This is a genomic window from Streptomyces sp. NBC_01515, assembly GCF_045040345.1.
Lineage (GTDB): Bacteria > Actinomycetota > Actinomycetes > Streptomycetales > Streptomycetaceae > Streptomyces.
The window spans coordinates 2,792,392-3,022,244 of sequence record NZ_CP109416.1; the positions used below are offsets into that span (position 1 = coordinate 2,792,392).

The 229,853-nt window shown below is 70.5% G+C and carries 203 protein-coding genes, 1 tRNA gene and 3 pseudogenes (2 of these 207 only partly in view); 92 read left to right on the forward strand and 115 right to left on the reverse strand.

Annotated elements, in window-relative coordinates; all coding sequences use genetic code 11:
* A protein-coding gene (locus OG407_RS12310) for a siderophore-interacting protein (RefSeq protein WP_405857639.1) crosses the window boundary here: on the forward strand, positions 1-649 show its 3' portion. The gene continues 191 nt to the left of window position 1, outside the view; only the last 649 of its 840 coding nucleotides appear in the window; its start codon lies off the left edge, out of view; its stop codon occupies positions 647-649.
* Between the two features lie 113 nt (positions 650-762).
* Here OG407_RS12310 and OG407_RS12315 read toward each other — a convergent pair whose 3' ends face one another.
* The 3 genes from OG407_RS12315 to OG407_RS12325 form a co-directional block, all read right to left on the reverse strand.
* On the reverse strand, positions 763-1,539 hold the full coding sequence (locus OG407_RS12315) for an ABC transporter permease (RefSeq protein WP_405857641.1): 777 nt from the start codon (positions 1,537-1,539) through the stop codon (positions 763-765).
* Complete coding sequence (locus tag OG407_RS12320; RefSeq protein ID WP_405857643.1) at positions 1,536-2,552, reverse strand: ATP-binding cassette domain-containing protein; 1,017 nt, start codon at positions 2,550-2,552, stop codon at positions 1,536-1,538. Before OG407_RS12320 ends, OG407_RS12315 begins: the two co-directional genes overlap by 4 nt.
* Positions 2,553-2,736: 184 nt before the next feature.
* Complete coding sequence (locus tag OG407_RS12325) at positions 2,737-3,357, reverse strand: PadR family transcriptional regulator (protein ID WP_365307983.1); 621 nt, start codon at positions 3,355-3,357, stop codon at positions 2,737-2,739.
* Positions 3,358-3,594: 237 nt separating this feature from the next.
* On the opposite strand from OG407_RS12325, the gene OG407_RS12330 reads away from it, so the two are divergent.
* Together OG407_RS12330 and OG407_RS12335 are read left to right on the forward strand one after the other, a co-directional pair.
* A complete protein-coding gene (locus OG407_RS12330) occupies positions 3,595-5,151 on the forward strand; it encodes an amino acid permease (protein WP_405857645.1) in 1,557 nt (518 codons plus the stop codon).
* Positions 5,152-5,188: 37 nt separating this feature from the next.
* Positions 5,189-6,136: an RluA family pseudouridine synthase gene (locus OG407_RS12335; protein ID WP_405857647.1), complete on the forward strand. Its 948-nt coding sequence runs from the start codon at positions 5,189-5,191 to the stop codon at positions 6,134-6,136.
* Here OG407_RS12335 and OG407_RS12340 read toward each other — a convergent pair.
* The 6 genes from OG407_RS12340 to OG407_RS12365 form a co-directional block, all read right to left on the reverse strand.
* Positions 6,130-7,617 carry a cytochrome P450 gene (locus OG407_RS12340; RefSeq protein WP_405857649.1) on the reverse strand — a complete coding sequence of 496 codons (1,488 nt, stop codon included), beginning with the start codon at positions 7,615-7,617 and terminating at the stop codon, positions 6,130-6,132. The two genes, OG407_RS12335 and OG407_RS12340, sit on opposite strands and share 7 nt — an antisense overlap.
* 52 nt (positions 7,618-7,669) lie before the next feature.
* Entirely contained in the window at positions 7,670-8,290 is a 621-nt protein-coding gene (locus OG407_RS12345; protein WP_327405299.1) for an ATP/GTP-binding protein, read from the reverse strand.
* Complete coding sequence (locus tag OG407_RS12350) at positions 8,271-8,675, reverse strand: DUF742 domain-containing protein (protein WP_405857651.1); 405 nt, start codon at positions 8,673-8,675, stop codon at positions 8,271-8,273. The genes OG407_RS12345 and OG407_RS12350 overlap by 20 nt, the downstream gene beginning before the upstream one ends.
* Complete coding sequence (locus tag OG407_RS12355) at positions 8,672-9,079, reverse strand: roadblock/LC7 domain-containing protein (RefSeq protein WP_019066134.1); 408 nt, start codon at positions 9,077-9,079, stop codon at positions 8,672-8,674. Before OG407_RS12355 ends, OG407_RS12350 begins: the two co-directional genes overlap by 4 nt.
* Positions 9,076-10,662, reverse strand: a complete 1,587-nt coding sequence (locus OG407_RS12360; protein ID WP_403590086.1) for a sensor histidine kinase — start codon at positions 10,660-10,662, stop codon at positions 9,076-9,078. Before OG407_RS12360 ends, OG407_RS12355 begins: the two co-directional genes overlap by 4 nt.
* Before the next feature lie 295 nt (positions 10,663-10,957).
* A complete protein-coding gene (locus OG407_RS12365; RefSeq protein ID WP_405857653.1) occupies positions 10,958-11,593 on the reverse strand; it encodes a TetR/AcrR family transcriptional regulator in 636 nt (211 codons plus the stop codon).
* A 175-nt stretch (positions 11,594-11,768) separates the two neighbouring features.
* On the opposite strand from OG407_RS12365, the gene OG407_RS12370 reads away from it, so the two are divergent.
* Genes OG407_RS12370 through atzF form a run of 4 tightly spaced genes read left to right on the forward strand, consistent with a single transcriptional unit; the run spans position 11,769 to position 18,381 of the window.
* Entirely contained in the window at positions 11,769-12,593 is an 825-nt protein-coding gene (locus OG407_RS12370; protein WP_405857655.1) for an urea amidolyase associated protein UAAP1, read from the forward strand.
* On the forward strand, positions 12,590-13,189 hold the full coding sequence (locus OG407_RS12375) for an urea amidolyase associated protein UAAP2 (protein WP_405857657.1): 600 nt from the start codon (positions 12,590-12,592) through the stop codon (positions 13,187-13,189). The genes OG407_RS12370 and OG407_RS12375 overlap by 4 nt, the downstream gene beginning before the upstream one ends.
* Entirely contained in the window at positions 13,186-16,695 is a 3,510-nt protein-coding gene (locus OG407_RS12380) for a 5-oxoprolinase/urea amidolyase family protein (protein ID WP_405857659.1), read from the forward strand. The genes OG407_RS12375 and OG407_RS12380 overlap by 4 nt, the downstream gene beginning before the upstream one ends.
* Before the next feature lie 33 nt (positions 16,696-16,728).
* Positions 16,729-18,381, forward strand: a complete 1,653-nt coding sequence (gene atzF, locus OG407_RS12385; RefSeq protein ID WP_405857661.1) for an allophanate hydrolase — start codon at positions 16,729-16,731, stop codon at positions 18,379-18,381.
* 75 nt (positions 18,382-18,456) lie between these two features.
* Here atzF and OG407_RS12390 read toward each other — a convergent pair whose 3' ends face one another.
* The 11 genes from OG407_RS12390 to OG407_RS12440 form a co-directional block, all read right to left on the reverse strand.
* Positions 18,457-21,321 carry a DEAD/DEAH box helicase gene (locus OG407_RS12390; RefSeq protein ID WP_405857663.1) on the reverse strand — a complete coding sequence of 955 codons (2,865 nt, stop codon included), beginning with the start codon at positions 21,319-21,321 and terminating at the stop codon, positions 18,457-18,459.
* Between the two features lie 85 nt (positions 21,322-21,406).
* On the reverse strand, positions 21,407-22,369 hold the full coding sequence (gene tatC / locus OG407_RS12395; protein ID WP_405857665.1) for a twin-arginine translocase subunit TatC: 963 nt from the start codon (positions 22,367-22,369) through the stop codon (positions 21,407-21,409).
* Between the two features lie 48 nt (positions 22,370-22,417).
* Positions 22,418-22,699, reverse strand: a complete 282-nt coding sequence (tatA, locus tag OG407_RS12400; protein WP_033283742.1) for a Sec-independent protein translocase subunit TatA — start codon at positions 22,697-22,699, stop codon at positions 22,418-22,420.
* A gap of 259 nt (positions 22,700-22,958) precedes the next feature.
* Positions 22,959-23,153, reverse strand: coding sequence for a hypothetical protein (locus OG407_RS12405; protein WP_403590106.1), 195 nt, complete (start codon positions 23,151-23,153; stop codon positions 22,959-22,961).
* Between the two features lie 19 nt (positions 23,154-23,172).
* Complete coding sequence (locus tag OG407_RS12410) at positions 23,173-23,505, reverse strand: hypothetical protein (RefSeq protein ID WP_403590108.1); 333 nt, start codon at positions 23,503-23,505, stop codon at positions 23,173-23,175.
* A 78-nt stretch (positions 23,506-23,583) separates the two neighbouring features.
* The gene (locus OG407_RS12415) at positions 23,584-24,600 is read right to left on the reverse strand and encodes a helix-turn-helix transcriptional regulator (protein WP_405857667.1); all 1,017 of its coding nucleotides are present in this window, start codon (positions 24,598-24,600) and stop codon (positions 23,584-23,586) included.
* 19 nt (positions 24,601-24,619) lie between these two features.
* Complete coding sequence (locus OG407_RS12420) at positions 24,620-25,573, reverse strand: helix-turn-helix transcriptional regulator (RefSeq protein ID WP_405857669.1); 954 nt, start codon at positions 25,571-25,573, stop codon at positions 24,620-24,622.
* 132 nt (positions 25,574-25,705) lie between these two features.
* Positions 25,706-26,077 carry an FKBP-type peptidyl-prolyl cis-trans isomerase gene (locus tag OG407_RS12425; RefSeq protein ID WP_328684380.1) on the reverse strand — a complete coding sequence of 124 codons (372 nt, stop codon included), beginning with the start codon at positions 26,075-26,077 and terminating at the stop codon, positions 25,706-25,708.
* A 93-nt stretch (positions 26,078-26,170) separates the two neighbouring features.
* The gene (locus OG407_RS12430; protein ID WP_405857671.1) at positions 26,171-27,184 is read right to left on the reverse strand and encodes an FKBP-type peptidyl-prolyl cis-trans isomerase; all 1,014 of its coding nucleotides are present in this window, start codon (positions 27,182-27,184) and stop codon (positions 26,171-26,173) included.
* A gap of 142 nt (positions 27,185-27,326) precedes the next feature.
* Positions 27,327-28,688 carry a Pup--protein ligase gene (gene pafA / locus OG407_RS12435; RefSeq protein WP_405857673.1) on the reverse strand — a complete coding sequence of 454 codons (1,362 nt, stop codon included), beginning with the start codon at positions 28,686-28,688 and terminating at the stop codon, positions 27,327-27,329.
* A gap of 9 nt (positions 28,689-28,697) precedes the next feature.
* A complete protein-coding gene (locus OG407_RS12440; protein ID WP_405857675.1) occupies positions 28,698-29,987 on the reverse strand; it encodes an MFS transporter in 1,290 nt (429 codons plus the stop codon).
* 100 nt (positions 29,988-30,087) lie between these two features.
* Here OG407_RS12440 and OG407_RS12445 point away from each other — a divergent pair, with 100 nt between their 5' ends.
* Positions 30,088-31,104, forward strand: a complete 1,017-nt coding sequence (locus OG407_RS12445; RefSeq protein ID WP_405857677.1) for a LacI family DNA-binding transcriptional regulator — start codon at positions 30,088-30,090, stop codon at positions 31,102-31,104.
* A 78-nt stretch (positions 31,105-31,182) separates the two neighbouring features.
* On the opposite strand, the gene prcA is transcribed toward OG407_RS12445, so the two are convergent.
* The 6 genes from prcA to arc form a co-directional block, all read right to left on the reverse strand.
* Positions 31,183-31,929, reverse strand: a complete 747-nt coding sequence (gene prcA / locus OG407_RS12450; RefSeq protein WP_405857679.1) for a proteasome subunit alpha — start codon at positions 31,927-31,929, stop codon at positions 31,183-31,185.
* Between the two features lie 68 nt (positions 31,930-31,997).
* Entirely contained in the window at positions 31,998-32,843 is an 846-nt protein-coding gene (prcB, locus tag OG407_RS12455; RefSeq protein WP_405857681.1) for a proteasome subunit beta, read from the reverse strand.
* Positions 32,795-33,307 carry an endonuclease VII domain-containing protein gene (locus OG407_RS12460; RefSeq protein WP_405857683.1) on the reverse strand — a complete coding sequence of 171 codons (513 nt, stop codon included), beginning with the start codon at positions 33,305-33,307 and terminating at the stop codon, positions 32,795-32,797. Before OG407_RS12460 ends, prcB begins: the two co-directional genes overlap by 49 nt.
* 87 nt (positions 33,308-33,394) lie before the next feature.
* Positions 33,395-33,613 (reverse strand): ubiquitin-like protein Pup, encoded by a 219-nt coding sequence (locus OG407_RS12465; protein ID WP_328684373.1) that lies wholly within the window; start codon positions 33,611-33,613, stop codon positions 33,395-33,397.
* A 155-nt stretch (positions 33,614-33,768) separates the two neighbouring features.
* Entirely contained in the window at positions 33,769-35,280 is a 1,512-nt protein-coding gene (gene dop, locus OG407_RS12470) for a depupylase/deamidase Dop (protein WP_329351469.1), read from the reverse strand.
* A gap of 245 nt (positions 35,281-35,525) precedes the next feature.
* Positions 35,526-37,292, reverse strand: coding sequence for a proteasome ATPase (gene arc, locus OG407_RS12475; RefSeq protein ID WP_403590131.1), 1,767 nt, complete (start codon positions 37,290-37,292; stop codon positions 35,526-35,528).
* A 386-nt stretch (positions 37,293-37,678) separates the two neighbouring features.
* Here arc and OG407_RS12480 point away from each other — a divergent pair, with 386 nt between their 5' ends.
* Positions 37,679-37,984: a ferredoxin gene (locus OG407_RS12480; RefSeq protein ID WP_327407345.1), complete on the forward strand. Its 306-nt coding sequence runs from the start codon at positions 37,679-37,681 to the stop codon at positions 37,982-37,984.
* A 17-nt stretch (positions 37,985-38,001) separates the two neighbouring features.
* Here OG407_RS12480 and OG407_RS12485 read toward each other — a convergent pair whose 3' ends face one another.
* The 3 genes from OG407_RS12485 to OG407_RS12495 form a co-directional block, all read right to left on the reverse strand.
* The gene (locus OG407_RS12485) at positions 38,002-38,583 is read right to left on the reverse strand and encodes a hypothetical protein (RefSeq protein ID WP_405857686.1); all 582 of its coding nucleotides are present in this window, start codon (positions 38,581-38,583) and stop codon (positions 38,002-38,004) included.
* Positions 38,584-38,842: 259 nt separating this feature from the next.
* Positions 38,843-39,751, reverse strand: a complete 909-nt coding sequence (locus OG407_RS12490; protein ID WP_019059114.1) for a tRNA (adenine-N1)-methyltransferase — start codon at positions 39,749-39,751, stop codon at positions 38,843-38,845.
* Positions 39,752-39,801: 50 nt separating this feature from the next.
* Entirely contained in the window at positions 39,802-41,325 is a 1,524-nt protein-coding gene (locus tag OG407_RS12495) for a site-2 protease family protein (protein ID WP_405868373.1), read from the reverse strand.
* A 664-nt stretch (positions 41,326-41,989) separates the two neighbouring features.
* On the opposite strand from OG407_RS12495, the gene OG407_RS12500 reads away from it, so the two are divergent.
* Both OG407_RS12500 and OG407_RS12505 read left to right on the forward strand, forming a co-directional pair.
* On the forward strand, positions 41,990-43,060 hold the full coding sequence (locus OG407_RS12500; RefSeq protein ID WP_405857688.1) for a RecB family exonuclease: 1,071 nt from the start codon (positions 41,990-41,992) through the stop codon (positions 43,058-43,060).
* A 180-nt stretch (positions 43,061-43,240) separates the two neighbouring features.
* Positions 43,241-43,912 carry a response regulator transcription factor gene (locus tag OG407_RS12505; RefSeq protein WP_019059117.1) on the forward strand — a complete coding sequence of 224 codons (672 nt, stop codon included), beginning with the start codon at positions 43,241-43,243 and terminating at the stop codon, positions 43,910-43,912.
* A 149-nt stretch (positions 43,913-44,061) separates the two neighbouring features.
* On the opposite strand, the gene OG407_RS12510 is transcribed toward OG407_RS12505, so the two are convergent.
* The 3 genes from OG407_RS12510 to metH form a co-directional block, all read right to left on the reverse strand.
* Positions 44,062-45,666, reverse strand: a complete 1,605-nt coding sequence (locus OG407_RS12510) for an ABC transporter substrate-binding protein (protein WP_405857690.1) — start codon at positions 45,664-45,666, stop codon at positions 44,062-44,064.
* Positions 45,667-46,085: 419 nt separating this feature from the next.
* A complete protein-coding gene (locus tag OG407_RS12515; protein WP_405857692.1) occupies positions 46,086-46,781 on the reverse strand; it encodes an HAD family hydrolase in 696 nt (231 codons plus the stop codon).
* Positions 46,782-46,930: 149 nt separating this feature from the next.
* Positions 46,931-50,446: a methionine synthase gene (gene metH / locus OG407_RS12520; RefSeq protein ID WP_405857694.1), complete on the reverse strand. Its 3,516-nt coding sequence runs from the start codon at positions 50,444-50,446 to the stop codon at positions 46,931-46,933.
* A 404-nt stretch (positions 50,447-50,850) separates the two neighbouring features.
* On the opposite strand from metH, the gene OG407_RS12525 reads away from it, so the two are divergent.
* The 5 genes from OG407_RS12525 (at position 50,851) to OG407_RS12545 (ending at position 56,667) form a co-directional block, all read left to right on the forward strand.
* Entirely contained in the window at positions 50,851-51,624 is a 774-nt protein-coding gene (locus OG407_RS12525) for an IclR family transcriptional regulator (protein WP_327405271.1), read from the forward strand.
* Between the two features lie 367 nt (positions 51,625-51,991).
* On the forward strand, positions 51,992-52,771 hold the full coding sequence (locus OG407_RS12530) for an MIP/aquaporin family protein (RefSeq protein ID WP_328684364.1): 780 nt from the start codon (positions 51,992-51,994) through the stop codon (positions 52,769-52,771).
* An 83-nt stretch (positions 52,772-52,854) separates the two neighbouring features.
* A complete protein-coding gene (glpK, locus tag OG407_RS12535; RefSeq protein WP_365307951.1) occupies positions 52,855-54,393 on the forward strand; it encodes a glycerol kinase GlpK in 1,539 nt (512 codons plus the stop codon).
* Between the two features lie 9 nt (positions 54,394-54,402).
* The gene (locus tag OG407_RS12540) at positions 54,403-56,019 is read left to right on the forward strand and encodes an FAD-dependent oxidoreductase (RefSeq protein WP_405857697.1); all 1,617 of its coding nucleotides are present in this window, start codon (positions 54,403-54,405) and stop codon (positions 56,017-56,019) included.
* A gap of 87 nt (positions 56,020-56,106) precedes the next feature.
* The gene (locus OG407_RS12545) at positions 56,107-56,667 is read left to right on the forward strand and encodes an SMI1/KNR4 family protein (protein ID WP_405857699.1); all 561 of its coding nucleotides are present in this window, start codon (positions 56,107-56,109) and stop codon (positions 56,665-56,667) included.
* A gap of 24 nt (positions 56,668-56,691) precedes the next feature.
* Here OG407_RS12545 and mtnK read toward each other — a convergent pair whose 3' ends face one another.
* Genes mtnK through OG407_RS12565 form a run of 4 tightly spaced genes read right to left on the reverse strand, consistent with a single transcriptional unit; the run spans position 56,692 to position 61,575 of the window.
* Positions 56,692-57,852 carry an S-methyl-5-thioribose kinase gene (mtnK, locus tag OG407_RS12550; RefSeq protein WP_405857701.1) on the reverse strand — a complete coding sequence of 387 codons (1,161 nt, stop codon included), beginning with the start codon at positions 57,850-57,852 and terminating at the stop codon, positions 56,692-56,694.
* A gap of 22 nt (positions 57,853-57,874) precedes the next feature.
* Positions 57,875-58,921, reverse strand: coding sequence for an ABC transporter permease (locus OG407_RS12555; RefSeq protein WP_365307946.1), 1,047 nt, complete (start codon positions 58,919-58,921; stop codon positions 57,875-57,877).
* Positions 58,922-58,946: 25 nt separating this feature from the next.
* Positions 58,947-60,491, reverse strand: a complete 1,545-nt coding sequence (locus tag OG407_RS12560) for a sugar ABC transporter ATP-binding protein (protein WP_405857703.1) — start codon at positions 60,489-60,491, stop codon at positions 58,947-58,949.
* Positions 60,478-61,575, reverse strand: coding sequence for a substrate-binding domain-containing protein (locus OG407_RS12565; protein ID WP_405857705.1), 1,098 nt, complete (start codon positions 61,573-61,575; stop codon positions 60,478-60,480). Before OG407_RS12565 ends, OG407_RS12560 begins: the two co-directional genes overlap by 14 nt.
* Positions 61,576-62,146: 571 nt before the next feature.
* Here OG407_RS12565 and OG407_RS12570 point away from each other — a divergent pair.
* The 3 genes from OG407_RS12570 to mtnB are packed head-to-tail and all read left to right on the forward strand — an operon-like array spanning position 62,147 to position 64,073.
* A complete protein-coding gene (locus OG407_RS12570; RefSeq protein ID WP_405857707.1) occupies positions 62,147-62,746 on the forward strand; it encodes a 1,2-dihydroxy-3-keto-5-methylthiopentene dioxygenase in 600 nt (199 codons plus the stop codon).
* A complete protein-coding gene (gene mtnC, locus OG407_RS12575; protein WP_405857709.1) occupies positions 62,743-63,468 on the forward strand; it encodes an acireductone synthase in 726 nt (241 codons plus the stop codon). The genes OG407_RS12570 and mtnC overlap by 4 nt, the downstream gene beginning before the upstream one ends.
* Complete coding sequence (gene mtnB, locus OG407_RS12580; RefSeq protein WP_405857711.1) at positions 63,465-64,073, forward strand: methylthioribulose 1-phosphate dehydratase; 609 nt, start codon at positions 63,465-63,467, stop codon at positions 64,071-64,073. The genes mtnC and mtnB overlap by 4 nt, the downstream gene beginning before the upstream one ends.
* A gap of 88 nt (positions 64,074-64,161) precedes the next feature.
* Here mtnB and mtnA read toward each other — a convergent pair whose 3' ends face one another.
* Positions 64,162-65,202 carry an S-methyl-5-thioribose-1-phosphate isomerase gene (mtnA, locus tag OG407_RS12585; RefSeq protein WP_405857713.1) on the reverse strand — a complete coding sequence of 347 codons (1,041 nt, stop codon included), beginning with the start codon at positions 65,200-65,202 and terminating at the stop codon, positions 64,162-64,164.
* Between the two features lie 325 nt (positions 65,203-65,527).
* On the opposite strand from mtnA, the gene OG407_RS12590 reads away from it, so the two are divergent.
* From OG407_RS12590 to OG407_RS12625, 8 genes are all read left to right on the forward strand, one after another.
* On the forward strand, positions 65,528-66,580 hold the full coding sequence (locus tag OG407_RS12590) for a BMP family ABC transporter substrate-binding protein (protein WP_405857715.1): 1,053 nt from the start codon (positions 65,528-65,530) through the stop codon (positions 66,578-66,580).
* On the forward strand, positions 66,561-68,084 hold the full coding sequence (locus tag OG407_RS12595) for an ABC transporter ATP-binding protein (RefSeq protein ID WP_405857717.1): 1,524 nt from the start codon (positions 66,561-66,563) through the stop codon (positions 68,082-68,084). The genes OG407_RS12590 and OG407_RS12595 overlap by 20 nt, the downstream gene beginning before the upstream one ends.
* A 1-nt stretch (position 68,085) precedes the next feature.
* Positions 68,086-69,171, forward strand: coding sequence for an ABC transporter permease (locus OG407_RS12600; RefSeq protein ID WP_405857719.1), 1,086 nt, complete (start codon positions 68,086-68,088; stop codon positions 69,169-69,171).
* Positions 69,171-70,043: an ABC transporter permease gene (locus OG407_RS12605; protein WP_405857721.1), complete on the forward strand. Its 873-nt coding sequence runs from the start codon at positions 69,171-69,173 to the stop codon at positions 70,041-70,043. The genes OG407_RS12600 and OG407_RS12605 overlap by 1 nt, the downstream gene beginning before the upstream one ends.
* Positions 70,040-70,798, forward strand: a complete 759-nt coding sequence (locus OG407_RS12610; RefSeq protein ID WP_405857723.1) for a nucleoside phosphorylase — start codon at positions 70,040-70,042, stop codon at positions 70,796-70,798. The genes OG407_RS12605 and OG407_RS12610 overlap by 4 nt, the downstream gene beginning before the upstream one ends.
* A gap of 5 nt (positions 70,799-70,803) precedes the next feature.
* Positions 70,804-72,099 carry an amidohydrolase gene (locus tag OG407_RS12615; protein ID WP_405868375.1) on the forward strand — a complete coding sequence of 432 codons (1,296 nt, stop codon included), beginning with the start codon at positions 70,804-70,806 and terminating at the stop codon, positions 72,097-72,099.
* 85 nt (positions 72,100-72,184) lie between these two features.
* On the forward strand, positions 72,185-72,856 hold the full coding sequence (locus OG407_RS12620; RefSeq protein WP_033283704.1) for a FadR/GntR family transcriptional regulator: 672 nt from the start codon (positions 72,185-72,187) through the stop codon (positions 72,854-72,856).
* 198 nt (positions 72,857-73,054) lie between these two features.
* Positions 73,055-74,053 carry a PAC2 family protein gene (locus OG407_RS12625; RefSeq protein WP_405857725.1) on the forward strand — a complete coding sequence of 333 codons (999 nt, stop codon included), beginning with the start codon at positions 73,055-73,057 and terminating at the stop codon, positions 74,051-74,053.
* 78 nt (positions 74,054-74,131) lie between these two features.
* On the opposite strand, the gene mshC is transcribed toward OG407_RS12625, so the two are convergent.
* The 4 genes from mshC to OG407_RS12645 all read right to left on the reverse strand — a co-directional run bounded on the left by mshC (position 74,132) and on the right by OG407_RS12645 (position 77,590).
* Complete coding sequence (gene mshC, locus OG407_RS12630) at positions 74,132-75,361, reverse strand: cysteine--1-D-myo-inosityl 2-amino-2-deoxy-alpha-D-glucopyranoside ligase (protein ID WP_405857727.1); 1,230 nt, start codon at positions 75,359-75,361, stop codon at positions 74,132-74,134.
* 94 nt (positions 75,362-75,455) lie between these two features.
* Positions 75,456-76,274: an SCO1664 family protein gene (locus OG407_RS12635; RefSeq protein ID WP_405857729.1), complete on the reverse strand. Its 819-nt coding sequence runs from the start codon at positions 76,272-76,274 to the stop codon at positions 75,456-75,458.
* The gene (locus OG407_RS12640; protein ID WP_327405249.1) at positions 76,238-76,828 is read right to left on the reverse strand and encodes a DUF3090 domain-containing protein; all 591 of its coding nucleotides are present in this window, start codon (positions 76,826-76,828) and stop codon (positions 76,238-76,240) included. The genes OG407_RS12635 and OG407_RS12640 overlap by 37 nt, the downstream gene beginning before the upstream one ends.
* 75 nt (positions 76,829-76,903) lie before the next feature.
* Complete coding sequence (locus OG407_RS12645) at positions 76,904-77,590, reverse strand: histidine phosphatase family protein (RefSeq protein WP_405857731.1); 687 nt, start codon at positions 77,588-77,590, stop codon at positions 76,904-76,906.
* Positions 77,591-77,652: 62 nt separating this feature from the next.
* On the opposite strand from OG407_RS12645, the gene corA reads away from it, so the two are divergent.
* The gene (corA, locus tag OG407_RS12650; protein ID WP_403590207.1) at positions 77,653-78,651 is read left to right on the forward strand and encodes a magnesium/cobalt transporter CorA; all 999 of its coding nucleotides are present in this window, start codon (positions 77,653-77,655) and stop codon (positions 78,649-78,651) included.
* 3 nt (positions 78,652-78,654) lie between these two features.
* Here the strand turns inward: corA and OG407_RS12655 are convergent, their stop codons facing one another.
* Positions 78,655-79,443, reverse strand: coding sequence for a ferritin-like domain-containing protein (locus OG407_RS12655; RefSeq protein WP_405857733.1), 789 nt, complete (start codon positions 79,441-79,443; stop codon positions 78,655-78,657).
* A 236-nt stretch (positions 79,444-79,679) separates the two neighbouring features.
* Positions 79,680-80,735, reverse strand: a complete 1,056-nt coding sequence (locus tag OG407_RS12660; RefSeq protein WP_405857735.1) for an LLM class F420-dependent oxidoreductase — start codon at positions 80,733-80,735, stop codon at positions 79,680-79,682.
* 186 nt (positions 80,736-80,921) lie between these two features.
* Between OG407_RS12660 and OG407_RS12665 the strand changes: the two genes are divergently transcribed.
* Positions 80,922-81,905 (forward strand): aldo/keto reductase, encoded by a 984-nt coding sequence (locus tag OG407_RS12665; protein ID WP_405857737.1) that lies wholly within the window; start codon positions 80,922-80,924, stop codon positions 81,903-81,905.
* Entirely contained in the window at positions 81,902-84,142 is a 2,241-nt protein-coding gene (locus OG407_RS12670) for a helix-hairpin-helix domain-containing protein (RefSeq protein ID WP_405857739.1), read from the forward strand. The genes OG407_RS12665 and OG407_RS12670 overlap by 4 nt, the downstream gene beginning before the upstream one ends.
* A 99-nt stretch (positions 84,143-84,241) precedes the next feature.
* Here OG407_RS12670 and OG407_RS12675 read toward each other — a convergent pair whose 3' ends face one another.
* Positions 84,242-84,964: a hypothetical protein gene (locus OG407_RS12675; RefSeq protein ID WP_327405243.1), complete on the reverse strand. Its 723-nt coding sequence runs from the start codon at positions 84,962-84,964 to the stop codon at positions 84,242-84,244.
* A 47-nt stretch (positions 84,965-85,011) separates the two neighbouring features.
* Here OG407_RS12675 and OG407_RS12680 point away from each other — a divergent pair, with 47 nt between their 5' ends.
* A complete protein-coding gene (locus OG407_RS12680; protein ID WP_005485166.1) occupies positions 85,012-85,200 on the forward strand; it encodes a DUF5703 family protein in 189 nt (62 codons plus the stop codon).
* Between the two features lie 117 nt (positions 85,201-85,317).
* Here OG407_RS12680 and OG407_RS12685 read toward each other — a convergent pair whose 3' ends face one another.
* The 3 genes from OG407_RS12685 to OG407_RS12695 all read right to left on the reverse strand — a co-directional run bounded on the left by OG407_RS12685 (position 85,318) and on the right by OG407_RS12695 (position 88,343).
* The gene (locus OG407_RS12685; RefSeq protein WP_405857741.1) at positions 85,318-86,454 is read right to left on the reverse strand and encodes a chaplin; all 1,137 of its coding nucleotides are present in this window, start codon (positions 86,452-86,454) and stop codon (positions 85,318-85,320) included.
* A gap of 131 nt (positions 86,455-86,585) precedes the next feature.
* Positions 86,586-86,819 carry a chaplin ChpH gene (gene chpH, locus OG407_RS12690; protein ID WP_019059153.1) on the reverse strand — a complete coding sequence of 78 codons (234 nt, stop codon included), beginning with the start codon at positions 86,817-86,819 and terminating at the stop codon, positions 86,586-86,588.
* A gap of 198 nt (positions 86,820-87,017) precedes the next feature.
* The gene (locus tag OG407_RS12695; protein ID WP_403590226.1) at positions 87,018-88,343 is read right to left on the reverse strand and encodes a M20/M25/M40 family metallo-hydrolase; all 1,326 of its coding nucleotides are present in this window, start codon (positions 88,341-88,343) and stop codon (positions 87,018-87,020) included.
* 198 nt (positions 88,344-88,541) lie between these two features.
* Here OG407_RS12695 and OG407_RS12700 point away from each other — a divergent pair.
* The 5 genes from OG407_RS12700 to OG407_RS12720 all read left to right on the forward strand — a co-directional run bounded on the left by OG407_RS12700 (position 88,542) and on the right by OG407_RS12720 (position 95,389).
* Positions 88,542-88,626 (forward strand) — tRNA-Leu (locus tag OG407_RS12700).
* Between the two features lie 277 nt (positions 88,627-88,903).
* Positions 88,904-92,767, forward strand: coding sequence for a Pls/PosA family non-ribosomal peptide synthetase (locus OG407_RS12705; protein WP_405857744.1), 3,864 nt, complete (start codon positions 88,904-88,906; stop codon positions 92,765-92,767).
* Positions 92,768-92,847: 80 nt separating this feature from the next.
* Positions 92,848-94,191 carry a M1 family metallopeptidase gene (locus OG407_RS12710; protein ID WP_365308641.1) on the forward strand — a complete coding sequence of 448 codons (1,344 nt, stop codon included), beginning with the start codon at positions 92,848-92,850 and terminating at the stop codon, positions 94,189-94,191.
* A gap of 64 nt (positions 94,192-94,255) precedes the next feature.
* On the forward strand, positions 94,256-94,987 hold the full coding sequence (locus tag OG407_RS12715) for a hypothetical protein (RefSeq protein ID WP_405857746.1): 732 nt from the start codon (positions 94,256-94,258) through the stop codon (positions 94,985-94,987).
* An 18-nt stretch (positions 94,988-95,005) separates the two neighbouring features.
* Positions 95,006-95,389 (forward strand): YchJ family protein, encoded by a 384-nt coding sequence (locus tag OG407_RS12720; RefSeq protein ID WP_405857748.1) that lies wholly within the window; start codon positions 95,006-95,008, stop codon positions 95,387-95,389.
* Between the two features lie 4 nt (positions 95,390-95,393).
* Here the strand turns inward: OG407_RS12720 and OG407_RS12725 are convergent, their stop codons facing one another.
* A complete protein-coding gene (locus OG407_RS12725) occupies positions 95,394-96,095 on the reverse strand; it encodes a FadR/GntR family transcriptional regulator (RefSeq protein ID WP_328684331.1) in 702 nt (233 codons plus the stop codon).
* 130 nt (positions 96,096-96,225) lie between these two features.
* On the opposite strand from OG407_RS12725, the gene OG407_RS12730 reads away from it, so the two are divergent.
* The 4 genes from OG407_RS12730 (at position 96,226) to OG407_RS12745 (ending at position 100,024) form a co-directional block, all read left to right on the forward strand.
* Positions 96,226-96,744, forward strand: a complete 519-nt coding sequence (locus tag OG407_RS12730) for a gluconokinase (RefSeq protein WP_405857750.1) — start codon at positions 96,226-96,228, stop codon at positions 96,742-96,744.
* A 64-nt stretch (positions 96,745-96,808) separates the two neighbouring features.
* Entirely contained in the window at positions 96,809-98,206 is a 1,398-nt protein-coding gene (locus OG407_RS12735; protein WP_405857752.1) for a gluconate:H+ symporter, read from the forward strand.
* Positions 98,207-98,216: 10 nt separating this feature from the next.
* Entirely contained in the window at positions 98,217-98,975 is a 759-nt protein-coding gene (locus OG407_RS12740; RefSeq protein ID WP_405857754.1) for an SDR family oxidoreductase, read from the forward strand.
* Between the two features lie 23 nt (positions 98,976-98,998).
* A complete protein-coding gene (locus OG407_RS12745; protein WP_405868377.1) occupies positions 98,999-100,024 on the forward strand; it encodes an L-idonate 5-dehydrogenase in 1,026 nt (341 codons plus the stop codon).
* A gap of 34 nt (positions 100,025-100,058) precedes the next feature.
* Here OG407_RS12745 and OG407_RS12750 read toward each other — a convergent pair whose 3' ends face one another.
* The 4 genes from OG407_RS12750 to OG407_RS12765 form a co-directional block, all read right to left on the reverse strand.
* Positions 100,059-100,694, reverse strand: coding sequence for a cytochrome b/b6 domain-containing protein (locus OG407_RS12750; RefSeq protein ID WP_405857756.1), 636 nt, complete (start codon positions 100,692-100,694; stop codon positions 100,059-100,061).
* A complete protein-coding gene (locus tag OG407_RS12755; protein WP_405857758.1) occupies positions 100,678-101,421 on the reverse strand; it encodes a molybdopterin-dependent oxidoreductase in 744 nt (247 codons plus the stop codon). The genes OG407_RS12750 and OG407_RS12755 overlap by 17 nt, the downstream gene beginning before the upstream one ends.
* Positions 101,422-101,558: 137 nt before the next feature.
* Positions 101,559-103,112, reverse strand: coding sequence for an APC family permease (locus OG407_RS12760; RefSeq protein WP_405857760.1), 1,554 nt, complete (start codon positions 103,110-103,112; stop codon positions 101,559-101,561).
* A gap of 115 nt (positions 103,113-103,227) precedes the next feature.
* Entirely contained in the window at positions 103,228-104,178 is a 951-nt protein-coding gene (locus tag OG407_RS12765; RefSeq protein ID WP_405857762.1) for a hypothetical protein, read from the reverse strand.
* Between the two features lie 411 nt (positions 104,179-104,589).
* Between OG407_RS12765 and OG407_RS12770 the strand changes: the two genes are divergently transcribed.
* The 7 genes from OG407_RS12770 (at position 104,590) to OG407_RS12800 (ending at position 109,758) form a co-directional block, all read left to right on the forward strand.
* Positions 104,590-105,483: a DMT family transporter gene (locus OG407_RS12770; protein WP_405857764.1), complete on the forward strand. Its 894-nt coding sequence runs from the start codon at positions 104,590-104,592 to the stop codon at positions 105,481-105,483.
* Between the two features lie 43 nt (positions 105,484-105,526).
* Positions 105,527-106,057 (forward strand): NUDIX hydrolase, encoded by a 531-nt coding sequence (locus OG407_RS12775; RefSeq protein ID WP_405857766.1) that lies wholly within the window; start codon positions 105,527-105,529, stop codon positions 106,055-106,057.
* A gap of 10 nt (positions 106,058-106,067) precedes the next feature.
* Positions 106,068-106,460, forward strand: coding sequence for a DUF202 domain-containing protein (locus OG407_RS12780; RefSeq protein WP_328684321.1), 393 nt, complete (start codon positions 106,068-106,070; stop codon positions 106,458-106,460).
* A complete protein-coding gene (locus tag OG407_RS12785) occupies positions 106,457-106,780 on the forward strand; it encodes a DUF202 domain-containing protein (protein WP_405857768.1) in 324 nt (107 codons plus the stop codon). Before OG407_RS12780 ends, OG407_RS12785 begins: the two co-directional genes overlap by 4 nt.
* Before the next feature lie 237 nt (positions 106,781-107,017).
* Positions 107,018-107,314, forward strand: coding sequence for a hypothetical protein (locus OG407_RS12790; RefSeq protein ID WP_405857770.1), 297 nt, complete (start codon positions 107,018-107,020; stop codon positions 107,312-107,314).
* 179 nt (positions 107,315-107,493) lie between these two features.
* Positions 107,494-108,537: a phosphotransferase family protein gene (locus tag OG407_RS12795; RefSeq protein WP_405857772.1), complete on the forward strand. Its 1,044-nt coding sequence runs from the start codon at positions 107,494-107,496 to the stop codon at positions 108,535-108,537.
* A 6-nt stretch (positions 108,538-108,543) separates the two neighbouring features.
* The gene (locus tag OG407_RS12800; protein ID WP_365308626.1) at positions 108,544-109,758 is read left to right on the forward strand and encodes an acyl-CoA dehydrogenase family protein; all 1,215 of its coding nucleotides are present in this window, start codon (positions 108,544-108,546) and stop codon (positions 109,756-109,758) included.
* A 62-nt stretch (positions 109,759-109,820) separates the two neighbouring features.
* On the opposite strand, the gene OG407_RS12805 is transcribed toward OG407_RS12800, so the two are convergent.
* Positions 109,821-110,387 carry an LGFP repeat-containing protein gene (locus OG407_RS12805; protein ID WP_405857774.1) on the reverse strand — a complete coding sequence of 189 codons (567 nt, stop codon included), beginning with the start codon at positions 110,385-110,387 and terminating at the stop codon, positions 109,821-109,823.
* A gap of 198 nt (positions 110,388-110,585) precedes the next feature.
* Here OG407_RS12805 and OG407_RS12810 point away from each other — a divergent pair, with 198 nt between their 5' ends.
* Both OG407_RS12810 and OG407_RS12815 read left to right on the forward strand, forming a co-directional pair.
* Positions 110,586-112,580 (forward strand): sensor histidine kinase, encoded by a 1,995-nt coding sequence (locus OG407_RS12810; protein ID WP_405857776.1) that lies wholly within the window; start codon positions 110,586-110,588, stop codon positions 112,578-112,580.
* Positions 112,580-113,275, forward strand: a complete 696-nt coding sequence (locus tag OG407_RS12815) for a response regulator (RefSeq protein ID WP_405857778.1) — start codon at positions 112,580-112,582, stop codon at positions 113,273-113,275. The genes OG407_RS12810 and OG407_RS12815 overlap by 1 nt, the downstream gene beginning before the upstream one ends.
* Before the next feature lie 7 nt (positions 113,276-113,282).
* Here OG407_RS12815 and OG407_RS12820 read toward each other — a convergent pair whose 3' ends face one another.
* From OG407_RS12820 to OG407_RS12830, 3 genes are read right to left on the reverse strand one after another with little or no spacing between them, the layout of a single operon-like run.
* Positions 113,283-113,876, reverse strand: a complete 594-nt coding sequence (locus OG407_RS12820) for a TetR/AcrR family transcriptional regulator (RefSeq protein ID WP_033283667.1) — start codon at positions 113,874-113,876, stop codon at positions 113,283-113,285.
* 26 nt (positions 113,877-113,902) lie between these two features.
* Positions 113,903-115,585, reverse strand: a complete 1,683-nt coding sequence (locus tag OG407_RS12825) for a class I adenylate-forming enzyme family protein (RefSeq protein ID WP_405857781.1) — start codon at positions 115,583-115,585, stop codon at positions 113,903-113,905.
* Entirely contained in the window at positions 115,582-116,346 is a 765-nt protein-coding gene (locus OG407_RS12830) for an SDR family oxidoreductase (RefSeq protein ID WP_405857783.1), read from the reverse strand. The genes OG407_RS12825 and OG407_RS12830 overlap by 4 nt, the downstream gene beginning before the upstream one ends.
* A gap of 157 nt (positions 116,347-116,503) precedes the next feature.
* Between OG407_RS12830 and OG407_RS12835 the strand changes: the two genes are divergently transcribed.
* Entirely contained in the window at positions 116,504-117,724 is a 1,221-nt protein-coding gene (locus OG407_RS12835; RefSeq protein ID WP_405857785.1) for an exo-beta-N-acetylmuramidase NamZ domain-containing protein, read from the forward strand.
* Positions 117,725-117,805: 81 nt separating this feature from the next.
* Positions 117,806-119,167, forward strand: coding sequence for a serine-threonine protein kinase (locus OG407_RS12840; RefSeq protein ID WP_405857787.1), 1,362 nt, complete (start codon positions 117,806-117,808; stop codon positions 119,165-119,167).
* On the opposite strand, the gene OG407_RS12845 is transcribed toward OG407_RS12840, so the two are convergent.
* A complete protein-coding gene (locus OG407_RS12845) occupies positions 119,156-121,939 on the reverse strand; it encodes a penicillin acylase family protein (RefSeq protein ID WP_405857789.1) in 2,784 nt (927 codons plus the stop codon). The two genes, OG407_RS12840 and OG407_RS12845, sit on opposite strands and share 12 nt — an antisense overlap.
* A 221-nt stretch (positions 121,940-122,160) precedes the next feature.
* Here OG407_RS12845 and OG407_RS12850 point away from each other — a divergent pair, with 221 nt between their 5' ends.
* Positions 122,161-122,763, forward strand: coding sequence for a hypothetical protein (locus OG407_RS12850; RefSeq protein ID WP_033283661.1), 603 nt, complete (start codon positions 122,161-122,163; stop codon positions 122,761-122,763).
* A 166-nt stretch (positions 122,764-122,929) separates the two neighbouring features.
* Here OG407_RS12850 and OG407_RS12855 read toward each other — a convergent pair whose 3' ends face one another.
* Complete coding sequence (locus OG407_RS12855; protein ID WP_405857790.1) at positions 122,930-123,736, reverse strand: G1 family glutamic endopeptidase; 807 nt, start codon at positions 123,734-123,736, stop codon at positions 122,930-122,932.
* A 659-nt stretch (positions 123,737-124,395) separates the two neighbouring features.
* On the opposite strand from OG407_RS12855, the gene OG407_RS12860 reads away from it, so the two are divergent.
* Together OG407_RS12860 and OG407_RS12865 are read left to right on the forward strand one after the other, a co-directional pair.
* The gene (locus tag OG407_RS12860; RefSeq protein ID WP_405857792.1) at positions 124,396-125,355 is read left to right on the forward strand and encodes a hypothetical protein; all 960 of its coding nucleotides are present in this window, start codon (positions 124,396-124,398) and stop codon (positions 125,353-125,355) included.
* 53 nt (positions 125,356-125,408) lie between these two features.
* The gene (locus OG407_RS12865; protein WP_405857794.1) at positions 125,409-126,137 is read left to right on the forward strand and encodes a 3-keto-5-aminohexanoate cleavage protein; all 729 of its coding nucleotides are present in this window, start codon (positions 125,409-125,411) and stop codon (positions 126,135-126,137) included.
* On the opposite strand, the gene OG407_RS12870 is transcribed toward OG407_RS12865, so the two are convergent.
* Positions 126,083-126,805, reverse strand: a complete 723-nt coding sequence (locus OG407_RS12870) for a hypothetical protein (RefSeq protein ID WP_405857796.1) — start codon at positions 126,803-126,805, stop codon at positions 126,083-126,085. The two genes, OG407_RS12865 and OG407_RS12870, sit on opposite strands and share 55 nt — an antisense overlap.
* Before the next feature lie 148 nt (positions 126,806-126,953).
* Here OG407_RS12870 and OG407_RS12875 point away from each other — a divergent pair, with 148 nt between their 5' ends.
* A complete protein-coding gene (locus OG407_RS12875) occupies positions 126,954-128,051 on the forward strand; it encodes an RNA ligase (ATP) (RefSeq protein ID WP_405857798.1) in 1,098 nt (365 codons plus the stop codon).
* 18 nt (positions 128,052-128,069) lie between these two features.
* On the opposite strand, the gene soxR is transcribed toward OG407_RS12875, so the two are convergent.
* Positions 128,070-128,579, reverse strand: coding sequence for a redox-sensitive transcriptional activator SoxR (gene soxR / locus OG407_RS12880; protein ID WP_403590321.1), 510 nt, complete (start codon positions 128,577-128,579; stop codon positions 128,070-128,072).
* Between the two features lie 126 nt (positions 128,580-128,705).
* Here soxR and OG407_RS12885 point away from each other — a divergent pair, with 126 nt between their 5' ends.
* Positions 128,706-129,167 (forward strand): MaoC family dehydratase, encoded by a 462-nt coding sequence (locus tag OG407_RS12885; RefSeq protein ID WP_405857800.1) that lies wholly within the window; start codon positions 128,706-128,708, stop codon positions 129,165-129,167.
* Between the two features lie 21 nt (positions 129,168-129,188).
* Here OG407_RS12885 and OG407_RS12890 read toward each other — a convergent pair whose 3' ends face one another.
* The 3 genes from OG407_RS12890 to OG407_RS12900 form a co-directional block, all read right to left on the reverse strand.
* On the reverse strand, positions 129,189-129,812 hold the full coding sequence (locus OG407_RS12890) for a TetR/AcrR family transcriptional regulator (RefSeq protein WP_405857802.1): 624 nt from the start codon (positions 129,810-129,812) through the stop codon (positions 129,189-129,191).
* Positions 129,813-129,885: 73 nt separating this feature from the next.
* Positions 129,886-130,131 (reverse strand): YiaA/YiaB family inner membrane protein, encoded by a 246-nt coding sequence (locus OG407_RS12895; protein WP_019059193.1) that lies wholly within the window; start codon positions 130,129-130,131, stop codon positions 129,886-129,888.
* 60 nt (positions 130,132-130,191) lie between these two features.
* On the reverse strand, positions 130,192-131,343 hold the full coding sequence (locus tag OG407_RS12900; protein ID WP_405857804.1) for an acyl-CoA dehydrogenase family protein: 1,152 nt from the start codon (positions 131,341-131,343) through the stop codon (positions 130,192-130,194).
* Positions 131,344-131,447: 104 nt separating this feature from the next.
* Between OG407_RS12900 and OG407_RS12905 the strand changes: the two genes are divergently transcribed.
* Positions 131,448-132,089 (forward strand): TetR/AcrR family transcriptional regulator, encoded by a 642-nt coding sequence (locus OG407_RS12905; protein ID WP_405857806.1) that lies wholly within the window; start codon positions 131,448-131,450, stop codon positions 132,087-132,089.
* 108 nt (positions 132,090-132,197) lie between these two features.
* Here the strand turns inward: OG407_RS12905 and OG407_RS12910 are convergent, their stop codons facing one another.
* On the reverse strand, positions 132,198-133,130 hold the full coding sequence (locus OG407_RS12910) for an acetamidase/formamidase family protein (RefSeq protein WP_405857808.1): 933 nt from the start codon (positions 133,128-133,130) through the stop codon (positions 132,198-132,200).
* Between the two features lie 214 nt (positions 133,131-133,344).
* Between OG407_RS12910 and OG407_RS12915 the strand changes: the two genes are divergently transcribed.
* Positions 133,345-134,286 carry a DMT family transporter gene (locus tag OG407_RS12915; protein ID WP_405857810.1) on the forward strand — a complete coding sequence of 314 codons (942 nt, stop codon included), beginning with the start codon at positions 133,345-133,347 and terminating at the stop codon, positions 134,284-134,286.
* Between the two features lie 45 nt (positions 134,287-134,331).
* On the opposite strand, the gene OG407_RS12920 is transcribed toward OG407_RS12915, so the two are convergent.
* The 10 genes and pseudogenes from OG407_RS12920 to OG407_RS12965 all read right to left on the reverse strand — a co-directional run bounded on the left by OG407_RS12920 (position 134,332) and on the right by OG407_RS12965 (position 145,645).
* The gene (locus OG407_RS12920; protein ID WP_405857812.1) at positions 134,332-135,414 is read right to left on the reverse strand and encodes a Zn-dependent alcohol dehydrogenase; all 1,083 of its coding nucleotides are present in this window, start codon (positions 135,412-135,414) and stop codon (positions 134,332-134,334) included.
* Positions 135,415-135,433: 19 nt separating this feature from the next.
* Positions 135,434-136,822, reverse strand: a complete 1,389-nt coding sequence (locus OG407_RS12925) for an aldehyde dehydrogenase family protein (RefSeq protein WP_405857814.1) — start codon at positions 136,820-136,822, stop codon at positions 135,434-135,436.
* Between the two features lie 120 nt (positions 136,823-136,942).
* On the reverse strand, positions 136,943-137,341 hold the full coding sequence (locus tag OG407_RS12930; RefSeq protein ID WP_405868379.1) for a DUF3574 domain-containing protein: 399 nt from the start codon (positions 137,339-137,341) through the stop codon (positions 136,943-136,945).
* 80 nt (positions 137,342-137,421) lie between these two features.
* Positions 137,422-137,622 (reverse strand): annotated as a pseudogene (locus tag OG407_RS12935) (DUF3574 domain-containing protein); the annotation flags it as partial.
* 20 nt (positions 137,623-137,642) lie between these two features.
* Positions 137,643-138,977, reverse strand: a complete 1,335-nt coding sequence (locus tag OG407_RS12940) for an ABC transporter ATP-binding protein (protein ID WP_405857816.1) — start codon at positions 138,975-138,977, stop codon at positions 137,643-137,645.
* Between the two features lie 191 nt (positions 138,978-139,168).
* A complete protein-coding gene (locus OG407_RS12945; RefSeq protein WP_405857818.1) occupies positions 139,169-140,392 on the reverse strand; it encodes an MFS transporter in 1,224 nt (407 codons plus the stop codon).
* A 66-nt stretch (positions 140,393-140,458) separates the two neighbouring features.
* Positions 140,459-141,862, reverse strand: coding sequence for a CitMHS family transporter (locus OG407_RS12950; RefSeq protein WP_405857820.1), 1,404 nt, complete (start codon positions 141,860-141,862; stop codon positions 140,459-140,461).
* A 122-nt stretch (positions 141,863-141,984) separates the two neighbouring features.
* Positions 141,985-144,225, reverse strand: coding sequence for a molybdopterin oxidoreductase family protein (locus tag OG407_RS12955; protein ID WP_405857821.1), 2,241 nt, complete (start codon positions 144,223-144,225; stop codon positions 141,985-141,987).
* Positions 144,226-144,387: 162 nt separating this feature from the next.
* On the reverse strand, positions 144,388-145,005 hold the full coding sequence (locus tag OG407_RS12960) for a TetR/AcrR family transcriptional regulator (protein WP_019059207.1): 618 nt from the start codon (positions 145,003-145,005) through the stop codon (positions 144,388-144,390).
* A gap of 64 nt (positions 145,006-145,069) precedes the next feature.
* Positions 145,070-145,645: a hypothetical protein gene (locus OG407_RS12965; protein WP_405857823.1), complete on the reverse strand. Its 576-nt coding sequence runs from the start codon at positions 145,643-145,645 to the stop codon at positions 145,070-145,072.
* A gap of 181 nt (positions 145,646-145,826) precedes the next feature.
* Here OG407_RS12965 and hmgA point away from each other — a divergent pair, with 181 nt between their 5' ends.
* From hmgA to OG407_RS12980, 3 genes are all read left to right on the forward strand, one after another.
* Positions 145,827-147,143 (forward strand): homogentisate 1,2-dioxygenase, encoded by a 1,317-nt coding sequence (gene hmgA, locus OG407_RS12970; protein WP_405857825.1) that lies wholly within the window; start codon positions 145,827-145,829, stop codon positions 147,141-147,143.
* Positions 147,144-147,235: 92 nt separating this feature from the next.
* The gene (locus OG407_RS12975) at positions 147,236-147,988 is read left to right on the forward strand and encodes a GntR family transcriptional regulator (RefSeq protein WP_405857827.1); all 753 of its coding nucleotides are present in this window, start codon (positions 147,236-147,238) and stop codon (positions 147,986-147,988) included.
* Positions 147,989-148,000: 12 nt separating this feature from the next.
* Entirely contained in the window at positions 148,001-149,167 is a 1,167-nt protein-coding gene (locus OG407_RS12980) for a type ISP restriction/modification enzyme (RefSeq protein ID WP_405857829.1), read from the forward strand.
* 3 nt (positions 149,168-149,170) lie between these two features.
* Here the strand turns inward: OG407_RS12980 and OG407_RS12985 are convergent, their stop codons facing one another.
* Positions 149,171-150,817 (reverse strand): amidohydrolase, encoded by a 1,647-nt coding sequence (locus OG407_RS12985; RefSeq protein WP_405857830.1) that lies wholly within the window; start codon positions 150,815-150,817, stop codon positions 149,171-149,173.
* Positions 150,818-150,900: 83 nt separating this feature from the next.
* Between OG407_RS12985 and OG407_RS12990 the strand changes: the two genes are divergently transcribed.
* Entirely contained in the window at positions 150,901-152,127 is a 1,227-nt protein-coding gene (locus OG407_RS12990; RefSeq protein WP_405857832.1) for a CaiB/BaiF CoA transferase family protein, read from the forward strand.
* A gap of 42 nt (positions 152,128-152,169) precedes the next feature.
* Here OG407_RS12990 and OG407_RS12995 read toward each other — a convergent pair whose 3' ends face one another.
* The 3 genes from OG407_RS12995 to OG407_RS13005 form a co-directional block, all read right to left on the reverse strand.
* Complete coding sequence (locus tag OG407_RS12995; RefSeq protein WP_033286328.1) at positions 152,170-152,436, reverse strand: hypothetical protein; 267 nt, start codon at positions 152,434-152,436, stop codon at positions 152,170-152,172.
* 126 nt (positions 152,437-152,562) lie between these two features.
* Positions 152,563-153,402, reverse strand: coding sequence for an anti-sigma factor domain-containing protein (locus tag OG407_RS13000; RefSeq protein WP_405857834.1), 840 nt, complete (start codon positions 153,400-153,402; stop codon positions 152,563-152,565).
* The gene (locus OG407_RS13005; protein WP_019059221.1) at positions 153,399-153,941 is read right to left on the reverse strand and encodes a sigma-70 family RNA polymerase sigma factor; all 543 of its coding nucleotides are present in this window, start codon (positions 153,939-153,941) and stop codon (positions 153,399-153,401) included. Before OG407_RS13005 ends, OG407_RS13000 begins: the two co-directional genes overlap by 4 nt.
* Before the next feature lie 229 nt (positions 153,942-154,170).
* Between OG407_RS13005 and OG407_RS13010 the strand changes: the two genes are divergently transcribed.
* From OG407_RS13010 to OG407_RS13025, 4 genes are all read left to right on the forward strand, one after another.
* Positions 154,171-155,712 carry a DUF4331 domain-containing protein gene (locus tag OG407_RS13010; protein WP_403590373.1) on the forward strand — a complete coding sequence of 514 codons (1,542 nt, stop codon included), beginning with the start codon at positions 154,171-154,173 and terminating at the stop codon, positions 155,710-155,712.
* A gap of 121 nt (positions 155,713-155,833) precedes the next feature.
* Positions 155,834-157,783, forward strand: coding sequence for a tetratricopeptide repeat protein (locus tag OG407_RS13015; protein WP_405857836.1), 1,950 nt, complete (start codon positions 155,834-155,836; stop codon positions 157,781-157,783).
* Positions 157,780-159,477 carry a sulfite exporter TauE/SafE family protein gene (locus tag OG407_RS13020; RefSeq protein WP_405857838.1) on the forward strand — a complete coding sequence of 566 codons (1,698 nt, stop codon included), beginning with the start codon at positions 157,780-157,782 and terminating at the stop codon, positions 159,475-159,477. Before OG407_RS13015 ends, OG407_RS13020 begins: the two co-directional genes overlap by 4 nt.
* 45 nt (positions 159,478-159,522) lie before the next feature.
* Complete coding sequence (locus OG407_RS13025) at positions 159,523-161,145, forward strand: serine/threonine-protein kinase (RefSeq protein ID WP_405857840.1); 1,623 nt, start codon at positions 159,523-159,525, stop codon at positions 161,143-161,145.
* Between the two features lie 6 nt (positions 161,146-161,151).
* Here the strand turns inward: OG407_RS13025 and OG407_RS13030 are convergent, their stop codons facing one another.
* Positions 161,152-161,958 (reverse strand): SGNH/GDSL hydrolase family protein, encoded by an 807-nt coding sequence (locus OG407_RS13030; protein ID WP_405857842.1) that lies wholly within the window; start codon positions 161,956-161,958, stop codon positions 161,152-161,154.
* Positions 161,959-162,254: 296 nt separating this feature from the next.
* Here OG407_RS13030 and OG407_RS13035 point away from each other — a divergent pair, with 296 nt between their 5' ends.
* The 6 genes from OG407_RS13035 to OG407_RS13060 all read left to right on the forward strand — a co-directional run bounded on the left by OG407_RS13035 (position 162,255) and on the right by OG407_RS13060 (position 170,962).
* Positions 162,255-163,463, forward strand: coding sequence for a S8 family peptidase (locus OG407_RS13035; RefSeq protein WP_405857844.1), 1,209 nt, complete (start codon positions 162,255-162,257; stop codon positions 163,461-163,463).
* A 174-nt stretch (positions 163,464-163,637) separates the two neighbouring features.
* Positions 163,638-164,063: a hypothetical protein gene (locus tag OG407_RS13040; RefSeq protein ID WP_405857846.1), complete on the forward strand. Its 426-nt coding sequence runs from the start codon at positions 163,638-163,640 to the stop codon at positions 164,061-164,063.
* 369 nt (positions 164,064-164,432) lie between these two features.
* Positions 164,433-165,296: a glycosyltransferase family 2 protein gene (locus tag OG407_RS13045; protein ID WP_366497876.1), complete on the forward strand. Its 864-nt coding sequence runs from the start codon at positions 164,433-164,435 to the stop codon at positions 165,294-165,296.
* On the forward strand, positions 165,293-166,327 hold the full coding sequence (locus OG407_RS13050) for a glycosyltransferase family 2 protein (protein WP_405857848.1): 1,035 nt from the start codon (positions 165,293-165,295) through the stop codon (positions 166,325-166,327). The genes OG407_RS13045 and OG407_RS13050 overlap by 4 nt, the downstream gene beginning before the upstream one ends.
* Positions 166,324-167,124 (forward strand): polysaccharide deacetylase family protein, encoded by an 801-nt coding sequence (locus OG407_RS13055; protein WP_405857850.1) that lies wholly within the window; start codon positions 166,324-166,326, stop codon positions 167,122-167,124. Before OG407_RS13050 ends, OG407_RS13055 begins: the two co-directional genes overlap by 4 nt.
* Positions 167,117-170,962: a lipopolysaccharide biosynthesis protein gene (locus OG407_RS13060; RefSeq protein ID WP_405857852.1), complete on the forward strand. Its 3,846-nt coding sequence runs from the start codon at positions 167,117-167,119 to the stop codon at positions 170,960-170,962. Before OG407_RS13055 ends, OG407_RS13060 begins: the two co-directional genes overlap by 8 nt.
* Positions 170,963-170,982: 20 nt before the next feature.
* Here the strand turns inward: OG407_RS13060 and OG407_RS13065 are convergent, their stop codons facing one another.
* A complete protein-coding gene (locus tag OG407_RS13065; protein WP_405857853.1) occupies positions 170,983-172,398 on the reverse strand; it encodes a GH39 family glycosyl hydrolase in 1,416 nt (471 codons plus the stop codon).
* A gap of 206 nt (positions 172,399-172,604) precedes the next feature.
* Here OG407_RS13065 and OG407_RS13070 point away from each other — a divergent pair, with 206 nt between their 5' ends.
* On the forward strand, positions 172,605-173,699 hold the full coding sequence (locus tag OG407_RS13070; protein ID WP_405857855.1) for a DUF5925 domain-containing protein: 1,095 nt from the start codon (positions 172,605-172,607) through the stop codon (positions 173,697-173,699).
* Between the two features lie 148 nt (positions 173,700-173,847).
* On the opposite strand, the gene OG407_RS13075 is transcribed toward OG407_RS13070, so the two are convergent.
* A complete protein-coding gene (locus OG407_RS13075) occupies positions 173,848-174,219 on the reverse strand; it encodes a GntR family transcriptional regulator (RefSeq protein WP_405857857.1) in 372 nt (123 codons plus the stop codon).
* A gap of 87 nt (positions 174,220-174,306) precedes the next feature.
* Here OG407_RS13075 and OG407_RS13080 point away from each other — a divergent pair, with 87 nt between their 5' ends.
* Positions 174,307-175,236 (forward strand): GNAT family N-acetyltransferase, encoded by a 930-nt coding sequence (locus tag OG407_RS13080; RefSeq protein ID WP_405857859.1) that lies wholly within the window; start codon positions 174,307-174,309, stop codon positions 175,234-175,236.
* Positions 175,217-175,717: a DUF402 domain-containing protein gene (locus tag OG407_RS13085; RefSeq protein ID WP_405857861.1), complete on the forward strand. Its 501-nt coding sequence runs from the start codon at positions 175,217-175,219 to the stop codon at positions 175,715-175,717. Before OG407_RS13080 ends, OG407_RS13085 begins: the two co-directional genes overlap by 20 nt.
* Positions 175,718-175,754: 37 nt before the next feature.
* Here OG407_RS13085 and OG407_RS13090 read toward each other — a convergent pair whose 3' ends face one another.
* Positions 175,755-176,363, reverse strand: a complete 609-nt coding sequence (locus tag OG407_RS13090; protein ID WP_405857863.1) for a class I SAM-dependent methyltransferase — start codon at positions 176,361-176,363, stop codon at positions 175,755-175,757.
* 134 nt (positions 176,364-176,497) lie between these two features.
* Between OG407_RS13090 and OG407_RS13095 the strand changes: the two genes are divergently transcribed.
* Complete coding sequence (locus tag OG407_RS13095; RefSeq protein WP_398853883.1) at positions 176,498-176,632, forward strand: hypothetical protein; 135 nt, start codon at positions 176,498-176,500, stop codon at positions 176,630-176,632.
* A 29-nt stretch (positions 176,633-176,661) separates the two neighbouring features.
* Here OG407_RS13095 and OG407_RS13100 read toward each other — a convergent pair whose 3' ends face one another.
* Positions 176,662-177,114: a GNAT family N-acetyltransferase gene (locus tag OG407_RS13100; RefSeq protein WP_405857865.1), complete on the reverse strand. Its 453-nt coding sequence runs from the start codon at positions 177,112-177,114 to the stop codon at positions 176,662-176,664.
* Positions 177,115-177,311: 197 nt separating this feature from the next.
* Between OG407_RS13100 and OG407_RS13105 the strand changes: the two genes are divergently transcribed.
* Complete coding sequence (locus OG407_RS13105; protein WP_405857867.1) at positions 177,312-178,352, forward strand: lytic polysaccharide monooxygenase; 1,041 nt, start codon at positions 177,312-177,314, stop codon at positions 178,350-178,352.
* 70 nt (positions 178,353-178,422) lie between these two features.
* Here OG407_RS13105 and OG407_RS13110 read toward each other — a convergent pair whose 3' ends face one another.
* Positions 178,423-179,283 (reverse strand): esterase/lipase family protein, encoded by an 861-nt coding sequence (locus OG407_RS13110; RefSeq protein ID WP_405857869.1) that lies wholly within the window; start codon positions 179,281-179,283, stop codon positions 178,423-178,425.
* A 416-nt stretch (positions 179,284-179,699) separates the two neighbouring features.
* Here OG407_RS13110 and OG407_RS13115 point away from each other — a divergent pair, with 416 nt between their 5' ends.
* Positions 179,700-179,903, forward strand: coding sequence for a hypothetical protein (locus OG407_RS13115; protein ID WP_403590432.1), 204 nt, complete (start codon positions 179,700-179,702; stop codon positions 179,901-179,903).
* Positions 179,904-179,941: 38 nt separating this feature from the next.
* Here the strand turns inward: OG407_RS13115 and OG407_RS13120 are convergent, their stop codons facing one another.
* Both OG407_RS13120 and OG407_RS13125 read right to left on the reverse strand, forming a co-directional pair.
* Entirely contained in the window at positions 179,942-180,922 is a 981-nt protein-coding gene (locus tag OG407_RS13120) for a DNA polymerase thumb domain-containing protein (protein ID WP_405868381.1), read from the reverse strand.
* Between the two features lie 5 nt (positions 180,923-180,927).
* Positions 180,928-184,377, reverse strand: a complete 3,450-nt coding sequence (locus OG407_RS13125) for a DNA polymerase III subunit alpha (protein ID WP_405857871.1) — start codon at positions 184,375-184,377, stop codon at positions 180,928-180,930.
* 278 nt (positions 184,378-184,655) lie between these two features.
* On the opposite strand from OG407_RS13125, the gene OG407_RS13130 reads away from it, so the two are divergent.
* Together OG407_RS13130 and OG407_RS13135 are read left to right on the forward strand one after the other, a co-directional pair.
* The gene (locus tag OG407_RS13130; RefSeq protein ID WP_405857873.1) at positions 184,656-185,738 is read left to right on the forward strand and encodes a DUF3533 domain-containing protein; all 1,083 of its coding nucleotides are present in this window, start codon (positions 184,656-184,658) and stop codon (positions 185,736-185,738) included.
* The gene (locus OG407_RS13135; RefSeq protein ID WP_405857875.1) at positions 185,735-186,934 is read left to right on the forward strand and encodes an AAA family ATPase; all 1,200 of its coding nucleotides are present in this window, start codon (positions 185,735-185,737) and stop codon (positions 186,932-186,934) included. The genes OG407_RS13130 and OG407_RS13135 overlap by 4 nt, the downstream gene beginning before the upstream one ends.
* A gap of 77 nt (positions 186,935-187,011) precedes the next feature.
* Here OG407_RS13135 and OG407_RS13140 read toward each other — a convergent pair whose 3' ends face one another.
* The 12 genes and pseudogenes from OG407_RS13140 to OG407_RS13195 all read right to left on the reverse strand — a co-directional run bounded on the left by OG407_RS13140 (position 187,012) and on the right by OG407_RS13195 (position 200,927).
* The gene (locus OG407_RS13140; RefSeq protein ID WP_405857877.1) at positions 187,012-188,094 is read right to left on the reverse strand and encodes a S1 family peptidase; all 1,083 of its coding nucleotides are present in this window, start codon (positions 188,092-188,094) and stop codon (positions 187,012-187,014) included.
* 230 nt (positions 188,095-188,324) lie between these two features.
* Positions 188,325-189,251 carry a slipin family protein gene (locus OG407_RS13145; protein WP_405868383.1) on the reverse strand — a complete coding sequence of 309 codons (927 nt, stop codon included), beginning with the start codon at positions 189,249-189,251 and terminating at the stop codon, positions 188,325-188,327.
* Positions 189,252-189,412: 161 nt separating this feature from the next.
* The gene (locus OG407_RS13150; protein WP_405857879.1) at positions 189,413-190,312 is read right to left on the reverse strand and encodes a S1 family peptidase; all 900 of its coding nucleotides are present in this window, start codon (positions 190,310-190,312) and stop codon (positions 189,413-189,415) included.
* Positions 190,313-190,553: 241 nt separating this feature from the next.
* Positions 190,554-191,102: pseudogene (locus OG407_RS13155) on the reverse strand (DUF1684 domain-containing protein); the annotation flags it as partial.
* A gap of 6 nt (positions 191,103-191,108) precedes the next feature.
* Positions 191,109-192,437 (reverse strand): NtaA/DmoA family FMN-dependent monooxygenase, encoded by a 1,329-nt coding sequence (locus OG407_RS13160; protein WP_405857881.1) that lies wholly within the window; start codon positions 192,435-192,437, stop codon positions 191,109-191,111.
* Complete coding sequence (locus tag OG407_RS13165; protein ID WP_405857883.1) at positions 192,434-193,510, reverse strand: LLM class flavin-dependent oxidoreductase; 1,077 nt, start codon at positions 193,508-193,510, stop codon at positions 192,434-192,436. The genes OG407_RS13160 and OG407_RS13165 overlap by 4 nt, the downstream gene beginning before the upstream one ends.
* Before the next feature lie 69 nt (positions 193,511-193,579).
* Positions 193,580-195,373 (reverse strand): FAD/NAD(P)-binding protein, encoded by a 1,794-nt coding sequence (locus OG407_RS13170; RefSeq protein WP_405857885.1) that lies wholly within the window; start codon positions 195,371-195,373, stop codon positions 193,580-193,582.
* A gap of 474 nt (positions 195,374-195,847) precedes the next feature.
* Complete coding sequence (locus OG407_RS13175; RefSeq protein WP_405857886.1) at positions 195,848-196,450, reverse strand: GTP-binding protein; 603 nt, start codon at positions 196,448-196,450, stop codon at positions 195,848-195,850.
* Positions 196,434-196,790 (reverse strand): DUF742 domain-containing protein, encoded by a 357-nt coding sequence (locus tag OG407_RS13180; RefSeq protein WP_328684250.1) that lies wholly within the window; start codon positions 196,788-196,790, stop codon positions 196,434-196,436. The genes OG407_RS13175 and OG407_RS13180 overlap by 17 nt, the downstream gene beginning before the upstream one ends.
* Complete coding sequence (locus tag OG407_RS13185) at positions 196,787-197,215, reverse strand: roadblock/LC7 domain-containing protein (protein WP_327405144.1); 429 nt, start codon at positions 197,213-197,215, stop codon at positions 196,787-196,789. Before OG407_RS13185 ends, OG407_RS13180 begins: the two co-directional genes overlap by 4 nt.
* Positions 197,212-199,488 (reverse strand): nitrate- and nitrite sensing domain-containing protein, encoded by a 2,277-nt coding sequence (locus OG407_RS13190; RefSeq protein WP_405857889.1) that lies wholly within the window; start codon positions 199,486-199,488, stop codon positions 197,212-197,214. Before OG407_RS13190 ends, OG407_RS13185 begins: the two co-directional genes overlap by 4 nt.
* A 251-nt stretch (positions 199,489-199,739) precedes the next feature.
* Positions 199,740-200,927 carry a DUF5685 family protein gene (locus OG407_RS13195; RefSeq protein ID WP_405868385.1) on the reverse strand — a complete coding sequence of 396 codons (1,188 nt, stop codon included), beginning with the start codon at positions 200,925-200,927 and terminating at the stop codon, positions 199,740-199,742.
* 333 nt (positions 200,928-201,260) lie between these two features.
* Between OG407_RS13195 and OG407_RS13200 the strand changes: the two genes are divergently transcribed.
* A complete protein-coding gene (locus OG407_RS13200; protein WP_019059292.1) occupies positions 201,261-201,701 on the forward strand; it encodes a cell division protein SepF in 441 nt (146 codons plus the stop codon).
* Positions 201,702-201,758: 57 nt separating this feature from the next.
* On the opposite strand, the gene OG407_RS13205 is transcribed toward OG407_RS13200, so the two are convergent.
* On the reverse strand, positions 201,759-202,949 hold the full coding sequence (locus tag OG407_RS13205; RefSeq protein WP_405857891.1) for an acyl-CoA dehydrogenase family protein: 1,191 nt from the start codon (positions 202,947-202,949) through the stop codon (positions 201,759-201,761).
* 390 nt (positions 202,950-203,339) lie between these two features.
* Positions 203,340-204,941: an MFS transporter gene (locus OG407_RS13210; RefSeq protein WP_405857893.1), complete on the reverse strand. Its 1,602-nt coding sequence runs from the start codon at positions 204,939-204,941 to the stop codon at positions 203,340-203,342.
* Positions 204,942-205,202: 261 nt separating this feature from the next.
* Here OG407_RS13210 and OG407_RS13215 point away from each other — a divergent pair, with 261 nt between their 5' ends.
* Both OG407_RS13215 and OG407_RS13220 read left to right on the forward strand, forming a co-directional pair.
* Positions 205,203-206,399: a hypothetical protein gene (locus OG407_RS13215; protein WP_405857895.1), complete on the forward strand. Its 1,197-nt coding sequence runs from the start codon at positions 205,203-205,205 to the stop codon at positions 206,397-206,399.
* Between the two features lie 259 nt (positions 206,400-206,658).
* A complete protein-coding gene (locus OG407_RS13220; protein WP_405857897.1) occupies positions 206,659-207,702 on the forward strand; it encodes a phosphatase PAP2 family protein in 1,044 nt (347 codons plus the stop codon).
* Between the two features lie 112 nt (positions 207,703-207,814).
* On the opposite strand, the gene OG407_RS13225 is transcribed toward OG407_RS13220, so the two are convergent.
* The 4 genes and pseudogenes from OG407_RS13225 to OG407_RS13240 form a co-directional block, all read right to left on the reverse strand.
* Complete coding sequence (locus OG407_RS13225; RefSeq protein ID WP_405857899.1) at positions 207,815-208,030, reverse strand: I78 family peptidase inhibitor; 216 nt, start codon at positions 208,028-208,030, stop codon at positions 207,815-207,817.
* Between the two features lie 304 nt (positions 208,031-208,334).
* A pseudogene (locus OG407_RS13230) lies at positions 208,335-209,294 on the reverse strand (helix-turn-helix transcriptional regulator); the annotation flags it as partial.
* 46 nt (positions 209,295-209,340) lie between these two features.
* Positions 209,341-210,651 carry an ABC transporter substrate-binding protein gene (locus tag OG407_RS13235; RefSeq protein WP_405857901.1) on the reverse strand — a complete coding sequence of 437 codons (1,311 nt, stop codon included), beginning with the start codon at positions 210,649-210,651 and terminating at the stop codon, positions 209,341-209,343.
* On the reverse strand, positions 210,620-211,174 hold the full coding sequence (locus OG407_RS13240) for a hypothetical protein (protein ID WP_405868387.1): 555 nt from the start codon (positions 211,172-211,174) through the stop codon (positions 210,620-210,622). The genes OG407_RS13235 and OG407_RS13240 overlap by 32 nt, the downstream gene beginning before the upstream one ends.
* Before the next feature lie 122 nt (positions 211,175-211,296).
* On the opposite strand from OG407_RS13240, the gene OG407_RS13245 reads away from it, so the two are divergent.
* From OG407_RS13245 to OG407_RS13255, 3 genes are read left to right on the forward strand one after another with little or no spacing between them, the layout of a single operon-like run.
* Complete coding sequence (locus tag OG407_RS13245; RefSeq protein WP_405857903.1) at positions 211,297-211,773, forward strand: hypothetical protein; 477 nt, start codon at positions 211,297-211,299, stop codon at positions 211,771-211,773.
* A gap of 8 nt (positions 211,774-211,781) precedes the next feature.
* Positions 211,782-215,057, forward strand: a complete 3,276-nt coding sequence (locus OG407_RS13250; protein ID WP_405857905.1) for an ABC transporter permease subunit — start codon at positions 211,782-211,784, stop codon at positions 215,055-215,057.
* On the forward strand, positions 215,054-215,689 hold the full coding sequence (locus tag OG407_RS13255) for an ATP-binding cassette domain-containing protein (RefSeq protein ID WP_405857907.1): 636 nt from the start codon (positions 215,054-215,056) through the stop codon (positions 215,687-215,689). The genes OG407_RS13250 and OG407_RS13255 overlap by 4 nt, the downstream gene beginning before the upstream one ends.
* Positions 215,690-215,749: 60 nt before the next feature.
* On the opposite strand, the gene OG407_RS13260 is transcribed toward OG407_RS13255, so the two are convergent.
* Positions 215,750-216,481 carry a transglycosylase family protein gene (locus tag OG407_RS13260; protein ID WP_405857909.1) on the reverse strand — a complete coding sequence of 244 codons (732 nt, stop codon included), beginning with the start codon at positions 216,479-216,481 and terminating at the stop codon, positions 215,750-215,752.
* 502 nt (positions 216,482-216,983) lie between these two features.
* Between OG407_RS13260 and OG407_RS13265 the strand changes: the two genes are divergently transcribed.
* Positions 216,984-217,772 (forward strand): hypothetical protein, encoded by a 789-nt coding sequence (locus OG407_RS13265; RefSeq protein WP_405857911.1) that lies wholly within the window; start codon positions 216,984-216,986, stop codon positions 217,770-217,772.
* 37 nt (positions 217,773-217,809) lie between these two features.
* Positions 217,810-218,247, forward strand: coding sequence for a hypothetical protein (locus tag OG407_RS13270; RefSeq protein ID WP_405857913.1), 438 nt, complete (start codon positions 217,810-217,812; stop codon positions 218,245-218,247).
* Positions 218,248-218,366: 119 nt separating this feature from the next.
* On the opposite strand, the gene der is transcribed toward OG407_RS13270, so the two are convergent.
* From der to OG407_RS13300, 6 genes are all read right to left on the reverse strand, one after another.
* Positions 218,367-219,842 (reverse strand): ribosome biogenesis GTPase Der, encoded by a 1,476-nt coding sequence (der, locus tag OG407_RS13275; RefSeq protein WP_026150792.1) that lies wholly within the window; start codon positions 219,840-219,842, stop codon positions 218,367-218,369.
* Between the two features lie 75 nt (positions 219,843-219,917).
* A complete protein-coding gene (locus OG407_RS13280) occupies positions 219,918-220,601 on the reverse strand; it encodes a lysophospholipid acyltransferase family protein (RefSeq protein WP_403590496.1) in 684 nt (227 codons plus the stop codon).
* Positions 220,559-221,254, reverse strand: a complete 696-nt coding sequence (cmk, locus tag OG407_RS13285) for a (d)CMP kinase (protein WP_403590499.1) — start codon at positions 221,252-221,254, stop codon at positions 220,559-220,561. Before cmk ends, OG407_RS13280 begins: the two co-directional genes overlap by 43 nt.
* Positions 221,255-222,025: 771 nt before the next feature.
* A complete protein-coding gene (locus OG407_RS13290; RefSeq protein WP_405857915.1) occupies positions 222,026-223,120 on the reverse strand; it encodes a prephenate dehydrogenase in 1,095 nt (364 codons plus the stop codon).
* Positions 223,117-223,485, reverse strand: coding sequence for a chorismate mutase (gene aroH, locus OG407_RS13295; RefSeq protein ID WP_033286250.1), 369 nt, complete (start codon positions 223,483-223,485; stop codon positions 223,117-223,119). The genes OG407_RS13290 and aroH overlap by 4 nt, the downstream gene beginning before the upstream one ends.
* Positions 223,486-223,576: 91 nt before the next feature.
* Positions 223,577-224,011: a YidB family protein gene (locus OG407_RS13300; protein WP_405857916.1), complete on the reverse strand. Its 435-nt coding sequence runs from the start codon at positions 224,009-224,011 to the stop codon at positions 223,577-223,579.
* Positions 224,012-224,188: 177 nt separating this feature from the next.
* On the opposite strand from OG407_RS13300, the gene OG407_RS13305 reads away from it, so the two are divergent.
* From OG407_RS13305 to OG407_RS13320, 4 genes are read left to right on the forward strand one after another with little or no spacing between them, the layout of a single operon-like run.
* A complete protein-coding gene (locus OG407_RS13305) occupies positions 224,189-224,863 on the forward strand; it encodes a hypothetical protein (RefSeq protein ID WP_405857918.1) in 675 nt (224 codons plus the stop codon).
* A gap of 36 nt (positions 224,864-224,899) precedes the next feature.
* Positions 224,900-225,484, forward strand: coding sequence for a DUF6529 family protein (locus OG407_RS13310; RefSeq protein ID WP_405857920.1), 585 nt, complete (start codon positions 224,900-224,902; stop codon positions 225,482-225,484).
* Between the two features lie 49 nt (positions 225,485-225,533).
* Positions 225,534-225,947: a Rieske (2Fe-2S) protein gene (locus OG407_RS13315; protein WP_405857922.1), complete on the forward strand. Its 414-nt coding sequence runs from the start codon at positions 225,534-225,536 to the stop codon at positions 225,945-225,947.
* Positions 225,948-225,968: 21 nt separating this feature from the next.
* Positions 225,969-226,712 (forward strand): DNA polymerase beta superfamily protein, encoded by a 744-nt coding sequence (locus tag OG407_RS13320; RefSeq protein WP_405857924.1) that lies wholly within the window; start codon positions 225,969-225,971, stop codon positions 226,710-226,712.
* Here the strand turns inward: OG407_RS13320 and OG407_RS13325 are convergent.
* The 4 genes from OG407_RS13325 to OG407_RS13340 all read right to left on the reverse strand — a co-directional run.
* Complete coding sequence (locus tag OG407_RS13325; protein ID WP_405857926.1) at positions 226,638-227,387, reverse strand: DNA polymerase beta superfamily protein; 750 nt, start codon at positions 227,385-227,387, stop codon at positions 226,638-226,640. The genes OG407_RS13320 and OG407_RS13325 overlap by 75 nt on opposite strands.
* 3 nt (positions 227,388-227,390) lie before the next feature.
* Entirely contained in the window at positions 227,391-228,413 is a 1,023-nt protein-coding gene (locus OG407_RS13330) for an ADP-ribosylglycohydrolase family protein (RefSeq protein ID WP_405857927.1), read from the reverse strand.
* Positions 228,410-229,138, reverse strand: coding sequence for an NUDIX hydrolase (locus tag OG407_RS13335; RefSeq protein ID WP_405857929.1), 729 nt, complete (start codon positions 229,136-229,138; stop codon positions 228,410-228,412). Before OG407_RS13335 ends, OG407_RS13330 begins: the two co-directional genes overlap by 4 nt.
* A 183-nt stretch (positions 229,139-229,321) precedes the next feature.
* Positions 229,322-229,853, reverse strand: partial view of a pseudouridine synthase gene (locus tag OG407_RS13340; RefSeq protein ID WP_405857931.1) — the end only. 695 nt of this gene lie beyond the right edge of the window; 532 of the gene's 1,227 nt are visible here — the last part of the coding sequence; its start codon lies beyond the right edge, outside the window; the stop codon is at positions 229,322-229,324.

Here is a 229,853-nt window from a genome sequence, read left to right on the forward strand (position 1 = left end):
CTTCGACGTGGAGCGCATCCGCGCCGAGTTCCCGCGTGAGCAGTGGCCGGTGACCCGCACCTACACCGTGCGGGCCTGGGACCCCGAGCACAGCGAGATGACCCTGGACTTCGTGATCCACGGCGACGAGGGCCTCGCCGGCCCGTGGGCGACCCGGGTCCAGCCGGGCGAGACCGTCCACTTCATGGGCCCCGGCGGCGCCTACGCCCCCAATGCGGACGCCGACTGGCATCTGCTCGCCGGGGACGAGAGCGCGCTGCCCGCGATCGCCCGCGCCCTGGAGTCGCTGCCCGAGGGCGCCGCGGCGCACGCCTTCGTGGAGATCTCCGGCCCCGAGGAGGAGCAGAAGATCGACTCCGCCGTCGAGGTCGTCTGGCTGCACCGCGGCGACCGCCCGGTCGGCGAGGCGCTCGCCGAGGCCGTGCGGGCGCTGGAGTTCCCGGAGGGCCGGATGCACGCGTTCGTGCACGGCGAGGCGGCCTTCGTGAAAGACCTCCGCGCCCTGCTCCGCGTCGAGTTGGCGATCCCGCGCGAGGACCTTTCGATCTCCGGGTACTGGCGTCTGGGCCACAACGAGGACGGGTGGCAGGCGTCGAAGCGGGAGTGGAACGCGAAGATCGAAGCGGAGCAGGAGGGCGTTGCCGCGTAGGTGCGCCCATGGGGGTGCCACGACGGACCGTTGGCGTGTGCGGCGCCGTCGTGGCTGGCCGCGCCCGCGCGGCGGAGCCGCAAATCGACACAGCCCCGCGCCCCTTTGGGGCGCTACACCGACCGCTGATACGACCTGAACGTGCGGATCGACAGCCATACCGCTGCCACCGCCAGCCCCAGCAGTGCGCCGCCGCGGCTGAGGACGTCGCCCCAGTCGGGGTGTTCGCTCATCGCCGAACGGCCTGCCACCATCGCCCAGTTGAGTGGGTTGAAGTCGGCGATGTGCCGCATCCACGAGGGCATCTGGGACGGCGCCATGAAGGCGCTGGACAGGAACGTCAGGGGCAGCAGCAGGAAGGTGTTGATGCCGATGATCGACTCCCGTTGCTGCACCAGCATGCCGAGCGCGTTGGACAGTGCCCCGAAGATGGTCCCCAGCAGCACGGAGGCCACCACCAGGATCGCGATGCCGCCGATGCCGCCCGGGTAGTCGGCGCCGCCGAGCAGTCCGAGCAGCACGATGATCGCGGACTGGAGCGCGGTGACGAGGCCGTTGTTGACGACGTTGCCGTTCATCAGCGCGGCCCGGCTGACCGGAGTGGTCAGGAAGCGGTTCAGCGTGCCGCGCTGGATCTCCTCCAACGTGCCCATGCCCGCCCACATGTTGGAGCTGAGGGCGCTCATCACGACCACGCCCGGGACGAGGTAGTCCAGGTACGAGGTGGTGCCGAAGCCGCCGAGCTCGACGACCTTCTTGAAGAGGTTGCCGAACAGGAACAGCCAGATCACCGGCTGGATGAGGGTGATGACCGCGAAGGCGGGCTGCCGTGCGAACACCATGAGTTGACGCTGCGTCATGTACCAGGTCTGCGATACGGCGGTGCTCATCGCGCACCTCCGGCGACCGCGAGCCGCCCGGTGCCGTTCGCGTCGGCCTCGGCGTAACGGCGGCCCGCGTAGCGGAGATAGACGTCGTCCAGCGAGGGTCGGGCGACGGTCGCGCTGGCGACCCCGACACCGGCCCGCTCGAACGCCGCCAGCAGGACCGGCATCGCGGCCGCTCCGTCGTCGGCGCGGGCACTGACGCGGCGCCCGTCGACCAGCACCTCGCGCACGCCCGGCAGTCCGACGAGGGTGCCCCGCAGCAGCGTACGACCGGCGTCACCGACCGCTTCCCGCAGCTCCAAGTGGACGGCGTCGCCCCGGAGTTCGCCCTTGAGCGAGTCGGGGGTGCCCTCCACGACGACCCGGCCGCGGTCGACGATCGCGATGCGTTCGGCGAGCCGGTCGGCCTCTTCGAGGTAGTGCGTGGTGAGCAGGATGGTCAGCCCCTCCTCCCCCGCCAGCCGGCCGATCTCGTCCCACATCGCGGTGCGGGCCTCCGGGTCGAGGCCGGTGGTGGGTTCGTCGAGGAAGAGCACCTCGGGCCGGTGCACCAGGCCGAGCGCCACGTCCAGGCGGCGGCGCATACCGCCGGAGTAGCCCTTCACCGGGCGCTTGGCGGCGTCGGCGAGGGTGAAGCGGTCGAGGAGTTCGTCCACCCGCTTCGCGAGGGCGGCGCCCCTCAAGCCGTAGAGCCTGCCCTGGAGTTGGAGGTTCTCGCGGCCGGTCGCCGTCGGGTCGGCGCCGGAGTTCTGGGCGACCACGCCGATCGCGCGGCGGACCCGGTCCGGGTGGCGCAGCACGTCGTGGCCGGCGACGGTGGCCGTGCCGGAGTCGGGCCTGGCGAGGGTGGTGAGGATCTTGACGGTGGTGGACTTGCCGGCGCCGTTCGGCCCGAGGAGGCCGAAGACGGTGCCGGGCTCGACGGTGATGTCCATGCCGTTGAGGGCGGTGACATCGCCGGAATAGGTCTTGATCAGTTGACGCGCCTCGACAGCGGGCGCACGGGTACTGCCCATGACAGCTCTCCAAAGGAATGAGCGGATGTGCGATGTGAAAGATCACGACTGATCCGCGTGAAGAGCGCCCGGCTATCCTGGGTGTGCCGCACCTCGATCGCCTGGCTTCGCCGCACGGCGGGTCAGTTCGGGGTTCGTGACCCCGGCGGGGCTGCTCCAACAGCCCGGTCGGGGTTCTTCGTGTCTAGGTGAACTCCGTCGGCAGCTCCCCCGTTTCGTGGAAGTGGCGCCAGCCCTCGACGCCGGGCAGTGAGCCCTTCTTGATCTCGTCGACGAGACCCCGGATCCACTCCGCCTGCGCCTGGACCATGTGCAACTGGTACTCGCTCTCCACCAGGAAGAGCCGGGGCAGCGTCTCGTACAGCTTCTCCAGCGCACCGCGCGCGCTCGCCGCCTGGAGGTCGAGGTTCTGCACCCGCTCCTCAAGGAGCCGCACCACCTCGTCGGGGTGGATGACCCCGACGAGCGGGAGCGCGGTCTCGAAGATCGGGAACTCCTTGACCGGCACGGCGAGCAGGTCGGAGAGCCACTCGACGGCTTCCTCGCGCCCGGCGTCGGTGATGCCGTAGACCGTGCGCTCGGGGCGGTTCCCCTGCCGCTCCACGTCGGTGACCTCGACGAAGCCGTGTTTCTCCAGGTTCTGCACGACCGTGTAGAGCGAGCCGTAGTTGATCTTCGTGGTGCTGTCCTTGCCCTGGCGGCGCAGGGTCTGGGCGATCTCGTACGGATGCATCGGGCCCTGCCAGAGGGTGACCAGCACGGTGAGCGCCAGCGGGTTGCCGAGCTTGCGGCGCTTGGGCGGCATGGCCATACCTCGCTTCCGAATATCCGTGGCCGAACATATCGCGAGTGCGCGGCGAGCGTCAACACACACGATGTATCGCGTATTGGCCACGATGGCAAGAGCGTGAGGACTTAGGCCCGCCGCGGACACGGCGGCGTGACGCGGCCGAAACAGCCCCTCCCTAATTTCTGTCACCCGACAGGAATTCAGCTGTCGCCGTCAGGATTCCGCTCTCCTGCGCCGAAGGCAGGTGCCGCCGTGACCACAACAGCCCCCTCCGACATACGCCCCGATCCGCCCGACTCCCCCTCCCCCGCCTCCGACGACGGCTCCCTCGCGGAGTTCGGCTACCGCCAGGAGCTGCACCGCAGCCTCGGCCGGTACGCGTCGTTCGCGGCCGGTTTCTCCTTCATCTCCGTACTGACGACCGTCTTCCAGTTCTTCGCCTTCGGGTACGCGTTCGGCGGCCCCGTCTTCTTCTGGGCCTGGCCGGTGGTCCTGGTGGGCCAGTTGCTGGTGGCGGCCTGCTTCGCGGAACTGGCCGCGCGCTACCCGATCTCGGGCGCGATCTACCAGTGGTCGTCGCGTCTCTCCAACGCGACGTTCGGCTGGTTCGCGGGCTGGATCATGGTGATAGGCCAGATAGTGGTGGTGGCGGCAGCGGCGCTGGCCCTGCAAATGGTCCTGCCGGCGATCTGGTCGGGCTTCCAGCTGGTGGGGACGGACCCGGCTCCCACTTCCCCCGACGGCGCGGCGAACGCGGCGGTCCTGGGCGTGATCCTGCTGGTCCTGACGACACTGGTGAACATCCTCGACAACCGCGTGATGTCGATCATCAACCGGGTCGGGGTGACGGCGGAGATCATCGGCGCGATCCTGATCATCGTCCTCCTCCTGACCCACTCGAAGCGCACCCCGACCATCACCTTCCACACCACCGGCAGCCTGGAGGGCGGACTGCTCGGCGCCCTGCTCGTCGGCTCGTTCACGGCGGCGTACGTGATGATCGGCTTCGACAGCGCGGGCGAGATGAGCGAGGAGACCCACAACCCGCGCCGCACCGCGCCCCGCACGATCCTCACCGCGCTCACCGCGGCGGGCCTGCTCGGCGGCCTGATCATCCTCGGCGGCCTCCTCGCCGCCCCCAGCCTGACCGACGGCCACCTGGGCGTCGACGGCCTCAGCTACGTCCTCACGAGCAGCCTCGGCGACGGCGTCGGCAAGGCCCTGCTGGCGGACGTGGTGGTGGCGATAGCGGTAGCCACCCTGGCCATCCAGACAGCGGCCTGCCGCATGCTCTTCTCGATGGCCCGAGACGCCCAACTCCCCTTCTCCGCCCGCCTGTCCAAGGTCAACCCCCGCACCGGCATGCCCAGCGCCCCCGCCATCGTCGTAGGCATCCTCTCGGCCACCCTGCTCCTCCTCAACTTCGCCTCCCCGGACGCCTTCCTAGCCATCGGCACCACCTGCATCGTGATGCTGTACCTGGCCTACGCGATGGTGACGGGCCCGCTGCTGCTCCGCCGCGTGCGCGGCGAGTTCGAGGTGGACGGCACGGACGAGACGGGCGCGCGGTTGTTCTCCCTGGGCCGGTGGGGGGTGCCGGTCAACGTGCTGGCACTGCTCTACGGCCTCGTCATGACGGTCAACCTGGCGTGGCCGCGGGCTGCTGTGTACGACCCGGCGGGTGGGCATTGGTACTTCCAGTGGTTCACGGTGTTGTTCCTGGTCGTGACGGTGGGGGCGGGATTCGGGTTCCGGGCGTACCGCGCCCGCACGGTCACGGAGGAGGCTCCCGAAGCGGTCCCCGCGTGACCTGGCGACCTGACCCGACCGCCTACCCTTGATCGCAATGACCCGAAAACGCCGTATCCCGCCCTCCCCCCTCCCCCAACGCGACGGAGTCGACCCGGTGCGGGTCCGCCTGCCCCCCGAAGAGTCCTGGACCACCGTGCGTGAATACCTGGTGGACCGGCTCTCGGGGGCGGGCGACGGGGTCGTCGATCAGATGATGGACGACGGGCTGTTCGTCGGGGTGGACGGGGCGAGTGTGGCCGGGTTGCCGTACGAAGCCGGGATGTTCGTGTGGTTCCACCGGGAGCTGCCCGTCGAAGTGCCGGTGCCTTTCGCCGTGGACGTCGTGTACCGCGACGAGCACATCGTCGTCGCCGACAAGCCGCACTTCCTCGCGACCACCCCGCGGGGCAGTCACGTCGTCGAGTCGGCGTTGGCGCGGCTGCGCAGGGAGTTGGGGATCCCGGCACTCGGGGCCGCGCACCGGCTCGACCGACTCACCGCCGGGCTCGTGCTGTTCACGGTGCGGCCCGAGGAACGGGGCGCGTACCAGGCGCTGTTCCGGGAGAAGCGGGTGCGGAAGGAGTACGAGGCCGTCGCACCGTACGATCCGGGCCTCGACCTTCCTCGTACCGTGCGCAGCCGGATTCTGAAAGAGCGCGGGGTGATGGCAGCCCAGCAGGTCGAGGGTGAGGTCAATGCCGTCAGCCGGGTCGAGTTGGCCGAACAGCGCGGCGACGGGCTCGCCCGGTACCGGCTCGTGCCCAGTACCGGGCAGACCCATCAACTGCGGGTCCACATGAGCGCGTTGGGCGTGCCCATCCTCGGTGATCCGCTGTATCCCGTGGTGACCGACCCCGTGCCGGACGGCGACTTCCGGCGGCCGCTCCAACTACTGGCGCGGGCACTGGAGTTCACCGATCCGGTCACGGGGGCCGAGCACCGGTTCCGTAGCGGGCGGGTGCTCGAAGCCTGGGCCTCGTACGAGGACTGGGACGGTCAGTAGCCCCGCCACCACCTCAAGAACCTTTGCCACGCGCCCAGTTGGTGTACCGGTTCCGGCGTCGCCACCGGCTCCGGCGGTGCCGTCGGCTCGGCGGCCCGGGGCAGCGGCGCCGATGCCGGCTGCGGGTCGGACGGCATGCCGACGTGCCAGGTGTGGCGGGGTTGCGGAACCGCCGCGTGGCCCGGCTTCTCCGAGACGTCCTGCGGGGGCTTCGGGGCGAACTGCACCGGCAGCTCCACCAGGTGACGCGAGGCGATCGACGACGTCCAGCTCAACTCGTCCTCGTCGCAGTCGAGTTCGATGTCCGGGAGGCGCATCAGCAGCGCGTCCACCCCGGTGTCGGCGATGGCGCGGCCGATGTCCTGGCCGGGGCACTCGTGCGGGCCGCCGCCGAAGGCCAGGTGGGAGCGGTTGCCCATCATGTTGGCCTTGAGGTCGGGGCGTACCCGGGGGTCGACGTTGCCCGGCGCCGGTGCGAAGAGCAGGCCGTCGCCCTTGCGGATGCGCTGGCCGCCCAACTCCGTGTCCTGCTTGGCGAAGTAGGCGAAGACGGTGGAGAACGGCGGCTCGTCCCACAGGGACTGCTCGACCGCCTCCGGCACCGTCATCTGCCCGCCGTTGAGCTGGGCGCGGAAGCGCGGGTCGGTGATGACCATGCGCAGCGCGTTGGCGAGGAGGTTGGTGGTGGCCTCGTAGGCGGCGAAGAGGACGAGCCGCAGGTGCTCCCTGACCTCGTCGTCGCTGAGCCCCGCCGGGTGCATGACGAGGTGGCTGGTGAAGTCGTCGGCGGGCTCGGCCCGGCGCAGCACCGTGAGCCTGCTGAGCGCGTCCATGACGTACTGGTGGCTGACGATCGCGGTCGCGGAGCCCTTGAGGGCGTCGCGGGCCGCCTCCACCATCTGCTCGTTGTACTCGTCGGGCATGCCGAGGATCTCGCACAGCACGGCCATCGGCAGGTGTTCGCAGAACTGGCCGACGAGTTCGGCGTGGCCCTGCTCGCAGAAGGTGTTGGCGAGGATCTGGGTGTAGCGGTTGATGTGCCGGCGGATGCCGCGCGGGTCGATGGTCGACATGGCGCCGGTGACCGCGCCGCGCAGCCGCAGGTGCTCGTCGCCCTCGGCGTGCGAGGCGATGGGCTGCCAGGCGATGTGCGGCATCAGCGGGTGGTCGGGCTTGACCATGCCCTCGCGCAGCGGCGTCCAGACCCGGCTGTCCCGGCTGAACTGCGAGGGCGTACGCACCATGTGGAGGTTCTCGGTGTGGCCGAGGACGACCCAGATCGGCACGTCGTCGTGGAGCAACACCGGTGCCACGGGGCCGTGTTCGGCGCGGAGCTTCTCGTAGAGGGCGCCCAGGTCCGCCGCTTCGGGGCCGTACAGCCGGTGCAGTCCCCCGGGCCCCTGGCCGTGCGCGGGGCAGCCGGGGGGCGGGCCGAGCCCGGTGTCGTCCGTATCGGTCGGGGAGTGGTGTTCAGGCGTCACGGTGATCGCTCCGAAAACTGAGGTGGATCCGGTGTCGGGGGAGTTGGGCGGGTCAGGTCAGTGAGCCCGTCATCGCCAGGGAATGCAGGAAGCGCATCAGGGTCATCAGGACGTCCCGGCTGGAGGCACGGCGGCGCGCGTCGCACTCGATGATGGGGATGTCCGGGGACAGGTCGAGCGCCGTACGCAGGTCCTCGATGGGGTAATGCGGGCCGTCCGGGAAGGAGTTGACCGCGATCACGAACGGCACCCCGCGCTCCTCCAGCCGTCCTATGACGTCGAAGCTGACTTCGAGGCGCCGCGTGTCGATCAGCACCACCGCGCCCAGCGCGCCCTCGAACAGGCCGTTCCACAGGAACCAGAAGCGTTCCTGGCCGGGGGTGCCGAACAGGTACAGCACCAGTTGGTCGGTGATGCTGATGCGGCCGAAGTCCATCGCGACGGTGGTGGCCGTCTTGCTCTCCGAGCCGTAGTTGTCGTCGACGCCGACGCCGGCCTGCGTCATGGTCTCCTCGGTGGTCAGCGGCCTGATCTCGCTGACCGAACCGACCATGGTCGTCTTGCCGACCCCGAAGCCGCCGACGATCACGATCTTCACCGCGGCCTGGGCCGTGTGCGGGAGATGGTCCTCGGTCCGAGGGCCCGTGACGGTGTCAGAGCTTTTGAAGTCCATGCATCACCGCTTCGAGGAGGGAACGGTCGGGGAGCGCCTGGCGGACGATCGGGGCGCGCGCCTGCACCAGTTCGGCCGTCAGCAGCTCGGTGAGCAGGACGGTCACCACGCTGTACGGCAGGTTGAGGTAGGCCGACAGCTCGGCCACGGACAGCGGGGCGATACAGAGCCCGAGCAGGGCCGCCTGCTCCGGAGTGGCCGACTGCGGCGCGTCGGAACGCGCCACGATCAGCGTGACCAGGTCGAGTTCGGCCCGGTCACCGTCCTCGGTCGCGCCGGTGAGCACGTACAGCCGCTCCGGAATCTTTCCTTCGCCCTGCTTCTTGGCGGGCTCGGGCGGCGGTCCATCCTTCGGATGTCGCCGCTGGCGTTGCGGAGGAGTCATACGGTCTGCCCGTTGCGCCTCGGCGGGCTGGTGAGGTGGGCGCCGATTCTGACGACGAGGTCACGCATGCGGTTGCTCATCAGGCCGGGCTCGGCGACGACGTCGGACAGCACCGCCAGGTAGGCGTTGGCGCCCGCGGCCATCAGATAGAAGTAGCCGCCGTTGATCTCGATGATGACCATCTTCATCCGGCCGTCGCTGCCCGGGATCTCGGAGGCGACGGCACCCGCCAGGCTCTGCAGTCCGGCACAGGCCGCGGCGACACGGTCGGCCGCGTCCGGGTCGCCGCCGTAGCGGGCGATGCGGAGTCCGTCGGCGGAGAGCACGACGATCTGCTGGATGCCGGGCACGCCGTCGGCGAGATCCTTGAGCATCCAGTCGAAGTTGGCTCGCTGCTGGATCACTTGAGGTCCCCCTCGTCGTCGGCCTCGACTCGGGCCGGCTCGGTCTTCTGGGTGAAAGCGGTCGGGTCCGGGTCACCCTTGAGGCCTTCCATGAACGCCTCGACCCACAGGCCCGGTTCGGGTTCGTCCTTCTTCTCCGGCTCGGGCTCGGGCGTACCCCACGCGGAGCGGGCCTCCCGTGCGGCGGCCTCGGCGCGCTCGGCGGCGGCCTGTTCGGCGTACCGCTGGGCGAGCGGCACCTTGACCCGGCTGCGGCGCTGCGGCAGACCGCCCGCCGTCCACTCGGTGACCTCGGGAACCTCGTCCTCCATGCTCACCGAGGCCGGGATGCGCGGGCTCGTGGGGCGACGCCGCTTGATCGTGCGCTTGGGGCCGTCGACCGCGCCGAGTTCGGCCTTGGGCATGGCGGTGGCGCCGATGCCGTGGGCGAGTCCGGGTGCGGTGCCGGGGGTGAGCATCTCGCTGGGCACGATGAGGACGGCGCGGACGCCGCCGTAGGCCGAGGCGCGCAGCGAGATCTGCATGTTGTACGTCGCGCAGAGCCGGCCGACGACCTGGAGGCCCAGGCGCGGACTCTCGCCGAGGTCCTGGAGGTCGGTACCCGCCTTGGCGCGCTCCAGCATGCCCTCGGCGCGGGCCCGCGACTCCTCGCTGAGGCTGACGCCGCCGTCCTCGATCTCGATGGCGACACCGGTCTGTACCTCTACGGCGGTGACGTGCACCTTGGTCTGCGGGGGCGAGTAGCGGGTGGCGTTGTCGAGGAGTTCGGCCGCCGCGTGGATGACCGGCTCGACGGAGATGCCGCGGATGTTGACCTTGGCGATGGAGTGCAGCTCGATGCGGCGGTACTCCAGGATGCGGGACATGGCGCCGCGCAACACGCTGTACAGCGGCACCGGTTCGGGCCACTGGCGGCCGGGGCGGCCACCGCCGAGCACCGAGATGGAGTCGGCGAGCCGGCCGATCAGCGCGGTGCCGTGGTCGATGCGCAGGAGGTCGTCGAAGACCTCGGGGTTACGGCCGTGGTCCTCCTCCATCTCCCGGAGTTCCTTGGCCTGTTGGTGGACGATGGCCTGCACACGGCGGGCGATGCTGACGAAGGAACGCTGCGCGGAGTCACGCATGTTCTCCTCGCGCTGCACGATGTTGAGCACGGTCCTCAGCAAGTCGCGCTGCGGCTTGGGAAGTTGCCGCCAGTCGGGATCCGCGTCGACGACTTGGCGAATCACCTCTCCGGGGGATTCTCCACTGCTGAGCCGGTACAGCGTGGCGGGCAGGATCTCCTGGCCGAGGCGGACCATCTCCAGGTTCTGGTCGGCGAGCCGCCGTTCCAGATACGCGGTGTGACGGTCGTGCTCGACGCGGAGGTCCCGCAGGTTGCGTCCGCGGCGGACGGCTTCGGCCGCCGTCACGATCACCAGAAGGGTGGCGACGGCTCCGCACCAGCCGACGGCGATCCGGGCAGGCCCCGCCACCAGGGCGACGGCGGCCCCGGTCGCCGCGGCCATCACTATGGCAGGCGGCAACAGCACGCGCGCGTAGGGAAGTTCACGGCCACCGGGGGGCGATTGAACACTCACCATGTATGCCCTCTAAAGACAGGTCGGCTGGGGGGATCGGGGAACTCTGGGGGGAGCTTCTGTATCTTTTGCATGTTTGGGAACAAGTGCACGAATACAGCCCAACTCGGTGCACTGCGGGCGAGCTTAGTCCGACCGGATCACCGCTGTGTCATATTCAGCAAGCCCCTGAAAAGGGACATGAAAGAGGAGTACCCTCAGCCCATTTACACGCTGAGGCCTCATTCGCACACAGCGAGTTACGACGCATGGGCATACGAATATCACTCACCGTAACGAGTGAAGCATCCGTTCCGGATCAGCTGCCGGCGATGCGCAGCGCGGCGTCGGCCGTCGCCTCCGCGAAGGCGGACACCGGCCGCTCGGGGTCGGAGCGGTGCACGAGGATGACACCCTCGATCAGCCCGAACACCAGATCCGTCCGCAGCTCCAACTCGCTCTTCGCGAGCGCGCCACCGGCTGCGGTCGCGGCGAGCAACTGCCGGTAGGCGTCCTTGAGTTCGGCACGTACGGCATGAAATCCGGCGAACCGCTCGGCGCGCACTTCGGGCAGCAGATACAGCCCGCCGAGATTGTGCGAACCGCCGCACAGCAGCTCGACGTCGGTACGGCACAGCTCCCACAACCGGCCCTCGGCCGGGGTCGCGTCGTCCGCGAGCAGCTCCCGGGCGTACGTCAGCGAGGGCGTGACCGTGGACTCCAAGAGGTCCGCGAGCAGCTCCTCCTTGCCGGAGACGTAGTGGTACATCGACGCCTGCCGCATGCCCGCGCGCTCGGCGACGGCCCGGGTGGTGGTGGCCGCGTAGCCCCGGGTGGTGAACAACTCGGCGGCGGCGGAGAGGAGTTCGGCACGCGGTTCGAGCCCGCTGTCCGGCCGCTGGTCGGCCCGCGGCCGGCCGACCCGACGGCCCCTCTGTGCACCCGTTGTCCCCATGCGTTCGATCCTCGCACACGGCCCCGGACCGCGGACTCCCGGTGATCTTCGTGAGGGCTCGGTAACCGAGCGGCAACACCCGGGCAACCCCGGCGACCCGCCCGCCTCCTAATTTCTGTCGAGCGACAGAAATGCCGCACGACCACGACGTCCCCGCAGCCGGAGGTCCCCCGCGATGGCGACAGCGACCACTTACGGAGCCCGCGACCACGCCCGCGCCCAGGAGGGCAGGCGGGCCGAGGCGATGCCCGTCGTCCCGGCCGGCGACTGGCCGGCCCCGCCCTGCGAGGCGGGCCACCTGGTGTGGGCCGAGACCGTCGCGGGCGGCAACTACACCCACCGCGTCCTCGCCCGCGGCACCGAACTCCGCCTGACCGACCTGCGCGGCGACGCCTGCGCCCACCTGCTCCTGTACGCGGCCGACCGCCCCTGGGAACGTCTGAACGTCGCCGACACGGTCAAGGTCCAGTGGAACGCCTACCTCGGCGAGGGCCAGCTCCTCCTCTCCGACCAGGGCCGCGTCCTCGCCTCCCTCGTCGCCGACACCTCCGGCCGCCACGACGCGCTGTGCGGCACCTCCACCCTGGTCCGGAACACCGAGCGCTACGGCGACGGCTCCCCGCAGTCCAACTCCCCAGCCGGACGTGAGCTGTTCAAGCTCGCCGCCGCCAAGAACGGCCTGGAACCACGCGACTTGCCGCCCTCGCTCTCCTTCTTCCAGGGCGTCGAGATCCGCGAGGACGGCTCCCTCGACTTCACCGGCTCGACCGGCCCCGGCGGCAGCGTGACCCTGCGCGCCGAGCACGACGTGACCGTACTGATCGCGAACGTCCCGCATCCGGCCGACCCGCGCGACGACTACGTCAACTCCCCGCTGGAGGTGCTCGCTTGGCGCGCCGAGGCCACCAAGCCGGGCGACCCACTGTGGGAGGCGACCCCCGAGGGCCGCCGCGCGTTCCTCAACACCACGGAATTCCTTGCCGCAAGGGGGCTCGCATGAGCACGACCGTCGTTCCCGCCCGCGCCGCCTGGTCCGCCGTCGTCCGCACGGGCGAGACCCTCACCGTCACCGACCTGCACGGCAACCAGGCCGTCGACTTCCTCGTCTACGACGCCCACGACACGTCGGTCCGCTACAGCGCCCCCGACACCATCCACGCCCAGGGCAACCTCTTCCTCACCACCGGCAGTGTGCTGATGTCCAACGAGCACACCCCGCTGATGACCGTCACGGACGACGAGGTCGGCCGCCACGACACGGTCGGCGGCGCCTGCTCCAAGGAGTCCAACACCCTGCGCTACGGCCACCACACCTGGTCGCAGCACGCGTGCGTGGACAACTTCCTTGCCGAGGGCGCCCGTTACGGCCTCGGCAAGCGCGACCTGGTTTCCAACATCAACTGGTACATGAACGTGCCGGTCGAGAAGGACGGCACCCTAGGCATCGTCGACGGCCTCTCCGCCCCGGGCCTGAAACTGACCCTGCGCGCCGAACGCGACGTCCTCGTCCTGGTCTCCAACTGCCCCCAGATCAACAACCCTTGCAACGGCTTCGAACCGACGGCCGTCGAGATGACCATCGGGGTCCCGGAATGACCTTCGCCACGCTGCTGATCGCCAACCGGGGTGAGATCGCCGTCCGCATCATCCGCACAGCCCGCGAACTCGGCCTGCGCACAGTCGCCGTGTACTCCGACGCCGACCGCTCGGCACCCCACGTCCGGCTAGCCGACGAGGCGGTACGACTCGGCCCGGCACCGGCCAAGGAGTCGTACCTGGACGCCGACTTGGTCCTCAAAGCGGCCAAGGACACGGGCGCGGGCGCGATCCACCCGGGCTACGGCTTCCTCTCCGAGGATGCGGCCTTCGCGCGCCGCTGCGAGGACGCCGGCATCGTGTTCGTGGGACCGACTCCCGCACAACTGGACCTGTTCGGCGCGAAACACACAGCACGAGCAGCGGCGGAGGCGGCGGGAGTCCAACTGGCGCCCGGCACAGGCCTGTTGGCAGACCTCGACGAGGCGCTCACCCAAGCCGCCCTGATCGACTACCCCGTCATGCTCAAGGCGACCGGCGGAGGCGGCGGCATCGGCATGTCGGCCTGCCACTCCCCCGCCGAACTCACCGAGTCCTGGGAGCGGGTGCAACGCGTCGCCGCCGCCTCCTTCTCCTCCGCCGGCGTCTTCCTGGAACGCCTAGTCGAGCACGCCCGCCATGTCGAGGTACAGGTCTTCGGCGACGGCGAGGGCAAGGTCGTCACCTTCGGCGACCGCGACTGCTCCCTCCAGCGCCGCAACCAGAAGGTGGTGGAGGAAGCCCCCGCACCGGGCCTCCCCGACCACATCCGCACCCAACTGGCCGCCTCCGCGCGCGACTTGTGCGCCTCGGTCGGCTACCGCTCCGCAGGCACCGTCGAGTTCGTCTACGACGCGACACGCGAGGAGGCCTACTTCCTGGAGGTCAACACCCGCCTCCAGGTGGAACATCCGGTCACCGAGGAGGTCTACGGCGTCGACCTGGTCGCCTGGATGCTGCGCCTGGCCCAGGGCGAACCCGACGTCGTCCGCGACCCCGGCACCCCGCGCGGCCACGCCGTCGAGGCCCGCGTCTACGCCGAGGACCCGTCCCGCGAACACCGGCCCAGCGCGGGGCTGTTGACCCGGGTCGAGTTCCCCGACGGCGTACGCGTCGACGGCTGGGTGGAGACCGGCACCGAGGTGACCACGTCGTACGACCCGATGCTCGCGAAGGTCATCGCCTACGGCCCCGACCGCGCCCACGCGCTCCGACGCCTCGACGAGGCACTGGCCCGCACCCGCATGGACGGCATCGAGACGAACCTCGGCCTGGTCCAAGCGGCGCTGGCCGAACCGGACTTCAGAGCGGCCACCCACTCCACGGCGACCCTCGCCACCGTCACCGACCCCACCCCCCGCATCGAGATCATCGCGGGCGGCACCCTCACCACGGTCCAGGACTGGCCCGGCCGCACCGGCTACTGGCAGGTCGGCGTGCCCCCGTGCGGCCCGATGGACGACCTCTCCTTCCGCCTCGGCAACCGCGCGCTCGGCAACGAGGAGGGCACCTCCGGCCTCGAATGCACCCTCCAGGGACCGACGTTGAGGTTCACCCACGCCACCACGGTGTGCGTGACGGGCGCCCCGGCACCGGTGACGATCGACGGAACGCCGGTCCCGCAGTGGGAGCCGGTGACGGTGCCCGCAGGCGCTGTCCTGGAGATCGGCACCCCCGCCGAACACGGCCTGCGCACCTACGTGTTGTTCGCGGGCGGTCTGGACGTCCCCGCCTTCCTCGGCAGCGCGAGCACCTTCACCCTGGGCCGCTTCGGCGGCCACGGCGGCCGGGCCCTGCGCACCGGTGACGTCCTGCACGGCGGCACGGTCACCGAGGGCACCCCCGTACCCACCGCCGACCGCCCCGCCTTCGGCGCCGTCTGGGACGTAGCAGCGGTCGAAGGCCCGCACGCGGCACCGGAGTTCTTCACCGAGGACGACATCCGCGACTTCTACGCGGCCGACTGGAAGGTCCACTTCAACTCGGCCCGCACGGGCGTCCGCCTGGTCGGCCCGAAGCCCCGCTGGGCTCGCACCGACGGCGGCGAGGCGGGCCTGCATCCGTCCAACATCCACGACACCCCGTACTCGGTCGGCGCCGTCGACTACACGGGCGACATGCCGGTCCTGCTCGGCCCCGACGGCCCGTCCCTCGGCGGCTTCGTCTGCCCCGCGACGGTCATCAGTCAAGAGCGCTGGAAACTGGGCCAGTTCAGGCCCGGCGACACGGTCCGCTTCGCCCCGGTGAACGTCGACGGTTCGCCCCGCCCCGACATCGTGGACGGCGGCATCCTGGCCAGGGACGGAGACGTCACCTTCCGCCGCAGCGGCGACGACAACCTCCTCGTCGAATTCGGCCCCATGCAGCTGGACTTGGCGCAGCGCATGCGGGTCCACGCCCTGATGGAGGCGGTGTCGGAGGCCGACTTCGAGGGCGTCACGGACCTCACCCCAGGCATCCGCTCCCTCCAGATCCAAACGGACCCGAGTCGCCTACCTCAGTCCGAACTCCTCACCTCCGTAAGGGAGATAGCAGCTTCCCTGCCCCCCACCGACCAACTGATCGTCCCCTCCCGCACGGTCCACCTCCCCCTCTCCTGGGACGACCCGGCGACCCGCGAGGCCATCGCCCGCTACATGGCCGGCGTCCGCGACGACGCCCCTTGGTGCCCTTGGAACATCGAGTTCATCCGCCGCGTCAACGGCCTGGATTCGGTAGAGGACGTCTACGCCACGGTCTTCGACGCGGAATACCTCGTACTCGGCCTGGGAGACGTCTACTTGGGCGCGCCCGTGGCAACCCCTCTGGACCCCCGCCACCGCCTGGTGACGACGAAGTACAACCCGGCCCGCACGTGGACGGCCGAGAACTCGGTCGGCATCGGCGGGGCGTATCTCTGCATCTACGGCATGGAGGGCCCCGGCGGCTACCAGTTCGTGGGCCGTACGACCCAGGTGTGGTCGGGCTGGCAGCAGCGCGGCGCGTTCGAGCAGGGCTCGCCCTGGCTCCTCCGCTTCTTCGACCGCATCAAGTGGTACCCGGTGGACCCGGACGAACTCCTCGAACTCCGGGCCGACATCACCTCCGGCCGCTTCGTCCCGCGCATCGAGGAGGGCACGTTCTCGCTCGCCGAGTACGAGGCGTTCCTCACCGGGAACGCCGAGTCCATCGGGGAGTTCAGGTCCCGCCAGCAGACCGCGTTCGGCGCGGAACGCGATGCCTGGGAGGCGGCGGGCGAGTTCACCCGGGCGGAGGCGGCAGCGGCCCCGGCACCACCGCAGGCCGAGGTGACGGTCCCGGCGGGCGGACGCCTGGTGGAAGCCGAATTCGCCGCGTCCGTCTGGCAGTTGAACGTCGAGCCCGGCGACGAGGTGACAGTCGGCCAACCCCTCCTGGCCCTGGAGGCGATGAAGATGGAGTCCAGAGTCCACGCGCCCATGGCCGGCATAGTCACGGAGATCCTGGCCAGGCCCGGCGACCAGGTCGAGGCGGGCACGGCGTTGCTCGTCCTCGCCCCCGCAAGCTGAACCTCAAGCCGCACCGCAAGGAGCACAAGAACGATGTCGACCACCGTGTCCCGAGTCCGCGCCGCCTACGCCCGCATAGAGGCGGTGAACCGCCCAGAGATCTGGATCGACCTACGCCCGCAGACAGAGGTCGAGCAAGAGGCACAGGCAATCGACGAGCGAGTGACGGCGGGCGAGCAACTCCCCCTCGCGGGCCGCCTGTTCGCGGCCAAGGGCAACATAGACGTCCACGGCCTCCCGACCACGGCAGGCTGCCCGGCATACGCCTACGCCCCGGAGACCGACGCCCCGGTGGTGGCCCGCCTCCGCGCGGCAGGCGCGATCGTGCTCGGCACCACGAACCTCGACCAGTTCGCCACGGGCCTGGTCGGCACCCGCTCCCCGTACGGCGCGGTCCGCAGCGCCCACGACCCGGAGCGGATCAGCGGCGGCTCCAGCGCGGGTTCGGCGGTAGCGGTGGCCCTGGGCATCGTCGACTTCGCCCTCGGCACCGACACGGCGGGCTCGGGCCGGGTCCCGGCCGCGTTCAACGGCATCGTCGGCCTGAAGCCCACCCGGGGTCTGGTCCCCACGGCGGGCGTGGTCCCGGCCTGCGCCTCCATCGACTGCGTGACGGTCTTCGCCCGCACCCTTCCCGAGGCCGAACAGGCCCTGACCTTCATGACCTCCCCACCGGCCCGCGCCCTCCCGCCCCTCCCCCAACGAGCGCCGGGCCCCTGGCGCGTAGCGGTCCCCCCACGAGACCAACTGGGCGAACTGGACGAGGGCTGGGCAGAGGCCTACGAGGAGGCAGTCACCCGCCTGTCCGACGCGGGCGCCGAGATCCGCCCCCTGGACCTCACCCCGTTCACGGAAGCGGCGGCGATGCTCTACGAGGGTGCGTTCGTGGCGGAGCGCTATACAGCCGTAGGGGCATTTGTCGACAAGACGATCGCATCCGGCACCGAGGGCCTGGACCCCACGGTCACCGGCATCATCACCCGAGCCCGAGACATCCCGGCCCACCAGCTGTACGCGGACGAGGAACGCCTGGCCGCCCTCCGCACCCGAGCCCTCTCCGAACTGGCCGACGCGGACGCCCTGTTGCTCCCGACGACTCCGGGCCACCCCACCCTGACCGAGGTAGCGGCCAACCCCCTGGGCGCGAACGCCCGCCTGGGCCGCTTCACCAACTCCACCAACCTCTTCGACCTGGCAGCGGTGGCCATCCCGTCGGGCGAGGTGAACGGGTTGCCCTTCGGCGTGATGCTGATCGGCCCGACGTTCACGGACGACCGCTTGACGCGCATAGCGCGCGAGTTGGACCCGGAGACCTACATCGCCGTAGTAGGCGCCCACCTGACGGGCCAGCCCCTGAACCCCCAACTCCTGTCCCTGGGCGCCCGCTTCGACCGCACCACCACAACGGCCCCGGTCTACCGCCTGCACGCCCTGACAACAACTCCGCCCAAGCCGGGCTTGGTTCACGTCGGCGAGGGCGGAGCGGCAATAGAGACAGAGGTATGGCGCCTCCCGGCAGAGGGCCTGGGCCGCTTGCTGGCAGGCCTGCCCCGCCCGATGACACTGGGAAGCGTGGAACTGGCAGACGGTACGAGGGTCCCGGGTTTCTTGTGCGAGCCGGCGGCGCTGGAAAACGCCGAGGACATCACAAGCCACGGCGGCTGGCGACCGTACCTGGGCTCTTGAAGCGGCGCAAGGCCACCTCCCTAGGGGCGCGGGGAACTGCGCGACCAGCCACAACGCACCCGCACCCGCACACGGTCACCCCACAGACGAGTACGCCACAACCCCCCGAAGCAACAACTCCACAGCCTTACGCGCATTCTTCGCCACGGTGGAAGACGCCTCGCCCCCAGTAACCGGCGCCGCAGCAGAAATCTGCCCCAGAACATCGATCACCTGCTTACACCACCGAACAAAGTCCCCGGCCGGCATCTCCACCTCCCGAAGGACCTCGTCCAACCCCTTCCCACTGGCCCACATATACGCGGCCCAGGCAAACCCAAGATCAGGCTCCCGCTGCCCAACCCCCTCGGTCTGAGTGATCCGGAAATCCTCCTCAAGGGCGTCAAGCCGCCCCCAGATCCGCACCATCTCCCCGAGCGCGGCCTTGGCCGCACCCGACGGCACCTTGGGCACCGTCGCGTCGTCACTGACCCGCGCCTCGAACACCAACGCCGAGACGCACGCGGCGAGTTCAGCAGGAGCAAGCCCCTCCCAAACCCCCTCCCGCAGACACTCACTGGCAAGCAGATCAAGCTCGCCGTACAGCCGCGCCAGCCGCTTCCCGTGCTCGGTGACCTCGTTGCCCCGCAGGTAGTCCAGGTCGGTCAGCAGCGCGACGATCCGGTCGAAGGTCCGGGCGATCGTGTTCGTCCGCCCCTCGATCCGCCGCTCCAACTGCGTCGTGTCCCGCTGCAGCCGGTGATACCGCTCGGCCCAACGCGCGTGATCCTCACGGTCGTTGCACCCATGACACGGATGCGCCCGGATCGCCGTACGCAACTGCGCGATCTCCCGGTCGTCCGCAGCCTGCGAGCGCTGCTTGCGGGCCCGCTCCGGCGGAATGTGCCCGGCCTTGGTGCGCAGCGCGGAGGCGAGGTCCCGACGGGACTGCGGGGAACGGGCGTTGAAGGACTTCGGGATCCGCATCCGGTCCAACGCCTCGACGGGAACGGGGAAGTCCATCGACGCGAGCCGCTTGACCTGCCGTTCCACCGTCAGGACCAGCGGGCGCGGCCCGTCGTGCTGCTCGAAGCCGCGATGACCGTTGGACCGGCCGGCGGGCAGTCCCGGGTCCAACACCAGTGCCAGACCCGCGTACTTGCCGGTCGGGACATGGATGACGTCTCCCGGCTTGAGCTTCTCCAGCGCCACGGCGGCCTCGGCACGCCGTAGCGCCACGCCCTGCCGGGCCAGCTCGGTCTCGCGGTCCTTGAGCTCTCGGCGCAGCCGCATGTAGTCGTCGAAGTCGCCCAGGTGGCAGGTCATGGAGTCCTTGTAGCCCTCCAGACCCTCCTCGTTGCGCTGCACCTGCCGTGAGATCCCGACGACCGACCTGTCCGCCTGGAACTGCGCGAAGGACGTCTCCAGCAGCTCCCGCGACCGGTGCCGCCCGAACTGCTCGACGAGATTGACCGCCATGTTGTACGACGGCTTGAAGCTGGAACGCAGCGGGTACGTGCGCGTGCCGGCCAGTCCCGCGAGGTGCTCGGGACTGATCCCGCGCTGCCACAGCACGACGGCGTGACCCTCGACATCGATACCGCGGCGGCCCGCCCGGCCGGTCAACTGGGTGTACTCGCCGGGGGTGATGTCGGCGTGCTGCTCGCCGTTCCACTTGACGAGCTTCTCCAACACCACCGAGCGCGCGGGCATGTTGATGCCGAGCGCGAGGGTCTCCGTGGCGAACACAGCCTTCACGAGCCCGCGCAGGAACAGCTCCTCCACGACCTCCTTGAACGTCGGCAGCATGCCCGCGTGGTGGGCCGCGATGCCGCGCTCCAGGCCTTCCAGCCACTCGTAGTACCCGAGGACATGCAGGTCCTCGTTCGGAATGGACGCCGTGCGCTCCTCGACGAGCGCACGCACCCTCTCCCGCGCCTCGTCGTCGTTGAGCCGCAGCCCGGCGTACAGACACTGCTGTACGGCGGCCTCGCAGGCGGCGCGGCTGAAGATGAACGTGATGGCGGGCAGCAGGTCCTCGTTGTCCAGCCGCTCGATGACCTCGGGGCGTCCCGGTGTCCACACCCGTGAACGCGATCTGCGCTCCCGCTCCCGGTCGGCCTCGCGCATGGCACGGCCGCGCTTGCGGTCCTGGTACGAGGGGCGCTGGGCCTCCATGCGGGCCAGGCGGGTGAGGTCGGGGTTGACGGCCTTCTTGTTGCCCTCGCCCTCCTCGAAGAGGTCGTACATCCGCCGTCCGGCGAGCACGTGCTGGAACAGCGGCACGGGCCGGTGCTCGGAGACGATCACCTCGGTGTGACCGCGGACGGTGTCGAGCCAGTCGCCGAACTCCTCGGCGTTCGACACGGTCGCCGACAGGGAGACCAGGGTCACCGACTCGGGGAGGTGGATGATCACCTCTTCCCACACGGCACCGCGGAAGCGGTCGGAGAGGTAGTGCACCTCGTCCATGACCACATAGCCGAGGCCGAGGAGGGTCTGCGAACCCGCGTACAGCATGTTGCGCAGCACCTCGGTGGTCATCACGACCACCGGGGCTTCGGAGTTGACGCTGTTGTCGCCGGTGAGCAGGCCGACCTTGTCCGCGCCGTAGCGGCGGCACAGGTCGGCGTACTTCTGGTTCGACAGTGCCTTGATGGGGGTCGTGTAGAAGCACTTCTTGCCCTGCTGGAGGGCGAGGTGGACGGCGAACTCGCCGACGATCGTCTTGCCGGAGCCGGTGGGCGCCGCGACCAGCACGCCCTTCCCCGCTTCGAGCGCCTGGCAGGCCTCGATCTGGAAGGGGTCGAGACCGAAGTCGTACATCTCGCGGAAGTCCGCGAGCGCGGTGGCCTGCTCGGCTGCCCGCAGGCGGGCTGCCGCGTACCGCTCGGCCGGGGAGAGGTCCTCTGTCATCGTGCTTTCGAGCGTACCGGGCGCCACTGACAACAGGACGATCATTATCCGTTCCCACGAGTCCTCCACACACGGAGACCGGCCGCCCGCGCTGCGGGAACGGCCGGTCTCGGCGGAGTCGGAAAGGTGATCAGGTCACGTCGTCATACCCGTTGACCCGGTCGGAACCCGTGCCGCTCGCCTGCTCGGGCAGGGCTGCCCGGCCGGCCGAGACGGCTTCGATCTCGCCGATGTCCTCGGGGGTGAGGTCCAGGTCCGAGGCCTCGTCGTCGTCCGGTCCCTCCGCGTCGCGGCGGCGCTTGCGCCGGTCGTTGAGCAGGGAGAAGACGACAGCGGCGAAGTACAGCACCCAGATCGGCCCGGCCAGCGCCAGCATGGTCAGCGGGTCGGTGCTGGGGGTGGCCACGGCCGCGAAGACCGTGATGCCGAGGATCATGCCGCGCCACCAGCCGAGCATCCGCGTGCCCGTCAGTGCGCCCGTGAGGTTGAGCATGATCAGCAGCAGCGGCAGCTCGAAGGAGAGGCCGAAGACCAGCACCATGCGCGTGACCAGGTCGAGCAGGTCGTCGAGCGGCAGCAGGTTGTTGACGTCCTTGGGCGTGAAGCCGATCAGGACCTGCGCCGTGGTGGGCAGCACCCTGTAGGCGAAGTAGGCGCCGCCGAGGAACAGCGGAACGCCGGTGCCCACGAAGGAGAGCGCGTACTTCTTCTCGTTCTTGTGCAGGCCGGGGGCGACGAAGCCCCACAGCTGGTACAGCCAGACCGGGGAGGCCAGTACGACACCGGCCATCAGGGACACCTTCAACGCCAGTGTGAACGGCGTCAGCAGACCGTTGATCGTGATCTGCGCGCACGGCTGGGACGTCTTGGACGCCCTCGACAGCTCCTCGAAGTTCTGGGAGCAACCGACCGAGTGCAACACCGGCTTGGTGATGATGTTGACGATGTCGTTGTAGAAGAAGGCGGCCACGCAGGTCACCACGATGATGGCGAGCATCGCCTTCGCGAGCCGGTTGCGCAGCTCGCGCAGATGGTCCGCGAGGGGCATCCGCCCCTCGGGGTCCTTCTCCTTCGTGCGGGCAGACTTAGGCAACCCACGTCCTCATCTCGTGCGGCAGGCCGAGGGGGTCCCGGCCCTGCGTCAGCGCTTGGTCGTGTCCGACGGCTCGGTGACGGGACGCGCACTGGTCACGTCGCCGGGGGCCGCCTGGATGGTGCGCTGCACGGACTCGTCGGTGTTCGGCGGGCCGGCGGGGGTGGGCGTGGTGTTGCCCTCTTCCTTCATCGCCTTGGCTTCGCTCTTGAGGATGCGGGCGGACTTGCCGAGCGAGCGGGCCATGTCCGGAAGCTTCTTCGCGCCGAACAGGAGCACGATGACGACGAGGATGAGAATGATCTCGGGTGCTCCGAGCCTTCCGAACATAAGTCTTTACCTTCTCACCGAGGCGGCTGGGGTGGGGTGCTGTCCGATCGATCGGACATCTGTCCGACCTTCGTGCTGCCAGCGATCGTAACGCTCAGGGGTAAACGTGAGGCAATCCCCGTGCGTACTCCCGGTCCGCGCTCCGGGCCTCGTTATCCGGACCGCGATCAGCAGCGTACCCGCCTCCACCGACAACGTGACAGGGCAAAGTGACGCGAAGCGCATGAGGCGCGCAACTCACACCCCGCCCATATGTGACTCACAGTGCGTCCACGGAACGCGCCGTCGACACCGCCGCGCGCTCCAAGTCCTCGGCCGCCCGGTTGATGCGGTGCGCGGCGTCCGTGACCTGGAGTCCGAGCCGCCGCGCCTCCAGGAAGACCCGGACGGCGAGCACGCCGAGCACGGCGAGACCCACAAAACCCACAGCTACCGCGACCATCGCCCAGAACATGGGGCGAGCCTAGACCCTGCTACCCGACGGAGGTCAGCCGCAGGGTCCGGACCCCGCCCCCGGTGAGCAGTTCGACGATCCGCTCGCCCGCGGGCTTGCGTACGGCCGCGCCGCAGTCGGGGCAGGTGAAGGAGTAGAACGTGGTGCGGCTGGTGGCTCCGATGGCGAGGCGCAGGGCGCTCGCCGCCAGTTCGAAGTTGCCCCGGCAGTCCGGGCAGCCCGCTCTGAACATCACCGGGACCACGCTCTTCATCCCGGCGAACGCGGCGGCCACCGTCATCATCTCCGGACCACCAGAGACGCCCTGGGCACCAGAGACGCCCGGGACACCCGTCATCGTCGACTCGCTCACAGCCCCTGCTCCCTCTTTCCTTGGTCGTTCGCCTCCGAGGCGCTTTCAGCCGTTACCGAGAGGGCGCGCCCCTACGGCTCACTCCGGCCTCTCGTCAACACCGTGTACCGCGTCAACAACACCCTGCGGGCCGTCGTACGCCGTCAACGCCTCGCGGGCGGCCCGGCGGGCGCTGTCGGCGAGGTCGCTCGGGGAGACGATCCGGCCGTCGCGCCCGAGCCGCAGGGCCAGGCGTCTCAGGGACGTCGGGTCGGGGGTGCGCAAGGTAATACGCAGCCCGCCGTCGGGAAGCTCATCGGCACTGTCGTGCGGGTAGTACTCGGCGACCCAGCGCCCGCCCGGGCCGACCTCGACGACGACTTCGGGGTCCTCGGCGGCGGGCTGCACCAGCGCCTCCGACAGGTCCCGCAGTTCGATCTCGGGGGGTGCGGACGGCTCGTCGAGGATCTTGATCTCGGCGACCCGGTCGAGCCGGAAGGTGCGGCGCGCCTCGGAGCGCCGGCACCAGGCCTCCACGTACGTGTGCCCGACGCTGACGAGCCGGATGGGGTCGATCTCGCGCTCGCTCAACTCGTCGCGGGCGGGCGAGTAGTAGCGGATCCACAGGCGGCGCCGCTCCGAGATGGCGCGGTCGACGTCCGCGAAGACCCCGCCCTCGGACTCGAAGGTCACCGAGAGGCGTGCGCTGGCCCCGGCCGCCTCCCCGGCCGCAGCCTCCACCTTGGCGTTGGCCCGCAGCAGCGCCTGCCGGTCGCTCTCGCGCAGGCCCGGGAGTGTCGATACGGCGCGGGCGGCCACCAGGAGGGCGGTCGCCTCGTCGGCGGCCAGCCGGAGCGGTTCGGCTACGTCGTCAGGGTTGTGCCACCAGATACGGTCGCCGTCGGTGTCGATGTCGAGCAGGTCGCCGCCCCGGAAGCTGGTCCCGCACATGGGCAGCACGTCGAGGTCGGAGACCAGCTCGTCCTCGGTGATCCCGAAGGCGCGCGCGACGTCCTCGACGCGTGCTCCGGGGCGCTCCTTGAGATAGGTCACCAGGGAGAGCATCCGCCGGGTCTGGTCGATGGCGTTGACGGGCCTGACCGGTTTGCCTGCCACAGTTCTCTTCCGCTCCCCCTCAGCCCTTGGCCACGGCACGCAGCCGGTCCACCACGTCGGCCCGCAGCTCGGCGGGCTCCAGGACGACCACGTCGGGCCCGAACTCCACCAGCCAGGCGTCCAGCCCGTGGCCGTACGGAATCTCCAACTCGTCCCAGCCGTCCCCGAGTTCCCGAACCGCCGCGGCTTTCGCCCGCAAGGGGTACCCGGAGCCCGTGCGCAGCCGGATCAGCGCGGAGCGGTCGGCGGTCTCCCCCGCCCAGCTCGCGACGGTCTCGCGCACGGTGACGACGTCGGGGATGTCCGTGGTGAACCGCCCGTTGCGCGAACGCACCTTGCCGGTGATCCGGGACAGCCGGAACACGCGCTCGGCGCCCCGGTCCCGGTCCCAGCCGGCGAGGTACCAGTGGCCGCGCCAGCACTCCAGCGCCCACGGCTCGACGTTGCGGGGTTCGGGGCGGGCGGCGGTCGCCTTGCGGTAGTCGAAGACGACGGGACGGCGGTCGCGGCAGGCCAGCATCAGCGGCTCGAACGACGCCTCGTGCACCGGAATGCGCGGTTCCAGGGCGCCGTGCGGCTCGTACGGGTCGAGGTCCTCGGGCATCCCGGCCGCGCGCAGCTTCTGCAGCGCGCCGCTCGCGGCACCGGCGAGCCGGGCCTGCTGCCACACCTTGGCGGCGAGACCGAGCGCGGCGGCCTCCTCGGCGTCGAGGGTGATGGGCGGTAGGCGGTTGCTGTCGCGGCGGGCGAGATAGCCGACCTCGCCGTCCAGGTTCTCCACCGTCTCGATGACGAGGCCGAGTTCGCGCAGATCGTCCTTGTCGCGCTCGAACATCCGGTTGAAGGAGTCGTCGCTGCCCGCTTCGAGATAGGCCTCGATGGATTCGCGCAGCTCACGCTTGCTGAGCGGCCGCCGCGTCCCGAGCAGACACAGCGCGAGGTTCATCAGCCGCTCGGCCTTGGCAATGGCCATCGACGCCCTTCGCCTCCCTGTATGTGCTTACGAACGATGACCGTACCGCTCCGCGGAGGCCTGGCAAAAGCCGAGGGCCCATGCCCTCGCAGGCATGGGCCCCAGGTGATCGGGTCCGGTCGGAACCGGTGATCAGACGGCGATGAGGTCGACCACGAAAATCAGGGTCTCGCCCGGCTTGATCGCCGGGGTCGGGCTCTGGTTGCCGTAGGCGAGGTGCGCCGGGATGGTCAGCCGGCGACGGCCGCCGACCTTCATGCCCTGCACGCCCTTGTCCCAGCCCTTGATGACACGGCCGCCACCGAGCGGGAACTTGAACGGGGTGCCGCGGTTCCAGCTGGCGTCGAACTCCTCGCCGGTGCTGAAGGCAACGCCCACGTAGTGGACGGTGACGTTCTGGCCCGCCACCGCGATCTCGCCGTCGCCCTCCCAAAGATCCTTGATCTCCAGGTCGGCCGGGGCTTCGCCCTCCGGGAAGTCGATCTCGGGCTTCTCGATGCTCACGTCTCTGGCTCCTGCTTGTGTACGACAAGACAACTCGGACAGTCTCGCATCCCCGCCGGTGTCACGCTCCGGCCAGGGCGACCCCGACAGGGGTCACATGGCCGCCAGGATGTCCACGGAGAACACCAGGGTGTCGCCCTTCTTGATGGCGCCGCCGCTCGGCGGGGTGTCCCCGTAGGCCAGGTCCGCGGGCGCGACGATCATGATGCGGCTGCCGACCTTCTTGCCGGTGATGCCCTGGGCCAGGCCCTTGACGACCGACTCCATGTCCTTGATCGCGAACTGGCTCAACCGCCCCTGGGAGTACGTCGATTCGAACTCCTTGCCGGTGGACCAGACGACGCCCTTGAACTGGCAGAGGATCGACTGCGCCTCCTTGACGACGGCTCCGTCGCTCTCCAGGACGTAGTTCGACACCAGCTTCTTCGGCGGGTCCGCCTTCGGGATGGTGACCGAGGGGGCCTTGCCGTCGGTGTTCGTGCCGACCTTGGGCAGATCGGCGTCGGACTGCGCGACGGTCGAACCCTTGGCGGAGCTCTTGGCGTTGAAGGAGTCCTGGATGTCGATCACGAAGACCAGCGTGTCGGTGCCCTTGATGCCCGCCTGGGGACTGCCGGCCGTGCCGTATCCCCAGGTCGGCGGGATCGCCATCTCGACGCGGCTGCCGACCTTCCTGCCCGCCAGGCCGTAGCGCCAGCCGTCGATGATGCCGCCCTGGGCGAGCTGGATGACCAACGAGGTCTTGCGGTCGTAGGAGTTGTCGAAGACCTTCGCCGTCGACCAGATCTGGCCGAGGTAGTTGACCTTGACGAAGTCGCCTTCCGCCACGGCCTTGCCGCCGCCCGCGATCACCGTCTTCACCGCGAGGTCCTTCGACGGAGTGCCGGTGCCCTTGGCGACGGTCGGCTTCTCGTCGAACTTCGTGCCCGCGGTGATCGCCGGCAGCGGACCGTCCACGAGCTTCGGCGGCGGCACGGTCGAGGCCGAGGAGGACGGCGAGGGCGACGGCGACGCGCTGGCCTTACTGGAGGAGGAATCGCTGTCACCGCATCCCGCGAGCGTCACAAGTCCTGCGGGAACAGCGATAAGAACGGAGCGTCGGCGCACGGTGAAGGCCTCGTAATCGGTCGATCTTGTTGATGGCGTGCGCGCAACTCTACGGTGCGGCACGGGCCCCGTACGTGAAACGTACGGGGCCCGTGTGGCGTACCGAATATGCATCCGGGCGTCGATATCCGGATACGTTCGCCTACATTCCGGCGATCAGTTTCTCCACCCTGTCGTCCACGGAACGGAACGGGTCCTTGCACAACACCGTGCGCTGGGCCTGGTCGTTGAGCTTGAGATGGACCCAGTCGACGGTGAAGTCCCGCCGCTGTTCCTGGGCCCTGCGGATGAAGTCGCCGCGCAGCCTGGCCCGGGTGGTCTGCGGCGGAACGGACTTGCCCTCGAAGATCTTCAAGTCGTTGCAGATCCGGGCGGCTTGGCCCTTCCTCTCCAGGAGGTAGTAGAGCCCTCGGCGACGGTGGATGTCGTGGTAGGCGAGGTCGATCTGCGCCACCCGCGGGTGGGACATGGTCATGTTGTGCTTCGCCCGGTACCGCTCGATGAGCTGGTACTTCATGACCCAGTCGATCTCGGTGCCGATCCGGTCGAGGTCCCCGGCCTCGATCGAGTCCAGCACCCGGCCCCACAGTTCGAGGACCTGCGCGACGGTGCCGGTACGGATGCCGCGGCGGTCGACGAAGTCCACGGCCTTCTCGTAGTACTCGCGCTGCACCTCGATCGCGGAGGCCTCGCGTCCGCTGGCCAGACGCACCTTGCGCCGGCCCGTGATGTCGTGGCTGACCTCGCGGATCGCCCGGATCGGGTTCTCCAGGGTCAGGTCGCGCATCACCGTGCCCGCCTCGATCATGCGCAGCACCAGGTCGGTGGCGCCGACCTTGAGCAGCATGGTCGTCTCGGACATGTTCGAGTCGCCCACGATGACGTGGAGACGGCGGTAGCGCTCGGCGTCCGCGTGCGGTTCGTCCCGGGTGTTGATGATGGGCCGGGAACGCGTCGTCGCCGAGGAGACGCCCTCCCAGATGTGTTCGGCGCGCTGGCTGACGCAGTACACGGCGCCGCGCGGAGTCTGCAGCACCTTGCCCGCGCCGCACAGAAGCTGACGCGTGACCAGGAACGGGATGAGGATGTCCGCGAGCCGGGAGAACTCGCCGTGCCGTGCCACCAGGTAGTTCTCGTGGCAGCCGTACGAGTTGCCCGCCGAGTCGGTGTTGTTCTTGAAGAGGTAGACGTCGCCCGCGATTCCCTCCTCGTGCAGGCGTCGTTCGGCGTCCACCAGGAGTCCTTCGAGAATGCGCTCGCCGGCTTTGTCGTGGGTGACGAGTTCTGTCACGTTGTCACATTCGGGGGTCGCGTATTCCGGATGTGAGCCCACGTCGAGATAGAGCCGGGCGCCGTTTCGCAGAAAGACATTGCTGCTGCGGCCCCATGACACGACACGGCGGAAGAGGTACCGAGCCACTTCGTCGGGAGACAGACGCCGCTGTCCCCTGAACGTACACGTGACGCCGTACTCGTTCTCCAGCCCGAAAATGCGGCGGTCCATGACTGAACATTACGCCCGATCCCCTGTGCTGAAACGGGGTTCGACGGCTCGGTTTGGATCATTTTCCGATGAAGCCGCAACCACGGCACCCCCGCCGGGAGCTGCGAGGACCCGTCCGGTGGCCAGCAGGACCAGCAACGACACCGCCCCCGCGGCCCCCGGCACGGCGAACCCCCACAGGGCCCCACCGGCCTGTACGACCGGCCCCGCGACGCCCGTTCCGACCGACGCCCCCACGGTGAACGTCGTCACCAGCCACGAGAAAGCCTCGGTGACCGTGCCCTTCGGGGCGTGCCGGTCGACGATGATGAAGGCGCAGGCGAGGGCGGGCGCGAGGAACACCCCGGCGAGCACGGTCAGCAGCACCATGCCGACCGCGCCCGGCATGAGCATCAACGGCACGTAACACACCGCCAGCAGCCCCACCAGGACCCGCAGTCGGCGCTCCGGCACCCCGCTCCACTGCCGCGCCCCGTAGACGCTCCCGCCCAGCAGCGCGCCCAGCCCGATCGCCGCCATCAGCCACCCGTACACGACGTCACCGCCGTGCCCGTCGGCGTACGGCACGGACGCAACGGTGATCGACCCGAGCGCCATCCCGACGAACAGGAACGCGCCGAGCAGCGCGAGCAGCCCCGGCGAGCGCAGGGCGCCCAGCCAGTGCGCCTCGCGCGGCGCCGAACGCCACGCGCGCGAGGGCGGCGACACGACTACGGAGAGGGCGCCCAGCACCCCGATGACGTTCAGCACGAGCAACGCCACCGGGGCGGACCACAGCGACACGAACACCGTCACGAGCAACGGCCCCACGGTGAACATGACTTCCTGGGCGACCGCGTCCATGGCGTACGCGGTGTGCACCTGCTCCTCACGGCGCAGCACGGCCGGCCACAGCGCCCGCAGACCGCCCTCCAGGGGCGGCGCGAAGAGACCGGCGGCGGCTACGGCGACGTAGGCGAGCGGCAGTGGATCGGTGCCCCAGAAGGCGAAGACGGCCATCGCGAGCGCCGACAGGACCGCGGCGGGCAGCTGCACACGCGGCTGCCCGTGGACGTCCACCAGGCGTCCCAGGAGGGGCTGTCCGACCGCGTTGGCGATGCCGTAGACGGCAGCCAGCGCCCCCGCGAGGCTGTAGGTGCCGCCCTCCGCGCGGATGAACAGCACGATCGCGATGGCGGCGGTGGCGTTCGGCAGCCGTCCTACGAGCGTGCCCACCAGCAGGCGGGTGGCGTGCCTCGCCCTGAGGATCTCCAGATATCCCACGGCCGTCTCCCCGCCCTCCCCCTCACCGTCGCGCATGAGGTTTTACGTATAACGTCTTCTGTCATACGTACCATGTGCGCTGTTCGCGCGTCCATACGGAGTCCCTACGGAGTCCTCACCAAGGAGCAGGCCGACCGTGGCACCAGCCAGCACCCGCCCCACGAGCCGCGACGTCGCGCAGGCCGCCGGCGTCTCCCAGGCCGCGGTCTCCCTGGTGCTCGGCGACAAGTGGCGCGGCCGGGTCTCGGCCACGACCGCCGAACGCGTCCGCGAGGCCGCCCGCGACCTGGGCTACCGCCCCAACCTCGCCGCCCGCAACCTCCGCCTCGGCCGCACCCGCACCGTCCTGCTCGTCGTCCCGGTGCTGACGACGGAGTTCTTCGCCGGCGTCTACACGGGCGCCGCCCGGGTCGCCGCCGAACACGGCTTCGGCGTGGTCCTCTACCCCTCCCCCGAGGGCATCGGCCCCGCCCGCGACCCCTTCGCCTCCGCCCAGGCCGCCCTGGACGGCGTGATCGCCTCCTCCATGGCCGCCGACGCCCTCACCGCGATCCGCGGCGACCAGCTCCCCCTGGTCATGCTCGACAGCGACCCCAAGGGCAGCCTCGGCGCGGCCACCGTCAACCTGGACATCGCCGACGGCATCCGCCAGGTCGCCGACCACCTGCTGGCCCTGGGCCACCGCCACTTCCTGCACCTGGCCGCCGACGTCCCGTCCTGGACCTTCGAGGTACGCGCGCGTGAACTGGCCGCACGGGTGGGCTCCGTGGCAGGCACCTCGGTACGGACGACCCGCGCCCCCATCTCGATCGAGGGCGCCCTGGCCGCCGCCGAGGCCGCGCTCTCGACCCCGGGCTCGCGGGTGACCGCCCTGGTCTGCGACGACGACAAACTCGCCGCCGGCGCCTACAAAGCGGCCCGCCGCCTGGGCCTGCGCATCCCGGACGACCTCTCGATCACCGGCCTCGACGACCTCGCCCTCGCCACCGCCATCGACCCGGAACTCACCACCGTCCGCCTCGACGCCGAACTCTTCGGCGAACACGGCATGCGAGCCCTCCTGGCCGTCCTGGACGGCCGCGTACCGGAGGAGGGGGACATCCCGGTGGAACTGGTCGTCCGAGGCTCTACGGCGCCACCAGGCGCCGCCTGACGCCCCTGTGGCCCCCACGACGCCGCGCGCCCCGGCCGATGACCGGCCGGGGCGCGCGAGAGGCGGGGTGAGGTCGACTCACTCCTCGTCGTCGGCGTCGGACTCCTCCGCCGAGGCGTCCGCGTTCCCGCCCTCCAGCAGACGGGACAGCTGAGGGCCGACGATGCGCCGGAACTTGCGGGCCTGCGGGCGCGTACGGTCCAGGACCGCGACCTCCAGGCGCTCGGCGGGGATCTCCCGCTCGCTGCCGTTCGTGTCGCGGGACAGGGACTGCACGGCCAGCTTGAGCGCCTCGGCGAGCGTCATGCCGTCGCGGTGGCGCTGGTCCAGATACGTGCTGATCGTCTCGGCGTTGCCACCGACCGCGACCGAGCCGTGCTCGTCCACGATCGAGCCGTCGTGCGGCAGCCGGTAGATCTGATCGCCGTCCGGCGTGTCCCCGACCTCCGCGACGACCAGCTCCACCTCGTACGGCTTCTCGGCCGCACTGGAGAAGATCGTGCCGAGCGTCTGGGCGTAGACGTTGGCGAGACCGCGGGCGGTCACGTCCTCACGGTCGTAGGTGTAACCCCGGAGGTCGGCGTAGCGCACGCCGCCGATCCGCAGGTTCTCGTACTCGTTGTATTTTCCGGCGGCCGCGAACCCGATCCGGTCGTAGATCTCGCTGAACTTGTGCAGCGCGCGGGACGGGTTCTCGCCGACGAAGACGATGCCGTCGGCGAACTGCAGCACGACCAGGCTGCGGCCACGGGCGATGCCCTTGCGGGCGTACTCCGCCCGGTCGGCCATGGCCTGCTGGGGTGAGACATAGAACGGCGTCGACACCGGTATCCGTCCCTCTCTTTAAAGTTCCGTCGAAGTCACTGGATCACCTTGCTGAGAACGGGCCCGGGTCAGAGCAGCGCGGCGCGCGGGCCGTCGGGCTGCTGCAGTCGCCGCTCCAGGATCGCGCGGGCGATCTCGGAGGACTCGTCGTCGGTGAGCCGGCGGAAACCGTCCTCGGTGATCACGGTGACGATCGGGTAGATCCGGCGGGCGACATCGGGACCGCCGGTCGCCGAGTCGTCGTCGGCCGCGTCGTAGAGGGCCTGGACCACGAGGGTCGTGGCCTCGCTCTCGGTCAGCTGGTCGTGGAAGAGCTTCTTCATGGCGCCGCGCGCGAACACCGAACCGGAGCCGGTGGCCGCGTAGCCGAGCTCCTGGGAGCGCCCGCCCGTCACGTCGTAGGAGAAGATGCGGCCCTTGCCGCGGTCCACGTCGAAGCCGGCGAAGAGCGGGACCACGGCGAGGCCCTGCATGGCCATGCCGAGGTTGGAACGGATCATGGTGGACAGTCGGTTCGCCTTGCCCTCCAGGGAGAGTTGGGCGCCTTCGACCTTCTCGAAGTGCTCCAGCTCCAGCTGGAAGAGCTTGACCATCTCGACGGCAAGTCCGGCGGTGCCGGCGATACCGACGGCCGAGTACTCGTCCGCGGGGAACACCTTCTCGATGTCCCGCTGTGCGATGACATTGCCCATGGTGGCCCGCCGGTCACCGGCGAGCACCACGCCGCCGGGGAACGTGACAGCGACGATCGTCGTGCCGTGCGGAGCCTCGATGACGCCCTGCATGGGCGGCAGTTGCCGGTTGCCCGGAAGCATCCCCGGCTGGTGGTCGGAGAGGAAGTCCATGAAGGACGACGACCCAGGCGTCAGGAAGGCAGCTGGTAGACGCCCGGTGCTACGAGTGTTGGCTTCCACGCGTTTCCTTCCAGGTAGTCGGCAGCTCGGTACTCAGCTGCGGGGTCATCCCTCAACAGGCCGATGCCGGAATTGCAGTTGAAGCACAGTACGCCTCGGACCCTACCCGTCTGGTGGCAGTGATCCACATGAACCGCAGGAGCTTTCAAACAGATCGCGCAGAGCCCCATTCGCGAGGCGATCATCTCGTCCCGCTCGGCCAAGGCGATGCCGCACTCGCGCTTGAAATAACTTTGCTGGTTCCGGTCAGCCCGGCACGCATTGCAGTAACTCGCGTAGCCATCTGACGTCGTCGCGTTGAGTTCCCACTCCGAGTGGGCCTTGATCTCCCCGCACCGAGGACAGGGCTTGTGTCCGCGCGGCACTGGCACCTTGGCACGGACGGTCTTGCCCTTCGCCTCCTGACGCTGCCGGTAGTACTCCGCAGAGCACTCTCGGCAGTACGCCTGAAGTCCGTCACTCATGGCCTTGTTCTTGGCGAAGGCCGCCCGCGGCAAGATCCGACTGCAACGCGGGCAACCTCCCCCGTCGGCCAATTCGGACATTGCGCCCTATTCGCCACCCTTCTGGACAAATGACCTCACGAAGTCCTCTGCGTTCTCCTCCAGGACATCGTCGATCTCGTCCAGAACCGAGTCGACATCGTCGCTCAGCTTCTCGTGGCGCTCCTTGAGGTCGTCGGTCGCCTGCGCTTCCTCCGCCTGCTCTTCGACCTCCTCCGTGGAGCGCGTCGCCTTCTGCTGTCCGCCGCCGGTGTCCTTGGTCGCCATAACCCTCACCCCGCTCGGTTCGACGTTCTTGATCAGACCCTACTTGCAGGGACTGACATCGGCCCCGCAGTTCCTACAACGTACGGCGGCCACCTCGATGATTCCCGGCCACCGGACATTCCACCCTGTCCGGCACCGGGGATCCGAGGGGCCTGTCAGCCGCCCGACAGGACCCTGACCAGGTCTTCCGCCGTGCGACAGCGGTCAAGGAGCTCCTTGACGTGATTACGCGTTCCGCGAAGCGGTTCCAGGGTTGGGACGCGCTGGAGCGAGTCCCGGCCCGGGAGATCGAAGATCACGGAGTCCCAGGAGGCCGCCGCGACGTCGTCGGCGTACTGCTCCAGGCAGCGTCCGCGGAAGTACGCGCGCGTGTCCTCCGGAGGCGTCGTACGCGCCCGCTCGACCGTGTCCTCGTCCAGCAGGCGCTTGATGCGGCCGCGGGCCACCAGGCGGTTGTAGAGGCCCTTCTCGGCCCGTACGTCCGCGTACTGGAGGTCGACCAGCTGCAGCCGGGCCGCGTCCCAGTCGAGGCCGTCACGGCGCCGGTAGCCCTCCATCAGCTCGCGCTTGGCGACCCAGTCCAGTTCGCCGGCCAGGCTCATCGGGTCGTTCTCCAGGCGGTTGAGCGTGTCCTCCCAGCGGGCCAGGACGTCCTTGGTCTGGTCGTCCGCGTCGGAGCCGTAGCGCTCCTCGACGTATTTGCGGGAGAGCTCGAAGTACTCCATCTGGAGCTGGACCGCGGTGAGGGTCCGGCCGCTGCGGAGGGTGACCAGGCGCTTGAGGGTGGGGTCGTGGGAGACCTGGTGGAGGGTGCGGACCGGCTGGTCCACGGCCAGGTCGACGGCGATGAAGCCGTCCTCGATCATGGAGAGGACCAGCGCTGTCGTGCCCAGTTTGAGGTAGGTCGAGATCTCGGAGAGGTTCGCGTCGCCGATGATCACGTGCAGCCGGCGGTACTTCTCGGCGTCCGCGTGCGGTTCGTCGCGGGTGTTGATGATCGGGCGCTTGAGCGTGGTCTCCAGGCCGACCTCGACCTCGAAGTAGTCGGCGCGCTGGCTGAGCTGGAAGCCGTGCTCGTGCCCGTCCTGGCCGATGCCGACGCGGCCCGCTCCGGTGACGACCTGACGGGAGACGAAGAAGGGGGTCAAGTGGCGCACGATGTCCGAGAAGGGGGTCTCCCGCTTCATCAGGTAGTTCTCGTGCGTGCCGTAGGAGGCGCCCTTGTTGTCGGTGTTGTTCTTGTAGAGGTGGATCGGCTGGGCGCCCGGGAGTTGGGCGGCTCGTTCCGCCGCTTCCGCCATGATGCGCTCGCCGGCCTTGTCCCACAGGACGGCGTCCATGGGGTTGGTGACTTCGGGGGAGCTGTACTCCGGGTGTGCGTGGTCGACGTAGAGCCGTGCGCCGTTGGTGAGGATGACATTGGCGAGGCCGATGTCCTCGTCGGTGAGCTGGCTGGAGTCGGCGGTCTCCCGGGCGAGGTCGAAGCCTCGCGCGTCCCGCAGCGGGTTCTCCTCCTCGAAGTCCCAGCGGGCCCGCCGGGCCCGGTGCATCGCCGCCGCGTAGGCGTTGACGATCTGGGACGAGGTGAGCATGGCATTGGCGTTGGGGTGGCCGGGGACGGAGATCCCGTACTCCGTCTCGATGCCCATTACTCGCCGTACGGTCATGCGGCCCTCCTTGCCCGGCGGCGCCCTCGGTCGGGGGCGCCGCTCAAGTACCGCTGGCGCTCCGGTGCGTGTGCGGTGCCCGTCCCCGCACTGCGCGACTCGGCGGTACCGAAGAGCCTAGAACGGCTTTGCGCTGGTGGGGAGATCATTTGCGTCATTGCCTCACGCGCCCCTTGTTGCGGCCATGGCCTGAAAAACAGTCAGCTGCGGGTACCCGCCGAGGGCACCCGCAGCCACCCTGCTTTTTACAGGTACTGACCGGTGTTCGCCACCGTGTCGATGGAGCGTCCGGTGTCGGCGCCCTGCTTGCCGGTGATGAGCGTACGGATGTAGACGATCCGTTCGCCCTTCTTTCCGGAGATCCGGGCCCAGTCGTCCGGGTTGGTGGTGTTGGGCAGGTCCTCGTTCTCCTTGAACTCGTCCACGCACGCCTGGAGGAGGTGCGAGACGCGGATGCCCTTCTGCTTGTGGTCGAGGAAGTCCTTGATGGCCATCTTCTTGGCCCGGCCCACGATGTTCTCGATCATGGCGCCGGAGTTGAAGTCCTTGAAGTAGAGGACTTCCTTGTCACCGTTGGCGTAGGTGACCTCCAGGAAGCGGTTCTCCTCGGATTCCGTGTACATGTGCTCCACGGCCGTCTGGATCATGCTCTGGACGGTGGTGGTCTTGTCGCCGCCGTGCTCGCCCACGTCCTCGGGGTGGAGCGGGAGGCGCTCGGTGAGGTACTTGCCGAAGATGTCCTTGGCGGCCTCGGCGCCGGGACGCTCGATCTTGATCTTCACGTCCAGGCGGCCGGGGCGCAGGATGGCGGGGTCGATCATGTCCTCGCGGTTCGAGGCGCCGATGACGACCACGTTCTGCAGGCCTTCCACGCCGTCGATCTCGGCGAGCAGCTGGGGGACGATGGTGTTCTCCACGTCCGAGCTGACACCGGAACCACGGGTGCGGAAGAGGGATTCCATCTCGTCGAAGAAGACGATGACGGGGGTGCCCTCGCTGGCCTTTTCCCGAGCGCGCTGGAAGACCAGGCGGATCTGCCGCTCGGTCTCACCGACGTACTTGTTGAGGAGCTCGGGGCCCTTGATGTTGAGGAAGAAGCTCTTGCCGGTGGCCTGGCCGGTGACCTCGGCGACCTTTTTGGCCAGCGAGTTGGCGACGGCCTTGGCGATGAGCGTCTTGCCGCATCCGGGGGGCCCGTACAGCAGGACGCCCTTGGGCGGCCGCAGTTCGTGCTCCTTGAAGAGCTCGGGGTAGAGGTACGGCAGTTCGACCGCGTCGCGGATCATCTCGATCTGGCCGCCCAGACCGCCGATCTGCTCGTAGCCGATGTCGGGGACCTCTTCGAGGACGAGTTCCTCGACCTCGCTCTTCGGGACGATCTCGTAGACGTAGCCGGAACGGGGTTCGAGCAGCAGGGCGTCGCCGGGGCGGATGGTGATGTCCAGCAGCGGCTCGGCGAGCCGCACCACCCGCTCCTCGTCGGTGTGCCCCACCACGAGGGCGCGTTCGCCGTCCTCCAGGATCTCCTTGAGGGTGACGATGTCGCCGACGCGCTCGTACTCCATGGCCTCGACCACGTTGAGCGCTTCGTTGAGCATTACTTCCTGGCCGCGGCGGAGCTCTTCGAGTTCCACGCTTGGGCTGACGTTCACCCGCAGTTTGCGACCGCCGGTGAAGATGTCCGCTGTGCCGTCCTCGTTGGCCACGAGGAAGACACCGAAGCCGGCCGGCGGCTGTGCGAGCCGGTCGACTTCTTCCTTGAGGGCCACGATCTGGTCGCGGGCCTCACGGAGCGTGTTGGCGAGTCGCTCGTTCTGGGCGGACACCCCGGCCAGATTGGTCTGCAGCTCGACGATCCGCTCTTCGAGAATCCTCGTGTGTCGCGGAGAGTCGGCGAGCTTACGTCGCAGGACGGCGATCTCCTGCTCAAGGTAGGCAATCTGCCCGGACGGGTCGTCGGACCCTCGTCCCGGGCGGATGCCGCGGTTCATGTCGTCGTCGTGGGCTGCCACGGTCCTCACCTCCTCCAAGGGGAGCTGGACGCTTCCAGACCCTACCTGGGTGGGTGTCGATTGAAACCCCTAGATCACAAAGACTGTCAAGGTGTGTCGTCGGTCACCCTGCGCGCTCCCTCACGCCGAGTGGATACCCACTCAACGTGATTCAGAAGCGGACTGTTCCAAGGCCGGGTTGGTCAAAACCCTTCACGACGGACGTGAGTTGCCGTGCGAGCGCGTTCGACGCCCGACGGAAACCGGCCAAGGCGCCCCTGACTGAGAGTGTCCATGCGGACAGTGTCCGTCATGCGGCGGCACGAAACCCGAGATCGCGGAGAAAGGCCGTTCGAGCGGGCGGAGGTAGGGTCGACGATGTTCAACACCCGGCGGAAACAGGAGACATCACCGTGCAGGACGAGGCCGCGGCCGACGGCGAGGCGCTGGAGGTCTGGATCGACCAGGACCTCTGTACCGGCGACGGCATCTGCGCCCAGTACGCCCCCGAGGTCTTCGAGCTGGACATCGACGGTCTGGCCTATGTGAAGAGCCCGGACGACGAGCTGTTGCAGGACAAGGGCGCCACCACGATCGTGCCGCTGCCGCTCTTGGTCGACGTCGTGGACTCCGCCAAGGAGTGCCCCGGGGACTGCATTCACGTGCGCCGGGTCGCGGACCGGGTCGAGGTGTACGGGCCCGACGCGGCCTGAGTCTCAGCGGGTCGTCGTCAGACGTTCTGGGCGTTGCCGGGGGTGGATCGGACGAACGCGCCGTCCTGCCACTGCCACTTGGCGGTTTCCTTCACGTCGGGGCAGCAACTGGGCACGTCCGCCGTCGAGTAGCCGAGCAGTGTCGCGAGCACCGCGCCGTCGCGTACGGCGAAGTCGGTGACGGTCTCGCGGGCCTTCGGGGCGACCAGGGTGGCGACGACGCGCGGCTTGGCGGCGCCCGCTCCCTGGGTGAGGACGTAGACGCCGTCGGGCGGGGTACCCATGCCCGCGTCGCAGTGCACCACCGCGACGGTCTCCGGCCGTCCGTCGCCGTCGAGGTCTCCGGACGCCTTCTTCTGTACGACGGCCTTCACCGGGCCGCAGTCGAGCGGGAAGGCGACTCCTGTGGTCGCGGGGGCCGCGGCGGCGGGCGCGGACTTGGTCTGCGGGCCGGCGGCCTGGGCCGCGTGCGCGGAGTCGGGCTGGAGGCCCGAGGAGAGTGCCACGACGCCGGCGAGAGCCGTGGCGGTGGCGACCCAGTGGATGGGTCGGGTGTTCGTGTGTGCCAGTTCCAGTTCCGGGACGGCGGAGTGCTGCACTAGGAGTGTCTCCCGTGAGGGCTGTGCCGGTGGGGGTGGCCTGCATGTTGCCACACGGCACGGTGCGGGGGAACGGCGGGGTCGACAGTTCGTTCGCCCCGTCACACGGGAGGGTCCGACGGTGTCGGTACGTCGGAAGTCGGTGCGTCGGTCGGTGCGTCAGAAGAAAGACGCCGTGGCCGAGTTCCCGAGGATTTTCGGGAACTCGGCCACGGCGTTCGTACGTTGAGTGCGGCACAGGGCCGCCCTTGGGTGCGGCTCAGCGGCCGGCGGCGCCGCCACCATCGGCGTTCGGGCCGGTGTAGTCGTCGCCGTAGGCACCCTTGGAAGGGCGGCGGCGGCGCATCGGCGGCTCGACGCCGTCCGCGAGGCGGCGGGCGGTGAGGAGGAAGCCGGTGTGGCCGATCATCCGGTGGTCGGGGCGGACGGCCAGGCCCTCGACGTGCCAGTTGCGGAGCATCGTCTCCCAGGCGGTCGGCTCGTTGAAGGAGCCGATCTCGCGGATGGACTCGACGGTCCGCGCGAGCTGGGTGGTGGTCGCGACGTAGCAGCACAGGATGCCGCCGGGCACGAGCGCCTTGGAGACGGCCTCCAGGCACTCCCAGGGAGCCAGCATGTCGAGGATGACGCGGTCGACGTCCAGGTCGGAGAGGTTGTCCTGGAGGTCGCCGACGGTGAGCTGCCAGGCGGGGTGCGGGCCGCCGAAGTAGCGCTCCACGTTCTGCTGGGCGATCTCGGCGAAGTCCTCGCGGCGCTCGTAGGAGTGCAGCATGCCCTGGTCGCCGATGGCGCGCAGCAGGAAGCTGCTGAGCGAGCCGGAGCCGACGCCCGCTTCCACGACGCGTGCGCCGGGGAAGATGTCGGCGAAGGCGAGGATCTGCCCCGCGTCCTTGGGGTAGACCACGGCGGCGCCGCGGGGCATGGAGAGGACGTAGTCGGGGAGCAGGGGGCGCAGCGCGAGGTAGGCGACGTTTCCGGTGGTGCGGACAACGCTGCCCTCGGGAGCACCGATCAGTTCGTCGTGCGGGAAGGAACCCTTGTGGGTGTGGAAATTCTTCCCGGCTTCGAGCGTGAACGTGTAGTGGCGGCCCTTGGGGTCGGTCAGCTGAACCTGGTCCCCGACCTTGAAGGGCCCGCGCCTGCGGGCGGCACCGGTCGGTTCGGACATGTGACCAGCCTACCGGCGTTTGCCGGGGCCGCCGACCACGCGCGCGTGCGTCAGTTCGGGCGCGCCATGGCCTTCACGAAGGCGCGCTCTACGTCGGCGGCGGACAGGACGCCGTAGATCTCGCCGGTCTCCTCGACCACGAGGTACTCGGTGGCGGGGGTGGCGCGCAGGGCGTCGAGGAGGTCCTCTCCGGCCAGTTCCACGGAGACGCGCATGCCGTCCGTGAGGTCCTGGGCGAGGCCGCTGACGACGACCCAGGGGCGACGGTGTTCCGGGACGCCGACGATGGCGGCCTCGCGGACGAGGGAGAGGGGCTGGCCGTCGGCGTCGACGACGACCAGGGCGCGGGCGCCGGCGGCGTTGGCGCGGCGCAGGGCCTCGGAGAGCGGGGTGTTGGTCTCGACGGGGACCGCGCGGCGGGTGAGGTTGCGGGCGCGGAGTTCCGGGAGGTGTTCGCGCAGTCGGGCCATACGGAGGCTGTTGCCGGCGCCGGTCCAGATGATCGCGGCGAGGATCGCGGCGAGCAGCGCGTCCGTGACGGTGTCCATGCCGCTGATGTCCTCGGTGTTGGTACCGAGGGCGCCGGTCTGGGTGAGCAGCGGGAGGCCGATCAGGACGGAGACGGCGAGGGCGCGGCCGACCCAGGCGGCGGCGATGGTGCCGCTCATGGGCCTGCCGGTGATCTTCCAGACGACGGCACGGAGCATGCGGCCGCCGTCGAGGGGCAGGCCTGGCAGGAGGTTGAACACGGCCACGATGAGGTTGGAGACCATCAGGCCGGCCAGCAGCACGCCGGGGACGGTGCCGGGTTCGACGGGCAGCATGGCCAGGTAGAAGATGCCCGAGAGGATCAGCGAGAGCAGCGGGCCGACGAAGGCCAGCACGAACTCCCTGCCGGGGGTCTCGGCCTCCTTCTCGATCTCGGAGACTCCCCCGAAGAACTGCAACTGGATGCGGCGGACCGGGAGTTTGAAGCGGAGTGCGGCGACGGTGTGGGCGAGTTCGTGCACCAGGACCGAGCCGTAGAAGGCGACCGCGAAGAAGAGGGCCACGAGGTAGCGGGCCGCGCCGAGCTCGGGCAGCACGCGGTCCAGCTGACCGCCGAACACCCAGGTGATGAGCGCGGCGACGAGGAACCAGCTGGGCGCGACGTAGACGGGCACACCGAAGGGCCGCCCCATGAGCAGGCCGCCGCCGGGCTCCTTGGGGCGCTGTGGGGGGCGGCCCTTGGCGATGCGGGGGTCTGTGTGGGGTGGGGCGTTGGGGTCGGTGTGGGCGTAGGGGAGGTTCGGGTGGCTGGGGGTGTGGTCGGCGCCATGGTCTTCGGCCGTGGGGGTGCCGTCACGTTTCGGCTCACCGTTCAAGCGGGCGGGCGACGTGGGGGCGGGTGTCGTGCTGCCGGGCTCGCTGTGGTCCTGTGCCGCGGGCGCCGTGCGGTGGTTCGTGGTGGGGCCGGAGGACCCTGAGGACGTCTCCGTCTCCTCCGCGCCGTTCTCGGCGTCGGCGGACTCGGACGGTGATCCCGGTTCCGTACGACCCTCTGCGGCAGGCCCGGACGACGTGCCCGGCTCCAAGTCGCCGTCGTGCGTGGTGTGTTCGAGCGGCGCGGTCGCCTCCTCGCGGGGCTCGGTCGAAGAGCGCTCGTGTTCACGGTCCTGGGACGAGGCGGTTGTGGCTTCACGTACCCCGGACGAAGCGTCCGTGGCCCCACGGTCCCCGGACGACGTGCTTCCGTCGCCCTGGTCCTGGGACGTCCTGCTCGCGTCCCCACGATCGCCGGACGACGTACCCGTGTCCCCGTGCTCTCCGGACGACGTTCCCGTGGCCCTGCCCTCTCCGTCTGTGCCGTGCTCGGGTGACTCGGTCGCGCTCCCGTGCTCCGCGGACGACGTGTCCGCGTCCCCGCGCTCCCGCGAGGGCGTCTCGGGCTTCTGGTGGGCGGAGTCGTCCGGTTTCGGTTCGGGAGTGCCGGGGTCGGTGGTCGGGGTCGTGGCACCCGGGGCGTGTTCGGTCGGCTCGTTGGTGCCGGACCGCGGCTGCCCGCTCCCGCCGCTCTCGTCCACGGTGTCCCCTCGTTCGAAGCATCCTCCGCGCCAGCCGGGCGGAGGGGTCTCGGGTCGATGGTATGCGGCGGTCGCGACGCGTTCCGCCCCGGCACCCCCCGCGTTTCCCCGGCCGTCGCGGGCTCGTCGGCCGGGATCGGGTCACTGTCAGTGGCGGGCCGTAAGGTCTGTGGGCATGGAGACCAGTGCGGAGGGCGTCGCGGGGACAGTCGGCGACGAGGGCGCGGCGGCGGGGCCGACCGCGGCGGTGACGGTGGAGACGGGGACGGTGGCCGTGGTCGAGCGCGTCGCCATAGCGCCTGCCTCGTTGTCGCCCTCGCGTGCCAGCGACTTCATGCAGTGCCCGTTGCTGTACCGGTTCCGGGTGATCGACCGGCTCCCGCAGAAGCCCAGCGAGGCGGCGACCAGGGGGACCCTGGTGCACTCGGTGCTGGAGCGGCTCTTCGACGCGCCGGCGGCCGAGCGTACGGCGCCGCGGGCCAAGTCACTGATCCCCGGGCAGTGGGACCGGCTGCGGGAGTCCCGGCCGGAGGTCCTGGAGCTGTTCGCCGATGATCCCGAGGGCGAGCGGCTGGCGCGCTGGCTCGGGGAGGCGGAGCGGCTGGTCGAGCGGTGGTTCTCCCTGGAGGATCCGACGCGGCTGGAGCCCGCCGAGCGCGAGATGTTCGTCGAGGCCGAGCTGGATTCGGGGCTGAAGCTGCGCGGGATCATCGACCGGGTCGATGTGGCGCCGACGGGCGATGTGCGGATCGTCGACTACAAGACGGGCAAGGCGCCCCGGCCCGAGTATGCCGAGGGTGCGCTGTTCCAGATGAAGTTCTACGCCCTGGTGGTCTGGCGGCTGAAGCAGGTCGTCCCGCGGCGGCTCCAGCTGGTGTATCTGGGCAGCGGGGACGTGGTGACGTACGACCCCGTCATCGCCGACCTGGAGCGGGTGGAGCGCAAGCTGCTGGCCCTGTGGGAGGCGATCCGGCTGGCCACGGAGACGGGCGACTGGCGCCCGCGCCCGACCAAGCTGTGCGGCTGGTGCGACCACCAGGACGTGTGCCCGGAGTTCGGCGGCACTCCCCCGCCGTATCCGTTGCCGGTGCGGAGGGCCGACGGCGGTTCTGACCGGGGTGCTGAGGCGGCGGGTGGAGCTTCCGCTGAGGGTGTTGAGGCCGTGGGCGGTGCTTCCGCTGAAGGCACCTCGGGTCCGGAGGCTGCGGACGATCCCTCCGCCAACGGGTCACAGAGGGGGTCGTAGGCGACGGACCGACCTTCCGCCAAGGGTCCGTCCGTACGGCGCCACCGCCACAGGTCCGGACACAGTGAACCGCGTCCCAACGCCCCGTCCCACCAAGACCCGACAGCCGCCCCCAAGGCCGGTCGAGTCGTCCGGCGGTGCGCAGGGCAGAATGGGCCCGGGCTAGCGAAGGAGATTCACGTGGCCATCCGCGTCCTACTGGTTGATGACCAGCCGCTGCTGCGAACCGGGTTCCGGATGATTCTGGAGGCGGAGCAGGATCTCGCGGTCGTCGGTGAGGCCGGTGACGGTCTGCAGGCGCTCGACCAGGTGCGTGCTCTGCAGCCCGATGTGGTGCTGATGGACATCCGTATGCCGCGGATGGACGGGGTGGAGGCGACCCGGCAGATCACCGGTCCCGGTCGGGACGGTCCGGCGAAGGTGCTGGTGCTGACCACCTTCGATCTCGACGAGTACGTCGTGGAGGCGTTGCGGGCCGGCGCCAGTGGCTTCCTGCTCAAGGACGCGCCGGCGAACGAACTCGTGCAGGCGATCCGGGTGGTGGCCTCCGGTGAAGCGATGCTCGCGCCCAGCATCACGCGGCGCCTGCTCGACAAGTACGCCAGTCATCTGCCGTCGGGTGACGAGCCCGTCCCGGACGCCCTGCACACGTTGACCGAGCGTGAGGTCGAGGTGCTGAAGCTGGTGGCGCGCGGGCTGTCGAACGCGGAGATCGCCGCCGACCTGTTCGTCAGCGAGACCACCGTCAAGACGCATGTGGGGCACGTCCTCACCAAGTTGGGCCTGCGCGACCGGGTCCAGGCCGCGGTGTACGCGTACGAGAGCGGGCTGGTGCGCCCCGGCGCGCAGTAGACACCGGTTACGTACGAAAGAGGGCGCCCCTTCCTGACAGGGGCGCCCTCTTCGTGTCTGCGGGCCCGGGCCAACAGGCCAGTGGCCGGTCCCGCCGGATTCGACGGGACCGGCCACTGGTCGAGCTTGTTCAGCGCGCGACCGCGCTGTCAGTTGCCCACGCCTCGGCCCAGCTCCCAGAGCTGGAGGGTCGAGGAGGAGTTGAGCACGTACGCGGTGCCCGTGACGTCGTCGCGGGCGGCGACGTACTGCTTGCCCTGCCACAGCGGGATCAGCGGGACGTCGGTGGCGACGATGTCCTGGATGGCCGTGAGGCTCTTGGACGCGGCGAGGCGGTCGGCCTCACGACGGGACTCCGGGATCAGCGTGCTCCTGATCTTGGTGTTGTCGTACGGCGAGCCGAGGGTGTTGTCCTTGTCGAGGAAGGGCGCGAGGTAGTTGTCGGCGTCGGGGAAGTCCGGGAACCAGCCCATCCCGTAGACGTCGTACTTGCCCTTCTGCTCGGCCGGGCGGAACGACGCCCAGGGAGTGCCCTTGATGCTGACGTCGAACAGGCCGCTGTCGTTGAGCTGCTTCTGGAGCTGCTCGAACTCTTCCTTGGTGGCCGAGCCGTAGTGGTCGGTCGTGTAGTTCAGGGTCAGCTTCACCGGAGTGGTGATGTTGGCCCCCTCCATCATCAGCTTGGCCTTGGCGACGCTCGGGTCGCCGTACTTGTTGAAGAACGAGTTCGAGTGGCCCGTGATGGTCGCCGGGACCATGGAGTAGAGCGGCTCGGCCTCGGTGCCGTAGACCTTGGAGACGAGTTCGCCGCGGTCGATGATCTGGGCCATCGCCTCGCGTACGGCCTTCGTCTTCACGGTCGGGGCGTCGGTGTTGAAGCCCAGGTAGCGGATTTCGAGGCCGGGCATCTCGACGAGGTCGACGTCGCCGTCCGTGTCGTCGCTGAGCTTCTGGATCTGCTCCGGCGACATGGTGCGCGTCATGACGTCGATGTCGCCCTTGCTGATGGCGCTGCCCATGGAGTCGGCGTCGGCGAAGGAACGCATCTCGACCTTGTTGTTGTTCACCTTCAAGGCACCCTTGTAATTGGGGTTCTTGGTGAAGGTGGCCGTCGTGATCGCGTCGCCCTTCTTGGACACCGAGAGGGTGTACGGGCCGGAGCCGTCGATGTCGAAGCCGTCGCGCAGCTTGTCCTTCTGGTAGTCGTCCGGATTCACGATGCCGGCGACGGGAGTGGACAGCTTGTACGGGAACGTGGCGTCGGCCGTCTTCAGGTGGAAGATGACCTCGCGGTCGCCCTGGGTCTCGACGGTGTCGACGGTCGACAGCAGGGCGAACACACCGCTGTCGGCCTTGATGCGCATCGCGCGGTCGATGGAGTACTTCACATCTTCCGCGGTGATCTTGTCGCCGTTGGCGAACTTCAGGCCGTCGCGCAGGGTGCAGGCGTAGCGCTCGTTGCCGGTGTCGGTGAAGCCGCACTTCTCGGCGGCCTCGGGGACCGGGTCGCCCTCGCCCTTCGGCTGGATCATCAGGGTCTGCACGGTCTGGCGCAGGATGTTCCAGGTGCCGACGTCGTAGGCGTAGGCGGGGTCGAGCGGCGCCGGAGCGTCCTTCGTCGCCTCGAACCGGTCCGTGGTGCCGACGATGATCGCATCGTCGCTGGAACTCCCGCTGCCGGAGCCGCCACACGCGGCGAGCACCGGCGCGAGCAGGCCGACGACGGCCGGCAGCACCAAAGTCTTGCGGTTCATGCGGGAGTTTCTCCAGAGCTGTTCGAGTCCGTGTACCCGGCATGCATGGGGTGGTGATGCCGACTCACGGGGATAAGGGCGATGTTCTCGCGTTGAGATTAGTCCGGACCCGCACGGGGGTTCACGGTCACCGTAGTTGAGTTCCCATCACGCTGCGGAACCGGCTGTGGACAGACCGAAAACCCGCCGAGGGAAGGATTAGTGCAGGCTTTCACCAATCGGGACACAAGGGTGCGTGATCAGCCCCAGAAATGGGGTGAACAGCACAGGGCGACGACGATGTCGACCCCCCTGCACGTGGGGAACCTCACATGCTTCAACTCAGTTGGAGAGCAACGGAATTCGGCCGGTCGATCACGTCCGAATTCCTTTCCCATTGGACTTTGCACGCTCGGTGAACGGCTGGCGCATTTCCGTCATCAGTCGGCCATCAGTCCGCGAAGAAATGCCAGGTCGACGACTTCCAGGGAGGTCACGACGGTGCGCCGGTCGGCCGGGGCGATGGGTGCCACGGACGGTACGGCCACCACCAGACAGCCCGCCGCCTCCGCCGCCGCGACACCGGTCGCGGTGTCCTCCACGACGGCACAGCGGGCCGGGTCCACGCCGAGTCCGGCGGCGGCGAGCAGGTACGGGTCGGGGTACGGCTTGGTGCGCGCGACCTCGTCGCCGGCGACCGTCAGCGCGAAGTGCTGGGGGCCGAGCGCGGTCAGGACGCGGTCGATGATGCGCCGGTGCGAGGCGGAGACCAGGGCCGTCGGGATCTCGTACTCCGCCAGCTCGGCCAGGAGTCTGGCGGCGCCCGGCATCAGCGGCAGGCTGCGCCCGATGCGGTCCTCGAAGCCCGCGTTCAGCAGGACGGACAGCTCGGCGAGGGTGATGTCGGCGCCGGTGGCCTCGATCAGGAAGCCGGCGCTGCGGGTCATGGGGCCGCCGACCACGACATGGCGCCAGGAGTCGTCGAGGTTGTGTCCGAGGGCGGCGAAGACCTCGACCTCGACCTCCCACCAGAAGCCCTCGGTGTCCACCAGGGTGCCGTCCATGTCGAGGAGTACGGCCTGGAGTGCTGAGCCTTCGGCCGTACGGGTTCCGAGCGCGGGGACCGTGCTGGTCATCCTGGCGCACCTCCTTGAGGGACGATCAGGCCGGCCGCCCCTGATACCAACAAGGGCGACCGGCCTGCGGTGGACCGACCAGTGTACGACTTATCCGATCAGTGCGCTTGTCCGTTCCGTGCGCACACCCGATCGGCGTACTCGTCCGCTCAGCGCGCGTTGAAGTACTTCGCCTCCGGGTGGTGGATGACGATCGCGTCCGTGGACTGCTCCGGGTGCAGCTGGAACTCCTCCGAGAGGTGGACGCCGATGCGCTCCGGCTCCAGCAGGGCGGCGATCTTCGCGCGGTCCTCCAGGTCGGGGCAGGCGCCGTAGCCGAGGGAGAAGCGGGCGCCGCGGTACTTGAGGGCGAACATGTCCTCGACGTCGGCGGGGTCCTCGCCGGCGAAGCCGAGTTCGGAGCGCACGCGCGCGTGCCAGTACTCGGCGAGCGCCTCGGCCAACTGGACGGACAGGCCGTGCAGTTCGAGGTAGTCGCGGTAGGCGTTCGCCTCGAAGAGCTTCGCGGTCTCCTCGCCGATGCGGTTGCCCATGGTGACGATCTGGAAGCCGACGACGTCGGTCTCGCCGGACTCCTCCGGGCGGAAGAAGTCGGCCAGGCAGAGACGGCGGCCGCGGCGCTGGCGCGGGAAGGTGAAGCGGGTGCGCTCGTTGCCCTGGTCGTCCAGGACGATCAGGTCGTCGTCCTTGGACACGCAGGGGAAGTAGCCGTAGACGACGGCCGCTTCGAGGAGGTTGTCGGTCTGGAGCCTGTCCAGGAGGCCGCGCAGGCGGGGGCGGCCCTCGGTCTCGACGAGTTCCTCGTAGGTCGGTCCGTCGCCGGCGCGGGCCTGCTTGAGGCCCCACTGGCCCTTGAAGAGGGCGCCCTCGTCCAGCCAGGACGCGTACTCCTTGAGCTGGATGCCCTTGATGACCCGGGTGCCGCGGAACGGCGCCTCGGGGATCGGGTTGTCGACGGACACGTCGGAGCGGACGTGGCCCTCCTCGGGGCGCTCCTCGACCTCCACGGCCGCGCTCGCCCGCACCCGGCGCTGCTTGAGCTCGGGCAGCTTCGCGCCGGGCACGCCCCGCTTGACGCCGATCAGGGCGTCCATCAGGCGCAGCCCCTCGAACGCGTCGCGGGCGTACCGGACTTCGCCCTCGTAGATCTCGTGCAGGTCCTGCTCGACGTACGCCCGGGTCAGCGCGGCACCGCCCAGGATGACCGGGTAGTCGGCGGCCATCTTGCGCTGGTTGAGCTCCTGGAGGTTCTCCTTCATGATCACCGTGGACTTGACCAGGAGGCCCGACATGCCGATGACGTCGGCGCGGTGCTCCTCGGCCGCTTCGAGGATCGCGGAGACCGGCTGCTTGATGCCGAGGTTGACGACGTTGTAGCCGTTGTTGGACAGGATGATGTCGACGAGGTTCTTGCCGATGTCGTGGACGTCGCCGCGCACGGTGGCGAGCACGATGGTGCCCTTGCCCTCGGCGTCCGACTTCTCCATGTGCGGTTCGAGATAGGCGACCGCCGTCTTCATGACCTCGGCGGACTGGAGCACGAACGGCAGCTGCATCTGGCCGGAGCCGAACAGCTCGCCGACGACCTTCATGCCGTCCAGGAGCGTCGCGTTGACGATGTCCAGGGCGGGGCGGGTCTGCAACGCCTCGGCGAGGTCGGCCTCCAGGCCGTTCTTCTCGCCGTCGATGATCCGGCGCTTGAGGCGCTCGTCCAGCGGGAGGGCGGCCAACTCCTCGGCGCGGCCCGCCGTCCGGGACTTCGTGGTGGCGCCCTCGAACAGGGCCATCAGCTTCTGGAGCGGGTCGTAACCCTCGCGGCGGCGGTCGTAGACCAGGTCGAGGGCCGTCTGCACCTCTTCCTCGGTGAACCGGGCGATCGGAAGGATCTTCGAGGCGTGCACGATCGCCGAGTCGAGGCCCGCCTTGACGCACTCGTCGAGGAAGACGGAGTTGAGCAGGACGCGGGCGGCCGGGTTGAGGCCGAAGGAGATGTTGGAGAGGCCCAGCGTGGTCTGGACGTCGGGGTGGCGGGCCTTGAGGCGGCGGATCGCCTCGATGGTGGCGATGCCGTCGCCGCGGGACTCCTCCTGGCCGGTGCAGATGGTGAAGGTCAGGGTGTCGATGAGGATGTCCGACTCGTGGATGCCCCAGTTGCCGGTCAGGTCGTCGATCAGCCGCTCGGCGATGGCGACCTTGTGCTCCGGGGTGCGGGCCTGGCCCTCCTCGTCGATGGTCAGCGCGATGAGGGCGGCGCCGTGTTCCTGCGCCAGCCCGGTGACCTTCGCGAAGCGGGACTCGGGGCCGTCGCCGTCCTCGTAGTTGACGGAGTTGATGACCGCGCGGCCACCGATCTTCTCCAACCCGGCCCGGATGACCGGGACTTCGGTGGAGTCCAGGACGATCGGGAGCGTGGAGGCGGTGGCGAAGCGGCCGGCGAGTTCCTCCATGTCGGCGACGCCGTCGCGGCCGACGTAGTCCACGCAGAGGTCCAGCATGTGGGCGCCCTCGCGGATCTGGTCGCGGGCCATCTCCACGCAGTCGTCCCAGCGGCCGTCCAGCATGGCCTCGCGGAACTTCTTCGAGCCGTTGGCGTTGGTGCGCTCGCCGATCGCCATGTAGGCGGTGTCCTGGCGGAACGGGACCGTCTGGTAGAGCGACGCGGCGCCGGGCTCGGGCTGGGGGTGGCGCTCGGTCGGCGAGGCCTCACGGACTCGCTCGACGAGCTGGCGCAGGTGCTCGGGGGTCGTACCGCAGCAGCCGCCGACCAGGTTCAGGCCGTAGTCGCGGACGAAGTGGTCCTGCGCGTCCGCCAGGCCCTCGGGGTCGAGCGGGAAGTGGGCGCCGTCCTTGGTGAGGATGGGCAGGCCCGCGTTCGGCATGCAGAGCAGCGGGGTGCGCGAGTGGCGTGCCAGATAGCGCAGGTGCTCGCTCATCTCGGCCGGGCCCGTCGAGCAGTTCAGGCCGATCATGTCGATGCCGAGGGGTTCGAGCGCGGTGAGCGCGGCGCCGATCTCGGAGCCCAGGAGCATGGTGCCGGTGGTCTCGAAGGCCATCGAGACCAGGAGGGGTACGTCGACGCCGGTCGCCTCCATCGCGCGCTTGGCGCCCAGGATCGACGACTTGGTCTGCAGGAGGTCCTGGGTGGTCTCCACGATCAGGGCGTCGGCGCCGCCTGCGAGGAGGCCCTCGGCGTTGGCCTGGAAGCCGTCGCGCAGGGTGGCGTAGCCGATGTGACCGAGGGTGGGCAGCTTGGTGCCGGGGCCGATGGAGCCGAGGACCCAGCGCCGGCGGCCGTCGCGGGCGGTGAAGTCGTCGGCGGTCTCGCGGGCGATGCGGGCGCCGGCCTCGGAGAGTTCGTGGACGCGCTCGGGGATGTCGTACTCGGCCATCGCGGAGTGGTTCGCGCCGAAGGTGTTCGTCTCGACGCAGTCCACGCCGACGCCGAAGTACTCCTCGTGGACCGAGCGGACGATGTCCGGGCGGGTGATGTTCAGAATCTCGTTGCAGCCCTCAAGGTTCTCGAAGTCCTCAAGGGTGGGGTCCTGCGCCTGGAGCATGGTGCCCATGGCTCCGTCGGCGACCACCACGCGGGTGGCGAGTGCCTCTCGGAGCGCGGACACACGGGTCCGGCTGTCGGCAGAAGGGGTCAGTGGCGACGAGGCCATGAAGGGGCTCCCTGGAGTGCGACGGCTGTCGGCTTTGCGGCTTCCCTGGGAACCTCTCACGGAACTCCCCGGGGAGCGTGCACGTCGCCAGGGTAACGGGGTCGGGCCGAGGGATGCTCGAAGCGTCCATGGGGCGGACCGGGGTGACGGGGAGGCGGACCGGGGTGACAGGAGGCCGATGGGGGTGACGGGGGCGGGCGATGGGGGTGACCAGGGTGGGCGATTGAGGTGACGGGCGGGTCAACGCCGTCTAGGTTCTCGCGACAAGTGACGCGACAGGAGACGTGACCGGAATCGGCCGACCATTAGCGGGAGGTCGGCATGGACCGGTAGTGTTCGACATTGCCGAACGGCGGCAGCGACGTCGCGCGTCGACGGTCGAACGGGACGGAGGCAGTACGGCGATGGCACGGAACATCCAGTCGCTCGAACGGGCGGCCGCGATGCTGCGCCTGCTCGCGGGCGGCGAGCGACGGCTCGGCCTCTCGGACATCGCCTCGTCGCTCGGTCTCGCCAAGGGCACGGCCCACGGCATCCTGCGCACCCTCCAGCACGAGGGCTTCGTCGAGCAGGACGACGTCTCCGGGCGCTACCAGCTCGGCGCCGAACTGCTGCGCCTGGGCACCACCTACCTCGATGTCCACGAACTGCGGGCCCGCGCCCTCGTGTGGACGGACGACCTGGCCCGCTCCAGCGGCGAGAGCGTGCACCTGGGGGTGCTGCATCAGCACGGCGTCCTGATCGTGCACCACGTCTTCCGCCCCGACGACAGCCGGCAGGTCCTGGAGATCGGGGCCATGCAGCCGCTGCACTCCACGGCCCTGGGCAAGGTCCTGTCGGCCTACGACCCGGTCGCGCACAGCGAGGTCCTGGAGGCCGACCGCAAGCCCTTCACCGAGCGCACGGTGTCCGAGCTGGCCGACTTCGAGCACGTCCTGGACGTCACGCGCGCGCGTGGGTACGCGGCCGACGTCGAGGAGACCTGGGAGGGTGTCGCGTCCATCGCCGCCCCCATCCACGACCGGCGGCGGATGCCGGTGGGCGCGGTCGGCATCACGGGCGCCGTGGAGCGGCTGTGCCGGCCCGACGAGGACGGCGCGCTGCGCCCCGAGCTGATCGCCGCGGTACGGGACTGCGCCCGCGCGGTGTCGCGGGACCTGGGCGCCGGGCGGTTCTGAGCTCAGCGGATTCACAGCGGGATCTCACCGGGACGTTCCGGTATCAGTCGTACCCTGAAGACAAAGTCGGCCAAAACGCCAAATCAGCACACACCGTGTCCGCCTGACTGCCGTCCGCTTCGGCCGCGAGATCGATAGCCCACGGCAATCAATAACGATCGTGTTTTCGATAACAGCACTCTTGACGCGCCTGTAACCCCGGAGCAAGACTCCCGTCCATCGGTCGACATTGCCGAACACCTATCGGCAATACGCGTTAGAGTGTGGCAACGCCAACGGCCGGCATCGCTCTCACCCCCGAGGGCGCACGAACCCCCGGCGGGACCCGGGGTTCGGCTTCCCTGGACGAAGGACAAAGGAGTCGCGGGTGTCCAGCTCCGACATCTTCATCGGCGAGACCATAGGTACCGCCGTACTCATCCTGCTGGGCGGTGGCGTCTGCGCCGCCGTCACGCTGAAGGCCTCCAAGGCCCGTGCCGCCGGCTGGCTCGCCATCGCCTTCGGGTGGGGTTTCGCCGTCATGACGGCCGTCTACATCTCGGGCCCGCTCTCCGGGGCCCACCTCAACCCGGCCGTGACCCTCGCCCTGGCGATCGAGAACGGCGGATGGAAGAACGTCCCGATCTACTGGGCCGGGCAGCTGCTCGGCGCCATGATCGGCGCGACGCTCGTCTGGGTCGCCTACTACGGCCAGTTCCAGGCCCACCTCACCGACAAGGAGATCGTCGGCGAGCCGGTGGCCAAGGCCGTCGAGGCCGAGGAGAAGGGCGCGGGCCCGGTCCTGGGCATCTTCTCCACGGGTCCGGAGATCCGGAACGTCTGGCAGAACCTCGCCACGGAGATCATCGGCACCGTCGTGCTGCTCCTCGCCGTCCTCACCGAGGGCCTCAACGACAAGGGCAACGGCCTGGGCGTCCTCGGCGGTCTGATCACCGCGTTCGTCGTCGTCGCGATCGGTCTGTCCCTGGGTGGCCCGACCGGCTACGCGATCAACCCGGCCCGTGACCTCGGTCCGCGCATCGTGCACGCTCTGCTCCCCCTGCCCAACAAGGGCGGCTCCGACTGGAGCTACGCCTGGATCCCGGTGGTCGGTCCGCTGATCGGCGGCGCGATCGCCGCAGGCCTCTACCACGTCGCTTTTGCTTAGAACCGGACGAGAACCGGAACTCCGAGCACTGAAGCAGCAGTAGAACCAGTCCTCACGACCACGGAACCCCTCAGGAGCACACAGTGACCGACGCGCACACCGCCGGACCGTTCATCGCGGCCATCGACCAGGGCACGACCTCCAGCCGTTGCATCGTCTTCGACCGGGACGGCCGTATCGTCTCCGTCGACCAGAAGGAGCACGAGCAGATCTTCCCGAAGCCGGGCTGGGTCGAGCACAACGCCACCGAGATCTGGACCAACGTCGAGGAGGTCGTCGCCTCCGCCATCGAGAAGGCCGGGATCACCCGCGACGACATCAAGGCCATCGGCATCACCAACCAGCGCGAGACGACTCTCCTCTGGGACAAGAACACCGGTGAGCCCGTCCACAACGCCATCGTCTGGCAGGACACCCGTACCGACGCGCTCTGCAAGGAGCTGGGGCGCAACGTCGGCCAGGACCGCTTCCGCCGCGAGACGGGCCTCCCCCTCGCGTCGTACTTCGCGGGGCCCAAGGCCCGCTGGCTGCTCGACAACGTCGAGGGCCTCCGGGAGCGCGCCGAGGCGGGCGACATCCTCTTCGGCACCATGGACAGCTGGGTCATCTGGAACCTGACGGGCGGTGTGAACGGCGGCAAGCACTACACCGACGTCACCAACGCCTCCCGCACGATGCTGATGAACCTGCACACCCTGGAGTGGGACGAGAAGATCGCCGAGTCCATCGGCGTCCCGATGAACATGCTCCCGGAGATCCGCTCCTCCGCCGAGGTCTACGGCGAGGTCACCGGCGGCCGTCTCGGCGAGCTGCTCGGCGGCATCCCGGTCGCCTCCGCGCTCGGCGACCAGCAGGCGGCCCTGTTCGGCCAGACCTGTTTCGCCGAGGGCGAGGCCAAGTCCACGTACGGCACCGGCACGTTCATGCTGATGAACACCGGCGAGAAGATCATCAACTCCTACTCGGGCCTGCTGACCACGGTCGGCTACCGGATCGGCAACGACGCGCCGGTCTACGCCCTGGAGGGTTCGATCGCCGTCACCGGTTCGCTGGTGCAGTGGATGCGTGACCAGATGGGCCTCATCTCCACCGCCGCCGAGATCGAGACGCTCGCGCTCTCGGTCGAGGACAACGGCGGCGCCTACTTCGTGCCGGCCTTCTCCGGTCTGTTCGCCCCGTACTGGCGCTCCGACGCCCGCGGTGTGATCGCCGGTCTCACCCGGTACGTCACCAAGGCGCACCTCGCGCGTGCCGTCCTGGAGGCCACCGCCTGGCAGACCCGTGAGATCACGGACGCCATGACGAAGGACTCCGGTGTCGAGCTGACCGCGCTCAAGGTCGACGGCGGCATGACCTCCAACAACCTGCTGATGCAGACGCTCTCGGACTTCGTCGACGCCCCCGTGGTGCGCCCGATGGTCGCCGAGACCACCTGCCTCGGCGCCGCCTACGCCGCCGGTCTCGCCGTCGGCTTCTGGAACAGCACCGACGACCTGCGTGCCAACTGGCGCCGGGCCGCCGAGTGGACCCCCAACATGGCCGCGGAGAAGCGCGACCGTGAGTACAAGAGCTGGCTCAAGGCCGTGGAGCGGACCATGGGCTGGCTCGACGACGAGGAGTAAGAACCCCACATGACCAGTCAGTCCACCCTGCAGTCCGTGCCTGCCCTCGGTACGCACCCGGCCTCCGGCTCGAACCCGAGCCGGGCCGAGACCCGGGAGCAGCTCTCCAAGGCGACGTACGACCTCCTCGTCATCGGCGGCGGCATCCTGGGCATCTCCACCGCCTGGCACGCCGCGCAGTCCGGGCTGCGGGTGGCCCTGGTCGACGCCGGCGACTTCGCCGGTGCCACCTCTTCCGCCTCCTCCAAGCTCCTCCACGGCGGTCTGCGCTATCTGCAGACCGGCGCGGTGAAGCTGGTGGCGGAGAACCATTTCGAACGCCGTGCGGTCTCCCGCCAGGTGGCTCCTCACCTGGCGAACCCGCTCACGTTCTACCTCCCCGTGTACAAGGGCGGTCCGCACGGTGCGGCGAAGCTCGGGGCGGGCGTCTTCGCCTACTCCGCGCTCTCCGCGTTCGGCGACGGCGTCGGCCACCTCCTGTCCCCCGCCAAGGCGGCGCAGGACGTGCCGGAGCTGCGCACCCAGAACCTCAAGGCCGTGGCCGTGTACGGCGACGACCAGATGAACGACGCCCGCATGGCGCTGATGACGGTCCGCGCGGCCGTCGAGGCGGGCGCGGTCGTCCTCAACCACGCCGAGGTCACCGGCCTGCGCTTCACCCAGGGCCGGGTGACCGGCGCGGAGCTGCGCGACACCACCTCCGGCGACGAGTTCGGCGTGAGCGCCCGCCTGGTGCTCAACGCGACCGGCCCGTGGGTCGACCACCTGCGCAAGATGGAGGACCCGAACGCGGCGCCCTCCATCCGCCTCTCCAAGGGCGCGCACCTGGTCCTGAAGCGCACCTCCCCCTGGAAGGCCGCACTCGCCACCCCCATCGACAAGTACCGCATCACGTTCGCCCTCCCCTGGGAGGACATGCTCCTGCTCGGCACGACCGACGAGGAGTACGAGGGCGACCCGGCGGACGTCTCGGTCACCGAGAAGGACATATCCCAGATCCTGGACGAGGCCGCGTTCTCGGTCCGCGACCAGCAGCTCTCCCGTGACCTGATCACGTACTCCTTCGCCGGTCTCCGCGTCCTGCCCGGCGGCCCCGGCAGCACCGCGAAGGCCAAGCGCGAGACGGTGGTGACCGAGGGCAAGGGCGGCATGCTGTCCGTCGCGGGCGGCAAGTGGACGACGTTCCGGCACATCGGCCGTACGGTCATGCAGAAGCTGGAGGCCCTCCCCGGCCACCCGCTCGGCGAGGACTTCGAGCCGATCTCCTCCCTCCCGAAGAAGCTCCCGCTGCCGGGCGTCGCCAACCCGCGCGCGGTCGCCCACCGCCTTCTGGTCGACAACCCGGCGCCGGGCCCGCGCATGGCGGCCGACACGGCGAAGCACCTGGCCACGCACTACGGCTCCCTGGCCTTCGACATCGCCCGACTCGCCAACGAGAACCCGGAGTTGGGTCAGCGCGTCCACCCCGACGCCCCCGAGATCTGGGCCCAGGTCGTCTACGCCCGCGACCACGAGTGGGCCGAGACCCAGGACGACGTCCTCCGCCGCCGCACCACCCTGACGATCCGCGGCCTGGCCACGGACGAGGTGCGGAGCAAGGTCCAGGACCTGCTCGACAAGAAGTAGGCGCTACGGCGTGACAGGGGCGGTTCCCGGGCGGGAGCCGCCCCTTCGGCGTGCCCGGTTGTCAGTGCCGGGTGTTTTCATGGGCGGATGAACAACGATCAGGCCTCCGCCGATGAACTCGCCGCGCTGCGGGCGGCGTTCGCCGTGGACGACGGCGGGGTGTCGGCGCTCGGCTGGGACGCGGTGCGCGCGTTCGAGGCGGAGCACGGGGTGGTGCTGCCGGAGCCGTACCGGACGTTCGTGGCGGAGATGTCGGACGGGTCGTTCCAAGGGCCGCCGGAGTACGGGCTGGTGGGGCTGGCCGAGTTGCCGGACGACTGGGGCGACGGCAAGGAGGACCGGGACCCGGGCAAGCCGTTCCCGCTCGCCGCGGGGTGGTTGTGGGAGGAGGACGACGGGCCCTACGAGGACCCCGACGCGGTCGTCGAGCAGGTCCTCAACCACGGCTCGATCGTGCTCGGGACCGACGGCTGCGCGATGAACTGGCACCTGGTCGTCACCGGCCCCCAGCGGGGGCACGTCTGGCACATCACCGATGTGGGCGCCATGCCGTTCGGCGCGGAGTTCGGGTTCACGACCTCCGCGCCGGGGTTCGCCGGCTGGGTGGCGCACTGGGCCGCGGGCAAGGAGTGGTTCGACGCGGAGTGACGGCTCCCGGCGAAGCGACACCCCTCAGACGAGCGCCCTGATGTGCTCCGGTGACGTCAACTCCTCGCGCCGCACGATCAGTTCACGCCCCAGCAGCAACGTCCGCCGCGACGCGGGCACCGGGTCCGGCAACGTCGTCAGGTCGGTCAGGTGGGCGAAGCCGATGATGCGGCGGACGATCTCCGTGCCGGCGTAGCCGACCGAGTCGGTCCAGACGCGGGAGAGGAAGCGGTCGAGGTAGGCGTCGTCGAAGAAGGTGTCGACACGGGTCGGCCAGAGGCGGCGGAACTCGGCCTCGAACGCCTGCCAGGAGAGGGCGAGTTGGTCGGCGTGGTCGGTCGACGTGCCCAGTTCGCGGGCGCGTTGCTCGGACACCAGGACATTGGCCCAGTACAGGCCGAGGTCGTAGCCGATCGGGCCGACGAAGGAGAACTCGGGGTCGAAGACCCGTACCACCGGGGCGCCTTCGCGGTCGCCGACCATGACGCTGCCGGTGTGCAGGTCGCCGTGGAGGAGGGCCTGCGCACTGGTCATGAAGGTGTACCGGAGGTCGGCGACCTCCGTGCGCAGGCGGGTGTCGGCCCGGAGGGAGACGGCCAGGTCGGTCAACTCCGGGAGCCAGTGGTTGTGTTCGTGCTCGATGTACGGCTCGGAGAGCACCACGTCCTCGGTGATCTTGCACAGCTCGGGGCTCACCGAGGTCGCGATCAGCGCCTTGCGCTCGGCGGACGCCATCCCGAAGTCGCTGGTCGCGAAGGCGAGTTGGGCGACGAACTCGCCGATGCGAGCCGAGGTGTCCGGGCCGTAGGACGCGCCCTCGTTGAGGACCGTGCGCAGGACCTCCAGGTCGGACATGTCCTCCATGACGAGGGTGTAGTTGTCGGCGTCGTAGCCGTGGATCGCCGGGATCTTGTCGGGGGCCACGCGTGCGACCTGCTCGTAGGCCCGGGCCTCGGCGTCGGCGCGCTCGGGGCTCATCGGCCAGGAGGGTCCGGCGACCCGCACCCAGGGCAGCGCCTGCTTGAGGGCGAGGCTGCGGGTGCCGTCGGCGCTGGACGCGAGGAACACCCGGTTCATGTTGCCGTCGGACACCTCGCGGACGTGGATGTCGGTCACGTCGTCCCAGTGGCCGCGCTCGTGCAGGTAGCCGGGGATGTCGTCGGTCTCCAGGATGCGGTAGCCCATCGTACGAACTCCTCGAACTTCCTTATGCGGTGCGGCGCTTGGACAGGGTGAAGCTGAAGACCAGGGCGAGGATGAGGACCGCGCCCTCGACGACGTCCTGGGTGTAGTACGGCAGGCCCTTGATGGTCAGGCCGGTGGTGATGATGCCGATGAGGACGGCGCCGAGGGCCGTGCCCCAGACGTTCGGGCGGCCCCGGCCGAGGACCGAGGTGCCGACGAGGGCTACGGCGACCGCCTCCAGGAGCTGGGAGGTGCCGGCGGACACGTCACCCTGCCCGATCCGGGACGCCAGGATCAGGCCGCCGATCGAGGCGAGGACGCCGGAGAGGACGTAGGCGAGGGCCCGGTACGCGCCGACGCGGATGCCGGCCAGGCGGGAGGCCTCGGGGTTGGCGCCGATGGCGTACAGGACGCGGCCCCAGCGGGTGCGGGCCAGGAAGACCCAGGCGATGACCGTCAGCGCGCCGAAGATCAGCACGGAGATGGGGATGCCGAGCATCGTGCCGCGGTCGATGCGCAGGAAGCCGTCGGTGAACTTGCCGGGCGCGGTGCTGCCGTCGGACTGGGTCATGCCGGCGGAGATGGACTGGCCGTCGACCAGGATGAGTTTGGTGCCCTGGATGACGAACATGGTGCCGAGGGTGGCCAGCATGTCGGGGATCTTCATGACGACGATCAGCAGGGCGTTGAGGAGTCCGGCGAGCGCGCCCGCCGCGATCACGGCGAGGATCGCGACCGTGCCGACCTGGTTGTACGTCACCATCGTCTTCGCGGCGACGGTGACCCCGAGCCCGGCGACCGCGCCGACGGACATGTCCATCCCGCCGACGGCCATGGTGACGGTGACGCCGAGGCCGAGGATCGCTGCGACGGAGACGTACCGGAGGGTGTCGAGCATGGTCGCCGACTCGCGGAAGGAGCCCTCGCTCAGCGCGAAGTACAGGAAGAGCGCGACCGTCACGAAGATGAACCCGTATTTGATGACGGCGTTCTGGACGAGCACGGCGGTGGAGACGGCGGGCGGGGCCAGTGCCTTCGGCGCGGCCTCGGAGCTCTGGGTGGTGGTCATCGGGTGCTTCCTGAAGGGGCCGGCATCACACGGACGCCGAGATGGTCTGGATCACGCGGTCGCGTTCCGCGTCTTCGCCGTACGCGTCGAGGTGGATCTCGCCGGCCGCCAGCACGACGACCCGGTCGGCGATCTCCAGCACCTCGTCCACATCCGCGGAGAGGACCAGCACAGCCGCACCCTCGGCGGCCAGCGCTCGCGCCCTGCGGCCGATGTCGCGACGAGCGCCGATGTCCACGCCTCGGAACGGTTCGTCCAGGATGAGGACGCGGGGGGTCTCGGCGAGCCAGCGGCCGACGACGACCTTCTGCTGGTTGCCGCCGGAGAGTTCCTCCACCGTGCTGTGTTCGTCGCGGGCGACGACACCGAGGGCGTCGATGGTCTCGCGGCCCAGGGCGTCCTCCCTCGCCGTGTTCACCAACCCCGCCCGGGACAGGGACTTGAGGAACGGCAGCGAGATGTTCTGGGCCACCGACCAGCCGGGGACCAGCGCGTCGGCGTGCCGGTCCTCGGGGACGAGGTGGACGCCGGCGCGGATGGCATCGGACGGGCGGCGGGGCGCGTACGGCCTGCCGTCGAGTTCGACCTTGCCGGTGGGGAAGGGCTCGGCGCCGAAGAGGCCGCGGGCCAGTTCCGTCTTGCCCGCGCCCAACAGGCCTACGACACCGGTGACTTCACCGGCGCGCAGGTCCAGGTCGAGGGGTGCGCGGCCCTCGAAGAGGTGGACGCCGTGCAGACCGAGGACGACGTCGCCGTGCTCGCCGCTGCGCTGCGGGCGGGCGCTCGTCGCCTCGTGGGCCTGGGCGAGCATCGCGCGCAGGGCGCTGTCCCAGTCGAAGGGCTTGACCTGGTCGTCGGTGAGACCGCCGTCCCGCAGGACGACCAGGCGGTCGGCGAGCGCGTCGATCTCGCCGAGGCGGTGGGAGACGTAGAGGACCGCGATGCCGTCGTCGCGCATCTTCTCGACGAGGGCGAAGAGCCGCTCGGCCTCGGTGGCGGAGAGTGCCGAGGTCGGTTCGTCGAGGATGAGCAGCCGGGGGCGGGTGGCGAGGGCGCGGGCCAGGATGAGCAACTGGCGGTCGGAGATGCCCAGTTCGGTGACGTCCCGGCGCAACAGGGCGTCGCTCCAGTCCAGTTCGAGACCGGCCTGGATCTCGCGGGCGCGGGCCAGGACGCGGCGGCCGTTGAGGAACGGGTTGCCGCGCTTCTGCGCCAGCTCCTCGAAGACCAGGTTCTCGGCGACCGTGAGGCCGGGCACGATGCCCTCGCCGATCCGCTGGTGGACCGTCTGGATGCCCAACTGCCGGGCGGCAAGCGGCGATGGGAGAGCTGCGGGTTCCCCTGCGACCCGCACCTCCCCGCCGTGGTCCGTGTGCACGCCCGACAGGATCTTGATCAGCGTGGACTTGCCCGCGCCGTTGGCGCCGAGCAGCGCGACCACGCTGCCCGGTGCGATGTCGAGCGAGACGGACTCCAGCACCGTCTTGCCGCCGAAGGCCATGCTGACGTCGCGGAGCGAGACCGCGGCGTCGACGGCCGTCTCCTCAACTTCCTTGTCAGTGGGCGACATTGGGGATCCAGTCCGCGGTGCTCACCTTGGAGAGGTTCAGGGCGGGCAGGGCCGCGCGCAGCTGGTCCATGTTCGCGATCTTGTTCTTGCGCAGGAAGTCCTGGGTGATGGCGACGGCCGGGAAGTCGACGGAGGTCTTGTTCAACTGGCCCGCCAGCTCAAGAGCCGCCGTACGGACGACGGCCGCGCCGACCGCCGACGGGTCGGTGCCGGCCGTGGCGACCCAGGGACTGCCCGCGGCGGTCATGTTCTGGATGTCCGCGTTGGAGACGTCCGCGCCGAAGACCTTCACCTTGCTCTGCAGCTTCTTGTTCTGCACGGCGAGGACGGTGCCCTTGGCCAGCTCGTCGTAGGGGGCGAACACGCCCGCCACGTCGGAGTGTTGGGTCAGCGCGGCGGAGACCAGCGGCACGTTGTCCGTGGCCGTGGAGTCGGTGACCTTGCCGACCTTGAACTGCTGCTTCCAGCCGTTGGCGTCGACCGCGGTCTTCCAGACGGAGTTGCGCTTGTCGAGGGCCGCGTAGCCGGCCACGTTGACGTAGCCGACCTTGGCGTTCTTGCCGACCGTCTTGGCCATCACGTCGAGGACGGCCTTCGCCATACTGGCGTCGTCCTGTTCGGTGCTGATCACGGACTTGTTGGTCTGGTCGACGTCGTAGACGACCACCTTGATGCCCTTCTTCACGGCCTGGTCGATCTCGGGCTGGATCGTCGAGGGGAAGCCGTGGTCGACGATGATCGCCTGCGCGCCGGAGTTGATCGCCGAGGACAGGTCGGTGGCCTGCTTGGCGTTGTCGGCCTGGGCGTCGTACACCGTCAGGTCGATGCCGAGGGCCTTGGCCTGTGCCTTCGCGCCGTTGCCCCACTGCTCGAAGTAGTCGCCGGCGCCGCTCTGCCGCACCAGCGCCACCTTGACCGTGCCCTTGCTGAAGGGGGCCGGCTTCTTGCCCGTGGCGGCCGAGGCCGAGGCGGCGGTGTCGTCGCTGCTCTTCGAGGCGTCCGTGGACTGCGAGCAGCCCGCCAGCAGAAGGGCGGAGACGGAGGCCAGCGAGAGCGCGGCGAGAGGGACGCGGGTACGGGACATGAGGGGCTCCTGGTGCGGGGTACTGCCGAGATGAGAGAAGAACGGAGTGCTCACCCGGAGCGGGGGGCGAAAACGCGCCATCGCACCAAGGGGTGCGCCACCGTACGAACGGCGGGACAGGCGTCGGACGGCCCGCGATGCGGGGCGCGCCGGTGGCTCCGGATGTGGTCAGCGACAGCGGGCTGTGGTCGACCGGAGCAAGTCCACGTACAGCCGCCGCACGAGCAGCAGCGTCTTCATAAGGAGATCATGAGAATGTTTTCGGCCATTGGTCAAAGGTGTGGAAGCGGTTTCTCAAAGAGTGAGACAACGACTACGTCACACCGGGTCCGTTCACCGACGGCGGTTACCATCACGGAACCGGCTCCCGACCCGGCACAGTGAGGCCCCGATGAAGACACCGCACGTGACGACACCCCCCATGAGCTGCATGCGGTGCTGTCCCGACGTGTGCTGTCCGGGCTGACCGGCTGTCCGCCGCCGTCGCTCGCCGCCCCCGGCTTCTCCTCCCCCACCCGTCCGGTGCTCGTCCCAGCATCCGGACATCCCTCCCACCTTTCGGAGTTGTTCCATGACGCTGCTCACCACCTGGGCCGAGTCCGGCCCCGAGACCCTCGTGCGCCGTACCGCCGATCCCGTCGAGATCGCCGCCGCGCTCGCCCCGATCGGTGTGCGCTTCGAGCAGTGGCCGATCCGCGAGGACGTCCCGGCCGACGCCGACAGCGACACCGTCTTCGCCGCCTACGGCCCGGAGATCGACAAGCTCAACGCCGAAGAGGGCTTCACCACCGTCGACGTCCTCGGCCTGCACCCCAGCGACGACCCGGAGTACCCGGCGAAGGCGGCGGGCGCCCGCGCGAAGTTCCTCCAGGAGCACACGCACGACGACGATGACGAGGTCCGCTTCTTCGTCTCCGGCTCGGGCATCTTCTACCTGCACGTCAACGGCGAAGTGAACGCCGTCTACTGCGAGAAGGGCGACCTGATCGGCGTCCCGCGCGGCACCACCCACTGGTTCGACATGGGCACCGAGCCCGCCTTCACCGCGATCCGCTTCTTCCACGAGGAGGACGGCTGGGTCGGCAACTTCACCGGCTCGACCATCGCCTCGCGCTTCCCCGACTACGACACGATCCACGCGAGCTTCCAGCAGGACAAGGCCGCCGCGTGACCTTGCGGTACACCGTGGACGCCGTGGTGCTCGACATCGAGGGCACCACGAGCGCCACGGGTTTCGTCGTCGACGTGCTCTACCCGTACTCCCGCTCACGCTTCGCCGCGCTGCTCGCCGAGCGGAGCGACGATCCGGCGGTGGCCCGGGCGATCGCGCAGGTGCGCGAGCTGACCGGCGACCCGCACGCCGACGCCGTACAGATCGAGAAGACGCTCAACACCTGGTTGGACGAGGACCGCAAGGCCACCCCCCTCAAGACCCTCCAGGGCATCATCTGGTCCGAGGGCTTCGCCCGCGGCGACCTCGTCTCGCACTTCTACGACGACGTCGTACCGGCCCTGCGCGCCTGGCACTCGGCGGGTCTGCGGCTGTACGTCTACTCGTCCGGCTCGGTGGCCGCGCAGCGCGCGTGGTTCACGTCCAGCCCGGAGGGCGACCTCCTGCCGCTGGTCTCCGGTCTCTACGACACGGAGAACGCCGGCCCCAAGCAGGAGCCGGAGTCGTACCGCCGTATCGCGGAGGCGACCGGCGTCGAGCCGTCCCGGCTGCTCTTCCTCTCCGACCGGCCGGGCGAGCTGGACGCGGCCGTGGCCGCGGGCTGGCACGCGGTCGGTGTACGGCGGCCCGGGGAACCGTATTTCGAGCAAGGCGTCGGTGACCACGCGCAGGCGGGGGCGTTCGACGAGATCGGCATCACCAGTTCAAGGAGCACCACGTGACCAGCGACATCAGTGACCTCGACCTGAAGGAGGCGGGGGCTCAACTCGCCGCCGAATCCGCTCGGTTCGCCTCGTTCGGCTGGATGCGGGGGACCTCCGGTAATTTGTCTGTGGTGGTGGGCCGGGATCCGCTGCGGCTGGCGGTTACGGCTAGCGGGCATGACAAGGGTGAACTGACTCCGGACGATGTGGTGTTGGTGGACGCCGATGGTGCCGCCGTCCGGGGTGGTAAGCCGTCTGCCGAGGCCGAACTCCACGCCCGTGTTGCCGCGTTGACCGGTGCGGGTGCAGTCGTCCATGTGCACACCGTCGCGTCCGTTGCGATGGGGCGGCGTGAACCGGGCGGGATCGTGTTCAAGGATGTCGAGATGCTCAAGGGTGTTGGGCAGCCTGCGCATGATGTCGAGGTGACCTTGCCTGTCATCGTCAACAGCCAGGACATGAAGGTGCTTGGGGATCGGCTGGAGGCGGCTCGGGATCCTCGGATGCCGGCCGTTGTTGTCGCCGGGCATGGGTTGTATGTGTGGGGGGCGGATGCTCGGCAGGCTCGGCATCACACTGAAGTGGTGGAGTGGTTGCTGGAGTTGGAACTGACGCAGGGTTGAGCGTTGTAGTCACAGTGCGGGCCGGTGGGGGCTGGTCGCGCAGTTCCCCGCGCCCCTAAAAGCCAAAAGCAGGGGCGCGGGCGCTTGACTACTTCAAGTGGTCGGCCGGGAGTTCGCCCGCCGAGACCTCCAACACGCCCCGTTCCGTGACCAGTCCGGTCACCAGGCGACCCGGGGTTACGTCGAAGGCCGGGTTGTGGCCGCGGGACTCGGCCGGAGCCGTCCGCACTCCCGACCACTCCAACACCTCGGCCTCGCCTCGGAGTTCGATGTGGATCTCGTTGCCGGTCTTGGTGGAGAGGTCGACCGTGGTCGTCGGGGCCGCTACCAGGAACGGGATGCCGGCGTCGGCGCAGGCCAGGGCGACGCCGACCGTGCCGACCTTGTTCGCGGTGTCGCCGTTGGCCGCGATGCGGTCGGCGCCGACGATGGCCGCGTCGACGTCGCCGCGCAGGATCGTGCCGGCGGCGGCGCCGTCGGCCTGGACGTAGTGCGGGATGCCCTCCTGCACCAACTCCCAGGCGGTCAGGCGTGATCCCTGGAGCAGGGGGCGCGTCTCGTCGGCGTAGACGACCTCCAGCCGTCCCCGCGCGTGGAGTTCGCGGATGACGCCGAGCGCGGTGCCCCAGCCGGCCGTGGCCAACGCGCCCGTGTTGCAGTGCGTGAGGATGCGCAACGGCCGTTCCACGCCCGCCTGTTGGAGCCTTTCGAGCAGCCAGTCCGCGCCGAAGGCGCCCATCGCGCGGTTGGCGGCGACGTCCTCGCGCTGGACGGCGGCGGCCTCTTCCAGCACCGCGTCGAGGCCCTCGCCGAAGCGGGTCATGACCCGGTCCACGCACACCATGAGATTGACCGCGGTGGGGCGGGCCTCGCGGACGCGGGCGATGGCCTCGCGCGTCTCGGCCTCGGTCCAGCCCTTGCGTTCGCCCTCGATGAGCGCGATCGCGACGCCGTACGCGCCGGCCGCTCCGATCGCGGGTGCGCCGCGCACCACGAGGCGCTGGATCGCGTCGACCAGAGTGTCCACATCGTGGACGGCCACCGTCTCGTTGCGATGCGGGAGCAGGGTCTGGTCGATGAGTGCGAGACCGGTTCCGGTCCAGTCGACCGCACGCAATTCCTGGGACATAACGGGACACTCCTGCTGTTCCGATGGTGTCGGACACCGTACATGACCTGCCAGAACCACAGTTCGAGACAGTCGAGCAGGTGTCTCAAAAGCAATGTTAAAGTCCAGCACCCGCAGCCCGAAGGCCGAGACGAAGGAGGACGTGTGCTGCTGACCATGCGCCGTTTCCTCGATCACGGCCGCTGCGCGAGTGACTGCTGTCGACGCTGACCTGTCCCTCTCGCGTCCGCTCCTCGCCTCACCCCTTTTTCCTCTCGTCCCACCCCTTTTCCTCACCTCGCGCGCTCCCGCCAGAGCGCGGTCTGCCGTACCCCGGAAGGTCTCCATGCCCAGCAGATCCCGCCGTACCTTGCGTCTGGCCGCCGTGGCCACGCTCATGGTCACCGCCGCCACCGCCTGCAACGCCGCCGCGAAGACCGACGCCTCGGACAGTGCGAGCGGGGGCAGCGGGAAGTCGTTCACGCTGGTCACGCCGGACGCGGTCGGGCAGAACGAGTTCCTGAAGCTCGCCGTCACCGGCGTGAAGGCCGCGGCGAAGACGCACGACGGCACGGAGAAGGTCTACGAGTCGACGGACACCGCGTCCCAGCAGCAGAACGTGCAGGCCGCCGTGGACGCGAGCCCGAGCGTGATCGTGCTGGTCGGCTTCGAGTTCGCGGACCTCGTGGCGCAGCAGGCGAAGGCGCACCCGAAGCAGCAGTTCCTGATGATCGACGCCTGCACGACGAAGACGTTCAAGAACGTCACCTGCGCGGTGTTCCGTGAGCACGAGGGTGTCTATCTCGCGGGCGCCGAGGCCGGGTTGCTCAGCAAGAGCGGCAAGGTCGGCGCGGTGGACGTGCTCGACACGCCCCAATTCCGGCGCTACAGCGACCCGTTCGCGGCCGGCGCCAAGAAGGTCGCCGCCAAGACGTCCGCGTCGACGCGCTTCGTCGGCGGCCAGTCCCCGTTCGACGACTCGGCGCGCGCCAAGGAGCAGGCCAACTCCCTTCTCTCCAAGGGCACCGACCAGATCATGGCGGCAGCGGCGGCCGGCAACTACGGCGTCTTCGAGGCCGCGAAGGCCAAGGGCGCGTTCGCGTACGGCGTCGACGTCAACCAGTGCGTCTCCTCCCCCGGCACGGTCGTCGACAACGTGATCAAGAAGACGGACGTCGCCGTGGAGAAGGGCGTCGAGCAGGTCCTCGCGGGCAGGACGGGCACCTCGGTGTCGTACGGCCTGAAGGAGGGCGGCATCAGCCTCACCGGTCTTGAGGCGGGCGTCGACTCGTCGAAGTGCGTGATCGCCCAGCACAAGGACGTCCTCGCGAAGGTGAAGGCGCTGCGCGACCAGATCGTCTCCGGAAAGCTCAAGGTCGATGACCCGGCCGCCAGTTGACCCAGCGGTCGAGCTGCGGGGAATCACCAAGCGGTTCCCCGGCACGCTCGCCGACGACTCCGTCGACCTGACCGTCCACCGCGGCGAGATCCACGCCCTCATGGGCGAGAACGGCGCCGGCAAGTCCACCCTCATGTCGATCCTCTACGGCATGGAGCGCGCCGACGCCGGGTCCATCCGGATCGACGGACGCGAGGTCACGTTCGGCGACCCGAGCGCCGCGATGGCCGCCGGGCTCGGCATGGTCCACCAGAGCTTCAAGCTGTTCGACTCGCTGACGGTCGCCGAGAACGTCGTCTACGCCGCCGAGCCGCGCCGTTTCGGCCTGGTGGACCGGGCCGCGGCCCGCCGCCGGGTGCGTGAGCTGGCCGAGGAGCACGGGCTCGCGGTCGATCCGGACGCCCGGGTCGGCGAGCTGCCGGTCGGGCTGCGCCAGCGCGTGGAGATCCTGAAGCTGCTGCACCGCGGCGCCCGCACGCTGATCCTCGACGAGCCGACCGCCGTGCTCACGCCGGCCGAGGCGGACGCCCTGTTCGCGGTGCTCAAGTCGCTGGCCGCGCAGGGTCGTACAGTGATCCTTGTCACCCACAAGCTGCGCGAGGTCCTCGAAGGCAGCGACAACGTGACCGTGTTGCGGGACGGCCGGGTGGTCGCCCGCCTGGTCACCGCGGACACCTCCGCCGACGAGATCGCCGCCGCGATGACCGGCCGCGCGGTCGAACTGGACCGCGTGCACGCGCCCGGGACACCCGGTGACGTGGTCCTGGACGTGAGAGACCTCACCACGGACGCCGTCCACGACGTGGGACTCACCGTCCACGCCGGGGAGATCGTCGGCATCGCGGGCGTCGCCGGCAACGGCCAGAGCGAGCTGATCGAGGCCCTGGCCGGGCTACGACCGGTCGCCTCCGGCCGGGTCACGCTCAAGGGCCGGGACATCACCCACGTCTCCGCCACCGAGCGCCGTGCGCAAGGCCTCGCCTACGTCCCGGAGGACCGGCACGCGGTCGGTACGGCACCGGCGGCGTCCGTCGCGGACAACCTCGCGATGGGCCATCACCGAACATCCCTGTCCACCAAGGGACTTCTGCCCCCCGCGGCCGTACGCGCCCACGCCGGACGGCTGATCGAGCGCTTCGGCATCAAGGCGGCCACCCCCGAGGTACCCGCGTCCGCGCTGTCCGGCGGCAATCTGCAGAAGCTGCTGATCGGCCGCGAACTCGCCCACGAGGCACCGCTGTTGCTCGTCGAGCAGCCCACGCGCGGGGTCGACATCGGCGCCATCCAGAACATCCACGACCAGATCGTCGCCTACCGCGACGCCGGTCACGCCGTCCTCCTCGTCTCCGCCGAACTGAGCGAGATCCGGGGCCTCGCGGACCGGGTCCTGGTCATGTACGAGGGCCGGGTCACGGCGACGTACACGAAGGACGAGGCGGACGAACGGGCGCTGGGGCTCGCCATGGCGGGCGGAGCCGCAGCGCCGACGGAGGCCGTCGACTGACATGACGCACACTCACATACCGCGCATATCAGGGGTGTTGCGCTCCCCCATCACCTTCTCCGTGCTCGCGGGCCTGGTCATCGGCGCGCTGTTCCTCGTCGGCACCGGCGCGGACCCGTTCACGGCGTACGGCGCCGTCCTCAGCGGCTCGCTCGGCGCGGACGGCATCGGTTCCACGCTGAGTACCGGCACCAGCGTGCTCGGCATGGCGCTCGCGCTGGCGATCCCGCTGCGCGCCGGGCTGATCAACCTCGGCGGCGACGGACAGTTGGTCCTCGGCGGCATCACGGCGGCCGTGACCGGCCTCTACTCGCCGCTGCCCGCACCGCTCACAGTCGCCCTGGCACTGCTCGCAGGCATGGCGGCAGGCGCCGCCTACGCTGCCCTGGCCGCTCTGTGCGAGAACAGCCTCGGCGTTCCGCTCCTGGTCAGCAGCCTGTTGCTGAGCTACCCGGCGGTCTCCCTCGCCTCCTACCTCGCGCGCTACCCGCTCAAGGAGCCCGGCTCCAGCCTCCCCCAGACCCGCACGATGCCGGACGGGGTGGCACTGCCCGCGTTCGGCGACTCGACGGTCACCATCGGGCTCGTCCTGGTGGTCCTCGCGGCAGCCGCCTACTGGTTCACCGACCGGCGCACGGCGTTCGGCTACGAGATCCGGATGACCGGTCTCAACTCCCGCTTCGCCGCCTACGCGGGCGTCGAACGCCGGGGCCTGACCCTCAAGTTGATGTCCGTGTCAGGTGCGCTGGCCGGACTCGTGGGCGCCATAGGGGTGTTGAGCTTCCCGTACCGCTTCGTCGACGGCTCGCTGACCGCACCCGGCTACACCTGGACGGGACTTACGGCCGCCCTGCTCGCCGCGGCGGCCCCGCTCGGCACGGTCGTCGCCTCCTTCTTCTTCGCCGTCCTCGCGGTCGGCGGGCTGGCGATGGAGCGGACGACCGAGGTGCCGCGCGAGCTGACGCAGGTGCTCCAGGCCATCGTGATCGTGTTCCTGGCGGCCCGACTGCGCTTCCCCAGCGGGTGGTTCAGGAGACGTGCTCAGGAAGCCTCTCCGGAAACCTCTCAGAAAATCGGGGCCGCGTGATGTTCTTCGACTCCGATCTGCTGATGTCGGCGCTGCGCGCGCTGACCCCGATCCTGCTGGCCGCGCTCGGCGGTGCCCTGTGCGAGCGTGCGGGCGTCTTCAACATCGGCCTCGAAGGCATGATGCTGATGGGCTGCTTCACGTCGGTGGCCACGAGCTGGTTCACGGGCAGCGCCTGGCTCGGCGTCCTCGCCGCCGCCCTCGCGGCAGCCGCGTACTCGTTGATCCTCGCCGTGGGTGCGGTAACTCTGCGCGGGGACGCGGTCGTTCTCGGAATCGCCATGAATCTCCTGGCAGTTGGCCTGACCAGCTTCCTGCTGCGTACGGTCTTCGGTGTGCAGGGCACTTTCGACGATCCGTCACTCGCCGGGCTGCCGTTGGTCGGTGGCTTCACCCCGCTCGCGTATCTGGCGTTCGTCGCGGTCGCGGTGGCCGCGGTGATGCTGTCCCGGCATGTGTGGGGGCTGCGGCTGCGCGGGGTCGGCGAGGCACCGGACGCGGCGGCCACGCTCGGGGTGAGCCCGGCGAAGTACAAGTACGCGGCGGTGCTGATCTCGGGCGTCCTGTGCGGGCTCGCGGGGGCCCAACTCGCGCTCGGCAACGTCACGTTGTTCTCCGAGAACATGACGGCGGGCCGGGGCTGGATCGCGGTCGTCGCGGTCATGCTCGGCCGCGCGGCACCCGTCGGCGTGCTGCTCGCCGCGCTGCTCTTCGGTCTCGCCGAGGCCGCCGGCTTCCGTCTCCAGGGCGTCGGCCTGCCCCAACAGGCCACCGACGCCGCGCCCTACGTCGTGACGCTCGTCGCCCTCTTCCTCTCGACGGCCCGCCGCCGTCGCCGTACCGCCAACTCCCCTTCCGGAGCCACCACATGACGCAGGACCTGTTGCCCATCACCCGCATACCGCGCACCGGACTTCCGGCGCACGCGGTCGTCGTCGGCGACCCGGCGCGCGCCGCCGCCGTGGCCGCGCTGCTCGACGGTGCCGAGGAGGTGTCGTACCACCGCGAATACCGTGTGTTCAGCGGGAGTTGGAAGGGCCTGCCGGTCACCGTCGCCTCGCACGGGGTGGGCGGACCGGGCGCGATCCTGCTGTTCCAGGAACTGGCGGACGCGGGGGTCCGCACCTTCCTGCGCTTCGGCACGGCGGGCGCGATGAAGCCCGGCATCGGCGACGGCGACCTCGTCATCGCGGAGGCGGCGGTACGGGACGACGGCGTCACCCAGCAGTTGCTGCCCCCGGAGTACCCGGCGGTCTCCGCCCCCGAGGCCGTCCTCGCCCTCCAGCGCGCGGCCCGCGAGGCCGGCGCCCCGCACCACCGCGGCATCGTCTGGACCCGCGCGGCCTTCCAGCCCGGCCTCCTCCCCCTCTTCTCCTACGACGGCGCCGGGCTCGCGGCGATCGAGATGGAGCTGTCGGCCCTGCTGGTGACGGCGTCGCTGCGCGGGCTGATCGCGGGCGGCGTGCTGGTCATCGACGGCGCCAACGCCGATGAACTCGTCGACGAGGACGCCACCGGCGGGTACGACCCGCACCGGGAGGTCGTCGCGGCCGGTGTCGAGCGCGGCGCGATCGTCTCGCTGGAGGCGCTCCGACTGCTCGCGGAGGCCGAGGAGTTCACGGTATGAGCACCCTGAACATCGACCTGTTGGTGCACGGCGGTGACGTCCTGACCGTCGACGAGGCCGGAACGGTCGTACGGGACGGGGCAGTTGCCGTCCACGAGGGCGAGATCGTCGCCGTAGGGCCGGCCGAGGAGCTGACAACTCGGTTCACGGCGACGGAGTCCATTGACGCGTCGGGCTGTCTCGTCCTGCCCGGGCTGATCAACACGCACACGCATCTCGCGATGACGCTGCTGCGCGGTCGCGCCGACGACGTGACTCTCCAGGGCTTCCTGGAGCGGGTGTTGAAGTGGGAGGCCGAGCTGCTGACGCCGAAGAACGTGGCGGCGGCGGTGCGGCTCGCGGTGGCGGAGAGCGTGCGGGCCGGGGTGACCTCGGCGCTCGACATGTACTGGTTCCACGAGGCGGCCGAGCAGGCGGCACGGGAGGCGGGCTGGCGGCTGCACACCGGGCCCACCTTCATGGACGTACCGGAGCCGCCGGACGGTATCGCCTACGAGGACCGACTGGACTGGGCGCGAAGGGACTTGGCGGCCCGGGGCCCCGCACGCCCCGGCCTGCGGCCGATCCTGTTCGCGCACTCGACCTACACCCTCGCCCCCGACCAGCTCGTCGAAATCGCCTCCCTGGCACGGGAGTTCGGGGCCTTGCTGCACATCCACGCGGCGGAGAACCCGACCGAGGTCGCCACCGTAGAGGTCAAGTACGGCAAACGGCCTGTGGAGTTGCTCGACTCGCTCGGGCTGCTCGGTCCCGATCTGCTGCTCGCACACGCCGTGGACCTGACCGGCCCGGAGATCGCGGCGCTGGCCCGCACGGGCACGTCGGTCGCCCACTGTCCGGTGTCGAACCTGAAGTTGGGCTGTGGAATCGCGCCGGTGCCGCGGCTGTTGAGCGCGGGCGTCACCGTCGGACTGGGTACGGACGGTGCCGTCAGCTCCAACACGCTGGACGTGCTGGGTGCCGTACGGCAGGCGGCTCTCGTCCACAAGGCGGGCGGCGACCCCACGGCGGTCGGCGCCGAACAGGCCGTACGGATGGCGACGATCGAGGGTGCGCGGGCGCTGGGCCTGGGTGATCACCTGGGCTCGCTGGAGGCCGGGAAGCGGGCCGATCTCGTCGTGCTCGATCTGAACGCGCCGCATCTGCGACCGCTGCACGACCCGTGGTCGACGCTCGCGTACGCCGCGCACGGGGCGGACGTACGGGACACGGTCGTGGACGGCCGGGTGCTGATGCGGAACCGGACACTGGGCACGCTGGACGAGGAAGCCGTGCTCGCGGAGCTCGAAGCACTTGCCTGAGCTGTGGATTTCCCTCCCGTTCAGCCTGCTGAACCCGCATAATGCACCTGATACATCGGACGTCTGAGCAACAGGAAGGCCGGCCATGGCAGTCACCGATGAGGCGATCGAGAAAATCAAGGGAATGATCGTCTCCGGCGCGCTGCGTCCCGGGGACCGGCTGCCCAAGGAGAGCGAACTCGCGGCCGAACTGGGCCTGTCCCGCAACTCCCTGCGGGAGGCCGTGCGCGCCCTGTCACTGATCCGCATCCTGGACGTGCGGCAGGGCGACGGCACGTACGTCACGAGTCTCGATCCCCAACTCCTGCTGGAGGCGCTGAGTTTCGTCGTCGACTTCCACCGGGACGACACGGTCCTCGAATTCCTGGCCGTGCGGCGGATTCTGGAGCCGGCGGCCACGGGGATGGCGGCGCTGCGGATCAGCGAGCAGCAACTGGACGCGCTCTCCGCGCAGTTGGACGCGCTGGGCGGTGCTCCCTCGGTGGAGGAACTGGTCGCGTGCGACCTGGAGTTCCACCGGGGCATCGTGCAGAGTTCCGGCAACTCGGTGCTCTGCTCGCTCCTGGACGGTCTGTCCGGGCCGACCACGCGGGCCCGGATCTGGCGCGGTCTGACGCAGGAGGACGCGGTCAGCCGGACCCTGCACGAGCACCGGGCGATCCTGGGCGCGCTGCGGGACCGGGACGCGGAGGCGGCGCGGTCCTGGGCGACGGTGCACATCGCGAGCGTGGAGCAGTGGCTGCGTTCGACCCTGTGATCGAGTGACGCGCGCCGATGATCCATCGGAGGAGTGACCGGCCGGGACGGGTCCGCACAGGATGGCGATCTTGTGTGTCCGACCGTCCCGGACGGGGCAGGCATGGGTTCACTCCCCCGTGCAAGGGGGCTGCGGGCGCCCCCGTCGGACGCCGTAAGGTTGGGACGTACGCGAGGGCAGATCGGAAGGAGGCGCTGGGTGATCGAGCTGGAGGGGGTTCCCGAGCTGATCGACCCAGTGATGGTGGCCGCGTTCGAGGGCTGGAACGACGCCGGCGACGCCGCTTCCACCGCGGTCGCGCACTTGGACAGGGAGTGGAAGGGCGAGGTGTTCGCGGCACTGGATGCCGAGGACTACTACGACTTCCAGGTCAACCGGCCCACGGTGTGGATGGACGCCGGGGTGCGAAAGATCACATGGCCCACGACCCGCCTGTCGGTGGTCCGGGTCGGCGGCGAGAAGCCGCGCGATCTCGTCCTCGTCCGGGGTATCGAACCGTCGATGCGCTGGCGCTCGTTCTGCAACGAACTGCTGGGCTTCGCGCACGAGTTGGGCGTGGAGCTGGTGGTGATCCTGGGCGCGCTGCTCGGTGACACCCCGCACACGCGTCCGGTGCCGATCAGTGGCACCACGTCGGACTCGGACCTGGCGCAGCGGATGGACCTGGAGGAGACCAAGTACGAGGGTCCCACCGGGATCGTCGGCATCCTCCAGGAGGCGTGCACGCACGCGGGCGTACCGGCCGTGTCGCTGTGGGCGGCGGTGCCGCACTACGTGTCGCAGCCGCCCAACCCGAAGGCCACCCTGGCGCTGCTCAACCGCCTGGAGGACCTGATCGACGTCCGCATCCCGCTGGGCGAGCTGCCCGAGGACGCGCGCGCCTGGCAGGTCGGCGTGGACCAGCTGGCCGCCGAGGACAGTGAGGTCGCCGAGTACGTCCAGACGCTGGAGGAGGCCCGCGACACCGCGGAGCTGCCGGAGGCGTCGGGCGAGGCGATCGCGCGTGAGTTCGAGCGCTATCTGCGCAGACGGGACGGCGGCGGCCCGCAGCCCGGGGGCCATGCCACGGCGGACGGCAGCGACAGTGCGTCGTATCTCCGGGACAACCCGGGCGGCCGTACGAAGCCGCAGCGACCGGCGAAGCCGGACACGGAACCGGAGGCCGACGCGGACGACGAGGACTCCTCCGAGGAGTGAGTCCACCGGTCGGCAGGATGTGAGACAGGGGCGGTTCCTCCCGGGTGGGAGGAACCGCCCCTGTTCTGTGGGCCGTTGCTAGAGGGCCACGCCCAACAGGGCGTCGACCGCGCGGGAGACGACGCCGGGGGCGCCCTCGTCGCTGCCGCCCCGGTCCCGCTGGAGCGCCGCCCAGCGGTCGACGGCGGCGAGCGCGGCCGGGGCGTCCAGGTCGTTCGCGAGGGCTTCGCGCATCTCCTCGACGAGCTTCAGCGCGGACGGTCCGTCAGGCCGGGAGACGGCGGCACGCCAGCGGCCGAGCCGGGCGACCGCGTCCGCGAGCACCTGGTCGGTCCACTCCCAGTCGGAGCGGTAGTGGTGGGCGAGCAGGGCCAGCCGGATGGCGGCCGGGTCGACGCCCTCGCGGCGCAGTGCGGAGACGAAGACGAGGTTGCCCCGGGACTTCGACATCTTCTCGCCGTGGAGGCCGACCATGCCGGCGTGGACGTACGCCTTGGCCATGGGGAACTCGCCGGTCAGCACCTGGGCGTGCGAGGCGCCCATCTCGTGGTGCGGGAAGGCGAGGTCGGAGCCGCCGCCCTGCACGTCGAAGCCCATGCCGAGGTGGTCCAGGGCGATGGCCACGCACTCGATGTGCCAGCCGGGGCGCCCTCGGCCCAACGAGCCGCCGTCCCAGCTCGGTTCGCCCTCGCGGGCGGCCATCCAGAGCATCGGGTCGAGCGGGTTCTTCTTGCCCGGGCGGTCCGGGTCGCCGCCGCGCTCGGCGGACAGCAGCCGCATCGCGGCCGCGTCGAGGTTCGAGACCTTGCCGAAGTGGGGGTCGGACCCGACGGAGAAGTAGGTGTCGCCGTCGAGTTCGTAGGCGGCACCGGCGTCCCTGAGGCGCTCGACGAGCGGCACGATGCCGGGTATCGCCTCGACCGCGCCGATGTACTGCTTCGGGGGCAGCATGCGCAGGGCGGTCATGTCCTCGCGGAAGAGCGCGGTCTCCTTCTCGGCGAGGGCGACCCAGTCGACGCCGTCGCGCTCGGCGCGCTCCAGGAGCGGGTCGTCGACGTCGGTCACGTTCTGGACGTAGTGGACCTGCCGCTTGGTGTCGAGCCACACGCGCTGCACGAGGTCGAACGCGTTGTAGGTCGCCGCGTGCCCCATGTGGGTGGCGTCGTACGGCGTGATGCCGCAGACGTAGATACGGGCGACGGGACCGGTGTCAGGGGTTACCAGACCGCCGGTCGCGGTGTCGTGGATCCGGAGGTCGCGGCCCTTGCCGGGAAGGGCGGGGACCTCAGAAGCGGGCCAGGCATACATGTCATGAGCGTAACCGGACGGATGATCCGTTTACGAACCGGACCAGGCCGGACGACCGGTTGGGCGCTCTTGCGCGCTCACCGTTCGTATGCAGTCACACCGGCGGCCACGGAATCGCCGGCCACTCCCCACTCGGCTCGGGATGCTTCCCGCCCGCGAGCAACGCGTCGACCCGCGCGCGCGTGGCATCGAGTTCTACGGCGGTGACCAGCTCGGCGAGCTTCACGGCGAGCCCGCCACCGTCCCTCAGCGCCTCCCTGAGCGCCTGGAGGACGTCGACCGCCTCCGGAGTGAGCGGCTCGCCCGCCCAGCCCCACAGGAGGGTGCGCAGCTTGTTCTCGGCGTTGAAGGTGACACCGTGGTCGATGCCGTAGAGGCGCCCCTCGTCGGCGGGCAGCAGATGGCCGCCCTTGCGGTCGGCGTTGTTGATGACGGCGTCCAGGACGGCGAGGCGCCGCAGCCGCTCGTCGTCGGCGTGCACCAGGAGGGCCGTCCTGCCCCCGCCGACCTCGGCGAAGCCGATGGCCTTCCAGCCCGGCTCGGGCTCCTCGGCGTCGACCAGGGCGAGCAGTTCGGACTCGGCCGCGGTCTCGATCCACAGCTGGCACATGCCCTCGCCGTGCGGCCCGTCGCGCAGCACGGTGGTCGGCACGAGGCCCCAGCCGGTCGCCTCGGAGACCTCGTAGGCGGCGACCTCGCGCCGGGCGAGGTTGCCGTCGGGGAAGTCCCACAGGGGGCGCTCCCCGGCGACGGGTTTGTAGACGCAGGACGCCTCGCGGCCCTCGTGGGTCACGGAGCAGAACAGCACCGCGTTCGAGGCCTCGCGGATGCGTCCGCGTACTGTCAGCTCACCCTTGGCGAGCAGCTCGGCCGTGGTCACGCTCCGCGGCGGTATCCGTTCTGGCGCGGACATACGTGTCCTTCCGGGTCGAGCGGGAGGCTGCACAGCGGGCAGGGCGGACGGCCGGCGTTGACGACGTCCAGGGCCCGCTTGGCGAAGGCGCGGGCCTGGGCTCCGGTGAGGCGGACCCGCAGCATCGGGGGTCCGTTCTCCTCGTCCTGGAGGAGGCGCTCCTCGGCCTCGGCGAGGTCCTCGTCGGTGTCGGCGTCGAGCTCGACGAGGGCCTGCGCCTCGACGATCATGCGCTGCTCCTCGCCGTCCCAGGCGAGCGCCATGGTGCCGACGCGGAACTCCTCCTCGACCGGCGTCTCCAGGGGGCGGGTGTCGGAGATCTCGGTGGGGGTGACGGCGGGGACGGCCGCGCTGCCGCCACTGCGCCGTACGACCTCGTCCAGAAGCTCGTCCATGCGCTCGGCGAGCGCGGCGACCTGCGTCTTCTCCAGGGCCACGCTGGTCACCCGAGGACCGGTGGCGGCCTGGAGGAAGAACGTACGGCGCCCGGGCAGTCCGACCGTGCCGGCTACGAAGCGGTCCGGCGGGTCGTAGAGGAACACCTGACGGGACACGTCCTGTCTCCATTGGAATCGACTGCTGACAAGTGCGGCGCTACTGCGACCGCTTCACCCTACTGCGGCCGACGATCACGGTGCGCCCGCGCCGCCCCCGACCGTGGCCTCGTCGCCCGGGGGCTCCTCGCGCGGCGCCAGGGAGGCGAGATCACCGGTGTCCCCGAGCCGCACGAGATAGGGCCTGAGACGGGTGTAACGGATCGCGGTGATGGAACACGGTTCTACAGAGATCCGCTGAAAGAGGTCCAGATGAAGTCCGAGTGCGTCCGCGACAAGGGACTTGATGATGTCGCCGTGCGAACACATGAGGTAGACGGCGTCCGCGCCGTGATCGCGCTCCACGCGCGCGTTCCACTCGCGTACGGCCTCGGCCGCGCGGGTCTGCATCGCGCGCATCGACTCGCCGCCGGGGAACGCGGCGGCCGAGGGGTGCGACTGGACGACCTCCATCAGGGGCTCGTCCTTCAGCTCGGCGAGCTTGCGGCCGGACCAGTCGCCGTAGTGGCACTCCCCGATCCGCTCCTCGGTGTGCGACCGCAGGTCGGGGCGGGCGTCGAGGAGGGGCTGGAGGGTCTCCTGGCAGCGCTGCAGCGGGCTGGCGACGACCTCGGCGATCGGGAGCGCGGCGAGCCGTCCGGGGAGCGCGGCGGCCTGGGCGTTGCCGCGCTCGTCGAGGGCGACACCGGGCGTCCAGCCGGCGAGCACTCCCCCGGTGTTGGCGGTCGAACGTCCGTGCCGGACAAGGATCAACGTGGGCATGCCGTAAAGGGTAGGCGTACGCGCGGGTGCGGCTTCGGGCGGACGGCGGGAGAATACGCACCGTGATCGTCGACTACGCCATCTACCGCGACGGACGCCGGACGGAGGGGCCCGGCGACTTCTCCGACGGCCTCGACCACTGCCGTCGCGTCGGCGACGCCTTCGTCTGGATCGGCCTCTACGAGCCCACGGAGAAGGAGTTCGACCGCGTCACCCAGGAGTTCGCCCTGCACCCGCTGGCCGTCGAGGACGCCCTGACCGCGCATCAACGCCCCAAGCTGGAGGTCTACGACGACTCGCTGTTCGTGGTCCTCAAACCGGTGGGCTACGAGGCGGACAGCGACGTGGTCACCTCCGGCGAGGTCATGGTCTTCGTGGGCGACTCCTTCGTAGTGACCGTCCGGCACGGCATGGAGGCCCCACTGGCGGCCGTACGGCACCGTCTTGAGGAGGAGCCGGAGATGCTGCGGCACGGACCGACGGCGGTGCTGTACTCGATCGCGGACGCGGTGGTCGACCACTACGTGGACGTGGCGGGCGAGTTGCAGACCGACCTGGAGGAGCTGGAGGCCGCGGTGTTCTCGCCGACCGGCGGCGGCTCGCGGACCACAGCGTCGCGGATCTACACCTTCAAGCGGCAGATCCTGGAGTTCCGCCGGGCCACGGGACCGCTCGCGCAGCCGCTGGCCCGGCTCGCGGGCGTCGGGCTCGCCGGGGACCGGGTGCCGTTCGTGAACGACAGGTCGCGGCCGTTCTTCCGTGACGTGAACGACCACCTGATGAAGGTCAACGAGTCCGTGGAGGGCCTGGACCGGCTGGTCTCGGACGTCCTGTCGGCGCACCTCGCGCAGACCAGCGTGCGGCAGAACGACGACATGCGGAAGATCTCCGGCTGGGCCGCCATGGCCGCCGTCCCCACGATGATCGCGGGGATCTACGGCATGAACTTCGACCACATGCCGGAGTTGCACTGGCTGTGGGGGTACCCGGCGGTGATCCTGCTGATGGCCGCCCTGGAGGTGCTGCTGTACCGGACGTTCAAGCGGCGCGGCTGGCTGTGACCCTCATGCGAACTCGGGTGCCGCGGTGGCCGGTCCGCCGAGGGCGTCGCGTCGTTCCGGCATCCTCAGGGACACCATCCGGCGCCAGCCGCCGAGCCGTTCGTACGCGTACACGGCGTGGATGCCCGCTGCCAGGGCCGCCGACTTGGCGCGCGGCCAGCCGAGGACGCGTCCCATGTGGGTCATCACGGCGAGGCTGACGTCCCGGTAGATCCGGATCTCCGCCAACGCGCAAGCGCGGAGCGCCCGTTGGATGGCGCGGCCGTGTCCGGCGGCGGCGAAGCGCAGCAACTCCTCGTGGCAGTAGGCGAGATGGTTGTCCTCGTCGTTCGAGATCATCCGTACCGCGCGGCCGAGGTCGGGGTGGTCGGCGAAGTGCCTGCGCAGCAGGTCCATCTGCTCGGAGGCGCGCTGTTCGGTGACCCGGCTGTGCGCGAGGTAGGTGACGACGTCCTGGACGGTCAGCGCCGACTCGCCCTTGAGCTTCTCGTGCGCGAGACCGATGCCGTGCCGCTCCAGGAGCATCGTGTAGTCGGTCTCGGCGGGCACCCGGACGGGTTCGAGGCCACGCTTCTTCAGAAGGGCGTTGAAAATGCGCCCGTGCTTGTCCTCGTCGGCGCCGTGCCGGCTGATCTTGGGGGCGAGGTCGCGTTCGGTCGGCGGGACGAGCACGGCGATGCGCCCGTTCTCCCAGCCGCCCTGGGACTCGCCGCTGGCCGCGATGGAGCAGAAGAGCCGGAAGGACTCGTCGTTGTCGAGGATCTCCTGGAACAGACTCTTGGCCGACAGCATCTGGACGCACCTCCATGCAGGATTCCGCCGCATTCCGCAAAGAACGAGTCAAATGCGACGTCAGAGGTGCCGCAACAGCACTGTCGGACAACTCCGCCAAAAGGAGGACTACGGATGTCCCGTCGGGGGCGTAACCGCACGGGCCGCCGCGCGTTGTTCCCCGTGACGGCCGTGGCGGGGAAGACCCCCCGAGCCCCCACCACGGCCGTAGAAAACTTCCGTACGGCAGAGTCGCGTCACGCGAGACCCGCGCGCTCCAGTGCTTCCGTTCCGGCGCGGAGCGCGGCGATCCGCTCCTCCAGGGTCCAGCCCGCCGGGGAGAGCGTCAGGGTGGTGACACCGGCCGCCGCGTACTCCTTCATCCGGTCCGCGATGCGGTCCACGGAGCCCAGCAGGGTCGTCTTGTCGATCAGGTCGTGCGGGATGGCGGCCGCGGCGCCCTCCTTGTCGCCGGCCAGGTACTTGTCCTGGATCTCGGCGGCGGCCGCCTCGAAGCCCATGCGCTGGGCCAGCTTGTTGTAGAAGTTCTGCTGCCGGCTGCCCATGCCGCCGACGTACAGCGCGGTGTACGGGCGGAAGGTGTCGGCGAGCGTCGCCACGTCCTTGTCCTCGCCGAAGGCGAGCGGGATCGTCGGGACGATGTCGAAGCCCTCCAGGGTCTTGCCTGCCTTCTCGCGCCCGGCCCGCAGGTGCCTGATGGCGGTGTCCTCAAGATGCTCGGCCGAGGGGAAGATCAGCAGCGCGCCGTCGGCGATCTCGCCGGTCTGCTCCAGGTTCTTCGGGCCGATCGCCGCGATGTAGAGCGGGATGTGCTCGCGCTCCGGGTGCACCGTCAGCTTGAGGGGCTTGCCCGGGCCGCCGGGCAGCGGCAGCGTCCAGTGCTCGCCGTCGTAGGACAGGCGCTCGCGGGTCATCGCCTTGCGGACGATCTCGACGTACTCACGCGTGCGTGCCAGCGGCTTGTCGAACTTGACGCCGTACCAGCCCTCGGAGACCTGCGGGCCCGAGACGCCGATGCCGAGGCGGAAGCGACCGCCGGAGAGGGAGTCGAGGGTCGCGGCGGTCATCGCGGTCATGGCGGGCTGGCGGGCCGGGATCTGGAAGATGGCCGAGCCGACGTCGATGCGCTCGGTCTGCGCGGCGACCCAGGTGAGCACCGTGGCCGCGTCGGAGCCGTAGGCCTCGGCGGCCCAGCACACCGAGTAGCCGAGCCGGTCGGCCTCCTGGGCCACGGCCAGATTGTCGCCGTCCATTCCGGCACCCCAGTAGCCGAGGTTGATCCCGAGCTGCATGGCAGACCCCTTACCCATCAGTAACGTCGCTGTTGTGCCGACCCTAGCGCGCGGTGGTCCGGGCGGACAGGACGGGTGCCGGTGAATGGTCACGGAGCGTGCCGTGCGACCGACTGTGGATCATCGTGGAAATCGGTTATCCACAGGCCACCACACCGCAGGTTCAGGCCAGTAATCTCGGCGTTCATGGAGCAGAGGCATCTCGGCCGTACCGGCCTTCGTGTGTCCCGGATCGGACTCGGCACCCTCACGTGGGGGCGCGACACCGACGAGCATGACGCCGCGGACCTCTTGAAGGCGTTCTGGGAGGCCGGCGGCACCCTCGTCGACACGGCGGACGTGTACGGCGACGGGGAGGCCGAGTATCTGCTCGGGCAGCTCATAGAAGGGCTCGTGCCGCGCCGGGACCTGGTCATCTCGACGAAGGCGGGGAGCGTACCCGATCCCGACCGCCGCTTCGACGGCTCGCGCGGTCATCTGCTCGCCGCGCTGGACGCCTCGCTGGCCCGCCTCGGCACGGACTACGTCGACGTGTGGCACATCCACGGCTTCGACCCGTTCACGCCGCTGGAGGAGACCCTCCAGGCCCTCGACCTGGCGGTCAGCAGCGGGCGGGCACGCTATGCGGGCGTCTCGAACTACTGCGGCTGGCAGCTGGCCAAGGCGGCGACCTGGCAGCTGGCGGCGCCGGGCACGAGGACGCGGCTGGCGAGCACGCAGCTGGAGTACTCGCTGCTCCAGCGGGGCGTGGAGCGCGAGGTGCTGCCGGCCGCGCTCGACCTGGGCATCGGGCTGCTGCCCTCCTCGCCGCTCGGGCGCGGGGTCCTCACCGGCAAGTACCGGCACGCGACCCCGGCCGACTCGCGCGGCGCCTCGGATCACATGGCGCCCTTCGTCGCGCCGTACCTCGACGACACGGCGGCCCGCATCGTGGACGCGGTGACCATCGCCGCGGACGGGCTCGCCGTGACGCCCCTCCAGGTCGCCCTCGCCTGGGTCCGCGACCGGCCCGGGGTGGCCGCCCCGATCGTCGGCGCGCGCAACGCGCACCAGCTCACGGCCGCATTGTCAGTGGAGGCCCTTAGTCTTCCTGACGAGATCTGCCGAGCGCTCGACGATGTGTCGGCGCCTCTGCACCGCTATCCCGATCACGACTGGAGCACGCTGTGAGCACGGACCCGGAGACCACGGAGACCTCGCCGTCCGAGGACACGGGCACGGACGCCGTGGAGGGCGCCGAGGGTGCGGGGGCGGACGTGGCCCCGGGCACCGAAGGCACGGCTCCCGAGAGCACCGGGGAGGACCCGGCCGCGGAAGGCACCGACGGCACCGGTGAGGCCAAGGCCGCTGCCCCCGAACTGTCCGAGGCCGCAGCCGAGTTGCTGGCGCAGCAGGTGGAGCGGGAGCGCATCGAGCGGCGGAAGGCGGAGAAGGCCGGGCCCATCACGGCCGGGGCCAAGCTCACCGGCACGGCCGCCGATCTGCTCGCGGCGGTACGGGCCGTGGAGAGCGGCGAGAAGCCCGTGACCACCCCGTTCGCCAAGCCGGAACCCGCCGCCCCGCGCCGATCGGCCGCCCCCGAAGCGGTGCGACAGCCACAGCCCGTCCCGACCGAGCCCGGCGCCCCCGCGACCGAGACCGTCGAGTCCGTACGGCGTGTGCTGGCCGAGGGCGGCGCGCCCGAGACGCTCGCGGCGCAGGTCGCGGCGGCGCTCGGTGAGGGCGGGGACGACCAACTCCGCGAGGATCCCTGGCAGTTGCTGCGCGTCCCGGGGGTACGGCCCGAGCAGGCCGACGGGTTCGCGCGGGCGCTGCTCGGCGCGGAGCGCGCGCCGGACGACGAGCGGCGGGGCCGCGCGGTCATCGGCTGGCTCCTGGAACAGGCGGCCCTGGCAGGTCATACGGCCCTGGAGGCATCGGCGTTGACGGCCGCGCTGGCCAAGCAAGGGGTGCCCGACCCGGACGCGGCGACGCAGAGCGCCATCGCGGAGGGTGAAGTGCTGGTCTTCCAGGACGCGTTGGACGAGCCCGCGGTCCCGGTGCAGCGCACGGACGACGCGTCCGACGAGGACGCTGAGGAGGCCGAGGAGCGTCCGGTCCGCGTGCTGATCGGCCTGGAGCGGTACGCGCTCGCCGAGGAGAGCCTCGCCGACGGACTCGCCAAGCTGATCAACTCGGTGCCGAAGGAGGACGGTTCGGCGGCGGACTGGGAGCAGGCCGGCACCGCCAAGGGCTCCACCGGCGAGCTGATCCGCGCGGTCGCGGGCCACGGCCTGGTCCTCCACACCGGCGGGGAGGCGTCCCTGGAGGAACCGGCGGCACTGCTCCGCGCGGCGGCGGGTTTCGGGCTGCGTGCCTGGGCCGCCACCCACAGTCCGGTGGGGCGGGAGCGGTTCGCCGCGTTGCTGACGCGGTCCACGGAGTCGGACAACCCCACCCCGGGTGACGGCCCCCGCGCCGCCACCGTCGCCGGGCTCCTGTCCGGTGCCGAAGGGCCAGGGCGGGACGCGGACGGTGCTCTCGATCTGGATCTGCTGGTCGTGCTGGACGCGCCTCAACTGGACGTCGAGACGGCGGCGTTGGTCAGTGAGTCGTTGCCGGACGGGGCCCGGTTGGTGCTGGCCGGGGATCCCGGGGTGTTGTGGTCGGCCGGGCCCGGGCGGGTGTTCGCCGATCTGCTCGCGTCGAAGGCCTGCCCCCAGGTCGTGTCGCGGCGGCCTGATCTCGGTCCCGTGGGCGAGCTGGTCTCGGGCATCGGTATCGGTGAACTGAACCAGGTGGAGGCCCCCGGCAAGGAAGTTGTGATCGTGCCGGTGCGGGACGCCGGTGAGGCCGTGCACCGCACCGTGCAGCTCGTCGCCGACTCGGTGCCTCGGGTGATCGGCGTCCCGGCCGAGCAGACCGTGGTGATCACGCCGGGCCACGGCGGCGCGGCCGGCACCCGTGCCCTGAACGTGGCGCTGAAGGAGCGGCTCAACCCCGGCCCCGGCCGCTTCGGCGGCTTCGACCCCGGCGACCGGATCGCGTACTCCCCCACCCCGGGCCGTACGGTTCCCGGCCGGGTGGTGAACGCCGACGCCGAGGGGCTGCACCTGGCGTGCGCCGGCGGCCCCGTCGTCGTACCGAAGGAGCGGGTCGAGCAGTCCGTGCGGCACGGGTGGGCGCTGACCGCGCACCAGGCCGTGGGGGTGCGGTGGCCCGCGGTGGTCGTGGTGCTGCCCGGGGACGCGGCGCAGGCGCTCAGCCGGCCGTGGGTGTACACGGCGTTCAGCCGGGCGGACCGGCATCTGTCCGTGGTGCACGGCGTGGACCAGGCGCTGCCCCGGGCCGTCGCCGAGGTCCCGGCCAAGCCGCGTACGACCCGGTTGCCGGTGCTGCTGCGACCGCAGGTCCCGGCGGGGGTCTGAGCCCGGACGGCACGGACGACGGACGGCGGCGGTCACCGAGGGAGTCAGTCCCCCGGCGACCGCCGCCGTCTTTGTCGCAACAGCCGGGCGCGGTGCGGATCAGCGGTCCGCTTCCAGCGCCTCCAGATCCTCGTCCTCGTCCAGGTCGGCGTCCAGGTCGGGATCGAGTTCGTCCTCGGCCTCGTCCACCTCGTCGATGTCGTCGATCTCGTCGTTGATCTCGTCGTCGAAGACCGCGCTGACGTCGAAGCGGCACACCACCCGCTGCGGATCGACGCCCTCGAAGGGGGCCTCCAGCCAGGCGCCGGGTTCGGCCGTCTCGTCGGCGGCGGTCACCCACAGCGTGGAGTCGCCCTCCTCCAGCCCGAACTCCTTGGGCCGGGAGGCGATCTCGTCCGCCTCGAACTCGTCGAAGAGGATGCCGAGCGCACCGTGGATCGTGCCCGAGGCCTCCGTGCCCGTGCCGTCGCCGACCGCCGCCTCGACCCGCTGCGCCTGGGCCAGCAGCCGCTGCGGCTCCGCCACGGCGTAGTCACGGCGGATCAGCACGCTCACCGCGTTCGGCTCCTCCGGGCCGGTGTACGGCGGCAGGGAGTCGTCCGTACCGGGGATCTCGAAAGGCGTGACCTCGTCATAACGGTCGTAGAGCAGCTCGTCGTAGACCTCGGCGGCCGCGGCGAGCTGGTTGAACGCCTCGTAGACGGCCGGGTCGTCCTCCCCCGACCGGCCTTCGACCGCGGCCAGGTGGCGGTCGAGCGCGGTCTTGACCGCCTCGGCGGCGGCGCGTACCTCGGCAGCGGTGGGCTGCGCAGCATCAGACATAGTGCAGACGCTATCCGTACCGGGGCTCTGCCCGCACAATAGATGCGATGCCGGAATACGAATTTGTCGACGTGTACGTACCGCGCGGGGTCTCCCGCAAGGACGCCACACGTCTCCTGACGGACCATGCCGAGTACGGACACTGGGAATTGGACCGGCTGAGCCTGCTGCGCGACGGCAGTCGCAGGGTGCGGCTGCGCCGGCGGATCATCCGCCAGGTGCGCGCCACGTGGTGAGCTGAGCCGGACGCGACGGAGCGGGCCCCGACGGTGCGGGGCCCCTCCGTCGCGCAGATCACATGTCCCGGTTCACATGTTCCGATTCACCTGCCTCGGGTCACATGCGCCCGGGAGTCACACCGAGGCGCGCGCCTTGCGGTACAGCACCGCGCCCGCGAGCAGCGCGCCCGCGCCGACCGGCAGGGCGAGGCCGAGCGGCAGTTCGCTGCCGGTGTGCGCGAGCTGGGCGCCGCCCGGGGTCTGGACGGCGGACTGCGCACCGGGCTGGGTCACGTGTGCGGAACCGGTCGGCGCGTGAACGCCCTTGACCGGCGAGGTGCCCGGCGAGGTGGGGTGGGTGGGCGTGCCGGGAGTTCCCGGGTGGCTGGGCGTACCCGGCTGGCTCGGGTGACCCGGCGTTCCCGGCGGAGTGGTCCCGTGACCGCCGCCCGGGGGCGTGCCGTGGTGGCCGCCGTGACCGGGAGGCGTGCCGTGGTGATGACCGCCGCCCTGGTGGTGGCCGCCCCCGGGATGATGCCCCTCGCCCGGAGGGGTCCCGTGGTGACCGCCGCCGTGGTGACCGCCGCCGCCGGGCGGGGTCCCGTGATCATGGCCGCCCCCGTGATGTCCGCCCCCTCCCGGAGGCGTCCCGTGATGACCGCCCCCGTGGTGACCGCCGCCCCCCGGAGGCGTCCCGTGGTCATGGCCGCCGCCGTTCCAACTCCCGCCGTTGGCACAGTCGTTGCCGGTGACGGCGTTGCCGATGCCGATGACGTCGATGCTGTTGCCGCAGACGTTCACCGGTACGTCGATCGGTACCTGGACGTGGTTGCCGGAGCCGACGCCGGGCGAGTTCGAAGCGTGCCCGCCGGCGTGCGAGCCCCCTGAGCCGCCGTGCGCGCCGTGTCCGCCGGAGCCGGCGTGTCCGCCCGACGAGCCGTAACCCCCGGAGTCTCCGTACCCACCGGAGCCCCCGTACCCGCCCGACGAGCCGTGGCCGCCGCTCCCGTGACCGCTGCCGCCGCCCCCACCCGGGTTGCCGCACTTGTTGCCGACCGCCGGGTTCAGGATCCCGACCACGTTCACGGTGTTGCCGCAGACGTTGACCGGCACATGCACCGGTGCCTGCACGGTGTTGCCGGACAGTACGCCTGCCGATTCCGAACTGGAGCCGCTCGCGCCCGAGTCGGCGTGGGCGACACCGCCCGCGGCGGCGATCACCCCGGTCGCTGCCGCCACGGTCATCAAGCTCTTGCGGGTAACCTGTCGCATTTCTGAATTCCCCCCTGCCTTCAATCCTGACTGAATTCGTCGCGCGATTTCTCGCACAAAGACCGTCGGCCCCGGAGCGCATGGCGCGCGCTCCGGGGCCGAGGATGTGGTCACCCCTCAGAGGGACGACGTCACTTGTTGACGCAGGTGTTGCCGAAGGCGGGGTTCAGCAGACCGATCACCGAGATCGTGTTGCCGCACACGTTCACCGGGACGTGCACGGGAACCTGGATGACGTTGCCGGAAACGACACCCGGGGAGTGCACAGCAGCACCCTGAGCGCCGGAGTCGGCGACGGCCAGACCCGCACCCGCGAGAACCAGGCCACCGGTGGCAGCCGCAGCGGCGACGACCTTCTTGATCATTATTCCTCCTTGTTGGCAAAAGCGATCTCGTGTTGCCGATCGCATCACCTGTAACGAGGAGGGAGTAATGGAGCTACGAGCTTATGAGCACATTCACCCGTCCCAGTGGCTTCCGTACGCGCGGTCGAATTCCGGCGTCAACCGACGTCGACCGGTGTTTCAGGACACGACTTCAGGACACGGCTTGAGGACACGACTTCAGGACGCGTCGATGAACCGGTCCAGCACCCGCACCCCGAACTTCAGCCCGTCTACCGGCACCCGCTCGTCGACGCCGTGGAACATGCCCGCGAAGTCCAGCTCCGGCGGCAGCTTGAGCGGGGCGAAGCCGAAGCCCCGGATGCCCAGGTCGTCGAAGGACTTGGCGTCCGTGCCACCGGAGAGCATGTACGGGATCGCCTTGGCGGTCGGGTCCTCGGCGAGCAGCGAGGACTGCATGGCCTCGACCAGTGGCCCGTCGAAGGTGGTCTCCAGGGCCTTGTCGGAGTGGACGCCCTCACGCTTCACGTTCGGCCCGAGAATCCGGTCGAGGTCGGCGAAGAACTCCTCCTTGTACCCGGGCAGGAACCGCCCGTCGACGTTCGCGGTGGCCTCGCCGGGGATGACGTTGACCTTGTAACCGGCGTTCAGCTGCGTCGGGTTGGCGGTGTTGCTGAGGGTCGCGCCGATGAGCTTGGCGATACCGCCGAGCCGCTTGAGGGTCGCCTCCATGTCCTCGGGGTCGAGCTGCGTGCCGAGCGCGTCGCCCAGTTCGTCGAGGAAGGCGCGCGTCGTCTTCGTGACCCGTACCGGGAACTTGTGCCGGCCGATACGCGCGACTGCCTCCGACAACTCGGTGATCGCGTTGTCGCGGTGGATCATCGACCCGTGCCCGGCGGTGCCGGCCACGGTCAGCTTCATCCAGTGCATGCCCTTCTCGGCCGTCTGGATCAGATAGAGCCGCCGCTCCTCGCTCACCGTGAACGAGAACCCGCCGACCTCGCTGATGCCCTCGGTGACGCCGTCGAACAGCTCGCGGTGGTTGTCGACGAGGTGCCGCGCACCGTACGTACCGCCCGCCTCCTCGTCCGCAAGGAAGGCGACCACGATGTCGCGCGGAGGCCGGCGCCCGCTGCGCAGCCGGTCGCGGACGACCGCCAGGGTCATCGCGTCCATGTCCTTCATGTCGACCGCGCCGCGCCCCCACACGCACCCGTCCGCGACCTCGCCGGAGAAGGGGTGGTGGGTCCAGTCCGCCGCGTTCGCCGGTACGACGTCCAGGTGGCCGTGGATGAGGAGTGCGGGCCGGGAGGGGTCCGTGCCCTCGATCCGGGCCACCGTGGACGCGCGTCCCGGGTGCGACTCGAAGATCTTGGGTTCGAGGCCCACCTCGGCGAGCTGCTCGGCGACGTACTCGGCCGCCTTGCGCTCCCCCGGGCCCGAGTGGTCGCCGTAGTTGCTGGTGTCGATCCGGATCAGCTCGCGGCAGAGGTCCACGACCTCGTCCTCGCCGGTGACGCCCTTGGCCGTGTCCGTGTCGCTCACGCTGCTTCCTCCCGCTGTCACTGCTGGTGGTCCTCCCCCATCCTCTCTCCCCATCGCGCCGCACCCCAAGGGCGGTCCCGGCCCGTCACACGCCGTTCACGCGGGACGCGGGCGGGAACAGGGGGTGATCGGCCACCCCTGGAAGCCTGGTAATGTTTCCTTCGTCGCCGCGGGGAAACCACGCGCGACAAACACCTTGTCCGGGTGGCGGAATGGCAGACGCGCTAGCTTGAGGTGCTAGTGCCCTTTATCGGGCGTGGGGGTTCAAGTCCCCCCTCGGACACATCGCAGGCGAGGGTCGCGACCACCAAGGTCGCGGCCCTCGTCGCATTTGTGGGGGATGTCTCCTTCGCTGTGAAGATCACCAGGTCAGAGCGTTGCCGGGCGCTCACGGAGCGCCCCCGTTCGGCTCCCCCGAGTGGCCGTCGGCAGGCCAGGAGCCTAGCGTCGTACTAAAATTTCCGGCTTGTTACGGAACGGAGCTGGAGCCGGACAACCCCAGGCATACCTGCGGGCCCGCCAGCACCCCGGAAGTTACCGGGTTCGAGACGCGAGGACCGATGGCAGCCATACACGAGAGCAGTGCTCTCGGGCTTGACGATGAGATCCGCACCCAGTTCGGCGATACGGCACGTTTCTCCGCGGCGCCGGCCGCCTCGGCCCGCACCCTTGTCGACATCCTCGACGCGTCGGTGCGGTCGTATCCCGACGAGCTCGCCCTGGACGACGGCACCGTCCGCCTCACCTACCGTGCGCTGGCCGTCGAGGTGGAGACCCTGCGCCGTACCCTGGCCGCGGCCGGTGTCGGCCTCGGCGACCGGGTCGGCGTGCGCGTCCCGTCCGGGACCAACGACCTCTACATCGCGATCCTCGCCGTACTCGCCGCCGGTGCCGCCTACGTCCCCGTGGACGCCGAGGACCCGGACGAGCGGGCCGAGCTGGTGTTCGGCGAGGCGGACGTGCGGGCCGTCATCGGCGCCGAGCACGCGCTGACCGTGCTCGGGCACAGTGACGCCCCGGCCGCGCGGCCCGGGGTCGAGCAGGACGCGTGGATCATCTTCACCTCCGGCTCCACCGGCAAGCCCAAGGGCGTCGCCGTCACGCACCGCAGCGCGGCGGCCTTCGTGGACGCCGAGGCGGCGCTGTTCCTCACCGACGACCCCATCGGTCCGGGTGACAGGGTCATGGCGGGGCTGTCCGTCGCCTTCGACGCGTCCTGCGAGGAGATGTGGCTGGCCTGGCGCTACGGCGCCTGTCTGGTGCCGGTGCCGCGCTCACAGGTGCGCAGCGGCGCCGACCTCGGGCCCTGGCTGGTCGAGCAGGACATCAGCGTCGTCTCGACCGTGCCGACGCTGGCGTCCCTGTGGGAGCCCGAGGCGCTGAACGACGTACGCCTGCTGATCTTCGGCGGTGAGGCCTGCCCGCCCGAGCTGGTGCAGCGGCTTGTCACCGAGGGCCGCGAGGTCTGGAACACGTACGGGCCGACCGAGGCGACCGTCGTCGCCTGCGCCTCCCTGATGACCGGCGACGAGCCCATCCGTATCGGACTGCCGCTGAACGGCTGGGAGTTGGCCGTCGTCGACGAGGCCGGGGTGCCCGTACCGATGGGCGGCAGTGGGCAGTTGGTGATCGGCGGGGTCGGTCTCGCCCGCTACCTCGACCCCGAGAAGGACGCGGAGAAGTACGCGCCCCTCGAATCGCTCGGCTGGGAACGGGCGTACCGCAGCGGTGACTTGGTCAAGGCGGAGCCCGAAGGGCTGATCTTCCTCGGGCGGGCCGACGAGCAGATCAAGCTCGGCGGACGCCGGATCGAACTCGGTGAGGTCGACGCGGCGCTCCAGGCACTCCCCGGAGTGGCCGGAGCAGCCGCCGCCGTGCGCACCGCGCGCAGCGGCAACCAGCTCCTCGTCGGCTATGTCGTCACCCAGGAGGGCTGGAACCAGGCCGCCGCCGTCGAGAAGCTGCGGGCCGAACTGCCCGCCGCCCTCGTGCCGTTGATCGCGCCGGTCGAGGATCTGCCGACCCGCACCTCCGGCAAGGTCGACCGGAACGCGCTCCCCTGGCCGCTCGAAGGCCTGGAGACCGCCGGCGCCAAGGAGCAGCTCTACGGCACGGAGGCCTGGCTCGCGGAGCAGTGGGCCGAGGTGCTCGGCATCCCCGTGAGCAGTGCGGCCGACGACTTCTTCGCGATCGGCGGAAGCAGCCTGGCCGCCGCGCAGTTGACGACGCGGCTGCGCACCCGGTACCCGAGCGCGGCCGTCCTCGACATCTACCAGCAGCCGACGCTGCGCAAGTTGGCCCGGCACCTGGAGGACTCGGCGCAGGGCGACGGCACCGCGCGGGTGATCGCCCCCGTGCCGACCCGCGCCAAGGTGATCCAACTCCTCGCGCTGATCCCCCTGTTCACGCTCGTCGGCCTGCGCTGGACAGTGGCGCTGGCCGCGCTCGGCAACGTACTCAGCGGCTACGCGTGGCTGCCGACCGCGTCCTGGTGGCTGGTCGGCGCCGGCGCGCTGCTCCTCTTCAGCCCGCCCGGCCGGCTCGCGATCGCCGCGGGCGGTGCGCGCCTGCTGCTGCGCGGTGTGAAGCCCGGACGCTACGACCGCGGTGGCAGCGTCCACCTGCGGCTCTGGGCGGCCGAACGGCTGGCCGAGTTCAGCGGGGCGACCTCCCTGACGGGCTCGTGGCTGGAGCGGTACGCACGTGCCCTCGGCGCCAAGATCGGCCCGGACGTCGACCTGCACTCGCTCCCGCCGGTCACCGGCATGCTCAAGCTGGGCCGCGGTGCCGCGGTCGAGTCCGAGGTGGACCTGTCCGGCTACTGGCTGGACGGCGACCGGCTGGAGATCGGCCCGACCAAGGTCGGCGCACACGCCGTCGTCGGCACGCGCAGCATGCTGTTCCCCGGCGCCCGGGTGGGCAAGCGGGCCGAGGTGGCGCCGGGTTCGGCCGTCACCGGCACCGTCCCGACCGGCCAGCGCTGGGCGGGCGCGCCCGCGGTCAAGCTCGGCAAGGCCAAGCGCAACTGGCCCAAGGAGCGCCCGCAGCGGGGCACCTACTGGCGTGCGATGTACGGCGTGACGGGCTTCGCACTCACCATGCTCCCCGTGGTCTCCGGTGCCGTGGCACTGCTGGTGGCGAGCGCGTTCATGGCGCCCGGTGCCGGACTGGGCGAGGCCCTGCGCGGCGCGGGGATCGCGCTGGTCCCGGCGACTCTCGCCTTCGGGCTGACGTACGCGCTGCTGATTCTGATCGGTGTACGACTGCTCAGCGTGCGGCTGCGTGAGGGTACGCACCCGACGCACAGCCGGATCGGCTGGCAGGCGTGGACCGTGACGCAGCTGATGGACCTCTCCCGCGAGACCCTGTTCCCGCTGTACGCCGGGCTCGTCACGCCGGTGTGGCTGCGGCTGCTCGGGATGCGGATCGGGCGCGGTGCCGAGGTGTCGACCGTGCTCGCGCTGCCGAGCCTGACGACCGTCGGCGAGGGCGCGTTCCTGGCCGACGACACGTTGACCGCGCCGTACGAACTCGGTGGCGGCTGGGTGCACATCGGGCGGGCCGAGATCGGGCGGCGGGCGTTCCTCGGGAACTCCGGGATGACCGCGCCCGGGCGGAGCGTGCCGGACGGCGGGCTCGTCGGGGTGCTGTCGGCGACGCCGAAGAAGGCGAAGAAGGGCACGTCGTACCTGGGGCTGCCGCCGGTGAAGCTGCCGCGCAGCACGAGCGGCGGCGACCAGAGCCGGACGTACGACCCGCCGGCCAAGCTGCTGTGGGCGCGCGGTCTGGTGGAGCTGTGCCGGATCGTGCCGGTGTTCTGCTCGGCGGGGCTTGCCGTGCTGACGGTGGCCGCGCTGTGCGCGCTGGGGGTGTGGGCGCCGCTGCTGTCGGGGCTCGTGCTGCTGGCCGTGGGTGCGCTGGCCGGGCTGATCTCGATCGTGGCCAAGTGGACCCTCGTGGGGCGGCACCGCGGTGCCGAGCACCCGCTGTGGAGCGGTTACGTGTGGCGCAACGAGCTGGCGGACACCTTCGTCGAGGTCGTGGCGGTGCCGTGGCTGGCCGGTTCCGTGCCGGGTACGCCGGTGCTGACGGCCTGGCTGCGCGGGCTCGGGGCGCACATCGGCAAGGGTGTCTGGGTGGAGAGCTACTGGCTGCCGGAGACCGATCTGGTGACCCTGGAGGACGCGTCCACAGTGAACCGTGGTTGTGTGCTCCAGACCCACCTCTTCCACGACCGGATCTTGCGGACGGATACTGTGGTCCTCCGTGAGGGCGCGACGCTGGGTCCTGGCGGAATCGTCCTGCCCGGCAGCGTGGTCGGGGCCCGTACCACTCTGGGCCCCGCGTCGCTGGTGATGGCGGCGGAGTCCGTCCCGGACGACACCCGCTGGCTGGGCAATCCGATCGAGTCATGGCGATCCTGAACACAGGTCACGCGGCGTCGGCTTCGGAGGGCGGTGCACGGGTACGGGATACGAGCACAGCGCAGGGAGCAGACGCAGCAGTGACCGTTCAGCAGGCGGCGGGTCCGGACCCGTATTTCCCGGCAAACGGCGATGCCCGCTACCGGGTGCACCGCTATGAGCTCGCGCTGGACTACCGTCCCGGCCCCAACCGTCTCTCCGGCACGGCACGCATCAACGCCATAGCGGGCCGTGCGCCGCTGCCCGAATTCCAGCTGAACCTGGGCGACTTCAAGATCGGCCGGATCCGGGTGGACGGCCGCCAGCCGCACTACACGCACCGCGGCGGCCGACTCCGTGTCCGCCCGGCGAAGCCGCTGCGGGCGGGTGCCGCGTTCACCGTGGAGATCCACTGGTCGGGCAACCCCAAGCCGGTCGCCAGCCCGTGGGGCGGCCTCGGCTGGGAGGAGTTGACCGACGGCGCGCTGGTGGCGAGCCAGCCGATCGGGGCGCCGTCCTGGTACCCGTGCAACGACCGCCCCGCCGACAAGGCCTCGTACCAGATCTCGATCACCACGCCGTCGGCGTACGCGGTGGTGGCGGGCGGCCGACTGCTGACCCGAACTACCAAGGCTTCTACGACCACTTGGGTGTACGAGCAGTCGGCGCCGACGTCGAGCTATCTGGTCGGGCTGTCGATCGGCAAGTACCAGACGGTGCTGCTGGGCGACCCGGGTCTGGGCGGTGTCCCGCAGCACGGGCACATCCCGTCGGATCTACTCCCGGAGTTCTCAAGGGACTTCGCGCGGCAGCCCGCGATGATGGAGCTGTTCCAGGACCTGTTCGGGCCGTACCCCTTCGACGAGTACGCGGTCGTGGTGACGGAAGAGGAACTCGATGTGCCCGTCGAGGCACAGGGGTTGTCGCTGTTCGGCGCCAACCACGTTGACGGGGCCCGGGGTTCGGAACGGCTCGTCGCCCACGAGCTGGCACACCAGTGGTTCGGCAACAGCGTGTCCATCGCCGACTGGCGCCACATCTGGCTGAACGAGGGCTTCGCCAAGTACGCGGAGTGGCTGTGGTCCGAGCGCTCGGGCGGCCGTACGGCCCATCAACACGCCGCCGCCGCGCACCGGTTGCTCTCCACGCTTCCCCAGGACCTGCGGCTCGCCGACCCCGGCCGCAAGTCGATGTTCGACGACCGGCTCTACGAACGCGGCGGCGTCACCGTCCACGCGGTGCGCTGCGCGCTGGGCGACATCGCGTTCTTCCGGATGCTGCGGGGGTGGGCGAACCAGCACCGGAACGGGACGGTGACCACCGCGACGTTCACGTCGCACGCGTCCCGGTTCACGTCCGAGCCGTTGGACCAGCTTTTCGACGCGTGGGTGTATCGGGGGGCGTTGCCGCCGATGCCTTCGGCGGAGACGGGGATCGCGGTCTGAGTCGTCGGGCCTGTTGCGGGTCGGGAACTGACGGAGTATCAAGTGACTTCACGGGGGTGAGGTCATGGCGTCCGCATGGAACCGGGGGGCCGCGGAGACGGGTGAGTGGCTGGAGGTCTACGGGGAGACCGAGCCGCAATCCGTCCCGCTGGAGCAGATGTTCGCCACGGGATCGGACACCGGACGCCCTTTCACCGGGTATCTCTACGTCTGGTCGCTCGGGTACACGGGGGACGAGGCGCCGTCCGTGAAGGTCACGCTGCTCTTCCCGGCCATGGGTAGCTGGCGGGTGAAGGACGTCCAGGCCATCGTGTACCACCTGCCGCCGGTGGCGGACGAGCGGGCGTGGCGGAACACCCTGGCCAGGGACCTGCGGGCGGCCGGGCCCGCCCTGGAGGCCGCCGGCAAGCTCACGGCGGACCTGGTCGGCTTTCCCGAGATCAACGCGATGATGTCCGCCGCGGCCCACCTGAGGGCGCGCAGCGCACCGCAGATGCGGGACGAGGAGTGGTTCGTCAAGCGAGTGCACCGCAGCCCCGGCGGGATCCTGCACCAGGGAGTCGAGTGGACGCTCCCGGCGAACTTCGTGCGGCAGATCGGGACCCGGGTCACCGGCGCCCTCCTCGTGGAGTTCATCGGCGCGGCACCCGCGTACGAGGACACCGACCCTCCTGGCACCGAGCCGCTGCCGCTCCTGGCCTGCGCGGCCCTCACCCGCGAGAAGGAGGTGAGGCTGCCCCAGGACGCCTACGTCCGGCTGCCACTCCGCGTCACCCCCGAACGCCCTCGAACGTAGCCCCGGCACAATATGCCCATGACCCCACGCCCCACCTGCCCCTGCGGCCTCCCCCAGCCCTACGACAACTGCTGCGGCCGCTACCACTCAGGCCCCGCCCCCGCCCCCACCGCCGAGGCCCTGATGCGCTCCCGCTACACCGCCTTCGTGCGGCTGGACGCGCCCTACCTGCTGCGCACCTGGCACCCCCGGACGCGCCCCGCCGAACCCCTCGATCTCGACCCGGGTATGCGCTGGACCGGGCTGGAGATCCTGGAGACGGGAGGCGGGTCGGCGTTCCACTCCGCGGGAACCGTGACGTTTCGGGCGTCCTACAACGGCGGCGCGATCCATGAGCGGAGCCGGTTCGAGCGGGTCGACGGGGCCTGGGTGTACCTCGACGGCGAGTTCATCGAGGACTGAGCGGCTACGGCGCCAGGATGTCCAGTTCCTGAAGCGCGCCCACCGTGATCTCGCGGGTCAGGGTCTCCGCGCGGAGGGCGTCGCCCTCGCGGACCGCCTCCGCGACCTGGACGTGCAGGGTGACGGCGGCCGGGTCGGGGTCCTCGAACATGACCTCGTGATGGGTGCGGCCGGCCAGGACCTCGGTGACGACGTCGCCGAGCCGGGCGAACATCTCGTTGCCGGAGGCGGTGAGGATCACGCGGTGGAAGGCCACGTCGTGGACGAGGTAGGCCTCCAGCTTGTGGCCGCGGGAGTTGGCGACCATGCCGATCGCGCACTCGGTGAGCTCCGCGCACTGCTCCGCCGTGGCGAACTTGGCAGCCAGGCCGGCCGCGATCGGCTCCACCGCGGAGCGCAGCACCGTCAGTGAGCGCAGTTGCTGCGGGCGGTCGGCACCGGCCAGGCGCCAGCGGATGACCTGCGGGTCGTAGACGTTCCACTCGGCCTTGGGCCGTACCGTGACGCCGACCCGGCGGCGGGACTCGACCAGGTGCATGGATTCGAGGACGCGGACCGCCTCGCGCATCACGGAGCGGGAGACCTCGAAGTCCTTGGCGAGCTCGTCCGTGCGCAGGACACTGCCCGGCGGGTACTCGCCCGCGGTGATGGCGGGGCCGAGGGAGTCGAGTACACGGCCGTGCAAGCCGCGGCCCGGAGTGGTCATGCACTCAGCGTACGGGGCGCATCACGGAACCAAAAAGTCAGACTTATATGTCACAGACTCTTGAATTCGTCGTACCTAATCGGTTTCAGTGGGATCGACATCAGGTGTCGACGGAGACAGTGAGGCAGCGATGCGTACCCCCCATGTCGTCGTGGTCATGGGCGTAGCGGGCACCGGGAAGACCACCATCGGTCCCCTGCTCGCGGCCCGGCTCGGCGTTCCGTACGCCGAGGGCGACGACTTCCACCCGCAGGCCAACATCGCCAAGATGTCGGCCGGTGTCCCGCTGACCGACGAGGACCGGTGGCCCTGGCTGGACGCCATCGGCGACTGGGCGCACGGGCGCGCGGGGCTCGGCGGGGTCGTCAGCAGCTCGGCGCTGAAGCGGTCGTACCGCGACCGGCTGCGGGCCGCTGCCCCCGGGGTCGTCTTCGTGCACCTCACCGGCGACCGCGCCCTCATCGAGGACCGCATGGCGCACCGGCACGGGCACTTCATGCCGACCGCGCTGCTCGACTCGCAGTTCGCCACGCTCCAGCCGCTGGAGGCGGACGAGGCGGGTGTCGCCGTGGACGTCACCGGCAGTCCCGAGCAGATCGCCGAGCGGGCCACGACCGCGCTCGCGCAGGTTCCCGAGCCGACCTCCTAGTCCCCCCTAGTACCTCCTGGTACCGCCTGTCCCCCCAACTCCCCGTATCCGCAAGGAATCCACCGTGACCAGACTCAGCGTCGAGATGCTGGCAGCGGACCCCGTCGAGCCCATCACCTCGGCCGGCCACGCTCAGCTGGGCATCGCCGTACTGGCGGGCATCGCCGTCATCGTCCTGCTCATCACCCGGTTCAAGATGCACGCCTTCCTGGCGCTGACCATCGGCTCGCTCGCGCTCGGCGCGTTCGCCGGGGCGCCGCTGGACAAGACCATCACCAGCTTCAGCACCGGACTCGGCTCCACCGTCGCCGGTGTGGGCGTGCTGATCGCGCTGGGCGCGATCCTCGGCAAGCTGCTCGCCGACTCGGGCGGCGCGGACCAGATCGTCGACACGATCCTCGCGAAGGCGAGCCCCCGGTCGATGCCGTGGGCGATGGTCCTGATCGCCTCGGTGATCGGGCTGCCGCTGTTCTTCGAGGTCGGCATCGTGCTGCTGATCCCGGTCGTGCTGATGGTCGCCAAGCGCGGCAACTACTCGCTCATGCGGATCGGCGTCCCGGCCCTCGCCGGCCTGTCGGTCATGCACGCGCTGATCCCGCCGCACCCCGGCCCGCTGGTCGCCGTGGACGCGGTCAAGGCCAACCTCGGTCTGACCCTCGCGCTCGGCGTCCTGGTCGCCATCCCGACCGTCATCATCGCGGGCCCGCTGTTCTCGAAGGTCGCCGCCCGCTGGGTGGATGTCCGGGCCCCCGAGCGGATGCTCCCGGCCCGCCCCTCCGAGGACCTGAAGAACCGCCCCGGCTTCGGAGCGACCCTCGCCACGATCCTGCTGCCCGTCGTCCTGATGCTGTCCAAGGCACTGGTCGACATCATCGTCGACGACCCCGCGCACACCGTGCAGCGCGTCTTCGACGTCGTCGGCTCGCCGCTGATCGCGCTGCTCGCGGCCGTCATCGTGGGCATGTTCACGCTGGGCCGCCCGGCGGGCTTCACCAAGGAGCGGCTGTCCACGACCGTCGAGAAGGGCCTGATGCCGATCGCGGGCATCCTGCTCATCGTCGGCGCGGGCGGCGGCTTCAAGCAGACGCTGATCGACTCCGGTGTCGGCCAGATGATCCTGGACATCTCCAAGGACTGGTCGATCCCGGCGCTGCTGCTGGCCTGGCTGATCGCGGTGGCGATCCGGCTCGCGACCGGTTCGGCGACGGTGGCCACGATCTCGGCGGCCGGTCTGGTCGCCCCGCTGGCCGCCGACATGTCGAGCACCCACACCGCCCTGCTGGTGCTGGCGATCGGCGCGGGCTCGGTCTTCTTCAGCCATGTCAACGACGCCGGTTTCTGGCTGGTGAAGGAGTACTTCGGCCTCAGCGTCGGCCAGACCTTCAAGACCTGGTCCGTCATGGAGACGATCATCTCGGTCGTCGCCGGCGGACTGGTCCTCCTCCTCTCGCTGATCATCTAGGGGTACGGGAATGAGTCATCCTCTTTTCGACATCAGTGGCCGTACGGCCCTGGTCACCGGTTCCAGCCGGGGCATCGGACTCGCCCTCGCCCAGGGCCTGTTGGAGGCCGGCTGCACGGTCGTCCTGAACGGCCGGGACGGCGAACGCCTCACCAAGGCCGCCGCCGAACTGTCCGGCGACGTCCACACCGCCGCCTTCGACGTGACCGACGGTCCGTCAGTAGCCGCTGGGATAGCGGACGTTGAGGAGCGGGTCGGCCCGCTGGACATCCTGGTCAACAACGCGGGCATGCAACTGCGCGCCCCGCTTCTGGAGTTCACCGACTCCGACTGGCACCGGATCATCGACACCAACCTCACCAGCGCGTTCCTGGTCGGCCGTGAGGCGGCCCGCCGGATGACGGAACGCGGCCACGGCAAGATCATCAACATCTGCTCGCTGCAGAGCGAGGTGGTCCGCCCCGGCATCGCGCCGTACGCGGCCACCAAGGGCGCGTTGAAGATGCTCACCAAGGGCATGTGCGCGGACTGGGGCCCGAGCGGTGTGCAGGTCAACGGCCTGGGCCCCGGCTACATCGAGACGGAACTCACCCAACCCCTCGTCCAGGACGCGGAGTTCAGCGCCTGGGTGCGCAAGCGGACCCCGGCCGGCCGCTGGGGGCGTACGGAGGACCTGGTGGGCGGGGTGCTGTTCCTGGCGTCGCCCGCCGCGGACTTCGTGAGCGGACAGATCCTGTACGTCGACGGCGGCATGACGAGCGTGCTGTGAAAGGGGACATCATCGTGCCGGACATGCTGGGCTGTGTGATCCACGGTCAGGACGACCTGCGCGTCGAGGAGTTGACGGTCCCGGAGCCCGGCCCCGGCCAGGCCCTGGTCGCCGTCCGCTACGGCGGCGTCTGCGGCTCCGACCTCCACTACTGGCGCCACGGCGGCGTCGGCGACTTCCGCCTCAAGGAACCGATGCTGCTCGGCCACGAGGTGGTCGGCACGGTCGTGTCCTACGGCTCCGGGGCCACAGGTCCCGTTCCTGGTACGGCAGTTGCCGTGCACCCGGCGACTCCGTGCGGGGTGTGCCCCGAGTGCGTGGACGACCGGCGCAACGTGTGCCGGGACACCGCGTACCTGGGCAGCGCGGCCCGCTTCCCGCACGTACAGGGCGGCTTCGCGGCCCAAGTCACCGTCCCCGCTGACCAGTTGAGGGCGATCCCGGCGGGCCTTGAGCTGCGCAGGGCCGCCCTCGCCGAACCGCTCTCCGTCGCCCTGCACGCCGTACGACGCGCCGGGGACGTGCGGGGACGCCAGGTGCTGGTCACCGGCGCGGGCCCGATCGGCTGTCTGGTCGTCGCGGCGGCGAAGGCGGCCGGCGCGGCTCACGTGACGGTAACGGACCTGCTTCCGGCGGCACTTCGGTACGCCACCGCGGCCGGCGCCGACACCGTCGTACGGGCCGACGACCCGGACGACTCCGGATGGCCGTCCGAGGTGGACGTCGCCATCGAGGCGTCCGGGGTGGCGGCCGGCCTCGACACCTGCCTGCGGCTCGTGCGGCGGGGCGGGGTCGTCGTGCAGCTCGGGATGCTGCCGCCGGGGCAGAGTCCCTTCGCGGGGAACCTGGTCGTCAGCCGGGAGATCGAACTGCGGGGCGCCTTCCGCTTCGACACGGAGTTCAACGACGCGCTCCAACTCCTCGCCGTGGAGCCCGCGTTCGACGCTCTGGTCAGCGCGGTGGTCCCGGTGCGGGAGGCGGAGTCGGCGTTCGCGCTGGCGGCCGACCGGAGCCGGTCGTGCAAGGTGCTGCTGGACTTCGGTAGCTGAGCAGGGTGACCTGCGCTTCGCCCCAGGGCCTCAACTAGGGCTTCCAGAGCGGGTGTTCGCGCTTGGCCCAGTCCCGGCTCACCGACCCGGTGCGCAGCCCCGCCCTGGCCTCCGGGTCCCCCAACGCCATGCCGATGTGTCCACCCAGCACGATGCCGATCGTCAGGGCGAGCCAGTCGTGGACGAAGGTCGCGCTGGTGCGCCACATGATCGGGGTGAGGTGGGTGAACCACATCATCAGGCCCGTACCGAGCATCACCAGGGTGGCGCCGGCGATCCAGTTGGCGTACACCTTCTGACCGGCGTTGAACTTGCCCGCGGGGCGCGCCGACCGGCGTTTGTCGCGCATCAGGGCGCCGCGCAGCCAGACCCGGTCGTGCGGGCCGAAGCGGTTGAGGAAGCCGAGGTTGACGCGGAAGCCGCGGGAGAACAGGCCGAAGAGAACGGGCACGGGCAGCGCGACCCCGGCCAACTCGTGGATGCGGACGACGAGTTCACGGCGGCCGACGAGTTCGGCGAACTCCGGGATGTACAGGCAGGCCGCCGTGGCCACACAGATGCCCATCAGCGCGGCCGTGGTCCGGTGCACCCAGCGTTCGGTGCGGCCGAAGCGGCGGACGCGGGCCGAGGGTTCCGTCTGCGGCGGCTGGGCTTCAGTTCGTAGGGGCATCGTCGCGTCCGTTCGACTTGCCGACCCAGGCGTCGACGTCGTAGCCCCGATCCTCCCAGTAGCCGGGCTTCACATGCTCGGTGACCGTGATGCCGGAGAGCCACTTGGCGGACTTGTAGAAGTACATGGGGGCCACGTAGAGGCGGACCGGGCCGCCGTGGTCGTGACCCAGGGGCTTGTCCTGCATGCGCAGCGCGACCAGGATGTCCGAGCGCCGGGCCTGGTCGAGGGTGAGGCTCTCCGTGTAGGCGCCGTCGAAGCAGGTGAAGCGCACCGCCCCGGCCGTTGCACGCACTCCCGCCGCGTCCAGGAGCCGGGACAGGCGCACCCCCTCGAAGGGGGTCCCGGGGACCCGCCAGCCGGTGACGCACTGGACGTCCTTGACCAGCCTGGTCTGCGGCAGCGCGCGCAGGTCGGCCAGGGTGTAGGACGTCGGCTTGTCGACCAGGCCGTCGACGGTCAGCCGGTAGTTCTGGGCGTTCTTGTTCGGCACGGACGCGGTGACCGAGTAGTAGCGGAAGCCGCCGCCGTTCGGGAGCAGTCCGGTCAGCCCGGTGGGGTCCTTGCCGGAGACGGCACCGAGGAAGCCGTCCATGGCGTTCTGGAGGGCGGGCGCGGTGACGACGCCGAGGGCGCCCAGGCCGAGGGTGCCCAGGAGGACCCGGCGGCCTAGCGGCCGGCCCTCCGCCTTCTCCGCACCCTCGGACTCGGGTTGTTCAGGTTTCACGCAGTCATTCGAACACCCGCGACCCCGGCACGGCCAGGGATAGCGGGTGCCCGTCAGACTTCCGTAACCACTTCTTACGTGCTTCTCAGAAGCGACCGTTCGACGACAGCCGCGCCGACCGGTACCGCGACCGGTCTCTACGGCGTCTCCGTCGCCGCCTTCTCCAGCTGGAACGCCTCGTTGCCGAGCCCGATGCGGGCGTGCGCCTCGGGGTTGCGGGAGCGCAGGAACAGGCCCTGGGCCAGGCCGACGAGCAGGGCCAGGCCGATGATGCCGGGCAGGAGCCAGCTCAGGGACGAGCCGGGGCCCGCGCCGACCAGGACGTCGAAGTCCTTGACCGTGTAGACGGCGATGACGACGAGCGCGATGCCGGACAGCGCGGAGGTGACCAGCCGCCAGGCCTGGGCGCCGGCTGAACCGCGGCGGGCGAAGAAGACGATCACCGAGAGGGAGGCGGCGGCCATCAGCAGGATCACGCCGAGCGCGCCGATGTTGCCGAACCAGGTGAACAGGTGCAGGACGGGTGCGGTGGGGTCGCCGGTGGGCTTGTCGTCGGCGATCGCGAAGGCGATCACGATCACGGCGGACACGGCGGTCTGAAGAAGGGAGCCGGTGCCGGGAGCGCCGCTGGAGCCCGTCGTACGGCCGAACGCGGACGGCAGCAGGCCCTCGCGGCCCATGGCGAAGGCGTACCGGGCGACGACGTTGTGGAAGCTGAGCATCGCCGCGAACATGCCGGTGACGAACAGGACGTGGAGCACGTCGGTGAAGGTGCCGCCGAGCCGGGATTCGGTGAGGTAGAAGAGCAGTCCGGCGCTCTGCTTCTGGGAGACGCCGACGACCTGGGAGGGCCCGGTCGCGACGGTGATCGCCCAGCAGCTGAGCGCGAAGAAGACGGCGACGCCGCCGACGGCCAGGAACATCACGCGCGGCACCAGGATGTGCGGGCGGCTGGTCTCCTCGGCGTACACCGGGGCCTGTTCGAAGCCGAGGAACGCGGCGATGCAGAAGCACAGGGCGGTGCCGACGCCGGCGCCGCTGAGGGTGTCCGGGTTGAAGGCGTGCAGGGACAGGCCCTCCTTGGCCGGGTCGGCGACGGCCGCGATGTCGAAGATGACGACGAGCGCGACCTCGATGATCAGCAGGACGCCGAGCACGCGCGCGTTGACGTCGATCTTCAGCCAGCCGAGCGCACCCACGGCGAGCACCGCCACCAACGCCGGTATCCACCAGGCGACTTGGAGGTCGGCGTAGGTGGAGAACAGGTTGGAGACCTCGAAGCCGAAGATGCCGTAGATGCCGACCTGGAGGGCGTTGTAGGCGACGAGCGCCACCAGGGCCGCGCTCGCTCCGGCGGTGCCGCCGAGGCCGCGGGAGATGTAGGCGTAGAAGGCGCCCGCGTTGTGGACGTGCCGGCTCATCTCGGCGTAGCCGACGCTGAAGAGGACGAGGACGACACCGAGGAGGACGAAGAGCAGCGGCTGCCCCTCGATCCCCATCACCGCGAATGTGGTGGGCATGACACCCGCGACCACCATGAGGGGCGCGGTCGCGGCGAGCACGGAGAGCAGCAGGCCCCCGGTGCCGAGGCGGTCGGCGCGCAGGGCGCGCTCCTGCCCCCTGAACGTGCTGATACCGCTGCCTCCGCCGTCAGCGGTGGCGCTGCTCGTACTGGAACTGCCCGTCGTCATGGCGGGAACGTCCTTTCGGGGTCGCTACGGGGGCGTTGCTACGGTCGCGTTACTTCGCTACGGCAGCGTTGCTACGGGTGCGTTTCATCGCTGCCGAATCGTTGGTACGTGGGCGTTACGACGTCCCGAGCGCGCAGTCGCGTGCGGCACGGAAGGCGGTGAGCGGGTCACGGCCCGGGTAGGACCACGGGGCCGGGGTCGGGTGCTCCCCGATGCGGTGGAACAGCGCGGCGGCCTCGGCGCCGCGCCCCTCGCAGGACTTGGCGTGGGCGAGGAAGTTGAGGTCGACCAGGCGGCGCGGGTGGCCTTCGTGCTCCCACTCCAGCCACCAGTCGAAAGCGGCCTTCATCACCTGCCGGGCCCGGCGTCCCGTCCAGTGCCCGGAGGCGGCCGGGTCGACGGATTCCAGGCCGGCGGCGGCCAGCACGCGGTAGCGCTCGGCGTGCGCGATGACCGGCAGGATGGCGAGCGGGGAGTCCGCGGGAGCCTGTTCGGCGGCCCAGTAGGCGAAGTCGTACACCTCGTGCAGCGGGTCGACGCCCGCGTCGGCGCGGCGCTCCGCGAGCCGGGCCACCATCAGGTGGTGGGCGTGGTGGTGGTCGGGGTACCGGTGGCGGACCTCGTCGAAGAGCTGGACCACGCCCTCGTCGGTGCCCAGCGTGTGCTCCAGGAGGAGCAGCCCGAGCCACGGTGTCGGATCGTCGGGCAGCCGGGCCGACGCCGTACGGCAGGCCTCGCGGGCGCGGACCGGCTTCTCCTTGCCCGCCAGCGTGCGCTGCACCACGGCCAGGGCGAGCAGCACGGAGGCGTCGCCGGACTCGGGTTCGGCGAGCAGCCAGTCGCGGGCCCAGGCGGCGGTGTAGGACTCCTGGGCGAGGACGGTGACGCGGTGGGCGCGCGCGTCCCAGTCGTCGCCCGTCTGGGCGAGCAGGGCACGCGCCGCCTGCCAGCGCCCCTGGGCCAACGCGGCGCGCGCGGCGACGAGTTCAGCGTCGTCGAGCGCGGCGTCGAAGGCCTGGGAAGCGCGCTTGTGACGGCGTCCGAGGGGTGGCGGGGGTGGGGACACCCGGGTATTCCTCACGATCCTCACGCGACGCTGCGGGACATCGGCGTGCCATCGGCCGATCACGCACAGCAAACCCTCCACCAATACTTCACGTCAAGTGCCTAACCCCTGTTACACCTGTCAACTTCCGTTGCGGGTGCGGCACTTGTGGCGCTATCCCCTACCCGGGACGGTACGCTGCCAACCGTTCGCGGGTCACCGGTGTGGCGTAGGCCATGGCGCTCGGGCGCGCGGCGGCGGACCATGGCAGCACGGTCCCGCCGCAGCCTCCGATCGTGCCCACGGTCGTCAGAGCATCGTGACCGGAGCGACCGCCCGCTTCCGGGTACTCCCAGGGGCAAGCCGGGCCCTGGGGCGCTAGAGTCGCCCAAACGCATCCCGTAGCCCGGCCTGACGATCGAGGTACGCAGCGTGTCCCTTCTGGTTCTGATGCTCGCCGTGAGTGCGGCCTGTTGCCTCGGCTTCGGGTTCGTGCTCCAGCAGAACGTGGCCCAGCAGGCACCCCTGAGCGACTTCCTCTCCCCGAGACTGCTCCTCGACCTGATGCGGGTCCCGCGCTGGCTCGGCGGCATCGGCCTGATGATCGCGGGCATGGTGCTCGGCGCGATAGCGCTCAGCAAGGGCGAGGTCTCCCTCGTGGAACCCCTCCTCGCGACGAACCTCCTCTTCGCCCTGGCCCTCTCCCGCAAGCAGACCCGACAGCCCCTGGGCCGCCAGGGCTGGACGGGCCTCGCACTCCTCGCGGGCGGCGTCACGACGTTCATCGTCGCGGGCGAACCACGCAGCGGAACGCCGGTCACCGACCCCTTCCGCCACTGGCTGATCATCGGCGTCATGGTGGGCCTCGCCCTCCTCCTCACGACGTACGCCAAACGCTCCCGTCTCAGCTCGGGCCCGGTCCTCCTGGCCCTGGCGGCCGGCCTCCTCTACGGCGTCCAGGACGCGCTCACCCGGGTCAGCGGCCAGCGTTTCACCGAGGGCGGCCTCACCGAACTCCTCACCGGCTGGCAGCCGTACGGCGTACTCGCGCTCGGCGTGACCGGCCTGGTCCTCGTGCAGAGCGCGTTCGAGACGGCCCCCCTGCGCATGTCGCTGCCCGCCCTCACCGCGGCCCAGCCCCTCGCCGGGATCATCTGCGGGGTGGGCTTCCTGGGCGACCGACTGCGCGCCGACACGGGCGCACTGGCCTGGGAGGCGGCGGGCCTCGCCGGAATCGTCGTAGGCATCCTGCTCCTCGGCATGCACCCGGCGATGCCACGCGGCACGACGAGGCCGAAGCCCGCACCGGCCCTCCAGCCGCACTGATGCCGTCAGCCGCACCGATCGCCGGCCCCTGTTTGATGGGGCCATGAACCCAGCTGACGAAATCCTGGACATCGTCGACGAGAACGACCAGGTCACCGGCCAGTCCCCCCGCGGCGAGGCCTACGCACAGGGCCTCCGCCACCGCGCGGTCTTCATCCAGACCCGCGACACGGCGGGCCGCGTCTTCGTCCACCGCCGCACCCCGACCAAACTCGTCTTCCCCTCCCTCTACGACATGTTCGTCGGCGGAGTGGTGGGCGCGGGCGAGTCCTACGACGACGCGGCACTCCGCGAGGCCGAAGAGGAACTCGGAGTCTCCGGCCTGCCCCGCCCCACGTTCCTCTTCAAGTTCCTGTACGACGACGGTGCCGGGCGGACCTGGTGGTCGGCGGTGTACGAGGTGCGCTGCGAACTCCCGGTCAGCCCGCAGGTGGAGGAGGTCGCCTGGCACGACTTCCTGGAGGAGGGGGAGATCGAGCGGCGGCTGGACGACTGGCAGTGGGTGCCGGACGGCGTGGCGGCCTACGCCCGCCTCAAGGCGCACCGGAAAGACCAGACAGAAACGGCCGGATAGGGTCCTGCCCGTGATCGATTTCGCACGGAACGTCCGGCTGTGGTTCGAGCCCCAGCAGATCAGCGAGGAGGGCGCGACACCCGACTACCGTTTCTCGCTGGCCAACGAACGCACCTTCCTGGCCTGGCTGCGCACCGCGCTCGCGCTGATCGGCGGGGGCTTCGCGGTGGACCAGTTCCTGCCACACCTGCGCTGGGCCTGGCGAGCCGGTCTCGCCCTGGCGCTGCTCGCGGCGGGCGTCCTGTGCTCCCTGCGCGCGGTCAACCACTGGGTGCGCTGCGAACGGGCGATGCGCCGGGGCGAGGATCTCCCGGTGTCCCGTTTCCCGGCACTCCTGAGCATCGCCGTGGCGATCGTGGCCCTGGCGATGGTCGTCGTGGTCCTGGCGGGCTGGGCCGGATGACCCGCCCCCCGACCCCGGACCGCGACCCGGGACTCCAGCCCGAACGCACCCGCCTGGCCTGGCGCCGCACGACCCTGTCCAGCACGGTAGCCGCCGTCCTCGCCGCGAAAGCCTCGCTGCACGGCGGCGTACACGTCGAGGGCGTCATCGTCTGCGCCCTCTGCTGCACCCTGTGGCTCAGCTTCCTGACCGTGGCCCACCACCGCATCCGCACCCTCGCCTCCGCCGGAATCCCCCCGCCCCTGACCCCACGCCACGCCAGCACGGCGGTGCTGTGCACGGTGGCGTTGGCGGTGTGCGCGGCGGTGCTTGTGTATTGAGGAGCGGGGGGTGAGGACGGGCACCGTGCGGGCGGCACTCGGGTGTGAAGCGCCCCACGCAACAAGCGGCGGGCTCGCCGTACCGCCACGACCCCGACCCACCCACCAACCGCGGGCGAACCCACCGCAACCCACCACAGCCCACCCCCGACGCCACGCGCCCCGGATAACCCGATATGGGCGATTCCCGTGGCACCCTGTCCGACGTCACAGCCCGCACTTCCGAAGGTGAGCACCATGACCACCCTTCACCTGGAGCACTCCTCCCACACCCACACGCACGGCCAGGACTGCGGCCACGCCCCGGTGCCGCACGGCGACCACGTCGACTACGCGCACGACGGCCACCTGCACCGCGAGCACGGCGGCCACTGGGACGAGTGCGAACCGGGCGGTCACGTCGCCCACCAGGAGCACGCGCACCAGCACGGCCAGGACTGCGGACACGAGAGCGTGCTGCACGGCGACCACGTCGACTACGTGCACGACGGCCACCGGCACGCCCTGCACGAGGGCCACTGGGACGACCACTGACCCGACGCCCGCGGCCCACGACGGCCCGGAACCCCCGGCACACACAGCTCCCCGTCGCCCGGCGCGGGGAGCTGTCGGCATATCGTGGCCCCGGTCACGTTTCACTCGCCCACTGGACGACATACCGACCGGTCGGCATGATGGGTGAAGACCTGTTCCTCCGTCCGTAGGAGTGATGTATGAGCCCCGACCACCCGCCCGGACTCGATCTCGACCGGCTGCGCGGTCTGCTCGACCACGAGCGGCCCGGCCTGGTGACCGGCGCCCTGTCCGGCCGGCTGATCGAGGGCGGACGGTCGAACCTCACCTACGCGGTCACCGACGGCACCGCGGAGTGGGTCGTACGGCGCCCCCCGCTCGGCCATGTCCTGGCCACCGCGCACGACATGAAGCGCGAGCACCGGGTCATCAGCGCCCTGCACCCGACGGACGTGCCGGTACCGAGACCCATCCTCCTGTGCGAGGACGACGAGGTGCTCGGGGCGCCGTTCTACGTCATGGAGTTCGTGGAGGGCACCCCGTACCGCACGGCGGACGACCTCGCCCCGCTCGGCCCCGAGCGCACCCGGGGCGTGGTGCTCGAACTGGTCGACACCCTGGTCGAGTTGCACGCGGTGGACCCCGCAGAAGTGGGCCTCGCGGACTTCGGTCGCCCCGAGGGCTTCCTGGACCGCCAACTGCGCCGCTGGGGCAAGCAGTTGGACGCCTCCCGCAACCGCGACCTGGCAGGCGTCGAGGAGTTGCACGCGGCCCTCGGCCACCGCCTTCCCACCTCCCCCGCACCGGCGGTCGTGCACGGCGACTACCGCCTCGACAACGTCCTGATCGGCACCGCGAGTGAGCCGGAAAAAGGCGTCGACAAGATCAAGGCGATCCTCGACTGGGAGATGTCCACCCTCGGCGACCCGCTCACCGACCTGGGCCTCCTCGTCATGTACAGCATCCCGCTGGACCTCCCCAACTCCCCCATTTCCACGACCGCTTCGGCCCCCGGCCACCCCACACCGGCCGAGCTGATCGAGCGGTACGCCGCGCGCTCGGGGCGCGACGTCTCGGCGGTCGCCTGGTACACGGCGTTCGCGTGGTTCAAGCTCGCCGTGATCCTGGAGGGCATCCACTACCGCTACACCCTGGGCCAGACGGTCGGCCGCGGCTTCGACCGCATCGGCGAGCTGGTTCCCGTCTTCATCGAGCACGGCCTGACCACCCTTCAGGAGGGCTGATCCACCATGGACTTCGCGTTCGACGCACACACCGAGGAACTGCGCGCCAAGCTCCTGGCCTTCATGGACGAGTACGTCTACCCGGCCGAGCCCGTCGCCGAGGAGCAGCGCGCCCAGCTCGCCTCACCCTGGGACACCCCTGCCGTCGTAGGGGAGTTGAAGGCCGAGGCACGCAGGCAGGGCCTGTGGAACCTCTTCCTCCCCGACTCCGAGTACGGCGCAGGGCTCACCAACCTCCAGTACGCCCCCCTCGCCGAAATCACCGGCCGCTCCCCGCACTTGGCGCCCACCGCGCTGAACTGCGCGGCCCCGGACACCGGCAACATGGAGGTGCTGTACCAGTTCGCCGACGAGCAGCAGAAGAAGCAGTGGCTGGAGCCGCTGCTGGCCGGTGAGATCCGCTCGGCGTTCGCGATGACGGAGCCGGAGGTGGCCTCCTCGGACGCCACGAACATCACCACGCTCATCGAACGCGACGGCGACGACTACGTCATCACGGGCCGCAAGTGGTACATCTCCGGGGCGATGAACCCGGACTGCAAGATCTTCATCGTGATGGGCAAGACGGACCCGGACGGCGCGGACATCCGCCGCCAGCAGTCCATGATCCTGGTCCCGCGCGACACCCCGGGCGTCACGGTCAAGCGCGCGATGCAGGTCTTCGGCTACGAGGACCACTCCCACGGCGGCCACGCCGAGGTCGTCTTCGACCACGCGCGCGTGCCGGCGACGAACCTGATCGGCGAGGAGGGCGGCGGCTTCGCCATCGCCCAGGCGCGGCTCGGTCCGGGCCGTATCCACCACTGCATGCGGCTGATCGGCATGGCCGAGCGGGCGATCGAGCTGATGTGCCAACGCGCCGTCTCCCGCGTGGCGTTCGGCAAGGCACTGGCCCAACAGGGCGTCGTCCACAACTGGATCGCGGACGCGCGGGTCGCCGTGGAGCAACTGCGGCTGCTGGTCCTGAAGACGGCCTGGATGATGGACACGGTCGGCAACAAGGGCGCCCACGCGGAGATCCAGGCCATCAAGATCGCCACGCCCCGCACGGTCGTCGGCATCCTCGACCGAGCGATCCAGCTGCACGGCGCGGGCGGTGTGAGCCAGGACTTCCCGCTGGCCGAGCTGTACGCGAGCGCCCGCACCCTGATGCTGGCCGACGGCCCGGACGAGGTGCACCAACGGTCGCTGGCACGCCGGGAGTTGAAGAAGTACCTGTAGCACCACGAGGGGCTGGAAGGGTGGTCGCACCCCTCCAGCCCCCGTTCCCCCGAGGTGAGTGGTCAGTTGGGCGTGCTCGCCTTCAGCGTCCAGCCCTGGCGGCAGGTGTGGCCGAAGGTGCCGATGTCGCAGCCCTCGACGGTGAAGACGTAGGCGCCGGTGTTCCGCTCCAGCACCCGGATCCGGCCGGACGTCCCGCCGCCGAACTCGCGCTGGGTGCCCCCGGGGTCGGAGGCGCTCGTCCAGCGGACCAGGAACGAGTCGTAGCGGTGCTCCGGAGCGGTCGTGCCCCAGTTGAAGTAGGCGTAGCCGCGGTCCTCCCACGCGGCGACGACCATGTTCGAGCCCTGGCGCGGTGACCAGGTGGCGGTGCCGTAGGTGAAGTACTGGCGCTTCCCGGCGTACACGTTGCCCAGGTACACGTCCCTGGTGCCGCTGGTCGGGCAGCCCAGCCAGCCGGAGGCTCCGCCGAGCGCGTTCCAACGCTGGTTGATGTGGGACTCGTTGACCGGGATGGAGCACGCGGCCCGGGCGGGTGTCTGCGCGGCGGCCGGCACCGCCGCCGTCCCACCGAGGGCGAGCAGGGAGCCCAGGACAACGCCAATCAGGCGCCGCTTCGTTGACAGCATGGTGTTTCCCCCGTTGGTTCCTGCGTTGGTTCCTGTCGGCCGGTCCGGCGGTGTGCCCGCCGTTCCGCTGCTACGAGCATCACGTCGACGGGTGCCGGGAGTTGAGGGGAAGCCCTCGGGCGGCGCCGGGGACTTCTCCCGGGTGGACCGGGAAGCGTTCCCGGGACACCCGGGCGCCGGGCCCCCACGATGGGACGCATGAACGACCGCGACGCGCGCACACCGGCACGCACGGCGACGGCGTACGCGCTGCTGGGGCTGGCGGCACTCCAAGTGGCCGCCGGGGCGGTCGCGTTGGCGGCGGCCGGGGTGTCCGCCGCGGACGTGATCCACTACGACATGGTCGTCGACCTGGCGGTCGGTCTCGCCTACCCGGTGTGCGGCACGGTGATCGCGCTGCACCGGCCGCGCAATCCCATCGGCTGGCTGCTGATCGTCTACGGGCTGGGGCACGCGTTCACGGGGATGTCGATCGGGCTGGCCGTCGAGGGGCTACGGCTGGGCTGGTCCCCCGAGTTGCTGCACGCGCTCACCACCGTCGGCCGCCACACCTGGATCCTCGGCAGCTCCACGGCGTTCGTGCTCGTGTTCTTCCTGTTCCCCGACGGCCGACTCCCCGACCGCCGCTGGCGCTGGGCCCTGGTCGCCCAACTCCTGTCCTCCCCGCTCGACTTCGCGATCTGGGCACGCGACGACTGGGGGCTGTTCAGCGGCACACCCGCCCAGCCGTCGTATCTCCCGGTACCGGCCGGCTGGATGCCCGCCCTGCGCGACATCGAGACCGCCAAGGCCTGCCTGGTGCTGGCCGCGGTGTTCGCGGTCATGGTCGTCCGCTACCGGCGCGGCGGGGAGCAGGACCGCCGCCGACTCCTGTGGCTGATCGCGGGAATGCTGCCGCTGGCGCTGAGCGTGGCCCTGCAGATCATGGGCTTCCCAGCGGTCTACACCTCGTGCTGCACCCTGTTCCTGCCGACCGCCATCATGATCGCCGTGGTCCGCGAGGAGTTGCTCGACATCCGCCTCGTCGTCTCCCGCAGCCTGCTCTACGGCGCGCTCACGGTCGGCGTGGCCGTCGCGTACGTCGGCCTCGTCACCTCGGTCCAGGCCCTCCTCAACCCCGACCCCGCGCTGCTCGGCCCGGCGCTGATCGCGGTCACCCTCGCCGCCGCCTTCGAACCCGCCCGCCGGCTCCTCCAACGCACGGTCGACCGCGCCCTGTACGGCGACCGGCACGACCCGGTGCGCGCGGTCTCCCGCATCGGCGAACGGCTGGCCGGCACCGGTGTCGGCGCGGTCCCGGAGGCGGTCGGCGAGGCGCTGCGGCTGCCGTACGTGTGCGTGGAGTCGAAGTCCGGGGTGACGGACGGGAGTTGGGGCGAACCGGGAGAACGCATCCACGCCATACCCCTCGACTACGACGGCCGCACGGTCGGCGCGCTGGTGATCGGCCTGCGCCCCGGCGAACAGCAGCCCGCCACCGCCGACTTGGCCGTCCTGGAACTGCTCGCCGTACCCCTGGCCGCCGCACTGCACGCCACCGACCTCACCCGCCAGCTCCAGCTCTCCCGCGAACGGATCGTCGCCGCCCGCGAGGAGGAGCGCCGCCGGATCCGCCGCGACCTGCACGACGGGCTCGGCCCCACCCTCGCCGGAGCCGCCTTCCAGGCGGACGCCGTACGCAATCTGCTGACCTTCGATCCGGACCGGGCGGCGGCACTGCTCACCGAGTTGCGGTCCGAGGTCGGGGGCGCGGTCGCGGAGGTGCGCCGGCTGGTGGATGGTCTACGGCCGCCGGATCTGGACCAGTTGGGGCTGCTGGGCGCGTTGCGGGAGCGTGCGGTGCGGCTGTCCTGGCGGGCGGACGGCACCCCGATCGACGTACGGGTCCGGGCCCCGGAGCGGCTGCCCGCGCTGCCCGCCGCCGTCGAGGTGGCCGCGTACCGCATCGCGATCGAGGCGCTGACCAACGCGGCCCGGCACGCCCGGGCCTCCCGCGTGGACCTGCACATCGAGATCGGCGAGGGGCTCCGCCTGGAGGTGTGCGACGACGGTGCGCCGGTGGACGAGGAGACCGCGTGGACGCCGGGCGTGGGCATCACGTCGATGCAGGAGCGCGCTGCGGAGCTGGGCGGCCGGTGTGTGGCGGGGCAGGGGCGGGTGGTGGCGACGCTGCCGTTGGGGGAGGCGATGTGATGGCAGGAGAACCTGGGAGCGAGGACGACGGGGACGCGCTGCGGGTCGTACTCGCCGACGACCATCCCGTGGTCCGTACCGGGCTGGCCGCGCTCCTGGAGTCGGTGCGGGACGGGACCCCGCGCGTGCGGGTCGTCGGGGTCGCCGCGAACGGGCGGGAGGCGGTACGGGCCGCGGTGACCCTGCGCCCGCACGTGGTGGTGATGGACATCCGGATGCCCGATCTGAACGGCATCGAGGCGACCCGGGAGATCGGCCGGGTGGCGCCCCGGGTGGCCGTGCTGATGCTCACCATGGTCGAGGAGGACGACTCGGTGTTCGCCGCGATGCGGGCGGGCGCCCTGGGCTATGTCCTCAAGGGCGCGGGCCAGGACGAGATCGTCCGGGCGATCCGGGCGGTGGCCGCCGGTGAGGCCATCTTCGGTCCCGGTGTGGCGAGGCGCGTGCTCGGGCAGCTCAGCAGACCCCCGGACCGCCCCGACCCGTGCCCGACACTCACCCCGCGCGAACGGGACGTCCTCGCCCTGATCGCCGACGGCCGGCCGAACTCGGCGGTGGCCACGCGCCTGGGCCTGTCCCCGAAGACGGTCAGCAACCACATGTCGGCGGTCCTGGCCAAGCTGGGAGTCACCGACCGCGCGCAGGCGGCGGCCTGGGCCCGGGAGGCGGGGCTCACCCACCCACCGGACGCGTGAGGACGTATCAGGGGCGGAGCGCACGCATCAGCAGGTCCGCCAGGTGGTCGGCGACCTCCTGGGGCGTCAGGGGGCCGCCGGGGCGGTACCAGGTCGACAGGTGGTGGACCGAGCCGAAGTGGTAGTCGACGACGAGGTCCGCCGGGGTCGCCGTGGAGAAGACGCCCGCGCGCTGGCCCTCCTCGACGAGCCCGCGGAAGCGCTCGTGGTAGCGCCGGCGCTCGGCGCGCACCTGTTTGTTCTTCTCCGGGCTGAGGTGGTGCATGGACCGGAAGAAGATCGACGCGTCGTCGAGGTTGTCGATCGTCGTCACGACGACGTCGGCGGCGGCGGCCCGCAGCCGTTTCTCGATCGGCTCGTCGGCGGTCGCGAACACCTCAAGGCGCTCCTGCTGGACGCGCAGCACGCGCGCGTACACCTCGTGCAGGAGGTCGTCCTTGGAGCCGAAGTAGTGGTACAGCGCCCCCTTGGTGACGCCCGCGGCCTCGACGATCTCCTGCACCGAGGTGCGGTCGTAGCCCTGCTCGGCGAACAGCCTGGTGGCGGCGGCGAGGAGCCGCTGCGGGACGGGGGCCCCGTCTCCGTCGGTCGTCCTGGGCACTGCCGCCACCTGCCTTTTCTGACTGTTCACTCGCTGTCGTGCGACCGGGAACGCAGTTCCCGCCGGAGGATCTTCCCACTTGCCGTCTTCGGCAGCTCGGGCAGGATCTCCACCTGGCGGGGGTATTTGTAGGCGGCCAGTCTCTCCTTGCAGTACACGGCGAATTCATCGGGGTCGGTTTCGGCGCCCGGACGGAGACTGATGTACGCCTTCACGGTCTCGCCCCGGTACCCGTCAGGGACGCCGACGACGGCCGCCTCGCGCACCGCCGGGTGGGTGTACAGCACGTCCTCGACCTCGCGCGGCCAGACCTTGAACCCGGAGGCGTTGATCATGTCCTTCTTGCGGTCGACGACGTACAGCCAGCCCTGCGGGTCCATGAACCCGATGTCGCCGGTGCGCAGTTCGCCGTCCGGGAAGGTCTCGGCGGTGGCCTCGGGGCGCCGCCAGTACCCGGGCACGACCTGCGGCCCGCGCACGACGATCTCGCCCTGCTCCCCGAAGGGCACCTCGGCACCCAGGTCGTCGACGATCCGTACGACGGTGTCGGGCCCCGGCACGCCCACGGCCAGCGTCCCGGACGCCGGGTCGACGGGCGCCTCCAGGTCGGGCGGTACGGAGGCGCAGGGCGCGGTGCACTCGGTGAGGCCGTAGCCGTTGCGGATGTACGGCCCGAAGCCGGCCCGGAACTTCTCCACCAGGGCGGGCGGCACCGGAGCACCGCCGGAGGAGATGTTCCGGAAGGACGCGAAGTGGTCCGGGGTGACGGCCGGGTGCGCGGCGAGCGCCATGAAGGCGGTGGACGGGCCGACCGTGTAGTGCGGCTCGTGCTCGGCGAACGCGTCGAGCACGACCCCGCCCTCGAACCGGTACACCAGCACCAGCGAGCCCCCGCTGACGAGGGACGCGCCCAGCTGGCACACCATCCCGGTGATGTGGAACAGCGGCGCCATCGCGAAGTACACCGGCGCGTCCGGCAGTCCGAGCCCGGTGCGCTGCCGTTCGGCGTTGTACAGGATGTTGGCGTGGGTGTTGGTGGCGCCCTTGGGGGCACCGCTCGTGCCCGAGGTGTAGCTGATCAACGCGATGTCCGCGGGGGCCGGTTCACGCCCGCCGGGCGCCTTGTGCCCCGCCTTGGCGACGGCCACCAGGTCCTCGGCGTCGGCGGCCTGCGGGAGCCGCTCGAAGGTGAGCACGCGCGCGTCGTCGCGAGTCTGGAAATCCAACTCGCATGCGGTGAGCACGATCCGCACGGGAGACCCGCTCTTCGCAACCGTCGTGGCCGTCTCGCGCAGATACGACTCCCAGGCCCGGTCGGTACAGATCAGCGCGGCCACCTCACCGTCCCGCAGGACATGGGTGACCTCCCCCGACTTGTACATCGGGTTGACCGGCACGACGATCGCGCCCGCCTTCCAGGCACCGAGCAGCGCGATCACGAAGTGCGGCGAGTTCTGCAGCAGCACGGCGACCCGGTCACCCTGCTCCAGCCCCCGCGCGGCCAGATACCCGGCGACGGAGTCACTCAGCGCGTCGACCTCGCGATAGCTGAGCCGCCCGTCGAAGTAGGTGAGAAAGGTCCGGTCAGGAGCCTCCCCCACCACCCGACGCAGGGCGTGCACCAGGGAGTCGTCCGGACTGACCGGCCCACGCTGGGCCTCGTTGAGCAGCGCCACCCACGGCTTGGCGGCATACAGGGAGTCGGTCACTCTCCGGCCTCCCACTTCTGCTGGATGTGGTTCATGGTGGTCAGCCAGCGATCCGGTTCGGCGGCCCTGGCCTGGTAGTACCCGGCGACCTCAGGATGCGGCAGGATCAGGAACCGCTCCTCCTCGATCCCCTTCATCAGAGCGTCGGCGACGGCGTCGGGCTCAATCGCGGTCGGCTGAAGCACCAGGTCACCCGCGCTGCCGGTGGCGGCCAGCATGTCGGTACGCACACCCTGCGGACAGATCGCGTGGACCTTGATCCCCCGGTGCCGGTACGTCAACGACAGCCACTCGGCGAAGGCGTACGCACCGTGCTTGGTGACGCTGTAGGGCGCGGCCCCGATCATGGTGAGCAGCCCGGCCGCGGACACGGTGGACACGAACCGCCCGCCGCCCCGCTCCAGCCACCCCGGGATCAACGCCTCGGCTGCCCGCACATGGGCCATGACGTTCACGTCCCAGGCCAGCGCCCAGACGTCCTCCCCGGCCGCTTCCGACCCACCGGAGCCGACCCCCGCATTGGCGCAGTAGATGTCGACGGTCCCACCGAGGGCGTCCCGGGCTGCCCCGACAACAGCGGAGGCATCCCCAGGCACGGCGATCGCCCCGATCTCATCGGCGACGGCTTTCACCCGGTCGGCATCCAGGTCGTTCACCACGACCCGGGCCCCTTCGGCAGCGAACCGCCGCGCAAGCGCAGCCCCGATACCACCCCCAGCCCCCGTGACAACTACCCCGGCACCCTGAACGGCTTCCACCATCGGTCTCCTTCGACTGCGGCTCCACTGCAAGCCCAGACTAACCGGTCGGTATGTAACACGGGAAGGGTCGACTCCCTAGGGGCGCGGGGAACTGCGCGACCAGCCACAGCGGACCCGCATCCCGCCCACAACCCGCGGAAGCCCCTACTTTGCCAACATGCCCCTCACCAGAAGAACCCTCCTGGCAGCAACCCCGGCGGCAACCCTCACTCCACCACCCACCAAGCCCCAGAACCTACGCACCGGCTTCGAACAACTAACCGCGAACGACTTCACCCAGCTCAACGGCCAACGCATCGGAATCGTCACCAACCCCACCGGCATCACCAGAGACGCCCACCACATCGTCGACGCCATGCACACCAGCCCCCACGTGAACCTGGTGGCAGTCTTCGGCCCAGAACACGGCTTCCGAGGCACCGCCCAAGCCGGCGGCTCCGAGGGCCACCACACCGACCCGGCCACCAAACTCCCGGTCTACGACACGTACTTGAAGAGCGGCCAACCACTGGCCGACATCTTCAAGACCTCCACCGTGGACACCGTCGTCTTCGACATCCAGGACGTGGGCGCCCGCTTCTACACCTACATCTGGACCCTCTACGACTGCATGGAGGCGGCCCAGCTCGCCGGCAAACGCTTCGTCGTCCTCGACCGCCCCAACCCGGTGACCGCCCGCAGCGCCCAAGGCCCGGTCCTGCACAGGGAGTTCGCGACCTTCGTAGGCCGACAGCCGATCGCACAGGCACACGGCATGACGGTCGCCGAGCTGGCCCGGCTGTTCAACGGGGAGTTCCTGTCGAAGCCCGTCCCCCTGGAGACCGTACTGATGACGGGCTGGAAGCGTTCGGAGTTCTACGACGCCTGGTCGCTTCCGTGGGTGCCGCCGAGCCCCAACATGCCGACACCGGACACCGCGCTCGTGTACTCGGGAACCTGTCTCTTCGAGGGCACGAACCTGTCCGAGGGCCGCGGCACCACCCGCCCCTTCGAACTGCTCGGCGCGGAGGGCATCGACGGACGCTGGGCCGCCGCGGTGAATCAACTCGGGCTGCCCGGCGTGCATTTCAGGGAGGCGTACTTCGCGCCGACGTTCTCCAAGTTCGAGGGCAAGACCGTCGGCGGGGTCCAGATCCACGTCCACGACCGGGCCGCGTACGACCCCGTGCGCACCGGCATCGCGCTGCTGGTGACCGCCAAGAAGGTCTGGAGCGGCTTCGGTTGGCGTTCCGACAACTGGATCGACAAGCTCACCGGGTCCGCCCGGGTGCGCACGGCGATCGACGCGGGGGCCGGTACCGACGAGGTGGTGGCGGGCTGGCAGGAGGAGTTGAGGGCCTTCCGGCGGGTTCGAACTGAATACCTCCTCTACAAGTGAGTCGCGACGTATGGCCAATCTTCACCGGTAGCGGGACGATGCGCCCACATCGCACCACTTCGGGGAACGAGGAGGCCGGTCATGGCGGATCCGGCGATGAGTGTGAGCCCCTACTGGGAGTTGACCTTCGATGCCGACGGGGACGTCGACCAGGGAGAACGCGACCGGCTGCTGAGCGAGGTGCGGCAGCGCGGGATCGGCGACCTGATCGTGTTCTCGCACGGGTGGAACAACCAACGCGCCGGCGCGACCCGGCTCTACAGCCGCTTCTTCGCCCCGATTCCACGCCTCGCGCCGAAGGCCGCGATCGGGTACGTGGGCGTGATCTGGCCATCCATGGAGTTCCCGGACCAGCCGATTCCGGATTTCCCGCAATCACCGGCGGCCGTGGCCGAGTTGACGCGGCCCGCCCTGGACGCCGACACCCGGCACGCGCTACTCGACGCCTTCCCGGGCAAGGCGCCGGTGATCGACCAGATCGCCCGGATGCTGGACCAGCAGCCGCCGCGGGACGCCGAGTTGGAGGAGTTCGGGCGGCTGGTGCGGACGCTGGTGGAGATGGTGCCGCCGGGGCCGCAGGCGCTGTTCGGCGCGGACACGCTGGCGGAGGGGGTGCCGCAGTGCGAGCCGCGGATGCTCGCCGCCGGGTGCACGGGCGAGGTGTGCGAGCAGTTCGCGCAGGCGCTGGCCCACCTCGCGGCGCCCCAATCCCCGGGCCCGGTAACGGAGTTCGCGCTGCCGAACCCGTGGAAGGGGGCGCGGGAGCTGCTGCGGCAGGCGGCGTACTACGCGATGAAGAGACGCGCGGGCACGGTCGGTGAGCGCGGTCTCGGCCCGGCGGTCGGGCGGCTCGCGGCGGTGGCGCCGGAGGTGCGGGTGCATCTCGTGGGGCACAGTTTCGGCGGGCGCCTGGTGTCGTTCGCGCTACGGGGTCTGCCCGAGGGAGTGCACTCGGTGAAGTCGGTGACGCTGCTCCAAGGGGCCTTCTCCCACTACGCGTTCGCCGCCCGGCTGCCGGACGACCCCCGTACCGGCGGTGTCCTTCAGGGCCAGCAGAACCGTGTCGACGGACCCCTCGTGTGCTGCTACTCGCGCTGCGACTCGGCGCTCGGCACGATCTACCCGCTGGCCTCGCGGATGGCGGACGACGACTGCTCGTTCGCCGCCGTCGACATCGTCCGGGTGCTGGGCGACAAGTGGGGCGCGATGGGCCACGACGGGGTGCGGGCGGTGCCGGGCACTCGCTCGCTGACCCTGGCCGAGGCCCTCAACTCGCCGCTGCCGGCGTCCGGTTGTGTGAACGTCGACACCTGCGCGGTGGTGTGTCACGGCGAGCCGCCGACGGGGGCGCACAGCGACATCGTGCACCCGGAACTCGCCCGGGTGGTGCTGGCGGCGGGCCGGATCGACCGGCCCGCCGCCGCTACGGCGTCACCGGTGTGACGTGTACTCCACCACTTGCTGGAAGGTGGGCCGGTTCTGCCAACTGATGTTGTAGTGCTTGATGCCGCCGAGCGTCCGCTGGACGATCGAGTCGGCACACCACTGGTCGCCCGCCGAGCACAGGGTGTCCCCGGGGTAGACCGTGGCCGCGGTCGCGCCGGCCGCCGTCTTCAGTGTGCTGATCAGGATGTCCCGGCAGGCACTGAGGCTGCCGCCGCCGCAGTACTGCTGGGCCAGCGGGCCGGACACCGTCTGCCCGAGCACCGACCGGAGGTCCTTGTCCACATAGCTCCACCAGCCGTACTGGAAGGAGCTTCCGGCATGCGACCCGGTCGGGCCGTGCGCGGCAGACGGGGTCTCGTCGATGTACAGGTTGTTGGTGAGCGCGGTGTACAGGGTGTCACCGAGGCCGGGTTGGAACTCGGCCTTCACCAGTGCGGGCCACCAGGAGTCCAGGATCCGGATGGCGTCGGCGTTGGCGTAGGTCTTGGAGCCTGCCGAGGTCTCGGTGCGTTTGCCGCCGGCGGTGAGCCAGGTCTGCAGCTTGGTGACGGCCGCGGCGGCGGTGGTGTCGGTGACCGTACTGCTGTTGATCACCTTCAGCATGTCGGGCAGGACGTCCTCGGCGCGCAGGTCGGTGAGCGAGGCGTCGGACATCGCCTTCACCAGCGAGGATCTGGTGATCCCGCCGGCCGCGACGAGTTTCTTCACCCGGTCGTCGAGGAGATTGCCTCGGTGGACGGACCCGTCACCCCAACTGGCCGTCGAGTAGTTGAGCGCCTGTTTGTTGTTCCAGGAGATGTAGTAGTCCTGGTCGATGGAGTTGGGGTGTGCGGAGGCCGGGGTGTAGTCGGAGGTGTTGGTGGTGGGGTCCCAGTTCTGCCACTCGTAGGCGGCCTGGCCCCAGACCGGGAACTCGGGGTCGACACCGCCGGCCCGCACCGGGTTGTTGCCGCTGTTGTAGTACGCGGTGTGCGAGGAGTCGGCGTAGAACCAGTTGAACGTGAAGTTGATGTGCTGCGCGGCGCTCTGGAAGGTCTGCGGACTCTTCACGTAGTCCGGGTCGTTGAGCATCTGGAAGCCGATGATCGAGTCGGCTTCATGCATGTAGGAGGAGCGCAGGGTGGTGTAGGCGACCTTCTTCCCGCCGACGGTCGCCCGGTACTCGACGGGTCCGTACTCGGTCTTCCAGACCCTCATGGTGTACGACCCGGCGGCGGTGGAGTCGGCCGTGGTGGGCGCCCAGGAGTTCTTCTGCTCGACCTCCTCCATCGGCGTGCAGGTGCCGTGGAAGAGGTAGTGGTAGTCGTCCTGGCAGAGTTCGACGGCGTAGGTGTCGATGATGTCCTGGCCGGAGGTCGTGGCGGACCACGAGTAGTCCTGGCCGCGGCCGAGTTCGACGTACATGCTCAGTCCCGCGAAGGAGGCGCCGCGGGCGCTGATGCCCGGGCCCTGGATCTCCTGGAGCATGAGCAACTGGGGTGCGAAGTAGCCTGTCTGGGGTCCGAAGACGGCGATCGGGTGCCCGCTCGCGGTGTATTTGCCGCTCACCACAAGGGCGTTGGACATCCCGCGCTTGGCGGAGCTGAGGGCGGTCGCGGTCGCCGCTGCGGAGGCGGCGGAGGCGCTCTGGTTGGCGCCGGTGCCCGTGGCGTCGTAGACGAGTGGCTCGGTCGAGACCGAACCGGCGTCCGGGAGTGCCTCGCCCTGGGCGGTGGTGGGCTTGGTGCCGTACGGGAAGCTCTCGCCGTTGTGGACGGTGAGCACGGCCTCGGGGTCGTTGCGTTCGCGGAAGGACTCCCAGACCTTGGTGCCCTGTTCCACGCCGTACTTCTCCTGGGCGGCGAGCAGGGAGAGGGCGTTGTTGACCTCGCCGCCGCCGCCGGAGCCGAAGAGCGTGCCGATGACGGAGGCCAGCGCGACCAGGTCGGTGATCTTGAAGTGGTCGATCGTGCCGGCGTTGGTGATCGAGTCCTTGTGTCCGGTGAGCACGTACTCGCCGGGGAAGTAACGGCCGCTGTCCGAGGCGTCGATGTAGGCGTTGATGCCCGCCAGATACGCGTTGGCGTCGGTGAGCGCCTGCTGGCCGCGGGTGCCGTTGTTGGCGACGGCGTTGTCGATCTGGGCCTGCAACTCGGCCTCGGTGTACGGGGCGTTGCGGTAGAACTCCTGCTCAAGTCCCTGGTTGGAGGCCGCGCCGCCGGCGAAGGTGGTCAGCTGGCCGCGTCCGACGTGCCGGAAGACGTCCATCAGCCACAGCCGGTCCTCGGCCGCCGCGTAGCCGGCGCCGTACTCGGTGCCGTAGCGCGTGGTGCCTGTGATGTGCGGCACACCGGTCGCCTTGTCACGGACGATCGTCACGTCGGTGCGGCCGCTCGGGTTCTCGGTCGAGGCGACGTTGGCGGCGGGGACCCCGAACGACGCGTCGTTGAAGAAGGTGTTGATCTTCGCGTCGGTCAGCGTGGAGGCGCCCGTGGCCAGGTTGGCATAGGGCCCGAGCTGGTCTTCGGCATGGCTGGGCTGGGTGCCGAAGACCTGGTTGAGAAGGATCTGGGCGAGGGTGGCGTTGCCGTTCTCGCCGGCCGGGAGGATGTCCGAGCACTGGCCGCCGCAGTAGTCGTTCGAGGCGGTCGCCGCCACGGCCGTCCCCTGGGCGAGGGGAGACAAAAGGGCGGCAATGAGGGCGCATACGGATGCGGCCTTCAGGAACCCGGGGAATCCCCCGGGAGTTCTCAGTCTGTCGAGCAAGTTACGCGGGGTGCGCCGTGGCATCGCAGCTCCTACCGACGGGGGTGGTGCGGGACGTTACCGCCGGTATCCCCGAGATTGAAGATGAACATGCGTCAAGTTTTGGATCCGGGCAAGTGGCTTATGGAGGCCATCGGAAATCGGATGGAGCCAAATCGCTTGTCGATACGTCTATTCGGCGACGTCCGTTCGACGACGCCGAGGTGACCGAAGTACAGGTGCAGGTGTGACGGAGGTGCAGGGCGATGGCCGGTTTCCGGAGTCTGGCGAGACAGGTGCGAGACCCTCGGTGCGATCTGGCGCTACGGCGCTACTCGCTGCGCAAGTGCCTTGAGCGGTTCGCCCCTTATGGGCACAGGGCGACCTGGGACCACTTGTGCTCCCGGGCCGGGTTCGGACCCGAGGACCGCTCCCCCGACCCGGCGCGGCTCGTGGCCGCACTGGACGAGCTGGAGGAAGCGCGCAAGGTCTGGCTCGCCTACGAGGTCGGGTTCGCCGAACGCCGCAAGAAGGAGAAGCACGACGGGCTCCGCCGCCCGGGCACCGTGGACGACTGGCACCGGCTGACCTGGGGCGGCTTCGGTGTCGCCTGGTGCGACGACCCACGACTCCACCCCCATGAACCACTGGCCGAGGTGCTGCGACGGCTGATCGCCGCCCTGGAGCGCGAACCGGGTTCCGTGTGCCCGGTGTGCGCCGGGGAGCGCCTCCTGTGGAAGTACGACCTGGCCCACGAACCCTCCTCGGGCCCGGTCTGCACGGACTGCGGCATCGTCGTACCGCGTCCGGTGCTCACGCCCGAGGCCCTGGCGTACGCCAGGCGGGGACGGCTGCTGATGTCGGCCTGAACCGGGCGAACCGAAGAAGGGCGCCTGGGGTGCGCCGGGGATGCCGCACCCCCTTCTGACCCAGCCGGTTTGCGCTTGCCGGTGCAACGGCCAAGGCTGCCGACGGCGTTCCGTCGACAGCCCCGAAGCGGTGCGCAACAGGTGCGCAACAGGTGTGCCGCAGGCGTCAGTTGGCCTTCCAGACGTCGGCGAAGCTGCCGCCGGAGATAGAGCCGGGCTGGGCCCGTACGGTCGAGCTGCTGCTCTTGGTCATGACGATCTCGTTGGGCGAGTAGGTGTCCAGGTTGCTGCCGTTGGCCTTGGCGCCGGTGAAGTTCACGGTGCCGAAGTTGGCGAGGCTCGCGACCGAGCCGCCGACCTCGGGGGCCTCGGCGATGACCTCGGCAGAGGCGTTCTTGAAGCCGGACGAGCCGGCGTGCGTGGTGGTCTTCGTCCAGCCCTCGGTGGAGTCGGCGAGGGTCATGGTGAAGGTGGAGCCGGTGTAGGTCACGGTCGCGGTGAACTTGTCGCCGCCCTTGACGGTGACACCGGAGTACGCGCTCTCGGAGGCGGGCAGCACCTCCCACCAGGCGCCGTAGGTGGCCTTGCCGCCGATGCAGTCGGCTTCCGTACCGGTCTGCTCCAGCGCGGAGTTGCTGTACCCGTCGAGGCCGACCCAGAAGGAGGAGTACGTGGTGGCCGAGGAGCAGCTGACGCTCGGCTGGGTCCAGGACGAGGTGACCGAGGTGTACGCGCCGGTCGAGCCGATGGCGGCGTAGCCGGACCAGTTGGTGGACGAGACGGTGGCGTTGACCTTGCCGGGCTTCGCGAGCCCGTGCAGTGTGTGACTCTCGTGGCTCGCTATGGCCTGGGTGAGCTGGGCCGGGGTGTGCGCGGCGGCGCCCGGGGCGGCGGCGAGGGCGGGGGTGGCGAGGGCGGCGGTGAGGGCGGCGGCGGTGACGAGAACGAACCCGGCGGAAGATCTCGCGGACATGACTCTCCGTCATTCGAGGGGTGGGGGGGGCTGCCGTGACGGCAGTGCACAGCAGCTTCCGCGAGGCTTCATGGGCATGGCAAGACAAACAAGTTCCTTCAGTCTTGCGGGAATTGGCGGCGCAACACCCGGGAAATCTGACAGGTTCGTTCAAAATTGATCCATCGCCGGACAAGACTGACCAAACTTCAGGCCAACGCCCTTCCGCCCCGCGACACCCCTGACTTGAGCTGGAGTACGTGACTTCCAGACCGGGATACGTGCCGCCGCTCGCACCGGAGTACGGGCCGCCTTCCAGCCCGGAGCACGCGCACTCCAGACCGGAGCAAGTACCGCCTCCCGAACCGGAGCACGCACCCTCCGGCACCGAGAGCGCACTGTCCGGAGCGGAGAACGCGGGGTCCGGGCCGGAGAACATGGCGCCCAGACCGGACGGCGCGCCGCTTTCCAGAACGGCGTACGCGCCGCATCCCAGACCGGGGCTCACGCCTTCTGGCACCGAGAGCGCACCGTCCCGGCCGGAGAACACGGCGCCCAGACCGAAGAGCGCGCCGCCTTCCAGAACGGCGTACGCGCCGCATCCCAGACCGGGGCTCACGCCTTCTGGCACCGAGAGCGCACCGTCCGGAGCGGAGAACGCGGGGTCCGGGCCGGAGAACATGGCGTCCAAGCCGGAGAACGTGGCGTCCAGACCGGATGAACCGGCGTCCGGCACCGGGGCGATGCCGTTCCATGAGGCGTTGCGGGCGGCCATCGCGGCGAGCGGGCTGAGCCTGGACCGGATCCAGGATCGGCTGCTGCGTCGCGGCACCCCTGTGGCGTCGGCCACGCTCAGCTCCTGGCAGTCGGGGCGCTACCAGCCGGAACGGCAACGGTCGTTGGCGGCACTCGCCGTACTGGAGGACGTCCTACGGCTGCCGCCCGGAGCGCTGACCGGTCTGCTGGGCCCGCCCCGGCCCCGCGGCCGCTGGCTGCCGCCGGACGGCGACCATCCCGATCTCGCCCGGGCCTGGTCGGACCACCACGACCTCACCGCCGCCCTCGCCGCGCTCGACACCCGCTGGGACGACAGCCTGACCCGGCTCAGTTGCCACAACCGGGTGGACGTGGACGCCGACCGCCGCGTCCGGTCGATGACCAGCCGGCGCCTGCTGCGCGCCGAGGCGGACGGCGCGGACCGCTGGATCGCCCTGTACCGCCTGGACGCGCCCGGCCCGTTGCCGTACTTCCACGTGGCGGTACCGGCGCGGCTCGGCACGGTTCTCGAACTCCCCGAAGAGGGCCTGGTGGCGGCGGAGTTGCTCTTCGACAGGCGCCTGGCGCGCGGCGAGACCGTGATCGTCGACTACACGGTCGAGCACCGGGGCCCGCGCCCGTACTCCCAGCGTGCCGAGACCACGATCCACGTCCCGATGCGCGAACACCTCCTGGAGGTCCGTTTCGCGAAGGAGTGCCTGCCCCGCACGTGTTACTCCTTCCGCACGAACGGCCTCGATCCCCGTCCCCGCGCCGGGCGCCCCCGCGAACAACGGCTCCGGGTGGACGCGTCGGGGTCGGTGCACGCGGTGGCGTTGGGGGCGGGGCCCTGCCGGGTCGGGATCCGGTGGGTGTGGGGATGAGGGAGTGGCTGGGACGAGGGGTGGTTGTCAGTGGCGGGTGGCACCATCGAGGCATGGTGCAGGTCTGTCTCAACGGGGCCCGTGGGTCCGCCGACGGCTGGATGGTGCCGGTCACGCCCGGGGCGTTGGCCGACGCCGCGGTGGAGGCGGTCGCGGCGGGGGCCACCGACGTCCACCTACATCCCAAGTCCCCTTGCGGACAGGACACGTTGTCACCGCGCGTCCTCGCGGTGACGCTGGAGGCGATACGGGCGCGGGTGACCGTGCCGGTCGGCGTGACCACGGGCGCCTGGGCCGAACCGGACCCCGCGGCACGGGTGGAGCGGGTGCGCGGCTGGACGATCCTGCCCGACCACGCCTCGGTCAACTGGCACGAGCCGGGTGCCGAGGAGGTCGCGGCGGCGTTGCTGGACCGGGGCGTCGGGGTGGAGGCGGGCATCTGGTCGGGCACGGAGGGCGCCGCCCGGTTCGCCGTGTCACCGCTCCGCGCCAGGGTGCTGCGGGTCCTGGCGGAGGTGACGGACCCGGACGCGGACACGGCGGAGGCGTCCGCGCGGGCGCTGCTCTCCGACCTCGGCGACACTCACGGCCGCCCTGTACTCCTGCATGGCGAGGACGGCGGCGCCTGGCCGGTGCTCCGGCTCGCGGGGCGGCTGGGGCTCGCGACGCGCATCGGCCTGGAGGACACGTTGCTCCTGCCGGACGGTGAACGGGCCTTGTCCAACGCTCAGTTGGTGGCCGAGGGGCTGGTCCAGTACGGGTGCGCCCAGCGCTCGTCATAGGGCAGGGCGAGGAGTTGGGCGCGTATCGCGAGGTCGTACTCGCCCTGAGCGTGGAGGCGGGCGGCACCGGGGCCGGCCAACCAGGTGCGCAGTTCCGCCACGCCGGAGTCGTACCACCAGCAGAACGGGGAGGAGTCGGACAACAGGTCGTAGAGCCAGGTGTCGGCGCAGTGCGCGAGGTGCGCCTCCGCGACCGGGCCCGATATCCACCCGTCCAGGAACGGCATCGCGGTCCCGGCGATCGTGGCGCAGGTCTCGAAGGTGTCGCCGATGCCGTACGGCGGCTCGGGCAGGGTGAGGGTGTCCTGCCACCAGGCGTGCAGGAAAGCCTCGATGGCGGCGGACTGCTCGGCCGGCCAGGAACGCCAGTCCACCCGGCTCAGGCCATGAGCGCCGTAGCCGATCGTGCTCAGGGTGCCCTCGGCCATCGCCCGTGCGGCCTGCGGCAGCAGGCGTCGCATCACGGCGGGATGGTCGTCGAAGTGGTCGGGCACCTCGAAGAGGTAGTACCGCACCACATCCAGGGGCACGCGCGTGTACGGCGTGCGCAGAAACGCGGTCTCCTCCGGCGCGTGGCAGTATCCGCAGCCGGTCTCGTGCGGGCTGGCGAATCCGTTGAAGACCGTGTCGATGTCCGCGAGTGCGGCGTCAAGTGCGGCTGAGGTCATGGGAGTTGATCCCGTCGGTACTCCGTGCACGGCGTCGCCGCCGGCCGAAGAGACCGACGCTAGCAGCCACAAAACCACTCGCTCCACCCCTTTCGGAACAGGACAGTTGGGGGCGATGAAACCCAACTGAGGAACCCGAGGAGTCCCGATGTCGACGCTGCGCGTCACCGCCGAAGTGCTGACCGTCCATGAACACCCGAACGCCGACGCCCTCGAACTGGCCCAGGTCGGCCTGTACCGAGCCGTTGTCGCCAAGGGCGAGTACCGCACCGGTGAGACCGCCGTCTACATCCCCGAGCAGTCCGTGCTTCCGGCGGGCCTGATCGAGGAGTTGGGGCTCACCGGGCGCCTCGCGGGGAGCAACGCGGACCGGGTCAGGGCGGTGCGGCTGCGCGGGGAGCTGTCGCAGGGCATCGTGTGCCGGCCGAAGGCCCTCGCCGACGTCGATCTGGCTCAGGCCGCCCTGGACGGTACCGACTTCGCGGAGCGGCTCGGCATCGTCAAGTGGGTGCCGCCGATCCCGCCCACGATGGACGGCGACGTCGAGCACGCGCCGGATCTGCTGCCCTGGGTCGACATCGAGAACATCCAGCGGTTTCCCGGGATATTCGAACCGGGCGAGGCTGTGGTCCTGACCGAGAAACTGCACGGCTCCGCCTGCCTGTTGACCTACTTCACCGAGAGCGAGGGCGGGGACGAGGTCGGGGACGAAGGCAGTCACGTGCAGGTCTCCTCCAAAGGCTTCGGCGCCAAGTCCCTTGCCCTGAAAGAGGATCCGCGCAATCTGTACTGGCGAGCCGTCCGCGGCCACGGCGTCCCCGAGGCCGCCGCCCGACTCGCCGAACGGCTCGGCGCGCGCCGGGTCGGGATCTTCGGCGAGGTGTACGGCGCGGGCGTGCAGGACCTGACGTACGGCGCCGACGGACGGCGCGAGACGCTCGGGTACGCCGTGTTCGACGTGTCCGCCGAGATCGACGGGGCGGTGCGCTGGCTGGACCCGGCCGAACTGCTGGACGGCGAGCTGCCGTTGGTGCCCCGGCTGTACGAGGGGCCGTACGACATCGAGCGGGTGCTGGAGGTCGCGAGCGGGCGGGAGACCGTGTCCGGGCGCGGGCTGCATCTGCGCGAGGGGGTCGTGATCCGTCCGGCGGTGGAGCGGTACAGCGCGGTGACCGGTGGACGGGCGATCGCGAAAGCCGTCAGCCCGGCGTATCTGACGCGGAAGGGCGGCACCGAGTACGAGTGACGCCCCACCGCGTCGCCCTCAGTCGCGCGCCTCGGGGCCGGTGTCCGTCCGCCTGCCCCGGGGCGCGCGTTGCCCCGGTTCCGTCATCAGCCGTGAACCCGCGCCCCGTTCGCCCACCACGTCGTCCGGGTTGGACAGGACGCAGGCCGACAGGGACAGGCAGCCGCAGCCGATGCAGTCGGTGAGGTGGTCGCGGAGGCGGTTGAGCTGCTTGATGCGGTCGTCGAGTTCGGAGCGCCAGGCCTCGGAGAGGCGGGCCCAGTCCTCGCGGGTCGGGGTGCGCTCCTCGGGGAGTTCGGCGAGCGCCTCGCGGATGGTGGCCAGCGGGATCCCGACACGCTGGGCGGCCCGCACGAAGGCGACCCGGCGCAGGGTGTCACGGGTGTACCGGCGCTGGTTGCCCGTGGTGCGGCTGCTGCTGATCAGGCCCTTGGCCTCGTAGAAGTGCAGGGCGGAGACGGCGGCTCCGCTGCGTGCGGAGAGTTGGCCGACGGTCAGCTCGTGGATCTTCTCGGGGATCTGAGGCACCTGCCAGAGCCTACCCATCGCGTCACACCCGCGGTCCGTTGACAGCGGCCCCGCATCCGACCATGCTAAGCAGTTGCTTAGCTATACGACGACGATGCTGGATGACGTGAGAGGCCGGGACAGGACATGGCAGAGCCGAGGATCTTCACCTCCGTCGACGACCTGCGGGCGGCGGTCGGTGAGCAGTTGGGGCACACCGACTGGCTGGAGATCGACCAGAAGCGGATCGATCTGTTCGCGGACGCGACGGGCGACCACCAGTGGATCCACATCGACCCGGAGAAGGCGGCGGCCGGACCCTTCAAGACGACCATCGCGCACGGCTACCTCACCCTGTCGCTGCTCCCGCTCTTCGGACCGCAGCTGATCAGGGTCGAGGGCGTGAAGATGGGCGTCAACTACGGGACGAACAAGGTCCGTTTCCCCGCCCCGGTCCCGGTCGACTCCCGGCTGCGCGCCACCGCGAGGATCACCGGCGTCGACGACGTGCCGGGCGGCGTCCAGGTGACCGTCGCGTTCACCGTGGAGCGCGAGGGCGGCGACAAGCCGGTGTGCGTGGCCGAGTCGGTGTCCCGCTACTACCTCTGACCAACACCCTTGACAGGGCGGCTACTTGGACCCCACCATCCGCAGCACGAGGTCGGCGTAGAGCGCGCCGACCTCGTCGGGCGTCCGAGGGCCGTCGAGGCTGAACCAGCGGGCCACGTCGATGCACAGCGACAGGATCGCGAGGGTCGTGCCCTTCACGTCCGGCACGTCGAAGGAGCCGTCCGCCACCCCGTCCTCGACGATCCCGCGCACCTCGGCGTCGACCTGCCGGCGCAGCGCGAGGATCTCGGCGCGGGCGTCCGGGCCGAGCGAGTCGAGTTCGTACTGCACGACCCGCGCGGTGGTACGGCCGCCCGCGTGCCAGCGCACGAAGGAGCTGACGGCGTCGGCGAGCCGCTCGGCGGCACTGCCCTCGCGCCCCGCCGCCGTACGCAGGATGTCGAGGGCCTTCTCGTGGCCGATCCTGCTGATGCGGTGGAGCAGTTCTTCCTTGGTCTTGTAGTGGATGTAGAGCGCGGCCGGGCTCATCCCGGCGCGGCCCGCGATGTCCCGGGTGGTCGTCGCGTGGTAGCCGCGCTCGGCGAAGGCCTCCACGGCGGCGATCAGCAGTCGCCGGGCCGCGTCGGGCGTGACCTCTGCCCAGGCCTGCGGGTCGCCCGCGCCGGTCTCCTCCGCCGTACTCATCGCTCGTGAACCCCTCTCGGTGACAAGGGCTCCACCATACCGCCGAACCTGAGCGAGCGCTTAGTCTGCCCGCTCAGAGCTTTTCGAACGGGTTGTAGGTGGTGCGCGCCGCGTCCTGCCGGTCCCGGATCACCTTGGCGAGGGTGAAGGAGGAGGTGACCAGGTACAGGACGGCGATCGCGAGGAAGGCCCGTACCCAGGCGTCGGCGTGCAGCTTGAAGATGCCGATGGCGGTCGCCGCGATGGCGACGGAGAAGGAGGCGACTGCCTGGCCGTAGAAGGCGGCCGTGTTCTGCGGTTTGCCCGATGCTTCGCTCATGGGTCGAGCGTCGGCGACCACGACCCGTACGACATCCGCGCAGATACTCAACTCACGTACTCAGAACGCCGAAACGCCCGTCAGCGCACGCCCGATGAGCAGTTTCTGGATCTGGCTGGTGCCCTCGTAGAGGGTCATCACGCGGGCGTCGCGCAGCAGCTTGCCCGCCGGGTACTCGTCGATGTAGCCGTAGCCGCCGAAGACCTGGAGCGCGTTGTTGGCGGCGCGGACGGCGGCCTCCGAGGCGAAGAGCTTGGCCTTGGAGGACTCGGTGGCGAAGGGCAGGCCCCGGTCGATCAGGTCGGCGACCCGCCAGGTCAGCAGGCGGGCCGCGTCCACGTCGACGGCGATGTCGCTGATCAGTTCCTGGACGAGCTGGTGCTGCGCGATGGACTTGCCGAACTGCTCGCGCTCACCGGCGTAGCGGACCGCCACGTCCAGCGCGGCCTGCGCGATGCCGACACAGCCCGCCGCGACCGACATCCGGCCCTTGGCCAATGCCGACATGGCGACCGAGAAGCCCTTGCCCTCGGGGGCGATCATCGTGGAGGCGGGGACGCGGACGTCTTCGAGGACGAGTTCGGCGGTGGCCTGGCCGCGCAGGCCGAGCTTGCCGTGGATGGTGCGTCGGGTCAGGCCGGGGGTGTCGGTCGGCACGAGGAAGGCGGAGACGCCCTTGTGTCCCGGGGCGTCGGTCGAACGCGCGAAGAGGAGTACTACGTCGGCCCAACTGCCGTTCGTGATGAACATCTTGGTGCCGTTGATGACGTAGTCGTCGCCGTCGCGGACCGCGCGGGTGGTGAGGTTGCCGGCGTCGGAACCGGTGCCGGGTTCGGTGAGCCCGAAGCAGCCGACGTACTCGCCGGAGGTGAGACCCGGCAGCCAGCGCCGCTTCTGCTCCTCGCTCCCCCAGGCCGCGATCGACTTGGCCACGAGGCCCAGCGACACGGAGACGATCCCGCGCACGGAGGAGTCCCCGCGGCCGAGTTCCTCGGTGACCAGGCAGTACGCGAGATGGTCGCCGCCGGAGCCGCCGTACTCCTCGTCGATCGTCAGTCCCAGGAAGCCGACGCCGCCGAGCTTCTTGACGATCGAGCGGTCGACCTCCTCCGCGCGGTCCCAGGCGATCACGTGCGGGGCGATCTCGCGGTCCACGAAGTCCTTGGCGAGCCGCCGTACGGCCTCCTGCTCCTCGCTGAGCTCCAGGTTCATTGCGCGTCACCCCAAGTGGAAGGCAAGTGGAAGGCCGTACATCGACTACTGCACATTTAAATTAGCACTGCTAGTTTGACTCTCGCAGCCCTACTATGTGCGCCATGGCCCGACCGCGCAAGCCCCTCCTCAGCACCGACCGGATCGTCGACACGGCGCGCGTGCTGGTGGACGCGGAGGGGTTGGCGGCGGTCTCCACGCGTCGGCTCGCCGCGGAGCTGGGGGTGAGTGGGCCCTCGCTGTACAACCACTTCCGCACGAAGGACCAGATTCTGGAGGCGGTCGCGGACTCGGTGAGTGCGCAGGTCGATCTGTCGATGTTCGAGGACGGGCGGGACTGGCGTACGGCGCTGCGTGACTGGGCCGTGTCGTATCGGTCCGCGCTGCGGGATCATCCGAACATCGTGCCTGTGCTCGCGACGGGGCCGGGGCGGCGGCCGGCGGGGTTGCGGCTTGCGGATGCGGTCTATGGCGGCATGGTCGATGCGGGGTGGCCTGCGGCGCAGGCCACGTCGATCGGGGCGTTGATGCGGTACTTCATCATGGGGTCCGCGTTGGGGTCGTTCGCTGGGGGGTTCGTGGACGACGAGAGTGCGTACGACCCTGCCGACTATCCGCATCTTGGGCAGGCGCATCTTCTTGCCGAGCAGCAGGAGAAGGTGGATGAGCGGGCTTTTGAGGTGGGGCTTGCGGCGTTGCTGGATGGGTTGGCCGGGCAGTTCGAGGGGATGCGGCGGGCCGGTTAGGTTCCGTTGTGTGTCGAGTGCCGCCACGTCGTGGCTGGTCGCGCCCACGCGGCGGAGCCGCAAATAGACACAGCCCCGCGCCCCTAAAAAGGGAGCGCGACCCCCGTTTTATCGTGCCCGGAGGATCGCCTTGGGTAGGTGGGCCGTGACTATCCAGTTGGGGGCGTCCACTACCTCTGTGATTCTCAGGTCTACGGCGACGCTGCACAGGACGTAGGCGTCGATCGGGGCGAGGCCGTAGTGGGTGCCCAGGTGGTCGATCATGGCTCGGGTCGCGTCCTGGGCCGCGTGCATGAGGTCGGGGGCTACGCCCATCGTGGCGTAGTGGCCGGCGCGGTCGGTGTCCGGGCGGAGGGGGCCCGCCGTCTCGAATTGGGGGGCCGGGATGCGGCGGCCCTTGTGCAGGCGGATGCGGGCCGCGCCCGACAGGGACGCCTCGATCGCGCTGACGCACAACTCGCCGTCGCCCTGGGCCGCGTGGGGATCGCCCAGGCTGAGGCGGGCGCCGGGGACCTGGACCGGGAGGTAGAGCCTGGTGCCGACGACGAGGTCCTTGCAGTCGACGTTGCCGCCGAAGTGGCCGGGGGGCAGCACGCTTTGGGGTTCGGTGACGTCGGGGCAGACCCCAACTACCCCGCAGAAGGGGCGGATTGGGATGTCGGCCACGTCGAGGAAGCTGGCGGTGTCTCCGGTGGTCAGGTCCCAGAGGTGGAGGTGTGCGTCGGGGAAGTCCTCGGTGAGCAGGCCGAGTCCGGGGAGTACGGCCGTCCAGCCCCAGTCGACGGACCTCAGCTCCAGGAACTCCACCTCCAGGACGTCGCCCGGTTCGGCATCCTTGACGACTATGGGTCCGGCGAGTGGATAGACGCGGTCCCAGTCGAATCCCGCGACCGCCTCGACTGTCGACGTCGGGGCGAACTGTCCGTCCGTGGCCTCGGTGAGGTCGAACGACACGGTGTCGCCGTCCTCGACCTCCAGCACGGGTTCGTGGTCCGGCGACCACAGGCGATGCACTTGCTTCGGTACGGAGTGGTGGCTCATCGGACCCGTCCTCACCTGTCGGTACATGGCGGTGCGTGGCGGCGCGCTGTTTCGGACTCTGCCCGTCGGCCGGGCCCGCCGTCAAGCCTCACAGGCAATAAAACTGACCCCATAGGCATCAGGAACTTCCCCCTACGATCGCGTCCGCCTCCCCCGACGACCGCGTCCGATTTCCGCCAGCGGTGCTGTCCTGCCGCCGCCTACTCTCGGACGCATGACCACACCCCCGCGCCGTACCCAACGGGCAGCCGCCGCAGCCGCTGTCGTCACCGTCGTGCTGTGGGCCTCCGCGTTCGTGTCCATCCGGAGCGCGGGGTCCGCCTACTCGCCGGGCGCGCTGGCGCTGGGGCGGCTGGCGAGCGGGGCGCTGGCCCTGGGGGCGATCTCTCTCGTACGGCGGGAAGGGATGCCCCCGCGGTCCGCGTGGCGGGGGATCGCGATCTCGGGCGTGCTGTGGTTCGGGTTCTACATGGTCGTCCTGAACTGGGGCGAGCAGCAGGTCGACGCCGGTACCGCCGCGCTCGTCGTGAACATCGGGCCGATCCTCATCGCCCTGCTCGGCTCACGGCTGCTCGGTGACGCGATGCCGCCGCGGCTGCTCGCGGGGATGGCGGTGTCGTTCGCCGGTGCGGTGACTGTGGGGCTTTCGATGTCGGGCGACGGGGGTTCGTCCGTGCTCGGTGTGGTGCTGTGTCTGCTCGCGGCGGTCGCGTACGCCGGTGGGGTCGTCGCCCAGAAGCCGGCTCTGGCCCGGGCGAGCGCGCTCCAGGTGACGACGTTCGGCTGTCTCGTCGGGGCGGTGATGTGCCTGCCGTTCGCCGGGCAGCTTGTCGGGCAGGCCGGTGACGCGCCCGTCTCCGCCACGCTCAACATGGTCTACCTGGGCGTCTTCCCGACCGCCCTCGCCTTCACCACCTGGGCGTACGCCCTCGCCCGGACGACCGCCAGCAAGATGGGCGCGACCACGTACGCGGTGCCCGCGCTGGTCGTCCTGATGTCGTGGCTGGCGCTCGGCGAGGTGCCCGGACTGCTCACGCTGGCGGGTGGCGTGCTGTGTCTGGCGGGCGTGGCGGTGTCGCGGTCCCGGCCGGGCGCGAGGGCGAGGGCGAAGCGGGCTGCGGCGGCGGAGGAGCCGCAGCCCGAACAGGTGCCGTAGGCAAGGGAGTTCAGCCTGAACCGCCGGTGCCACCGACAAGGCGGTTCAGAACACCACCAGTGCCCGTCCACCCTTCCCCGCCACCATGTTCTCGAACGCCGCCGGGATTCCCTCCAGCGCGATCCGGTCCGTCACCAGCGCGCCCAGGTCCAGGCGTCCGGCGCGGACGTGTTCGGCGAGTACCGGGACGTCCTTCGCCGGGTCGGAGTTGCCGTAGACGCAGCCGCTCAACGTCCGTCCCCAGTGGAAGAGTTCGAGGGCGTTGAAGGTGACCTGCTGGTCCTTGCCGCCGATGCCGACGACCGTGGTGCGGCCGCCGCGGCGGGTGGACTCCCAGGCGGTGCGGATGGTGACCGCCCGGCCCACGCATTCGACAGCGACGTCCACGCCCTGTTTTCCGGTGAGGGCGCGGATCTCCCGGGCCGTGTTCTCGGAGGCGACCACGTACTCCGTCGCTCCGGCCGCGCGGGCCAACTCCTCCTTCTCCGGAGAGACATCGACGGCGACGATCGTCGTGGCGCCCGCGATCCGGGCCGACTGGAGGGTCGAGAGACCTACTCCGCCGACTCCGAAGACCGCGACCGTCTCGCCCTCCCGGACCCGCGCCGCGTGGTGGATCGCACCGTAGCCGGTGAGGACCGCGCAGCCGAGGAGGGCCGCGTCGGTGAGGGGGATGCCCTCCGGGAGGGGCAGGACGCAGGACGCCGATACGACCGTCTCCTCGGCGAACGCGGCCACGTTCAGGCCGGGGTGGAGGTCGCCGCCGTCGGAGGCGCGGTGGGCGTAGACGTCGGCGGCGCCGTTGAGGGCGTTGGCGCAGAGCCAGACCTCGCCGAGGGTGCAGGCGTGGCAAGTGCCGCAGGACGGGGCCCAGTTGAGGATGACGGAGTCGCCGGGTGAGACGTGGGTGACGCCCTCTCCTACGGCTACGACCGTGCCCGCGCCCTCGTGGCCCAGGACCGCCGGGACCGGCACACGCATCGTGCCGTTGGAGAGGGACAGGTCGGAGTGGCAGACCCCGGCGGCGGCGAGGCGGATGCGGACCTGGCCGGGGCCGGGGTCCGGGAGGTCGATCTCGGCGATCTCCAACGGGGCGCCCACGGCGGGCAGTACGGCGGCGCGAACCATGCGAGGCCTCCTGACGGGGCTAGAACTGAAGGGACTTGGTCTGGAGGTACTCGGACAGACCGTGCGCGCCCAGTTCCCGGCCCACGCCCGACTGCTTGTAACCCCCGAACGGGGCACGGGGGTTGAAGCGCCCGCCGTTGATGTCCACCTGCCCGGTCTCCAACCGCCGTGCGAACGCGACCGCTTCGGCCTCCTCACCGGCCCACACCGCGCCCGCGAGGCCGTAGACCGTGCCGTTGGCGATGCGCACGGCGTCGTCCTCGTCGTCGTAGCGGAGGATCGAGAGGACCGGGCCGAAGATCTCCTCCTGGGCGATCGTCATGTCGGGGGTGACGTCGGCGAAGACGGTCGGGCTGATGAAGTAGCCCTGCTCGGAAGGGGATTCGGGGCCGCCCGCCACCAGTCGCGCACCCTCCGCGATGCCCTTCTCGATGTAACTCCGCACCCTGGTCTGCTGTTTGGCGTTCACGACCGGGCCGATGCGGGTGCCGTACTTGGCGGCGGCCGTCGCGGCCAGCTCCACCGCCTCGTCGTACTGGTCGCGGTGGACGAGCATGCGGGTCCAAGCGCTGCATGTCTGGCCGGAGTTGGACATCACGTTGGCGACGCCGACGTTGACGGCCTTGGCGAGGTCGGCGCTCGGGAGGATGACGTTGGCGGACTTGCCGCCCAGTTCGAGGGCGACCTTCTTTACCGCGGCACCGGCTGTCGCGCCGATCCGGCGGCCCACGGCCGTGGAGCCGGTGAAGGAGACGAGGTCGACGCCGGGATGTTCGGCCAGTGCCTGGCCGGCCACCGGCCCCAGACCCGTGACCAGGTTGAAGACACCGGCCGGGATGCCCGCCTCGTCGACCGCCTCGGCGAACAACTGGGCGGTGAGCGGGGTGTCTTCGGCGGGCTTGAGCACCACCGTGCAGCCCGCCGCGAGGGCGGGGGCGACCTTGGCGACGATCTGGTGCAGGGGGTAGTTCCAGGGGGTGATCGCGCCGACCACGCCGATGGGCTCCTGGTAGACCGTCGAGTTGCCCACCTTCTCCTCGAAGGCGTGGGTCGCGGCGAGTTCGGCGTACGAACCCGCGACCGCGATCGGCACGCTCGCGTGGACGGCCTGCGAGAAGGCGAGCGGTGAGCCGAGTTCGGCGGTGACCGTCTCGGCGATCTCGTCCTTGCGCGCCACCAACACGTCCCGCAGCGAGGCGAGTCGGGCGGCGCGTTCGGCGGGCGGGGTCGCGGCCCAGCCCGGGAGGGCGGCACGGGCTGCCCGTACGGCGGTGTCGACGTCGGCGGCGGTACCGGCCGGGACGCGGTCGATCACCTGCTCGTCGACCGGGTTCACCACGTCGATGGTCTCCCCGCTCGCGGCGGGGCGCCAGGCGCCGTCGATGTACATGCCGTCGTGTGCCTTCATGGTGCTGCCTCCCGGGCGTGACGTCGTCGTCCGCCTCACAAACTAGCGATGTTAGTTTTCCGGCGCCAGAGACCCGGGTCACAGACGCGCGGAGACCGCGGCGGTCGGAGTGCGGGCACCTCAGAAATCGGCCCGGGTCCGGTCGTCCACCCGGGCCACCGCCTCCTGCCCGAAGGCCTTCTCGTACGCCCGCCGGACCTCCTCGATCTTCCGGTCGTTCGCGCCCGCCGCCGTCACCGGATACAGCAGGATCAGCTCGTACGACCGCTCCTTCTCGATCGCCCCGTTCGCGTCCCGCCACTGCCCGCGCCCGTCCTGCACGGTGAGCCCGTCCGGGAAGTCCGGCGTGACCTCCTTGTCGACGAAGGCCATGAACTGCCGGTCGCTGACGGCCGGTCCGCCGTCCGGCCGCTCGGTGCCGAAGAAGAGCTGCGTCTCGACGTACGGCGTTCCGCGCGTCGGAGCGGGAGCGGTTTCCGCGTCGAGGCTCGCGTAGGCGGTGGGGGCCGCGGCGGCCAGGAGGAGGCCGGCGGTCGCGAGGGCTGCACGGTGAGCCCGTCCGGGAAGTCCGGCGTGACCTCCTTGTCGACGAAGGCCATGAACTGCCGGTCGCTGACGGCCGGTCCGCCGTCCGGCCGCTCGGTGCCGAAGAAGAGCTGCGTCTCGACGTACGGCGTTCCGCGCGTCGGAGCGGGAGCGGTTTCCGCGTCGAGGCTCGCGTAGGCGGTGGGGGCCGCGGCGGCCAGGAGGAGGCCGGCGGTCGCGAGGGCTGCCCGGTTTCGGGTGAAGTGCAGGGTCATGCGCCTATCCGTACCGGGCGTCACTCGTCCAGGTCGGGCAGCCGCGCCGGGGCCGGGGAGATCCGTTCGCCGTGCTGGTCGAAGACGAACAGGTGGGCGATGTCGACGAGGAGCGGGACCTGCATGCCGTAGCGGAGTTCGATGTCGGGGGTGGTGCGCACGACGAGGTCGCCGGGGAGGCGGCCCTCGGGTGGCACGGGGTCGGATTCCGGGGCCGCCGAGGGGTCCAGGACCCCCACCCGTCCGGCGCGCAGTGCGCCCGCGCGTCCCCGCAGCCGGTGCAGGACACCGCCCTCGCGTCCCCGGCGACGGACCGGGCGGGCGGGGCGCGGGGCCTCCAGCTCCGGTACGACGGCGGGCCGGGAGCCGGTGTTGAAGTGGACGAGGACCTCGTGACCCTGGAACTCCACGTGCTCGACCAGGCCGCTGATCACCACCTCGCCGGGGCGGGCGGCGGCGGGCTTGGCGATGCGGATGGCCTCGGAGCGCAGGCCGACGATCACCTCGCGGCCCTGCTGGACGCGGAGCAACTGGTGGTCCAGGCACAGGGGTTCGGGCAGCCGGAGGTACTGCTTGCCGAGGCTGATGGTCATCGCGCCGTCCAACGGGGCCCGGACCAGGCCCCGCAGGAGGTTGATGCGCGGGGTGCCGATGAACGCGGCGACGAAGACGTTGCGGGGCAGGGCGTACACCGAGCGCGGGGTGCCGACCTGCTGGAGGACTCCGCCGCGCAGCACGGCGACCCGGTCGCCGAGCGACATGGCCTCGGCCTGGTCGTGCGTGACGTAGACCGTGGTGACGCCCAACTTGCGGGTGAGGGAGGAGATTTCGGCGCGGAGGTGGTTGCGGAGTTTGGCGTCGAGGTTGGAGAGGGGCTCGTCCATGAGGAACGCGGAGGGGTGGCGGGCGATGGCGCGGCCCATGGCGACGCGCTGGCGTTCGCCGCCGGAGAGCTGGCCGGGGAAGCGTTCCAGGAGGTCCTCGATGCCCAGCATGCGGGCGGTGGCGTCGACGCGGGCGCGCGGGTCCTCGCCGGGGGTCTCGATGCGCAGCGGGAAGCCGATGTTGTCGCGGCTGGTCATGCTCGGGTAGAGGGCGAAGTTCTGGAACACCATCGCCATGTCCCGTTCGGACGGGGCGAGTTCGTTGGAGTACTCGCCGTCGAGTCTCAACTCGCCCTCGGTGATCTGCTCCAGGCCGGCGATCATCCTCAGCACGGTCGACTTGCCGCACCCGGACGGCCCGAGCAGGACGAGGAACTCCCCCGGCGCGATGTCCAGCGACAGCCGGTCCACCACACGGGGGCCTCGCGCGTAGGCCTTGCTCACGTCGTGCAGGGAGATGGCGCGTGTCATGACGAGTGCCCCCGGGGGCTCACTTGGGCGACGGTGCTCCGCGGTCCGGTCACCTCGTACGGGCCGTACGAGGCTTGTGAGTCACGGAAGCTAACGGAATGTGCGCACCGGGGGGAAGAGACCGGACGGGATCGGGCGTGTCGGTCCGGGTGGTGAGAAAACGGACGATCACATTCAGGCCAAGTACCGCTTCACCGAACCCGGTTGCGCGCCTTCGAGGTTTCGCCGGCTACGGCCCCTTCGCGGGGCGTTCGCGCCGGTGAGCGCAGCGCGACCCCCGCAGACAGCACCAGCAGCGCGCCGAGCATCACGAACGGCGCGGCCACACCCGCGACTCCGGCGACGAGACCCGCACCGGCGGGCGCGGCGACCTGGCCGAGGCGGTTTCCGGTCAGTCGTAGGGCGAGGGCGGTGGAGCGGGCGTCGTCGGGGGCGGCCTGGACGACCGTCGTCATGGAGAGGGGCTGGCCGACTCCGAGGCAGAAGCCCAGGATCGCGAGCATCAGGCCGATGGCCCACACCGGGAGCGGGAGCGCGATGCCCGCGCACAGGACGCCCGCCAGGAGGCAGGTCGCGGTCAACAGGGCTGCCCGGCCCAGCAGTTGGAGCAACGGGGTCAGGACCAGTCGGCAGGCGATGGTGGCCGCCGCGCGGATGCTGAGCAGGACGCCGATCACGGAGGGCGCGATGCCCCGGTGCTCGCCGACCACCGGTAGGTAGGCGGTGAGGATGTCGGTGGCGGAGAGCACGGAGAGGCTGATGAAGATGCCGGCGGGTACGCCCCGGGCGCCCAGGATGCTGCGCATGGGTACGCGGTCGCCTTGCTCCGTACGGGACTTGACGGTCCTGCGGTCCTCGATGCGCCACAGGGACGTGAACGACACGGCGGCGCCCGCGCCCGCGACGAGCAGGGCGAGCGCGCTGGTGCCGGCCATGTCGGAGCCGCCGATCAGGGCGCCCGCGGCGATGGGGCCGATGAGCTGGCCGAGGGAGGCGCCGATGGTGAAGTGGCCGAAGTTGCGGTCCTGTTCGTGCGGGGCGGACTGGCGGGCGACGAGCGACTGGGCGCCGATCACGAAGCAGAGGTGGCCCAGGCCCATCACGCCGCTCCACATGGCCATCGCCCAGAGGGAGTTGGCGAGTCCGCTGAGCGCGCAGCCGCCGGAGATCAGGACCACGCCGACGGGCAGCAGGGGTGCGCAGCGGCCGTGGTCGGTGCGGCGGCCGAGCGGTACGGCGGCGAACAGCGGGAGCAGCGCGTATACGCCCGCGATGACGCCGATCGCCCGCTCGTCGGCGCCGAGCGCGAGGGCCCGGTAGGAGACGGCGGGGCGGGCCATCGACACCGCCCCCTGCGTGAAGCTGAAGGCGATGACGAGGCGGAGCAGCCAGCCGCGGTTCCTGCCGGGCGCCATGACGAAGTCCCTTGTCCCGTGGGGCGGATGATGCCGGGTCAGACGATGCGGTTCAGTCGATGCGGTTCAGATGATGCCGAAGAGAATTCCTGCCCCGAGGACGACGAGCGATGTCAGGGCCGCCCACTTGACGACGAACCTGGTGTGGTCGCCGAACTCGACCTTGGCCATGCCGACCAGGACGTACACGGCGGGCACCAACGGGCTGGACATGTGCAGCGGTTGACCGACGAGGGAGGCGCGGGCGATCTCCAGGGTCGAGACGCCGTGGGCGTTTCCGGCCTCGGCGAGCACCGGGACGATGCCGAAGTAGAAGCCGTCGTTCGACATGAAGTACGTGAGCGGGATGCTCAGCACACCGGTGACGAAGGCCATGTGCGGGCCCATGCCGTCGGGGATGTTGCCGACCAGCCAGGTCGCCATGTGGTCGACCATGCCGGTGCCCTGGAGGACGCCGGTGAAGACGGCGGCGGCGAAGACCATGCCGGAGACGTTGAGGACGTTCTCCGCGTGGGCGCCGAGGCGGGCCTTCTGGTCGGGCATGTGGGGGAAGTTGACGGTCAGGGCGAGGGCGGCGCCGAGCAGGAAGAGGACGGGGATCGGCAGCCACTCCATGATCATGGCGGTGAGCAGAGTGACCGTGAGCAGCGCGTTGAACCAGTAGAGCTTGGGGCGCAGGGTCGCCCTGTCGGGGTCGAGGCCCTGGAATCCTTCGTCCTCGTCGGGGAGTTCGGCGTCCGCGTCGGTGCCGGAGCCCGAACTGCCGGTGCGGGTGCGCGTGTTGCCGTCGCCGCCGGCCCCCACGAGCACCGTCTCGGTCTCCGGCTCCTCCACGAGCACGTCGTCCAGCGTCAGCACGCCGAGCCGCTTGCGCTCGCGGCGGCCGAGGACGTAGGAGAGGACGAGGACCGCCAGCATGCCCACGGCGAGCGCCGGGATCATCGGGACGAAGATGTCGCTGGCGCTGACCTTGAGGGCGGTCGCGGCGCGGGCGGTGGGGCCGCCCCAAGGAAGCGTGTTCATCACGCCGTTGGCCATCGCGGCGACGCCGGTCATCACGACGAGGCTCATCTTCAGGCGTTTGTACAAGGGGTACATCGCCGAGACCGTGATCATGAAGGTGGTCGAGCCGTCGCCGTCCAGGGAGACGATCGCGGCGAGGACCGCCGTACCGACCACGATGCGCAGCGGATCCGCCTTGCAGAACTTGAGGATCCCTCGCACGATCGGGTCGAAGAGACCCACGTCGATCATCACGCCGAAGTAGACGATCGCGAACATGAGCATCGCCGCGGTGGGCGCGAGGCTGGTGACGCCGTCGATGACGTAGTCGCCGAGCTTGCCGCCCTTTCCGACGAAGACGCAGAACAGCGCCGGTATCAGCACGAGCGCCGCGATCGGCGACATCTTCTTCAGCATGATCAGGACCAGGAAGGTCGCGATCATGGTGAACCCGAGGATGGTCAGCATGAGTGGAACACCTAACGTTCGCCTTTGAACTCCCACCAGGGACGGCGGTCCGACGACGTTAGGTCGCGCAAAGCCGCGTTAACAAGATGTTGACGCGCGAGCAATAAGCGCAAAACTCCAGGTCACAGCGGTGCGGTCAGCGCGGCGACCTCCACGGGCACTCCGTTGAGCACCGCGTTGCCCGACAAGGGGTCGAGCTGGCTGCCGTCGAGCAGCTGGTTCACGTTGACGCCCGGATCGGTGGCCGCGTGGCTGAGCCGGGTGCCGGGACGGTCGTGGCCCCAGCCGTGCGGAAGGCTCACCACACCCCGGCGCAGCCCGTCCGTGATCTCGGCGGGGGCGGTCACCTCTCCCCCGGCGCCCTTCACCCTGACCGACGCTCCATCGACGACGCCGAGGCGCTCCGCGTCGTCGGGGTGGATCTGCAGGGTGCAGCGGTTGGTGCCGCCGGTGAGGGCGGGCACGTTGTGCATCCAGCTGTTGTTGGAGCGCAGATGACGGCGGCCGACGAGGACGAGACCGTCGGCACGGTCGCTCATCGCCTGGCGGAGCCGGGGCAGGTCGTCGACGATCGGCCGCGGCAGCAGTTCGACCTTGCCGCTGCGGGTCTTGAGCGGCTGCGGCAGACGGGAGGCGAGCGGGCCGAGGTCGATGCCGTGCGGGTGCGCGAGGAGTCGCTGAAGGGTCAGCCCGTCGGGTCGTACGCCGAAGCCGTCGCCGTAGGGACCCAGGCGCAGCATCATGTCGAGCCGTCGCTCGGGGCCGGTGTCGCCGGTGAGTTGGGCGGCCACCTCACTCGAATCCCGGCCGTGGACGGGCGAGTTGGGGTCCGTGACGGCCTTGCCGAGGGTCTGGTCGACGACCATCGCGTCTACGGCGGCGGGGTCGGCGCCGTGCATGCCGCTCGCGGCGAGGACCAGCCGGGCCAGGATCTCGGTCTCGGCCATCCGGCCGGGCTCCAGCGGGATCGCGGGACGGGTGTAGCGGACCTGGTTGCGGACGGCGAGGGTGTTGAACGCGAAGTCGTGGTGCGGGCTTTGGGAGGGCGGGGGCGGCGGCAGCACCACGTCGGCGTGGCGTGCGGTCTCGTTGAGGTACGGGTCGACGCTCACCATGAAGTCCAGTGAGTCGAGGGCCTTGTCGAGGCGGGTGCCGTCCGGGGCGGAGAGCACGGGGTTGGCGGCGACGGCGATGAGCGCGCGGATCGGTTCGCCCTCGGCGGTCGCGGTGTCGATCTCCTCGGCGAGCGCGGAGAGCGGCAACTCCCCCTTCGCCTCCGGGTATCGACTCACCCGCGAGCGCCAGCGCCCGAGCGCGAAGCCGCGGCCCGGTCCGGCGGGCCGGGGTGTCCGGTCGGTGGCGGCCTGCGGGAAGAGGGCACCGCCGGGCCGGTCGAGGTTGCCGGTGAGGATGTTGAGGACGTCGACGAGCCAGCTGGCGAGGGTGCCGTGCGGGACGGTGCAGCTGCCGATACGGCCGTAGACGGCGGCAGTTGGGGCGGCGGCGAGCTCGCGGGCGAGGGCGCGGATCTCGTCGGCGTCCACGTCGCAGGCCCCGGCCACGGCTTCCGGGGTGAAGTCCCCTACGGCCGCGCGCAGTTCCTCAACCCCCTCCACGTGCGGGGCCAACTCCCCCATCTCCACAAGGTGTTCGTCGAAGAGGACGTAGGTCATCGCCGCGAGCAGCAGGGCGTCGGTGCCGGGGCGGACCGCGATGTGACGGTCGGCGAGCTTGGCGGTGCGGGTGCGGCGCGGGTCGATGACGGTGAGGGTGCCGCCGCGGGCCTTGAGGGCTTTGAGCTTGCCGGGGAAGTCGGGGGCGGTGCACAGACTCCCGTTGGACTCAAGGGGGTTGGCGCCGATGAGGAGCAGATGGTCGGTGTGGTCGAGGTCCGGTACCGGGATCGCGTTGGCGTCGCCGTAGAGCAGACCGCAGGAGACGTGTTTGGGCATCTGGTCGACCGTGGACGCGGTGAAGACGCTGCGGGTGCCGAGGGCGCCGAGCAGGACGGTCGGGTAGAGGGCACCGGCCATCGTGTGCACGTTGGGGTTGCCGAGGACGACACCGACGGAGTTCGGCCCGTACCGCTCGACGACCGGGCGCAGGCCCGCCGCGACCGCGTCGAACGCCTCCTCCCAGGTGGCCTCGCGCAGCTCACCGTCCCGACGCACGAGGGGGCCGCGCAGCCGGTCCGGGTCACTGTCGACGGCCCCGAAGGAGGCACCCTTGGGGCAGATGAACCCCCGGCTGAACACGTCGTCGCGATCCCCTCGGGCACCGGTCACCCGGGTGCCCTCGATGGTCAGCGTCAGCCCACAGGTGGCTTCGCACAGGGGGCAGATACGCGGGGCGGTGCGGGACACGGGGCCTCCAGGGGGCTTCGTTGCCTCTTGGCGGCGAGCATACCGAGCGGTATGGGAGGTGGCGAGGGGGTGATGGGGGTGAGGTCGGAAACCCGCCGCACGTGGACGTCGGACCGCCGGTCGGTCCAGGACCCGGGCAGGGGCGAGCCGCCCGGCCGCCGGTCAGTCCAGTACCCGTGCCAGATACGCCCGTAGCAACTCCCGCGTCTCGCCGATGACCTTCTCGTCGCCCTCCGGGGCGACCCGGAACGCCAGGTGGACGAGGGCGTCGGCAGTTTCCACGGCGATGAGGAAGGTGCGGCGGAGGTCTTCGTCGGGCTCGCGGGCGAGGTAGCCGGAGAGGAGGTCGGTGAGGCGGTCGGCGACGCGGATGTTGGGTTCCGCGTGGCCCGAGCCGATGGGGATCTGGTTGCCGAAGTCGACGAGGGAGAAGCCGGGCGCGGTGCGCTTCATCGCGAGGTACTCGTCCAGGACGGCGTCCACCGCCGTCCGCCAGCCCTCGGCGCCGGACTCCTTGAGGCGCTCGGTGACCCGCTCCGTGTACCGCTCCAGGTTCCGCTGGGCCAGCGCGTCGGCCATCGCGCGCTTGTTCCCGAAGAAGCGGTAGACCGAGCCGATGGGCACGCCGGCGCGCAGGGCCACCGCCCGGGTGCTCAGCGCGTCGTAGCCGACCTCGTCGAGCAGGTCGGCGCAGGCGTCGAGAATCCTGGTCAGCCGTTCGGCGCTCCGCCGCTGCACGGGCGCACGCCGGAGCGATGTCGTGTGGGGCACGGGCTTCATGATGCCTTTCCGCCGCGGCCAGGTGAAGCTCGTACCTGAGTACGGAATTGGGTGTCCGTAGCACTCATTTCGACCCCTGCACCGGTGTGGAGCTGGAACTGGAACTGGAGACCTTGCTGCCGTCGGGCGTGGCCTGGGGCGCCGACTCCGTGATGTCCGCCGTGCTCTGCACCGGTTTGCCGTGCACGGCCCACACCGTGCCGTCGTCGGCGTAGAGGCGCGCGGTGACGTGGTGGGTGCCGTGCGGGACGAGGTCGGCCGCGAGGTGGTATTCGGGGACGCGGAGCCGCGCGACGGTGCGGCCGTCAACGAGGAGGCGGACGGTTCCCCGGCCCGCGACCGCGACCGGCTTCACGCCGGCGGGCGAGAAGCGGAAGTCGTGCACGGTCAGCGTGACGTCCCAGCTGTCGTCCGCGGCGTCGGGCTCCACCTCGATGCCGACCTCCGGCGCGCCCTTCTTGTCCACTTCGCGGTAGTGCCGGCCCTGCCCGTCCGTGTTGTCGAGCACCTTGCCCACCGGCGACGGCGACACCCGGTCACCCTTCCCCGCATGGGCATCGCCGGAGCCGCAGCCCGCCGATCCGGCCAGCAGCAGGGCACAGACCGCGAGCGCGGTGAGAACAGCGCGCGACCACGACATGCGGGGGAGAGTAGAACACCGGTCCGACAGCCGGATCCCCCTGGAGGCTGGTTCTTGGTCTCCGTGAGTCGGATTTTCCGGCCGCACCCTCCTCTTTCCGGCCGACCGCTCCCCTCCCCCTTGCGCCCGCGAAACCGCAATCCTACGGTGTTACATAGGAATCAGACGGCAGGGAGCAGGCATGAGCGGGGACGCACGCAAGACCGCCGAGGGACTGACCTACCTCACCGGTTTCGGCAACGAACACAGCTCGGAGGCGGTGCCGGGCGCCCTGCCCGAGGGCCGCAACGCCCCGCAGCGCGCACCGCTCGGCCTCTACGCCGAGCAGCTCAGCGGTACGGCGTTCACCGAGCCGAGGGCGCACAACCGGCGCTCGTGGCTGTACCGCGTCCGCCCCTCGGCCGCGCACCCCGCGTTCACCCGCGCCGACAACGGCTCCATCCGTACGGCGCCCTTCACGGAGACGGCGCCCGACCCGAACCGCCTGCGCTGGAACCCGCTCCCCGCCCCCACCCCCGGCACCGACTTCCTGGCCGGCCTGTGGACCCTGGGCGGCAACGGCGACGCGACCCAGCGCACCGGCATGGCCGTGCACCTCTACCACGCCGACGCTTCGATGGACCGTGTCTTCAGCGACGCGGACGGCGAGCTGCTGATCGTCCCGGAGCGCGGCGGGCTGCTGCTGCGCACGGAGTTCGGGCTCCTCCATGTGGAGCCGGGACACGTGGCGTTGATCCCTCGTGGGGTGCGCTTCCGTGTGGAGCTGCTGGATGCCTCAGCCCGCGGATATGTGTGCGAGAACTATGGGGCACCCTTCCACCTCCCCGACCTCGGCCCGATCGGCGCCAACGGCCTCGCCAACGCGCGGGACTTCCGGGCACCGGTCGCCGCGTACGAGGACGTCGAGGGCCCGGTCGAGGTGGTGAACAAGTTCTGCGGCAACCTCTGGACGGCGACCTACGACCACTCCCCCCTCGATGTCGTCGCCTGGCACGGCAACCATGTGCCGTACGCCTACGACCTGCGCCGGTTCAATGTGCTCGGCTCCATCTCCTACGACCACCCCGACCCGTCGATCTTCACCGTCCTGACGTCCCCGTCGGACACCCCTGGCCTGGCCGGTGTGGACTTCGTGGTGTTCGCGCCGCGCTGGCTGGTGGGCGAGGACACGTTCCGGCCGCCGTACTTCCACCGGAACGTGATGAGCGAGTACATGGGGCTCATCGAGGGTGCCTACGACGCCAAGGCCGAGGGCTTCGTGCCGGGCGGCGGCTCGCTGCACAACATGATGTCGGCGCACGGCCCGGACCGGGAGACCTTCGACCGCGCCAGCTCCGCCGAACTGCGCCCGCAGAAGATCGACGACGGCCTGGCGTTCATGTTCGAGACCCGGTGGCCGGTGACCGCGACGGCCCAGGCGGCGCACGCCGAGCACCTCCAGCAGGGCTACGACGGCGTGTGGCAGGGCCTGCAACGCCACTTCCGCCCCTCGCACTGACCCTCGCCGCCGACCGGCACCCCGCACACCGACAACTCCCCACCGGTTCTCGTCCCTTGCACCGATGCCTCCCTACCGGTACGGATGGCCCCGTGACCTCCTTCGCCCCGGACTCGATCGTCCTGAACCGCAAGCTGCCGCTCTGGTACCAGGTGTCGCAGTCCCTGCGCGCCTCGATACTCGGCCGCTCGCCCCGGGACCCGCTGCGGCTGCCCACGGAGGAGCAACTCGCGGGGCACTACGGCGTCAGCGTGCTCACCATGCGGCAGGCGCTGAAGGAACTGGAGGACGAGGGCCTGATCACCCGGCACCGCCGCCGGGGCACGTTCATCGAGCCGGACGTCCAGCGGGCCACCCCGGTACGGCTGTTGGGCTCGGTGGACGCGATCGTCGCCCAGCAGTCCGGCATGACGACGGAACTCCTGGACCACGGCAAGGCGCCGGTGCCCCCCGAACTCACCGACCACTTCCCGGACTTGACCGAGGTGGCGACGTACCACCGCCTCCGCAGCGACGAGAAGACCGGCGAGCCGACGAACCACGCCCGCAACCACATCCGCCCCGAACTGGCCGACCGCCTCGACCTGGACGACCTCATCCGCTGGCCGATGACCAAGGTCCTGCGGGACGTCGTGGGCGCGGACATCAGCCGCATCACGGACACCGTGGAGGCCCGCCTCGCCGACCCGGAGACCGCCCGCCTCCTCCAGGTCCCGCTCCTCAGCCCGATCCTGCACTACACGGGCATCACCTACGACACACAGGGCAGGGTCCTGGACGTGGCAGTCATCCATTACCGAGGCGACCGGTTCTCCTTCTCGGTCACCCTCGACGCCGCGAACTGACGTCGTCGTACGATGCCCAGCGTGACGCACGACGACGCTCCGCTGCTCGCGGACCTCATGCCGTGGTCCGTCGCACCGATCCGGCTCGGCCGGGGGTGGCCGACGGCACCTGACGCGGCAACCCTGAAAGCGCGCTGGGACGCCCTGGTGAAGGCCGAAGTCCCCGACCGGGAAACCCTGTTCGAGCCGACCCGCTCACGCACGCTGCACTCGGCGGTGTCCCAGCTCCCCGGTCAGCCCAGCGGCACGGAGAAGCTGGTCCGCGCCACGGGCCCCTGCCCGGAACCGGTCCGCGTCCTGCACGGCCCCTTCGACGAGCAGTGGCTGATCCCCGACCACCGTCTGATCGACGCGGCCCGCCCGGAGTTGTGGCGGGTGGCGGACGAACGCCAGATCTTCGTGGTGGAGACCCCGGTCGTCCCCGGCACCTCCGGCCCGTTCCTGCTCGCGTCCTCGATCCTCCCCCTGCTCCGCCCCGGCCGCGTCCGCCCCCTCTACCGCCGCCCCGCGGCCGAGGAACCGAACCTGGCCCCGGGCCTGCTGCCCCACCTCGCCACCCACCTGGGCCACACCCCCACCCCGGCGGACGTCCTCGCCTGGACGGTGACGACGGCCCGCCCCGGCCCGACCGTGCCCCTGACCCGGGACCCCGGACTCTGGGCACGCGGCGTCGAGTTGGGCCACCGCCTCCTCTGGCTGATGCGCCGCAACGGCGACCGCCCCAAACTCCCCGGCGGCCGACGCCCCTACGTCCGCGCCCCGCTGCCACCCCTCCCCCTCACCCTCCACTACGACCGCGACGAGGAGACCCTCCACCTCGACGAGGGCCGCATCTCCCCGGTACCACCCGAGTCCTGGGACTTCGAGGTGAGCGGAGTACGGGTACTGGAGCAGTGGTTCAACTCCCGCACGGCGGAAGCCGATCCGGGCACCCTGGCGGCGATCCGTCCGGGTACCTGGCAGCAGACCTGGACGTCGGAGCTGTTGGAGCTGATCACCGTCCTGGCACTGCTGGCGGAACTGCGCCCACAGCAGGAGGAGTTGGAGGTGACGGACCAGATCACGGCGGGGGAGCTGCGCAAGGCGGGCGTCCTTCCGGTGCCGGAGTGGACCCGGCACCCGGCATCGGTCCTTGACCACCACGAAGAGGGCCCGGAGGGCCAGTTCGCCTTGATCTGACCGCTACCACTGAGGCGGCAGTTCTGGCCCCAGTGACGAGAACTTCTCCTGGGACACCACTCGTTGGGGCGGCCAGGTGATGTTGTCCGGTGGCCAGGTCTGGCCGGTCCGCTCCAGGAACCACTCCGGGGGTTCGTACATGGGCGGTTCGTAGCCGTCGGGCAGGGCGGTCCGCCATGTGACGCCCTGCGTACGCCGCTTGAACTCGTCCTTGATCACCCTGAGTTGTTCCGGCTGGGTGAGGAGGTCGATCGCCGTCGCCGTGAGGTAGCGGGCGGCGGCGATGACGGTCGCCCGGCCGGGTGCCGACGCCGCGCAGGACGTGAGGGCCCAGGTGTGCAGTTTGCTCCCGATGGGGGCGAGGGCGGCGCCCATGGAGACGGTCGGCACGTTCCAGCTGATGTCGGCGACGTCCGTCGAGCCGCCGCCCATGAACACGGGGTTGGGCGGGGTGAGTTCGGCGATCTCGGTGTGCAGGCCCTGCTGCGGCAGCCCGAGCGACTCCTGGAGGTCCCGCGCCAACTGCTGCGCCTCCTCGGTGAATTCGGGCGGGCCGAGCTGACGCATGTTGTCGTACATCAGCTCCGCGAAGGCCCGGGACGGGAGTTGGTTCCAGCAGGCGGCGGTGATGCGGTGCCGTACCGACGTCTGCGATGCCTTCGCCGCCGCCTCGGAGACGGCGATCACCTTGTCGAGGAGGACCTGGACGCGGGCGGGGCTGCCCTCGCGGACGTAGTAACTGATCTCCGCGATCTCGGGGGTGACGTTCGGGATGTCACCGCCGTTGTTGATCACCCAGTGGAGGCGTCCGCTCGGCGCCAGGTTCTCCTCGCGGAGGAACTCGGAGAGGGTCGCCATCATCACGGCCGCGTCCAACGCGCTCTTGTTGCCGAGCGCGTGGCCGCCGTGACCGGCGACGCCAAGGAAGGTGAAGGTCACCGCCGTCATCGCGGTGCTGGTGCCCCAGCCGGTGGCGTTGGAGGTCGAGGGGTGCCAGTCGAGGAAGGCGTCGAGGCCGTCGTAGACGCCCTGGCTGACCGCGTAGGTCTTGCCGATCAGGTTCTCCTCGGCGGTCGAGCCGAAGAACCTGACGGTGACGGGGAGTTGGTGGCGTCGCGCGGCCTGCGCCACGGCCGCCGCGGCCGCTGCCGCCGCCGTACCGAGGGCGCAGTGGCCGCAGCCGTGTCCGGGGCCGTAGCCGGGTGCGAAGGGGTCGTGGACGTACTCGCGCGGGTCGTGGTGGCCGACGCCGCTGTGCTGGGAGAGGCCCGGCAGCGCGTCGTACTCGCCGCTGAAGCCGAGGACGGGGCCGCCGGTGCCGTGGGAGAAGGTCGCGGTGAAAGCCGTGGGGAAGCCGGCTGTGCCGAACTCGACCTGGAATCCGGCCTGTTCGAGGAAGGCGGCCTCGGCGAGCGACGACTTCCACTCGCGCAGGCTGAGTTCGGCGTGCTCCCAGATCTCGGAGTTGAGGCCGGTGATCCGGTCCGTGTGCTCCGCGATCCAGTCCAGCGCGGCCGTCTTGGCGGGGCTGTCCCGGGCCAGGCCCGCGGGCGGGACGTAGGTGGGCGCGGTGGCATGGGCGGAGGCCGCCATCACCGGGTCGGTGGCGGTCGTCGTCTCGTGTTCGTGCTGGTCGTGGGGGTCACACACGTGCGCCTCCGGGAGCGGCGAGGATCGGTGCATCAGCCATACGCATCATGCTCCCCACATGACAAAGGTGTCAGGCCCGGGACATGATCCCCGGCATGGAGCCCTTGCCCACGCCCCCGCGCCAGCCCCTCCCCCTGGAGGGCATCACCGTCGTCGCCGTCGAGCAGGCCGTCGCCGCCCCCTTCGCCACCCGCCAACTCGCCGATCTCGGCGCCCGGGTGATCAAGGTCGAGCGGATCGACGGGGGTGACTTCGCACGTGGTTACGACACGGCGGCGGGCGGTCTGGCCTCGCATTTCGTGTGGTGCAACCGGGGCAAGGAGTCCATCGCGCTGGATCTGAAGGATCCGCGCGGGCTGGACGTCGTACGTCAACTCGTCGCCGGTGCCGACGTGTTCGTACAGAATCTCGCGCACGGAGCAGCGGCGCGGCTGGGGCTGGACGCGGCGACGCTGTGCGCGGCGCATCCTCGGCTCGTCGCCGTGGACATCTCCGGGTACGGCCCGAGCGGCCCGTACGCCGGCAAGCGGGCCTACGACATGCTCGTGCAGTGCGAGGCGGGGCTGGTGTCGGTGACCGGGACGCCGGAGCAGCCCGTGAAGGCGGGAATTCCGGCCGCCGACATCGCGGCGGCCATGTACGCCTTCTCCGGTGTGCTAGCGGCGCTCGTGCGCCGGGGTGTGAGCGGGCGCGGTGGGCCGGTCGAGGTGTCGATGCTGGACGCGCTCGCGGAATGGATGGGGCATCCGTTGCATCACGCGATGCACGGTGGAACTCCCCCGGCGCGCACGGGACTTGCGCACGCCGTCATCGCGCCGTACGACGCCTATCCCACGGCGGACGGCGGGCGGGTGCTGTTGTCGGTACAGAACGACCGGGAGTGGCGGCGGCTGGCCGAACAGGTCATCCGGCGGCCGGAGTTGGGGAGTGATCCCGACTTCGCCACCAATGCCGCGCGGGTCGTGAACCGCGAACGCACCGACGCCCTCGTCGGTGCGGCGCTGGGTGGGTTCGGCGCCGACGAGGCCGTGGGGCTGCTGGAGCGCGCCGGTGTGGCCTGCGCGCGGCTCAGGGACGTACAACAGCTGGCGGAGCACCCGCAGTTGGCGGCCCGGGAGCGGTGGCGGGAGGTGGGTTCGCCGGTCGGGCCGCTGCGGGCGCTGCTGCCGCCCATCACCTTGCCGGGCGGAGGCGAGGCGCGGATGGGCGACGTGCCCGCGCTCGGGGAGCACTCCGTGGCGCTGCTGCGTGCCGTGGGGATGGCGGACGTAGAGATCGCAGCACTGCGCCGGGACGGTGTGGTCGCCTGAGCGCGGGCCCCCGGGAACTCCCCGGGGACGCCGAGGAGTTGCTCAGCGCCCGCCGAACAGCGAACGGCGCAGCCTGCGCAGTGGCGCGAAGAGCTTGACGCGGCTCACTCGGGTACCTGTGGCGCTGCGTTCCTGCGTGGTGTCACGCGAGGTCAGCTCACGCATCAGCGAGGTCGCCTCTGCCGTCTCGCGCTGCGGGACGACAGGGCCGCCCAGCACCGAGAGATGGCGGTCGAGGCGCGAACTCGTCGCGCTGCTCCCGCACGTGATCGCAGGGACCCTTGCCCTGCTGCGCACTATCTGTTCCATGTCACTCCCCACCCGTACGAGTCCACCCGGCCCGGGCAGGGTAACCCTATCGCCCCAACCGAGCACTCGTGTATCGAGGTCTCAGGATTCACCTTCCCCGTAAGGGTGTTGACGACCCCTCCGTGATTACTCTCCGAATCCAACCGATTTCAGGGCGAGTTGGACAACTGGCTGCGTTGTGGGCTGTGCTGAGCCTCCGTCGGGCTCCACGGTCACTGCGAGTGATGTTGCGGTTTTGTCGAGTCCGGTGGTCACCAAGGGCGTGTCGTCCTTGAAGAGCCCGAGGGAGCGCGGTTGCACATTGGGGCGCATCAGCCACAGTTGACGCACGCGCCCGCTCGGGGGTGCGCCGTACCCGCTCAGGGTGACGACCGCGCGCCCCTCCGAGGCGGAGGCGATCACGCCGATGCTCCGGCCCGCGGTGTCCGCGCCGGTGGTCGCCCGGGCGTCGGGAGCCGCGAGAACGTGGGCGATCTCACGCGACTGCGCCTGCGCGGCGTCCAGCTTGTCCTGCGTCTTGTTCGCCTGCACGACGAACAGCGAGGCCACCACGAGCGCGGCGGCGGCCGTCGCGGTGGCGAACGGCACGAAGAACGGGCGCCGTTGGGGCACGCGGGCGCGCGACGCCTGCGGCTGTGTGCCCCACACATGGGCCGGCAGCCGGGGTGTGTACTCCCGCGCCTGTGGTTCCCGCACATGTTCCCGCAGCGGTCCGGGTTCCTGCGGGGTCTGCCGTACGGCGGCCAGCACGCGGTCGCGCATGGCGAGCGGCGGCTGGGCGGCCGTGGACCAGGCCAGCCGGACCGCGTCCTCGGTCAGCGCGCGGACCTCCTCGGCGCAGCGGTCGCAGCCCCTGAGGTGTTTCTCGAACTGGCGGCGCTCGGCGGGCTCCAGGGCGTCCAGGGCGTAGGGGGCCGCGAGCGAGTGGACATCCCCCCGGCCGAACAGTCGGGCGAGAACGCTCATGCGACACCTCCCAGGCAGTCGCGCAGCCGGGTGAGTCCGTCACGCATGCGGGTCTTGACCGTGCCCAGCGGCAGCGAGAGCCGCTCGGCCACTTCACGGTACGTATAGCCGTCGTAATAGGCGAGGGTGACGGACTGCCGTTGCAGCGCCGTGAGGCGGTCCAGGCAGCGGCGCACCAACTGCCGTTCCAGGCCCGCCTCGACCTCCTCGGTCACCTGGTCGAAGGCGGGGTGGTGGGAGCGGCGGGCCTCGCGCTGCTCGCGTTCGCCGGCCGCGCGGGCGCTGCGCACCCGGTCGACGGCCCGGCGGTGGGCGAGGGTGAGGACCCAGGACAGGGCGCTGCCCCGGCCGGGGTCGAAGCGGGCGGCGGACCGCCACATCTCCAACAGCACCTCCTGGGACACCTCCTCGGACTGCGCCGGGTCGCGCACCACGCGGCGCACCAGTCCGAACACCGGCCCGGACACCAGTCCGTACAGCTCCTCGAAGGCCCGCTGATCACCTGCCGCGACCTGCACCAGGAGCTCATCGGCCTCCACCCGTCCCCCACTCTTCGACCGCACGCGGCCCATCCCCTCATCACATCCCGTCACACGAGGCGTTCGTAGCGAACACCTCTACGGATGGGTTACGGATCAGCGCGCCCAAAACGCGGGTCAAGGGACGGATTGGAAGGCGCCAAAAAAACTTTTCAGGTTTGACCAATCCGCCCCGGCACCTGCTCCGAATCCTGGTGCGTCAGGCAAGTTGGCACTGAGGACGGACGGCATGACACCTATCTCCAGGAGCGGTGCGGGACGCAGGAAGCTCGCGGCCCTCGTATGTGGCGCGCTGGCCGCCGGGGGGCTCGCAGCCGCCGGTACGGCCGCGCTGGAACCGGGAGTGGCCGCGGCCTCCTCCCACCGGGAGGCTCCCCTCATCTCGGGGACCCCGCAGTACGACAACACGGACCTGTACGCGTTCGTCAGTCCGGACAAGCCGGACACGACGACGATCGTGGCGAACTGGATACCGTTCGAGGAGCCCGCCGGCGGCCCGAACTTCTACCAGTTCGCGGACGACGCCCAGTACGACGTGCACATCGACAACAACGGTGACGCGCTGGACGACTTCATCTTCCGCTACACCTTCAGCACGCAGATCAAGAACAAGAAGACGTTCCTCTACAACACGGGTCCGGTGACCAGCCTCACCGACCCCGACCTCAACATCACGCAGTCGTACGACGTCGAGCTGATCAAGCTCAAGAAGGGCAAGGCGGTCTACAAGACGAAGATCGCCGACGACATCCCGGCGGCGCCCTCGGACGTCGGCGACGCGTCGATGCCGGACTACGCCAAGCTGCGCTCGCAGGCGATCTACAAGACGACCAACGGCGGCGCGACCTTCGCGGGCCAGGCCGACGACCCGTTCTTCGCGGACCTGCGCGTCTTCGACCTGCTCTACGGCGGCAACCTGAGCGAGGTCGGCAACGACACCCTCAAGGGCTACAACGTCAACACGATCGCCCTCCAGGTGCCGAACGACCTGATCCGGCAGTCCAAGTCCCGCCCGACCGTGGGTATTTACTCCACGACGCAGCGCAAGAACGCGCAGGGCTACTACACGCAGGTCTCGCGGCTGGGCAACCCGTTGGTCAACGAGGTCGTCAACCCGCAGAAGGACAAGGACAAGTTCAACGCGTCCCAGCCCAAGGACGACGCGCAGTTCCTGAAGAACGTGACCGAGCCCGAGATCCCGAAGCTCATCGAGTCGATCTACAAGATCAAGGCGCCGAGCGAGCCGCGCAACGACCTCGTCAGCGTGTTCCTCACCGGCGTCAAGGGCCTCAACACCGAGCAGCCGTACGCGAAGCCGTCGGAGATGCTGCGCCTGAACACGTCGATCCCGCCGACCGCGCACCCCAAGCGCCTCGGTGTCCTGGACGGCGACAACGCGGGCTTCCCGAACGGGCGCCGGCTCACCGACGACGTGATCGACTCCGCGCTCCAGGTCATGGAGGGTGAACTGGTCGGTTCCAAGAACGACTTGGGCGACGCGGTCGACAAGAACGACAAGGGCTTCGAGAAGTACTTCCCGTACGTCGCCGAGCCGACCTCGGGTTCGCGCGGCCCGCTCGCCAAGGGCACGACCAGCGGCAGCGACGTCAAGAACCAGCTGGGCGACGCGTTGCAGCCGGCGGGTTCGTCCTCCGACAGCAACAACATGATGCTGATGGTCGCCTCGGCGGCCTCGGGTGTCGCCGGTGTCCTCCTGATCGGCGCGGCCGTCGCATGGTGGCGCCGCCGTCCGACCCACCGCGCGTACTAGACCCCCCGACTGGCGCGGCCCGCACTTCACCTTCCCCCACGGTGCGGGCCGCGCCACCCCCACGCACCAACACCCCCCGGCACCACAGCACTTGAACCACCCCAGGCGATGGAGGAACGGCATGACCCCGCGCGAAACCAACAACAAGCCGCCGGAGGACAACCAGCCGACGGCAACCCAGCGGGAGTGGGAACGGCTGTGGGAGCAGGGGGACGAGGGCGGGGGGCCGGGCGACGGAGAGGTGACCGCCGGGTCGGAGGGCGGGCGCAGTAGGGAGAGCGGGCCCAGCAGGGAGGCGGACGCTGGGCCGGGAAGCGAACGGGACGCGGATTCCGCCGCCGGGCCGGACGGCGCGGGCGCCCCGAAGACAGCCGCCGCGGCGGCCACGGTGGAATCAGCACCGGCCGACAACTCGGTTCACGGCGAGGAGCCGCAGGCCCCGGGCGCGGAGACCTCCGAGACCTCCGAGACCTCCGAGACTGAACTCGACGCCCGCGCCGAGACGGCCCCAACTCCCGCGCAGGGCAAAGCCGATGAACCGGCCCCCTCCCACACCCACGGCAATGCCGACGGGCCGGGAGCCCCCCACACTCACGATCACACCGACGGGCCGGGCACCCCCCACACCCACGACGGATCAACCGCCCCCCACAGCCACGCGGCCCCCGACGAAGCCCACACTCACCCCCACCCCCACCCCGCTGACGCCGACCGCATCGCCGCCGTCCGCCGAGTGGCCGCCGCGAGCCGCCGCTGGCGTACCGTCCAACTCGCCGGATGCGCGGCCCTGTTGGCCGTGGCCATGACCGCCGGGGCCATCGCCATCGGCGCGGCGAAGGACAGCGGTGCCACCGGGATCGCCGCGTCCAGTGCCGTGTCGCCGGAGTTGCTCGCCAGTGGGAGTCTCGACGCGAGTATCGCCTCGCTGCAGGCTCATCTGCGGACGCAGCCCAAGGACTTCGACGGGTGGGCGACGCTCGGGCTGGCGTATGTGGAGCAGGCGCGGACGAAGGGGGACCCGTCCCGGTATCCGCAGGCGCAGGCCGCGTTGCAGCGGTCGTTGAAGATCTCGCCCGGCAACGAGAACGCCCTGGAGGGCCGCGCCGCGCTCGCCGCCGCCCGGCACGAGTTCGCGGAGGCGCTGACCTACGCGGACCAGGTGCTGAAGGAGAACCCGTACAGCGAGCGCGCCCTGTGCTCGCGGATCGACGCGCTCGTCGAACTCGGCCGCTACGCCGACGCGTCGAAGGCCGCCGACCTCGCCGACGCCCGCAAGCCCGGTGTCCCGGTCTTCACCCGGTACGCGTACGTGCACGAGCTGCGCGGTGACGTCACCACGGCCCGCAAGGTCCTGGAGCAGGCCCTCGCCGCCGCCACCTCCCCCGGCGACATCTCGTACGTGGCCGGCACGCTCGGCCAACTCGCCTGGAACCAGGGCGACTACAAGACCGCGCTGAACGACTACGGCCGCGCCCTCGCCGCCGACGAGAACTACCTCCCCGCGCTGGAGGGCCGCGCCCGCTCCCAGGCCGCCCTGGGCGACCGCGCCGAGGCCATCAAGGGCATGGAACTGGTCGTCTCCCGCTACCCGCTGCCCCAACCCCTCGTGGAACTCGGCGAGTTGTACGAGAGCCGGGGCGCCGCGGGCGACAAGGCCAAGGCCGACGACCAGTACGCCCTCGTCGACGCCTGGATCGCGCTGGCCCGCGCCAACGGCGTCAACGCCGACCTGGACACCGCGCTCGCCGCCGCCGACCACGGCAACATCAAGTCCGCCCTGAAGGCCGCCCGCGCCGAGTGGGCCCGCCGCCACACCGTGCACACCGCGGACGCCCTCGCCTGGGCCCTGCACGTCAACGGCCTCGACAAGGAGGCCCTCCCCTACGCCCGCCGGGCCACGGCCACCAACTACCACAACGCCTCGTTCATCTACCACCTCGGCATGATCGAACTCGCCACCGGCCACAAGGCGGACGGCCGCGCCCACCTGACCAAGGCCCTGAAGCTGAACCCGGGCTTCTCACCGCTCGGCGCGAGCAAGGCCCGTAAGGCGTTGGAGGCGACCAAGTGACGCCGGTCCGCCGCCTGTTGGCTTCCGCGGCGACCGTCCTCACGGCCGCAAGCGCGCTCCTGCTGGTCCCCACGGCCAGCGCGAGCGCGCACCCCCTCGGCAACTTCACCGTCAACCGCTACGACGGTCTCGTCGTCGCCGCGGGCCAACTGCGCGTCACGCACATCGAGGACCTCGCCGAGATCCCGGCGACCCAGGTCAAGCCGGAGATCAAGCGGTTGGGCATGACCGAGTGGGCCCGGCAGCGCTGCGACAAGGCCGCCGAGGGCAGCAAGGTCACCGTCGACGGCCGTACGGTCGCCCTCACGCCGGGCAGCAGTACCGCGCGGCTGCGGCCGGGGCAGGCCGGGCTCAACACCCTGCGGGTGGAGTGCGGTTCGACCGCCGCGCTGCCCAAGGGCAGGACAGCCACCCTGGGCTTCCACAGCGCGGGGCTGACCACCGGGCCCGGCTGGCGGGAGATCACCGCGCGCGCCGACCGGATGACGCTCACGAAGTCGAACGTGGCGACGAAGTCGAACTCGCACGAACTCACCAGCTATCCCAAGGACTTGCTCTCCTCCCCCGACGACACCACGACCGCGTCCCTGCACGCGCGTCCCGGCGGCCCGGCGCTCACCGACGCCGACCAGTCCACGTCGGAACCGCCCGCCGCCTCCGTGCTGCCGCGCGGCGCCGACCGCTGGACGGAGGCCCTGAACAACCTGGTGGCCCGCCACCACCTCACCGTCGGCTTCGCCGCCCTCGCCCTGCTCATCGCGATCGCCCTGGGCGCGATGCACGCGCTCGCGCCCGGCCACGGCAAGACCCTGATGGCGGCCACCGCTGCCGCGCGGGGCGGTCGCGCCCGCCTCAAGGACGTCCTCCCGCTCGCCGCCTCGGTCACCGTCACCCACACCCTCGGCGTGGTCGCCCTGGGCCTCCTGGTCACGGCCGGCTCCGCCGCGACCCCCTCGGTGATCGCCTGGCTCGGCATCGCGAGCGGCGTCCTGGTCCTCTTCGCCGGCGCCAACCTCGTACGCCGCGCCTGGCGCAACCGCCCACGCCCACAAGCCAGTTCACACCCCCACCCGCATCCCCACCCCCACGGGCACGAGACCGCCAAGGCCCCCGAGCGCTCCCTGGTCCTGGTCTCCGCGCACGCCGAGGCCGGGTCCACCCACACCGAGGCCCACCCGCACAGCCACGACGACGACCACGCCCACAGTCACGACCACGAGCACGGCGAAACTCACGACCACGACCACGGCCATGACCACCCCCATCCCCACGACCATGGCCACACGCACGACCACGACCACGCCGTAGAACACACGCACGGCGGCTTCACCCACACCCACGAGACCGCCCCCACCGTGCGCGGCACGATCCTGCTCGGCTTCGCCGGCGGGCTCGTGCCGAGTCCGTCCGCCGTGGTCGTTCTCGTGGGGGCCGCCGCGCTCGGTCAGGCGTGGTTCGGGCTGCTGCTCGTCGTCGCGTACGGCGTCGGTCTCGCCCTCACCCTCACCGCCGCCGGATTCGCCGTCGTCAAGCTGGGTACAGGGATGAACCGAGTGCTGGACCGGCGCCCCCGCTGGACCATCAGCCCCATGGCGGTCCTGGTCCGCCGTACCCTGCCGCTGGGATCGGCGTTCGTCGTCGTGGCCCTCGGGGTCGGACTGGTGCTCAAGGGGGCGGCATCAGCGCTCGGCTGAGTTACGTTTGGCGAGAATTCGCCCGGCTGCGAATGGGGGGAGCCCATGTCCGAAGATCCGGGCACTGAACGTGTGATCGCGGGCCGCTACCGGCTCCTGTCCCCCCTCGGTGAGGGCGGGATGGGCACGGTGTGGCGGGCCCGCGACGAAGTGTTGCAACGCGAGGTCGCCGTCAAGGAGGTGCGCGCGCCGGGCGGACTGGCATCCGACGACGTGGAGCGGATGTACGCCCGGCTGGAGCGCGAGGCGTGGGCGGCGGCGCGGGTCGCCAACCGCAACGTGGTGACGGTGTACGACGTGGCCACGGAGGACGGCCGCCCCTGGATCGTCATGGAGCTGGTGCGGGGCATGTCCCTGGCCGATCTCCTGGACGGCGAGGGGCCGTTGACCCCGCAGCGGACCGCGCACATCGGTGCCGAGGTGCTGGCCGCGCTGCGCGCCGCGCACGACGCCGGGGTGCTGCACCGGGACGTGAAACCGGCCAACGTGCTGATGTCGAACGACGGTCGGGTCGTCCTGACCGACTTCGGTATCGCGATGGTCGAGGGCAGTTCGGCGCTCACCATGACCGGCGAGGTCATCGGTTCGCCCGAATTCCTCGCCCCGGAGCGGGCGTTGGGCCGTACGCCGGGACCCGAGTCCGATCTGTGGGCGCTCGGCGTGCTGCTGTACGCGGCGGTCGAGGGGCACTCGCCGTTCCGTCAGAACACCCCGCTGAGCACCCTGCGGGCCATCGTCGACGAGGAGTTGCCGACCCCGCTGCTGGCGGGGCCGCTCACCCCGGTCATCGAGGGACTGCTGCGCAAGGACCCGGCCGAGCGGATGTCCGCGGAGCAGGCGGAGCAGGATCTGCGGCTGGTCGCGGCGGGCGGTACGCCGCGCGCGTCCACGGCGCCGACGACGCCGTACTCGCCGACGATGGCGGGGTATCCGCAGGACGGCTACTCCCAGCAGGACTCGCGGACGCCGGCGCAGCCGGTGCAGGGCTTCGGGCCGCCGCCCGACTCCTACTCGACGCCGACGGCCGCGGACGAACCGCACCGCAACCGGCGGGCGGCCGTCGTGCTGGTCGCGGGGCTGATCGCGCTGGCCCTGGCGATCGGCGGACTGACGTACACGCTGATCAACCGGAACAACGACAAGGACGCGAACGCGGGCAAGAGCACGAACACCCCCAAGAGCCAGCCCTCGGACAAGACTTCACCGAGTGCGAGCAGCAAGACCACGGCTCCGAGCGACACTCCGAGCCCGAGCAGCAGCAAGTCCTCGTCGGCGCCGCAGTCGGTGAAGGCGACGGTGGAGGGGGCCAACACCGAGTACTCCGGCAGCTGTCCGCCGCCGAACGCGAAGGCGCCGACCTTCACGGCCAGCATCACGGTGGGGAAGCTGCCCGCGGAGGTGTCCTACCGGTGGGTGACGAAGAACGGTTCGGTCTCCAACCCCGGCTGGAAGACGCTGTCGTTCCCGTCGGGCGGCGGGAAGACCAAGCAGGACCGGGTGTTCCTCACGACGTACTCGAACAGCGGGACGTTCAAGAACGAGATCAGTGTCGAGATCCGCAGCCCGGTGAACGAGGAGTCCAACTCCGTGCCGTTCTCGGTGACTTGCGTGGCGGAGACCCCGTCGGACGGGGCCTCCGCGTCGAACTCGGCGACGCCCTCGGAGTGAGAGGGGTCAGACCGCGCCGGTCAGGACCGGGAGATAGCCGCCGGACTGGCCGGCCGCGGTCGGGTGGTACGACTCGGTGATGCTCAGCAGGTTGAGGCTGTGCAGCCAGGAGCTGCCGGAGCAGATCTCGTGGCCGGTGAACGTGGTGCGTACGTCGCCGAAGGTGAAGCCGTGGTCGGCGGCGCGCTTGGCGAGGGCGGCGTCGAGGTAGTCGGCCGCGCCGTTGATGGCGGAGCGCTTGGTCGCGGAGAGGCCGAGGCAGGTGGTGCCGAGTTTGTAGAAGCGCGGGTAGCCGAGCACGACCACGTGCGCGGCGGGGGCTTTGGCGCTGATCGTCGAGTAGACCTTGTCGAGGAGGCCGGGGAGCGTCGAGTCGACGTACGCCTTCGCGGTGGCGATCCGGGAGAGGCAGGAGCTGTCGGACTGCAGGACGCAGGTCGTCATGACGTCGCTGAAGCCGGCGTCGTTGCCGCCGACGCTGATCGAGACGAGGCCGGTCGAGGTGCTGAGGGTGCCGAGCTGGCCGGCGAGAACATCACTCGTACGAGCGCCCGAGCAGGCCTTGAAGTCGAACGTCGAGGGTGAATGCGCGGCTGCCCAGAGGTAGGGGTAGGCCTTGGTGCTGCGGTCGCAGGACCCGCTGGAGCTGATCTTGCTGCCCGCGCCGACCCCGGAGGAGTAGGAGTCGCCGAGGGCCACATAGCCGCCGGTGGCGGCGATTTGGGATGCCTGCGCCGTCATCGCCCCGGTGAGGGCGAGCGCGGCGGCGAGGAGGAGCGAGGTCACGTATGCCGTAAATCGGGAACGTCTCATGGAACCTCCCTTAGCAGGATCTCTGCCACAACCGTCGTAGCAGTGACGCGCGTTGACGGGAAGTGTGCATGCCAATGGAGAGTCCGGCAGAGGGGCGGTGGGGCGCTTGATTGCGTGCTCATGACAGCTCTGTGACAGGCCGTCAACTCCCTTGAACCAGACCGGTTCATGACCCAGGCTTTGCTCAGCCTTGGTGCGGAACACAACGCTCCAGGGTTGTGCGCACGACGACGCGCGCACCCCCACAGCCGCGCGCCGACCCGGGCGCGCGCCGCCTGGAGGAGGACTCCCTCGTAATGGCACTCCTGCGTAGCAACAAGCTCCGGCTCGCCGCGATCACCGGCGCCGCCACCGCCGCCCTCGTCGGCGGGCTCACCGCACTCCCCGCCCAGGCCGCCCCGGCCACGGGCACGGTACTGGCCGCCGGCTCCCCCACAGCCGTCGACGGCAGCTACATCGTCACCCTCAAGAAGAGCGCCGGCCTCACGGCGTCCTCGGCCGCGGGCAAGGGGCTGATCAAGGAGTACGGCGGCACGGTCACCAAGACGTTCGGCACGGTGCTGAACGGCTACACGGCGAGCCTCTCCGCAACCGAGGCCGCGAGACTCGCCGCCGACCCGGCCGTCGCCGCGGTGGAGCAGAACCAGCGCGTCCACCTGACCGACACCACCCAGTCCAGCGCGCCCTGGGGCCTGGACCGCATCGACCAGGCCGCACTGCCGCTCTCCGGGACGTACACGTACCCGGACAGCGCGGGCAGCGGCGTGACCGTGTACGTCATCGACACCGGCGTCCGGATCACCCACACCCAGATCACCGGCCGCGCCTCCTACGGCTACGACGCGGTCGACGGCGACACCACCGCCTCCGACGGCAACGGCCACGGCACGCACGTGGCCACGACGATCGCGGGCTCGACGTACGGCGTCGCCAAGAAGGCGACCGTCGTGGCGGTCCGGGTGCTGGACAACAGCGGCTCGGGTACGACGGCCGGGGTGATCGCGGGCATCGACTGGGTGACCTCGAACCACACCACGCCGGCGGTCGCCAACATGTCGCTCGGCGGCTCCGCCTCCACCTCGCTCGACACCGCGGTCGCCAACTCCATATCCAGCGGCGTGACTTACGCGGTCGCGGCGGGCAACAGCAGTGCCAACGCCTCCTCGTACTCCCCCGCCCGGGTCGCCACCGCGATCACGGTCGGCGCCACCACCAGCACGGACGCCAGGGCCAGTTACTCCAACTACGGTTCGGTACTGGACATCTTCGCGCCCGGCTCGTCGATCCTGGCCGGCTACAACACCAGCGACACCGCCACCGCCACCCTGTCGGGCACCTCGATGGCGACCCCGCACGTGGCGGGCGCCGCAGCCGTCTACCTCGCGGGCCACACCTCGTCCACTCCCGCTCAGGTCGCCACGGCCCTGGTGAACGGGGCCACTTCGGGTGTGGTGACCAGCCCGGGCACGGGCTCACCGAACAAGCTGCTGAAGCTCGTCCCGTAACACCCTGCCGCTCCACCCGAACAACGGTTCCCCGGGGGCAGCACAGGCCTCCGGGGAACGTCCGTTCGGGGATGCACAAGAACCGGTGCAAGCGGCTTCCGCACCTTGACGTGCCCGGTCGGGCTGCGCGACATTGAAGCCCGGCATCCGGCGCACTGGGGGGCAAAGTCGCCAATGCAGACCTTACGTATCAAGAGAGCTTCCACGGACGGCGTCGAGCGGGTGCGGTCAGGACCGGGGAGGGACCTGGCGCCACTGCTCGCGGGCGCGGCGGTCGCCGTGGGAGGGGTCGGGGCGCTGCTCGCGCTCGTCGACTCGGGATCGCCGTTGCGCGGTCCGTTCGCGCTGTTCTTCCTGTTCGCGGCGCCGGCTTCGGCAATTGCCGCGGTGTTGCGCGGACTTGATCCCTTCGGCCGCGTTCTCACCTCGGTGGCGGGCGCGGTGGTGGTCGACATGCTGGTGGCCCAGGGAATGCTGGCCGTGCACCGGTGGTCGGTCGACGGCGGAATCATCACGGTGGCGTTGATCAGTGGCCTGATATCGCTATCGGTATTCATGCGGCATATGCCGGGCCGCACAACGGCTGACAAAGGAGTGTAACGGTCAAACCAACAAAAACGTGAGGCCTCGTTCCAGGTCTTGCCATACAGGTTCAATCATCAATACCGTCGTACATCTCACCCGCACTGGTTCATCATCGAGCGGCTCTAGGGGAGGGCTCAAGAACCGCGATGAATCCGGGGCGGGGCGCGGTAGGGGGGTGCCGTGCTCGGTGACCGTATGTGTAACCGAGTCGTCCGCGCGGCCGGCTTTCATGTTTTCCGGGGGTCGACCAGTTTTGCCAGCTCACCACGCGTGCACGGAGATTCGTATTCTCCGTGGCGCCTGTGAGAACCCCCCTTTCGAACCGGAGCACAGAGCCGGGCCGCCCAGGGGCGGGCGGTCCGCCGGACGAGAGGGACCAGATTCGTGAGTTCCGTTCTGCGCCCAGCAACATCGGGCCAAGATCCGTTAATGTCGGCCAAATACCGGCCGATCTCCTCTCACCTGGCGATCACACCGCCGGTGAGCGTGGTGATTCCCGCCATGAATGAGGCGGAGAATCTTCCCTACGTCTTCAAGACACTTCCCGCGTGGATACACGAAGTGGTTCTTGTGGACGGCAATTCCACCGACAACACCGTCGAGGTGGCCCGCGAGCTGTGGCCCGGGGTCAAGGTCGTCGAACAGCAGGGCAAGGGCAAGGGGGATGCCCTGATCACCGGGTTCGAGGCATGCAGCGGCGACATCATCGTGATGGTCGACGCGGACGGCTCGGCCGACGGGCACGAGATCGTCAGCTATGTCTCCGCCCTCGTCTCGGGCGCGGACTTCGCCAAGGGCTCCCGCTTCGCCAACGGCGGCGGCACGGACGACATGACGTTCATCCGCAAGCTCGGCAACTGGGCGCTGTGCACGATCGTCAACCGCAAGTTCGGCGCCCGCTACACCGATCTCTGTTACGGATACAACGCGTTCTGGCGGCACTGCCTCGACAAGATCGACCTCGACTGCACCGGCTTCGAGATCGAGACACTCATCAACATCCGGGTGGTCAAGGCCGGTCTCAAGGTGCAGGAGATCCCCAGTCACGAGTACCTCCGTATCCACGGCACGAGCAATCTGCGTGCCGTGCGGGACGGGATCCGGGTGCTCAAGGTGATCCTCAAGGAGCGCTCCAACCGGCGTGCGCTGCGCCGCCGTTCGCACTCCACGATGATCGACACGCTCGACCCGCAACGCGATCCTCAGCTCGACCCGCAGCTCAACTCGGTCCGGGGAGAGGTGTCTTGAGCAGTCACGACATCTCCGTCGTGATCTGCGTCTACACCGAGGACCGCTGGGAGGACATCCTCGCGGCGGTCTCCTCGGTGCGGGCGCAGTCACGGCCCGCGCTGGAGACGTTGCTGGTCGTCGACCACAACCCCGCTCTCCTGGACCGGCTCACCAGGGAGTACAAGGACGTTGAGGAAACAGGCGAGGTCCGGGTCCTGGCCAACGCGGGCCCGCGCGGCCTCTCGGCAGGCCGCAACACCGGTATCGCCGTCTCGCGCGGCGAGGTCATCGCCTTCCTCGACGACGACGCCGTGGCCGAGCGGGAGTGGCTGCGGTACTTCGCCGAGGCGTACACCGACCCGAAGGTGATGGCCGTCGGCGGCCGGACGATGCCGATCTGGGCGTCGGGGCGCCGACCGGCCTGGTTCCCCGAGGAGTTCGACTGGGTGGTGGGCTGCACGTACAAGGGCCTGCCGCCGGGCCGGGTCCGGGTCCGCAACGTCCTCGGCGGCAACGCCTCGTTCCGGCGTACGGCGTTCGACGCGGCCGGCGGTTTCGCGACCGGCATCGGGCGCGACGGCGACAAGCGTCCGCTGGGCGGCGAGGAGACGGAACTCTGCATCCGGCTCACCCGCGCCCGGCCGGACGCGGTACTGCTGATCGACGACCGCGCGGTGATCCACCACCGGGTCCCCGCGGTCCGCGAGCACTTCGGATACTTCCGCACGCGCACGTACGCCGAGGGTCTCTCCAAGGCCCTGGTGGCCCGAAGCGTCGGCGCCGACAAGGGACTTGAGTCGGAGCGCCGATACACCACCCGAGTCCTGCCGGCCGGGGTCGCACGCGGCCTGCGCGACGCCGCCCTCGCCCGACCGGGCGGCACGGGCCGAGCGGGCGCGATCGTCGCCGGGGTGCTCACAGCGGCGGCCGGATACGTCATCGGAAGCGTCCGGTCCCGACGCGGCGGGGTCACCTTCTCGGTGGTGGAGATCGAGGGGCACGCGGACGAGCGTGAGAGCGGCACCAGCACGGGGGGCGAGCTGACATGAGTGACACACCCGTGCCGATCCTGATGTACCACTCGGTCGCCGCCGCCCCGAACGACGCCACCCGCGAACTGTCCGTCGCGCCCGAGGCGTTCGCCGAGCAGCTTGCGCTCCTCGGCGACCTGCGCTTCACGCCCGTCAACACCGCCGATCTCGCGGCGAGTTGGCGTTCCGGTAAACCGCTGCCCGAGCGCCCGGTGCTGATCACCTTCGACGACGGATACGAGGGTGTGCACCGGCACGCGCTGCCCGCGCTGGCCCAACACGGCTTCGCGTCCACCCTGTTCGTCTCCACCGGCTGGATCCGGGGCGCCCACGACACCGGCGGCGGCCTGGACACCATGCTCGACTGGGACCAGGTGCGCGAACTCGCGGGCGCGGACGTCGAGATCGGCGGCCACAGCCACACCCACCCGCAGCTCGACCAGCTCGACGACGACACCCTGCGCACGGAACTGGTCCGCTGCCGGGAGATCGTCGCCGACGAACTCGGGTCCGTACCCGTCTCGTTCGCGTATCCGTACGGCTACTCCAGCCGCCGGGTGCGTCAGGCGGTGCGGGAGACCGGGTTCGCGCAGGCGCTCGCCGTCGGCAACGACCTCGCCCGGCGCCGCCAGGGACCGTACGCCTTGCGCCGGGTAACCGTGCGCCGCAGTACGGGAGTCGAGGAGTTCGAGCGGCTCGCCGAGGGCCGTGCGATCGCCCGCAACTTCGCCAGGGACCGTGCCCTGACCCAGGGTTACGCCATGGTCCGCAGAGCTCGACAGGTCCGCCGGAAGGCCAGCCGTTCCCGTGTCTGACACGACGACCACCACCCAGGACGCGGCGCCCGAGACCGAGGCGCCCCAGCAGACGGGGCGCCGACTGCGCCTGCCGGGAAGGAGCAAGTCCCCCGGCGGCAGCCCGCTGTTCCGCAACGCCTACGCCCTGATGCTCAACACCGGGATCTCCGCGGTGCTCGGGCTCGGCTACTGGCTGATCGCCGCCCACTACTACTCCCCGTCCGCGGTCGGCCAGGGCTCGGCGGCCATCGCCGCGATGAAGCTGCTGGCCGGGCTCACGGCGGTCACGCTGACCGGCGCCCTGGCCCGCTTCATCCCGGTCGCCGGACGTGCCACCGGACGCCTCATCTTCCGTACGTACGCGGGCAGTTCGGTCGTCGTCGCGTGCGGGGCCGGGATCTTCCTGCTGACGCTCAACGACTGGGGACCCTCGTACCGCTTCCTGCACGGGCCGATCCCCGCGCTCGGCTTCGTCGTCGCGGTCGTCGCCTGGAACCTGCTCACGCTGCAGGACGGGGTGCTGACCGGGCTGCGCAGCGCGCCCTGGGTGCCGGTGGGCAACACGGTTTTCTCGGCAGTGAAGTTGGCGCTGCTCGTGGGACTCGCGTCGGTGCTCGCCGCGAGCGGTGTCTTCGTGTCCTGGGTCGCCGCGATCGCGTTCTCCGTGGTGCCGCTCGGCTGGCTGGTGTTCCGGCGGCTGGTGCCCCGGCACATCAAGGCGACCGAGGAGCACGCGAGGCCGCCGACGCTGCGGGAGATCGGCAGGTTCCTCGCCGGGGACTACACCGGCTCGCTGTTCTCGCTCGCCGTGGTCTACCTGGTGCCGGTGATCATCGCCTCGCAGGTCAGCTCCGAGGACAACGCGTACTTCTACATCACCACGACGATAGGCGGCACGATCAACCTGCTCGCCATCAACATGGGCGCCTCGCTGACCGTCGAGGGCTCCCACGACCCGGCCCGCATCGCCGCCAACACCCGGGCCGCGCTCAAGCGCATGGCCCGGATCATGCTGCCGATCTGCGGGCTGCTGTTCATCGGCGCCCCGTACATCCTGGGCGTCTTCGGCGCGGGCTACGCGGACGCGGCGACCCCGCTGCTGCGCTGGTTCGCGGTGGGCGCGCTGCTACGGGTCCTCATGGAGACGTACTTCGCGGTGCTGCGCGCGCAGAGCCGCACCGGTGGACTCGCCTGGCTGCAGGGCCTGTTGTGCGTCCTGGTGCTCAGTCTGACGCTGCTGCTGCTCCCCCGCATGGGCCTGACCGGCGCGGGCGTCGCCGAGATCTCCAGCCTCGCGGTGATCGTGGCGATCGCCGCGCCCAAGCTGTTCAAGACGCTACGGGCCGCACCGGCCGCGGAGTTGCCCGAGGACGCGGCGCCGGACGGCGACCTCGCCGACCTGGGCGCGCGCGAGGTCCCGGTCGCCGCACCGCGCCGTCGCGGCCCGGCCTGGGCGCTCGACTCCGACACCCTCGCGCTCGGCATCCACGTCGACTTCGACCACCTGGAACGCCGGCCGGACGTACGCCCGGGCCCCGGCACCCCGCCCACCGGCACACCCATCGTGTCCGGCGAGCAGCGCCCGACCTGGGCACTCGGCATCAAGCGGTCCGAGATCGTCGGGCTGCCCGTCGAGGAACGGGAACCCGGCTCCGAGTCCTCACTGAGCCCGTCCGCCGAGGCGCAGGTGGACGCGCCGTTCGAGCCCGCCAACGGCTCCGACCGAGTGGTCGTATCGGAAGAGTCGCTCGTACGGGAACAGGCCCGGGAAGATACGGCGGAGAAGGCGCGGAAGTCCGAAGTCCCGCCGCCCTCCCGCCCGTTGTCCCTGCGCGAGCGTCTCGCGCCCACCCGCCCCGGTGTCGTGCTCGGCTGTCTGCTGGTCGCCGCGCTGCTCCTGTACTGGGTGCCCGCGGCGCGGCTCGGCGAGTCCGACCTCGACCGCATGGGCGGGCTCGGCCTGATCTCGGTGCTGCCACTGCCCACGCTGGTCGGCGCCGCGCTGCTGATCGTGGTGTTCGCCGCGCTGCTGTGGCTGGGCCGTGAGCACAAGGCACTGCTGCTGATCACCCTGCTCGCGACCGTCATCTCCCTGCACGCGCTGCCCGCGGTGATCGAGACCGAGCCGCGTTTCCCGACGGCCTGGCAGCACCTCGGGTTCATCGACTACATCGACCGCACCGGGTCGGCCGTACCCGATCTGGACGCGCGCTGGAGCTGGCCGGGCTTCTTCGCGGTGGCCGCGTTCATCGGCAAGGCGTGCGGGATCACCGACTGGACCGAGGTCATCCGCTGGTGGCCGACGGCCATCCAACTCGCCTATCTGGCACCGATGTTCCTGCTCGTGCGCTCAATGCGGGCGAGCTGGCGGGCGAAGTGGACCGGCATCTGGATCTTCGTGCTCAGCGGCTGGGTCGGCCAGGACTACTTCTCCCCGCAGGGCTTCACCTTCCTTCTCTACCTGGCCTTCGTCGCGATCCTCCTGGTCTGGTTCCGGGCACCCCACGTCCTGTGGACGAGGATGCGGCCCGGCGAGGCGGAGGTCGAACCCACCGACCGGCGTCAACAGGCCGCCCTGCTCCTGGTGTTGATCGGTCTGTTCGCGGCGAGCGTCCCGGCCCACCAGCTCACGCCGTTCGTGATGCTGGGCGTGCTCACGGTCCTCGTCCTGCTCGGCCGCTCCGAACTCCGCGGCCTGCCCATCCTGTTCGGGGTACTGGTCGCGGTCTGGCTCGGCTTCATGGCGGAGCCGTACTGGTCCGGACACTTCAACGACCTCTTCGGCGGGGTAGGCGGCGTCGGCAGCAACGTCTCGACCTCCGTCTCCGGCCGTATCCAGGGCGGCAGTTCGACCCACAAGCTGGTCCTCTACACCCGCGTCCTGCTGGCCGGCGGCGTCATGGCCTTCGCCTGCTGGGGCTGGTGGCGCCGCCGCGACCACAAATACCGCGAACGCTCCCTGCTCGTCCTCACCTTCGTCCCGTTCCTGGGCTTCGGCATGCAGTCCTACGGCGGCGAGATGGCGCTGCGCGTCTTCATGTTCGCGGTGCCCGGCGCGGCCCTGCTCGCGGGCCTCGCCCTCTTCCCGCGCACCGGCGCCACCGCCAAGGAGCGCGAGAAGGACCGGGTGAGCCTCGCCCCGCTGGCCGCGCTGCTCGCGGGTCTGCTGCTCATGGGCGGCTTCCTGGTGGCCCGTTGGGGCAACGAGGGCTTCGAGCGGGTCCGGCCCGGCGAGGTCGCGGCCATGAACTACGTGTACGCCCACGACAAGCCGACGGTACGGCTGCTGTGGCTGAGCGACGACACGGTCAACGACGTGACGCCGGCGATACCGTGGGGCGCGAAGGACATGGAGCGGGTCAACTACGTCCCGACGCTGGCCCCTTCGGACCCGGTGCTGGTGTCCGGTCTGGTCAAGGCGCTCAAGGACGCGGGCCCGAACTCGTATCTGATGCTCAACAAGAGCCAGGTCGTCTCGCTCCAGCTGGACGCGGGCTACTCGGCGACCTGGGAGTCCCGGCTCATCCAGAACCTGGACAACCGGCAGGAGTTGAAGAAGGTCCTCGTCAACGCCGACGTGACCATGTACTCCCTGCGCGAGCAGCCGGCGGGTGCGGTCCCGAAGCCCGATCCCGGGCCGATCGGACCGCAGATCACCTGGACGCCGTGGTCGGTGGTCGGCGCGCTCGCCGCCCTCGCTCTGATCCTGATGCTGACGGCCCGCGAGGTCGTCCGGGTCGCGGTCCGGCCGAGCGTGCGTCAACTGCGCTGGCTGCAGAGCAGTTTCTGGTTCTCGCTGCCCCTGCTGGCGGTGGTGCTGGCCTCGCTGGTGCAGCGGTTCCTGACGATGAAATAAGCGTTATGGAGTCAAGTGGCTCAGCGTGTCAGCCACTTGACCCCGTAGGCCGCCATGTCGAACTGCCTGCCGTCGACCTTCGCGCTGATCTGCCGGTCCAGGGTGTTCACGACCAGGATGGTCTTGTCGGTGGCCAGCACCCGTACGTTGGGCACGTCGTCGGCGGCGACCGACACGGTCTCGTACGTGGTGCCGGGTCCGAAGGCCGCGTCGAAGCGGGACACCAGGTCGTACATGGGGAGTTGCCGCCCGCCGTCGGAACTGTCGGTCGGCGTCCACAGGCAGCCCGCGCAGTCCGTGCCCTTCTCCTCCTCCGGGTTCCAGTAGAAGCCGGAGGTGGCGCCGCCCTTGGCCAGGGCGATCATGCCGGTGGCCTGGACGGCGACACGGTGGGTCTCGGACCAGCTCTTGCGGTCGTCGTTGCCGTCGGCGGGCTCGACGTAGTACTCGGCCCACCACAGCGGCAGATCGTGCGTCTGCTGCCGCACCCACTCGCTCACGGCGGTGAGTTTGTCGGTGGCCCCGAACTCGTTCGGCAGCAGGTCGTCGTCGTTCGTGTAGCTGGAGCCGTCGACGACCACGAAGTCCGCGCCAGCCTTGTTCTTGTTCCAGTAGTCGAAGGCGTCGACGATCCGCTGGTCCATCGCGCCCCAACTGCCCTTGAAAGTACTGGAGGCGTTCGCGTCGCGCGGGTCCACGCTGTCCATCACCAGATACGGACCGCCGACCATGATCTTCGGGTTGACCTTCTTGAGCGCCTTGTAGACCAGGTTGTAGAGCCGGGTGTAACCCTCGTAGTCCCAGCGCTGTTTGGCGTCGTTCCAGAAGCCCTTGAACTCGTTCCACACGATGAAGTGGGTGACGTCCGGGTACCGCTTGGCGACCGTCGCGGCGAGCGCCGCGTAGTCCGCGTAGTGGTCGGGCTTCGGCGCCGTCTCCAGCGAGGCCTGGCTCCAATTGGTGTTGTCGACACCGGACTTGCCGCCCTTCATCCAGTCCGGTGAGCAGCACAGCGTGATGACCGGGGTACCGCCCGACTTGCGCATGAAGTCGACCCGGCGGTCCAGGGCGCCGAAGTCGTAACGCCCCTTCACCGGCTCGGGGTTGTCGGCGCCCCAGCCCATGATGGCCTGGTCCTGCGGGAGTTGGGACTTGGCCAGCAGCCCCTCGACGCGCTCGGTCGCGGTGTCGCTGCCCTCGTCGGCGCTGTACTGGGTGTGGGTGAAGCCCCAGCCGACCTCGGGCCGGTCCTCGTCGGGCGGGGTCGCCGGGGTGCCGTGCACCTTGTCGCCGTCGCGCGAGGTGCCGGCGGTGCTGCCGCCGCCGGGCAGCGTGTTGATCAGGGTCACGATCAGCGCCAGTGCGGCCACACCCACGCCGAGCAGCGCGGTGAGCCGCCACCGCAGTGCCCCCGAATTCCACCCATGACGTCCCATCAAGGGCAACAGTAACGTCGGTAGGAGCAAGCGGGGCAGGCCTCAGACACACAGCCTTGTAACAGCGCCCCGAAGGGGCGCGGGGAACGGCGCGACCAGCCATGACGGCGCCGCACCCGAACGACCGGCCCCATCACCGCTCTTTCCAGCGGAGCGCACCGCGGAAAGCGGGTGCACACGGCGTCCGTGTGCCGGATCATGGCCCCATGTCCGCTAACCCACACGACGCTCTGCCGATCCGGCTCAACGTCGACGACTCCGACTCCCCGTCCGACGTCGTCGACGCGCTGTTCCTCGGCCGCTTCGCGACGGGCGAGCAGCCGTACTCGCACGCGGCGAACATCGACCGTGTCCGGACCGGGGCGACCCTGCTCCCGCCGGGCGCCCGCGTGCTGCGCGCCGCCCGCGACGACGACCGCAGCGCGACCCTCGCCGAGGGCGACGGCTGGACCCTGTTGATCTCCCGCTGGAACCGCGGCGCCGACGTCACGGTCACGGCGACCAGCGAGGAGCTCGCCGAGAAGGTCCTCGACCAGGCGACCGACGGCGCGGCGGACGAACCCGAACCGCAGCCGGAGAACGTGACGATGGGGTTCTGGTACGTCTCCCCCCGGCGCGGCCCGCACCGTACGACGCGGCAGATCTCGGCGGGCACGTGGGACGAGGTGCGCGCCAACTACACGCGTCCGGTGGCCGATGCGATGGACACCCTGATGAAGACGACCCCGGAGGACATCGCGGGCCGGCTGCTGTTGCTGCACGGCCCGCCCGGCACCGGCAAGACCTCGGCGCTGCGCACGCTGGCCCGTTCCTGGCGGGACTGGTGTCAGGTGGACTGTGTGCTGGACCCGGAGCGGCTGTTCAGCGACGTCGGCTATCTGATGGACATCGCGATCGGCGAGGACGACTCGACGGGCAAGGGCCGTTGGCGGCTCCTCCTGCTGGAGGACTGCGACGAGTTGATCCGCGGCGAGGCGAAGCACACGGCGGGCCAGGCGCTGTCCCGGCTCCTCAACCTCACGGACGGCCTCCTCGGCCAGGGCCGCAACGTCCTGGTCGGCGTCACCACCAACGAGGACCTGGAGCGCCTCCACCCCGCCGTCGTCCGCCCCGGCCGCTGCCTCGCCCGCATCGAGGTCGGCCCCCTCACCCGCAACGAGTCCGTGAACTGGCTCGGCACGGAGGAAGGCGTAGGCCGCGAGGGCGCGACTCTGGCAGAGCTGTACGCCCTGCGCCGCGGCACGCAACCGACCTCGGTACCGGACCAACGGGAGGGCGTGGACGCGGGGTTGTACTTGTGACGACACCGGCTCCGCCACTCCGGTAGCCACGCCGACCGCGCCGCCCTCCGACAACACCGGCTGCGCTACGCCTCCATCCGGCCGACATTCATTTCCGCCGCAACGGCGCTCACCCACGACGGCGCATAACGGCGGTGCCGAACTCCCCTCACCCTTCCCCGTAAGCCGCCCGCAGGGCATCCCGCACAGCCGCCACCGCATCCCCCTCCGTAAGCCCCAGCCGCCGAACCTTCTCCGCATAGACCTGAGCGGCCAACGAAGCCTCACGCTCCGCCGCCGAGCCCGCCGCGGCGACAAACGTCCCGTTGCGCCCGCGCGTCTCGATCACCCCGTCCGTCTCCAGCGCCCGGTACGCCTTGGCGACCGTATTCGCGGCGAGGCCGAGCGACTCGGCCAGGCCTCGTACCGTGGGCAGCTTGTAGCCGACCGGCAGCGCTCCGGACCGGGCCTGCTCCGAGATCCGGGCGCGGATCTGCTCGTAGGGCGCGGCACTGTCATCGATGTGGATCTTCAAGGTCACGGCCCGATTGTCCCGCACCCACCACTGAACGCACCCGCCGGAAAATAGGAGGCACTCCGGCGCGCCCCCGCCGTAGCGTGCGGCCCCATGACCGTGATCGCACGCGACCTGCGCCCCGCTGTCCGGGCGGACCTGGACGGTTTCGTCGAGGTCCGCCGACTCGCCCTCCCCTACATGCTGTTCACCCCGGAGTCCGTCGCCCACGACATCGCCCACGCCCAGCCGGAGGCGGCGCTGCGCAGGCTGGTCGCGGAGGAGGACGGCGAGATCATCGGCACGGCCCAGGTGGGCATCGCCTACGACAGCCCGGAACCCGACCGTGGCTTCGTCAACGTGTACGTGCACCCGGAGCGCACACACCGGGGCGCGGGCTCGCTCCTGGCCCGCGCCGCCGAGGAGCATCTGGCCGCCGTGGGCGCGACCAGGCTCTACACATGGGTGCTGGACGAGCCGGCCAACCACGCCTTCGCCGAACGCTTCGGCTATACGGCGAGCCGCTCCGCGTACTTCCTCCGCCTGGACCTGGCGCACGGCACACTCCCCCCGCTCCAGGACCCGCCGCCGGATGTCGAGATCCGTCCGGGCTCCGACTTCTCCGACGACCCGCGCCCCCTGTTCGAGCTGGACGCGGAGGCGATGGCGGACGAACCCAGCGACATCGGCACCGAGTTCACCGACTACCAGGCCTGGCTGGACGGCACCTGGCAACACCCCCTGTTCAGCCAGGAGTTGACGTCCGTGGCCCTCGTCGGCGGACGCCCCGCGGCCTTCAGCGCCGCGCGCACGGACGACGGCACCCGCTACGGCACGGTGATGACCGGCACCGCCCGCGCCCACCGCGGCCGGGGCCTCGCCAAGCTCGCCAAGAACGACTCCCTGCACCGCGCCCGCGCCGCCGGTTACACGGAGGCGTTCACGGGCAACGACACCGGCAACGGCCCGATGCTCGCGATCAACACCTGGTTCGGCTACGAAACCTGCGCCACGGAGGTGCGCTATGTCCGCGAACTCACCTGAACCCGCAAGCCAGTTGGACGTCATCCTCGTCAAGGCGGGCCGCACGAAGATCCGTTACGCGGCCGAGCTGCTCTTCGACGACGGCACCCGCCTCGCCGTCCGCGCCCCGTGGGCCGGTGACGGCGTCCGCGACTTCGGCTTCGTCCGCTTCGAGCACGGCGACATCTTCACCGAGTACTACTGGCGGGACCGCTGGTACGCGGTGAAGGAAGTCCGGGGCGGCACCGGGGAGTTGAAGGGCTGGTACTGCGACATCACCCGCCCCGCCACGCTCTCCGGCGCCGAACTCGTCGTAGAGGACCTCGATCTGGACCTGTGGATCTCCGCCGACGGGACGGACGTACGACGGCTGGACGAGGACGAGTTCGAAGAGAGCGGGCTCGCCGGGTCGGACCCCGCGGCCGCGGCGGCGGCCGTGGCAGCGCTCGACGAGCTGGAGAGGCTGGCCCGTGAGGGCGGGTTCGACGCGCTGGTGGCGTGACGGCGGGCGGGCTCGCTCGGACGTCGGGCGGGCGCGCTCAGGGGATGGCGGGGATGGCCACCACCGCGTACCGCTCGTCGTCCACGTCCTTCCCCCACAGCTGCAGGTCGTCCGACAGCCGCTCCAGGTGCACGTACCCGGCCAGGGGTGCCAGGAGTTCGGTGAGGCGGTCGGCGGGTATGCCGACCGGGCTGACCATCCCCCAGCGGCCCTCGATCAGCACGAGCCGGCCGCCGGGGCGGAGCAGCCCGCGCCAGTGCCGCAGGACCCGGGCGGGGTCGGGCAGCGTCCACAGCACATGCCGTACGAGGACGACGTCGAAGCGCTGCTCGCCCACCGGAGGTGCCGCCGCGTCACCGATCAGGAATGCCGCGTCACGGCCGGCCAGCTTGGCGCGGGCGAGGTCCACCATCACCGGGGAGAGGTCGACGCCGGTGACGTGGTGCCCCTGCTCGGCCGCGAGGAGCGACAGGCTGCCGGTGCCGCAGCCGAGGTCGAGGATGTCGGCGGCGCGGTCGGGCAGCCAGCCGTGCAGCCGGTCGGCCCAGGCCCGGCGGATCTCCGGGTCGCGCAGCCCGTGATCGGGCTCTTCGTCGAAGGTCGCGGCCTCCGCGTCCCAGTCGACGTTCGCTACAGGTTCACTCATGCGCCCAGCGTGACACCCGCCACTGACAGTCCCATCGTGACAGGCGCCACAGACAGACCCGCGCCGATGAGTCACTCTCCCCGGAACGGTCCACCCCGTGAGAACACGACCCGGGTGGACACAAGGAGGCAGCCATGCGCCGCGTGACCGTGCAGAAGCCCCTGAAGAAGTCGGACACCCGCCGGGTACGGGACGAGGCCGACGAGCGCCCTGTCGAGCGCCCCGAGGTCCGAAAGGACATCGCCCGCACATGGTGGCCGGACGGCTGACCCCGGTCCGCCCCTGGTTTGCCCCCCGGTCAGCCCAGCCGCTTCCGGTAGTGGACGCGGTCGTACGGCCCGTCCGTGCGCCGCTCCACGGCCTCGTACCCGAGCCTCGGGTAGATCTCCTGGTTCTCCCACATCAGCGCGTTCGTGTAGAGCCTGACCTCGGCCAGCCCGAGCGCACGCGCGCGTGCGTCCACGAACTCCAGGAGCAGCCGTCCCACGCCCCTGCCGTGCGCCTCGGGGTGGACGGCGATGCTGTCGAGGAACAGGTGATCGTCACGTTCCTCGATCACCACGAGCCCGATCACGGGGTCCCCCGTGACGAACACCCGCCCGGCGACCACGTTCGCCATGTGGTCAGCCTCCATGGGCTGCGGCACCACACCGATGCGCGGAATGTAGTGGCCGTACGCCCTATCGGTCACGGCCTTCACGGCCGGCACATCGGCGACGACGGCGACACGAATCCCGTCCGGTCCACTCATTCGCAACACACCCCTCCCCGCGCTCACGGAACCGTCCCTCCCTGAGCCCTCAGTTAGCCCTGCCTTAACACGACCATAAGGATCTCCCCCTCCCGTCTCCAGCAGGCGATTTCGCGGTTTCCAGGGGCTAGCTTCTGATCACCCCCACGGGATCCGTCCCCCGCGCCGAGCACCGTCCGAGGAGTTGGAGTTCCCCCATGCCCGCACGCCGCAAGGTCGCCGCTGTCGCCGTCCTCGGGATGACCCCGCTCGCCCTGACCGCGCTCGCCGCGGCGCCCGCGGCGGCGCACGGTTCGATGGGAGACCCGGTCAGCCGGGTCGCGCAGTGCTACGCGGAGGGGCCGGAGAGCCCGAAGTCGGACGCGTGCAAGGCGGCGGTCGCGGCCGGTGGCACGCAGGCGCTCTACGACTGGAACGGCATCCGGATCGGCGACGCGAACGGGCAGCACCAGACGCTGATCCCGGACGGCAAGCTGTGCAGCGCGAACAACGAGGAGTTCAAGGGCCTCGACCTGGCCCGCGCCGACTGGCCGGCGACGAGCGTGAGCAGCGGCTCGTACACCTTCAAGTACCGCGTGACCGCCCCGCACAAGGGCACCTTCAAGGTCTACATCACCAAGTCCGGCTACGACCCCGCGCAACCGCTCGCCTGGGCGGACCTGGACCTGGAGCACCCGGTCGCGACGTCCACCGACCCGGTCGCGACGGGCGGCTTCTACACCTTCTCCGGCACCCTCCCGCAACGCTCCGGCAAGCAGCTCCTGTACGCGATCTGGCAGCGCTCGGACAGCCCGGAGGCGTTCTACTCCTGCTCGGACGTCAGCTTCGGCGGGAGCGGGAGCAGCAGCGGCAGCGGCACAGGTGCCAACGGCGTTGGTACGACGGGCAGTTCGACACCGACACCCGCCGCTCCCACCACTCCGGTGCCCACCGCCTCCGCCCCCTCCAACCAGCAGATCGCGGCCGGTGCCGACAAGTCGACGGTCGAGCACAGCGGCCACGGGGACGCGGACGCGAGCACGTCGGCGGAGCCGGTCGCCGCGACGAACCAGGCGACCGCCGAGGCCAACGAGCCGCAGGCGGCGGGGAGTTCGAAGAACCTCGCCGAGACCGGCGCCAACAACAGCTCGCCGTATCTCATCGTGGGCGGCGCGGCCTCCCTGGCACTCGGCGCCGCGGCCCTGTTCGCCTCGGTCCGCCGCCGCGCGACCAACGGCGGTGGACGGCACGGCCGTTGAGTACGGCCCGTGCAGGGGGCGGGGTCTGTCCGGCGGCTCAGGTCGGACAGACCCCGCGGTGTGCGTACGGTCAACTGAGCGCCGACAGGCAGTTGGTGGTGGTGGCGTGGGCCGGGTCGAGGGCGTTGGCGACCTCGTGGAAGGCGATCCGGTCGGTGAGCCCGAGCAGGGCGTGCTCCGACAGATCGAGTGAACACAGGTTCTGGATCAGCACGTTGTGCACGTCGGACCCGCTCAGGAACTGACTCGTGTAGGGCGTGACGACCTCGTCGTACCTGGTGGCGATGACCGTGTAGTGGACGCCGGGGACGGTGTCGCCGCCCGCGTTCAGCTTGGCGAGGAAGGCCGAGCCGGCGACCTGGTCGGCGAGGCCGGGGGCGGTCGCGGCGATCACGTCCTCGGCGCCCGGGAAGTACGGCAGGAGTTTGGTGAGGCCGTCCAGGGTGGTGCCGTGGTTGTCGGGCGCGATGCCGACGAAGGTGTTCACCTTGGCGGCGCCGCCGAGGAACTTCAGGTAGTAGCGGGGCATCATGCCGCCCTGCGAGTGCCCGACGAGGTCGACCTTGGCGGCGCCGGTCGCGGCGAGCACCTTGTCGACGTAGACCTGGAGTTGGGCCGCCGACTGGTCGATGGGGCCGAGGCCGTATACGAGGGGGACGCCGGGGAGCCGGCCGTAGTCGAGGGAGAAGACGCAGTAGCCGCGGACTTCCAGGTACGGCGCGAGGGTCAGCCAGTTGTCGGTGGCGTTGGCGAAGGTGCCGTGCACGAGGACGACGGGGTCGGGGTGGGCGGCGGAGGGCCGACAGCTGTAGTCGTTCCAACCACTGCTGGGGGCGCTCGCCGCGTGCGCGGCGGTGGCGGGAACGGCGGCGACCGCGGCGGTCAGAAGCAGCGCGGTCAGGGGTCTGAGCAGTCGTTTCCAGGGCAGCATCGTGTGATCTCCTTGCGGCTCAAGGGAGTTGCGACGGCCTTACGCCCTGTGATCCGGATCACAAGAATGCTGTTCACTCGTCAAGTTACGAGCGAGTAGGTGAAGTGTGAAGTTACGCGTCAGTAAAAACTTCCAGTGATAACCAGTCACCAGGTGGCCTGCGGGGACCGTAGGGCGCGATACGCCACAAACTGCCACACAACACGCGCACTTCACTCTCGCCCAGCAGTTCGACCCCGGGGCGACCTTCAATGCCGAGAACCCCACCGACCGGACCGTGATCACCCCAGCCCGTACGACGTTCTCGTTCCGTAAGGTTTTCGACCGCCCAGAGCGCGGCGAACGGGACGAAGCTGAGCGGTGAACGCGGGCGGGTGCCGCCCGCGTGACGTACCGATGCGGGGAATGGAGTGACCATGGTGGTCCGTGGTGTCGGCGGGATCATCCTCGTCGTGCTCGGCGCGGTCTGGATCGCGCAGGGTGTCGGCGCGATGAACGGCTCGGCCATGTCCGGCCACGGTCAGTACGCGGTGCTGGGCGTGGTGGTCGCGCTGGTCGGGCTCTTCCTGCTGGTGCGGGCCTGGCAGGTGCGCAACCGCGACCTCCACCAACGCCCCTGAGCGCAGGGGCAGTTCTACGGTTCTCGGCGGCGCCGGGCTCAGTCCGCCAGCGCGGCCGGGCGTACCGCCTCCTGCCCGAAGCGGCGGCGGGCACGGTCCGCGGCGGCTTCGACCGCGCGGGCGCGGGCGTCCCCGGGATCCATGGAGAGCTGACGGTAGGCACAGCTCGCGGGACGCAGGTCGTCGGCGCGGAGCACGAAGGCCCGGACTCGCGCCCGCTGCAATCCCAGTGAGGTCAACAGGCCCAGGGCGGTGGCGGCGACGGCGGGTGAGTGGTCGGTGGGTTCCGGCAGCACCCGCGTACGCGTGGTGGAGCTGCGGTCGGCGTATCTCACCGTGAGGGTGAGCCGACCCGCGAACTTCCTTTCTCCGCGCAGGCGTTGGCCGATCCGGTCGGCAAGTCCCAGGACGGCTCGGTGGTGTTGGGCCGGGTCCAGGCAGTCCCGGCTCAGGACCAGGTCGGCGGCGAGATGCGCCGCCGGTTCCGCGGGGACGACCGGGCGGGGGTCGTGGCCGCGGGCGCGCTCGGCCAACAGCCGTGCCTGGCCCGCGCCGAGGAGCCGTTGCAGGGTCGCCGGAGGCAGGTCGGTGAGCTGGCCGATGGTGTGCAGGCCGTACCGGTGCAGCGTGTCCGCCGTGGCGCGGCCGATCCCGGGCAGCGCGGTGACCGGCCGGGGGTACAGCCAGTCGGCCGCTTCCCCGGTGGGCACCCGGGTGGTGTCCCCCGGGGGGGACGCGTCGGCCGCCATCGCCGCCAGCATGCGGTTGCCCGCGAGGCCGGCGCTGCTGTCGATGTCGTAGAGGGCCTTCAGTCTCATCTTCACCGTCTGGACCGCGTCGTAGGCGGACATGTCGAAGTACCGAAGCGCCGAAGTCAGGTCCACCTGAAGGGCGTTGGGCGGGATGGCCTGGACATGGGGCGTGATACCGGACACCAGTTCGATTATGTCGTCGTACCGAGCCTCGCTCAGCGCAGCATGCAGATGGAAGTGGGCGATGTGCCGCCGACGCGTGGTCATCCCGCTCATCCCGCACTCCCGGGGCTGCGGTGGCCGAATTTCTTCAGGTCGGCGGAACGGGTGCCCGCGGGCTGGAGGTCGGCGTAGGGGTGGAGGCGGGCGCCTGTGGTGCCGTTGGCGAGGGTGCGTTGCGGCTGGGCAGGCGTCGGATGCGGGCGGTCGGCGCCCAGGAGGGCGAGCGCCGCCTCGGGGCCGTCGTCCCGGCGGGCGCCCGCGATCTCGTCCAGGTCCCAGGCCATGGAACCGACGACGGTACGACGGGTGCCGCGCACCTGGACCGTGCCGCGCACCAGCAGCAGCCCGCTGTGGAAGACGGTGTACGCGCAGGCCGGGTGGGAGTCCTCGAAGAAGGCGAGGTCGACCAGGCCCGAGCCGTCCTCCAGGGTGACGAAGATGATCCGTTTTCCGCTCGCGATCGGCGGCGTCTGCGTCGAGGCCCGCACCCCGGCGACCAACACCCGCTGCCCCGCGCGCAGTTCGGCCAGGTGTGCCGCGTCCGTCGCGCCGATCTCGCGCAGCAGCCGGTGGTGATGCTCCATCAGATGCCGGGAGACGTCGATGCCGAGCGTGCCCAACTCGGCGCTCAGCGCCTCGCGTCCGGTCATCTCCGGCAACCCGCTCGGCTCCACTCCCCCAACAGCACCGGTATCCATGGGCAGTTGACCGGACCCCGCGGTCCGGTTGCGGGACTGCCGGTGCAACTCGGCGATCTGGAGCAGGAGATCACGGCGCGTGAGGCGACCGTCGTGCAGACAGGTCAACGCGCCGATCTCCGCGAGGCGTTCGGCGACCGGTCTGCTGGGACGACCCCGCTGCCAGAAGTCCGACAGCGATCCGTACGGCTGCCCCTCCTCGATCCGCGCGCACTCCTCCTCGCTGATGCCACGCACCCCGGACAGCGCGAGTCGCACGCCCCACTCCTCCTTCTCGGTCATCTCCACGGTGTGCCGCACCCGGGAGCGGTTGATGTCGACGGACAGGATCGGCACACCGCGCCGGCGGGCGTCGGAGACCAGGACGCGCTTGGGCCACATCCCGGGGTCGTGTTCGAGCAACCCGGCCAGCAGGAACGCCGGATGATGTGCCTTCAACCAGGCGCTCTGCAGCGCCGGTACGGCGAAGGCGACCGCGTGGGCGCGGCAGAAGCCGTAGGCCCCGAAGGCCTCGACGGTCTTCCAGACCTCGTCCCGGACGGCCGCGCTGTAGCCACGCGCGCGTGCCTTCTCGTGGAACCAGTCCTTGATCCGGGGCAGTTGGTCCTTGTCGCCGAGGGCCCGCCGGGTGATCTCCGCGAAGGCCCGCTCGCAGCCGGTCAGCACATGCAGCGTGTCGATGATCTGCTCGTGCCAGATGGTCACGCCGTAGGTGTCGGCGAGCACGGGTTCGAGGTCTTCGTGCGCATACACCGGCGTACCGCCATGACGCGCGGCGATGTACCGCTCGGGCATGCCACCGGCGACCGGGCCGGGGCGGAAGAGGCTGATGTCGGCGATGACGTCCTGCACGTCGCGTGGTTGGAGTCTCGACAAAAGGTCTTGTTGACCAGGCGACTCCAATTGAAACAGCCCCAGCGTCTGGCTCTCCTGGATGAGCTTGAACGCGAACACGTCGTCGAGCGGCACCTGTTGGGGGTCGTCGAGGTCGATGCGGTTGCCGGTGGCGCGTTCGATCTCGGTGACGGCGTGGGCCATCGCGGACTGCATCCGTACGCCCAGGACGTCGAGTTTGATGTTGCCGAGCGCCTCGATCTCCTCCTTCGCGGCCATCGCCATCGGGTAGTCGCCCTGTGGGGTGGGCTGCACCGGCAACCGGTCCAGGAGGGTGGCGTCGCTGATGACCACGCCGCAGGGGTGCATGGCCATGCCGTGGATCAGGGAGTCGAGGCCTTCGGCGAGTTCCCACAACGGCCCGTAGCGGCCCATCTCCCTTGCCAGTCGGCGTAGTTCGGGCAGTTCGGCGAGCGCGCTCGTGATGTCGGAGGCGCGCAGGTGCGGGAAGCTCTTGGCGATCCGGTCGACGTCGGCCGGGGCGATGCCCAGCGCGAGGCCGGTGTCACGCAGCGCCCTGCGCGCGCGGTAGGTCTCGGGCATCGCGGTGACCGCCACCCGTTCCTTCCCGAACCGTTCGAAGATCGTGTCGTAGCACTCCAGGCGGCGGGCGGACTCCACGTCGATGTCGATGTCGGGCAGTGACTCCCGGCGGGTGCTCAGGAAGCGCTCGAACAGCAGGCTGTGGTCGAGCGGGTTGGCGGTGGCGATGTCCAGCGCGTGGCAGACCAGCGAACCGGCGCCGGAGCCGCGGGCGGCGACCCGGATGCCCTTGGCCCGGATGTCGGCGACTACCTGGCCGACGGCGAGGAAGTACGCGTCGTAGTTCCAGTGGGAGATGACGGCGAGTTCCTCCTCCAGCCGGTCGCGTGCCGCCCGGTCACGGTCGAGGCCGCGTCGGACCAGGCCCTCCTCGGACCGCAGGCGCAGCAGCCCGGCCGCGCCGCCGGTCCCCGGTCCGGCGCCGAAGAGCGAGGGTTCCGGAAAGTGCCGCCTGCCGAGGCCGAGGTCCACGGGGTCTACGACACAGGCCTCCGCCGTGTTCGCGGTGTCCGCCAGCAGCCGGCGGGCCCGGCGGGCGTCCGCTCCGGCGCACTCGGCGATCATCCGGGCCACGACCGTCATCTCCCTCTCGTCCTTGAGCCAGCGCTGCCCGCTGTCCAGCCGGCGCCGGTCGATCGGGCGCAGCAGCCGTGCGGCGTCCAGGACGTCGGCGAGGCGGTGCTGGGCGGGGTCGGCGTACCGGACGGCGTTGGAGAGCACGGCGGTGGTGCGGGTGCGGTCGGCCAGGGCGAGGGTGCGGGCGGCCAGCCGCAGGGAGCCCGGAGCTGTGCCGAAACGATTCTGCGCGACCGCTTCCAACCGGACCCCCCTCCCGAAGATCTCCCGCCAGGGCGCCAGCAGCTTCATCGCGACGTCCTCCCGGCCCACCGACAGCGCCCGCACCGGCTCGGAGAGCGGGCCGAGCAGCACGGCCAGGCCGGGGCCGCCGTACTCGCGCAGCGCCTCCCACGGCACCACCGGCGCCGTACCGGACAGGGCGCCCTCGTGCGCCGCCGACGTGATACGGCACAGCCGCGCCCAGCCCGCCCGGTCCTGGGCGAGCAGCACGAACCGCAGGGGCGGCTCGACCACGTGCGCGCCACCGCGTGCGGGGGTGCGCGGGCGCTGTGCGGGCGGCGGGGGCGCGAGGGCCTCCACCGCCAGGTCGATGCCGAAGAGCGGCCGGACGCCGTCCTTGACGCACGCCTGCGCGAAGCGGACGGCGCCGGTGACCGTGTCCCGGTCGGTGAGCGCGAGCGCCGTCATGCCCTGCCTGACCGCCCGCTGAGCGAGCTGCTCGGGGTGGGAGACGCCGTAGCGGGCGGAGTAACCGGACGCGACGTGCAGGTGGGCGAAGCCCGCCATGCCGCACCTCCATCACTCCACCCCTTTTCGGCCATCCGCCCGATATGTTCATCGCACGCCCGTTCGATTACTCTAGCCCCACCAGCCCCGGTCAGCGACCTCATTCGAACATGCAAACGATTCCTTGGGGAGGTGTGCGGTGGCCGAAACAGGCACCACTCCGTCAGCTCCCCGCCCGGGCCGAGCAGTTGGGGAGAAAAGTTTTCCGAACGCACGTACGACATCCGTTCGGCCCCTTCCCGCCTGCGTGAAGACCCGGCCACCGAGACCGTGGGCACATGACAGAGACCCCGGGTGCCGGTACGTCCCGTACGTCCTTCTTCGGTGAGGTGAAGGACGCGGTCACCCTGCGGGCCGGCCTGCTCGTCGTCGGTGTGGTCGCTCTTCAGCTGCTCTTCATCGCCTCCTACGTAGGGGCGCTCCACAATCCGAAGCCCCGGGATGTGTCTTTCGGGGTCGTCGCCCCTCAGGTCACGGCCGAGCAGACGGTGGCCCGGCTGAAGCGGCTGCCCGGCTCACCGCTCGACCCGCGCGCGGTGTCCGACACGGCGACCGCGCGGAGGCAGATCCTGAACCGGGACATCGACGGCGCCCTCGTCATCGACCCGCGCGGCACCAAGGACACGCTCCTGGTCGCCACCGGCGGCGGCACCGTGCTCGCGACCACCCTGGAGACCATCACCGCCACCCTGGAGAGGACCGAGCAGCGCACGGTCCGGACGGTGGACGTGGCGCCGGCCTCGTCCCAGGACTTCGACGGGCTGTCGTCGTTCTACCTGGTCGTCGGCTGGTGCGTCGGCGGCTATCTGTGCGCCTCGATCCTGGCGATCAGCACCGGCGCGCGGCCCGCCAACCCGCGCCGCGCGGTGATCCGGCTGGTCACCATGGCGCTGGTCGCGATCGTCGGCGGCCTCGGCGGCGCGGTGATCGTCGGGCCGATCCTGGGAGCGCTGCCGGGCAGTGTCATGGCCTTCTGGGGGCTCGGCGCGCTGATCACGTTCGCCGTGGGGGCGGCGACCCTGGGGCTCCAGGGGGTCTTCGGGGTCGTGGGCATCGGGCTTGCGATCCTGCTGGTGGTGATCGCCGGCAACCCGAGCGCGGGCGGCGCCTTCCCGCTGCCGCTGCTGCCGCCGTTCTGGAACGCGATCGGATCCGCGCTGCCACCGGGTGCCGGCACCTGGGTGGCGCGCTCGATCGCCTACTTCAAGGGCAACGCCATCACCGGCCCGCTGCTGGTCCTGTCGGCCTGGGCGCTCGCCGGGATCGTGGTCACCCTGCTGGCGGCGACGCTGCGGCGGAAGCACGAGGACCTGCTGGACCGACCGGGACTGTCAGACCCGTCTGCAACCCTGGACGCATGATCAGCACCCTCGCCGTCGAGAACTACCGTTCCCTGCGCCGCCTGATCGTCCCGCTGACGCGACTGAACGTGATCACGGGGGCGAACGGCACGGGCAAGTCGAGCCTCTACCGCTCGCTGCGCCTGCTCGCCGCGTCCGCGCGCGGCGGCGCCGTCGCCGCGCTCGCGCAGGAGGGCGGGCTGCCGTCGGTCCTGTGGGCGGGCCCGGAGAAGATCGGCCGCGCGGTGCGCGAGGGCAGACATCCCGTGCAGGGCACGGTCCGCTCCGGCCCGGTCAGTCTGCAACTGGGCTTCGCGGGCGACGAGTTCGGGTACGCGATCGACTTCGGGCACCCCAGCCCGTCCCCGGGGACCGACCGCGTGGCGTCGATGTTCAACCTCGACCCGGAGATCAAACGCGAGTCCATCTGGAGCGGCCCCGTCCTGCGCCCGGCCTCGGTGCTCTCCGACCGCGCGGGAGCCGCCGTCAAGCTGCGCGGCGCGGGCGGCGGCTGGTCCCGCGCCCACGGCACCCTGCGCCCGTACGACAGCATGCTCGGCGAACTGGCCGACCCCCAGCACGCCCCCGACGTCCTGGCGGTACGGGAGTTCATCAGGTCCTGGCGGTTCTACGACCATGTCCGCACCGACGCGGACGCGCCGGCCCGGACCGCCCAGATCGGCACGCGCACGCCCGTGCTCAGCGGTGACGGCTCCGATCTGGCCGCCGCCCTGCAGACGATCCGCGAGGTCGGTGACGCCGAGGCGCTGGACGCGGCCGTGGACGCGGCCTTCCCCGGCAGCCAGGTCCACATCGCCGACCTGGGGGGACGTTTCCAGCTCGCCCTGCGCCAGCACGGGCTGCTGCGCGCGCTCACCGCCGCCGAGCTGTCGGACGGCACCCTGCGCTATCTCCTGTGGGCGGCGGCCCTGTTGACACCCCGGCCCCCGTCGCTGCTCGTGCTGAACGAGCCGGAGACGAGCCTCCACCCGGACCTGATCCCGCCGCTCGCCGACCTGATCCTCACCGCCACCAAGGACACCCAGATCGTCGTGGTCACCCACGCCCGACCGCTCGCGGACGCCCTCCAGAAGGGCGCGATACGGCACCGTCTCGACGTCAACTCCATAGAGCTGGTGAAGGAGTTCGGGCAGACGACGGTGGCGGGGCGCGAGGGTCCGCTCGACGAACCGCTGTGGTATTGGCCCACGCGCTGAGCCCAACCCTGGTCGGTACGCGGAAGTCCCGCCCCCTCGCGCGCGGGGACGGGACTTCACGGTGCCGTACGGGCAGGTCAGCCGATCTGCGCCCCGAAGGTCGACAGCGCCTCGGTCACCGGCTGGAAGAAGGTCTCGCCGCCCGAGGTGCAGTCGCCGCTCCCGCCGGAGGTGAGGCCGATCGCCGCGTCGCCGTCGAACAGCGAGCCGCCGCTGTCACCGGGCTCGGCGCAGACGTCGGTCTGGATCAGGCCGTTGACGATGTCGCCGTTGCCGTAGTTCACGGTGGCGTCCAGGCCGGTGACCGTGCCGGTGTGGACCTGGGTCGTGGAGCCGCTGCGGGTCACCTTCTCGCCGACGGTGGCGTCGGCGGCGTGGGTGATGGCCTGCGAGGAGCCGTTGTAGAGGTCGACCGCGCTCGGGTGGGCGACGCCCGAGGTGTACTTGACCAGCCCGAAGTCGTTGTCCGGGAAGCTGGACTGCTCGTTCGTGCCGATCTGGTCGCCGCTGGAGTCGGACCAGGTGGAGATGGCCTCGGTGCAGTGCCCGGCGGTGATGAAGTACGGCGCGCCGCCCTTGACCACGTTGAAGCCGAGCGAACAGCGCCCGCCCGAGCCGGAGATGGCGTCGCCACCTGCGATGAAGGGTTTGAACTCCCCCTTGGTGCGCTGGAGTTCGGCCTTGCTGCCGAGCCCGTCGACGACCTTGCCGAGCTTGGTCCACTCGGCGTCGGAGACCGTGCGGTCCGCGGTGACGACGACCTTGTTGGTGGTGGGGTCGGTCGCCCACGAGGTGCCGGGGATCGTCGCGTCCTGCTTGAGAGTCGTGCGGGCGCTCGTCAGCTCGGCGAGGGAGTTCTCGACGATTCTCGCCTTGGCGCCGGCCGCCTCGACGGTGTCGGCGGCGGTCCGGTCGAGCACGTTGACCACGAGGCTCTTGGTCTTCGCGTCGTAGAACGTGCCGGCCGCGTCGGTGCCGAGGTTCTCGCCGAGCGTCGAGGCGAGCTTTCCGGCCGCGAGGGCCGAGAGGGTGTGGGGTGCGACCGCCCGCGTGGTCTCGCTGGCGTTCGCACTCTGCAAGGTGACTCCCGCGACGACCAGTGCGGCTATGCCCGCGCCGGCCACTGCCACCCGTCGCCCGGGTATGCGTCGGTGCTTCAACTCGTGTCCTCCTGTGGGGGGTCGGCCCGCCAGGTTATGGGGACCCGACCGGCCGAAAGGTAGGTTGACGAGCGCCTACTCTTCCGAATCGCACAGGGAGCGCACAAGGTCGACTTCAGGTCGTGCGCGGAACGCGGTCGCACGCCCCCTCGCTTTGAATGTTCACGGTCACTCCAGGCCGTTCGCACTGCAAACACTGGGCGCGAGCACCGCTCATCAGCCGGTGAGGTCTAGTCCTGTCTTGAAATCGACCCATCCGAGTCCGGATCCGACTGGGGCTCGGCGGGCGGAAGTTGCTCCTGCACCGGTTGCGGCGCCACAGCGGCAACCGGTGCAGCGGGAGCAACGGGTACCGCGGGAGCAACGGGCGCTGCCGGCGCGGGCGGTGCGGCCGGAGCCGGTGCCGCCCGCTCCAGGAACCGCAGCAGCTCGACCGGGAACGGCAGCACCAGCGTCGAGTTCTTCTCGGCCGCGACCGCCACCACCGTTTGCAGCAGCCGGAGTTGGAGTGCGGCGGGCTGTTCGGACATCACCCCGGCGGCCTCCGCCAGCTTCTTCGAGGCCTGCAACTCGGCGTCCGCGTTGATGATCCGGGCCCGCCGCTCACGGTCGGCCTCGGCCTGCCGGGCCATCGAGCGCTTCATCGTCTCGGGCAGCGACACGTCCTTGATCTCGACCCGGTCGATCTGCACGCCCCAGCCGATGGACGGGCTGTCGATCATCAACTCCAGGCCCTGGTTGAGCTTTTCGCGGTTGGAGAGCAGATCGTCGAGGTCGCTCTTGCCGATGATCGACCGCAGCGAGGTCTGCGCCATCTGCGAGACGGCGAACTTGTAGTCCTCGACCTTCACCAACGCGTCCGCCGCGTCGATGACCTTGAAATAGACGACCGCGTCCACCCGGACCGTCACGTTGTCGCGGGTGATGCCCTCCTGCGCGGGCACGGGCATCGTCACGATCTGCATGTTGACCTTGCGGAGCTTGTCCACGAACGGGACGACCATCGTGAAGCCGGCCCCGCGCACCTCGGGCCGCAGCCTGCCGAGCCGGAACACCACGCCCCGCTCGTACTGTTTGACGACCCGCGCGGCCGCCATCGCGTACACCACTCCGACGGACGCGAGTGTCACTCCCGCCGTCACCAGCTCCTCGACCATCACGGCCCCCCTGGGTCCGACGTGGCGCATCAGGTGCCTTCTCCGATACCCACGACGGTAACTCCGTGTGCCGCACAAGAGCGAGCCCCCGCACGCGAGTTGCGTACGGGGGCTCACCCGCTACCGGCTGCAGTCCGGAGCGGAAGTGATTCAGACGGGCGTCAGCCGACGCTCACGCCGTAGTAACTCAGCGCCTCGGTGACCGGCTGGAAGAAGGTCGTGCCGCCGGAGGTGCAGTCGCCGCTGCCGCCCGAGGTCAGACCGTAGGCCACGGTGCCGGCGTACAGCGGACCGCCACTGTCGCCGCCTTCGGCGCAGACGGTGGTCTGGATCATCTGGTACACGATGTCGCCGCTGCCGTAGTTGACGGTGGCGTTCAGGGCGGTGACCCGGCCGCTGTGCGTGCCCGTGGTGGAGCCACGACGGTAGACGGTCGTGCCCACGCTCGGCGTGGCCGCGCTGGAGATGGTCTGGCTGCCGACCGCGCTCGGGTGGGCGATCGAGGTGTTGGTGTACTTGACCAGCGCGAAGTCGTTGGTCGGGAAGCTGTAGCCGACGTTCGTGCCCAGCGTCGTGGTGTGCCCCGAGTTGGAGTACCAGGTCGAGGCGACCTCACCGCAGTGGCCGGCGGTCAGGAAGTAGTACGTGCTCCCGCTGTGCACGTTGAAGCCGAGCGAGCAGCGGTACGCGCCGCCGTAGATGGCGTCGCCACCGGTGATCAGCTTCTTGAACTGACCGGCCGTGTGCTTGATGGTGATCGCGTCGGCGGTGCTGCCCGCCTGCGACTTGATCTTCGCGATCTCGGCCTGGGACACCGTGCTGTCGACGGTGACGACGACACGGTTCGTCTTGCTGTCGACCGCCCAGGCGGTGCCCGGGACATCGGCCTTGAGCACGGACGAGTTGGCCGTGGACAGCTGGGTCGCGCTGAACGTCCGGGCTTCACTGGCGCTCGCGGTGGGGACGGCGAACGCGGCGGCGGCGGCGAATCCGGTGGCCACGGCGATCAGCCTGGTCCGTCTCGCGATTCCGCTGCGCGGGGTGGTGCGCTTGATCCTCACGTTTCGTTCCCTCCTAGGGGAATTCGGGGGCCCGCGTGGGGTCGGGGCCCGTGAGGCGCAGTCAGGGTCGGGCGTCCGGTTTCCGAACACGCCGTGCCCCTGACAAGCGCTGTGGGGGAGTATTCGGCCGCCCGACCGATGGGCGCAAGGGCGCCTTTCGGCCGTACGACCTTCAACTGGCCCACGATCTACGCGAGTTGATCACCCGGACGCAGTGGGCCGAAACCCGGCCCGCCGCAGGTCAACGCACCGTCTGCCGAAGGATGCGCTCCCCCGCCTCGATCGCGAGGCCCAGCGTATTCCCGGGCGGCGGGAAAGGGCAGATGAAATGGTCGGCGAACGCGCACGGCGGGAGCACGGCCCGGTTGAGGTCGACCGTCGTGCGCCCCTCCGCGTCGGGCGCCGCCGGGTACAGGAACCGGAACCGGTAACTGCCGTCCCCACTCGTGGAGTCGGCGAACACCGCCCACAACTTGCCGTCGGCCTGCGCCGCCACCTGCAAGGTCACGTCCAACCCGTCGAGCCGGAAGGCGAGTTCACCCGCGAACCCGAGCCCGCGTTCGACACCGTCCGCCGTGTCGACGCGCACGGTGCGCCGCGCGTCGTACGGAGTGAAGCGTCCCGGCACCGACCAGCGCGCCTGGTACGGCGTGACCTCGACGCCCCGGAACGCGCGCCGCGCCGCCGAGTCGGGGTCGTAGTCGCGCACGCCCCAGACGCCCTCGCGGACCAGGACGACCAGCCGGCGCTCACCGAGGCCGACGCGGGCCGCGCCCACCGGGCCGGTGTCGTGCGCTCAGTCCTGTCGTCGCGTGGTCACCTCTTCCCTGTCTGCCGGGTCGGGGAGCCCGAGATGTGAGCGCAGGGTCGTGCCCCGGTATTCCGTACGGAACGCGCCACGTTCCTGGAGCAGCGGCACCACCCGGTCCACGAACTCGTCGAGGCCGCCGGGGGTGAGATGCGGGACGAGGATGAAGCCGTCGGCCGCGTCCTGTCGTACGAAGGTCTCCAGCTCGGCGGCGACCGCCTCCGGGGTGCCGATGAAGGACTGCCGGCCGCTCGCCTCGATCACGGTCTGCCGGATGGACAGCCCCTTCTCGCGGGACAGCGCCCGCCACTTCTCGGCCAGCGCGACGGTGTCGCCGCGCCGGGTCCGCCCCTGGGTGATCGACGATTCCGGCACCGGGTCGGTGTCGGGGAACGGGCCGTCGGGGTCGTAGGAGGAGAGGTCCGTGCCCCAGATCTGTTCCAGGGCGAGGAGCGCGTTCTGCGGGGAGACCTGCTGCCGCCGGATCCCGGCGGCCCGCTCTTGCGCCTCCGCCGCCGTGTCGCCGAGGACGACGGAGACACCGGGCATGATCTTGAGATCGTCCGCGCTACGGCCGTACTTGGCGAGGCGTCCCTTCACGTCGGCGTAGAAGGCGCGGCCGTCCTCCAGCGTGCCGTGCCGGGTGAAGATGACGTCGGCGGTCCGGGCCGCGAACTCCCGGCCCTCCCCCGAGTCCCCGGCCTGGATGACGACCGGGTGCCCCTGGGGTGAGCGGGGCACGGTGAACTCGCCCGCGATGTCGAAGTGCTGGCCCCGGTGGGCGAAGGGGCGGGAGAGTCCGTCGGGGGTCCAGGAGTCCCACAACTCCCTGGCCACGGCGACGAATTCGGCCGCCCGGGTGTAGCGGTCCGCGCGGTCGAGGTATCCCCCGCGCCGGAAGTTCTCGCCGGTGAAGGCGTCGGACGAGGTCACCACGTTCCAGGCGGCCCGGCCGCCGCTGAGGTGGTCCAACGTGGCGAGTCTGCGGGCGAGTTCGTACGGTTCGTTGAAGGTCGCGTTGACCGTGGCGGCGAGCCCGATCCGCTGGGTGACGGCGGCGAGCGCGTTGAGGACCGTGAGGGACTCGGGGCGTCCGACGACGTCCAAGTCGTGGATACGGCCCTTGTGTTCGCGCAGTCGCAGCCCCTCGGCGAGGAAGAAGAAGTCGAAGAGGCCGCGTTCGGCGGTGCGGGCGAGATGCTCGAAGGAGGAGAACCCGATCTGGGACCTCGACCGCGGATCGGCCCACACGGTGGTGCTGTTGACGCCGGGGAAGTGCGCGGCCAGATGGATCTTTTTGCGCGCCCGTACGGTCATGACGCTCCCCCGGTCACCGCGTACCGGTTGGCGGGCCGGGCCAGGCCCAGGTGCTCCCTGAGCGTGCTGCCCGGGTAGAACGTGCGGAACCGGCCCCGGTGTTGGAGCAGCGCGACCGTGCCGTTGACCAGCCGCTCCAGGTCGCGGCGGGGTTCGACGGGGGTGAGGTGGAAGCCGTCGACGGTACGGTCGCCGTGCCAGCCGGCGATCAGCTCCGCGAGGTCGACCGGGCCGCCCCGGTACAGCGGGCCGTGCGCGGTCTGCCGGGGGCCGCCCCCGCCGTGGCCCGGTTCGGCCGCGTGCTCGCCGTCGCCGAGGTCGACGACGAGGCTCGCCAGGACCCGCAGGGTGTCGGGATCGCGGCCGAACTTCTCGGCGGACGCCCGCAGTTCGGCCCGTACGGACCCGGCCTGCGCGGAACTCGCCGCGCGGACGAGGGCCACATCGGCGTACCGGGCGGCCGTCCGCCGGGCCTGGCCCTCGGTGGCGTCGACCACGCGGACCGGGTGGCCCTGCGGTGGTCGGGGCACGATCGAGGGGCCCCTGACCGAGAACTCGGAGCCCTCGAAGTCGACGTGATGCAGCTTGTCGCGGTCGACGAAACGGCCGGTGGCCGTGTCCCGTATCTCGGCGTCGTCCTCCCAGCTGTCCCACAACTGGGCGGCCACCTCGGCGACTTCACCGGCCTCCGCCCACAACGCGTCGGCGGGCGCGGCGTGCCGGCGGCCGAAGAGGCGGGCCTCGCCCTCGGTGGTCGACACATCGAGCCGCCAGCCGGCCCGGCCCCGGCTGACCCAGTCGAGGGTCGCGACCGCGGCCTGCACCTGGAAGGGCTCGGTGTGCGTGACGGTCACGGTCGGCACCAGGCCGATCCGGTTGGTCGCCGGGGCGACGCGGGACAGGACGGCCAGGGCGTCGGGTCCGGGGCGCGCGAAGGTGTCGTCGAGCGTCACGAAGTCGAGGCCGCCGCTCTCGGCGAGCCGCGCCAACTCGACGTAGGAGTCGGCGTCGTAGGCCGACCGCTGGTCGACGGCGGCGGCCAGATGCAGGCCCCGGCCGTGCGAGGAGGTCATGGGAGGGAAGCCTTCCTGTCGTTCGGGAGCGCCTCGGAGAGGGCCAAGTCCTCGGTGAAGCCCGGGACTTCACCGACAAGCTGGGGGCTGTACGGAGGCCCGACACGCGAGGTCCCGCAGGAACGCGAGCATGGTCCGCGCGGTGGCGTCGTTCTGCCGGAAGGCGGGGCCGCCGGTGCGCGGCCGGGTGAAGGCGCCGGGGGTCCGTACGTCGGTGTAGGGCCCGAGCGCGAACCGCCGGGGATGCGGCTGCCCGTCCCGGCCGAGGATCCGTCCGTCGGTGCGGTCCACCCGCAGCAGCCCTTCGGGACTCTCCACCACGGCCCCGTCGGCGTGCAGTTCACGCAGCAGCGGGTCGATGGACCGCCCGACCGTGGGTTCCGGCAACCGTGCCTCGACCAGTGCCCGCGCCTCGATCGTCACGCCCGGCACGGTCGCGCTCGACGCGCGGAACACCCCGTCCTCGGCGGCCACGGCCATGTCCGCACCCACGAACCGCACGACGCCGGCCCGGGACAGCGCGAGGAGTTGGCGCAGCCGGGGTCCGGGCGGCCCGGAGGCGAGATAGCTGAAGAAGCCGTGCCACCAGGGCCCGACGTCACCGAGCCGGATCAACTGCCCGTAGACGGAGAGCAGCCCGAGGAAGACCGCCAAGTCCGGGCTGTGGGACGGATCGTGACGGCGGCTCAGATCGCCTTCCACGTAAGCCCGTAGCCCCTCCTGGAACTCCTCGTGCGACGCGTACCGCACCCCGTCCAGCGGATGGTCGAGTGCCGCGAGGTCGAGCCGGTCTGCGGGGTCGGGCACCGCGGACGCGACGAGTGCCTCGCGGTCCGCCGCCTCCCCGGCCGCGTACTTCTCCTCGAAGTCGGTCCAGGCGATGCTCGTCCGCTCGGGGTGCACACCGAACAGCCGGTGGTAGTGCGCGAACCCCAACTCCTTCTCGATCAGCGGCCATACGTCCCGCCGGAAGTCGAACCCGCCCGGCAGCGCGAGCACCGCGTCGACCTCGGCGGGCCCGAAGAACCGTGGCAGCGGCGGCCGTTCACCGCTCCACTCGTAACCGATCTTCGAGTGGTACGGCACTCCGCGCCGCGATCCGACGTACAGCACCGGCTCCTGCCCCGAGGGGATGTAGGTGTCGCCGTCGTAGCGTCCGCCCCTCCCCTCCGTGAGCAGCACCATCAGGTCGACGAAGGCGAGGCCGAAGCCGCGGACGAGGACGGGTTCGCCGGGGGCGAGGGCGGACAGGTCGCTGTCGGCGGTGAAGTCGGGCGGCAGGTGGATGAGGTCGTGGGCGCGGGCGTACGCCGCCAACTCCCGCTGGTCCTCGTCGAGTTCGGCGTCGAGGTGGCCGAGGGCGAGGACCACGAGGTCGGCGACGAGCGGGTCCGGGCTGCCCTCCAGCCAGACCTGCTGGCGTCCGTCGCGCGGGCCGCTGACCCTGAGGGCCCGTCGCGGGTGGTGGTGGACGGTGCTGCCCGGCGGCAGCGCGGCCACGGACCGCTCGTGCACCCAGCGCAGGTAGGAGCCCTGGAGCTGCCGGTCGGCGAAGGTGCTGCCGTCGATGGCGGCCCATTCGTGCAGCGTGGGGCCGGGGCGCACCGGGCCGTCCATGACCACCGTCTCGTCGGTGAACATGGTGACGTCCTCGGCGTGCGAGTTCATCCACAGCAGCGGCGACTGGGCCGCGCGCCAGATGCGTCCGGCGCCCGGCGGATGGGGGTCGACGAGGTGGATGTCGAGGCCTTCGGCACCCTCGGCGCCCGAACTGGCGTACAGCTCGGGCGCGTTGGCGGCGATGCGCTCGATGAGACCGGTCCCCCGCGGCCCGGCCCCGACGATCACAAGAGTGGGCTTCATCGGGTGCGCTCCGGCAGGTCCGGTGCGGCGGAGATTCTGGCGAGGGTGGCGGAAGGCATGCGAGGACTCCGTGACGCGTAGGTCGAACGCGGGTGGTGCCTTCACACGGGCGCCTCGCGGCGCGGTACGGCCGAGCCCCTCAGCAGGGCCGTCCACCGAGGGTACGGCGCCGTTTCCCCCTGCTGTCAAGGTTGTCCATACTGTGAGCGCTACGTCTCAAGTCGGTTGACGCCCAACCGGATGCCTGTTCCACTTACCCCATGCATCCACAGCAGTGGCTGGTCAGGCGCTCCCACATCGACTTCGGTCGCGTGTGGTCCTCTTCCTGTTGAGCTGACCCACTGCACGCCCTGATCCCCGGATTCTCCGCCTGATCGGGCGCTTCTCACGCTCTCCCCCGCTACTCCCGCCCCGCCTTCACACGCGCACCCCTCCCCTCGTAGTTCCCTCCCTGTCTTTCTCCGTCTTTCTCCGCTACCGCGTCAGCGCCGCCGCCGTACGCCGTCGTGGTGTCGCCCGGACCCCGATCACCCGGTCCATGAGCGCCCCCAGCACGTCCCGTACGGAATCGCGGTCCCGCGCGTCGCACTCCAGCACCGGCACCTCCGCGCTCAGCCCGAGCGCCTCCCGCACCTCGTCCACGTCGAACCGGTCCGCGCCGTCGAACCGGTTCACCGCGAGGACGAACGGCGCGCCCTGCGACTCGAAGTAGTCGACCGCCGGGAAGCAGTCCTCGATCCGCCGGGTGTCCACGAGAACCACCGTGCCGAGCGCGCCCTCCACCAGGTCGTCCCAGAGGAAGGAGAACCGGTCCTGCCCGGGCGTCCCGAACAGGTACAGCGCGATCGTCGGGTCGAGCGTGATCCGCCCGAAGTCGAGGGCGACGGTCGTGGTGGTCTTCGCCTCGACCCCCACCAACGAGTCGACGCCTACGGAGACTTCGGTGATCGCCGCCTCCGTGTCGAGGGGTTCGATCTCCGAAATGGCCCCGATGAAGGTGGTCTTGCCGACCCCGAGGCCGCCGCTGACCACGATCTTCACGGCCAGCGGCACGATCTTGTCAGAGCGCCCGGACATGGTCCCTGATCCTTTCGAGCATCGGGAGCGGCAGCTCCGCGGGTTGCCGGCAGGCGAGTTGCCCGGCGACGACGAGGTCGGAGATGAGCACCTTGGCCACTCCGAGGGGTACGCCGACCCGGTGCGCCACCTCGGCGACGGTCGTCGGCTGTTCGCACACCGCGACGATGTGGCGCCGCTCGAAGGCGAGCGACGGATCCGGCACGCCGACGGCGACGACCAGCGTCTCCAGCCGCAGACCGGCCTGGAGAGGCTCGGACCGGCCGCCGGTGATGATGAACGGCCGGACGAACGTCGCGTCCTCGTCAGGTTCTACGTCCCTGGAGTGTTCACCGTTCACCGTGGCAACGCCTGCCGCAGATCGGCGATGAGCGTCGGGGTGAGCAGATCACCCGCCCGTTCCGCGAGCACCGCCATCTCGTAGCCGACGAGGCCCAGTTCACCGCTGCTGTCGGCGAGGACACCGAGACAGCTGCCGTCCTGGATCGCCGAGACGAGCAGGAAACCCCGGCCCATCTCGATCATGATGAGCTTGACCCCGTCGAAGCTGTACCGCTTGGACGCGCTGCGGGCCAGACTGCTCAACCCCGAGACGATCGCGGCGAGATGGTCGGCCTCGGTGCGGCCGAGCCCGTCCGACACGGCGATCAGCAGCCCGTCGGAGGAGACGGCGACCGCGTCCCGTACGCCGTCGGTGCTCTTGACGAAGTTGGCGAGCAGCCAGTTGAAGGTCTGCGAGTCGTGCGGGGTGTCGACGGTGGTCACTTGGCGGCACCCTCGTTCGTCTCGGCGTTCTTCTGAGCGTTCTTCTCGGCGGTCTTCTCCACGCTGTTCCGCTGCTTCTCCTTCTCGACGCTGATGCCGCCCCGCATGTGGGCGCTGCGCAGGGTGGAGAGCATCCCGGAGACCTGCTCGGGGGTCCGTTCCGGGTTGGGCGGTGTGGTGGGTGCGGGCCTGCCGGTCCGGTCGGTCTCGCTCACCGCCGCCGCGATACCGCTGCGCTGCGGCCGCTTGACCAGGCCGTTCCGGGTGCGCGCGGCGGACGAACCGCCCTTGGCGGCAACCGGGGCGACCACCGCTTCGGGCTCCGGGCTCTCCATCTTCTCCGCCTCCGCCTTCCTCGGGGCGGGCACCGCCGGCGCCTCCTCGACCCCCTTCTCCGTCAACAGCCCCGCGGGGATCAGCACCCGGGCGACCACCCCGGCCGCCGGTGCCTCGCCGAGCCGTACCTCGATGCCGCACTTGCGGGCGAGGGCGCCGACCACGAAGTGGCCCAGGAACCGGGTGGGTTCGGCCATGAAGCTGGCGGTGCCGGACAGTCGTACGTTGGCCTCGGCGAGCGCCTGGTTGTCCATGCCGAAGCCGTGGTCGACGATCGCGACCAGATACCCGGCACTGGTGCGCCGCCCCTCGATCTCCACGTCGGAGTCCGGCGGCGAGAAGCTCAGCGCGTTCTCCACCAACTCGGCGAGCAGGTGGGCGATTTCGACCACGACCGAGCCGGTGACGAACGCGGGCTCGATCCGGCGCAGGGTGACCCGGCGGTACTCCTCGACCTCGGACAGCGCGGCGCGCAGCACGTCGTTGACGGCCAGCGGCGTGGACCAGGGGCGGGGGCTGGACTCTCCGGCGAGCACCAGGAGGCTTTCGGCGTTACGGCGCATACGGGTGGCCAGGTGGTCGAGTTCGAAGAGGTTGGCGAGGGTCGCGGGGTCGGCGTCCTCGTGCTCCAGCTTGTTGATGAAGCTGATCTGACGGCGCACCAGGTTCTGGTTGCGACGCCCCAGGCTCACCAGGGAGTCGGTGGCGTTGCGCCGCAACACGGCCTGCTCGGTGGCGAGTTCGAAGGCGGACCGCTGCACCCGGTCGAACGCGTCGGCCACCTCCCGCACTTCGGCCCCGGCCCGGTCGGCGAGGGCCAGCGGAGCGGGCGGCTTCGGCGCCGCCCCGGACGACCCGTCCTGTACGGCGGCCACGGCCTGCGGCAGCCGGCTGCCGGCCACCTCCCGTGCCTGCCGGGCGAGTTCGACGAGCGGCGTGGAGACGGACCGTACGCAGTCGAGGGCCAGCGCGCCGAGCGCGACGACCGTGGCGAGGGCGAGCAGCAGGAACAGCAGCAGGTCGCGCTGGGCCGAACTCTCCAACTGGGCGGCGCGGTTCTCCACATCGGTGCCGAGACCGATCTGGACGTTCCGCATCCCGTTGATGGTGGAGGTCATCGAGTCCCACCAGGCCATGGGCGGGATCGCGCTCGCCTTCAGCTTCCCGGTGCCGTGCACCGCCTTGCTCTCGTACGCCAGCGCGCGCTCGGCGTCGGGCGTGGTCAGGGCGGTGTTCAGACGCCGTTCCTGTACGGCGGTGGCCGACCGGGGGAAGGCGTCGAGGGCAGCGAGGCGTCCGGCGCGGATCTCCATGAACCGGCTGTAGTCGTCGCCGCGGAATTTCCCGGCGCGTACCGAGCCGAGCACGATGGCGCGCTCCTCGCCGGTGAACTCCTTGGCGTTGCCGAGGACTTGGAGCGCCTGGTAGGCGTCGCGCAGGTTGCCGTCGTGGACGTCTTCGAGGCCGAGGTCGAGCCGGTCGAGGACGGTGATCGTGGTGGTGAAGTAGTCGAAGGTCGCCTTCACCACGCCGGTGCCGTCGTCGGCGTCCTTGCGGATGCCGGTGAGGCCGTCGAGCCGGCCGAGGGACTCGCGCACGGAACCGGCGGCGGAGTCCTCACGCCCCTTCAGGGCCACGTCCAACTGCTCGCGCGCGACGTCGGTCGCCTTGCGCTGCGCGGGCAGCTTGGCGCTGAACTGCCGGACGCCGCCGACGTATCCGGTGGTGAGCCCGCGCTCCTTCTGCAGTTCGTGCACGAGTCCTTGGAGGGTGATTTCCAGGCGGGCGTTGTCGGCGGTCGCGGAGGCGTTGCGATAGGCGGAGATCTGGTCGGCGGCCGCGATACCGAGCAGGGCGAGCAGGACCGCGAGGGCGAGGATCAGAATCCTCAGCAGCCTGGCGCGGATGCTGGTGGTCGCTTTTGTTGTGACGTCCACTGAAGTGCCTTAAGTGGGTGGCGAGTTGATCGGGTTCGATCAGGCTCGATCGGGGATCGAACCTGGGGCAGAAATGGTTCTGCTCCCGCCCAACGACACGCACGGCACACCGGTCACCGGATCATGTTTTTGTTTTACCGCGCCGAAACAGGGACGGCCCGACCTCGCAGGTCATCCATGATCCCCAAGTGCCGCGTATACAACGGCGGTGACGACCCGTCACGGTCAACAGATCGCGGCACCTGGCATATTCAGCAGTCGCAGCACGACAGACATTCACAACATTCGCAGCATTCGCACGCGTCGCAGCACGAGCAGTCGCAGCTGGAGCAGCACCCCTCGCGCCGCCGCCCGGACCACGGCCCCTCGAACTCGTCGGCGCAGCACACCTTGCAGGTGCAGCACAGCCCGAGGGCTACGGCGCACCCGGCCCAGAACCCGCGCCTGTCGGGCCGCGGGGGCTCACCGCCGTAGGGATTGCCGTCGTGCCGCGGATCGCCCGGCAGGTACGGAGTCCGCGGCGGCCCGAAGGCACCCTGCGGCTCCGACACGTGCCCGTACCCGGCCCCGTGCCCGCACGACTGGGTGCCGAAGGCCCGGTCCACCGAGCGCCCCAGTTCGTGCGCGAGCAGCAGATGCGCGAGCTTGCCGTCCACGAACTCGGCCTCCCGCAGCGCGAGCCGTATCCCGTGCAGCGCGTCGTCGGCGAGCCGGCGGGCCTCGGTGAGCGGGGTGCCGGTGGCCGTGAGGGGGTTCCAGGCGCCCGACGCGGCGTCGGTCTCCTTGTCCTCCACGGCGTCCAGGAGATGCGCGAGCCGGCCGAAGAGGCGTCCGGCCTCGGCGAGGGGTACGGCGTTGCCGGGCCGTCCGGCCAGGATCGCGGTGTGCGCGAAGGCGGCCGCGGTGGCGGTCTCGGTCGGTTCGGTCACGGTCAGGACCGGCGTCCCGGGGCCGGCCAGGGACTCGATGCCGAACTGCCGCTCCACGGCGTCGACGAGCACGGCGGCGTCGAACCCGACCGCGGAACCGGTGCGTGCCCCGGCCCGCCCCCAGCTCCCGGCGACCCGCCGCGCGGCCAGCGCGACGGGCCTGCGGGCCAGCAGCCCGTCCCCGTCGGCGACATGGTCACGCACCTTGGCGGAGGCCAGCACCAGCGAGACGGCCGCCGCGAGCCGCGCCCCCTCGCCCTGCGCGACGGACGCGGTCCGCATCCCGCGCAGCGGGCAGGGCCCGGCCGTACGACGCCATCCGCCGCCCTCGCGCTCGGCCTGAGCCTCCGTCAGGACCGAGAGGAGCAGACCGTCGTAGTTCGTGACAATCCTCGCGAACTGCCCGTGATCCCCGCGCAGCGCGAGACACAGCCCGCACAAATGCGCCATCCACTGGGCCTTGAGGCTTTCACCGAGCCGGTGACTGCAAGGCCGGACCATTCCGAACACGACAACCCCCCGTGGCGTGAACGACATCTGACTGGGCATCTGGAGATCGATATGGCATCTGACCGGGCGTTGAGCAGCCGCTTCGTATCGACCACCTCGTTCACCCGTACGCACCAACCGTCACCCGGACGCCGGGAAGAATCATATTTCACTCTCAGTCAGCAGCCGTGTCCAGCAACACCCTTGATACACGGGGGCCCTCGACGTATTGGCTGTGCACCAGTAGCGTCACAAACCCCCCGCGCGGCGTCTATCCACTTGGCGCGCGATCCGCATCATGGATGACCATAGGGATGCGGAAAGCAAGTAAGACCGCTGTGAGAGGAGGCGTCCATGGGATCGGTACGCAAGGCGAGTGCTTGGCTTGGACTCGTTGACGACAACGACGACGAGCGCTACTACGACGACGACTACTCCGAAGGGACCGAGCAGCCCGGGGATGCCTGGGTCACGGATCCGCGGGTGAAGGTGGCGGAGGACGTCGCCGAGGTGAAGGGCCGGCGGATCGGCACGGTCACCCCGGACAGCTTCCGGGACGCCCGCGCGATCGGCGAGCTGTTCCGGGAAGGGGTCCCGGTGATCGTGAACCTCACGGCGATGGAGGCGACCGACGCCAAGCGCGTGGTCGACTTCGCGGCCGGCCTCACCTTCGGCCTGCGCGGCACCATCGAGCGGGTCGCGAACCGTGTCTTCCTGCTGACCCCCGCCAACACGGAGATCGTCAGCGGCGACCCCGCCGTGCGCCGTGAGGACGGGTTCTTCAACCAGAGCTGAGGCAGGGCCGCTTACCGGCCCTGCCTCCCGCAGGGTTGAACAGGGCTTCGGGTCTTCCTAGCGGAAGGCGTCGAGTCCGGTGAGCGCCTTGCCCAGCACGAGCTGGTGCATCTCGACGGTGCCCTCGTACGTGAGCACCGACTCCAGGTTCGTCGCGTGCCGCATCACCGGGTACTCCAGTGAGATCCCGTTGGCACCGAGGATCGTCCGTGCCGTACGACAGATCTCGATGGCCTCTCGTACGTTGTTCAGCTTGCCGAAGCTGACCTGCTCGGGACGCAGCCGCCCGGCGTCCATGCGCCGCCCCAGGTGGTGGGCGAGCAGAATCCCCTTGTGCAGTTCGACCGCCATGTCGGCGAGCTTGGCCTGGGTGAGCTGGAAGCCGCCGATGGGCCGCCCGAACTGCTCCCGCGTCTTCGCGTACGCGACCGCGGACTCGAAGGAAGCGCGCGCCGCGCCCATCGCACCCCACACGATTCCGTAACGGGCGTGCGACAGACAGCCGAGCGGCCCCTTCAGTCCTACGACCTCCGGCAGCACGGCGTCGGCGGGCAACCGCACGTCGTCGAGGACGAGTTCGCTGGTGACGGATGCGCGGAGTGACCATTTGTGCTTGATCTCGGGCGCGGAGAAGCCAGCGCTGTCGGTGGGTACGACGAAGCCGCGGATCCCGTCGTCGGTCTGCGCCCATACGACGGCGACGCCGGCCACGGACCCGTTGGTGATCCACATCTTGCGCCCGTTGAGGACCCAGTCGCCGCCGTCGCGCTTGGCGTAGGTGCGCATGGCGCCTGGGTCGGAACCGTGGTCGGGTTCGGTGAGCCCGAAGCAGCCGATGACGTCACCGGAGGCCATGCTCGGCAGCCAGGCCTGCTTCTGCTCCTCGCTCCCGAAGCGGTGGATGGCGTACATCGCGAGGGAACCCTGCACCGACACGAGCGATCTGATCCCGGAGTCGGCGGCCTCCAACTCCAGGCAGGCGAGCCCGTATTGGACGGCGGAAGCCCCGGCGCACCCGTACCCGTCGAGCGACATCCCGAGCGCCCCGATGCCGCCGAGTTCGCGAGCGAGGTCCCTGATCCCGGGCAACTCCCCCTTCTCGTACCACTCCGCGACGTACGGCAGCACCCTGTCGGCAGCCCACGCCCGGACGGTGGCCCGGATCGCGAGGTCCTCGGGGTCGAGCAGGTCGTCGATGCCGAGGGGGTCGGCGGGATCAAAGGGGGGCAACTTCGAGGACACAGCCATGACAGAGCCTCCGGCACTAAAACTATCACCGCTAGTTACGACAACGGCCCCGACGTTACGACCCCCGGCGCCACGAGTCCAGCGCGCCGCCCCCCACCAAACCTCTCCCACCCGCCCACCCGTGCAGGGCACCAAGCAGTGACCGTCTGCCGCGGGGGTTGAGCACCGCGGGCGACCGCGCCGGGGTCCGCCCCCACCTCAAAGCTCAGCCCCGGCTCCCCGGCTCCCGGCTCCCGGCTCCCGGCTCCCCGCAGCCCGCAGCCCGCAGCCCGCAGCCCGCAGCCCGCAGCCCGCAGCCCGCAGCCCGCCAACGGTGAGTGGGCCCCACAGGACACGGTCACCTTCGATCGCCCGTAAACGGGTGGTGCGTGGGTGGGAGAGTGGCTTTGGTCAGGCTGAGATGCGGGACTCCGCTACTTCCCTGGGGGCGGGGACCGTGGCCAGAGTCGCCTCGCAGTGCATGATCCGGGGCAACCGCAGCGCCATCACCGCGCCCAGCAGCAGCAACCCCGCGCTGACGAGCAACGTGACGTGCAGGCCATGGACGAAAGCGTGCCGGGCCGCGTCACGCAGCGCGGCGCCACGCACCCCGCCGAGCCGCCCGGCAACGTCGTACGCCTCACCCAGCGAATGCCCCGCCGAGGCCGACGCGGACGCCGGTACACCGGGAACGGACGACAGCCCGGGCGCGTACGCCGCGTTCATCACGCTGCCGAGGAGCGCGATGCCGATTCCCGCGCCGAGCTGGTAGGAGGTCTCACCGATCGCCGCCGCGCCACCCGCCTGCGCCGGCGGCGCCTCGCTCAGCATCGACTCGTACGCCCCGAAGAGCGTCATCTCCAGCCCGAACCCGAGCAGCAGGAACCCGAAGAGCAGCAGCCCGGTGTTGTCCCGCTCGCCCATCGCGGTCAGCGTCAGCACCGAGAACGCGGTGAGACAGAAGCCGAAGCACACCATCCGGCGCGGGCCGAAGCGCCGTAGCATCCGCGCCCCGAACAACCCCGCGGCCATCGCCGCGAACGTCAGCGGCAGCAGCCGTAGACCCGTCTGGAGGGGCGACAGGCCGAGGACCAGTTGCAGGTACTGCGCCGCGATCAGCTCCAGGCCGACCAGTGCCAGCATCGCCAGCACGATGCAGCCGACGGACGTGCTGAACGCCGGCCTGCGGAACATCTTCAGGTCCACCAGCGGATGCGTACGGCGCCGTTGCCGTCGTACGAACAGAACCAGCAGTACCGCGCCCACGAACAGCGGGGCCACGGTCCACCCGCTCTCGACCGGCTCCCCGCCACCGAGCCGCTTCACGCCGAAGACGGCGCCGAAGAGCCCGCCCGCGGCCATGAGCGCGCCGACGACGTCCCACGGGCCGTTGCGATCGCCGCGGGACTCGGGGAGGAGGAGCCTGCCGATCGGGAGGCTGATCAGCATCAGGGGGATGTTGACGAGGAAGACCGAGCCCCACCAGAAGTGCTCCAGCAGGAACCCGCCGAGCAGCGGACCCACCGCCGCGCCGACCGCCGCCACCGCGCTCCACACACCGATCGCCACCGCCCGCTCACGCCGGTCGGGGAAGACCTGGCGGAGGATCGAGAGTGTGGCCGGCATGATCATCGCGCCGCCGACGCCGAGCAGCGCCCGCGCGAGGATCAGGACCTGGGCGTCATGGGCGAGGGCCGCGAGGCCGGAGGCGACGCCGAAGAGGCCGTAGCCGAGGAGCAGGATGCGCCTGCGGCCGACTCTGTCGCCGAGGGTGCCGAAGAGGATGAGGAGCGAGGCGCAGACCAGTGGATAGACGTCGACGATCCAGAGCAGCTCTATCGCGCCGGGTTTGAGGTCCTCGGTGACGGCGGGCACCGCGACATGGAGCACGGTGGCGTCGAGCGCGACGAGCAGCAGGCTGACGCAGAGGACGACGAGGACGACCCAGCGGTTGGCACCGGCCCCGGCCGCCCGACGGCGCAGCGCTGCGGCGGCCGTGGTCGTCCCGGACATGTACTACCTCCCAGATGTTCCCTCGCGTTCGGCGGGGCTCACGGGGTGGGGACTCCCCGTGACTGCGGCCGGAGAGGAGCGGTGTCTCCGACCCGCGCAACGAAGGCGAGTGAGCCGTCAGCGTACGCGAGTTCACGCCAATGCCACGTGGTGGACCTCTCACACTCCCCGAGGAACACGTGTGGCGTACACCACTCACCCTTCCGCGGGCCACGCCCCCGCCGGGCCTGCCGGTTCAGCGTGCCCTCGATAATCAGGTCCGTGACCGATCTCGCAGCACCTCTGCGCCGGGCGGCCCCGGCCCTCCTCGGGTACGCCGCCGTCCGCACCCTGGGCCTGGTGGTGCTCGCGGTGTGGAGCGCGGCGCGCGGCAAGAGCGCCCACACCTTGCTGACAGCGCGGTGGGACGCCCTCTGGTACACGCGGGTCGCCGACCTCGGTTACGGCTACGAGGTCCGCCTCCCGAACGGCGACGTCCACTCGAACCTCGCCTTCTTCCCGCTGTTGCCCTGGCTGGAAAGGTTCATGCACGCGGTGTCCCCGCTGTCGTACGCCGACGGCGGTCTCCTGGTGAGCCTGCTCACCTCGCTCGCGGCGGCCTGGGGGATCTTCGCAGTCGCGGAGCATGTCTACGGCCGTCGCGTGGGCGTGTGTGCCGTGCTGCTGTGGGCTGTACTGCCGGTGGGGATCGTGCAGTCGATGGCGTACAGCGAGTCGCTCTTCACCGCGCTCGCCGCGTGGTCCCTGTATGCCGTGCTGACCGGCCGCTGGGTGACGGCGGGTGCGCTCGCGCTGTTCGCCGGGCTGACGCGGCCCGTGGGGCTCGCGGTGGTCGCGGCGGTGTGGGTCGCGGGCATCACCTCGTTCACCGGGCTCGCCTCGCGGTTCACCGGACTCGCCCCGCGCGCGGAGGCCTCTTTCGTGCGGGACCGCAGCACGGCGCCCGCGCCCGGCGCGCAGGTCCGGCCTCGCGCCCTCGGGATGGCGATCGCGCCCCTGGGCGCCGCCGGGTACGTCCTGTGGGTCGGCCACCGCACCGGCAAGGGTCCGCTGGGCTATCTCGACGTGCAGGCGGGCTGGCGCAACGGTTTCGACGGGGGTGCCGCCTTCGCCCGTTTCGTCGGCGACAAGTTCACGTCGTTCCCCTCGGCCCTGGCCGGGGTGGGGCTGATCGTCGGGGTCGGGCTGGTGCTCTGGCTGTACGTCGTGGGCGTCCGGCAGGGCCAGCCGCTGCCGCTTCTGGTGTACACCGGCGTCGTCACCGCGCTCGCGCTGTGCGCGTCGAGCTACTTCGGCTCGAAACCCCGCCTGCTGATGCCCGCCTTCCCCCTGCTGCTCCCCCTCGCGCTCGCGCTGGCCCGGCTGCGTACGTCCAGGTCAGCGTGGGTGGTGGGCGGTGTCGCGGTGGCATCGGCCGTGTACGGGGCGTTCTGGCTGAACGGTTCCGGTCCGCCATGATCCACTCAGCACACCCCATGATCCACTCGTCACGCTCCATGAGCACCCGGCCAATTTCACCCCAGCATTTGGTGAACTAATTCATAAGGGCCTTAAAACTCGACCCCGGCATGATCAAAGGAATTGCAGGACGGAGCCGTCCTGGATTGCGGAATCCTCGGAAATAAACCTGCGTCTGAGAGCTTTCCCACATCACATCGTCATCACAAAGCCGCTGATTCGACGGGGATCCACACTCACTCGCTGTAACGTCGATTGAGTGCGTACCGAACGAAACCTCACCCGTCTGGACCGGGTGTTCGCGAGGCTGGACCGTGAACCTGAACGGCCGGCCAACATCGATGTGCCGAAGATGAGCCGGCACAGGGTCGTGCTGTTTGCCGCGACCCTGGCCTTCTATCTCGCCATCGTGTGGCTCGTCGTGACCACGTCCTGGCTGGTCCGGTTCGACTGGCAGGTCATGTTCTTCCGGCCGTACCAGCAGTGGGCCGGCATCCACTGGTTCGTCGACTACTACGTGGTCCTGGGCCAGCGCGGCCCGACCGCGGTGATGGTCGCGGCCTGGCTGGGCTGGCGCTCCTGGCGGCAGCACACGCTGCGCCCGCTGCTGACCCTGGGCACCTTGCTGCTGCTGCTGAACATCACGGTCGGCGCGGCCAAGCTCGGCATGGGCCGTCTCGGCCCGCACTACGCCACCGTCATCGGCTCGAACGAGATGGGTCTGGGCGGCGATATATTTCCCAGCGGCCACACCGCCAACGCGGTCGTGACCTGGGGAATCCTGGCGTATCTGGCCTCCACGCCGGCCGCCCGCCGCTGGCTGTCCGCCGCGTCCGCGGTGACCTCGCTCGGCGTCGGTCTCGCCACGGTCTACCTCGGCACGCACTGGCTGAGCGACGTGCTGCTCGGCTGGGCCGCCGGTCTGCTGGTCCTGCTCGCCCTGCCGTGGTGCGAGCCGCTGATCGCCCTGGCCGAGACCCGGATCTTCGACCTGCGCGACCGCTGGCGTGCCCGTCGCGGCGGCACGGCACCCGCACCGGTGCCCACGTCCCCGGTCACCGCGCCGGTGCTGCTCAAGCCGCGCACCTCCTCCTCGGGCGACGAGGTACCGGCGGCCCGTGAGACGGTCACCGCGAGCCGTGCGGCCCGACCACCGGCCCATCTCGCCCCGGGCCCGCACACGACCCGCTCGGAGCGCACCCCGGTCACCCCGATCGGCAGCCGCCGCCCGCCGCACCCGGACCGCGTGGCGCGCGGCACCACCCCGGCCACGGCCACGGCCCGTCCGGCGACGGGCGGCTGACCCCCGCCCAGACCGCGGGGCCGGTACGCACAACCATCCCCGCGCATCAAGAAGGCCCCTGTTCCGCAAGCGGAACAGGGGCCTTCGTCACGTGCTCGCCCAACGTGTGCGCTCAGCCCTTCCAGGCGCGCGCCACCGTGCCGTCCTTGACCTCGAAGTTGAGCCGTCCCCCGCGGAACTCCATGGTGATGATGGCCCCCGGCGGCAGCGACCGCACGGTCGGCCAGCCGCGCTCCCGCGCGAGCCGCTCGGCCTCTGCCGCGTCGAGGCCCACATAGCTGTTCGGACTGTCCTGGGGCTCTGCCGGTGGAGTCGGAATGGATGCCATGCCCGCCACGCTAGCCCCTCTTGCGCTCTCTCCGTCCCTCTCCGGTCACACTTCTGTCACAGGATCAGGACGTGTGTTTTGTTCTGCATCCCTCACACGTATGAGCGGTTCCGTACGCCTTCCGCAGGCATTCGAACGTAATTCCCGCATGTCGGTCCGGCTCCCCGAATAGCCCCGCGGAAAGTGCCGCGAGAACCGGCCGGACGCCCCTTTCCATTCCGATTCCGTGCGGTACGGCGGGAGCTGACGCCGCATAAGAGTTTCACCGTTCCGGCACAGAATCGCCGTGGGCACCCGGGTCGTGCCGGTCCAGCGCGCGGGTCAGCAGGTCCCGGGCCGTCCTGATCCTCTCGGCCAGCTCGACGGGCTCCAGGACCTCGAAGTCGAAGCCCATCATCATCACGTGGACCACCATCAGGTCGAGGTTCGGGGCCCCGGTCCGCAGCAGGCAGGCGTCCGGTCCGTCGGCCTCCAGCGTCCCGCCGGACGGTGAGATCCGCTCGGCCGCCTCCTGGAGGGGCACGAGCAGCCGGACGACGGCGTGCGAGGCGTACGCGCGCGTGGAGACCCCTTTCGAGACGTGCGCGGCGAGGTCCTCGGCCGGTGGCTCGCGCGGGGTGAAGCGCGGCCCGTGCGGCGGCCGGGGCGTGACGCGGTCGACGCGGAAGGTGCGCCAGTCCTCGCGGTCCAGGTCCCAGGCGACCAGGTACCAGCGCCGCTCGGTGCACACCAGGCGGTGCGGTTCGACGCTGCGGCGGGTGGGCGTGCCGTCGTGGCTCTCGTAGTCGAAGCGCAGCCGCTCGGCGTCCCGGCACAGGGCGGCCAGCTCGGTCAGGACGGCCGGGTCGACGGCGGACGGCAGCGTGCTGTGCAGCATCGGCACGGTGAACGCGTTGAGGGCGCCCACCCGGCGGCGCAACCGGCTCGGCAGCACCTGTTCGAGCTTGGTGAGGGCGCGTACGGAGGTCTCGCCGATGCCCTCGATGCCCTGCCCGGCGGCGGTACGCAGCCCGACCGCCACGGCGACCGCCTCGTCGTCGTCCAGCAGCAGCGGCGGCAACTCGGCGCCCGCGCCCAGCTGATAGCCGCCACCCGTGCCGGGACTGGCGTTGACGGGATACCCCAGTTCCCGCAGCCGGTCCACGTCCCGGCGCACGGTCCGCGGGGTGACCCCGAGCCGGTCGGCCAGGTCCGCGCCGGACCACTCGCGGTGGGCCTGGAGCAGCGAGAGCAGGCGCAGGAGTCGTGCCGAGGTCTCCAACATGGTCGAAGTCTCCATCAAGGGCGGTCTGTATCAACGGCGGCCCGCGTCAAGGGCGGTACGGCAGTTGGGGCACGTCGAAACAGGTGCTGTTCATGTCCCCTTGCGGGACCCACCCCTTGCCGTCCTGCCAGCGGGCCACGGACAGGCAGGTCCTGCGCGTCCTCGGCGGTTCGGCGAGCCGCTGGAAAGAGACGGGAACCAACAGCCCGCCCGCGGTGTAGTTCTCGCTCCGGTTCATGAACCCGTCGACACACGCGCGCGTGACGCCCGTTTTCATCCTCACGCACGCCTTGGCCGCGTCCGTGAACCGCATCGCCGCCGCCCACCCCTCCAACTGCCATTGGGAGTGCGTCTTCAGCCCCTTCGTCGCGTCCCGGAACTCCCGTACGGCCGCCTGGGAGGTGTCGTCGAAGTCGCGGCTGGACCCGGTCGCCCACAGGGCATTGCGGCAGCGCGGGGAGTTTTTGTAGTCCTCCGGGACGGTGGATGTCCAGTTCTGTACGTTCGTCACCTTGGCGATGACCTTCGCGCCGACCTGGTCCATCGCCTCGCACAGCTGGGCGTTCCCGTGCGTGTCGATGGCGTCGAAGACCAGGTCGGCGCCCTGCTGCTTCAAGTCCGCCGCCACGGCACGGAAGTTGGGCAGCGCGAAGTCGACCTGCTCGGTGACGACCCTGTAGCCCTCGGTCTTCAGCCCCTGCTCGACGAGGCGGGCGTAGGCGGCGGACGCGGCCTGGTTGTACGACACGACGGCGGCGGTACGGGCCCCCCGCTCACGCTTGAAGTACCGGTAGACCTCCGTGCCGCCGTACAACCGCCCGCCCCAGCCCGGTGTCCCGGCGCGGGGCGCGAGGCTGCCGTAGATGCCGTACAGGTGCGGCCAGGTGTCGTAGGCGGCGCCGATGGGCTGGCCGCCGATGTCGGGCACGCGCGCGTGGGAGACGCGGGAGGCGCCCGCGTAGTCGAGGGCGGTGGTGGCGACCAGGGCGACGACGGCATCCCCGTCGGCCCCGTCGATCAGCTGGTGCACGCACGCGTTGTTGCCGACACCGCTGCCGCCGTCGTCGCACAGGCGCACCTCGACCGGGTGCCCGTCGATGCCCCCGCGCGCGTCGAGGCGGTCGAAGTACGCCTTGGCTCCGTCGCGGGGGCCGGTGAAGGTGTCGCCGCCGACCGGGCTGGTCGCGCTGGTGATGATGCCGACCCGGATCGGCGTGTCGCTACTGGCCGCGGGCGTACGGGAGTTGCCGTGCTCGAAGTCGCTCTCCGGGAGGCGGCTGCCGCAGGCCGTGCCCGCGAGGAGCAGCAGCACAGCGGCAGCGGCCTCAGCAGCCCGTCCCGGGCGACTGCGAGGCATCGCCGCTCAACGCCACCAGCGCGCACAGGGTGTTGACGGACACCTTCCAGGTGCCGTCCTGCTCGACGGCCGTCCCGGAGGCGTTCGGCAGGGCGGTGGCGCCGTTCAGGGTGAGGCTGTACGTCACGGTCGCCCGGGTCGCCGACGTGAACGCGACCTTCTGGACGACCGCTTGGACCTGCCCGCCGCGCTTGTCGCCGCTGAAGGCCTTCAGGACCGGGCCCATCTTGTCGCCGTTCTCCAGGACGGCCTGTTTGTCCTCGCTGGAGGCGGCCGGGTCGAAGAACTTCTTCCAGTTGGCCTTGATCCGGGTCGTCGCGGCGGCCGGGTCCGCGGGCGCGGTCGCCGGTGCGCTCGTCGTCCGCTCGACCGACGGGGTGGGCGGCGGCGCGCTGCTGCCGCCCCCGCTGTCGTCGCCGCAGGCCGCCAGGGCCGGGCCGAGCACGAGGACCAGGGCGGCTGCCGCCGAAGTACCCCGCCCCCGCCGTGTGTTCCTTCGCCTGAGGTCGCTCCCGAGAACCATCTGGCTCACCGCCGGGTGTCGTTCCGGGCCGTGCTCGCCCGGTGTTTTCAGGTCAGGTGTCAGAAGGCATAGTGCAAGCCATTGGCCGGCATGGACAGACACCCGACGTGTGGGGGCCGTAAATGCGGACAGCCCGACTGCGGACCGTGCACCCCGCCCTGTGGGCCGGCTGGGCCGCGCTCGCCGCGGGCGCGGTCCTGTGCGTGCTCGGCTGGTACGGCGTCTCGGGCGAGCGCTACGCGGAACGCCAACTCCCCTACCTGGCCTCCTGCACGATCCCCGGCGCCGCGCTGATCGTCGCCGCCACGGTCCTGCTCACCCACGGCCGCTCCGCCCTCGCCGCCGCGCGCGTGGAGGAGCTGTACGGCCTTCTCGTGGCCGCCGAAGCCAACGACGTCGAGGAGTCCGCACAGGCCGCCGCAGCACCCGTGGCAATCAGCGGGGACCTGCTGATGGTGCCGGGCGGCGCGTTGTGGCACCGCGCGGACTGTCCGTTGGTGGCCGGGAAGCCGGAGGCGGTGCCGGTGGACTCGAAGCTGGTGGCGAACGGCGAGTTGAGCCCCTGCCCGATCTGCGAACCCGCCGAAGCCGACGACTGAAGCCCCGGATGTCCTCCTTCACCTACGACCTCACCCTCGCCGGCCTCTCCGTCGGCAGCGCCGCCGCGCTCACCGGGATCGGCCTGATCGTGACGTACCGGGCGACCGGCGTCCTCAACTTCGCGCACGGCGCGGTCGCGATGGTGTGCGCGTACGTGCTGCGGCAGTGCGTGGTCGGGTGGGGCTGGCCGCTGTGGCTGGGCGCGGTGGTGACGCTGCTGTTCCTCGCGCCGGGTATCGGGGTCATGCTGGAACGGTTCGTCTTCCGACCGCTGTCGGTCCTGGGCGGCGATCCGGCGCAGACGCTGGTCGCGTCCATCGGGGTGTTCGTGCTGCTGGTCGGCGGGGCCGCGCTGGTGTGGGGGCAGGGGGCGCGGGACGACGCGCCGGAGCTGGTGTCGGCCGATCCCTGGAGGCAGTTGGCGGTGGTGCTCGTGCTGGCCTCCGGAGTTGGGGCGGTGATCCGCTGGACGCGTTTCGGGCGAGAGCTGCGGGCCGTCGTGGACGACCGCCGACTCGCGGTCCTGGGTGGCGTGGACGCGGACCGGGTGGCCGCGGCGGGCTGGGCGTTCGGCTCCTTCACCGCGGGCCTGACGGGCGTGCTCCTCGCCCCGTACGTACGCCTGGACCCGTACGGCCTGCCGCTGCTCGTCATGGAGGTGATGGCGGTCGCGGTGGCGGCGCGGATGCGGAGCCTGCCGGTCGCGGTGGTGGTGGCGCTGGGGATCGGGGTCGGGCAGAGCCAGTTGACGAGGCTTCATCTGCCGGGCTGGGCAGGGCAGTTGGTGCAGGCGGCGGGCGCGAACCTGTTCGTGGTAGCCCTGTTGGTGGCGGCGCTGATACTGCCGGGTCTCGGCGCTCGGGACGCCCTCCCGCGCACGGCGACGGCCCGCGTCGCGACGCCTCCGGGCGCCTGGATCGTGGCCGGGGTGCTGTTCCTCCTCCCCTTGGGTTTCGCGGGCTCGGACCTGCACACGTCAGTCCAAGTCCCGGCACTGGGCGTGGTGTTGCTGTCCCTGGTGGTGGTCACCGGACGCGGCGGTCAGCTCTCCCTGGGACAGGCGGCGTACGCGGGCCTGGGTGCCCTGTTCACGGCGCTGGTGGCGGCGGGCCGCTTCCCGCTCCTCCCCCGCCTGCCCGAACTGGCCGCGCTGGCGGTGGCGGTGCTCCTGGTGGCTCCCCTGGGCCTGTTGACCGGCTGGCCCGCGATCGGCCGCCACGGCCTGTCCCTCGCCCTCGCGACCTTCGCGGTCGGCGTCGGGGTGAGCCGCTTCGTCTTCGCCCAGCCGTACGCCACGTCGGGCCTGTCGCTGGCCCGCCCGTCCGGCTTCGAGGACGACCGCACCTACTACGCCCTCGAACTCACCCTCCTGGCAACCGCGTTGCTGGCCACCCACGCCCTGCGCCGGGGCCGCACCGGCCGCGCCCTCGCCGCCCTGCGCGACCACGAACAGGGCGCGTCCGCGGCGGGCGTCCAGGTCCCGTCCCTGAAACTCCTGGCCTTCGTCGCGGGCGCCGCCCTGGCCGCCCTGGGCGGCGGCATGCTCGCCATGGGCGTACGCGCCTTCGACCCCTCGGCCTACGACCCCGTCCGCAGCCTGCTCTGGTTCGCCGCGGTGATCGTCCTGGGCGCCGACAGCACACTGGGCGCGCTCGCTGCCGCGGCCCTGCTGGTCGGACTGGACGCGGGCACGCGCGGCGGGTTGGCGGCGGCGCTGATCGGGGTGTTGGCGGTGTGCGTGGGGCGGTTTCCCGGGGGTCCGTACGAGGCGTTGCGGGTGACGGCGGGGCGGCTGCGGGCTCGACGGAGGGTGCGGTTGACGGCGTTGGGGGTGGGGGTGCGGAGGAAGTTGCGGACGGTGGACGTGCCGGTGCCGGCGGACTCAACGGCGGCTGCGCATGCGGGTGTCGCGCGCGAGGATGTTGCGCGCCAAGCGGAGCGCGACGCCAGGCGAGCGTCCGGGGCGCGGGACCCGCGGGAGCACACCCCCGGGCAGCGGGGAGAAGCGAGCACAACGGCGGCCGTGTGCACGGATGTTGCACGCCCCGCGAAGCCCCGTACCGGGCAGGCGTCCGGGGCTCGGGACCCGCAAGGGCGCGCCTCCGGGACCGGGCAGCGGGGCGAGGCGGCCACAACGGCTGCTGCGCGCGAGGATGTTGCGCGCCGAACGGAGCCCGACGCCGAGCCGGCGTCCGGGGCCCGGGACCCGCAAGGGCGCACCCCCGGGACAGGACACCAGGGCGAGGCGGGCGCAACGGCGGTAACCCGCAAAGGCGTTGCGCACCCGGCGGGGTCCGACGCCGGGCGGGATCAGAACACCGGACCCGGGCAACAGGACGGCGCGAATGCAACGGCCGCCACCCACAAGGGTGTTGCACACCCGGCCGAGTCCGCCCCCGGGAAGCCACGCGCCGCCGAACCCGGACGACAGCACGACGCGGCGGAATCGTCACACCGGGACGCGGCGCCCACCCCGCCCACCACAAACGTGCACCCGTCCGAAGCCGCGCGCCCGCTCGAAGCTGTGCGGGCTCCCAGCCCCGCTCCGGAATCGACCCCACCCCGCGCCCGGCCACGCCTCACCCCACCCCTCCTCACCGCCCACACCCTCCACGCCCGCTACGGCGGCTTCACCGCGCTCGACGGAGTCGATCTCGTCGTGCGGGCCGGGCAGGTCACCGCTGTGGTCGGGCCCAACGGGGCTGGAAAGAGCACCCTGTTCCACTGTCTGGCCGGGACCGTGCGGCCCGCGCGGGGGCAGGTTCGGCTCGGGGGACGGGACATCACGAGACTGGCGGCGCATGCGCGCACCCGGCTCGGGGTCGCCCGGACCTTTCAACAGCTCGCGGTGTTCCCCTCGTTGACCGTCGCCGAGAACGTGCGGGTGGGGGCCGAGCAGGGCCGGGTCGCCGAACCTGGTGCCGTGGAGCGGGCGTTGCGGTTGTTCGGGCTCGACGGGGACGTACGGTCGCTGCCCGCCGCCGACCTGCCTACCGGGATCCTGCGCCGGGTGGAGCTGGCGCGGGCGTTCGCCGGTGGCCCCCGCGTGCTGCTGCTCGACGAGCCCGCCGCCGGGCTCGACACCGCCGAAGTGGCCGCGCTGGCCCTGGTGTTGAGGGCGCTCGCCGCCGAGGGCACCGCGCTGCTCGTCGTGGAGCACGACCTCGATCTGGTCGCCGGCCTCGCCGATGTGGTCCATGTGATGGCCGCGGGCCGCATCGTCTCCTCCGGCCCGCCCCGTCACGTCCTCGATACACCGGGTGTCCAGGAAAACCCCGCATGACCATCGCCCTGCGCCACGCGCGCGTGCGCTACGGCCCCCTCGAAGCCCTGCACGGCGTCACCCTCGCCGCCCCCGCTCACGGGCTCACCGTCCTGCTGGGCCGTAACGGCTCGGGCCGTACAACTGCCCTGCGCGCCCTCGCCGGTACGGTCGCGCTGTCGGGCGGTGCGGTGGTGTGGGACGGCGCCGATGTGACCCGTATGCCCGCGTACGAACGGGCTCGCCGGGGGTTGTGTCTGGTACCGGAGAGGCAGGCCGTGTTCGGGTCGCTCACCGTGCACGAGAATCTCGAACTCGCCGCGCGGGACTACGACTTCGCCCTGGACGCCTACCCCCGGCTCCGCCCGCTGCTCCCCCGCCGGGCCGGCACCCTCTCCGGGGGCGAGCAGCGGATGCTGGCGCTCTCCCGGGCCCTGTTGGCACGCGCGCGTGTGGTGCTCCTGGACGAACCGGCGCAGGGCATGTCGCCCGCGGTCGCGGCGCACACGTACGAGCTGCTGGGCGGGTTGGACGCGTGCGTGGTCGTGGCCGAACAGCGGTTGCCGCCGGTGCTGCGCGGCCGGGCGGCGATCGTGTACGAACTGCGGCGCGGGACGGTCGTGTTCAGCGGCGAGGCGGCCGAACTGGCGTGACGGGCGCGCCCCCGCCCGGTCGGAGGACCGGGCGGGGGCGGCTCGGGAGCGGCGCTCGGCTCAGAGGTCGAGTTGCTGGCCGGGGAGGATCAGATCGGGGTCGGCGCCGATGACGGACTTGTTGGCGGCGTAGACCTTCCGCCACGTGGTCCCGTGCTGGGCGGCGATGGCGCTGAGTGTGTCGCCCTCGCGGACGGTGTAGTCGCCGCGGGACGTGCCGCGCGAGGCGTTGTTCGTCCCGCGGGCCGGCGCTGTCGCGGGCTTCGACGGGGTCGCCTTCTTGGTCGACTGCTTCTTCGTCGACCCGGATGCCGACTCGGACGTGGATCCGGTGGTCGACTTCTTCGTCTTCGTCGTCGACTTCTCGCTCACCGTGCCGGAGGAGGCCGCGGGTGCGCTGCCGCTCGCTCCGGCCCGTACCGAGCAGACCGGCCAGGCGCCCCAGCCCTGGGCGTGCTGGACCTTGGTGGCCACGGCGATCTGCGCGGACCTGGAGGCCTGGTCCGCGGTGGCCGCGTAGGCCGAACCGCCGTAGGCGCGCCAGGTTCCGGCGGAGAACTGGAGTCCTCCGTAGTAGCTGTTGCCGGTGTTGATGTGCCAGTTGCCGCCGCTCTCGCACTGGGCGATGCGGTCCCACACTCCGCTGTCGGCCGCCGCGGCGTTGCCGCTTGCGGCCAGCAGTCCGAGGGGCGCGAGCAGAGCCGCCCCGGCGAGGACCGCCGTCGTACGCGCTTGACCCTTGCGGTGGGTCTCAGGAGCGTTCTCGCGAGTGGTATCGGCACATTCGGACATGTAGTTCCCTCTCCAACAACCCGGTTCCCCCAAGGCGGTTCGCGGCTTCCACGCATCCACGCGGTCCTCGCGCTCCTCCCCGTCCGCCGGAAGTGGTGCTGCTTGCCGGCTTGTTCGGCCGGCGGACGTACCCGAGCGGTGCTCGTTGCACACAGCCGAGGAATGTACGGAGGCGGGCGAGCCCATGTCGACCAACTGCCCGTCCCCGCAGGCCAGTTCACTGTTACCGCGGGTATCAGCATTTTTCGGCCACTCGTTAAATTCACCTATTTCATGATTTCTCGACCAGTTGCCGACAAGCGCTGTGACCCGGTTCACGCGACCAACTCCCTTGACCTTTCACAGAGTTGACATGGAGTGTCCGATTCCGTACCGACCGTGACCGTCTGCTTCGGTTGGTTCGATTCGGTTCGCTCCGGGGCGTGACTCCCGCCACAGATCCTCCGTTGTCTTCTTCATGAGCCCGGGACCCACCGGGCACCGCATTCCGAGGGAGCCACCCGTGCCGCGCATGCTCGACGTCAGCGACGACGTACGCGCCGAGATCGGCGACGAAGAAGCCGACCGGCTGCTCGCCGGAGACAACGCCCCGGGCAGTTACGACTGCACGTCGTGCCGCACCCAGGGCGACTCCGATCAGGAGCGCACCAGCACCGTCCTGTTCATCGGCGACGAGACCGCCGTCCTCGCCTTCGCCCACGCCACCTGCCTGCCCTCCCAGATCGTCCAGGTCACCGAGGAGCAGCTGCAGGGCGCCGTCCGCTCCATCAGCGGCAACACGCACGCCCCGGCCGGCGCACCGGAGAAGGCCGTACCCGAACAGGCCGTGCTCGGGGTGACCAGCGGACTCGTCCTGATCTCGGGGGAGTTGCACCCCGCCCTGGTCGTCGAGCCGACCGCGCCCATCGTGCGCCCGGGCTCGACCGACGTCGGGGACGACTTCCTGCCGCTGCTGATCGAGCAGGGCTTCATGCCGCTCAGCGAGATCACCACCGTGCCGCCCGTGCTGCACGGCTGGTCGGTGCTGCTCGCCGCGGGCCAGCTGCACGCGGTGCTCCAGCCGAACAGCAACGGCGGTTCCCCGGTGGCCTGGTGGCAGGCACACCAGGCGCTCCAGGTCACCGACAGCTGGCGGGCCGCCGCCAACAAGCACCAGCAGGTGCTGATGTTCGCGGCACCGGTCGGCTCGATCGGCCGCCAGCCCCGCGAGGACCTGCTGCGCAGCGCGCTCGACAAGGCCGCGGCGAACGGCCAGTTGGTCGGCTCCGCGCTGCCGCTCGCGGGCACCTGAGCCGCATCCCTTCAGGTCACGCGTCGTTTGGACATACGTGCACGCATACGACGTTCCCCGCAGCCGGCCCTACCAGTCGATCCCGTCCTCGCGGTCGGACCGGGACAACCCCGGCGGTCCCTCGGCCACGCCGATCTACGACCGGCTCTACTCGGAGTGGGTCAAGACCTTCCGCTCGCTGCCGGGTGACCGCAGCGGCGAGGAGGAACTGGGCTTCACCGCCTTCGGGCACAGCCCGCACAGCACGGGCTCGTTCAGCGGAGGCTCGTTCAACGGGGGTTCGATCGGCGGGGGTTCACTCGGCGGAGGTTCGTACAGCGCGTACAGCGCGGGGGCCTACAGCGCCCGGCAGCAGTCGCAGTGGCAGCGCGTCGGACAGCTCGGTCACGCCGGGCAGCAGCAGCAACAGCACGCCCACACCGGGATGCACCACATCCCGGCGGCCCTGCCGCCCGGCCCGCGCCGAGGCATCTGAGCGGCACGGCACGCACACGAAGAGGGCGGCCCCTGTATCGACAGGGACCGCCCTCTTCGTCGTAGAACAGCCGGCCGTGAGAACAGCCGTACGCCTACGGCTACTTCTTCTGGCTGCGGCTACTTCTTCTTGCCGCGCTTCTCGCGGACCCGGACCGAGATGTGGATCGGGGTGCCCTCGAAGGCGAACTCCTCGCGCAGGCGGCGTTCGATGAAGCGGCGGTAGCCCGCCTCGATGAAGCCGGAGGCGAAGAGCACGAAGCGCGGGGGCTTGGTGCCGGCCTGGGTGCCGAAGAGGATGCGGGGCTGCTTGCCGCCGCGGACCGGGTGCGGGTGGGCGGCGACCAACTCGCCGAGGAACGCGTTCAGTCGGCCCGTCGGGACCCGCGTCTCCCAGCCGGCCAGCGCGGTCTCGATGCCCGGGACCAGCTTCTCCATGTGGCGGCCGGTGCGCGCCGAGACGTTCACCCGGGGCGCCCACGCGACCTGGGCCAGCTCGGTCTCGATCTCGCGCTCCAGGTAGTAGCGGCGCTCCTCGTCGAGGGTGTCCCACTTGTTGAAGGCGAGGACGATCGCGCGGCCCGCCTCGACGGCCATGGTGACGATGCGCTGGTCCTGCACCGAGATGGACTCGGAGGCGTCGATCAGGATGACCGCGACCTCCGCCTTCTCGACGGCGGCGGCGGTACGCAGCGAGGCGTAGTAGTCGGCGCCCTGCTGGAGGTGGACGCGCTTGCGGATGCCCGCCGTGTCGACGAACTTCCAGGTGATACCGCCGAGTTCGATCAGTTCGTCGACCGGGTCACGGGTGGTGCCCGCGATCTCGTTGACGACGACGCGCTCCTCGCCGGCCACCTTGTTCAGCAGCGAGGACTTGCCGACGTTCGGGCGGCCGATCAGGGCGATCCGACGGGGCCCGCCGACCGCGGTGCCGAAGGTCTGCTCGGGCGCCTCCGGAAGGGCCTCCAGGACAGCGTCCAGCATGTCGCCGGTGCCGCGTCCGTGCAGCGCGGAGACGGGGTGCGGCTCGCCGAGCCCCAGGGACCACAGGTAGGAGGCGTCGGACTCGCCGCTCAGACCGTCGACCTTGTTGGCCGCCAGCACGACGGGCTTGCCGGCCTTGCGCAGCAGCCGTACGACCGCCTCGTCGGTGTCGGTCGCGCCGACCTTGGCGTCGACGACGAAGACGACCGCGTCGGCGGCCTCGATCGCGTACTCGGCCTGCGCGGCCACGGAGGCATCGATCCCGAGGACGTCCTGCTCCCAGCCCCCGGTGTCGACAACCTTGAACCGCCGCCCGGCCCATTCGGCCTCGTACGTCACACGGTCACGCGTGACACCGGGCTTGTCCTCCACGACGGCTTCGCGCCGCCCGATGATGCGGTTGACGAGAGTCGACTTGCCGACGTTCGGCCGGCCGACGACGGCGAGGACGGGCAGCGGCCCGTGTCCCGCCTCGCCGATGGCGCCCTCGACGTCCTCGATGTCGAAGCCCTCTACGGCGGCGAGCTCCATGAACTCCGCGTACTCGGCGTCGCCGAGCGCCCCGTGCTCGTGCTCCTCGCCGGAGCCGTCGGGCTGGATCTGGTCGTTCATGAAGATCGGTACCTCGTTCATCGTGGTGATCGGTGGAACCCCCGGATTTCGGGTGATCCACTACTCAAGTGTCTCTTAGCGCCCGGTGAGGCGCCTGGCATCGTCCAGGTGGGCGGCCAGCTGCTTCTGGATGCGCTCGGTGGCCTCGTCCAGCGCTTTGCGCGTACGGCGGCCCGAACCGTCGCCCGCGTCGAACGGGTCGCCGAAGACGACGTCGACGCGGGAGCGCAGCGGAGGCAGTGCCTTTATCAGCCGTCCGCTCTTCTCCGAGCTGCCCAGCACGGCCACCGGCACGATCGGGGCGCCGCTGCGGACCGCGAAGTAGGCGAGCCCGGCGCGCAGTGCGGCGAAGTCGCCCTCGCCGCGGCTGCCCTCGGGGAAGATCCCGAGGACCCCGCCGCCCTTCAGGATGTCGAGCGCGCGGGTGACGGCCGTACGGTCGGCGGTCGAGCGGTCGACCTCCACCTGCCCGACTGCGCGCATGAAGGGCCCGAGCGGCCCCACGAACGCCTCTTTCTTGACCAGGAAGTGCGAAGCGCGAGGCGCCACACCGATGACCATAGGGCCGTCGATGTTGTGCGAGTGGTTGACGGCGAAGATCACCGGGCCGGTGGCGGGAACCTTCCAGGAACCCAGCACACGCGGCTTCCACAGCCCGTACATCAGGCCGACGCCGATGCGCCGCCCGATCTCGGCCCCGCGCTCCGTAGGTGCAGTCACTTCGCGGCCCGCTTCTCCCCGACGAGGGTGACGACGCACTCGATGACCTGCTGGAGCGTGAGGTCGGACGTGTCCACCTCGACCGCGTCGTCCGCCTTCGCGAGCGGCGAGGTCTTGCGCGAGGAGTCGGCCGCATCCCGCTTCAGCAGCGCCTCGCGCGTGGCCTGTACGTCGGCGCCCTTCAGCTCACCGCTCCGCCGGGCGGCACGCGCCTCGGGGGACGCGGTGAGGAAGATCTTCAGATCGGCGTCGGGCAGCACGGTCGTACCGATGTCCCGCCCCTCGACCACGATCCCCCGCTCCGCCTCGGCGGCCAGCGACCGCTGCAACTCGGTGATCCGGGCCCGCACCTCGGGCACCGCACTGACCGCGCTGACCTTGGAGGTGACCTCCTGGGTGCGGATCGGGCCGGCCACGTCCACGCCGTCGACGCTGATCGTCGGGTTCGCCGGGTCCGTACCGGAGATGATCTCCGCCTTGCCTGCCACGTCCGCGATCGCGGTCGGGTCGGTGAGATCGATCCCGTTGTTCACCATCCACCAGGTGATCGCCCGGTACTGGGCCCCGGTGTCCAGATAGCTCAGCCCGAGCTGCGAGGCGACGGCCTTCGACGTGCTCGACTTGCCCGTGCCGGAGGGGCCGTCGATAGCGACAATCACTGCCTGGGCGGTCCGGGCGGCGCCGTTTTCCACGGGAGGACACCTTCCTGGTGCGGGGTGGTGAGCGGGGTGGGGATGCGAGTGCGCCCCGGACAAGGTTACTGGGTGCGCGTCACTCGTCCGGCCGCCCCTTGTCGACACCGCTCCGGCGAGATCGGCCCCGCCGGGGCGGACGGTCGCTGATTGACGCGGGGGGGGCGTTCTTCGGGCTGTCTGGTTGGACGGTTACTGCTGGATACGGGCAGGTGCTCTCGGCCTGGGTGGCGCTTGCTGCCGCAGGTCGACACTCATCAGACTGCCTGCCCGGACGACTACCGCTGGACGCGGGCCGACTCTCTCGGCCCGCGCGGCGCCGGCCGACCCAGGCCGACATTCTTCGGACTCCCCGGCCAGACGACTACCGCTGGACGCAGGCCGACACTCTCAGCCCGCGCGGCGCCGGCCGACCCAGGCCGACATTCTTCGGACTCCCCGGCCGGGCAGTTGCCGTTTGGCGCGGGACGATTCGATCCAACCCTTCCGGCGCTTACCGACGCGGGCCGGCCATCTCCAGCCCGCCGGGCGCCTTTCCGACGCAGGCGCACATACCCAGCTGGTCCGGCACCCTTTCGACGCGGGCCGCGCATCTCCAGCCCGTCCGGCACCCTTCCAATACAGGCCGCGCATCTCCAGCCCCTCCGGCCCCCTTACAACGCAGGCCGGCCATATCCAGCCCGTCCGGCGTTTGAGGACGAGGCCCCTTCAGGGCCGATCGGGGGTCTGGGGGCGGAGCCCCCAGAAGACGCCCGCCCCCACATCCCGTGCCTACTGCCGGATCGCCCAGCCCCGTTCCCGCAACGCCGCGGTCAGCACCGCCGCAGCCTTCGGCTCCACCCACAGCTGCACAAGTCCCGCCTGCTGCCCGGTCGCGTGCTCGATGCGCACGTCCTCGATGTTGACCCCGGCCAGCCCCGCATCCGCGAAGATCCGGGCCAACTGCCCCGGCTGGTCGTCGATCAGCACAGCCACGACCTCGTACACCCGCGGAGCGGACCCGTGCTTGCCGGGGACGCGGACCTGCCCCGCGTTCCCGCGCCGCAGCACGTCCTCGATCCCGCCCGCGCCCTCCCGCCGCTTGCCGTCATCGGCGGACTGCAGCGAGCGCAAGGCCCGAACCGTCTCCTCCAGGTCCCCCGCGACATCGGTGAGCAGATCGGCGACGGGCCCCGGGTTCGCGGAGAGGATGTCGATCCACATCCGGGGATCGGACGCGGCGATCCGGGTCACATCCCTGATCCCCTGCCCACACAGCCGTACGGCGGCCTCCTCCGCGTTCTCCAACCGCGCGGCGACCATGCTGGACACCAGATGAGGCATGTGGGAGACCAGCGCGACGGCCCGGTCATGGGCATCGGCGTCCATCACGACCGGCACCGCACGGCAGTGCGAGACCAGCTCCAGGGCGAGGTTCAACACCTCGGTGTCGGTGTCACGGGTGGGCGTCAACACCCACGGGCGCCCCTCGAAGAGGTCACCGGTCGCCGCCAGCGGACCCGACTTCTCGCGCCCGGACATGGGATGCGAGCCGATGTACCGGGACATCACCGACGGTTCGAGGCCCAGCGCCTCCAACTCCCGCCGCGGACCACCCTTGACGCTGGCCACGTCGAGGTAACCCCGGGCCACACCCCGCCGCATCGCGTCGGCCAGCACCCCGGCCACCAGCGCGGGCGGCGCGGCGACGATCGCGAGGTCGACGGGCCCGTCCGGCGCCTCGTCCGTACCGGCGCCGAGCGCAGCTGCCGTACGGGCCTGCTCGGGGTCGTGGTCGGTGAGGTGGACGACGACGCCCCGGGAGGCGAGGGCGAGCGCGGCGGACGTACCGATGAGCCCGGTGCCGATGACGAGCGCGGTCCTCACTGCGCGATGTCCTTGCGCAGGGCGGCCGCCGCACCGAGGTACACGTGCGCGATGTCGGCACGGGGCCGGTCGGACTCGATGTGCGCGAGGACGCGGACCACGCGGGGCATCGCGCCCTCGATGTCGAGTTCCTGCGCGCAGATCAGCGGCACGTCGGCGAACCCGCTGCCGAGCTTGCGGGCGGCGGCGGCCGGGAAGTCGCTGTGCAGATCGGGCGTGGCCGTGAACCAGACGCTGATCAGATCCTCGGCGGTGAGGCCGTTCCGCTCAAGGACGGCGGTGAGCAGCGCTCCGACCTGCTCGTCCATGTGCCCGGCCTCGTCCTTGTCCAGTTGGACGGCGCCCCGAACCGCTCGTACCGCCACGGCTTAGCTCCTCGCTGATGTACGGCTCTTGGTACATCCAGCCTAGTCAGCCCGTCCGGTACCGGTGCGCGGCGCCCGCCCACCGAGACGGTCACAGGGACTGTCGCCGGACCAGTTCCTCCAGCGAGGCGGCCTGCGGCACCTGCCCCTCCGGGGTGAGCCTGTCGACGGCCTGGGGCAGCGTCCGCGCGAGGTCGCTCGCGGCCTGCTCCGGGGTCACGCCGGCCTGCTCGGCGACCTTCTGCAGGGTCTCGTCGGGCAGCGCCCGCTGGATCTGCTCACCGGTGACGGACTGGTTCTGCCCGGTGCCGACCCAGGAGTCCTTCTGCTCGACGAGCCCGGACTTGGTGAGCATCTCCAGCAGCCCGCCCAGCGGATTGCCTCCGGTACCGCCCCCGCCCTGGCTCCCGCCGAGGGCCGAGAGCAGCGCGCCCAGGATGTTGCCGCTACCGGAACCGCCCTGGCCCCCTCCGCCCGTTCCCCCCAGAAGACCACCGAGAAGGCTGCCGAGATCGTTGCCCGCCATGGCTCGCACCTTTCGAGAGCGGCCGGCCACTGGTCGGGACCCGGCCTCGAACCCTGCCAATGTCACCCGAACCACCCCGTCCCGCTACTTGGGGTGAGATCATCCCGGTATGCCTCTTTACCCACGGCCCCGAGTCCGCTCTCATGGGCTGGAAGCACGCCTCGGGGGAGGGCCAAAGTGAAGCGTCCTGGACCACTGCTCACACTTCTGGCGGGCCTGGTGCTGGGCCTGTTCATGCTGACGCTCAACGCGACATCGGGAACGAAGACCGCGTCGTCCTCGTACCGCGAGGAATCGCCGTCCGCGTCACCGAAGACGCCACCGACACCATCCGCCACGCCCAGCACCAGCCCGACACCGTCGCCGTCGCCGTCGAAGCCGCCCGTCGCGAACGCCAACTACGCCGGCCGCACCGACGACGACGCCGCCTCGGTCGCGGTCTCCGTCCGGGACGGCAAGGCCGTCGCGTACTTCTGCGACGGCCGCTACAAGGAGGCCTGGCTCAGGGGGCGCGTCAACAACGACGGCAGCATGAAGCTCACCGCCCCGAACGGCGCCGTACTCGACGGCAAGATCGAGCAGGGCAAGAAGATCCGCGGCTCCGTCAAGGACGAGGGCCGGCCCTACACGTTCACTGCGGACAAGGCGGTCAAGCCGTCCGGCCTGTGGCGCGCGACCGCCAAGGTGCGCGGCGCCAAGATCGACGGCGGCTGGATCGTGCTGCCGAACGGCCGCCAGACCGGCATCGTCACCCGCGACGGCAAGACCGCCTCCGCACCCCGCATCGACCCGGAGACCGGCACGGTCACGGTCGACGGCCAGCAGCTCACGGCACAGCCCGTCACCCCCTGACCCCCCTGACCCACCATCCGCCTCAGGGAGCCGATCATGACCGCCGACCCGAACGCCGCCACCCAGGCCTACCCCCCGCGCCCACCCGCACGCCCCCACGACAGCCCCGCCCGCTACCTGGTCCCGGCCCTAGTGGCCGCGGCCGTAGCGGTCGGACTCGGCGTCTACGGCAAGGTCCACGACCCGGCGGGCACCGCCTTCAACCTCGCCGGCTTCAGCAGCACGGGCGCGGTGAAGTCCTGGCTAGCGACGACCGCGTTCTTCTTCGCCCTCGTCCAGCTCGTCTCGGCCTTCATGGTCTACGGCAGGCTGCCGGGCCCGAGTTGGTCGGCGACGCTGCACCGCTGGTCGGGGCGGATCGCGTTCCTGGTGGCGGTGCCGGTCGCGGTGCACTGCCTCTACGCGTTCGGCTACCAGACGTACTCGACACGCGTGATGTGGCATTCCCTCCTGGGGTGCGCGTTCTTCGGCGCCTTCAGTGCCAAGATGCTGCTGCTCCGCTCGGAACGCCTGCCCGGCTGGCTGCTGCCGGTCATCGGCGGCTTGGTCTTCACCGTCCTCACGCTGCTCTGGCTGACATCCGCCCTCTGGTTCTTCCGCACCGTCGGAGTGACGACATGACCAGCCATCGTCGTAGCAACCACACGACGCCCCCCTTCGGAGTGACTACATGACCGACAGCTCGACGCGCCGCACGGTCCTCGCGACGGGTGCGGCCGCCGCGCTCACCGCCGGCTGCAGCAAGTACGGCGACAGCAACGACTCCTCGGGCTCGTCGTCCGTGAAGGCCACCGGCGGCCAGGAGTTGGCGAAGACCTCCGACATCCCCGTCGGCGGCGGCAAGATCTTCAAGGACCAGAAGATCGTGGTGACCCAGCCGAAGAAGGACGAGTTCAAGGCCTTCTCGGCGATCTGCACCCACCAGGGCTGCACGGTCGGCACCGTCGCGAACGGCACCATCGACTGCCCGTGCCACGGCAGCAAGTACCGCATCGCGGACGGTTCCGTGGAGGCGGGACCGGCACCGAAGCCGCTGCCCTCCGAGCAGATCAAGGTGGAGGGAAATTCGATCCGCCTGGCGTGAGATGCCACGTACGCTCCGGAAATGCCGTTCGAGAGCCTGGTCCGCGACCACACGATCTACGCCTGCGTGATGGGTTCGCGCGCCTTCGGCCTGGCGACGGACGGCAGCGACACGGATCGCCGGGGCGTGTTCGTGGCCCCCACTCCCCTCTTCTGGCGCTTCGACAAGCCGCCGACGCACATCGAGGGCCCGGCGGAGGAGCAGTTCAGCTGGGAGCTGGAGCGCTTCTGCGAACTGGCCCTGCGCGCCAACCCGAACATCCTGGAGTGCCTCCACTCCCCCCTCGTCGAGCGCGTCGACGCCACCGGCCGCGAACTCCTCGCCCTGCGCGACGCGTTCCTCTCCCGCCGGGTCCACGAGACGTTCACGCGCTACGCGTTGGGCCAGCGCAAGAAGCTGGAGGTCGACATCCGCACGCACGGCGCCCCCCGTTGGAAACACGCGATGCACCTCCTCCGCCTCCTCACCAGCGCCCGCGATCTGCTCCGCACGGGCACCCTGAGGATCGACGTCGGCGACCAACGCGCCCCGCTCCTCGCGGTGAAGCGCGGCGAAGTCCCCTGGCCGGAAGTCGAGTCCTGGATGACCCGCCTAGCAACAGAGACGGACGAGGCAGCCACCGGCACCCCCCTCCCGGCGGAGCCGGACCGCCGACGCGTGGAGGACTTCCTGATCGAGGTCCGCCGCGCCTCAGCTCTCCAGCCGGACCCGTACGACGAACTCGTGCAGGGCGTCGTACGTACTCGGGGTGTCCGGCAGGACTGACGCCCCTTGCGCCTCGTCCAACACGCCGTGCAGGCGCTCCACATCGGCCCGCACGCGCCCGTGGTCGACGTCGGCGGCCCCGTGCTCCCGCTCGACCTTCGCCTCGATCAGCTCCGTGATGTACGGCGGAGCCTCGACCTCCCCGACGAGCGTGGGCAGATGGGCCCGCACCTCGCCGCTGCGCATCAGGTGAATACCGGTGAGCAGCACACGGAACGTGTAGAGCAGCGGCTTGAGTTCGCCGGTCTTCTCGAACAGCCGCCACTGCGTAGTGGCGAACCCCCGGTAGTGGTGGGCGTGATGGCTGGTGAGAACACCCGGTGCGAGCGCGGCCAGTTCCTGGTGAGCATCGGTGGTGTGCACCACGAGCGGCGACAACAGCTGCTCCAGCACATAGCCGTTACGCCGCAGCATCAGCCGTACGAACTTACGCAGGTCGTGGGTGACGAGGTCCATCTCGACGCCGTCCCGCAGCCACATCTTCGACCGTGTCTCATCCGGCTCGCGCAGGCCTACGAGTTCGGCTGTCGACAGCAGGTGCACGCCCCGCAGGTCCACATCCGAGTCGCGGGACGGGAAGCCGTAGAGGTGCGCGCCTGAGACGGTGGCGAAGAGCAGGGGGTCGGGCTGCTCCGCCACGACGGGCTTGAGGTCGATGTCCAGGGCGTCGATCATCCGTCAAGCATCCCAAAGCGCCCCCAGCCCCAACAGCTCCCCCCGGTACTCGATCCGCCCCGCCCACTCCTCGGGCCACGCATCCGCCCCCAGATGCGCCCCCGCGAACGCCCCCGCAAGACAAGCGATCGAGTCCGAGTCACCGTACGTACAAGCCGCGCGCCGCAACGCGGTCACCGGCTCCTCCACGAAGAGCAGGAAGCACAACAGCCCAGTGGCCAGGGCCTCTTCGGCGATCCAGCCCGCACCGGTGGCCAGACACGGGTCGGTCTCCGGGGACACGGTCCGCACTGCTTCCTCAAGCCGGCCGAGTACCTCCAGGCACTCGTCCCAGCCCCGCGCGATGAAGTGCTCGGGCGTAGGGTCCTGGCTCCGCGTCCACAAGTCGCCCAGCCAACGGTGGTTGTACCGGGTCCGGTTCTCGACGGCGTACGACCTCAGCAGCCCGACCAGCCCGGTCGGTTCCGCACCCTGCGCGAGCAGCCGTACGGCGTGCGCGGTGAGGTCGGACGCGGCGAGGGCGGTCGGGTGGCCGTGGGTCAGCGCGGACTGCAACTGGGCGGCGCCGGAACGCTGTTCATCGTCGAGGCCGGGGACGAGCCCGATCGGTGCGACGCGCATGTTGGCCCCGCAGCCCTTCGAACCGATCTGACTGGCGTCCTGCCACACCCGCCCCTCACTCTTCAGCAGATTGCAGGCGACGAGGCAAGTCCGGCCGGGGGCACGGTTGTTGTCCGGCGACTGGTACCAGTCCACGAACTCCTCACGCACCGGCCGTTCCATCCGCTTGGGCCCAAGCAGCCCCCGTTCCATGGCAGTTCGCAACCCCCGCCCCAACGCCAGCGTCATCTGCGTGTCATCGGTGACGATCGCGGGCCTCGGCAACTCCATCTCCCGCCAGGGACCGCACTTGGCAAGGATGTCCGGCACGGCGTTGAACTCGGTCGGGAAACCGAGCGCGTCCCCGAGGGCGAGCCCCACCAGGGCGCCCGTGGCGGCACGCTTGCGGACAGTCGACGTAGTCATGCGGAACGCCCTTCCCGGGTCGGCCGAAGCAGCGGCGGGTACAGGGCGGTTGCGGTTCCGGCGCGGTACAGCGCGGCCGGCTTGCCGCGACCGCCGGTCAACTTGGCCCCGCCCAGCACCGGTTCGACGAAACCCGGCGTGGCGAGCACCTTGCGGCGGAAGTTCGGGCGGTCCAACTCCGAGCCCCACACGGTCTCGTAGACCTGTTGCAGCTCCCCGAGCGTGAACTCGGGCGAGCAGAACGCGGTGGCGAGGGAGCTGTACTCCAGCTTGGCGCCCACCCGTTCGTGCGCGTCGGCCAGGATCCGGTCGTGGTCGAAGGCGAGCGGCCCGAGCGAGTCGTACGGCAGCCAGCGGGCCTGCGCCGCGTCGCTGCCCGCGCGCGGCTCGGGCGGGTCGGGCAGCAGTGCGGCGAAGGCGACGGTGACGACCCGCATCCGGGGGTCGCGGTCGGGCTCGCTGTAGGTCCGCAGCTGCTCCAGGTGCAGCCCGGAGACGTCCGACAGGCCGGTCTCCTCGGCGAGTTCACGCCGGGCGGCGGTCTCCGCGGACTCGTCCGGCGCCACGAAGCCACCGGGCAGCGCCCAGTGCCCGGCGTACGGCTCCTGACCGCGCTCGACGAGCAGTACATGCAGGGTGCCCGCGCGGATCGTGAGGACGGCGAGGTCGGCGGTGACGGCGAAAGGTTCGAAGGCGTACTTGTCGTAGCCCGGTGATGTGGTCACGTGCACCCACTCCTTTAATGGTCAGTTAGACCATAAAGAGTGGCCGCGCTCCCGCACAACCCCCCGCACCCGATGAAAGCGACCCGACGAGAACAGAACAGCGAAAACGAAACGACGAAAACGAAGCGGCCGGCCCCGGAGACCCCGGAACCGGCCACGCGCGCGTGCGACGAATCAACCGACCTAGAGATCGACTTCCTGCATCAGCATGCCGACCTCGGTGTTGGACAGCCGCCGCAGCCAGCCCGACTTCTGGTCGCCCAGGGTGATCGGGCCGAAGGAGACACGCACCAGCTTGTCGACCGGGAAGCCGGCCTCCGCGAGCATGCGCCGCACGATGTGCTTGCGGCCCTCGTGGAGGGTCACCTCGACCAGGTAGTTCTTGCCGGTCTGCTCGACGACACGGAAGTGGTCCGCACGCGCGTACCCGTCCTCCAGCTGGATGCCGTCCTTGAGCTGCTTGCCCAGATCACGCGGGATCGGGCCCACGATGTGCGCGAGGTAGGTCTTCTTCACGCCGTACTTGGGGTGCGTCAGCCGGTGCGCCAGCTCGCCGTGGTTGGTGAGCAGGATCACACCCTCGGTCTCGGTGTCGAGCCGCCCGACGTGGAAAAGACGCGTCTCGCGGTTGGTGACGTAGTCGCCGAGGCACTGCCGGCCCTCGGGGTCCTCCATCGTCGCGACGACACCGGCGGGCTTGTTCAGCGAGAAGAAC

Coding starts and splice junctions, on each gene's coding strand:
- OG407_RS12315 (WP_405857641.1), bottom strand. CDS start 1,539: ATGAGCACCGCCGTATCGCAGACCTGGTACATGACGCAGCGTCAACTC.
- OG407_RS12320 (WP_405857643.1), bottom strand. CDS start 2,552: ATGGGCAGTACCCGTGCGCCCGCTGTCGAGGCGCGTCAACTGATCAAG.
- OG407_RS12325 (WP_365307983.1), bottom strand. CDS start 3,357: ATGCCGCCCAAGCGCCGCAAGCTCGGCAACCCGCTGGCGCTCACCGTG.
- OG407_RS12335 (WP_405857647.1), top strand. CDS start 5,189: ATGACCCGAAAACGCCGTATCCCGCCCTCCCCCCTCCCCCAACGCGAC.
- OG407_RS12345 (WP_327405299.1), bottom strand. CDS start 8,290: ATGGACTTCAAAAGCTCTGACACCGTCACGGGCCCTCGGACCGAGGAC.
- OG407_RS12350 (WP_405857651.1), bottom strand. CDS start 8,675: ATGACTCCTCCGCAACGCCAGCGGCGACATCCGAAGGATGGACCGCCG.
- OG407_RS12360 (WP_403590086.1), bottom strand. CDS start 10,662: ATGGTGAGTGTTCAATCGCCCCCCGGTGGCCGTGAACTTCCCTACGCG.
- OG407_RS12365 (WP_405857653.1), bottom strand. CDS start 11,593: ATGGGGACAACGGGTGCACAGAGGGGCCGTCGGGTCGGCCGGCCGCGG.
- OG407_RS12370 (WP_405857655.1), top strand. CDS start 11,769: ATGGCGACAGCGACCACTTACGGAGCCCGCGACCACGCCCGCGCCCAG.
- OG407_RS12375 (WP_405857657.1), top strand. CDS start 12,590: ATGAGCACGACCGTCGTTCCCGCCCGCGCCGCCTGGTCCGCCGTCGTC.
- OG407_RS12380 (WP_405857659.1), top strand. CDS start 13,186: ATGACCTTCGCCACGCTGCTGATCGCCAACCGGGGTGAGATCGCCGTC.
- atzF (WP_405857661.1), top strand. CDS start 16,729: ATGTCGACCACCGTGTCCCGAGTCCGCGCCGCCTACGCCCGCATAGAG.
- OG407_RS12390 (WP_405857663.1), bottom strand. CDS start 21,321: ATGATCGTCCTGTTGTCAGTGGCGCCCGGTACGCTCGAAAGCACGATG.
- tatA (WP_033283742.1), bottom strand. CDS start 22,699: ATGTTCGGAAGGCTCGGAGCACCCGAGATCATTCTCATCCTCGTCGTC.
- OG407_RS12405 (WP_403590106.1), bottom strand. CDS start 23,153: ATGTTCTGGGCGATGGTCGCGGTAGCTGTGGGTTTTGTGGGTCTCGCC.
- OG407_RS12420 (WP_405857669.1), bottom strand. CDS start 25,573: ATGGCCATTGCCAAGGCCGAGCGGCTGATGAACCTCGCGCTGTGTCTG.
- pafA (WP_405857673.1), bottom strand. CDS start 28,688: ATGGACCGCCGCATTTTCGGGCTGGAGAACGAGTACGGCGTCACGTGT.
- OG407_RS12440 (WP_405857675.1), bottom strand. CDS start 29,987: ATGCGCGACGGTGAGGGGGAGGGCGGGGAGACGGCCGTGGGATATCTG.
- OG407_RS12460 (WP_405857683.1), bottom strand. CDS start 33,307: ATGAGTGACGGACTTCAGGCGTACTGCCGAGAGTGCTCTGCGGAGTAC.
- OG407_RS12465 (WP_328684373.1), bottom strand. CDS start 33,613: ATGGCGACCAAGGACACCGGCGGCGGACAGCAGAAGGCGACGCGCTCC.
- dop (WP_329351469.1), bottom strand. CDS start 35,280: ATGACCGTACGGCGAGTAATGGGCATCGAGACGGAGTACGGGATCTCC.
- OG407_RS12490 (WP_019059114.1), bottom strand. CDS start 39,751: ATGTCCGAACCGACCGGTGCCGCCCGCAGGCGCGGGCCCTTCAAGGTC.
- OG407_RS12500 (WP_405857688.1), top strand. CDS start 41,990: ATGGAGACCAGTGCGGAGGGCGTCGCGGGGACAGTCGGCGACGAGGGC.
- OG407_RS12510 (WP_405857690.1), bottom strand. CDS start 45,666: ATGAACCGCAAGACTTTGGTGCTGCCGGCCGTCGTCGGCCTGCTCGCG.
- OG407_RS12515 (WP_405857692.1), bottom strand. CDS start 46,781: ATGACCAGCACGGTCCCCGCGCTCGGAACCCGTACGGCCGAAGGCTCA.
- metH (WP_405857694.1), bottom strand. CDS start 50,446: ATGGCCTCGTCGCCACTGACCCCTTCTGCCGACAGCCGGACCCGTGTG.
- OG407_RS12525 (WP_327405271.1), top strand. CDS start 50,851: ATGGCACGGAACATCCAGTCGCTCGAACGGGCGGCCGCGATGCTGCGC.
- OG407_RS12540 (WP_405857697.1), top strand. CDS start 54,403: ATGACCAGTCAGTCCACCCTGCAGTCCGTGCCTGCCCTCGGTACGCAC.
- OG407_RS12545 (WP_405857699.1), top strand. CDS start 56,107: ATGAACAACGATCAGGCCTCCGCCGATGAACTCGCCGCGCTGCGGGCG.
- mtnK (WP_405857701.1), bottom strand. CDS start 57,852: ATGGGCTACCGCATCCTGGAGACCGACGACATCCCCGGCTACCTGCAC.
- OG407_RS12555 (WP_365307946.1), bottom strand. CDS start 58,921: ATGACCACCACCCAGAGCTCCGAGGCCGCGCCGAAGGCACTGGCCCCG.
- OG407_RS12560 (WP_405857703.1), bottom strand. CDS start 60,491: ATGTCGCCCACTGACAAGGAAGTTGAGGAGACGGCCGTCGACGCCGCG.
- OG407_RS12565 (WP_405857705.1), bottom strand. CDS start 61,575: ATGTCCCGTACCCGCGTCCCTCTCGCCGCGCTCTCGCTGGCCTCCGTC.
- OG407_RS12570 (WP_405857707.1), top strand. CDS start 62,147: ATGACGCTGCTCACCACCTGGGCCGAGTCCGGCCCCGAGACCCTCGTG.
- mtnA (WP_405857713.1), bottom strand. CDS start 65,202: ATGTCCCAGGAATTGCGTGCGGTCGACTGGACCGGAACCGGTCTCGCA.
- OG407_RS12590 (WP_405857715.1), top strand. CDS start 65,528: ATGCCCAGCAGATCCCGCCGTACCTTGCGTCTGGCCGCCGTGGCCACG.
- OG407_RS12595 (WP_405857717.1), top strand. CDS start 66,561: ATGACCCGGCCGCCAGTTGACCCAGCGGTCGAGCTGCGGGGAATCACC.
- OG407_RS12600 (WP_405857719.1), top strand. CDS start 68,086: ATGACGCACACTCACATACCGCGCATATCAGGGGTGTTGCGCTCCCCC.
- OG407_RS12605 (WP_405857721.1), top strand. CDS start 69,171: ATGTTCTTCGACTCCGATCTGCTGATGTCGGCGCTGCGCGCGCTGACC.
- OG407_RS12610 (WP_405857723.1), top strand. CDS start 70,040: ATGACGCAGGACCTGTTGCCCATCACCCGCATACCGCGCACCGGACTT.
- OG407_RS12620 (WP_033283704.1), top strand. CDS start 72,185: ATGGCAGTCACCGATGAGGCGATCGAGAAAATCAAGGGAATGATCGTC.
- mshC (WP_405857727.1), bottom strand. CDS start 75,361: ATGTATGCCTGGCCCGCTTCTGAGGTCCCCGCCCTTCCCGGCAAGGGC.
- OG407_RS12635 (WP_405857729.1), bottom strand. CDS start 76,274: ATGTCCGCGCCAGAACGGATACCGCCGCGGAGCGTGACCACGGCCGAG.
- OG407_RS12645 (WP_405857731.1), bottom strand. CDS start 77,590: ATGCCCACGTTGATCCTTGTCCGGCACGGACGTTCGACCGCCAACACC.
- OG407_RS12655 (WP_405857733.1), bottom strand. CDS start 79,443: ATGCTGTCGGCCAAGAGTCTGTTCCAGGAGATCCTCGACAACGACGAG.
- OG407_RS12660 (WP_405857735.1), bottom strand. CDS start 80,735: ATGCAGCTCGGGATCAACCTCGGCTACTGGGGTGCCGGAATGGACGGC.
- OG407_RS12665 (WP_405857737.1), top strand. CDS start 80,922: ATGGAGCAGAGGCATCTCGGCCGTACCGGCCTTCGTGTGTCCCGGATC.
- OG407_RS12675 (WP_327405243.1), bottom strand. CDS start 84,964: ATGTCTGATGCTGCGCAGCCCACCGCTGCCGAGGTACGCGCCGCCGCC.
- OG407_RS12680 (WP_005485166.1), top strand. CDS start 85,012: ATGCCGGAATACGAATTTGTCGACGTGTACGTACCGCGCGGGGTCTCC.
- OG407_RS12685 (WP_405857741.1), bottom strand. CDS start 86,454: ATGCGACAGGTTACCCGCAAGAGCTTGATGACCGTGGCGGCAGCGACC.
- chpH (WP_019059153.1), bottom strand. CDS start 86,819: ATGATCAAGAAGGTCGTCGCCGCTGCGGCTGCCACCGGTGGCCTGGTT.
- OG407_RS12705 (WP_405857744.1), top strand. CDS start 88,904: ATGGCAGCCATACACGAGAGCAGTGCTCTCGGGCTTGACGATGAGATC.
- OG407_RS12715 (WP_405857746.1), top strand. CDS start 94,256: ATGGCGTCCGCATGGAACCGGGGGGCCGCGGAGACGGGTGAGTGGCTG.
- OG407_RS12720 (WP_405857748.1), top strand. CDS start 95,006: ATGACCCCACGCCCCACCTGCCCCTGCGGCCTCCCCCAGCCCTACGAC.
- OG407_RS12725 (WP_328684331.1), bottom strand. CDS start 96,095: ATGACCACTCCGGGCCGCGGCTTGCACGGCCGTGTACTCGACTCCCTC.
- OG407_RS12730 (WP_405857750.1), top strand. CDS start 96,226: ATGCGTACCCCCCATGTCGTCGTGGTCATGGGCGTAGCGGGCACCGGG.
- OG407_RS12740 (WP_405857754.1), top strand. CDS start 98,217: ATGAGTCATCCTCTTTTCGACATCAGTGGCCGTACGGCCCTGGTCACC.
- OG407_RS12745 (WP_405868377.1), top strand. CDS start 98,999: ATGCTGGGCTGTGTGATCCACGGTCAGGACGACCTGCGCGTCGAGGAG.
- OG407_RS12750 (WP_405857756.1), bottom strand. CDS start 100,694: ATGCCCCTACGAACTGAAGCCCAGCCGCCGCAGACGGAACCCTCGGCC.
- OG407_RS12760 (WP_405857760.1), bottom strand. CDS start 103,112: ATGACGACGGGCAGTTCCAGTACGAGCAGCGCCACCGCTGACGGCGGA.
- OG407_RS12775 (WP_405857766.1), top strand. CDS start 105,527: ATGAACCCAGCTGACGAAATCCTGGACATCGTCGACGAGAACGACCAG.
- OG407_RS12785 (WP_405857768.1), top strand. CDS start 106,457: ATGACCCGCCCCCCGACCCCGGACCGCGACCCGGGACTCCAGCCCGAA.
- OG407_RS12790 (WP_405857770.1), top strand. CDS start 107,018: ATGACCACCCTTCACCTGGAGCACTCCTCCCACACCCACACGCACGGC.
- OG407_RS12795 (WP_405857772.1), top strand. CDS start 107,494: ATGAGCCCCGACCACCCGCCCGGACTCGATCTCGACCGGCTGCGCGGT.
- OG407_RS12800 (WP_365308626.1), top strand. CDS start 108,544: ATGGACTTCGCGTTCGACGCACACACCGAGGAACTGCGCGCCAAGCTC.
- OG407_RS12805 (WP_405857774.1), bottom strand. CDS start 110,387: ATGCTGTCAACGAAGCGGCGCCTGATTGGCGTTGTCCTGGGCTCCCTG.
- OG407_RS12810 (WP_405857776.1), top strand. CDS start 110,586: ATGAACGACCGCGACGCGCGCACACCGGCACGCACGGCGACGGCGTAC.
- OG407_RS12815 (WP_405857778.1), top strand. CDS start 112,580: ATGGCAGGAGAACCTGGGAGCGAGGACGACGGGGACGCGCTGCGGGTC.
- OG407_RS12830 (WP_405857783.1), bottom strand. CDS start 116,346: ATGGTGGAAGCCGTTCAGGGTGCCGGGGTAGTTGTCACGGGGGCTGGG.
- OG407_RS12835 (WP_405857785.1), top strand. CDS start 116,504: ATGCCCCTCACCAGAAGAACCCTCCTGGCAGCAACCCCGGCGGCAACC.
- OG407_RS12840 (WP_405857787.1), top strand. CDS start 117,806: ATGGCGGATCCGGCGATGAGTGTGAGCCCCTACTGGGAGTTGACCTTC.
- OG407_RS12845 (WP_405857789.1), bottom strand. CDS start 121,939: ATGCCACGGCGCACCCCGCGTAACTTGCTCGACAGACTGAGAACTCCC.
- OG407_RS12850 (WP_033283661.1), top strand. CDS start 122,161: ATGGCCGGTTTCCGGAGTCTGGCGAGACAGGTGCGAGACCCTCGGTGC.
- OG407_RS12855 (WP_405857790.1), bottom strand. CDS start 123,736: ATGTCCGCGAGATCTTCCGCCGGGTTCGTTCTCGTCACCGCCGCCGCC.
- OG407_RS12860 (WP_405857792.1), top strand. CDS start 124,396: ATGGCGTCCAAGCCGGAGAACGTGGCGTCCAGACCGGATGAACCGGCG.
- OG407_RS12865 (WP_405857794.1), top strand. CDS start 125,409: ATGGTGCAGGTCTGTCTCAACGGGGCCCGTGGGTCCGCCGACGGCTGG.
- OG407_RS12870 (WP_405857796.1), bottom strand. CDS start 126,805: ATGACCTCAGCCGCACTTGACGCCGCACTCGCGGACATCGACACGGTC.
- OG407_RS12875 (WP_405857798.1), top strand. CDS start 126,954: ATGTCGACGCTGCGCGTCACCGCCGAAGTGCTGACCGTCCATGAACAC.
- OG407_RS12885 (WP_405857800.1), top strand. CDS start 128,706: ATGGCAGAGCCGAGGATCTTCACCTCCGTCGACGACCTGCGGGCGGCG.
- OG407_RS12890 (WP_405857802.1), bottom strand. CDS start 129,812: ATGAGTACGGCGGAGGAGACCGGCGCGGGCGACCCGCAGGCCTGGGCA.
- OG407_RS12895 (WP_019059193.1), bottom strand. CDS start 130,131: ATGAGCGAAGCATCGGGCAAACCGCAGAACACGGCCGCCTTCTACGGC.
- OG407_RS12900 (WP_405857804.1), bottom strand. CDS start 131,343: ATGAACCTGGAGCTCAGCGAGGAGCAGGAGGCCGTACGGCGGCTCGCC.
- OG407_RS12905 (WP_405857806.1), top strand. CDS start 131,448: ATGGCCCGACCGCGCAAGCCCCTCCTCAGCACCGACCGGATCGTCGAC.
- OG407_RS12910 (WP_405857808.1), bottom strand. CDS start 133,130: ATGAGCCACCACTCCGTACCGAAGCAAGTGCATCGCCTGTGGTCGCCG.
- OG407_RS12915 (WP_405857810.1), top strand. CDS start 133,345: ATGACCACACCCCCGCGCCGTACCCAACGGGCAGCCGCCGCAGCCGCT.
- OG407_RS12920 (WP_405857812.1), bottom strand. CDS start 135,414: ATGGTTCGCGCCGCCGTACTGCCCGCCGTGGGCGCCCCGTTGGAGATC.
- OG407_RS12925 (WP_405857814.1), bottom strand. CDS start 136,822: ATGAAGGCACACGACGGCATGTACATCGACGGCGCCTGGCGCCCCGCC.
- OG407_RS12940 (WP_405857816.1), bottom strand. CDS start 138,977: ATGACACGCGCCATCTCCCTGCACGACGTGAGCAAGGCCTACGCGCGA.
- OG407_RS12945 (WP_405857818.1), bottom strand. CDS start 140,392: ATGGCGCCCGGCAGGAACCGCGGCTGGCTGCTCCGCCTCGTCATCGCC.
- OG407_RS12950 (WP_405857820.1), bottom strand. CDS start 141,862: ATGCTGACCATCCTCGGGTTCACCATGATCGCGACCTTCCTGGTCCTG.
- OG407_RS12960 (WP_019059207.1), bottom strand. CDS start 145,005: ATGAAGCCCGTGCCCCACACGACATCGCTCCGGCGTGCGCCCGTGCAG.
- OG407_RS12965 (WP_405857823.1), bottom strand. CDS start 145,645: ATGTCGTGGTCGCGCGCTGTTCTCACCGCGCTCGCGGTCTGTGCCCTG.
- hmgA (WP_405857825.1), top strand. CDS start 145,827: ATGAGCGGGGACGCACGCAAGACCGCCGAGGGACTGACCTACCTCACC.
- OG407_RS12980 (WP_405857829.1), top strand. CDS start 148,001: ATGCCCAGCGTGACGCACGACGACGCTCCGCTGCTCGCGGACCTCATG.
- OG407_RS12990 (WP_405857832.1), top strand. CDS start 150,901: ATGATCCCCGGCATGGAGCCCTTGCCCACGCCCCCGCGCCAGCCCCTC.
- OG407_RS12995 (WP_033286328.1), bottom strand. CDS start 152,436: ATGGAACAGATAGTGCGCAGCAGGGCAAGGGTCCCTGCGATCACGTGC.
- OG407_RS13000 (WP_405857834.1), bottom strand. CDS start 153,402: ATGAGCGTTCTCGCCCGACTGTTCGGCCGGGGGGATGTCCACTCGCTC.
- OG407_RS13010 (WP_403590373.1), top strand. CDS start 154,171: ATGACACCTATCTCCAGGAGCGGTGCGGGACGCAGGAAGCTCGCGGCC.
- OG407_RS13015 (WP_405857836.1), top strand. CDS start 155,834: ATGACCCCGCGCGAAACCAACAACAAGCCGCCGGAGGACAACCAGCCG.
- OG407_RS13025 (WP_405857840.1), top strand. CDS start 159,523: ATGTCCGAAGATCCGGGCACTGAACGTGTGATCGCGGGCCGCTACCGG.
- OG407_RS13030 (WP_405857842.1), bottom strand. CDS start 161,958: ATGAGACGTTCCCGATTTACGGCATACGTGACCTCGCTCCTCCTCGCC.
- OG407_RS13035 (WP_405857844.1), top strand. CDS start 162,255: ATGGCACTCCTGCGTAGCAACAAGCTCCGGCTCGCCGCGATCACCGGC.
- OG407_RS13040 (WP_405857846.1), top strand. CDS start 163,638: ATGCAGACCTTACGTATCAAGAGAGCTTCCACGGACGGCGTCGAGCGG.
- OG407_RS13055 (WP_405857850.1), top strand. CDS start 166,324: ATGAGTGACACACCCGTGCCGATCCTGATGTACCACTCGGTCGCCGCC.
- OG407_RS13065 (WP_405857853.1), bottom strand. CDS start 172,398: ATGGGACGTCATGGGTGGAATTCGGGGGCACTGCGGTGGCGGCTCACC.
- OG407_RS13070 (WP_405857855.1), top strand. CDS start 172,605: ATGTCCGCTAACCCACACGACGCTCTGCCGATCCGGCTCAACGTCGAC.
- OG407_RS13080 (WP_405857859.1), top strand. CDS start 174,307: ATGACCGTGATCGCACGCGACCTGCGCCCCGCTGTCCGGGCGGACCTG.
- OG407_RS13085 (WP_405857861.1), top strand. CDS start 175,217: ATGTCCGCGAACTCACCTGAACCCGCAAGCCAGTTGGACGTCATCCTC.
- OG407_RS13090 (WP_405857863.1), bottom strand. CDS start 176,363: ATGAGTGAACCTGTAGCGAACGTCGACTGGGACGCGGAGGCCGCGACC.
- OG407_RS13095 (WP_398853883.1), top strand. CDS start 176,498: ATGCGCCGCGTGACCGTGCAGAAGCCCCTGAAGAAGTCGGACACCCGC.
- OG407_RS13100 (WP_405857865.1), bottom strand. CDS start 177,114: ATGAGTGGACCGGACGGGATTCGTGTCGCCGTCGTCGCCGATGTGCCG.
- OG407_RS13105 (WP_405857867.1), top strand. CDS start 177,312: ATGCCCGCACGCCGCAAGGTCGCCGCTGTCGCCGTCCTCGGGATGACC.
- OG407_RS13110 (WP_405857869.1), bottom strand. CDS start 179,283: ATGCTGCCCTGGAAACGACTGCTCAGACCCCTGACCGCGCTGCTTCTG.
- OG407_RS13115 (WP_403590432.1), top strand. CDS start 179,700: ATGGTGGTCCGTGGTGTCGGCGGGATCATCCTCGTCGTGCTCGGCGCG.
- OG407_RS13120 (WP_405868381.1), bottom strand. CDS start 180,922: ATGACCACGCGTCGGCGGCACATCGCCCACTTCCATCTGCATGCTGCG.
- OG407_RS13125 (WP_405857871.1), bottom strand. CDS start 184,377: ATGGCGGGCTTCGCCCACCTGCACGTCGCGTCCGGTTACTCCGCCCGC.
- OG407_RS13130 (WP_405857873.1), top strand. CDS start 184,656: ATGACAGAGACCCCGGGTGCCGGTACGTCCCGTACGTCCTTCTTCGGT.
- OG407_RS13135 (WP_405857875.1), top strand. CDS start 185,735: ATGATCAGCACCCTCGCCGTCGAGAACTACCGTTCCCTGCGCCGCCTG.
- OG407_RS13145 (WP_405868383.1), bottom strand. CDS start 189,251: ATGGTCGAGGAGCTGGTGACGGCGGGAGTGACACTCGCGTCCGTCGGA.
- OG407_RS13160 (WP_405857881.1), bottom strand. CDS start 192,437: ATGACCGTACGGGCGCGCAAAAAGATCCATCTGGCCGCGCACTTCCCC.
- OG407_RS13165 (WP_405857883.1), bottom strand. CDS start 193,510: ATGACCTCCTCGCACGGCCGGGGCCTGCATCTGGCCGCCGCCGTCGAC.
- OG407_RS13170 (WP_405857885.1), bottom strand. CDS start 195,373: ATGAAGCCCACTCTTGTGATCGTCGGGGCCGGGCCGCGGGGGACCGGT.
- OG407_RS13175 (WP_405857886.1), bottom strand. CDS start 196,450: ATGTCCGGGCGCTCTGACAAGATCGTGCCGCTGGCCGTGAAGATCGTG.
- OG407_RS13200 (WP_019059292.1), top strand. CDS start 201,261: ATGGGATCGGTACGCAAGGCGAGTGCTTGGCTTGGACTCGTTGACGAC.
- OG407_RS13205 (WP_405857891.1), bottom strand. CDS start 202,949: ATGGCTGTGTCCTCGAAGTTGCCCCCCTTTGATCCCGCCGACCCCCTC.
- OG407_RS13210 (WP_405857893.1), bottom strand. CDS start 204,941: ATGTCCGGGACGACCACGGCCGCCGCAGCGCTGCGCCGTCGGGCGGCC.
- OG407_RS13225 (WP_405857899.1), bottom strand. CDS start 208,030: ATGGCATCCATTCCGACTCCACCGGCAGAGCCCCAGGACAGTCCGAAC.
- OG407_RS13235 (WP_405857901.1), bottom strand. CDS start 210,651: ATGCCTCGCAGTCGCCCGGGACGGGCTGCTGAGGCCGCTGCCGCTGTG.
- OG407_RS13240 (WP_405868387.1), bottom strand. CDS start 211,174: ATGGTTCTCGGGAGCGACCTCAGGCGAAGGAACACACGGCGGGGGCGG.
- OG407_RS13245 (WP_405857903.1), top strand. CDS start 211,297: ATGCGGACAGCCCGACTGCGGACCGTGCACCCCGCCCTGTGGGCCGGC.
- OG407_RS13250 (WP_405857905.1), top strand. CDS start 211,782: ATGTCCTCCTTCACCTACGACCTCACCCTCGCCGGCCTCTCCGTCGGC.
- OG407_RS13255 (WP_405857907.1), top strand. CDS start 215,054: ATGACCATCGCCCTGCGCCACGCGCGCGTGCGCTACGGCCCCCTCGAA.
- OG407_RS13260 (WP_405857909.1), bottom strand. CDS start 216,481: ATGTCCGAATGTGCCGATACCACTCGCGAGAACGCTCCTGAGACCCAC.
- der (WP_026150792.1), bottom strand. CDS start 219,842: ATGAACGACCAGATCCAGCCCGACGGCTCCGGCGAGGAGCACGAGCAC.
- OG407_RS13300 (WP_405857916.1), bottom strand. CDS start 224,011: ATGGCGGGCAACGATCTCGGCAGCCTTCTCGGTGGTCTTCTGGGGGGA.
- OG407_RS13310 (WP_405857920.1), top strand. CDS start 224,900: ATGACCGCCGACCCGAACGCCGCCACCCAGGCCTACCCCCCGCGCCCA.
- OG407_RS13315 (WP_405857922.1), top strand. CDS start 225,534: ATGACCGACAGCTCGACGCGCCGCACGGTCCTCGCGACGGGTGCGGCC.
- OG407_RS13320 (WP_405857924.1), top strand. CDS start 225,969: ATGCCGTTCGAGAGCCTGGTCCGCGACCACACGATCTACGCCTGCGTG.
- OG407_RS13325 (WP_405857926.1), bottom strand. CDS start 227,387: ATGATCGACGCCCTGGACATCGACCTCAAGCCCGTCGTGGCGGAGCAG.
- OG407_RS13330 (WP_405857927.1), bottom strand. CDS start 228,413: ATGACTACGTCGACTGTCCGCAAGCGTGCCGCCACGGGCGCCCTGGTG.